The organism is Pseudomonas sp. MPB26, assembly GCF_046605355.1.
In the GTDB taxonomy this organism is placed as follows: Bacteria; Pseudomonadota; Gammaproteobacteria; order Pseudomonadales; family Pseudomonadaceae; genus Aquipseudomonas; species Aquipseudomonas cedrina.
Genome location: NZ_CP176793.1, coordinates 1,126,800 through 1,353,945, shown reverse-complemented (window position 1 = coordinate 1,353,945; position 227,146 = coordinate 1,126,800). Strand labels below are relative to the sequence as shown.

Genomic DNA, 227,146 nt, shown 5'->3' with positions numbered 1-227,146 from the left:
ATCCTCGAGGATGCCAACGGTTACCGCGACGAAGTGGTCTCCCGCGCCAAGGGTGAGGCGGACCGCTTCACCAAGCTGGTCGCCGAGTACCGCAAGGCACCTGAGGTTACCCGCGAGCGTCTGTACCTGGACACCATGCAGGAAGTCTTCAGCAACACCAGCAAGGTTCTCGTGACCGGCAGCAAAGGTGGGCAGAACAACCTGCTGTACCTGCCGCTGGACAAGATGATCGAAGGTGGTCGTAGCAGCACCGGCGCGCCGTCCACCGGTTCCAATGCCGCTGCCAACGAAGCGAGCGCCCGTGCGGCCGCTGACTTGCTGCAACAGCAAACACGTACCAGGGAGAGTCGTTGATGAGCAATAAATCGCTGACCGCCCTGATTGTGGGCGTCGTCGTGGTCATCGCTGCCTGGAACTGCTTCTACATCGTGGCTCAGACCGAGCGTGCGGTGCTGCTGCAATTCGGTCGCGTGGTCCAGGCGGATGTCCAGCCGGGCCTGCATGTGAAAGTCCCCTACGTCAACCAGGTGCGCAAGTTTGATGCGCGCCTGATGACCCTGGATGCACCGACACAGCGCTTCCTGACCCTGGAAAAGAAAGCCGTGATGGTTGACGCCTACGCCAAGTGGCGCGTCAAGGATGCCGAGCGCTTCTACACCGCGACTTCCGGCCTCAAGCAGATTGCCGACGAGCGTTTGTCGCGCCGTCTGGAATCGGGTCTGCGCGACCAGTTTGGTAAGCGCACCCTGCACGAGGTGGTATCCGGTGAGCGTGATGCGCTGATGGCTGACATCACGCGTTCGCTGAACACGATGGCGGAAAAAGAGCTGGGCATCGAAGTGGTCGATGTTCGGGTCAAGGCGATCGACCTGCCCAAGGAAGTGAACCGCAGCGTGTTCGAGCGCATGAGCACCGAACGTGAGCGTGAAGCCCGTGAGCACCGCGCCAAGGGTAACGAGCTGGCCGAAGGGATCCGTGCGGATGCCGACCGTCAGCGCCGTGTACTGTTGGCAGAGGCCTATCGCGAGTCTGAAGAGGCCCGTGGTGATGGTGATGCTCAAGCCGCGGCGATCTACGCCAAGGCCTACGGCCAGGACCAGGAGTTCTACGCGTTCTACCGTAGTCTGCGTGCCTACCGTGAAAGCTTCGCGAACAAGACCGACGTCCTGGTGCTGGACCCAAGCAGCGACTTCTTCCGCTACCTGGAAAAATCCAAGTAACAGGCCTGTGATTCTGTAGGCTTACTCCCGTCGGGCGGCTAAAACGCCTGGCGGGGTGATCCTTTCAGAAAACGGGTGTATGATGCGGCAGCCGGGAAATTCCCGGCTTTTTTGCGTCTGTATGTTTGATTCGGCAGGCGTGACAGGTTTTTCGAGGAAAGTGCCCGACGAGGCCGGTTACAGGCCGTTCGTCACGTCGCTCTTGCGCGTGGTTTATGCAAGGGGCGGGTATTTTCTGCTCTACTCAAGGCTCGGCCTAGGGCTGGCCGCCCGGATCAAAGGGGAATGGCGTAATGGCAACGGTAGACCGCTGGCTGCTGCCAGATGGCATCGAAGAAGTACTGCCACCAGAAGCTGCGCGCATTGAAGTAGCGCGTCGCCAGGTGTTGGATCTGTTCCAGAGCTGGGGCTACGAGTTTGTCGTGACCCCCCATATCGAGTACCTGGAATCCCTGCTGACCGGCGCGGGCCAGGACCTGGATCTGCGCACCTTCAAGGTCATCGACCCGCAATCGGGCCGGCAAATGGGCTTCCGTGCCGACATCACGCCGCAAGTGGCGCGCATCGATGCGCACACCCTGCGCCGCGAAGGCCCGAGCCGCCTGTGCTATGCCGGCAGCGTGCTGCATGCGCAACCGCGTGCACTGTCGTCTTCCCGTAGTCCGATTCAGTTGGGCGCCGAGCTATATGGCGATGCCAGCCCGAGCAGCGACGTTGAAGTGATCAGCCTGATGCTGGCCATGCTGCAACTGGCTGACGTACCGGATGTCCATATGGACCTGGGCCACGTCGGTATCTACCGTGGCCTGGCCCGCGCGGCCGGTTTGTCCGGCGAAGCGGAGCAACAGTTGTTCGACGCCCTGCAACGCAAGGCTATCGATGAAGTGATCGCCCTGACCGAAGGCGTGCCTGCGGACCTCGCCGGCATGCTGCGTGCGCTGGTGAACCTGTGCGGTGGCCGTGAAGTGCTGGTGGCTGCGCGCGAACGCCTGGCCAATGCGCCGGCGCCGGTGCTGGCGGCTCTGAACGATTTGCTGGCGATTGCCGAGCAGTTGTCGGCGCGCTTCCCACAGTTGCCGCTGTATTTTGACCTGGGCGAGTTGCGCGGCTACCACTACCACACCGGTGTGGTGTTCGCGGTGTTTGTACCGGGTGTTGGCCAAGCCATCGCCCAAGGCGGTCGTTATGACGATATCGGCGCCGACTTCGGTCGTGCACGTCCGGCTACCGGCTTTTCCACCGATTTAAAAACCCTGGTGACCCTGGGGCGTGCTGAGGTCGAGCTGCCGTCTGGTGGCATCTGGATGCCCGACAGTACGGACGCAGCACTCTGGCAGCAGGTTTGCCAGTTGCGCAGTGAGGGTCAGCGTGTCGTCCAGGCCTTGCCTGGGCAACCATTGGCCGCCGCCCGTGAAGCGGACTGCGACCGGCAATTGATTCTGCAGAACGGGCTTTGGCAAGTATCGCCACTGACTTCTTGAGTTTTCCTGCCGGCCATCGCCGGCACCAAGTTTGCGCGAATGAGGACAAGTGTTATGGGTAAGAATGTCGTAGTCCTGGGCACCCAATGGGGTGATGAGGGCAAAGGCAAGATCGTTGATCTGCTGACCGAACATGCTGCCGCCGTAGTGCGCTACCAAGGTGGCCACAACGCTGGCCACACCTTGGTCATCGATGGCGAAAAAACCGTATTGCACCTGATCCCGTCGGGTGTACTGCGCGAAGGCGTGCAATGCCTGATCGGCAACGGCGTGGTGGTTGCACCGGACGCCCTGTTGCGTGAGATCACCAAGCTGGAAGAGAAAGGCGTACCGGTGCGTGAGCGCCTGCGTATCAGCCCGTCCTGCCCGCTGATCCTGTCCTTCCACGTTGCGCTGGACCAGGCCCGTGAAAAGGCCCGTGGCGAGCTGAAGATCGGCACCACCGGTCGCGGCATCGGCCCGGCCTACGAAGACAAGGTGGCGCGTCGTGGCCTGCGTGTGGGCGACCTGCTCAACATGCCGCGCTTCGAAGACAAGCTGCGTGAACTAGTGGATTACCACAACTTCATGCTGGTGGGTTACTACAAAGAGCCGGCCATCGAGTTTGAAAAGACCCTGGCCGAGTGCAAGGAATACGCCGAGCTGCTCAAGCCGCTGATGCTGGACGTGACCGCCGAGCTGCATGACCTGCGTCGCGCCGGCAAAGACATCATGTTCGAAGGCGCCCAGGGCTCCCTGCTGGACATCGACCACGGCACCTACCCTTACGTGACCAGCTCCAACACCACCGCTGGCGGCGTTGCGACCGGTTCGGGCGTTGGCCCGATGTTCCTGGACTACATCCTGGGCATCACCAAGGCCTACACCACGCGCGTAGGTTCGGGCCCGTTCCCGACTGAGCTGTTCGACGCAGTCGGCGCACACCTTGCCAAGCAAGGTCACGAGTTCGGCGCGACCACTGGCCGTGCTCGTCGTTGTGGCTGGTTCGACGCCGTTATTTTGCGTCGCGCTATCGACGTGAACAGCATCTCGGGCATCTGCCTGACCAAGCTGGACGTGCTCGACGGTCTGGAAGCGATCAACATCTGCACCGGTTACAAGGATGCAGAAGGCAATGACGTTGCCCCGACTGACGCTGACAGCTACGTAGGCCTGCAGCCTGTGTACGAAGAAGTGCCGGGCTGGACCGAATCGACCGTGGGCGCCAAGACCCTGGAAGAGTTGCCGGCCAACGCCCGTGCCTACATCAAGCGTGTAGAAGAACTGATCGGCGCACCGATTGACATTATTTCGACGGGCCCGGACCGCAACGAAACCATCGTTCTGCGTCACCCGTTCGCTTAATAAGCTGTTGATGTAAAAAGCAAAGGGCTCCTCAGGGAGCCCTTTGTCGTATCAGTTCTCCAAGCGGCACGACCCTTGCTGTGTTTCTCTCTTTCGCGGTGCTATCAAATTAATGGCACCCGTGGTGGAGGGATTCCCGATGTCTGCCGTTCTTTCATTGTTACAAAGCCGTCTGTTGCGGCCGGTGTTCGTTACCCTAGGTATCGCTCTTTTGGTGCAAGTGCTGGTAGCCGTCGCTCTCACAAGAAGCACGGTCACGGCGCTGGAAGCGGATCTGGGCAATCGCCTGGGCATCGACAGCCAGAAACTGTCCGGCGAGCTGGCGCAGGCTGGCAAGGAAGTCACGTCCAGCCTCGATAGCTTGTCCACCAATACCCGGCAGCGCTTGACTGCCGGGCTGTCGACGCGCCTGCAGGAAGAGCAGAAGCAACTGCGTGCGACCCTGGAAAAAGACTTGAAAGACTCCGCCAATGATATGGCGCAACTGCTGGCCTCGGTGGCGCCGCGCGCCATGTGGGATAACGATGTGCCGACGCTTTCGGAATTTGCCCGGCGCGCGCAGCGCAATCCCAACGTGCTGTTCGTGGTATATGACGACGCGGCGGGTGAGCATTTGACCCGCTACCTGAATCGTGAAAATCCGATCAACCAGGCGCTGCTGGCCAAGGGCGCTGGTGATCGCGCGTTGGACAAAGTGTTGGATGCGGCCAGGAGCGACCCTTCCGTGTACTACGTCGAGGCCTCCATCAGCCCCAACGGGGTGGAGATCGGCAAAGTCCGCATGGGCGTGTCGACCGCGTCGGTCGAGGCCGACCTGCAGGCACTGGACAAGCGCTTCGCCGCGCTGATCGCCAGCGGCGATCAACTGGTCGGCGACAGCCTCAAAGGCGCAGCGGCCGACAGCGCTGCCGCCATGGGCGCGCGCCTGCAATCGGCGCAAGCCACGGCCACCCAGATGACCGCCAACACCACCAGCGCAGTTCAGGACGCTGCCGGCACCTTGCGCTGGCGCATCGGCATGGGCCTGGCGCTGGTCGGTCTTGGCGTATTGCTGCTGATCGCCATTGTGCTCGGTCGCCGTGTGGTCAACCGCCTGAAGTTGTTGATCGCCGCCATGGATGACCTGGCGGCGGGCGAGGGCGATCTCACCAAGCGCGTGCAGATCAGCAGCAAGGACGAGATCGGCGACATGGCGTCTGCGGTCAATCGCTTTGTGGATAAATTGCAGCCCATCGTGCGCGAGGCGGGCGATGTGGCCCAGCGTACCGGCGTAGAAATCGGCGCCATGACCTTGCGCAACGCCGGGGCTGATGCCGCGGCAGGCTTGCAGCGCGATGAAGTGGCCGAGAGCCTGCGCGCGCTGTCGCAGATGGCCGATGAGGCGCAGGCCGAAAGTCATGCGATGCAGGCGGCATTGCAGCAGGTGGTGGATATCCGCCAGGCCACGGATGAGAACTCGCGCACGTCAACCGAAGTGGGCGGCTTGATCGAGGCGTTGGCAGGCCAGGTGCAGGCAGGTTCCCAGGTCATCGAGCGGTTGGCGCAGCAGAGCGAGCAGATTGAAGTGGTGCTGACGGTGATTCATGGAATCGCCGAGCAAACCAACCTGCTGGCGCTCAATGCGGCCATCGAAGCGGCCCGTGCCGGTGAAACCGGGCGTGGCTTTGCTGTGGTCGCGGACGAGGTGCGTGCGCTGGCGAGCAAGACCCAAAGCTCCACCGGGGACATCCAGGCACATATCGTCGCGTTGCAGCAGGGGGCTCGGGAGGCGGTGGAAACCATCGGCAAGGCCGGGCGCCAGGCCGACGAAGGCTTGCGGGTGCTGCGCGACAGCGTGCGCTTGCAGCAGACGGTGCAGGCTTCGGTGGAGCAGGTGCATGCGGCGATTGGCTTGGCGACGCGTGCGGCTGAACATCAGGCCCAAGGCGCCCATGCGGTGCGCGGGCGGGTCGAAGTGATCCATGCCCAGGCTGAACGTGCCGCTCAGGCGGTGGTAGAGACGACGGCCAGTGGCAAGGTGCTGGATGGGTTGGCGGCGCAGTTGAAGGCGAGTTTGGGGCAGTTTCGGGCCTAGCGTCGTCTGTTCGGGCCCTTTCGCGAGCAAGCCCACATTGACTGCATTCCAAAGTTGGAACCCGATCAAATGTGGGAGCGGGCTTGCTCGCGAAAGCGGTCTCAGCGGCTCAGATACATCCGCGTCGTCAGCAAATACACCGGCAACCCCGACACCAGAATCAACAACGCCGCATAAGGCGCCGCCGCCGCAAACTCCACATTCGAGGTATGCGCCCACACGGCTGTCGCCAATGTATTGAGCCCGGTCGGGCTCAGCAGCAACGTCGCCGTCAGCTCCTTCATCGCATCCAGAAACACCAGCGCAAACGCCGCGCCCAGTGCCGGAAAGATAATCGGCAAGGTCACCCGGCAAAACGCACTGAACGACGACGCCCCCAGTGTCCGCGCAGCTTCTTCAAGCTGCGGCGCGGCCTTGTTCAGTGCCGTTCGAATCGGTGCCTGGGCCAGCGGCAAAAACAGTAGCGCATACGCAATCAACAGTAACGCCGACGTCTGGTACAGCGCCGGCACGTAATGCAGGGCGAAATACACCAGGGTCAGTGCGATCACCAGGCCGGGCAGGGCGTGGAGCAGGTACGGCAGGCGCTCGGCCCAGATCGCCAGCTGGCCTTTATAGCGCACCACCAGCAATCCCACCGGCACCGCCAGGACCAGGCACAGCGCTGCGCCGCCCAGAGACAGTGCCAATGAAGACAGCAGCGCCTCACTGATCTGCGCCACCGGGAATGCCGCGGAGGAACCCACCGCCAGCCAATAGCCGAGCATCCCCAGCGGAATGCCGCTGCCGATGATCGCCAGCGCCAGGCAGTACACCTGGCCCAGCGCTGCCCACTTGCCCAGCCGGACCTGCTCGGCATGCCGCGCCGCGCCCTGGCCGATACGCACATGGCGGCCCTTGCCGCGCACGCGCAGCTCCAGCCACAGCAGCGCCAGGCACATCACCAGCAGCACCGCCGAGAGCATCGCGGCGTTCGCGTTGCTGAACTCCAGTTCGAACTGTTGGTAGATTGCCGTAGTGAACGTCTGCAACCCGATGATCGAGAGCGCGCCGAATTCCACCAGCATGTGCAGCGCAATCAACAGCGCCCCGGCCAACAGAGATGGCCACAGCAACGGCAAAGTGATGCGAAAGAATACGCCCCAGCGATTCAACCCCAGGGTTCGGGCCGACTCTTCCAGCGCGGGATCAAGATTGCGCAGCGTCGCCGCCACCGGCAGAAATACCAGTGGGTACTTCGACAGGCTCATCACCAGGATGGCGCCGGCCAGCCCTTCGAAATTGGCGCTCAGCGATACCCAGGTAAAGCTGCTGACAAACGCTGGTACCGCAAACGGCAGGCACAGGATCACTCCCCAGATGCGCCGCCCCGGCAGGTTGCTGCGCTCCAGCAGCCAGGCCAGGGAAAGTCCGACAACGGCGCAGGCCACGGTCACCCCGACCATCAGCGCCAGGGTATTGCGCAGCAGCCCGAAGACATACGGGCGCCACAGCAGGTGCACCGCCTGCGCCCAGCCGGCCTGCCATGCCTTGAGTCCGACATACGCCAGTGGCAGCAGGCTCAAGCCAACCAGAAGCAGCACGGGCAGCAGCAGCCAGATCGAAGGGCGTTTGCGCCGAGGGCTGAACCCCGCAGCGGTTAGCGATGGGTTCATCAGTTCAGGCCAACGTCACGTTCCAGGTCCAGGGCTTCTTCGGCGTTGCCCAGGTCGGCGGGGGTGACTTTCGGTGGTTGCAGCTCGCTGAAAGGTTTGAGCCCGCGGTTGGACTCCATGCCTTTGCGCAGTGGATATTCGGCCGAGGTATTGGTGATGACGCGCTGGCCTTCTTCGCTGGCCATGAACGCCAGCAGTTGCTGGGCTTCCTTGGGGTGCTTGCTGGATTTGAGTGCCGCGGCCGAAGACGCGGTGATCAGGCCGCCAGCGTCGCCGTTGGTGAAGTAGTGCAGTTGCGAATCCAGGTTGGTTTTTTCTTTCTTCAGGGCAAACCAGTAGTAGTTGTTCACCAGGACGGTGGCTACTTCGCCGTTTTCCACGGCTTTAAGGGCAACCATATTATTGCTGTACACCTTGCCGAAGGCGCGCAGGCCGGTCAGCCATTCTTCGGCGGCTTCGCGACCGTGCAGCTTGATGATCGCCACGGCCTGTTCCTGGAACGCGCCGCTGGTGGGCACGAAACCGACTTTGCCTTGCCACTCGGGGCCGGCGAAATCCAATACCGATTCCGGCAGGTCTTTTTCAGCGATCAATTTGGGGTTGAAGGCCACGACGCGCGTGCGTGCGGTGACGCCCATCCAGTCGCCGTTGGTGCCGACGTAATCCTTGGGCAGCACGTCGAGGGTGCTGGCGTCGATCCTGGCCAGCAGGCCTTGCTCGCCGAGTTTGTTCAGCGGCGGAGATTCTTCGGTGTAGATCACGTCGGCAGGCGAGCGCTCGCCTTCTTCCACTACTTGGCTGGCCAGCTGGTTGCTGCTGCCTTTGCGCACGTTGACGTGAATGCCGGTCTTGGCTTCGAAGGCCTTGGCGAGCTCATCGCCGACTTCTTTGTGCTGGCCGTTGTAGAGGGTCAGGGAAATCTTGTCGGCGCAATAGGCGGTGGGCGAGAGCAGGGTCAGGCCGAGCAGGGTGAGGGTCAGGCCACGCAGAAGGGATGTTGTGAGTCGGTTATCGCGGATCATCATCCGAAGTGTTCCTCGCTTATATGCAACAAATCATTGCAAGGATAAACGATAAAACTTCTCAAGTGCGGTGCAGGGAGGTATCGGGGGTAGAGTTTTTTAGCCCCGGAAACGAAAAAACCCGCTTTCGCGGGTTTGATCTGAATTTGGTGCCCAGGAGAAGACTCGAACTTCCACGACCTTGCGATCACCAGCACCTGAAGCTGGCGTGTCTACCAATTTCACCACCTGGGCATTTATCAGCAGCGCTTGCGCCGTTGATGGGACGAACTATACGGAGGGCCTTTTGATCTGTAAACCCCTGATTCGAAAATATAAATCAAGTTTTTCCGTTGAAAATCAAAGGCCTGAAACGAAAAAACCCGCTTTCGCGGGTTTGATCTGAATTTGGTGCCCAGGAGAAGACTCGAACTTCCACGACCTTGCGATCACCAGCACCTGAAGCTGGCGTGTCTACCAATTTCACCACCTGGGCAACATCAACAACGTTGCCGTCGTCGATGGCGCGCACTATACGCAGCGTACTTTTGGCTGTAAACCCCTGCCATGAAAAAAGCCTGGAAAATTTCGCCAATGGTCGTGCAAGGTGCTTCCCGGGGGCTGCAAAGGGCTTTAAAAGGCTTGATGACGTCTGAAATTTCCCGTTTCAATACGCGTATGCCAAACTAACCCGCATATAGACAAGGTGAAAACTCTCTAATGGCCGATTGGCAGTCCCTCGATCCCGAGGCCGCTCGTGAAGCGGAAAAATATGAAAACCCTATTCCTAGCCGCGAACTGATCCTGGCGCACCTCGCCGATCGGGGTTCGCCTGCTAGCCGCGAGCAGTTGGTTGAAGAGTTCGGTCTGACCACCGAAGACCAGCTCGAAGCCCTGCGCCGCCGTTTGCGTGCCATGGAGCGCGACGCCCAACTGATCTACACCCGTCGTGGCACTTACGCGCCGGTGGATAAGCTCGACCTGATCCTGGGCCGCATCGCCGGCCATCGTGATGGGTTCGGCTTCCTGATCCCGGACGACGGCAGCGATGACCTGTTCATGAGCCCGGCGCAAATGCGCCTGGTGTTCGATGGCGACCGTGCCCTGGCGCGCGTTTCCGGCCTGGACCGTCGCGGTCGCCGTGAAGGTGTGATCGTGGAAGTGGTGTCCCGTGCCCATGAGTCCATTGTCGGCCGTTACTTCGAAGAAGGCGGTATCGGCTTTGTGGTGCCGGATAACCCGAAGGTCCAGCAGGAAGTGCTGATCACCCCGGGTCGCAATGGCGCCGCCAAGGTCGGCCAGTTCGTCGAGGTGAAAATCACCCACTGGCCAACCGCGAGGTTCCAGCCGCAGGGCGATATCGTTGAAGTGGTCGGCAACTACATGGCGCCGGGCATGGAAATCGACGTTGCGTTGCGCACCTACGATATTCCTCACGTCTGGCCTGAGGCTGTGCTCAAAGAAGCCGCCAAGCTCAAGCCTGAAGTCGAAGACAAAGACAAAGAAAAACGCATCGACCTGCGTCATCTGCCGTTCGTCACCATTGACGGCGAAGATGCGCGCGACTTCGATGATGCGGTCTACTGCGAAGCCAAGCCGGGCAAGCTGCGTCTGTTCTCCGGCGGCTGGAAGCTGTTTGTCGCGATTGCCGACGTCTCCAGCTACGTGAAGATCGGTTCGGCACTGGACAACGAAGCCCAGGTGCGCGGCAACTCCGTGTACTTCCCTGAGCGCGTGATCCCGATGCTGCCCGAGCAGCTGTCCAACGGCCTGTGCTCGCTGAACCCGAAAGTCGACCGCTTGGCCATGGTGTGCGAGATGACCATCTCGAAAACCGGCGAAATGACCGACTACCAGTTCTATGAGGCGGTGATTCACTCCCAGGCGCGCCTGACCTACAACAAGGTCAGCACCATCCTGGAAACGCCGAAGACCAGCGAAGCCAAGGCCCTGCGCAGCGAATATGCCGATGTGGTGCCGCACCTCAAGCAGCTTTACTCGCTGTACAAGGTGCTGCTGGGCGCCCGTCACACCCGTGGCGCGATCGATTTTGAAACCCAGGAAACCCGGATTGTCTTCGGTTCCGAGCGCAAAATCGCCGCGATTACCCCGACGACGCGCAACGATGCTCACAAACTGATCGAAGAATGCATGCTGGCAGCCAACGTGGCCACTGCAGAGTTCCTCAAGAAACACGAGATTCCTGCCCTGTACCGGGTGCACGACGGCCCGCCGCCGGAACGTCTGGAAAAACTGCGCGCCTTCCTCGGTGAGCTCGGTCTGTCCCTGCACAAAGGCAAGGATGGCCCGACGCCGAAGGACTACCAGGCATTGCTCGCGAGCATCAAGGACCGTCCGGATTACCACGTGATCCAGACCGTCATGCTGCGCTCCCTGAGTCAGGCGGTGTACAGCGCGGATAACCAGGGCCACTTCGGCCTGAATTACGAGGCGTATACCCACTTCACCTCGCCGATTCGTCGTTATCCGGACCTGCTCACGCACCGCGCGATCCGCAGCGTGATCCACTCCAAGCAGAACACCCCGCACGTCAAGCGCGCCGGTGCCATGACCATTCCGAAGGCGCGGATCTATCCGTACGACGAAGCGGCCCTGGAACAGTTGGGCGAGCAGTGCTCCATGAGTGAGCGCCGTGCCGACGAGGCCACTCGCGACGTGGTGAACTGGCTCAAATGCGAGTTCATGAAGGACCGCGTGGGCGAGTCGTTCCCGGGCGTCATCACCGCCGTGACCGGCTTTGGCCTGTTTGTCGAGCTGACCGACATCTACGTCGAAGGCCTAGTGCACGTCACCGCCTTGCCGGGCGACTACTACCACTTCGACCCTGTGCATCACCGCTTGGCGGGCGAGCGCACCGGTCGCAGCTTCCGCCTGGGCGACACCGTGGAAGTGCAGGTCATGCGCGTCGACCTCGATGAACGCAAGATCGACTTCGGCATGCCTGATAAGCCTGCCGAAGCGCCGGGCAGTCGTAAAAAACGGGGCAGCGAAGCGACTCCGGCCAGCAAAGGCAAGGGCGCTCCAGCGAAAGCTAAACCTGCGGCCACCGAGCCTGCGCCAGCCAAGCCCGGCCGTCGCTCGTCGACCAAGGAAAAGGCCTCTGAGGCCTATCGCCCAAGCGATGCGGCAGCCAAGAATGCCGAGCTGCGCAAGAGCCGCGAATTGAAGCAGCAGTTGCTCAACGAAGCCAAAAGCGGTGGTAAAGCGGCGTCTGGGGGAAAGTCCCAAGGGGCGGAAAAACCGTCGAGCAAGCCGAGTAAACACCGTAAAGGCCCGCCCAAGGCGGGTTCGGCTCCCGCCAAGAGCGGCGGGTCGCGCAAACCTAAGGCCAAGCCATGAGTCTGGAAAAAATCTACGGCGTCCATGCCGTAGAAGCACTGCTGCGTCACCACCCTAAACGCGTCAAGCAAGTGTGGTTGGCAGAAGGCCGCAGCGAGCCGCGCGTACAAGCGCTGGTCGAGCTGGCCACCCAAAACAAGGTTGCCATTGGCCAGGCCGAGCGTCGTGAAATGGACGTGTGGGTGGAAGGTGTGCACCAGGGCGTGGTCGCGGATGTCAGTCCGAGCCAGGTCTGGGGTGAAGCCATGCTCGACGAGCTGCTGGACCGTACCGAAGGCGCGCCGCTGCTGCTGGTACTGGACGGCGTGACCGACCCGCATAACCTCGGTGCTTGCCTGCGTTCGGCGGATGCTGCCGGCGCGCTGGCGGTGATCGTGCCCAAGGATAAGTCGGCCACCCTCACGCCGGTCGTGCGTAAAGTGGCCTGTGGCGCGGCGGAAGTCATTCCGCTGGTGGCCGTGACCAACCTGGCGCGCACCCTGGAAAAACTCCAGCAGCGCGGCCTGTGGATCGTGGGTACGGCAGGCGAGGCCGAGGTCAGTATTTATGACCAGGACCTCACCGGCCCGACCATCCTGATCATGGGCGCCGAAGGCAAGGGCATGCGTCGCCTGACCCGCGAGCATTGCGATTACCTGGTGCACTTGCCGATGGCCGGCAGCGTCAGCAGCCTGAACGTGTCGGTTGCGACGGGTGTGTGCTTGTTTGAAGCCCGGCGCCAACGTGGTGCCAAGGCTAAAGCCATACCGAAGAAATAACCAAGTCTGGCGCAGGTCAAAATGTGGGAGCGGGCTTGCTCGCGAATACGGGGTGTCAGTCGCTAAATTAGTTGACTGATCCACCGCTTTCGCGAGCAAGCCCGCTCCCACATTTGTTTTGCGGTGCTTTAAGATTGTTCAAATAATCACCAATTGCCTTGCGCGCTTTCTCCCCCTTCTCTACAATTGCGCCCCTTGCCTTCCTGGCAGGCACGCATGTGCCTTTCTGCGGCAGGATCCATAAGTGTCATTCACTCCTTGTCTGACCGTTTTTGAGCGGCAGGCTACAACCCGTAAGGAGCATTCATGCGTCATTACGAAATCATCTTTTTGGTCCACCCGGATCAAAGCGAGCAAGTCGGCGGCATGGTTGAGCGTTACACCAAGCTGATCGAAGAAGACGGCGGCAAAATCCACCGTCTGGAAGATTGGGGCCGTCGTCAACTGGCCTACGCAATCAACAATGTTCACAAGGCTCACTACGTGATGCTGAACGTTGAGTGCACCGGCAAGGCCCTGGCCGAGCTGGAAGACAACTTCCGCTACAACGATGCAGTGATCCGTAACCTGGTCATCCGTCGCGAAGAAGCCGTTACCGGCCAATCCGAGATGCTCAAGGCTGAAGAAAACCGCAGTGAGCGCCGTGAGCGTCGCGACCGTCCTGAGCACGAAGGCGCTGATAGCGCTGATAGTGATGACAGCGACAACAGCGATAACGCTGACGAGTAATCCACGGACCTTTTAAGGAGCCTATCAAATGGCACGTTTCTTCCGTCGTCGTAAATTCTGCCGCTTCACCGCTGAAGACGTGAAGGAGATCGATTACAAAGATCTCAACACTCTGAAAGCCTACGTATCCGAGACCGGCAAAATCGTTCCAAGCCGTATCACCGGTACCAAAGCACGTTATCAGCGTCAGCTGGCCACCGCTATCAAGCGCGCCCGCTTCCTGGCCCTGCTGGCCTACACCGACAGCCACGGCCGCTGAGACCGGGCAGTCGACAAGTAGTAAGGGATTGAATGCATGCGCGCCTTAGCTGAGTTCATCATGCGCGGTCGTGTGCAGGCCACTCTGGTAGTGGCTGGATGTGCAGCATTGCCGTTGTTGTATTGGTTGGGTGCCGCCGCTGGATGCCTCGTGCTCCTGCGGCGCGGTCTGCAGGATGCCTTTGGTGTCCTGGCCCTGGGAGTGTTGGCCGCCTTGATCTGGTGGCTGCAACTGGGCGAACCCAAGGTACTTCTGGTACTGCTGGGGTCGTCGAGCCTTGCGTTGGTTTTGCGCGCAAGTGAGTCCTGGCTCCGCACGCTGCTGGTCAGCGTGGCATTGGGGTTGGTGTTTTCGGTGTTGATTGACGCGGCTTTCCGCCCGCAAATCGAGGCGCTGGCGCAAGAGATCGTCAAGATCCTGCCGCTGGCCTTCGGGGAACTCTACCAGCAGTTTTCGGTAGATGAGCGAGCGCGACTGGCAACACTGATTGCACCGGCCCTGATCGGCCTGATGGCGGTAATGATGCAGATCGTCAGCGTGCTGAGCCTGATGCTTGGGCGATATTGGCAGGCGTTGTTGTACAACCCGGGTGGTTTTGGTCGCGAGTTTCGCAGTATCAGAATCCCCGTGGGCCCGGCGATGTTGCTGCTGGCACTCATGGTTATCGGACCGAACCTAGGTTCACAGATGGCCCTGATGGTGCTGTTTTGCAGCGTACCGCTGGTGTTTTCCGGATTGGCCCTGATTCATGGGCTGGTCGCGCGCAAGCGCCTGGCCAAGTTCTGGCTGGTGGGGATGTACGTGACAATGTTGTTGTTCATGCAGCTGATCTATCCGTTACTCGTGGTTTTGGCCATTGTCGACGGCCTGATTGATTTTCGCGGACGTCTGGCATCGAAAGATGCCGATAGCGCGAACGGTGAAGGTTAAAAGTTAGAGGATTTTCACATGCAACTGATCCTTCTGGAAAAAGTCGCCAACCTGGGCAACCTGGGCGACAAAGTGAACGTTAAGGCCGGCTACGGTCGTAACTACCTGCTGCCTTACGGCAAAGCCACCGCTGCAACCGCTGCCAACCTGGCTGCGTTTGAAGAGCGTCGTGCCGAGCTGGAAAAAGCCGCAGCAGACAAAAAAGCTTCGGCTGAAACGCGCGCTGCCCAACTGGCTGAGCTGGAAGTGACTATCACTGCCACCGCCGGTGACGAAGGCAAGCTGTTCGGTTCGATCGGCACCCACGACATCGCTGATGCACTGACCGCCTCCGGCGTTGAAGTGCAGAAGAGCGAAGTTCGTCTGCCGAACGGCACCATCCGCAACGTAGGCGAATTCGACGTAGCCGTGCACCTGCACGCCGAAGTTGAAGCCACCGTACGCGTTGTCGTGGTAGCAGCTTAAGCAGCACCTGACTGGGTGGCACCTCGCGTGCCAGCCGGTTAACATCGGGCACGATCCTGTTTACAGGTCGTGCCTTTTGTTTTTCTACACACCCCTAATTCCAAGTGGCCATGAACGATATTTCAGCTCCCGAGCAATACGATCTGCAAACCGCTGCCCTGAAGGTGCCGCCGCATTCCATCGAGGCCGAACAGGCCGTGCTCGGTGGTTTGATGCTGGACAACAACGCCTGGGAACGCGTGCTGGATCAAGTCTCGGACGGTGACTTCTATCGCCATGACCACCGCCTGATCTTCCGCGCCATCGCCAAGCTGGCCGACCAGAACTCACCGATCGACGTGGTGACCCTGGCCGAGCAGTTGGACAAGGAAGGCCAGACCTCCCAGGTCGGCGGCCTGGGCTATCTCGGTGAGCTGGCGAAAAACACGCCGTCCGTCGCTAACATCAAAGCCTATGCCCAGATCGTCCGCGAGCGGGCCACGCTGCGTCAGTTGATCGGCATCAGCACCGAAATCGCCGACAGCGCGTTCAACCCTGAAGGCCGCACTGCCGCCGAGATTCTCGATGAGGCCGAGCGGCAGATTTTCCAGATTGCCGAGGCCCGCCCGAAAACCGGCGGCCCGGTCAGCGTCAATGACCTGCTGACCAAGGCGATCGACCGTATCGACACCCTGTTCAATACAGATGCGGCCATTACTGGGATCTCCACCGGTTATACCGACCTGGACGAGAAAACCAGCGGCCTTCAGCCCTCCGACCTGATCATCGTTGCCGGCCGTCCGTCCATGGGTAAAACCACCTTTGCGATGAACCTGGTGGAAAACGCCGTGTTGCGAAGCGACAAGGCGGTGCTGGTGTACTCCCTGGAGATGCCAGGCGAATCGCTGATCATGCGGATGCTCTCGTCCCTGGGGCGCATCGACCAGACCAAGGTGCGTTCGGGTCAGCTGGAAGACGACGATTGGCCGCGCCTGACCTCGGCGGTCAACCTGCTCAATGACCGCAAACTGTTCATCGATGACACCGCCGGCATCAGCCCTTCGGAGATGCGTGCACGTACCCGTCGCCTGGTGCGTGAACACGGTGATATCGCCCTGATCATGATCGACTACCTGCAGCTCATGCAGATCCCGGGTTCCAGCGGTGACAGCCGGACCAACGAGATTTCCGAAATCTCGCGGTCCTTGAAAGCCCTGGCCAAGGAATTCAACTGCCCGGTGGTGGCGCTGTCGCAGCTCAACCGTTCCCTGGAACAACGGCCCAACAAGCGCCCGGTGAACTCCGACTTGCGTGAATCCGGCGCGATCGAGCAGGATGCCGACGTGATCATGTTCGTGTACCGCGACGAGGTGTATCACCCCGAGACGGAACACAAGGGCATTGCCGAGATCATCATCGGCAAGCAGCGGAACGGCCCTATCGGCTTTATCCGCCTGGCGTTCATCGGCAAGTACACGCGCTTCGAGAACCTGGCGCCGGGCAGCTATAACTTCGACGACGACGAATAGTTTCAAGCGCCTGTAAGGGCCTCATCGCCGGCAAGCCAGCTCCTGCAATGATTTGTGGATACAGGCAAATGTTGGGGCTGGGCGAGTTCCTCTGTGGCGAGCGGGCTTGCCCCGCGTTGGGCTGCGTAGCAGCCCCAGTAAGCAGAATTCGGTGTATCAGACATTCCGCAGAGTCTTATTTTAGAGCTGCTGCGCAGCCCAACGCGGCGCAAGCCCGCTCGCCACAGTGGGGGCTCGCCAGCCTGTAAAAAGATGTGTAGGCACCTATGCTCATCGCAATTCCGACCATTACCGTCGGAATTGGTCAAAATTTGTGCTATATTCCGCGCCCGCGATTTTTCATCTCAACACCGGTCACCGTCATGCAAACAGCCAAGCCGTTATTTGACTATCCCAAGTACTGGGCCGAATGTTTCGGTCCTGCGCCATTCCTGCCGATGAGCAGGGAGGAGATGGATCAGCTTGGCTGGGATTCGTGCGACATCATCATCGTTACCGGTGATGCCTACGTGGACCATCCGTCGTTCGGCATGGCGATCATTGGCCGGCTGCTGGAGTCCCAGGGCTTTCGCGTCGGGATCATCGCGCAACCGAACTGGCAGTCCAAAGACGACTTCATGAAGCTCGGCGAGCCGAACCTGTTCTTCGGCGTCGCGGCCGGCAACATGGACTCGATGATCAACCGCTACACCGCTGACAAGAAAATCCGCTCCGACGACGCCTACACCCCCGGCGGCATGGCCGGCAAACGCCCGGACCGCGCGAGCCTGGTGTACAGCCAGCGCTGCAAGGAAGCCTACAAGAACGTGCCGATCGTACTCGGCGGCATCGAAGCCTCCCTGCGCCGCATTGCCCACTACGATTACTGGCAGGACCGTGTGCGCAACTCGATCCTGATCGACGCCACCGCCGATATCCTGCTGTACGGCAACGCCGAGCGGGCCATCGTCGAAGTCGCCCAACGCTTGTCGTGGGGCCACAAGATCGAAGACATCACCGACGTGCGCGGAACGGCGTTCATTCGCCGCGACACCCCGGCGGGCTGGTACGAAGTGGACTCCACGCGCATCGACCGGCCGGGCAAGGTCGACAAGATCATCAACCCGTACGTCAACACCCAGGACACCCAGGCCTGCGCCATCGAGCAAGAGAAGGGCCCGGTTGACGACCCGGAAGAAGCCAAGGTCGTGCAGATACTGGCCAGCCCGCGCATGACCCGCGACAAGACCGTGATCCGCCTGCCATCGGTGGAAAAGGTCCGTGGCGACGCGGTGCTGTATGCCCACGCCAACCGGGTGCTGCACTTGGAAACCAACCCAGGCAACGCCCGCGCCCTAGTGCAGAAGCACGGTGACGTGGACGTGTGGTTCAACCCGCCGCCCATTCCGATGACCACCGAAGAAATGGACTACGTGTTTGGCATGCCTTACGCACGTGTCCCGCACCCGGCGTACGGCAAGGAGAAAATCCCGGCCTACGACATGATCCGCTTCTCGGTGAACATCATGCGTGGCTGCTTCGGCGGCTGCACCTTCTGCTCGATCACCGAACACGAAGGCCGCATCATCCAGAACCGCTCCGAAGAGTCGATCATTCGCGAGATCGAAGAGATCCGCGACAAGGTTCCGGGCTTTACCGGCGTGATTTCCGACCTCGGCGGCCCCACCGCTAACATGTACCGCATCGCCTGCAAGAGCCCGGAAATCGAATCGGCGTGCCGCAAGCCGTCGTGCGTGTTCCCTGGTATCTGCCCGAACCTGAACACCGACCACTCGTCGTTGATCCAGCTGTACCGCAGCGCCCGTGCCTTGCCGGGTGTGAAGAAAATCCTGATCGCCTCCGGCCTGCGTTACGACCTCGCCGTGGAATCGCCGGAATACGTCAAGGAGCTCGTCACCCACCACGTCGGCGGCTACCTGAAGATCGCCCCGGAACACACCGAGGAAGGTCCGCTCAACCAGATGATGAAGCCGGGCATTGGCAGCTATGACAAGTTCAAGCGCATGTTCGAGAAGTACACCAAGGAAGCGGGCAAGGAGCAGTACCTGATCCCGTACTTCATCGCCGCCCACCCCGGCACCACCGATGAAGACATGATGAACCTGGCCCTGTGGCTCAAGGGCAACGGCTTCCGCGCCGACCAGGTGCAAGCGTTCTACCCGTCGCCGATGGCCACCGCCACCGCCATGTACCACTCGGGCAAGAACCCGCTGCGCAAGGTCACCTACAAGAGCGACGCGGTAACCATCGTCAAGAGCGAAGAGCAACGCCGCCTGCACAAGGCGTTCCTGCGCTACCACGACCCGAAAGGCTGGCCGATGCTGCGTGAAGCGCTGACCCGCATGGGCCGCGCCGACCTGATCGGGCCGGGCAAGGAGCAGTTAATCCCGCTGCACCAGCCGAGCACCGACAGCTACCAGAGCGCGCGTCGCAAGAACTCGACGCCGGCCGGCAGCCACAAGGTCGCCAAAGAAACCACTACCAAAATCCTCACCCAGCACACCGGCCTGCCGCCTCGCGGCAGCGACGGCAGCAACCCGTGGGACAAGCGCGAACAAGCCAAGGCCGCGGCGCAGGCGCGCAATAAGCAGGCGGCCAAGGAACGCACCGATGCGGCCAAGGGCAAAGGCGGCAAGCCTGCCCGCAAGCCGGTGGTGCCGCGTTGATCGCAGCCTGAACAAACGGAACGCCAGCCTCAGTGCTGGCGTTTTGCTTTCTGGCAGGCGGGTAGCCTGTTTGTTAAGGTGGCGCCCATTAGATTGCTATCGCAGGCAAGCCAGCTCCCACCCTTGACCGCGTTCCTGCATGAGCATGCAGTCAAAATGTGGGAGCTGGCTTGCCTGCGATAGCGTCAGTCCAATCACCATCCCTTTCAAGGAAGAACCTCTCCATGGGCAACCCCCTGGCCGGCATCGGCATGGACTCCAACCGCTCCCAGTTCATGGCGCGCCAGCGCATTGAAAGCCAGATCAACCTGCCGCGCCTGTTTGCGGCCATCGACGCCGACCCCGGTATTGTCGGCGCGGGTGTGGTGTATATCGATGCCGACTTCAACATCGTCACCCTGCGTGAGTTCAAGCCCATCTGCAGCATCCAGCCCAAGCGCATCATCCTGCGGGAGGCGCAAAACTACGTTGCGCCGACACAGTTCGCTCAACATGTGGCGAGCAACCCGAGAGAGTCCAGGCTGATCGGCGAGGCGGTGAACACCGGGATCTCGTGCCTGGGCGCGGTCATCAGTTGGGCTGCGATTGCCAGCGGTACCCTGCTGGTGCCGTTCAGCGCGGGCGCCAGTTCCGTCGTTGTGGTGATAGGGTATGCGGCGGCGGGCGCGAGTTCACTGCAGTGCATCAATGGCCTTGCCCGCACGACGCTCGAGGTGGCCAAGCCCGAGGTCAACGATTGGCTCGACAGTGAAGGCTGGTACCAGAATGCTTCCATTGTGCTCGACGCAGCGTCGCTGGTCGGCGTGGGCGCTTCGACCCTGACGACGGTCAAGCTGGTCAGGGCCGCCAAAGCCTCGACGGGCAAGAGCCTGCGTGAAGTGCTGCGCGGTTTGAATCGCCAGGAAAGAGCCAAGCTGACCAAAGAACTGTTGACCATCAACGATCCCAAATTGACCTCGAAGCTACTCAAGCTCAAGCAAGCGTCGGGTGAACTCACCAAGCGTTTCACCCCCACGCAGCTCAAGCACGGCACAACGACCCAGATCAAGGACGCCCTGAGTGCAGTCATAGGGTTCGGCGGGAGCGCCTACTCCGGAAACGTCAAAACAATCGCGATCGGGCTGTACGAGGAAGCCAAAGAATGGGCGAATTGATGACGCTGCGAGACTTTTTCAAGCATTACTTTCTGACGTTTCTGAGCGGCGTATTTGCGGCGTATTTTTCATTGGCGTTGGCCATGGCGTTGGCGTTCGTCACCTATTTTGATGATGCACCCCTTGCTCAAGTGGGGCTCAAGATCATGCTGGCTGGGGCAGTGCTCACGCTGCTCACGGTGCACAGCAACTTTATGATTCTACGGGGCAGGCCCGGTTGGGCATGGGTGATGGTCGGTCTCTACGCCGCCTGCCTGCTGTTTGTGTTGCCGATGATCCAATACGGCCCTCATCGGGTTCTTTATGGGTTAGCGCTGGTTTTTCCACTGTTCGGGCTGCTGATACTCAACAGTAAGGGGCAGCGCGAGATGCGCGCTAGGCTCGTGGAAATCCGCCACCTGCGTCAAGCCCTCGGCGCCCGGCACAAGGCCCGGTGACTGGGTAGATTCACCACCTCCTTTCACACGTTCGCCACAAATATGTGCGGCACTTGCACCATGGCGCCACCGCTGGCGCCGTTTTGGTGCTGTACTGCACCGGGTCTTACGATAAAGCGCAACGACGGCCGCTCTGGCATAAGTCTTGCGCACGTTGTGTCCATGCCCTGGCTCGCAGGAGGCCGCCGTGTCGATTCATGTCGCGTTGCACCACGTCACGCATTACCGCTACGACCGCGCTGTCGAACTCGGCCCGCAAATTGTGCGTTTGCGCCCGACGCCCCACAGCCGTACGCGGATTCTGTCCTACGCGCTGAAAGTGCTGCCCGAGCAGCATTTCATCAATTGGCAACAAGACCCTCAGGGCAATTACCTGGCGCGATTGGTGTTCCCGGAAAAAACCGCTGAACTGCGCATCGAAGTCGACCTGGTCGCCGAGATGGTGGTGTTCAACCCGTTCGACTTTTTCCTTGAGCCCTACGCCGAAAAAATCCCCTTCAGCTACGCGGCCGATGAACAGCGCGAGTTGGCGCCGTACCTGGAAACCTTGCCGCTGACGCCGAAGTTTGCTGCCTACCTGGCCGGCATCGACCGCACGCCATTGCCGGCCGTGGACTTTCTGGTGGGCCTCAACCAGCGTCTTGCCGCCGATATCGGCTACCTGATCCGCATGGAACCAGGCGTGCAAACCCCGGAATTCACCCTGCAAAATGCCTCCGGTTCCTGCCGCGATTCCGCCTGGCTGCTGGTGCAATTACTGCGCAACCTCGGCTTGGCGGCGCGGTTTGTGTCTGGCTATCTGATCCAGCTCACCGCCGACGTCAAGGCACTCGACGGGCCCTCCGGCACCGAAGTGGATTTCACCGACCTGCACGCCTGGTGCGAAGTGTATTTGCCCGGCGCCGGCTGGATCGGCCTGGACGCCACCTCCGGGTTGTTCGCCGGTGAAGGGCATATCCCGTTGGCCTGTAGTCCCGATCCATCCTCGGCTGCACCGATCAGTGGGCTGGTGGAACCGTGCGAGTGCGAATTCACCCACGAAATGTCGGTGGAACGGATCTGGGAAGCCCCTCGGGTCACCAAGCCTTACACCGAGGAGCAATGGCTGGCGATCCAGGCCCTGGGCCGGCAGATCGATGGCGACCTGCTCAAGCACGACGTGCGCCTGACCATGGGCGGCGAGCCGACCTTTGTCTCCATCGACGACCCCGACGGTGCCGAGTGGAACACCGCTGCGCTCGGGCCGGACAAGCGTCGTCTGTCCGCCGAGCTGTTCCAGCGCATGCGTGCACATTACGCGCCCCAAGGCCTGGTGCACTTCGGGCAGGGCAAGTGGTACCCCGGCGAGCAATTGCCGCGTTGGTCGCTCAATTGCTACTGGCGCCGTGACGGCGTGCCGATCTGGCACAACAGCGCATTGATCGCCGATGAGCAACAGCACTACGGTTCCGACGGCGCCATGGCCGGGCGTTTCCTGGCCAGCGTCGCCGAACGCCTCAAACTGCCTGCGCGCTTTGTATTCCCGGCCTTTGAAGATAATTTCTACTACCTGTGGCGCGAAGGCGCGTTGCCGCAGAACGTTACCGCCCAGGACCCGCGCCTGAGCGACGATCTGGAGCGCGAGCGCCTGCGCAAAGTGTTCGCCCAGGGGCTGGATAAAATCATCGGCCAAGTGCTACCACTGGCGCGCACGGCGGCCAATGACCGCTGGCAGAGCGGGCGCTGGTACCTGCGCGACAACCATTGCCGCCTGGTGCCGGGCGATTCGCCGCTGGGCTACCGCCTGCCCCTGGCCTCGCAACCTTGGGTCACGGCGGCCGAGTATCCGTTTGTGCATCCGACCGATCCTAACCAGGACCAGCCGGAGCTGCCGGGCACCGCTCAACTGCAAAACCATGGCGAACCCGCACCGAACGATGAGCGTGTGCCAAAAATCGACGAGTCCGCCGATTGGCTGACCCGCACCGCCCTGTGCGCCGAGGCACGGGAGGGGCGCCTGTATCTGTTCATGCCGCCCCTGGAGCGCGTTGAAGACTATCTGGAACTGGTGGCCGCCATCGAGGCGACCGCCCAAGAGCTGCAGTGCCCAGTGTTGTTCGAAGGCTACGAGCCGCCGGCCGATACGCGCCTGAGCAACTTTCGCGTCACGCCGGACCCGGGTGTCATCGAGGTCAACGTACAGCCTTCGGCCACTTGGGATGAGTTGGTGGAGCGCACTGAATTCCTCTACGAAGAGGCGCGGCAAACCCGCCTCACCACCGAGAAATTCATGATCGACGGACGCCACACCGGCACCGGCGGCGGTAACCATTTTGTACTGGGTGGCGCGACGCCCAAGGACTCACCCTTCCTGCGTCGGCCCGATCTGCTGCGCAGCCTGATCAGCTATTGGCATAATCACCCCTCGCTGTCTTATCTGTTCTCCGGCCTGTTCATCGGCCCGACCTCCCAGGCGCCCCGTGTGGATGAAGCGCGCAACGATGCGCTGTACGAGCTGGAGATTGCCTTCGCGCAAATGCCCGAGCCCGGCGAAGAGTGCCCGCCATGGCTGGTGGATCGCCTGCTGCGCAACCTGCTGATCGACGTGACCGGCAATACCCACCGCGCCGAATTCTGCATCGACAAGCTCTACTCGCCGGACGGTGCCACCGGCCGCCTGGGCCTGCTGGAGCTGCGTGCGTTTGAAATGCCGCCGCACGCGCGCATGAGTCTGACCCAGCAACTGTTGCTGCGTGCCTTGGTCGCGCGGTTCTGGCGCGAACCCTATGCACCGCCGAAACTGGCGCGTTGGGGCACCGAACTGCATGACCGCTTCCTGTTGCCGCACTTTATCGAGCAGGATTTCGCCGACGTGATCGCCGAGCTCAACGCCGCGGGTTACCCGCTGCGCGCCGAATGGTTTGCCGCGCACCTGGAGTTCCGTTTCCCCAAGGTCGGCGACTACGCCGTCAATGGCATCGAACTGGAGCTGCGCCAGGCCTTGGAGCCTTGGCATGTGCTGGGCGAGGAGGGCGCGGTGGGTGGCACGGTGCGGTATGTGGACTCTTCCCTCGAGCGCCTCCAGGTCAAATTGACCGGGCTGCCACCGCAGCGCTACCTGCTGACCTGCAACGGCCTCCCGGTACCCTTGCAGCCCACCGGGCGCGTCGGCGAGTTCGTCGCCGGCGTGCGCTACCGCGCCTGGCAACCGGCCAACTGCCTGCAACCGACCATCGCGGTGCATGCGCCGTTGGTGTTCGATTTGCTGGACACTTGGATGCAACGCTCGTTGGGCGGCTGCCAGTATCATGTGGCGCATCCGGGCGGGCGCAATTACGACAGCTTGCCGGTGAACGCCAATGAGGCGGAGAGCCGGAGGATGGCGAGGTTTTTCCGGTTGGGGCATAGTCCAGGGAAGCTTCCGGTGCCAACAATCAGCATCAACGATGAATTACCTATGACGTTGGACCTACGGCGTTTCCCCAATAAAAAATGACTGAACGCAAGCCAAAATGTGGGAGCGGACTTGCTCGCGAAAGCGGTGGATCAGCCGATAAGTGTATTGACTGACCCGCCGCATTCGCGAGCAAGCCCGCTCCCACATTAGACTGTGGTGACTTTGACTTTTCTTTACCCTGCCGAGCGTTCCATGTCCGATTTGCTCGACCGTTACCCGCTGACCGCGGGCACTTATCACGAACTGCTGGACCACGGCGGCGCGGTGCGTGCCCATTGGCGGCGCCTGCTCGACCACCTGCAACGCAGCACGCCCGCGCAACTGGCCCAGCGCCAGGCGCTGCTGACCCGCCAGATCCAGGAAAACGGCGTGACGTACAACGTCTACGCCGATCCCAAGGGCGCCGACCGCCCATGGGAACTTGATTTGTTGCCCCACGTGTTGGCCGCTGATGAGTGGCAGCACCTGTCGGCCGGTATCGCCCAGCGCGCGCGCCTGCTCAATGCCGTGCTGGCGGATTTGTATGGCCCGCAACGTCTGATCAAGGAAGGCTTGCTGCCGGCCGAGCTGGTGTTCGGTCACAACAATTTTTTATGGCCGTGCCAGGGCATCCAGCCGCCGGACGGTGCTTTCCTGCACCTCTATGCGGTCGACCTGGCGCGTACGCCGGACGGTCGCTGGTGGGTCACCGCCGACCGCACCCAGGCGCCTTCGGGGGCGGGGTATGCGTTGGAAAACCGCACCATCGTGTCCCGCGCGTTTCCGGACCTGTACCGCGACCTGCAGGTGCAGCACCTCACCGGGTTCTTCCGCACGCTGCAGGAAACCCTGGCCCGCCAGGCGCCCGGTAATGACCAGCCGCCGCTGATCGTGCTGCTCACGCCCGGGCGCTTCAACGAAAGCTATTTCGAACACCTCTACCTCGCCCGCCAGCTTGGCTACCCCCTGGTGGAAGGCGGCGACCTCACCGTGCGCGACAGCACCGTGTTCCTCAAGACCCTCAGCGGCCTGCGCCGGGTGCACGCGATCATGCGCCGCCTCGACGATGACTTCTGCGACCCTCTGGAGCTGCGCACCGACTCGGCCCTCGGCGTGCCCGGCCTGCTCGATGCCGTGCGCCAAGGCAATGTGCTGGTGGCCAATGCCCTGGGCAGCGGCGTGCTGGAGTCGCCTGGTTTGCTGGGATTCCTGCCGAAGATCAACCAATTCCTGTTTGGTGAAGAATTGATCCTGCCGTCCATCGCGACCTGGTGGTGCGGCGAGGCGCCGGTACTTGCCCAGGCGCTGGAGAAACTTCCCGAGCTGCTGATCAAGCCTGCGTTTCCATCGCAAAGTTTCGCCCCGGTGTTTGGCCGTGACCTGGACGACGCACAACGCGAGGCCCTGGCCGAACGCATGCGCGCACGGCCCTACGCCTACGTGGCCCAGGAGTTGGCGCAATTGTCCCAGGCACCGGTGTGGCACACCGTGGATGACCACCTGCAACACCGCGCCATCGGCATGCGCGTCTACGCCGTGGCGAGCGATGACGGCTATCGCGTGCTGCCGGGCGGGCTCACGCGAGTGGCCGCCGAGGCCGATGCCGAGGTGGTGTCGATGCAACGCGGCGGCGCCAGCAAGGACACCTGGGTGCTCGGTGAACGCGCAGCCGGTGCCGAACACTGGCGTGCACAACGTGCGATTGGTGCCCATGACCTGGTGCGCCGCGATCCGTATCTACCGTCTCGCGTCGTGGAAAACCTGTTCTGGTTCGGCCGTTACTGCGAGCGCTGCGATGACAGCGCGCGCTGGCTGCGCATCGTGCTGGCGCGTTATGTGGATGGCGACGATCCATTGGCCTTGCAGGCGGCCGTGGAGCTTGGCGAAAACCTGCGCCTGCTGCCGGAAGAGGGCGAGCTGCCCGAGCGCCTGCTCGCCGCCTTGCTTGGTGATGACTGGCCATCGAGCCTGCGCGCCAACCTGCAACGCCTGCAGTGGGCGGCGTCCCAGGTGCGCGGCAAGCTGTCCCGGGAAAACTGGCAGGCCCTGGTGGAACTGCAACGCGAAGCCCTGGAGCTGGAAAGCGAGGCGCCGGACTTTGGCGAACTGCTGGATTTTCTCAACCGCCTGGTGATGTCCCTGGCGGCGCTGTCCGGGTTCGCCCTGGACGACATGACCCGCGACGAAGGCTGGCGCTTTTTGATGATGGGCCGTCGCATCGAACGTCTGCAATTTCTCAGCAGCAGCCTGGCGGCATTCCTGCGTGGCGTGGCGGTGTTCGATCAGGCCGGGCTGGAGTGGTTGCTGGAATTGGGCAACAGCAGCATCACCTATCGCTCGCGCTACCTGGCGGTGCCCCAATTGATCCCGGTGCTCGACCTGCTGCTGCTCGACGAGCAGAACCCCCACGCGGTGTTGTTCCAGCTCAAGCTGGTGAGCCGCACCCTGCGGCGTCTCAACGATGACTTTGGCGTGCCTCGGGAAACCGGCCTCGGGCCGTTGGTGGAGCGCCTGTCGCGCTTCGACCTGGGCTGCCTGGAGAACCCGCTGTTTGGCGAGTCCAGCGTGCGTGCCGCGTTGGACGGCCTGGCCGATCTGCTGCAAGCGGTCGCCGATGAGAGTGGGCAAGTGTCGGACCGCCTGGCGTTGCGCCATTTCGCCCACGTGGATGCGGTCAGCCAGCAAACGGTGTCGGTATGACGAGTGCGCGCTACCAGATTTTCCACGATACCCACTACCACTACGACAGCCCGGTGTCCCTGGCCCAGCAGTTGGCGCACCTGTGGCCACGGCCGTGCGCCTGGCAACGTTGCAGTTCGCAGCAGTTGGATATCGTCCCGGAACCGACTTCGCGTCGCGATGAGCTGGATGTGTTCGGCAACCCCATCACGCGGCTGGCGTTCGAACGGCCCCATGATGAATTGCTGGTGAACGCCGGGCTGACCGTGGAGGTGCTGGCGCGGCCGACGCTGGATTTCCAGCAATCGCCAGCCTGGGACCAGACCCGCGACAGCCTGACCTACAGCAGCCAGGCCATGTCCGTTGAGCTGATCGAAGCCTGCCGCTTCCGTTTCGAATCACCCTACGTGCACCTGAAGCAAACCTTCGTCGAGTTCTCCGAAAGCTGCTTCCCTGCCGGCACGCCGCTGCTGCTGGGCGTGCAAGCGCTGATGGAAAAGATATTCAGCGAATTCACCTTTGATGCCGAAGCCACCCAGGTCGCCACACCCCTGGTGGAAGTGCTGGAGCGCCGTCGTGGCGTGTGCCAGGACTTCGCCCACCTGATGCTCGCCTGCCTGCGCTCACGCGGCCTGGCGGCGCGTTACATCAGCGGCTACCTGCTCACCCAGCCGCCACCCGGCCAGGCACGGATGATCGGCGCGGATGCGTCCCACGCGTGGGTCTCGGTGTATTGCCCGATTTCGGGTTGGGTGGATTTTGATCCGACGAATAACGTGCAGCCGGCACTGGAGCACATCACCCTGGCCTGGGGCCGGGACTTTTCCGATGTGTCGCCGTTGCGCGGGGTGATTCTGGGAGGAGGGAACCATGACCCGGAGGTGCGGGTGACGGTGATGCCGTTGTAGGAGCGAGCGTGCTCGCGAAGAACGTTAACGATAACGCGGGAAGCCAGGATCAGCGCGGCGCTCTCAGGTTCTTCGCGAGCAAGCTCGCTCCTACAGAAATTACTGCGATGGCAGCCATTCGGTCTGAATGGATTGCACCGAAGAAGATCGTTCCCACGCTCTGCGTGGGAATGCCCGCTGTGACGCTCAGCGTCGCCATCGCGCAGGCTTCGAACCTTGCGTTGCGCCGGGACGCGGAGCGTCCGAGGCTGCATTCCCACGCAGAGCGCGGGAATGATCAATTATTCAGCCGGATCTTTTGGTGTTTCAGCTTCGTCACTCGCCACTTCGCCTTCCGCTTCCGGGTTCAGTGCAGCGGCCTCTTCTTCTGCGGTGGCTTTCTTGCGTTGCAGTTTTTCCTCTTTCTTCTGTTCCTTGGCCAAGTCTCTCTGACGTTTGGCGAAGGAGTAATTAGGTTTGGCCATGAGCGATCCTCTAGGGTCGAAGGTGAGGGTGGCGGCGCGCAGCTGCCTTTGGGCTGCCATGGTAGCAGCTTAGCAGCGTGCTTTGCTTTCACTTACCGCAGGCGTACGCAGCCAGCAGGCCGTTGAACAGTTGATTGAGGTGCATGGCGCGGACTCCGATGGGTGGTGCGCCGATCATAGGCAGGTGGCGGTACTTTGGCTGGTAGATTGTGTTGATAAGTCTGATAGCCTAAAGTTGTATACAATCTGTTGATTCAGATCATAAGAATTTCTGCCTGCTTCAGGCACCCTTTGTCGCAATACGCGTTTTTAAACCCTGCCTTGGAGATTCACATGTTTGCCAAACTCGTTGCTGTTTCCCTGCTGACTCTGGCGAGCGGCCAGTTGCTTGCCGCAGAGTGCAAGGTCACCGTCGACTCCACTGACCAGATGTCCTTCAACACCAAAGCCATCGAAATCGACAAGAGCTGCAAACAGTTCACTGTTGAGCTGACTCACTCCGGCAACCTGCCGAAAAACGTGATGGGCCATAACTGGGTGCTGACCAGCGCCGCCAACATGCAGCCCGTCGCTACCGACGGCATGGCCGCCGGCATCGACAAGGATTATTTGAAGCCAGGTGATGACCGCATCATTGCCCACACCAAGATCATCGGTGCCGGCGAGAAAGATTCGGTGACTTTTGACGTGTCGAAGCTGGCCGCCGGGACTGACTACGCGTTTTTCTGCTCGTTCCCGGGCCACATCTCGATGATGAAGGGCACTGTGACCGTCAAGTAAGACCGCGTTATCGTTCAGCGCAGGCAAGCCAGCTCCCACAGTTGACCGGGTTCCAGCATGAGAATGCGGTCGAATGTGGGAGCTGGCTTGCCTGCGATAGCGGTCTGGCAATCAACACACACCTATCTGGCTCACCTCACGGCGCAAACGGCATCACTCGCTTATGCTCGGTCTTGCGATACGTCTCGCTAATGATCCGGAACGCTTCCTCCCGCACCGGCTCACCGTGCAGGAACGCATCGATCTCGGCATAGGTCACGCCATGTGACGCCTCGTCCGGCTTGCCCGGTGACAGGTCTTCCAGATCCGCCGTCGGCACTTTCTCCACCAGCGACTCCGGCGCGCCAAAGTGCCGCGCAATCGCCCGCACCTGGTTTTTCACCAACCCGCTCAACGGCGCCAGGTCGCACGCGCCGTCACCAAACTTGGTGAAAAAGCCCATCACCGCTTCCGCCGCATGGTCGGTACCGATCACCAGGCCACCGGCCGCGCCGGCGATGGTGTACTGCGCCACCATGCGCATCCGCGCCTTGGTGTTGCCCAGCACGAAATCGCGGGACACCGCCGCCTTGCCTTCAAACGCCGACACTTCATTGGCCAGGGCTTTCACCGCCGGGCCGATGTTCACGGTGTGGCGCTCATCCGGCTCGATAAAGTCCACTGACGCCTGGGCGTCGAGCTCATCGAACTGGGTTTCATAAGGCAGGCGCACGGCGATAAAGCGGTAGGCCTCATCACCAGTGCTGGCGCGCAGTTCCTGCATCGCACGTTGGGCGAGCAGGCCGGCGGTCAGGGAGTCGACGCCTCCGCTGATGCCCAGCACCAACGCTTTGAGCCCGGAATTTCGCAGGCAATCCTGGATAAAACGCACGCGCCGGGTAACCTCGACCTCAAGGGCGGCCTGGTCTTTGAACGGCGCCTGGACCTTGAGCTGCTGCGCAATCTCACGCTGTACGGCTTGCATGATTCACTCCTTGCTGGATAGGGCAGGTACTTTGAAAACGTGACGCAAATAGGCGACGAAATTCGGGTCGGTGCAGTGGGTCTTGCCCGCTTCATCGGAAATTTTCGCGACGGGCTGGCCATTGCAGGCGGTCATTTTAAGCACGATGCTCATCGGCTCGACACCTGGAATATCGCAGGTCAGGTTGGTGCCGATACCAAAACTCACGTTGATGCGGCCACGCAACGCACGGAAGATTTCCAGGGCCTTGGGCAGCGTCAGGCTGTCCGAGAACACCAGGGTCTTGCTCATCGGCTCGATGCCGAGCTTGTGGTAGTGGGCGATGGCTTTTTCTGCCCACTGCACGGGGTCGCCGGAGTCATGGCGCAAACCGTCGAACAGCTTGGCGAAGTACAAGTCGAAGTCGCCCAGGAACGCGTCGGTGGTGATGCAGTCGGTCAGCGCAATGCCAAGCAGGCCACGGTATTCGCGGACCCAGCAATCCAGCGCGGCGATCTGGCTGTCGATCAGGCGCGGACCGAGTTGCTGGTGCGCCATGATCCATTCATGGGCCATGGTGCCCAGTGGTTTCATGTCGAATTCACGGGCCAGGTGCACGTTGCTGGTGCCGACAAAGCGCCCGGGGAAGTCATGTTTGAGCACACTGACCACTTCTTCCTGCACCCGGTACGAGAAGCGCCGGCGCGTGCCGAAGTCGGCCACTTGCAGCTCCGACAGCTCGTCGCTGCTGGCGTTGGCGGTCAGCCAGTCGAATTTGCGGTACAGCTGCTCGCGCGCCTGTTCGAGGATCACGGTCTGGTAGCGGTAGCGGTTACGCACTTCGCTGACGATGGCCAGCATCGGCACTTCAAACAGGATCACATGCAGCCACGGTCCGCGCAGGCGGATAAACAGCTCGCCGTTTTCGATACCCGTCTGCACGTAGCGCAGGTTGAAGCGGAACAGCCCGAGGAAGCGCAAAAAATCCGGCTTCATGAAGCTGATGCGTTCCAGGAAACCCAACTGGTCCGGGCTCAGGCTCAGCTCGGCGAGGCGTTCGATCTGGTAGCGGATCTCCGCCAGGTACGGGCGCAGGTCTTCGCTGTTACGGCAACGGAACTCCCATTCAACTTCCACGTTGGGGTAGTTGTGCAGCACCGCCTGCATCATGGTCAGCTTGTAGAAGTCGGTGTCGAGCAAGTTCTGCACGATGCGATCGGCAAACACACTCTCGCTCATAACGGGAATCTCCAGACGGGTCGACGACGGGCGCCGGCCTTTACGCACAATTGAAAGAAGGGGGGCTAGTGGCGCATAGACCTGTGTTGTTTTGCCAGTGTTTTTTCAGATTGGCATTGTTGTTGTGGCCACTGGCGCCTTCGCGAGCAAGCCCGCTCCCACATTCGACCGCATTCTCATGCTGGAACTCGGTCAACTGTGGGAGCGGGCTTGCTCGCGAAAGCGGTATTCCAGACGCTAAATAACCTGCTCCATCATCCACTTCACAAACTCGCGCACCTTGGGCACTTCCGCCGAATGCTCCGGGTAGGCCAGGTAATACGCATCCTGGCTCGGCATTGCATGCTGCCAAGGGATCACCAGCTTGCCGTCGGCCAACTCTTCCTCCACCAGAAACCGCGGCAACAGCGCCACGCCACAGCCGACTTGCGCGGCGCGAATGCACATATAAAAGGTGTCGAAACGCGGTCCGTGATAACTGTGTTCGGTCTGCAAGCCTTGATCGGCGAACCAGTCGTGCCAGCCCTGTGGCCGCGAAGCGTTTTGCAACAGCACCAGCTCGCTCAGTTGCGTCGGGTCAGTAAACGGCTGTGCGGGCAAGCTCTCTGGCGCGCACACGGGAATCAGCTCTTCGCTGAACAACTTCAGGCTCTCGGTGCCGGGGCGTGAGCCTTGGCCGAAATAGAAGGCCATATCTGCCTTGCCTTGCAGCAGTTCGTCCGGCTCCTGCTCGTTGCACAGGTCCAGGTGGATCTGCGGGTGGCGCAGCCGCCAGCCCTTGAGGCGCGGCACCAGCCAGCGCGCGCCGAAGGTGTAGGGCGTGGACACGCGCAGCACTTCGGTTTCGCCGCCGTAGGAGCGCAGGTAGTGCGTGGACATTTCCACCTGCGTGAGGATCTTGCGCACTTCTACCAGGTACAGGTCGCCCGCTGGCGTCATTTGCAAGCGGCGGCGCACCCGGCGAAACAGCAGGTGCTGCAGCAAGTCTTCCAACTGCGCCACTTGCTTGCTCACCGCGCTTTGGGTGAGGTTCAGTTCCTCGGCCGCGCGGGTAAAGCTCAGGTGGCGGGTGGCCGCTTCGAAGCACTGCAAGGCAGTGATCGAGGGCAAATGTCTTCTGTTCAGCACGGCACGCCTCTTTTTATTCTTTGCATGAATAAACGGAATGATATCTCGCCTAATCGTCGTTTGTTGGCACGTCTTGGGCCAGCTACAAATAAGGCCTGGATCGCCGTGTCTTCGGCGGCGCAATTTTTTGTCTGCAAAGTTGAAGGAGTCACCCATGGTTGCCGCATTGCTTGATCGTCTCGGTGTAAACCCGGCGCTGTACCAGTCGGGGAAACAACCGGTGCATTCGCCGATCGATGGCAGCCGCATCGGCGCTGTGAACTGGGAGGGCGCCGCCGAGGTGGAGCAGCAGGTCAGTCGCGCCGAGCATGCATTCGACGCCTGGCGCAACGTGCCGGCGCCGCGCCGTGGCGAACTGGTGCGCCAATTTGGCGATGTATTGCGCCAATACAAGGCCGACCTGGGCGAGCTGGTGTCCTGGGAAGCCGGCAAGATCACCCAGGAAGGCTTGGGCGAAGTGCAGGAGATGATCGACATCTGCGACTTCGCCGTCGGCCTGTCACGCCAGTTGTACGGCTTGACCATCGCTTCCGAGCGCCCTGGCCACCATATGCGTGAAGCCTGGCACCCGCTGGGCGTGGTCGGCGTGATCAGCGCTTTCAACTTCCCGGTCGCGGTGTGGGCGTGGAACACCGCCCTGGCCCTGGTCTGCGGCAACGCGGTGATCTGGAAGCCGTCGGAAAAAACCCCGCTGACCGCATTGGCCTGCCAGGCGCTGTTCGAGCGCGTGTTGAAGCAATTCGACGGCGCGCCGGAGTATCTCAGCCAAGTGATCATCGGCGGCCGTGACGCCGGCGCTGCCTTGGTGGATGACCCGCGCGTGGCGCTGATCAGCGCCACCGGCAGCACGCGCATGGGCCGTGAAGTGGCGCCGAAAGTCGCCGCACGTTTTGCCCGCAGCATCCTTGAACTGGGCGGCAACAACGCGATGATCCTCGGCCCCAGCGCCGACCTGGACATGGCCGTGCGCGCCATCCTGTTCAGCGCGGTCGGCACCGCCGGCCAGCGTTGCACCACGCTGCGTCGGCTGATCGCCCACGAATCGGTCAAGGAAGAAATCGTCACCCGCCTCAAGGCCGCCTATTCCAAAGTGCGCATCGGCCACCCGCTGGAAGGCAACCTGATCGGCCCGTTGATCGACAAACACGGCTTCGACAACATGCAGGACGCCTTGGAACAAGCCTTGAGCGAAGGCGGCAAGGTGTTCGGCGGCAAGCGTCAACTGCAAGACACATTCCCCAACGCCTACTACGTGTCGCCGGCCATCGTGGAAATGCCCGAGCAGAGCGATGTGGTGTGCACCGAGACCTTCGCACCGATCCTGTATGTGGTCGGCTACACCGACTTCGCTGAAGCGCTGCGCCTGAACAACGCCGTGCCGCAAGGTTTGTCGTCGTGCATCTTCACCACCGACGTGCGTGAGGCCGAGCAGTTCATGTCGGCCGTGGGCAGTGACTGCGGCATCGCCAACGTCAACATCGGCCCGAGCGGCGCGGAAATCGGCGGTGCGTTTGGCGGCGAGAAAGAGACCGGCGGCGGGCGTGAGTCGGGTTCGGATGCGTGGCGCGGGTATATGCGTCGCCAGACCAATACCGTGAACTACTCGTTGGAATTGCCGTTGGCCCAGGGCATCACGTTCGATTGAGATGAGATGATCGTTCCCACGCTCCGCGTGGGAATGCATCCAGTGACGCTCCGCGTCACGACCCAAAAGCGGACGCGGAGCGTCCAGGGCTACATTCCCACGCAGAGCGTGGGAACGAGCGGTGGTGAATTCATCCCGGAGTCTGGCAATGGCACTACGCGAAACATGTTTGTGGGAACACCTCACCCCAGGCCGGCCGGATCGCGCCGCGCTCAAGGGCGAGGTAAAAGTGGACGTGTGCGTCATCGGCGCCGGCATCACCGGCCTATCGGCGGCCATTCACCTGCTGGAACAAGGCAAGAGCGTCGCCGTGCTGGAGGCCCACCGCACCGGTCATGGCGGTTCGGGACGCAATGTCGGGTTGGTCAATGCCGGCCTGTGGATCCCGCCGGACGAGATTGAAGCCGGTTTCGGCGAGGCGGTGGGCAGCCAGCTCAACCGCATGTTGGGCGCGGCACCGGCATTGGTGTTCAGCCTGATCGACAAATACAACATCGATTGCCAATTGCGCCGCGAGGGCACTTTGCACATGGCGCACAACGCCCGTGGCGAAGCGGATTTGCGCAGTCGTGAAGAACAATGGAAGCGCCGTGGCGCACCGGTGGAACTGCTCACCGGTCAAGCCTGCGAGCAGGCCACTGGTACAAAGAAGATTTCCGCCGCCTTGCTGGATCGGCGCGCCGGCACCTTGAACCCGATGGGCTATACCACTGGCCTTGCCAATGCAGCAGTGGGGTTGGGCGGGCACCTGTTCGACCATTCGCCGGTTACTCAACTGGAGCGCCAGGGCCAGGACTGGTCGGTGCAAACCGCCAACGGCTCGGTGCAGGCTGCACAGGTGGTGATTGCTTCCAACGCCTACACGGAAGGTGAGTGGACCGCACTGCGGCGCAATTTTTTCCCCGGTTATTACTATCAGGTCGCGTCGGCCCCGCTGACCGACGATGCTGCCCGGCAGATCCTCCCCGGCGGCCAAGGCTCATGGGACACGCGCCAGGTACTGAGCAGCATCCGCCGCGATGCCGATGGCCGCCTGTTGCTCGGCAGCCTGGGCAACGGTAACCAGAAACCGGCCTGGTTCCTCAAGGCGTGGGCCGATCGGGTGCAGCAGCATTACTTCCCGTACCTCAAATCGGTGCAGTGGGAATTCACCTGGACCGGCTGCATCGCCTTCACCCCGGATCACCTCATGCGGTTGTTCGAACCGGCACCTGGCCTGGTGGCGGTAACGGGCTATAACGGGCGCGGCGTGACCACCGGCAGCGTGGTCGGCAAGGCGTTCGCCGACTACTTGTGTCATCAGAATCCCCAGGCGTTGCCGATTCCTTTCTCGCCGATGCAACCGCTGGCGGGAGCGGGCTTGCGCAGCTGTCTTTATGAAGCGGGTTTTTCGCTGTACCACGCGGGCCAATGCCTGAGGATCGTGATCTGATCAACGAAATACCGCTCAGAAGCCCGCATTTTCTTAGCCAGCTACTAATCTGTATTGGTGCAAGTCGTAGCAATCACGCACTGTAAATGTGCAGTTCCGTTACGCAGGCTGTTACAGCTGTAGGAACTGTCGTTTATTCGTTTGGTTGCGGGTGCGACCTCTCTGGGTTGTACCGTTTTGGTCCTTGGGTTGCACCTTCAGGTGCTAGAGGGTTGCACGTCCTGGCAAGCGGAGCCGAAACGCCTGTAATAACAATGACACCGTGTCTTTTTGAAGAATAAAAACGTAATGGCACGCGCCTTGCTCTGAGCTTTCGGTGAAAGTTTGAACGCAAGTCGTCGTGCCAAAAATCAAAAATATCGGAGCACCACTCATGTCCCAGACGTTTTACAAGAAAGGTTTTCTGGCCCTCGCCGTTGCTGCGGCGCTGGGTGTTTCTACGTTTGTTCAAGCTGATGTGAAGATCGGCGTAGCGGGGCCGATGACCGGTGCCAACGCGTCGTTCGGTGAGCAGTACATGAAGGGTGCCCAGGCGGCGGCCGATTCGATCAACAAGGCCGGTGGCATCAACGGCGAAAAAATCGTGCTGGTGGCCGGTGACGACGCCTGCGAACCCAAGCAAGCCGTGGCCGTGGCCAACCGCCTCGCGGACCAGGACAAGGTGATCGGCGTGGTCGGGCACTTCTGCTCCTCCAACACCATCCCGGCGTCCGAGGTGTACGACGAAGCGGGCATCATCGCGATCACCCCAGGCTCCACCAACCCGCAAGTGACCGAGCGTGGCCTGGGCGCCATGTTCCGCATGTGCGGGCGTGACGACCAGCAAGGCATCGTGGCCGGCGACTACATCGTCGACGTGCTCAAGGGCAAGAAAGTCGCGGTCATCAACGACAAGGACACCTACGGCAAAGGCCTGGCCGACGCCACCGCTGCCCAGTTGACCAAGCGCGGCGTCAAGCCGGTACTGGAAGAAGGCCTGACCCGTGGCGAGAAAGACTTCAGCGCCCTGGTCACCAAGATCCGCTCCACCGGTGCCGACGTGGTGTACTTCGGCGGCCTGCACCCGGAAGCCGGCCCTCTGGTTCGCCAGATCCGTGAAGCCGGCCTCAAGGACGTGAAGTTCATGTCCGATGACGGCATCGTGACCGACGAACTCGTGGCTACCGCCGGTGGCAAGCAATACGTCGACGGCGTGTACATGACCTTCGGCGCCGACCCGCGCCTGCTGCCGGACAGCAAGGCCGTGGTGGACGAGTTCCGCAAAGCGGGCTACGAGCCGGAAGGCTACACCCTGTACGCCTATGCTTCGGTCCAGACCCTTGCTGCCGCCTTCAACGGTGCCAAGTCCAACAAGGGCGAAGACGCCTCCAAGTGGCTCAAGGCTCACCCGGTCCAGACCGTGATGGGCAAGAAGGAATGGGACAGCAAGGGCGACCTGAAAATCTCCGACTACGTGGTTTACCAGTGGGACAAGGAAGGCAAATACCACCAGTTGGAAAAGCAGAAGTAAGCACAAGCACCACATAACCCAATGTGGGAGCGGGCTTGCTCGCGAAGGCGGTGTGTCAAAAACACATTCCGTGACTGACACACCGCCTTCGCGAGCAAGCCCGCTCCCACAGGGGAGCTGTGTTGTGAACACGATCTGTCTTTTCCTCCAGAAGCGCCGCACACCCACCGGTGTGCAGGTGCTCACCGCGTGAGATTGCGTTATGGATGGTATTTTCCTGCAGCAACTGGTCAACGGCCTGACCCTCGGGTCGGTCTATGGCCTGATCGCCATCGGCTACACAATGGTCTATGGCATCATTGGCATGATCAACTTCGCCCACGGCGAGGTTTATATGATTTCCGCTTACCTCGCGGCGATCAGTCTGGCACTGCTGGCTTACTTCGGCATCGAATCCTTCCCGCTGCTCATCCTCGGCACCCTGGTCTTCACCGTGGTCGTCACCGGCGTTTACGGTTGGGTCATCGAGCGTGTCGCCTACAAACCGCTGCGCAACTCCACCCGCCTGGCACCGCTGATCAGCGCCATCGGTATCTCGCTGATCCTGCAGAACTACGCGCAGATCGCCCAGGGCGCCAAGCAACAAGGGATTCCAACCCTGCTGGCCGGGGCCTGGCGTGTCGACATCGGCACCGGGTTCGTGCAGCTCACGTACACCAAGGTGTTCATCCTCGTGGCGGCGTTCGCCGGCATGGCGTTGCTGACCTACATCATCAAGTACACCAAGCTCGGCCGCATGTGCCGCGCCACGCAGCAAGACCGCAAGATGGCCTCGATCCTCGGCATCAATACCGACCGGGTGATCTCCTATGTATTCGTCATCGGCGCCGCCATGGCTGCATTGGCCGGCGTGCTGATCACCCTCAACTACGGCACCTTCGACTTCTATGCCGGTTTCATCATCGGCATCAAGGCGTTTACCGCAGCGGTACTCGGCGGCATCGGCTCCCTGCCTGGGGCGATGCTGGGCGGGATTATCCTCGGTATCTCCGAGTCGTTGTTCTCGGGGTTGATCAACTCCGACTACAAAGACGTGTTCAGTTTCTCCCTGCTGGTGGTGATTCTGATCTTCCGTCCCCAGGGCCTGCTGGGTCGCCCACTCGTGGCTAAGGTGTAAACATGTCTGCTGCCAAACCCATCGATATCAAGAAAAGTGTGGTCGATACGGTCCTTGCCGGGCTGATTTCGCTGATCGTGTTCGGTCCGATCGTCGGCGTTGTACTCGACGGCTACAGCTTCAATTTGGAACCGGCCCGCGTGGGCCTGCTGGTGGCCATTGTGATGGCCGGCCGCTTTGCCATGAGCCTGTTCCTGCAAACGCCCAAGGGCGTGAAGATCCTGCAGGGCTTCGAAAGCAGTGGCTCCGGCGTGCACGTGCTGGCACCGGACTACAAGTCGAGGCTGCGCTGGATCATCCCGGCGCTGATCGTGATCGCCATCGTGTTCCCGATCTTCGCCAACAAATACCTGCTGACCGTGGTGATCCTCGGGCTGATCTACGTGTTGCTCGGCCTGGGCCTGAACATCGTGGTGGGCCTGGCCGGCTTGCTCGACCTGGGTTACGTGGCGTTCTACGCCATCGGCGCCTACGGCCTGGCGCTGGGTTATCAATACCTCGGCCTGGGCTTCTGGACGGTGCTGCCGCTGGCGGCCATCGCGGCGGCGCTGGCGGGGTGCATACTCGGGTTCCCGGTGTTGCGAATGCACGGTGACTACCTGGCTATCGTGACCCTGGGCTTCGGTGAAATCATCCGTCTGGTGCTCAACAACTGGCTGTCGTTTACCGGCGGACCGAACGGAATGCCGGTGCCATCACCGACCTTCCTCGGCCTTGAATTCGGCAGGCGTGCGAAGGATGGTGGGGTTCCGTTCCACGAGTTCTTCGGCATCGACTACAACCCCAACATCAAATTCCTGTTCATCTACATCGTGCTGTTCCTGGTGGTGCTGGCGGTGCTGTACATCAAGCACCGCCTGACTCGCATGCCGGTCGGCCGCGCCTGGGAAGCCTTGCGCGAAGACGAAATCGCCTGCCGCTCCATGGGCCTGAACCACGTACTGGTCAAGCTTTCGGCGTTCACCATCGGTGCCTCCACCGCCGGTTTGGCCGGGGTGTTCTTTGCCAGCTACCAGGGCTTCGTCAACCCGTCGTCGTTTACCTTCTTCGAGTCGGCGCTGATCCTGGCCATCGTGGTATTGGGCGGCATGGGCTCGACCGTCGGGGTGGTCATTGCGGCATTCGTATTGACCGTCGCACCGGAACTGCTGCGCAGCTTCTCCGAATACCGCGTGCTGCTGTTTGGCGTATTGATGGTGGTGATGATGATCTGGCGACCGCGTGGCCTGATTCGGATCAGCCGTACCGGTGTGACGCCGCGTAAAGGAGTGGCGCCATGAGCAAGGAAATCGTGCTGTCCGTGGAACACCTGATGATGCACTTCGGTGGCATCAAGGCCTTGAGCGATGTGAGCCTCAAGGTCGAGCGCAACTCGATCTTCGCCCTGATCGGCCCCAACGGCGCCGGCAAAACCACGGTGTTCAACTGCCTTACGGGTTTCTATAAAGCCAGTGGCGGCAAGATCCAACTCAACGTGCGTGGCAAGCAGACTGACGTGATCCAATTGCTCGGCGAGCGTTTCAAGGCCGTCGACTTTGTGTCGCCAAAAAGTTTCTTCAGTCGCGTTTATTACAAAATGTTCGGCGGCACCCACCTGGTCAACCGCGCCGGCCTGGCGCGCACGTTCCAGAACATTCGCCTGTTCAAGGAAATGTCGGTGCTGGAAAACCTGCTGGTGGCCCAGCACATGTGGGTCAACCGCAACATGCTCGCCGGCATCCTCAACACCAAGGGCTACCGCAAGGCCGAGAGCGACGCGCTGGACTGCGCGTTCTACTGGCTGGAAGTGGTCGACCTGGTGGACTGCGCCAACCGCCTGGCCGGCGAACTCTCCTACGGCCAGCAGCGCCGCCTGGAAATCGCCCGCGCCATGTGCACCCGGCCGCAGATCATCTGCCTGGATGAACCGGCGGCGGGCCTCAACCCCCAGGAAACCGAAGCCCTCAGCGCGATGATTCGCCTGCTGCGCGACGAACACGACCTGACGGTGGTGCTGATCGAACACGACATGGGCATGGTGATGAGTATTTCCGACCACATCGTGGTGCTCGACCACGGCAACGTGATCGCCGAAGGCGGGCCGGACGCGATCCGCAACGACCCGAAAGTGATTGCCGCTTACCTGGGCGCCGACGAAGAGGAGCTGGTATGAGCGGACCTATCCTCGAAATGAAGGACCTGGACGTGTTCTACGGCCCGATCCAGGCCCTGAAAAAAGTCTCGCTGTACATCAACGAAGGCGAAACCGTCAGCCTGATCGGCTCCAACGGCGCGGGCAAGTCCACGTTGCTGATGTCGATTTTCGGCCAACCACGGGCCGAGTCTGGGCAGATCCTCTACAACGGCGTCGACATTACCCACAAGTCTTCGCACTACATCGCCTCCAACGGCATTGCGCAGTCGCCGGAAGGGCGGCGGGTGTTCCCCGACATGACCGTCGAGGAAAACCTGCTGATGGGCACTATCCCCATTGGCGACAAATTCGCCTTTGATGATATGCAGCGTATGTTCGAGCTGTTCCCACGGCTCAAGGAGCGCCGTAACCAGCGTGCCATGACCATGTCCGGCGGCGAGCAGCAGATGCTCGCCATCGCCCGCGCACTGATGAGCCGGCCCAAGCTGTTGCTGCTGGACGAACCGAGCCTGGGCCTGGCACCGATCGTGGTGAAGCAGATCTTCTCGACCCTGCGCGAGCTGGCATCCACCGGGATGACCATCTTCCTGGTGGAGCAGAACGCCAACCATGCGCTGCGCTTGTCGGACCGGGCGTATGTGATGGTCAACGGTGAGATCCGCCTGACGGGCACCGGCAAGGAACTGCTGGTGAATGAGGAAGTGCGCAACGCCTATCTCGGCGGCCACTGACCTCACGGCTTGATGCATACCTTATGTGGGAACCCGGCTTTATGTGGGAGCTGGCTTGCCTGCGATGGCATCCCCTCGGTCTACCTGACAGACCGAGGTGCTTGCATCGCAGGCAAGCCAGCTCTCACATAGAGCTCGGTTCCCACAGTTGCTTTTGTGGCGCTTTCGAAGCCGATCCCAAATTGTGGAAAACAAATCCAGCCCTCCTCCAAAGCGCGACATATAGCCGCCGCAAATCCCTGTTTTGTCACAGTTTTGACTTGTCCCCATCCACTGTGGAACCGGCTGTGGGTAACGTGGGAGTAGCTGGCTGGAAGCCTTTAAAACCGTGGCTTACAGCGTGACGGTTGTTTTTTGATCAGGCGCTTTTTTGTGACCTGCCGAGGGCTTTGTCAACCTGTTTATAGACACAGGTATATGACCGGAATATGTCCCGCCGGCCTGTGGATAAGTCTGTGACTAAACTCTGGAAAGACCTCCGCAGAGGCCGGAATGACTGGCCTGGAGCCATCGTTCTGAAATCTTATACTGCGAAGGGCCTACATACGCTCCGGCCAAGGTCAAGCAAAAAACTTTGCAGAAGCGCCTGTAGCCCTTGTTTATAAAGGCTTTTGGCTTTTAGCACTTGCCCCCAAAGACTGTGGGCGCAGTTGTGGATAACCTGCGCGTATATGCCTGCAAGCCACGGATTATAAGGCTTTGCGCGTAATGGTTAAAAATTGATCAGGTTTGTATGAAGTCATGCGCTTAGCGGTTGCCGCAAACGCGGCGTAAGGGCATTCTGCTGGCAACTTTTTTCCGATGCCCTCAAGGAGAACACCATGTCCGACACGCTGTTTATTACTGGCGCAACCTCAGGTTTCGGCGAAGCCTGCGCGCGTCGTTTTGCCGAAGCCGGCTGGAAGCTGGTGCTCACCGGCCGTCGTGCCGAGCGCCTGAATGCCTTGGTCGAAGAGCTTTCCAAGCAGGCCGAAGTGCATGGCCTGGTCGTGGACGTGCGTGATCGCAAGGGCATGGAAGACGCCATCGCCAACCTGCCGCCATCGTTCGCCACACTGCGCGGGCTGATCAACAACGCCGGCCTGGCCGTGGGCACTGACCCGGCGCCCAAATGCAGCCTCGACGATTGGGAAACCATGGTCGACACCAACATCAAGGGCCTGCTGACCACCACCAGCCTGTTGCTGCCGCGCTTGATCGCCCACGGCCGCGGCGCCGGGATCATCAACCTGGGTTCCATCGCCGGCAGCTACCCGTACCCGGGCAGCCATGTGTATGGCGGCTCCAAGGCATTCGTGAAGCAGTTCTCGCTGAACCTGCGTTGCGACCTGCAAGGCACCGGCGTACGCGTGACCAACATCGAGCCGGGGCTGTGCGAAAGCGAATTCTCGCTGGTGCGTTTTGGCGGGGATCAAGCGCGGTATGACGCGACCTATGCCGGTGCCGAGCCGATCCAGCCGCAGGATATTGCCGACACGATCTTCTGGGTGCTCAACACGCCGGCGCATGTGAATATCAATCGCCTGGAGTTGATGCCGGTGAGCCAGACTTGGGCTGGGTTCGCGATTGAGCGTGGGGCCAAGGGCTAAATGAGGCTATCGTGTCAGGCATGTGTTTGTAGTGAGCGGGCTTGCCCCGCGCTGGGTGGCGAAGCCGCCCCAGTAAAGTCACTGCGGCACACCTGATTGACTCGAGTCGCCTGGTTTTGGGGCGGCTTCGCCGCCCAGCGCGGGGCAAGCCCGCTCACTACAGACCGCTCCTGCACCTTCATTCAGCCGAGATAGTCGAGCAATCCCTGATAGCAAGTCGCCAAATGATACGGCGTGGTCGACGGCATGTCCGCTCGACTCACGACGCCCTTGGCATCCAGGCATTCATGCCAGCCCTTGTCGTGCAGGAAATGCGCTTGCAGTGCCAGCAATTGACGCTGCAGCGACGCTTCACTGTGGGGCCGCAAGGTCAGTGCCCGCAGGTACTCGGCCTGGGCCCAGATACGCTGGGTGGCGTCGCGCACGGTGCCGTCCAGGGCAAGCATGCCGCTGACCGCACCGCTCAACTTATCCACACCGTTTTGTTCGGCGTAGGCAAATGCCCGCGTCAGCGAAGCGTGCAGCGCAGTGCCACGCAGCACATCGGACGACTCCAGCAAGAAGAACCACTCGAACTGATGCCCCGGCTCGAACCAGTTATCCACAGCGCCCAGCGGTTTTTCCATCATCACGCCATGCTGGCGGTCGATGAAGCGCCGCTGCATGGCCGTCGCCAATGCCAGCAGAGCCGCTTGTACGGCGGTGTCTTCACGTACCGCGAGGGTGGCAAGGAAACCTTCGGCCAAGTGCATCAAGGGGTTTTGCAACGGGCCAGCGTTGAGGGACGACCAGTTGCGCTCCAGCACCGCTTCATACAGGCCATCGCCGCTGGCAAAGCGTTGAGCGACCACTTCAAGGGCGGCATTGAGCACCGATTCCACCAGCGGCTCACGCACCTTGGCCCAGTAGTGGGCGCAGGCAAAAATGATGAATGCGTGGGTGTACAAGTCTTTGCGCGTGTCCAGCGGTTGGCCGGCGGGGTCGATGCTGTAAAACCAGCCGCCGTGTTCGGCGTCGTGGAAGTGCCGTTGCAACGAGCGGAACAGGGCGGCCGCGCGCTCCTCGGCGAAGGCGGCGCCGGGCTCGCCGATCAGGCTGGCGAACAGATACAACTGCCGGGCGCAGGCCATGGCGCGGTAACGCTGTGGCGGCAAGGGGCGGTGATCGGCGTCCAGCGCTTCATAGGGCAGCGCCAGCTCGGCATTCCAGCCCGGGCCTTGCCAGAGCGGCACGATCAGGCTGTGGAAGTGGGTGAGCACGGAGTTCAAGGCGGGTAGGGAAGCGCTGGGCATTGGCTGGCGTCGTCACGGCAGGGGTGTAGGCGCGCATGGTAGCAGGCTTGAGAACGGCGGTGGCCTTGAGTCCGCTGTCGCGGGCAAGCCCGCACAGTTTGATCTGTGAACCCGATCAACTGTGGGAGCTGGCTTGCCTGCGAAGAGGCCCTCAATAACGCTGCAAATCAGCCCGCCAGCAACCAGACCCCCGTCGCCGCCGAAGCCGCCCCGGCAATCCGCACCAACGGCGCCGCCGCAGCCGGCAGGAAACGCACCAGCGCATAGCCCGCCGCGTGCAGCACAGCCGTTGCCCCCACAAACCCGGCGGCATACGCCCATGGGCTGGACATGTCCGGCAGCTCCAAGCCATGCGCCACACCGTGGAACAGCGCGAACAACGCCGTCGCAGCCACCGCCACGAACACCGGCGGACGCACCGCCAGCGCCACCGCCAAGCCCAGGGCCAGCACCGACGCGGCAATCCCGCTTTCCAGCAGCGGCAATTGCAGGCCTTCAAAGCCGAGCACGCCGCCGATCAACAGGGTGCCCACGAAGGTGCAAGGCAATGCCCAGCGGGCAGCGCCTTTTTGCTGGGCGGCCCACAAACCAACCGCCACCATGGCCAACAAGTGATCGATGCCGCCCAGGGGATGGCTGATACCGGCCATCAGGCCATTATCGCCGTGGCCCGGATGAGCGAACGCCAGTGCGGGGGCCAGCAGCAGGGCGGCAGCGGTCAGGAGTTTTTTGAGGGTCATGGACAGGTTCCTTAAGGGTTGATCAGGCGGCGGTCAGCAGGCCTTGGCGTTCGATGAAAGCGACGATCTCTTCCAGGCCGACACCGGTTTTCTGGTTGCTGAACACAAAGGGTTTACCGTTGCGCATGCGTTGGGTGTCGCTGTTCATCAGTTCCAGCGAAGCCCCGACCAGCGGTGCCAGGTCGATCTTGTTGATCACCAGCAGGTCGGATTTGCAGATGCCCGGGCCACCCTTGCGCGGCAGCTTGTCGCCGGCCGACACATCGATCACGTAGATGGTCAGGTCGGACAACTCCGGGCTGAACGTGGCCGAGAGATTGTCACCACCGGACTCCACCAGGATCAGGTCCAGGCCGGGGAAGCGGCGGTTGAGCTGGTCCACCGCTTCCAGATTGATCGAGGCGTCTTCGCGGATCGCCGTGTGCGGGCAGCCACCGGTTTCCACTCCGATGATGCGCTCCGGCGCCAGGGCCTGGTTGCGCACCAGGAAGTCGGCGTCTTCGCGGGTGTAGATGTCGTTGGTGACCACCGCCAGGTTGTAGCGGTCGCGTAACGCGAGGCACAGGGCCAGGGTCAGGGCCGTCTTGCCGGAGCCTACCGGGCCACCGATGCCGACACGCAAGGGTTGTGTGTTCATGGGTTGTTCTCCTAGGAACGGAACAGGCGGCTGTACTGGCGCTCGTGGGCCATGCACGCCAGGGACAGGCCAAAGGCGGCGCTGCCGAATTGATCGGGATGAAGGCGCGCGGCGTCCCGCTGGGCTTGTTGCAACAGCGGCAGCAATTCGCTGGTCAGGCGTTGAGCGGCCTGCTGGCCCAGGGGCAGGGTTTTCATCAGCACGGCCAGTTGGTTTTCCAGCCAGCTCCACAGCCAGGCGGCGAGGGCGTCGGCGGGACTGATATTCCAGGCGCGCGCGGCGAGAGCCCAGCCCAGGGCGAGGTGCGGCTCGGCGCACTGTTGCAAAAAGGCGCGGGCAGCAACGTCCAGTTCCGGCAGACCATTGAGCAGTTGTTGCAGCGAATAGCCCATCTGCCGGCTCTCCTGAAACAGCTCGCGGGTTTCGCGGCTGGCGCGATGTTGCGTGCACAGCTGTTCCAGACGTGGCCAGTCTTCATCAAGCGCGGCCTGGCAATGGGCGAGCAGCAACGGCGCCTCGAAGCGTGCGAGGTTGAGCCGCAACTGGTCGCTGATCCAGCGCCGCGCAGTGGCCGCATCGTCGACACGGCCGTTCTCCACCGCCATTTCCAGGCCCTGGGAATAGCTGTAGCCGCCGATCGGCAGTTGCGGACTGGCCAGACGCAGCAGCGCCCAGGCTGGGTTCATGGGCGCACGCCGAACTGGTGCAGCTTGGGCGGGTAGTTGAAGTCTTCATCGCCATGGCGCGAATGATGATGGCCGCCGCCGTAGGCCCCATGCTCCGGCTGGAAGGGCGCTTCGAGGCTGTGGGTCTGCGCGCCCAGCTGCTCGAGCATGGCCTTGAGCACGTAGTCATCGAGCAAGCGCAACCAACCGTCCCCGACCTGCAAGGCCACGTGGCGGTTACCCAAGTGATACGCCGCGCGTGTCAGTTCGAATGCGTTGCTGCAGGTGACGTGCAGCAGTTGTTCAGGCCGGGCGCATACACGTACGACGCGTCCGTCTTCGGCCTGTAGGCATTCGCCATCCTGCAGCGGCGGCTGGCCGCGCTCCAGAAAAAGGCCGACGTCTTCACCCTCGGCACTGAAACAGCGCAGGCGGCTTTTGCTGCGGGCTTCGAAATTCAGCAGCAATTCGGCGGCCCAGTGGGCCTGGGGGGCGATTCGGCGGTGGATCACCAGCATCGGGAAGCTTCCAGCTATGAGCGATGACACAGCTAGAGCAAGGGGCTTGCCAACCTCGATGGGAAGTAGGAATTGCTTGTAGGCAAAGGCGGTGTCGCCACTAAACAGGGCGAGGAACGAATTTGTGTATGCGCCAAAGTGGTGCGCAATATTGCCGGTTGCACGCTTGGTGAGCGTTTCGGATTCTCCCTACAGGGTATGCGGAATCGGCGTTCATCAACTTACCTGCGAGATCATTACGCTGTGCGCCGTGTTTAATTCACTGCGACGTACATCATGTTCAAGTCATTTTGTTATCTGTTTATTGTCAGTCTGTCCTTCGTGCTTTCATCGGCCTCGGCCAATCTGAGCGTCCCACCTTCTTTCACGGCTTCACTGAAAGATGCGTCTATTGCGGATGTGGTCGACCGCGCCCATGAGTTGCTGGGTACGCCCTACAAGTGGGGTGGCACCTCGGCGGAGCAAGGCTTCGATTGCAGCAGTTTCCTGGTATATCTGTTCAAGACCCAAGCCAATATCCAGATACCGCGCACCACGGCCGCCATGCACCGCTCGACGGCCGCCACCATCAAGCGCAACGCGCTCAAGCCCGGTGACGCGGTATTTTTCAAAGGAAACGGGCGTGGACAGGTCAGCCATGTGGGCCTGTACATCGGCGAAGGCAAATTCATCCATTCGCCGCGCACCGGCAAGAGCATCCGCATCGACTCTTTGAGCAACAGTTACTGGAACAAGCATTACACCACCGCCAAGCGCTTCCACTCGGCGGGATGATTGCGTTTATTCGGTGCTGCCCAGGCCCTGCCAGTGTTTCAAGCCGATAAAGATAAAGCGCAGTTGCTGGGTGATTTTCGCCTGGGGCGTGAGGTGGGCGGGCAGGGCATGGGCCGGAGGGTCGATGATGTCGGGAAGGGTGGCAAACACACTTTTGACGATCAGGTCGGCCATCACATGCAGGCCTTCGGCATCCAGGTGCTGCAGTTTGGGCATGAAGGTCAGGTCGGCCGCCAGGTCGCGGGTGATGTCTTCGCGCAACGCCGCAATGGCCTGGCGCACAGCCAGGCAGCCGCCATATTGCTCGCGGGCCAGGAACAGGAACTGCGAACGGTTGGCCGAGACCACATCCAGAAAGATGCGCACGGAAGCATCGATAATGCCGCCCATCACGAATTCGTTGTGGCGCACCAGGCGGATCGTGGCGCGAAAGGTCTGGCCGACTTCACTCACCAACACCAGCCCAAGCTGGTCCATGTCGGCAAAATGCCGATAGAACCCGGTGGGTACGATGCCGGCCGTTTTCGCCACTTCGCGCAGGCTCAGGCTGCCAAACCCACGGCCACACTCCATAAGATGGCGTGCTGCGTCCATGAGGGCGAGGCGGGTCTGTTGCTTCTGTTCGGCGCGGGGCAGCATTGGCGGCGGGCTTTGTCGGCAAGTACAGCGACGCACTCTAGCAAAACAGTTCTGTCGGCGTCGAACTTGACCGGGGCGTGCGGTGGGGAGTGCAGTGAAAAGGCGCGGTGGATGGCAGTAACAGGTTCTACAGAAAGTCAAAAGCCCGATCATTGGATCGGGCTTTTTTCTGGGCCACCACAGGCTCAGCTCTGTGCTTCATGCATTTCTTGCAGACGGTCTGCACCGCCTTCAGCAACGCCTTCGGTGTAGGCACGCTTGTTGGCTCGTTCAGCACCGCCTTCAACCAAGCCTTTTTGCTCCAGGCGATCACGGCCACCTTCGGCGACAGCATTGCGCTCCATCAGGCGATCAGCACCGCCTTCAACCAGGCCTTTCTGTTCCAGGCGGTTGCGACCGTTTTCGGTCAGGCCTTCGGTGTAGGCGCGTTTGTTGGCTTGCTCCGAACCGTTTTCTGCAACGGCGCCTTTGGCGTAGTCACGGTTTTCATCTTCCTGCGAACCGCTGCGAGCGACGGTCTGGCTGAAGTGAACGGCATCGGTCTTGACTTGTGGGGTGACCTGTTCGGCGGCCGGCAGGGCAAAAGCGCTGGAAGCCAGGATGGATAACAGGACGGTAGCGAGTACTTGGCGTTTCATGATGGGTTGCTCCTTGGGAGGGCGATAAAGTGGGTACGGGGCTAATGCTACTCTCGATAAGTCGATATAAAAGTTCATAAACACAATGGTAATAATCAACAGAATTGATTTTTCCCGCCGGAGGCTCTAGAACGCGCCTCTCAAGCACGCGGTTTTGCACTGGAGTGGGTATTTTCGACACGCAGGCGGGTAACAATGGTGCGCTGTCGTAGGGGGAATCTGTCGAAGAGGTCAGAAAATGAGGTTTTTCCAAGCAAATCAAGGGAGCAGTCAAACGCCGTGGCGGATTGCAAGTCGTAGTTCTGTAAGCTGTCCCCAAAGGCTGTCACTCAGCCAGTCGTATTCAGGAGTCCTGTGCAATGACGCGCACGCGTAAAATCGTCGCTTGGAGCTGCGCCAGCTTCGTTGTGTTAATCGCCGTGGTGGTGGTGATCCTGGTGTTCTTTGACTGGAATCGCATCAAGCCGCCCCTCAATGCCAAGGTTTCCGAAGAACTGCATCGCCCGTTTGCCATCAACGGCAACCTGGCGGTGGTGTGGGCGCGTGAGCCCGAGGAAGGCGGTTGGCGCGCCTGGGTGCCGTGGCCCCATGTGATTGCCGAAGACCTGACGCTGGGCAACCCCGACTGGTCGAAAACCCCGCAAATGGTCACGCTCAAAAAAGTCGAATTGCGCATTTCGCTCCTCGGTTTGCTGGTGCAGCGCGTGGTGATCCCGCGTATCGACCTCACCGAGCCGAGCGCGCAGTTGCAGCGCCTGGCTGATGGCCGCGCGAACTGGATATTCAAGTTCGACCCCAAGGACCCGAACGCCGAACCCTCCAACTGGGTGGTGGACATCGGCGCCATCGGCTTCGACAAGGGCCACGTGACCCTCGACGATCAAACCCTCAGGACCCAACTGGATGTGATCATCGATCCTTTGGGCAAACCCATTCCCTTCAGTGAGATCGTCGGCGACGCCGATGCCAAAAAAGCCCTGGAAAAAGGCTCCGCACCGCAGGACTACGCGTTCGCCCTCAAGGTCAAAGGCCAGTACCACGGCCAGAAACTCGACGGCACAGGCAAGATCGGCGGGTTGTTGGCCCTGCAGGATTCGGCCCGGCCGTTCCCGCTGCAGGCCCAGGTCAAGATTGCCGATACCAGCATCGCCTTGGCCGGCACCCTGACCGATCCGTTGAACCTCGGCGCCCTGGACCTTCGCCTCAAACTCGCCGGTTCCAGCCTGGGCAATCTCTACCCGTTGACCGGCGTGACCCTGCCGGATTCACCGGCGTACTCCACTGACGGTCACCTGATCGCCAAGCTGCATGAAGCCGACGGCGCGTCATTTCGCTATGAGAACTTCAACGGCAAGATCGGCAACAGCGATATCCACGGCGACCTCGCCTATGTCGCCAGCCAGCCACGGCCCAAGCTCAGCGGTGCGCTGGTGTCCAACCAGTTGCTGATGGCCGACCTTGCGCCGCTGATCGGCGCCGACTCCAATGCCAAGCAGAAAGCCCGTGGCGGCGACAGCAAGCAGCCGGCCACCAAAGTGCTGCCGGTGGAGGAGTTCCGCACCGAGCGTTGGCGTGTCATGGATGCCGATGTGGAATTCACCGGCAAGCGCATCGTGCACAGCGCCGATCTGCCGTTTACCGACCTCTACACCCACCTGGTGCTCAATGACGGCGAATTGAGCCTCGAGCCCCTGCGTTTCGGCGTGGCCGGCGGCAAGCTGGATGCGCAGATTCGCCTGAACGGCCGCACTACCCCTATGGAAGGCCGCGCCAGGCTGACCGCGCGCAACTTCAAGCTCAAGCAGCTGTTCCCCACCTTCGAACCGATGAAAACCAGCTTTGGCGAACTCAACGGTGACGCGGATATCTCCGGTCGCGGCAACTCCGTGGCGGCGCTGCTGGGCACCTCCAACGGTGACCTGAAGATGCTCATCAACGACGGTGCGATCAGCCGCGGCTTGATGGAAATCGCCGGGCTCAACGTGGGCAACTACGTAGTGGGCCGCCTGTTTGGCGACAAGGAAGTGAAGATCAACTGCGCGGCGGCGGACTTCGGGATCAAGACCGGCTTGGCGACCACGCGGCTGTTTGTGTTCGATACGGAGAACGCCATCATCTACATCGATGGCACCGCCAATATGGCGACCGAGCAATTGGACCTGACCATTAACCCTGAATCGAAAGGCTTCCGCCTGTTCTCCCTGCGCTCGCCGCTTTACGTCAACGGGCCGTTTATCAAGCCCAATGCCGGTGTGAAAGCCATTCCACTGGCGCTGCGTGGCGCGGGCATGGTGGCGCTGGGGGTGATCGCGGGGCCGGCGGCCGGGTTGCTTGCATTGGTCGCCCCAAGTGGCGGAGAGCCCAATGAATGCGCACCGTTGCTGCAACAGATGAAGGAAGGCAAGGCACCCAAAACCGTGAAGGGCTAAATGACAGACTAAGATCCAAATGTGGGAGCGGGCTTGCTCGCGAAAGCGGAGTGTCAATCAATGAATCTATGACTGACACTCCGCTTTCGCGAGCAAGCCCGCTCCCACAATGGTTGTGCTATTTCAGACTGGGTGCTGGATTACAGGCTTTCGAGAATGTCCGCCATGTCATCGGCGTGCTCTTCTTCCTGGGCCAGGATTTCTTCGAAGATGCGCCGTGTGGTCGGGTCTTTGTCGCCGATGTACTGGATGATTTCGCGATAGCTGTCCACGGCAATTCGTTCGGCGACCAGGTCTTCGTAGACCATTTCCTTCAAGCTGTTACCCGCCACGTATTGAGCATGGGAGTTCTTCGACAGCAGGTCCGGGTTGAACTCCGGCTCGCCGCCCAACTGCACGATGCGCTCGGCCAGTTTGTCCGCGTGCTCGGCTTCCTGGTTGGCATGCTCGAGAAATTCCGCTGCGGCCACGGCGGCCTTGACCCCGCTGGCCATGAAATAGTGGCGCTTGTAGCGCAACACGCAGACCAGTTCAGTGGCCAGCGATTCATTGAGCAGGCGAATGATCTCTTCGCGGTCGGCGTCATAACCTTCGGTCACGGCGCCGTTCTCGACGTTCTGGCGCGCGCGAATGCGCAGGGTCGCGACGTCGGTCAAGTTTGCTTCAGTCATCTCAATCTCCTGGGGCTAATCCGGTTTTACGCCACGCTCTGCCGGCATGATCGTTACAGGTTGTGAGTGCTGCCCGATGCAAAAAGTTTTATCGGATGTGCCGACGGCGTCATCTGCTCGACTTCAGCCTGGGCTAGGCTGCACTGCAGGTTTTCACTTTCAAGGACATTCGCGACATGCCGCAGTCGTTAGCCACGCGTTATCCCCTGGTGCTGGTGCCCGGCATGCTAGGGTTCGTGCGCCTGGGGTGGTTCCCGTACTGGTACGGCATCGTCCCCGCGCTGCAAGCGGGCGGGGCGCGGGTCTTTGCGGTGCAGGTGGCGCCGCTCGATTCCAGCGAGGTGCGTGGCGAGCAATTGCTGGTGCAGATCGAGCGCATTCGCCGCGAAACCTGCGCCGACAAGGTCAACCTGATCGGCCACAGCCAGGGAGCGCTGACCGCGCGCTATGCGGCTGCCAAGCGCCCGGAGTGGGTGGCCTCGGTGACCTCGGTGGCCGGGCCCAACCATGGCTCGGAACTGGCCGACCATATCCATCGCCATTACCCCATCGACGGCGTGAAGGGGCGGATCATGAGCGCGCTGTTTCATCTCGTCGCCTGGGTAATGGGCGTGCTGGAAACCGGCTATCGCGGGCCGCGGTTCAAGGCGGATCTGCAGGCGTCCCACCATTCGCTCACCAGCGAGGGCGTGGCGCTGTTCAACCGTCAATACCCACAAGGACTGCCCGCCATGTGGGGCGGGCAGGGCCTGGAGGAGGTCAATGGCGTGCGCTATTACTCGTGGTCCGGCACCTTGCAGCCGGGCATCACCGACCGTGGCCGCAACCTGTTCGACGGCACGCACCGCAGCTGCCGCCTGTTCGCCCGCAGCTTTGTGCGTGAAAAGGGCCAGTGCGACGGGATGGTGGGGCGCTACAGTTCACACTTGGGAAGGGTCATCGGTGACGATTACGCGTTGGACCATTTTGATATCGTCAACCAGTCCCTGGGGCTGGTGGGCAAGGGCGCGGAGCCGATCCGCTTGTTCGTGGAACATGCACAGAGGCTGAAGGCCGCCGGGGTGTAATGGTGGTTCGCGTTCCCACAGGTTGACCGCGTTCAAGCAGTGCTTGCCATGCGCTTGATCGGCACAGTCCAACGCTCCGACAAGACCACCCCACCCAACGTCAGCAAGCCGCCCACAAGGTGATACAACGCCAGCGCTTCCTTCAACACCACCGCCGCAATCAGCGCGGTGAGCAACGGCAGCAGATTGAAAAACAGCGTAGTGCGGCTCGGACCCAGGGTCTTCACCGAATGCATCCACGAAAGTGGCGCGAGCATCGAGGCCAGCAGGCACGCATACAGCACCAGCGGGATATTCGCCCAGCCCAACCCGGTTTTTGCCGAGAACAGGAACAGCGGAAACAACACCACCACCGCCACCAGCACCTGCAGGTACAGCAACACCAGGGGCGGCAGGCGCAGCTGCCATTTTTTCAGCAGGGTGCTGTAGACCGCGTAAGCCAGGGTCGCGATCAGCATCATGCCGTCGCCCAGGTTGACGCCATGCTGCAACAGCGCGCCGAGGCTGCCGGCCGACACCACCACGACCACGCCGGCGAATGACAGCACCGCACCGGCCAGCGCGCCATAGGTCAGGCGCTGGCCGAGGCTGATGATGGCTGCCGTCAGGGCCATCAAGGGCATCAGCGACAGGATGATGCCCATGTTGGTGGCGCTGGTCAGCGTGGCGGCGTAATACGCCAGGCTCTGGTACACCGCCATGCCCAGCACGCCGAGGATGAAGACCTTGCCCAGGTTTGGGCGGATCAGCGGCCAGTTGGCGATCACGGGTTTGATAATGAACGGCGTAAACAGCAGCGCCGCCAGCAGCCAGCGGTAAAAACCGATCTCGGCGGGAAATATCGAACCCACGGCCAGCTTGTTGACGACGGTGTTGCCGGCCCAGATAAAAATGGCCAGCAGGGGATAAGCGTATTGCATGAATTTCGCCGAGCAGCGTAACGGACGGGGATTATCCCTTGTCTGCGCAGGAAGGTGTAACAGGGTTTGACTACACTCTCGAAAGACCGTGCCTCTCGGCCCGGTAACAGGGAGAAAACGCCATGAAGATGCTGCGAACCGCGCTGTTGATGACGGGCCTGCTGCTGTGTTCCCAGGGATTTGCCGCCACCGCCCAGCAAAACAAAATGACCACCTGCAACGCCGAAGCCACTACCAAGACGCTCAAGGGCGACGAGCGCAAGGCCTTCATGAAAACCTGCCTGTCGGCCCCGGCGGCCAACGACGCCAAAACCCTCACCCCGCAGCAGCAAAAGATGAAGGATTGCAATGCCGACGCCAAGAACAAAGCGCTGGCCGGTGATGCGCGCAAAGCCTTTATGAGCGGCTGCCTGAAGAAATAATAGCCCAAGGCCATAGAAGGCTGCGACACTCGCACACAGCCCCCTGTAGGAGCGAGCTTGCTCGCGAAAAACCTGAACGATAACGCGTGCATTCAGACTAAAACGCGGCGTCCTTGCGTTTTTTCGCGAGCAAGCTCGCTCCTACACATCCTTTAACGCCGCTCGTTTTGAGGCTGTATGCCAACGTTTTCTCAGCGTCATGTGTTGTTGCTGGCCAGCTACATCATCATTTTCGGCGGATTGCTGCTTGTACTGCCGCTCAAATTGCTGCCCAGCCTGTTGGCCGGGCTGTTGGTGTATGAACTGGTCAACATGCTCACCCCACAACTGCAACGTCTGATCGAGGGCCGCCGCGCGCGCTGGCTGGCGGTGGCCTTGCTCGGCACCCTGATCGTCAGCGTGCTGGCCTTGATCTTTGCCGGCGCCATCAGCTTCCTGCTCCACGAAGCGGAAAACCCCGGGGCTTCCCTCGACAAATTCATGGGCGTGGTCGACCGTGCGCGCGGCCAGTTGCCGCCGTTCCTCGATGCCTACCTGCCCGCCAGCGCCGCCGAATTCCGCGTGGCCATCGGCGACTGGCTGAGCAAACACCTGAGCGAACTGCAACTGGTGGGCAAGGATGCCGCCCACATGTTCGTCACCCTGCTGATCGGCATGGTGCTCGGCGCCATCATCGCCCTGCAGCGCGTGCCCGACCTGACCAAGCGCAAACCCCTGGCCGCCGCCCTGTTCGACCGCCTGCACCTGCTGGTCCAAGCCTTTCGCAACATCGTCTTCGCCCAAATCAAGATCGCCGCGCTCAACACCGCCTTCACCGCCGTATTCCTGGCCGTGGTGCTGCCGCTGTGCGGGATCCACCTGCCGCTGACCAAAACCCTGATCGTCCTCACCTTCCTGCTCGGCCTGCTTCCGGTGATCGGCAACCTGATGTCCAACACCCTGATCACCATCGTCGCGCTGTCGCTGTCGATCTGGGTGGCGGTGGCGGCGTTGGGGTATCTGATTGTTATCCACAAGGTTGAATACTTTCTCAACGCGCGGATCGTGGGTGGGCAAATCAGCGCCAAGTCGTGGGAATTGTTGTTGGCGATGCTGGTGTTTGAAGCTGCGTTTGGTTTGCCGGGGGTGGTGGCGGGGCCGATTTACTATGCGTATCTCAAAAGTGAGCTGAAGTTGGGTGGGATGGTTTGATGCGCTGACTGAGGCGCTTTTGCCTGGTGGACTTTAAATGGAATTAGAGGGAAGTAAGCGGTGACCGACAATATCTACGCTCCCCCGACGGCGGAGTTGACCGACGTGCTAAGGACATCGTCCGAGTTCTATGTGATTTCCAAAAGGAAGCTGCTGATCCTCGGCCTGCTCAGTTTTGGGCTGTATACCTATGTTTGGGCGTATAAAAACTGGAGCTTGTACAAGAAAATTAATCAGGTAGATATCTGGCCTTTGGCGCGCGCCTTTTTCTTCATTTTCTTTATGCATCAGCTGTACCGCCGTGCAGATGATCGCGTTGCTCGCAGCGGTCGAAAGTTCGATTTTGACTTCGAGCAGTGGGCGACGGTTTTCGTCGTGGTGACCGTAGGCGCGAATCTTTTCGACGCCGCCGCTGGGCGGATCGATAGTTGGCACGCCTACCAAAATCTGTCGCTGCTGGGGACGCCGGTGTGCGCTTACATCATTTCGCAATGCCAAGGCCTGATCAACTTTGCGGCGGGCGATCCCGAGGGGCAAAGCAATGATCGCTTTAACCCGTGGAACTACTTGGTAATCGTGCCGGGTGTGGTCTTGTGGTGCCTGACATTCCTGGGACTCTGGGCGATTTATCACGGCTAATGAGCCTTGCGGCAGGGCGGCTGGAAGCCGCCCTGTTTCCGCTTAGGCCGCTTGCGGACTTAACCTGCGCCCAATCACATCCATCAAATCGCACCCATCCCGCAATGGGATGGCCAGCAGTTGCGCGAAGTCGTGGAGTACCACGGCATCACTGCTGAGTTCTTCTCGAAAGGCGATGTTTTCCAATAACTGTGTCACCGCGCGAATGCGGTAGGCAGCGGCGTCGAGAAGGACGTCGAGTGGGGCTTGGGTGTCGATGGTTAGCGCGGGGATGGTGCAGTCGTGGCCGGTTAGGGGCATGTAGCGAGTCATAAAATTAAAGCTCCAGGTTCAGGTGGATTATCTAATTTGAAAACGACTGCTCGTATGTGCAGACGCTTTCTGAACCGTGGTTTCAGGTCGCCAAACCCGGTCGCTTTTTGGACGACCGGCGGACTATAAGCTTCATCATGGAAATCGTGCAAGGCGCACGGCGGGTTGGTTACAACATTCAGACGCGTGCTTTGTGTGGGCAGGTTTTGGCGGATGTACGCAGATCAAAATGTGGGAGCTGGCTTGCCTGCGAATGCGCAGTGTCAGTCAATACTGCTCTGACTGATCCACCGCATTCGCAGGCAAGCCAGCTCCCACATGGATTCATGGTGTCTGGAAGTCAGCTGCCGTACCGCTTGCTCGCCTCAATCGCCAACCCACTGCCGATACTGCCGAAAATATTCCCTTCCACATGCCGCGCATTCGGCAGCATCGCCGAGATGCTGTGGCGTAGCGCCGGGATGCCGCTGGAGCCGCCGGTAAAGAACACGGTGTCCACCTGGGCTACGTCCACCGAGGCGTCATTGAGCAATTGCGTGACGCTATTGCGCACACGCTCCAGCAGGTTGTCGATGGACGACTCGAACAGTGCCCGCGTAAGGTCGACGCTAAGACCCGGTTCCACGCGGTCGAGCGGCACATGGCGGCTGTCGGCGTGGGTCAGTTGGATCTTGGTTTCTTCCACTTCCATCGCCAGCCAGTGCCCGGCGCGCTGTTCGATCAGCTTGAACAGGCGGTCGATGCCGCCGGTATCTTCGATGTCGTAGCGCATGCTGCCCAGGGCCAGTTGGGATTTCTGCGAGTACACCGAGTTGATGGTGTGCCAGGTGGCGAGGTTCATGTGGTGGCTGGTGGGCATGTAGGCGCCGCTTTTCATGCGGCTGCCGTAGCCGAACAGCGGCATCATGCCGGCCAGGGAGAGTTGCTTGTCGAAGTCGGTACCGCCGATGTGCACGCCGCCGGTGGCGAGGATGTCGTCCTGGCGGTTGTCGTTGTGGCGACGGTCCGGCGACAGGCGCACCAGCGAGAAGTCTGAGGTACCCCCGCCGATGTCGACGATCAGTACCAGCTCTTCCTTGGCGATGGTGGACTCGTAGTCGAAGGCCGCGGCAATCGGCTCGTACTGGAACGAGATGTCCTTGAAGCCGATCTTGCGCGCCACGTCGACCAGGGTGTTTTCGGCTTCCTGGTCGGCCATCGGGTCGTCATCGACGAAAAACACCGGCCGGCCCAGCACCACTTCTTCGAACTCACGGCCGGCGGTGGCTTCGGCGCGGCTCTTGAGCTGGCCGATAAACAGCGCCAGCAGGTCGGTGAACGGCATCGCGGTGCCGAGCACGCTGGTGTCGTGCTTGATCAGCTTGGAACCCAGCAGGCTCTTGAGCGAGCGCATCAAGCGGCCTTCGTAGTTTTCCAGGTACTCGTGCAGGGCCAGGCGACCGTACACCGGGCGGCGCTCCTCGAAGTTGAAGAACACCACCGACGGCAGGGTGATTTTGTCGTCCTCCAGCGCGATAAGCGTTTCCATGCCGGGACGAATCCAGCCGACGGTGGAGTTGGACGTGCCGAAGTCGATACCGCAGGCACGGGCTGGGGAGGAGTTTTCCATGACAATCAGGTTCCGGTTGAAAAACGGCCGCGCAGTGTATGCCAGTCGACGGCGGATGCGTAGGCCGACCATCCGTTAAATCGTGCTTGAAACCTGGGGATTTGCCCCCACATCCGTTGCATACGGCAAGCGCCGATAACACTTTGACGCTCCCCGGCCCCAAGACTCGACACGTGCAGACCAACGCACCTTGGGCCCGCGTGCGGTGCGATCTCGATTAAAGGATGGTGAAACCCCGATGGATTTCAAAGACTACTACAAGATACTTGGCGTCGAGCCCACGGCTGACGACAAGGAAATCAAGGCGGCCTACCGCAAGCTGGCGCGCAAGTACCACCCGGACGTCAGCAAGGAAAAAGACGCCGAAGCCAAGTTCAAGGACGCGTCCGAAGCCTATGAGGCGCTCAAGAGCGCCGACAAGCGCGCCGAATACGACGAGCTGCGCAAATATGGCCAGCATGGCCAGCCGTTCCAGGGCCCGCCGGGCTGGCAGAGCCGTGGCGGCTTTGGCGGCGGCGCGGGCACCGAGGACTTCTCGGACTTTTTCAGCTCGATCTTCGGCAACCGCAGCGATGCCTTCGGCGGCGGCCAGCGCCGCCCCACCGGGCGCAAGGGCCAGGACGTGGAGATGCAGTTGACCGTGTCCCTGGAAGAGACGCTGTCCACCGAGTCCAAGCAGATCAGCTTCCAGGTGCCGCAGTACGACGCCTCGGGCCGGCATGTGAGCAACACCACCAAGAGCCTGAACGTGAAGATCCCCGCCGGCGTGGCCGACGGCGAGCGCATCCGCCTCAAGGCGCAGGGCGCGCCGGGTATCGGTGGCGGGGCAAATGGCGACCTGTACCTGATCATCAAGTTTGCGCCGCACCCTAAATTTGAAGTGGACGATGAAAACCTGATCATCAACCTGCCCCTGGCGCCGTGGGAATTGGCGCTGGGCACGGAAGTGGCGGTGCCGACCCTCACCGGCAAGATCAACCTCAAGGTGCCGGCCGGCAGCCAGAACGGCCAGCGCATGCGCGCCAAGGGCCACGGGTTGCTGAACAAGGCCGGGCAGCGCGGTTTCCTGTACATCCAGCTCAAGGCTGTGATGCCCAAGGTCAGCGACGAGGAGGTCAAGGCGCTGTGGCAGGAACTGGCGCGCAAAGCCGCGTTTGACCCGCGAGAGAACTTCTAACGTCGCAGGCGCAAAGCCCGCAGGCGCTTAACTACCTACCGCAGCTTCGGTTACCGGGCATGGTCATCTGTCACTCCGTTTGAACAGGAGTGACTCCATGCCCGATACACCTGCAGTTTCCGCGCTCGGCGAACCGCTGACCGCCGACTACGAAATCATCAAAGACAAGATTCCTGCGTGGCTGCCCGCCACGCACGAACGCAATCGCCAGACTTTCAGGCGCGCCGACACCGGCCATGTCGATTGGCTCGCCACCCTGAGCGATGCGCAGCGCACGCAACTCAAGCGCTACAACGAGACCGCCGCGCTGTCACAGCAAGCGGTGGATGAGGCCATGGCGCCATTGCAGGACGTCGACACCTTCGCTCGGCCGCTGCTGCAACAGGCGCTCAAGACCCAGTACAAGGTTGAGCTGGATGTGGACCGCACGTTCGTGCACCTGCACAAACCGCTTGAAATCGGCGTCCTGGACATCCGTGCCGGACATTTTTCCGTGCTGACCCTGTCGCTGTTGCAGGCGGCGCTGCACAACTTTGAAGCCTCTGAATGCGAGCCTGGAGCGTTCGACAGGTCATCACGGTTTCGCAGTGGTCGGCAAACCGACGCCGCGCCGGTCGACACTGTTCTGAGCGTGGCGGATTTTCTCACGCTGTGCCGAGGTCTGGATATCGGCGCGAAGTACCAGACCTTCCTCAAGGACTTTTTGCTGCCCACCGATACCGCCGCTGCCGACGCCTTGCAGCGCAAGGTGGTGCAGGCCCAGAAGGATGCGTTGCAAGCGGCCGCCTACCTGGCGCTGCTCAAAAACGACATCGGCCCTGACGACTACCGGATGATCGGCGAGGTGGTTGCCGGCCGGCGTGATGTCCGCGCCGACGGCAAACCGGTGTGGTTCAGCGACTTGAGCATCATGGGCCTGCGCCTGCACGGCTGCACGGTGTTCGTGCCGGTGCAAAAGTACGGCGAGGCCAGGCAAGTGCTGCTGTATATCCCGCACGACCCGCAACAACCGCTGAAAAAATACGAAAGCCGCCAGGCCATGGAAGAGGCGCTGACCCGGCAACTGATGGCGGGCGCGGTGGGCGCGCAACTCACGCCTTACCAGCAGTTCATTTTGCCGTTCCTGGCCTATGCCGACCAACCCACCTATTTTCGCCGCCTGACCCAGGACGCCCCGGATGCGCCGGGTGATCCTTTCGTAATGTGGCGCTCCCCCATCATGCGCTTTGTGCTGCCGTTTGTTTTGTCGATCGTGACCGTCACGCTCGAACCCAAAGAGCTGCCGCCCAAGCCCCAGGCACCGCGTGTGCCGATTGAAAACCCAAATTTCTACATCCGCGTACTGTCCAAGGGCGAGCTATGGGATGACAACGTCGACCTGTTCCCGGACAACTTCCTCAAGCTGCGCGACAAGTTGATCGCTGACGCTCGCAGTCACGCGGTGCCCACTGCCGATGTGGATGCGCGGGTGCGAGCCGAGAAAATCGCTGCCCTTGAATCTGCCGGGCTGCTGGCGCTTAACCTGGTGTCGATGCTGGTGCCGGGCCTGGGCGAAGTGATGATGGCGGTGATGGCCGCGCAATTGCTCTACGAAACCTTCGAAGGGGTGATCGAATGGCACGAAGGTGACCGCGAAGCCGCCTTGGCGCACTTGACCGATGTGGCCGAAAACCTCGCCTTGATCGGGGTGATGGCGGCGGGTGGCGCGGCGCTGGGCAAGGCGCTCAAGGCGCCTGCTGTGCTCGATGGGGTCAAACCGGTGACCCTCGCGTCGGGTGAACGCAAATTGTGGAAAACCGATCTGACGCCGTACAAGGCGCCTGTACGCCTCGATCCCGAGTCCACGCCTGATGCGCTGGGCCTTCACGAACATTTCGGTGCTACCGTGCTGCCTCACGAAGGCGATCACTACCTGGTCAAGAAAGACCCGCAGACCGAGCAATACCGTATTGAGCACCCTACCCGGCGCGACGCCTACGCACCCTTGCTCGAACACAATCACGAAGGCGGCTGGCAACACGAAGGCGAAGACCCGCTGACCTGGGACGACAACACCGTGCTGCGCCGCCTCGGGCAACCGGCCGACGGCCTGAGTAGCGAGCGCTTGCAGCAGGCGCGCCTGGCGAGCGGTGTCGACAGCGAGACACTGCGGGCCGGGCATGTCGACGTGGAGCCGGTGCCGTTGGCACTCTGCGAGAGTCTCAAGCGCTTGCGCATCAAAGACGAACTCAAGCGTTTTGTGACGCAGATGAAAAGCACCGACCCGGCGGTTTACGGCCAGGCCGATGTGGGCCTGCAAATGGATCTGTTGCTGCGTCGCGGTATGTTGCCAGACATGCCCCCCTGGGTATTCGAGTATGCGGGTCGCAAACTCTGGGGCCCTGGCGCCACCAACCGGGGCGGCCGGCGTGCCGTAGTCCTCGGGGACGGCGGCCTGCAGCGCGGCGAATTGCTGCAACAAGTGCTGTATACCCTGCAGGATGACGACCCCACGTTGTCGGAGTTTCCAGGACGTGCCGAGGACAGCCTGGAGCAGCGCGCCGGCCTGTTGCGCGACTACCTGGCGGATCAGGTCGAAATTTTTCAGGACATGCTCGCCCAAGAGCGTTATCAGACGCGTGCCGGCACCGATGATCCGGACGCGATTCGCCTGATCGAACGCTACCCCGGCCTGCCGGCGTCAATGGCCGAGCATTTGCTTAAAGGCACCCGCCCTGAAGAACTGCATGCATTGCGCACCCGTGGCGAATTGCCCGAAACCCTCGATGCCCACGCGCGCTGGCACGCCCAGGAAGACCGCGTGGCCCGCGCGTACGAGGGCCTGTTCGACGAGACACCCGGCACCCTCGACAGTCAGCGTCTGGCGCTGCGCACCCTGGAAACCTTGCCCGGCTGGCGTCGCGGCCGTCGCATCGAGCTGCGTCACCATTCCCAAGGCGGCGAGTTGCTGGACGCCATCGGCTCGCCGGATGCCAACAACCGCAGGACCCTGGTGCTGCGCGACAACGGCCTGTTTGAAGGCCCCATGCCAAGGGATTTCTACACCGCCACCTGGCACCTGCTCAGCGCCGAAGAGCGCCAGGCCATGGGTGTGAGCGAAGTGGCGCAGCTCAAGTCACGGATCCGGCAATCGCCGTTGCCGCGCGCACCGCTGCGCACGGTGCTGGCCGAACACCCGGTGCGCAAACCGGCCTATGACCCCTCGATGCGCCTGTTGGGCGGTGGTCCCGGTTTGGATCAGTGGGTGACCCAGGCCGGCAATCTGTTCCGCACGCCGCAGGCGCGGGCGCGGCGGCTGTTTCCTGGCCTGGATGACGCCGGCGTGGAGGCGTTTATCGAGTCGTTGGGCACGGACGTGCGCGGTGGTCTGTCTCGCCTGGAGGCCGAGTATCAGAAGCTCAAGCAAGACCTGCACCAGTGGACGCGCACTGGCGATGGGACTGCCGGCGCGTTGGCGCGGGAGATAAAACGCTGCTGGCGCAGGCAAACCAAAGAGTTGACGATCACACCGAACAGGCCGATCAGTCTGCCGGCATTGAGTGCCGATTTCAGCCATGTTGAAACGTTAGAGCTTAAAACAATTAACTGGAACGCCGACGCGCAGACGTTTCTGAATAACTTCAAGCGGCTCAAGGAACTGCGCATCAACAGCGCGGGGCTGACCGAGCTGCCGCCGTCGATCGGTCAACTGTCCGACCTGACGCGCCTGTCGCTCAGAAGCAACTCCATTCGCCTGACGCCGCAGAGCGTCCAACAACTCGGCGCGCTGCCAGCGCTACGCCGGCTGGACCTGGGCTACAACCGGTTGAGTCTTGCCCCCGATTTCAGCGCTCAGCCAAAGCTTGAGTATGTCGATCTCAGTAACAGTCAGCTGGAGCAATGGCCGCGCGGCCTGGGCGCGCAAACCGAGTTGACCACGCTCAATCTGAGAAATAACCGCCTGACCTCTATCCCTGCGCATCACCTGGAACCTGCGCCGGAGCAGCTTGAGGTGATGGTGCGAATCAATCGGGCCACGGCCATCACCCACAACCCCGGATTGCTGAGTTACGGTGATGCGCTGGACCGCTACTGGCGAAATTTGCAGACCCAGCATCCCGAGCTGGTGCTGGACACCAACGGCGATAACTTTGCCGTTGAAACGCCGCTGATTGCCAAGACTCAACGCCTGTTTCCACAATTCAACATCAAACAGGCACGGGAATATATCTGGAGCCTGGGCGAGGGTGGCGACGCGCGTTTGATTGCTCGCGAGCAAGCCTTTGCTACATTGACCGATCAGCTCAATGCCTGGGCGTTTTCCGGCGATGCTCCGATGCAGCGTTATGTGCGCACAGACCGGCTGCAGGCAAACGCTGCGACCCGTGACGACCGTTACCTGGCCAGGGCGCGCATCCTCAGTTGCTGGAAACGCGAGACGCCGCAGCAGTTGGCCTACGACGGCACTCCCATCGGCTACGAGCTGGACCTGAGCGGCCTGCGTCTGCCGAGCCTGCCGGACCTGGAGGCGGATTTCAGTCATGTGGGTTCGCTCAAGTTGAGCGGCATGGGCCTGAGTGCGTCGCCCGAGGGCTTTCTCGCCCGCTATCGCGACGCGCGCTGGGTCGACCTGTCCAACAACCGGCTGCGCGAACTGCCGCCGGCACTGGGTGAGATGCGCGGCCTCACACGCCTGTTCCTGCACAACAACCGTATACGCCTGACACCGCAGACCGCGCAGATCCTGGCAGAACGCGTGACGCTGCGCGCACTGTCGCTGGACGGCAACCCGTTGGGTATCACCCCGGACCTGGGGCAAATCAGCGATCTGCGCGTGTTGAGCATGAGCCGCACCGGCATCGATCGCGTTCCTGAGGGCCTCGGCGAGCAACCGCTTTTGAACGACATCAACCTCAATGGCAACGCGATTACCCACTTGCCGGACGCACTTATCGCGCCCCCGGATGCGCAGTTGGCCAGGTCGGCGCGCTTGAGCTCTGCTATCCAACTGGCCGATAACCCGCTGACGGAGCAGACCTTGCAGCAGGTGCGCGATTATCACCAGCGGCTGCAACGGGCCGGGTTGCCACAGCCGGACAGCACCACGCTGCTGGTGGCAACCGCACTGGGTCAATCGACCCGCGCCGCGGGCGAATTGGTTGCAGGTGCGGAATTTGAACGCTGGACCAGCGGCTTGACTGACGCACAACGCGCCACGCGCCGGGCGCAGTGGTTGGCCCTGCGCGCGCAGCCGGGTTCGGATGGCTTCATGCGCATGCTTAGGGACCTGGATACGGGCGGCGCATGGCACGAGGACTTGCAAGGCCGGGTCTGGGAAGTTATCGACACCATTTCCCAACAGACCGACGCTGCCGATGCGCTGCGCGGGCGGATGTTCGATTGGGCCGGTGCGGCGACCTGTTGCGACCGGGCGGCGTTATCGTTCAGCAATGTGGAGATCATGGCCATGGTGCACAAGGCGCGCTTGCAGGCCAGCGACCAGACCCAGGGGCTGGCGCTGATGAAGTTGTCGCGCGGGCTGTTTCGCCTGGACGAGGTGGACAAAACCATCCAGGCGGACATCCAGAAGCGTATCGAGACGATCGAGAACCAGCCGGGCCTGACGCCGCTGCAACGCCAGCAAAGAATTGAAGGGCTGGAAGAGGTGGAGATCAGTCTGGCGTATCGGCTGGGCCTGAAAGCGCCTGACCGTCTGGATCTGCCTGCACAGGCACAAGGGGGGCGGTATACCGGGCTGGCCGGGGTCAGCGAGCAAACACTGGATGAAACCTGCGAGCGCATTCTGGCGCTCGATGGCTCGCCCGAGGAGTTTCAGTCCCTGGTGTCGAGGGATTTCTGGCAGGAATACCTGACCCAGAAATACCCCGAACGTTTCCAGGCGATGAGTCAGCCCTTTCACGATCAGTTGGCCGAGCTGCACGACAGGTTGGACACAGGGAGCCTTCCCGCCAACGAGTTTGAAAGCAGATCCAAGGGCTTGCAGGGGGAGCTTGAATTTGCCGAAGCGGAGCTGATCAAGACCCTGACCCGCGCCGAACAGGCGGCACTGCAGCCTTGAACAAGGGCTGTTAAAACAAAAAATAACGCTGCGCCATCGGCAGCACCTCGGCCGGCTCGCACCACAGCAATACGCCGTCGGCCTTGACCTGATAGGTCTGCGGGTCCACCTCGATATCCGGCAGGTAATCGTTGTGGATCAGGTCGGTTTTCTGCACATCGCGGCACCCCTTGACCACGGCGATCTGCTTTTTCAACCCCAGGGCCTCGGGCAATCCGGCGTCCTGGGCGGCCTGGCTGATAAAGGTCAGGCTGGTGGCGTGCAGCGAGCTGCCGAAGCTGGCGAACATTGGGCGGTAGTGCACCGGTTGCGGCGTGGGAATCGACGCGTTGGCGTCGCCCATCAGGCTGGAAGCAATGGCGCCGCCCTTGAGGATCAACGTCGGCTTGACGCCGAAAAACGCCGGTCGCCACAACACCAGGTCGGCCCATTTGCCGACTTCGATGGAACCGACGATATGGCTGACACCGTGAGTGATCGCCGGGTTGATGGTGTACTTGGCGATGTAGCGCTTGATGCGGAAATTGTCGTTGCCCGGGCCGTCGCCGGGCAGGGCGCCGCGCTGGCGTTTCATCTTGTCGGCGGTTTGCCAGGTGCGCGTGATCACCTCGCCGACGCGGCCCATGGCCTGGCTGTCGGAGCTGATCATCGAGAACGCGCCGAGGTCGTGCAGGATGTCTTCGGCGGCGATGGTCTCGCGGCGGATACGGCTTTCGGCGAAGGCCACGTCTTCGGCAATGCTCGGGTCAAGATGGTGACAGACCATCAGCATGTCCAAGTGTTCGTCGATGGTGTTGCGCGTGAAAGGCCGCGTCGGGTTGGTCGAGCTGGGCAGCACGTTGGGCAAGCCACAGGCCTTGATGATGTCCGGCGCATGGCCGCCACCGGCACCTTCGGTGTGGTAGGTGTGAATGGTGCGGCCCTTGAGCGCGGCGAGGGTGGTTTCGACGAAGCCGGATTCGTTGAGGGTGTCGCTGTGGATCGCCACCTGCACGTCGTATTGGTCGGCAACGTTCAGGCAATTATCGATGCTGGCGGGCGTGGTGCCCCAGTCTTCATGCAGCTTCAAACCGATGGCACCGGCCTTGACCTGTTCGATCAACGGTTCGGGCAAACTGGCGTTGCCCTTGCCGGTGAAGCCGATGTTCATCGGGAACGAATCGCTGGCCTGGAGCATGCGCGCCAGGTGCCACGGGCCCGAGGTGCAGGTGGTGGCGTTGGTGCCGGTGGCGGGCCCGGTGCCACCGCCGATCATGGTGGTGACGCCGCTGGTCAGCGCTTCTTCGATCTGCTGCGGGCAGATGAAATGCACGTGGCTGTCGATGCCGCCGGCGGTAAGGATCATGCCTTCGCCGGCGATCACTTCGGTGCTGGCGCCGATGGCCATGGTCACGCCGGGCTGGATGTCCGGGTTGCCGGCCTTGCCGATGGCGTGGATGCGGCCGCTCTTCAGGCCGACGTCGGCCTTGACGATGCCCCAGTGGTCGATGATCAGCGCGTTGGTGATCAGGGTGTCGACCACTTCATGGGCGAGCAACTGGCTCTGGCCCTGGCCATCGCGGATGACCTTGCCGCCGCCGAACTTGACCTCTTCGCCATAGACGGTGAAGTCCTGCTCGACTTCCAGGAACAGCTCGGTGTCGGCCAGACGGACCTTGTCACCGACGGTGGGGCCGTACATGTCGGCGTAGGCTTGGCGGCTGATTTTCATGTGTGTGAGCTCTGAGAAATTGTGTTGAATGTGAGATCGCTATCGCAGGCAAGCCAGCTCCCACATTTTGATCTGCGAATACATTCAAAATGTGGGAGCTGGCTTGCCTGCGATGAGGCCCTAAAGGTCGCCCATGATCCGCCCCGCAAACCCGAACACCCGCCGTCCCCCACTCAAATCCACCAACTCCACCTCCCGGCTCTGCCCCGGCTCAAACCGCACCGCCGTGCCCGCCGGAATATTCAGGCGCATGCCCCGACTCGCCGCGCGGTCAAACGTCAGCGCGTCATTGGTCTCGAAGAAGTGATAGTGCGAACCCACCTGGATCGGCCGGTCGCCGCTGTTGGCCACGCCGAGGGTGACGGTGCGCCGGCCGACGTTGAGTTCGATGTCGCCAGGCTGGATCTGATATTCACCAGGAATCATGCAGGTTGCCCCAGGGTCTTGTAGTAGATGGCGGTCGGGCTGTAGCGCCCGTCCGGGCTTTGGCAGTAGTCGGGCAGTTCACCGATCTTGGTGTAGTGCAGCGACTGGTAGAAGGCTTCGGCAGGCGAGCCGGCTTCGGTGTCCAGGTACAGCAGGCCGCGTTGGTGCTGGCGCGCGGCGAGTTCCAGGGCGTTCATCAATTGCTGGCCGAGACCATGGCGGCGGGCGCTGCTGTGCACCAGCAGCTTTTGCACCTCGGCGCGGTTCAGGCCGTTGGCTTTCTGGCACAGCGCCAACTGCACGCTCGCGATGACCTGCTCGTCACGCACCACCACCCACAGCAACAGGCTGGCGTCTTCGATGCTGGCCTGCACGCTGTGCAAATAGTCGCGTGCCTGGGCCTCGTCGAAGTCGGCCATGAACCCGACCGAAGCGCCGTGCCTGACCGCATCCAGCAGCAGCTCGATCAAGCCCAGGCGGTAGTGGGCAAAACTTTCAGCATTGACTCGACGCAGTTGCGCGGCGTTCATCGATGTCACTCCTTGGGCGGTTCGGCGCCCGGGTTCAGGGCCAATTGCATAAAGGTCAGGTCCAGCCAGCGGCCGAACTTGATGCCCACGCGGGGCATCTGCCCGGTGGTGATGAAGCCCAGGCGTTCATGCAGGCGGATCGAGGGGTGGTTGCCACTTTCGATTGCCGCGACCATGACATGCTTGCCGCAGGCGCGCGCGCGTTCGATCAGGGCTTGCATCAGGCGCGGGCCCAGGCCCTTGCCGCGTTGGTCGTTGCGCACGTACACCGAGTGCTCGACGCTGTAGCGGAAACCCTCGAAGGGTCGCCAGTCGCCGAACGAGGCGTAGCCGGTAACCTCAGCGTTTTCGACTGCAACCAGGATCGGATAACCCAGGGCCTGGCGCGCATTGAACCAGGCCAGGCGGTTGTCCAGGTCCACCGGTTGTTCATTCCAGATCGCCGTGGTGTTGAGCACCGCATCGTTGTAGATGTCGCGGATCGCCGGCAGGTCGTTCTCGGTTGCCTCACGAATCATGGCCGGGCCTCACGCGATGGGCTGGTGCACGGTCACCAGCTTGGTGCCGTCGGGAAACGTGGCTTCCACCTGGATATCCGGGATCATTTCCGGGATGCCTTGCATGACCTGTTCACGGCTGAGCAAGGTCGTGCCGTAGTGCATCAGGTCGGCCACGGTGCGGCCATCGCGGGCGCCTTCCATCAGGGCCGCCGAAATGTAGGCGATGGTTTCCGGGTAGTTGAGCTTTACCCCGCGTGCGAGGCGTCGTTCGGCGACTAAACCGGCGGTGAAGATCAGCAGTTTGTCTTTTTCCCGTGGGGTCAGGTCCATGGTTCAAGGTCCTTTAAATGCATTCTTAAATACAATGGAGATCAAGTGTGGGAGCTGGCTTGCCTGCGATAACGGTGTATCAGGCAGTGCAGTTGTGTTTGACCCACTGCAATCGCAGGCAAGCCAGCTCCCACATTTTTGATCTTCATGTGCTCCAGATTCTCGGTGATACCGCTTCCCTGCCGAGTACGGCAGGGCGCAACAGCCGCCATAAATCAATCAACCAACCCCGCGCCAGCAACGCTTCGCCGGCCAGGCAGCGCGCCACCAGCAAGCCGGGCAGTTGGGTCAAATCCCCGCGCACGGCATTGGGCAGGGCGCGGCATTGTTCAAGTAAGTCACTGTCGATTTCGCCGGTGAGCAACAGCGTGGCAAACACCGGTTGCCCGTCCAGGCCGATGGGCGAGTCGAGCAAACCATCGCTGCCGACAATGCGCTGACGCTCATGCCAGAGCAACTGGCCGTCACGGCGGATATCCAGATGGGATTGAAAGTGGCCCAGCTCAAAACGTTCGCCGCTGGCCGGGCGGCCGAGGGCGACCACGTCCCAGTAGAACAGGCGTGCATCGCCTTGCAGCTCGATGCGGGTGGTGAGTTCGGCCTGGGCGGCACTGAACACAATGGTTTCCTGGGGCAGCCATTCCAGGGTCGCGCCGGCCTCCACGGTGAGTTCGAGCTGCTGATAGGCCGGGCCGTTGGCGCGATACCATTTGGCCGCGCCGGGGCTGGTCAGTTGGGCCCAGGCGCCTTCGCCGACATGGGCGCTGACGTCCAGGCGATCGCCACCGGCAATCCCGCCGGGCGGGTGCACGATGATGTGCTGGCACACCTCGGGGCCTTCGGCGTACAGGTGTTTTTGCACGCGCAGCGGGCCGAGGTGGCGGCGCATCACCGGGCGCGTGGTGTCGCCGAAACGCGCGTAGCCGAGTTCCAGCGCGGCGTGCCAGCTGGGGGTGAACAGGGCAGGGGAAACGGGCAGGTTCATGGTGTGTACTTATTGTCGGGACGCCAAAGATTAGATGGTAACTAGTCCACGCACACCCTCGCTTTGCATATTTTCTCCACGTCCCTGCTGCACGATTTCGCCACGGGACATCACCAGGTACTGGTCGGCCAGTTCGGCGGCAAAGTCGTAGAACTGCTCGACCAACAGGATCGCCATATCGCCGCGCTCGGCGAGTTTCTTGATCACCGCGCCGATCTCCTTGATCACCGAGGGCTGAATGCCTTCGGTGGGTTCATCGAGGATCAGCAAGCGCGGACGGCTGGCCAGGGCGCGGCCAATCGCCAACTGCTGCTGCTGGCCACCGGACAGGTCGCCGCCGCGCCGATGCTTCATCTGCAGCAAGACCGGGAACAGCTCGTAGATAAACGCCGGCACTTCCTTGGCTTGCGAACCGGGAAAGCGTGACAGCCCCATCAGCAGGTTTTCTTCCACGGTCAGCCGCCCGAAAATCTCGCGACCCTGGGGCACGTAGGCGATGCCTGCGTGCACGCGCTGGTGTGGCTTGAAGCTGGTGATGGCGCGGCCTTCCCAATTCACCTTGCCTTCCTTGGCCGGCAGCAAACCCATCAGGCACTTGAGCAAAGTGGTCTTGCCCACGCCGTTGCGGCCGAGCAGGCAGGTGACTTCGCCGATCTTCACGTCAAACGACAGCCCGCGCAGGATGTGGCTACCGCCGTAGTACTGGTGCAGCTTGTCGACTTGCAACATTCTCAAAACCTCCTCAATGATCGTTCCCCCGCTCCGCTGATCGTTCCCACGCTCTGCGTGGGAATGCCGCCTTGGACGCTCCGCGTCCCGCTCCTGCGCAATGGTGACGCAGAGCGTCACGGGATGCATTCCCACGCGGAGCGTGGGAACGATCACCGTCCTAAATACACCTCGATCACGCGCTCATCGGCCTGCACCTGCTCCAGCGATCCTTCAGCCAGCACGCTGCCCTGGTGCAACACCGTCACATGGTCGGCAATCGAGCCGACAAACCCCATGTCGTGCTCCACCACCATCAACGAATGCTTGCCCGCCAGGCGCTTGAACAGTTCGGCGGTGAACTCGGTTTCGGCGTCGGTCATGCCCGCCACCGGTTCGTCCAGCAGCAGCAATTGGGGGTCCTGCATCAGCAGCATGCCGATTTCCAGGAACTGCTTCTGGCCGTGGGACAGCAAGCCGGCCTGGCGATGCAGCGAGGCCGTGAGGCGAATGGTGTCGAGCACTTCATCGATGCGGTCCTTTTGCTCACCGCTCAGGTGCGCGCGCAGGCTGGCCCATACCGACTTGTCGGTCTTCTGCGCCAGCTCCAGGTTTTCAAACACGCTGAGGGCTTCGAACACCGTGGGTTTCTGGAACTTGCGGCCGATGCCGGCCTGGGCGATCTGCACTTCACTCAGGCTGGTCAAGTCGAGGTTTTCGCCAAACCAGGCGGTGCCGTGGCTGGGTCGGGTCTTGCCGGTGATCACGTCCATCAGCGTGGTCTTGCCCGCGCCATTGGGGCCGATGATGCAGCGCAATTCACCGACGCCGATGTACAGGTTAAGGTCGTTGAGCGCCTTGAAACCGTCGAAGCTGACGCTGATGTCTTCCAGGCTCAGGATGGTGCCATGGCGCGTGTTAAGGCCCTTGCCCGCGGCCTGGCCAATGCCGATGGCATCGCGGCCGCTGCCTGCATCGAAAATAGGTTCAAGCATGACGTTCCTCATTTCTTCAGCAGGCCGATGACGCCCTTGGGCAGGTACAGGGTGACGATGATGAACAGTGCCCCCAGGAAGAACAGCCAGTACTCCGGGAAGGCCACGGTGAACCAGCTCTTCATGCCATTGACCACACCGGCGCCGAGCAACGGCCCGATCAGCGTGCCGCGTCCACCGAGGGCCACCCATACGGCGGCCTCGATGGAGTTGGTCGGCGACATTTCGCTGGGGTTAATGATGCCCACCTGCGGCACATACAGCGCCCCGGCCAAGCCGCACAGCACCGCGCTCAACACCCACACGAACAGCTTGAAGCCACGCGGGTCGTAGCCGCAGAACATCAGGCGGTTCTCGGCATCGCGCAAGGCGGTCAATACGCGGCCGAACTTGCTGCGCGCCAGGCGCCAACCGATGAACAGGCTGGTGACCAGCAGCAGCACCGTGGCGATAAACAACACCGCGCGCGTGCCCGGTTCGGTGATACCGAAGCCGAGAATGCTGCGGAAGTTGGTGAAGCCGTTGTTGCCGCCAAACCCGGTCTCGTTGCGGAAGAACAGCAGCATGCCGGCAAAGGTCAGGGCCTGGGTCATGATCGAGAAGTACACGCCCTTGATCCGCGAACGGAAGGCAAAGAACCCGAATACCAGCGCCAGCACGCCTGGCGCCAGCACCACCAGGCACAGGGCCCAGAGGAAGTGCTGGGTGCCGACCCAGTACCAGGGCAATTCGGTCCACGACAGGAACGTCATGAACGCCGGCAATTCATCGCCGGCGGCCTGGCGCATCAGGTACATGCCCATCGCGTAGCCGCCCAGGGCAAAGAACAAACCGTGGCCGAGGGAGAGCATCCCGGCGTAGCCCCACACCAGGTCCAACGCCAGGGCGACGATGGCGTAGCACAAGATCTTGCCCACCAGTGTCAACGTATAGGCCGACACGTGCAGCGGGTTTTCCGGCGAGAGCAGGGAGCACAACGGCAAGGCCAGCAGCAGGATCAGGATGATCGCACCGGCGGCAATCGTCGCCTTGGGACCGGCCTTTTGCGTGGCCGTAAGCATCAGTGGCTGGTTCATCAGTCGATCACCCGTCCTTTCAGTGCGAAGAGTCCTTGCGGGCGTTTCTGGATAAACAGAATGATCAGCGCGAGGATCAGGATCTTGCCGAGCACGGCGCCGATCTGCGGCTCCAGGATTTTATTGGCGATGCCCAGGCCGAAGGCCGCCATCACGCTGCCGGCCAGCTGGCCCACGCCACCGAGTACCACGACGAGGAACGAGTCGATGATGTAACTCTGGCCGAGGTCGGGGCCGACGTTGCCGATCTGGCTCAGCGCCACGCCGCCCAGGCCGGCAATGCCCGAGCCCAGGCCGAACGCGAGCATGTCCACGCGCCCGGTGGGCACGCCGCAGCAGGCGGCCATGTTGCGGTTCTGGGTAACGGCGCGCACGTTGAGGCCCAGGCGCGTCTTGTTCAGCAGCAGCCAGGTCAGCACCACCACGCACAGCGCGAACGCAATGATCACGATGCGGTTGTAGGGCAGCACCAGGTTGGGCAGCACTTGAATGCCCCCGGACAACCACGCGGGGTTGGACACTTCGACGTTCTGCGCGCCGAACACCAGGCGCACCAACTGGATCAGCATCAGGCTGATGCCCCAGGTGGCGAGCAGGGTTTCCAGGGGGCGGCCGTAGAGATGACGAATTACCGTGCGTTCCAGGGCCATGCCGATGGCGGCCGTGACAAAAAATGCCACCGGCAGCGCGATCAACGGGTAGAACTCGATGGCTTGCGGCACATAGCGCTGCATCATCAGTTGCACCACGTAGGTGGAATACGCGCCGAGCATCAGCATCTCGCCGTGGGCCATATTGATCACGCCGAGCAGGCCGAAGGTGATCGCCAGACCCAAGGCGGCCAGCAACAGGATCGAACCCAGGGACATGCCGCTGAAGGCCTGCCCGAGCATCTCACCCATCATCAATTTGCGCTTGACCTGGGCCAGGCTGGTTTCGGCGGCGGTGTGCACGGCGGCGTCGGTTTCAACGCCCGGGGCAAGCAATGCCTCAAGACGGGTGCGCGCCAGCGGGTCGCCGGTGCTGCCGAGCAAACGCACGGCGGCCAGGCGCACCGCGGGGTCGCTGTCGACCAGTTGCAGATTGGCCAGCGCCAGACTGAGGGCGGTGTGCACGTCCTCGTCGGTTTCGGCGGCGACGCGTTGGTCGAGGAATTTGAGTTGCGCCGGTTGCGCACTTTTTTGCAGGGTTTGCGCGGCCGCCAGGCGTACCTTGGGGTCGGCGGCGAGCAGTTGCTGGCTGGCCCTTACGTTGTCGATCAGGCCACGCAGGCGGTTGTTCAAGCGTACGGTTTTCACTTCACCGTTGAGCGTGAGTTGGCCTTGCTGCAGCGCGTCCACCAGCTCGATGCGCGCCGGGTCGGGCTGGGCGGCCCAGTCCTGGAGGAGCTTGGCTTGCTGGGCCGGGTTGGCGGCCAGGAAGTCTTCGGCGTCGCCGGCGTGTGCGGCCAGGGGCAGCAACAGCACCAGTGTAAGGAAAAAGCGCTTGAGGGCAGTGGGCATCACAAAATGTCCTGATCATGCACGGTCAAAACTGTGGGAGCGGGCTTGCTCGCGAATGCGGTGTGTCAGTCAATGCATCTGTTACTAATCCACCGCTTTCGCGAGCAAGCCCGCTCCCACATTTAGACCGAGTCGGGCTTTAGTTACTCTTCACTGCGTAATCCGGCTTCTTGTCATTGCCAGGAATGTACGGGCTCCACGGCTGTGCGCGGATCGGCTCCTGGGTCTGCCACACCACCGAGAACTGCCCATCGGCCTGGATTTCGCCGATCATCACCGGCTTGTGCAGGTGGTGGTTGGTCTTGTCCATGGTCAGGGTGAAACCCGACGGTGCATCGAAGGTTTGCCCGGCCAAGGCTTCACGCACTTTGTCGACGTCGGTGGACTTGGCTTTCTCGGCCGCCTGCGCCCACATATGGATGCCAACATAGGTGGCTTCCATCGGGTCGTTGGTCACGGCTTTGTCCGCGCCCGGCAGGTTGTGTTTCTTGGCGTAGGCTTTCCAGTCGGCGACGAATTTCTGGTTCACCGGGTTCTCCACTGACTGGAAGTAGTTCCAGGCGGCGAGGTTGCCTACCAGCGGCTTGGTGTCGATGCCGCGCAGTTCTTCTTCACCCACCGAGAACGCCACCACCGGTACGTCTGTAGCTTTCAGGCCCTGGTTGGCCAGCTCTTTGTAGAACGGCACGTTGGAGTCGCCGTTCACGGTGGAGATCACCGCAGTCTTGCCGCCGGCCGAGAATTTCTTGATGTTGGCAACGATGGTCTGGTAGTCGGCATGGCCGAACGGGGTGTAGACCTCTTCGATGTCTTTGTCCGCCACGCCTTTGGAATGCAGGAACGAACGCAGGATCTTATTGGTGGTGCGCGGGTACACGTAGTCGGTGCCCAACAGGAAGTAACGCTTGGCGCCGCCGCCTTCTTCGCTCATCAGGTATTCCACCGCAGGGATCGCCTGCTGGTTCGGCGCCGCACCGGTATAGAACACGTTCGGCGACATCTCTTCGCCTTCGTACTGCACCGGGTAGAACAGCAGGCCGTTGAGTTCCTCGAACACCGGCAACACGGATTTGCGCGACACCGAGGTCCAGCAGCCGAACACCACGGCCACCTTGTCCTGGGTCAGCAATTGCCGGCCTTTTTCAGCGAACAGCGGCCAGTTCGACGCCGGGTCAACCACTACCGGCTCGAGCATCTTGCCGTTCACCCCGCCCTTGGCGTTGATCTCGTCAATGGTCATCAGCGCCATGTCCTTGAGCGAGGTTTCGGAGATGGCCATGGTCCCGGACAACGAGTGCAGGATGCCGACCTTGATGGTCTCTGCGGCCTGGACGGTCCAGGTCAAGCCCATGGCGACGATGGATGCTGAAAGAGTGAAAGCCTTGATCAAGCTGCGACGCTGCATGGTGCAATCTCCGTGATCGGTTTTTCTTGGATGGCTGATAAAGAGGAGATAGCAAGGGCTGTGCCGAAGTTGGCAAAGCCTGGCAGGTGAGAGGCACAGTGGGCAGGGCTGGTCAGAGTGCGCACCATTGTGGCGCTTGTTGGGCGTGCGCGTGCACGCCGATGTGCTGTTGTGGTGCCTGCTGAACATTATGTAGTGCACGCCCGCACAGGGGCTGACCGAGGATGGTGGAAACTTAACCACTGTTAATGGAGCACATGATGAATGAGGACGACCAGTACTTATCCGACACCCCCGCGCTTGGGCTGGAAGCAAAGCTGGCCCTCGAAGGGCCTTTCCTCAGCGCCGATGACGCCGCGTTCTGGGCGCATCAGCGCATCGACAAACGCGATGCCGGATACGGCGGCGCGATCCTTCGCAAAGCTGGCCGCTTTTATGCTTCGACGCCTCTGCGCGGCGGCACGCTCGACTTCACCCCGTCTGACGTGATTGAAGTGGACGATCGGGGCAAGATGCTGCTGCCGTCCGGCTATGCCCTCTACGCGTTTTATCACTCACATCCTGAGGACAACGAAAATTTTAAAAACATCGCGCTGACGGAGGCACAGCGCAGCATCCTCAAAGGTTTTTTTTCTTATCACGACGCGCGCTTCATCATCGATTCAGGCTCAGTCGTGCGTGCCCACTACTTGTCTGGACCTGATGGCGGGCTGCTCAAATATGTGACCAGCGATTCGCCCGAGGAACGTGCACTTCGCACTCGTATAGGGTTGGATAATTACAAGGCACTGCACCCCTTCGACGATTTCATTGCGCTGCTGGCGGAGGCGGGCGAACTGACGGTCATTGTGGCCGACAGCGCCTGGGGCGGCGAGCGTGGGCGCGTCAGCCGAAGCTGGAAACTGGGCTCCCCATTGAACAGTGAGGGGATGCAACCACTGTTTTCCAAAGTCATGCCCACCCCGGGCCTGGGGCATCTTTTGCCAGAAGACACGGAGCCGGTGTTTGGCTACCAGCTCAAGGCCCTCGGCAAAGATGAATACGTCGTGCCCACCCAGGCCTGGGAGCGCAGAGAGCTGACTGCCCCATCGCAGCTGTTCCCGAAGCGTGCGGATGGCGGCGTGAGGCTACCGTCCGGTTTCCTTATCAGTGCCGTCTACTGCCGGCTGGGTACCCACGGAATGTGGCTGCGTCCAGCATTCTTTACCCCGACGCTGTTGGCCTCCGTGGCCGAGCAAATGAGGGCCGCCCCCACCCTGTACAGCAGTGACCCTAAAATGCGCCTGGTCTTGCGTAGTTGGGACGGTCGGCTCTGGTCCTACGAGTATTCCGGTACGGACGCGGAAGCCCGGTATCTCGGTATTGATGGCGTGGCTATCGAAAATCAATTGAGGGACGGCACCCTGCCCGCGCTGGAGTTTGCCCAGCGCATTCTGGCGATTGGCGAGATCGTGACCTATCAGAGGCCGACAGACCCGCCGAAGCAAGGCGTGCTGGCCCAGGCCTCCTTTGAACAACTGAAAAAAACCATGAGCCCGGCCTTCATCACGGCAGATGATGCTGCGCGTTACCTGCATGAGCGCCCTCATGCGCGCAAAGAACTGCAGCTGGGCTACGTTCTGCAGCGTGACGATGACCTCTTCGTATCGACCGCCGCCATCGGCGAGTCCGCGCTCAGCCGCCAATTGGGTCTCACCTTTGACGGTAAGATTGCCACCCAGCTGTTCATGCCGACCGGATATCGCTACGCCGGGTTTGTGGTGCTGATGCCCAATATCTTCGAGACCGCCAGACAGGGCTTGCGGGGCCGGACGGACGAAGAGGTGCGACAGGGTAAAAAGCTGTCATTGGATGATGAAGCCAAGCTTTACTTGAGTACGCCCAATTATGAGTTCACCGCCAGCTTCATGGCTGCGGACGTTAAAATCCCCGCCTTGTACTACTCAAGCCCGTTTGATTCGCTGGTCAAGTACGTGCGTAGCGACACTCAGCTGGAGCGGGATTTCAGCGGGTTCCTGATAGAGGCTCTGCGTATCAATAGTATTAAGCCGCAGTTGGATGGCTTTGACGGCAGCGTGGTTGAAATGGTCCGCAAAATGGTGCGCTTGGGTGAGTTGCATGTGCTGCAAACCAGCCCCGCCTGGGGCGGTTCGCTGGGCAAGATCCCGAGCGTATGGACTGCCTACCAGCCGTTTATTTCTGCAACAACTGTTCCGCCCGCTTATAGCTGGGTATTCGAGCATGCCGATACGGCCGCCACCTATGGTCAAGACCAACAAGCGGCGAGCGGTGGGCAGTTGTCGTTCATTCTCAAGTCACTCAAGGCCGACGCTTACGTGGTAACCCGCCCCGTGGACCTGCGTCCTGGCCTGCCGGTATTTGATCAACTGCATGTATTCGACGGCCTGCCGACGGGATATGTGCCCTTCGGCGTCTGCTATGCGCCACGCCCGCCGCTGGGCTTGAGGATCGAGCAGCACTGGTTGTATGAAAGCTTTATTTCGACTCGTGAGTTGGCGGCGGCAATTGCTGAGTCGCGCCAGTCGACGAACCCGTTGCGCGCGCTCTACTTGAGTACCCGCGACGGTGCGCGGCTCAAGTACACCTTTTCCGGCAGTGCCTTGGAAAGCGAGCTCTACGGCGTGACCCCAACGGGCATCGTCACCGATAACGGCCACTTGGCATCGCTGATTGCCCAACACTCGACGCCTCTGCAATTCGTGCGGCAAGTGGCGGCGGCGGGGCGGCTGGCGGTGCAGCAAGTGGGTTCGATGTGGGATGTAGAAGGTGTGGTCGACAGCACTTGGGTGCCGTTTTCCCGCTACCCCAAGCTGGTCCTCAGCCGATATTTCCTGAGCGCCGACGATGCGGCGGCGTTTGCCCATGAGCAGGTTGGCCACCAGCGGGATACGCAGTATTGCGGAGTAATCCTGCAAGCCACCGGGCAACGTTTTGTCGCCACGCTGCCCAGGCTTTGTCCTTATGGGCAGCGGTTCAACCTGGGCGCGATGTTTGCGACGGATCACACGGGTACTTTGATCGTGCCGCAGGGCTTCACGCTGCACGGGCAGTACGCGTCGTGCACGGCGCTCGCGCTGCTGGATCGCACGCGCATGGAGCGTTTTGGCTGGTCGCGTAACGAGGCTTATATAGACTGGCAGCTGTTTGGCGATGATGACCTGCGCTACCTCATCGGCAACCGCCATCAGGTTTCGGTGGCGTACTTGTCCAGCGACGAAGACGCGTTGCTTGGGTATGACCTCAGCGGCTCCGCCGCCGAGCTGGCACTGCTCAAGCAACTTGAGCCGGGTGCGCAAGGCAATGCGCTTGATCGGCAACGCAGCGAGGGCGGGTTGTCCCCGGAAAAAATGGTGGCAATGCTGGCGGGCCTGGGGTTGCGCATTGTGCGGGGCAGCCGCTTGTGGGGCCTGTCGGGGGCGGTGCCCCAGCACTGGCGAGCTTATGCGTCCGAGCAAGCCTTCGAGCGTCCTGAGCAGGTGGCCTTCGGCGCGGTGTTCGCCACGGCGGATGAGGCGGCACAGGACGCGCACGCCCGTGTACGGCGTGATTTCGGCTCGACGCAAACCTGCTTTGCCTTTGTACTCAAGCATAAAGACAAGGAGGAATACGTGGTGTCCGAGACGGCGCCGGTCACCAGGGCCACGCCGTTGTTCAGCCTGGCGACCCTGTTCGCGGCCGCTGATGTCGGCAACTATGTCTACCCATCCGGTTTCACTCTGCATGGCTTGTTCTATGCGCGCCGATGGAAGCCCCAGGGTTTGCCGAGTGGCGAACTCTGGCTGGCTGCACATTTTATCGACTCGACCAATTTGTACTTAGCGTTTCAGGCCGCCAAGCGCTGGCGCACGCCTGGCAGCAACACGACTTTGGCGGTGTATGTGTCGACCCTGGACAACGCGTTGCTGCGCTACCAGCCAGCGGTTACGACGACGTTGTTCGATGCACAAAAACATGCGTCCGGCCAGTTCGAAGATATCCATACCCTGCTGGCCAGCGGCCAACTGACCGCCCAGGACTTTGTCCATCGGGTCATTCGTGAAGCGGGGTTGAGCGTCGTCGCCACCAATGACTGCTGGGATGAAAGCGGCGTGTTGACCGCCGACTGGCTGCCCTACGCAGACTTCAGCCGCCGGGCCATGAGCCCGGCGTTTCACCAGCAGGCGGACGCGGTACGTTATGCCCAGGCGTTGCTGGGGCCAGGGCGTGAACTTATCTATGGCGGGTTGGTGCTCAGGCGCACCGACGGTTTATTTGTGGCAACCGAGCCGGTCACGGTGCCCTCGGAAGACTTTGATCCCAAGTTCATCCTGCCCGACGAGGACGTACTTCCGGACTTTTTGGCGCCGGGGACAACGCTGGTGGCACGCTATCGCTCTCGGTGCGACAGGCTGCCAGCGTTCCTGCTCGATGAAGAGGAATTGGCGGTGTACCGTGGCATGTTTTCCACCGACGTGCTGGCCACCGCGTTCACCTGCAGCCACCTGTGGTCGAATGAATACTTGTTGGGACTCGACGGCTCGTTGATCGGCTTCAATTGCAATGGCGCCTGGATCGACTTTCAGAATGCCCAGCAGAAAGCCCAACGGGCGCTGGACCGCCAGAGCCTGCAACAGGCGTTGGCGCCTGCCGCTCGGACGCCCCATGACCCCCACAGCAACACCATCGAGCAACAACTGCGCGACGGCCGTAAAACGCCCATCGAGTTCGTCAACCAGGTGCTCAAGGTCGCGGCCATGCAGGTCGTGCAGGGCAGCGACCTGTGGGGCATTGTGCAGCAATTGCCGAGAGGGTGGCGGGTGGCGGGTGGCTTCATCAGCCCTGAAAAAAGTACCTATGCGACAGCGGATCGTGCCTGCGGGCCGGTGTTCAGCCATATCGACGATGTGGCCCGTGATATCCATCGACACGCCGGGGACCGCAGTGAATTGAGGTTCGGGTTTATCGTCAAGGCCAATAACGGACATTGGATGGCCAGCCGGCCGGTGTTTGGCGACGGTGCGCAGTTCCCCCTGAGCCGCGTGTGGCCCGGCGGGCGACTACCGCCGAGCTGCACGGTGCAAGGGCTGTATGTGCTTGCGCCGCAGCAGCAGCCCAGTGAGCTGAATGCTTCACCGGTTTATCGCAGTTTCGTCAACCCGAGCCTGTTGCGCAGCGCCTTGGGAGCAGTGCGTCAGTACAAGGCAGGTGCGGATACTTTCCTGCCGCTGTATCTATCATGCGCTGACGGGGCGCTGCTCAAATACCAGGCCGCGGTGCTCGACAGCGACTGGGATTCGCAAACCCGGCTGCAAGCCTATGTGAAAAAACTCAACGGCCCGTTCAACGCTGCTGAGTACATTCGCAAGGTGGCCCGTGCGGGCACCCTGCAAGTGCTGGTTCGTGGTGAAATCTGGGCAAGCCTGGGGCCGGTATCCCAAACCTGGACGGCACGCGAAGCCATTGATTATGTTCCGGGTGAGACTGAGCGAATCGCCCTGGGCCCGTTTTTCTCGCATGCCGACGATGCGGCCCGCTACCTGTGGCGTCGCCTGCGGCATGATGCTAGCAACGCCTGGCTGGGTGCGATTCTCGGCAACGGTAATACCCCCGCCAGCACCGTCCTGATCACTGAGCCGGAGCTGGACAATGGGCCGCTTGTAGAGGTGGGGCTGCGCGCCTCTACGCCGGCATACCAACGCTTGTTCGGCCATGTGATGAACCTGCGCGAACCCAAGCCATCGCCCAAATACCCGGCGGGTTATCAAGTGATCGGTGTGCAGCAGCTCTACAGCATTGAGCGTGACCGCGAGGCCCTGACAGACCGGCATGAGGAGGCACTGGCGAGCAATTTCCTGCCGCGCAAGGAATTAAGGGCGTTTATCGAGATGCTGCGTGTCGATAACGTGGTCGGTGCCCGTTACTACCTCACGCCCCGCCACGGCGCGCTGCTGGTGTACCTGCCCAGTTATCTCGACGCTGAAAGCAAACTGCTGCGCGAAGATTGGCCGTACCACCTCAGCGACAAACCCAGCCAAGCGATCACCGCGCTGATCAATACCGGCAAGTTGTACATCCTGGAACCGGACAGTTTCTGGCAGCCGCGCGGGCACGTATGGACCCGATTTTTGATGGCCCTGCGTCGTCAAGAGGCCTGACTACTTATTAACCGCTTTAAAGCGGCACCCGACGCCCAGAATGAAACGCCAGGGCATTGTGTCCTGGTGTTATTTCTAGGGGTTGCCATGGCTATCAGATTGTCACGTGAAGAACGCGCTGCCGGTTTCAATCGGGGGGCCTCGCAGTTGCCCCCGTTGAGCCCGGCGTTTGTGTACGAGGCCGATGCGGCGAACTGGGCCCATCTGCAAATTGGCCAGCGACGAGATGTCGAGTACGGCGGGGTGATTGTGCGCAATGCCGCAGGGGAGTTTTTTGCCACCCAGCCATTGGCGGGCAAGGACATGCAGTTCGATTTGCGCGATGTGTTGGGCCTCGGCAGCGATGGCGAGTATCTCCAGCCATCGGGCTATACCTGTGTCGCCAACTACCATTCGCACCCGGCGCAGCATGCCTTGATTCTGAGTAAAAACCCCAGTTTTGATGAGCGCATGGCCAAGGCGTTCCTGGGTTTTCTATCCGGAACTGATTTTTACCGGGATGTACACGACCGCCATTTTTTTCCGTCCTCTTATCTGTCTGGCCCGGATGGCTCGCTGATCCGGCACACGCCCACCGGCTCCCGGGAAGAGCGCAGCTTCGCCCTGTGGGTGCAAGCTGGAAAGCCGCCCGACAACCCGGTGGGCGTGTACGGCGGGTTTGACCAGTTCGTCAAAAAGATCTCCACGTTCGGCTCGCTCAGCCTGGTTGTGCCAACTGCGTTATGGGGCGGCTCGGTAGGGCGGGTACCGGCGGATTGGGTCGTCTTCGAACCGTTTTCGTCGTCGGCGTTGACCGAGCAGCCGCTGTTCACGGCCATTTGTGCAGAGGCGTCGTTGGCGGTGACGACGGCGCTTTCCACGCCGCTGGCACAGGCGTTACAGCCTTACGTTGGCGTGGTGCTCAAGCACATCAGCGAGGACCGCTATATCGCGACCCTGGCCGTGTCCAAGCGCGAGCCGTTGTTTGCGCTGGACCCACTGTTCCCCAAAGGCGCCGACGACGCGTGGTTATTGCCTGCCCAGTTCCGCCTGGAGGCCATTTACTTCAGTGACTGGCATGAAAAAGATGCAAGGCCGGCAAAGGAAGACTGGCTGGCCAGCGCGTTTTTTTCCCCGGCCCAGGTGGTGGCCGCGATTCACCAAGGCCAGGGCACGCAGGCGCTGCACAACCCCAGCCGTGGCCTTGACCTCTACATGCGGGCATTGGATGAATCACTGCTCAAACTCAAAGTACCTTCCGCAACGCTCGCCACTGAACTCTTCAAGCGTGGCTCCGACGGCGCGATCAACGACAACGGTGCCCAGGCGGCGTTGCTCGCCGGCACGCTGACCCCACGTAACTACCTGCGCAGGGTGATCGACGCCACTGACTTGTGGGTGGTGCAGGCTGGGCACTTATGGCGTGAGGTCGGGCGAGTGAGCAAGCAAACCGCTCTGTTGATGCCCAAGGATCCGCTGGTCTTGAGTCGAGCATTCCTCTCGGCGCGTGATGCGGCAATGTATGCCCATGAACAAATCGGCAATCAACGTAGCCTCTATTACGGCGGATATGTGCTGAAGGGGGCCGACGGCCAGTTCGTGATCACGCCGCCCCTGCGCAGCGCAGAGAATCCGTTTGCGTCCACGCTGTTTTTCCCAATGGGGAGCGAGGGTGCGCTGATCCCTGCGGAACACTATGAGCTGCACGCACGCTATGGTTCACATGTAGCGCTGTCGATGGTCGAACCCAATTGGGTCAAGCGCCGAAACTGGACGTGGGAAGAAGCACTGATCAACCTGCAGGTGTTCTCCGATGACGAGATGCATGACGTCATCTCGGCGGGGCGAGTGGCTTATCTTTCCGGGGCTCAGGACTGTTTGTTGGAATACACCCCCAGCCATTCGCCCGAGGAGGACCTGTTGCTGGCCAACATAGGGCCTGCGGCCGGGGAAAACCGGCTTGGCCGTCGACTGGATCGCGCAGAGATCAAGCCGGTCGACTGGGTGCAACGCCTGGCGGTCGCGGGAGAATTCAAAATTATCCAGGGCAGCCCGTTATGGGGCCCGCGCGGCGTTGTCTACAGCGACTGGACGCCCAACTTCACCTACGCACCCAGTTTCGACCCGCCTGAGTACGTGATTTATGGCGGTGTGTTTTCCAGCGCTGACGACGCGGCCCGTGATTTGCATCGCCGGGTGCACTCACGCAATCTTCCTGCCCAGGCGTACTTTGCCTATTTGCTCAAACGCAAGGACAAGGCCGAATACGTCGCCACGGAGGCGGTAGGCGCTGTTTTCACCGGCGACCTGTTCAAACTTGCAAGCTTGTTTTCTCTAACCCCCTCGGGCAAACCTATGTTGCCCGAGGGGTTTGAGTTGCACGCCTTGTTTCGGTCGCAGCAATGGTCACCTGCGTATCTGAGTACGGCGAGTAGCTGGCTGACGCTGTATTTCGTCACGCCCGACGTGTTGTATTCAGCGCTCTATGAAGCCAAGCGTGATCAAACCCACAGCTTGCCTATTTATTTATCGACGCTGGATGGCGCGTTATTGCGCTACCTGCCTCCTGAGCTCGACCTCAAGGTCGACGGTGAGGCGAACAAACTGATCGCACTGGCGCGGACGCAGTTGAGCTCGGGCGTCAAGAAGCCTGTGGACTTTGTTCGGGACTGGGCCACCAGGGGCGAGCTGCAGGTGGTGCGCCCCAGCCAGTGCTGGGACAAGCCCGGTCGGGTCAGTGCAACCTGGTCGGGCTATCAAACGATGACTGCGCGCCGCATGAGCCCTGCTTATGGCTCGCCCGATGACGCCGCGCGTCACGCCTTGGCCTCTATCGGCGGGGCGTTTCACCGCGCGTATGGCGGCGTCATTCTCCGGCTCAACAATGGCTTATATGTGGCGACCGAACCCTTGGTGGCGCCGCCTCGGGGGTTCACCCTGGACTGGATCTACCCTGACCCCGCTGTTGCCGTAGGGCTCTACCCAGGGGGCAGTACTATCGTAGCGCGCTACCGATCCCTGCCGGTTCAAGAGGTGCAGCTGTTGCTCTCGGCCACGCAGAAAGCGGTGTACCAGAGCATGATACCCAGCGCCGTGCTGGCGAATCTGATGCGCAAAGAGATCCACATCACGCGCGAGTACGTATTTGGCGCCAGCGGTTCGATTCTCAAGTACCAACTTTCGCATTCCGAGCAGGAGGATCGGTTGAAACGCCAGCTGGTTGCATTGGACCTCGTCAAAGGTGATCTGGCCGATAACGCCATCGAGCAACAGATCCGCGATGGCGCACTGTCGCCGCAGGCATTTATGAACACCGTGGCCGAAGCCGGCATCTTGCACGTGGTGGAAGGCGACAGCCTGTGGGGTACCCCCAGGCGCTTGAAAACCGGGTTTGCGCTGAACCAGTACCGCCCAAAACCGCTGGAAATCCGACAGGTCAATGCCGATTCACCGTGCGGCCCGTTGTTTACCCGTGCCTTTGATGCCGTGCGCCACGTTCAACGAGACTACGAGCCACAGGTGCAAGTTGCCATGGGTTACGTCCTCAAAGCCGTGGGGCGTGAGTTGTATATGGCCACGCTACCGTTGGTAAGAGACGACTACGACAATCTAAAAACCGTGTTTATCGGCGGTCAATTACCCCAGGGCTATCTATTGGATGGCTTGTACCTGTGTGCGTCGACCGACAACATCGCGGCAGCCGGGGACGAAATGGCCGGGCATTTCTTTTCACCGCAACCCATCGCCAAAGCGATGGTGTTCATGACCGCGGTACGTAATGGAGGGGTCTTGCCGTTGTATCTGCTGTGTGCAGACGGTGCATTACTGCGTTATATCTTGCCCAAGACGGCGCCTGCGGATGCATGGTTGAGAAAAGTGGGTCAGGACTATGTGCAACTGCGCGATGGCTCGTTGAGTGTGCGTGACTATGTCCGTCAACTGGCTGCGATAGGTGAGTTGGAGATAAGGGTGACCAGTGAGATCTGGCGCCGAAAGGAGCGCGTGGACGCGCAATGGTCGCCCAGGCGAGTACCGCATAAATTTGCCGATGATCCCCATTTCGTCTCATTTTGCGGGCCGCTGTATTTCTACCCCGATGACGCAGCGCGCTACGCCCAACGATTGATCGGGGCCTATGCCGGCAAAGCGTACCTGGGCGCGGTGCTGATGCCGCCAAAAATTGCCGGGTTCGTCGCTATTGACCCGGTGGAGGACCGTCCCGGCTTTGGTGACAGTACGCTGGAGGCGCTGTTCTGGAAGGGCCATGCCGGGTTTGACCTCCCGCCTGGCAATGTGCTGCGAAATTACAAAATCGCGGCGGTGCATGCTTTCTTCAAGTCCATTCCCTCCACGACCAGCCGGAACTCGGTCGACATCAGGCTGTTGCCTAATTTTGTCTCCAGTGACGACCTGAACAGCTATGTGTTGGTGGTGCTGGATAATTGGCCCGACGCCACGAGCATCTACCTGTCCTGCCAGGGAGGCGGTTTGCTTAAGTACGTACCTGCGTTAACGGCGGCAGAAACGGCAATGCTCACTCGCCGGCCAGTGCCGCCTCCCAGCCTTCTGCTCAGCGAGTTGAATAGCTTGGGCAGTCTGTCAGTCCTGGTCACCGATCACTTCTGGAACGCGCGGGGGCCTTTGGCGGACACGCGCGCAGAGGTGGTCGAGGCCGGAAGCGAGCCTTGGTATGGACACCAGAAGGATGAGCTTTGACGTTCAGCGCTCAGGCCCTGGTCATGGCGCAGCCGAGCGCACCGATCAGGCGCGTGATACCAAACGTGGTGCGGGGCGGCACTGCGCTGGTTCGCGCCGGCTCTGCAATATGTAACGCCTACGGCGCATGCGAGCGATCAGGATGATCGAACACTTTTCGCTTTGTTCAAGGAGCCTTCATGGACGACTTCCTCCCCCGTACGCCACGCGCCGCACGCCTGCCCGGCCATAGGCGGCTGGGCACAATCACGCCGGCATTTATCAGCCCGGATGACGCGGCCCGCTACCTGCACGCAAGAATCGGCAGCCGCAGCGATCTCGAATATGGCAGCGTCATTTTTCAGCGCTTGTCGGACCAGTTGTACGTAGCCAGCGAGCCGATTGCCGGCCAGCGGACATCATTCAGTTTCGACCAGGTGCTGGAGCGTGCGGCGAACAATCAGTTCCTGCATCCGCAGGGCTACAAGATTGTCGCGAGCTTGCACTCACACCCCGACGTGTCGGCCGAGATCCAGCAGCGTAACCCCAAATGGTCGGCGACGGAGGTCAAGGCATTTACCAGTTTTTTCTCTGCCATAGACATCGCGGCCAACCATGGGATGAGTGCCACTACGCCCATGGCTTACCTGTCCGGCCCGGACGGCGCGTTGCTGCGCTATCGGTTCAGCTACTCCAAGGACGAACTCAATTACGCGCTGTGGTTGCACAACAATGGGCCTTTCAGTTCGCCCCATGCCTATGACGGCACCGTAAAAGGGTTCTTCAAGAAACTGGCCGAGGTGGGGCAATTGCGCTTCGTGATGTCCAGCCCTTCGTGGGGCGATTCGGTGGGTGATGTTCCCGTCGACTGGCAACCGACCAAAGCTTTCGTCGCCGCGCCCCTTCCGTTGGCCTGCGGCCCGGTCTTCGGCGACCGGCATCAGGCCCTGTCTTATGCCTGGACGCAAATCCAGCGCGCGCCGACCCTTGCACAACAGGTGCTCATCCTGCAGCGCGACGGGCACTCGCAGTACCTGGCCGCCGAGCCCGAGCCACAGAGCGCAAGCTTTGAACCCCTGCCGACGCTGCCCGAGGGCACTCGCCTGCATGGCATTTACTTCCACTCAAGGCCGCTGCCTGGTCACTATCCGGACCTTGAGGCCTGGCTCTACCAACTGTTTGTCAGCCCTCTGGAACTGGCGCGGCACATTGCACGGTTCCGGCATTATGCCTTGGCCCCGGAGGCGGACGTTTCGCTGTACATCCGTCTGCGCGACGAAGCCGTCCTGCGCTACCGGTTTTCCGGCTCGGCGCTGGAGTCGCAGCTGCTTATCGAGTACGAGGACGGCACGGTTGGCGACAACGGCATCCAGGCCACACTGCACAACGGCTCGTTGTTGACGCGCGGCTTTGTCGGGCTGGTGGCCAAGGCCGGCGAGTTGAGCGTAGAAAAAACCAGCGCACTGTGGGACCGGCCCGGGGTCGTCGATGAGACGTGGTTGCCGTATTCGAAGGTAACCTTGCCATCCTTGAGCGCGGCGTTTTTAACGGCCGACGACGCCGCCCGTTACGCCCATCAGCAAATCGGCCCGCTGCGCGAGCAGGAAATGGGTGGGCTGATCCTGAAGCGCCGCGACGGGTATTTCGTGATCACCGCCCCCGTGGCCACCGGGCCGAGGCCATTTGCGTTTGCGTTTGCCGAGCTGTACCCGCTGGATCGCCAGAAAAAACCCATCATCCTCACCCCTGGGCATCGCCTGCATGGGCTTTATGGCTCGCGACGGGCATTGTCCCTGAGCGATACGGCCCCTACTGCCCGCTACAAATGGACGCGTGCCGATGTAGAACTCTACGGGCAGACGTTCCACGACCTTGATGTCGCCGACCTGCTGGCTGCCGAGTGTGCGGGCTATCTTTCCGGCGCCGACGACAGCTTGATTGCCCTGGCGCCTTCCACCACCTCAGCCGAGTGGCGGCAGTTGTGGCAGGCCGATGCGAAGGGCACCGACAGCGCGATTGCCAGAAGCCTTGCAGAGGGCATTCGAACCGTCGCCGATATAGTCAGGACCCTGGCCGAATGCGGCACGTTGCGCATTGTTGACGGCAACGCGCTGTGGGGGCCGCCCGGTTTCGTTGAACTCGATTGGGGGCCTGGCGAGCGCGTGCTGGAGTTTCAGCGGCCGGAGTCGGTCGGCCACGGTCCGGTTCTGCACAGCGCCGATGCTGCCGCCGACGATGTGTCGCGCTGTGAACTGCACAACCACGGCGAGCATTATGTCGATGTCTACTTTGGCTTCATTCTCAAACATGAAACACGCGAGGAGTATGTCGCCAGTCAACTGATCCCGGTCAATCGCAAGGCGGCCCTGCTGTCGCTTGCCAGCCTGTATGGCACGCAGCTGCCGGATGGCTTTGGCTGTCATGCCTTGTATTACGCTCGGCCGTTGGCGGGCAATGGCGCGACGCACTGGCTGCGACGGTTTTTTATTGCGCTCAAGGACCTGAGCGAAGCGATCGCTCAGGCACGGGCCAACGCCTACAGGTCGTCGGTTGGCGCGCCGATTTATATCGCGCCACCTGACGGCGCGCTGTTGTGGTACCAGTCGCCGTCGACGAGCGCGTTGTTCGAAACGCTCAACGACGGCGACGATGCGACGACACTGCAGGCCAAGCTCGATATAGGCACCACAGACCCGGTGAAGGTGGTGCGACACATCGCGACGTCGGGCAGTTTGCGGGTGATCCGCACGAGCCACTGCTGGGCGCGTTCGGGCCCTGTGGAGGCGCTATGGAACCCCTATGCGAACCTGCTGCGGCGGCGACTGAGCCCGACGTTTTTAACCATGGACGATGCCGCCCGTTATGTGCGCCGACGTGTTGCCCTTAACCTGGACCAGGCCTTCGGCGGTCTTATTCTGCGGCGTGATGACGGCTGGTTTGTCGCCACGGAGCCGGCGCGGCTGCTTGACGAAGTGTTCGACGTCAAATGGATCTTTCCCGATGAACTGGCCACTCGCGGGCTGTACCCGCCGCGCACGGTGGTGGTCGCCAGCTATCACTCACGGCCTGCAAGGCACTGGCCGTTCGTGCTGTCGCCTAATGAGTCGGCGGTATACAGCAATATGTTTTCCACGCGCGTGCTGTCCCAGGCCCTGCTGGGCGATCCGGTACGGCGCTACCACTATCTGCTGGCGCCGGAGGGCGCGGTGATTCGCTTGCGCTCGCGACCCGAACTGAAATACCCGGAAATCACCGAGGCTGACCTGATCGCCCGTCCGCACAACCCTCATAGTTGGTTGCGCGGGGCGCTGGAACAACGGATTCGCAGCGGGCAGCTGACGCCCAGCGAGTATGTCAATCGTGTGGCCCGGACCTTCGAATTGCAGGTGGTGCAGAGCAGTGCACTGTGGGGCGAAGCCGGCCCGGTCGGTGTCTGGAGCGCTTTTGCCGCACCGGCCCGTGGCGCCGGCAACTACGTGCACGCCCGCCAGGACCCGGTGTGTAGCCCGGTGCACGCCAGTGTGGATGACGCGGCGCGTTATGCGCATGAAATGGCTGGCGCGCGCAATGGGTTGCAGTTTGGCTATGTGTTGCAAGCCATGGGCAAGGAGCAGTTCGTCGCCACGCTGCCGGTCACCGATGATGGTTCGGGCCTGGCCCATCGTCGTGTGTTCTCGGATGCCGGATACCCGCACCGCTATGAATTGAGTGGGATGTACATCTGTGGGGCGTACACCGAAGATTTTCACCCAGGCGGGCTTTTTATCAGTGGCGACGAGATCTACCGTGGGCTGATCTCGCCCGTGACGCTTCAGGCCGCCACTTACCAGGTCAGTGCCACGGCCAAGCGGGCGGCGTTACCCCTGTACTTGTCATGTGCCGACGGCGCGTTGCTGAAGTTCACGGTGCGCAACGGGATTCTGTTCCGGCAGAACGACCAGATCATGTTGAGGCTTCGCTCGCTGACGCCACGCGCTTATATTCGGCGCATTGCCGCCGCTGGCGACCTGCGTATTCTGGTGCCCAGCGACAATTGGCCGGGCGTCGGCGTGGTGACCGCGCAGTGGCAGCCGGGGCGCTCGCGGGGCGTGCCGCCCGCCGGCGAAAATACCCGTGCGCTGGGGCCGATCCATGCGCACCTGGACGATGCGGCAGAGTATGTGCACCATCGCGTCGGGCGCTTCGAAGGCCAGCAGGCGATCAGTGCGCTGTTGGAGAGCATCGGCGGCAGCGACCACTACCTCCCGATGCTGGCAGAGGCGGACGAGGGGTTTCCTTCCGCCACCGCGGCGCGCCTGTTTCCGGCAGCGCTGGTAGGCATGCAACCGCAATGGACGCTGGCTTATCGGGTCAGCGCCGCACATTTGATTTTTCATGCCGGGTTGGATCAGCCGCAGTTGGGCGCAGAGCGTTCGTACCAAGTCAACTTTGTGTCGTGGCGCGAACTGGGCTTTTACCTGCACACCTTGAAGCAACAGGGGCTGCACATCAGCGGCTTTTACCTGACCGCCCGCGACGGCGCCTTGCTTGCGTATACCCCAAGCTTCAGCCGCGACGAATACAACCTGCTCGCCACCACTGGCAAATGGTCGGAGAGCGGCGGCTATACCTCGTTCGCCCCGGCGCCGTCCAGAGTGATCTCGGAGCTGACGCGCATCGGCGAATTGCGCGTGATCCGTCGTGGCGAGTTCTGGACCGCGCGTACCCGCCTTACCCCCGATCTGAAAATGCCGGATACATCCACTCAAAGGCCCGTAAGGGATGAGCTTTAACGCCTCTATGCAGAACCCGAGGCGGTCTCATCCCGATTGAAAAGACGCGCCAAGACCAGGCGATCCAGCACCCACATCAAAATCAGCGAGGCGCCAACCAACGGGAAGAGGACCGCCAGCCCCAGCATGATCACCATCGCGGATTTCCACTTGGGCAAGTCATGGCGCAGCGGCGGCACCCCCAGGCCGCCCTGTGGCCGGCGCTTCCACCAGATCACCACGCCACTGACCGCGCTGAGCAGGATCATCAGGCAGATCACCAGCACGATCAGCTGGTTGACCCAGCCGAACATCTTGCCCTCGTGCAGCATCACGCCGCTTTCGGTGGCGCGTGCGACGAGGTTGTAGTGTTCCCAGCGTACGTCGGCCAGGACCTTGCCGGTGTACTGGTCCACATGCAGGGTAGCGTCATTGCGCGGATCGTCGGCGAACACCGCAACCGTGAACACGCCTTGGGCGCTGGTGGGGAAGGTGATGCTGTAGCCAGGCTCGACATTGCGCGCGGTGGCAAGGTCGACGACTTGCTGCAGGCGCACCGTGGGCGCGGCCGGAGCTGAGTGCATAGCGCCATGGTTCATATGCTCGGCATGGTCGCCGGACATCGGCATCGGTGTATTTTCCATGGCCCAGGGCACGGTTTGTTGCGTCGCGGTGTTGAGCACTCGCGCTTGCTGGTCTGACTGCGGCACGTTGTTCCACATCGCTGCCGGGAAAGTGTTCCACAGATCGGCGTATTGCTTGCCCCAGAAGCCGGTCCAGGTCATGCCGCTGAGCAGCATCACCAGCAGCAGTGACGCGCCCCAGAAACCGGTGACTGCGTGCATGTCGCGCCAGAACACTCGGCCACGGCTGTTCAGGCGTGGCCACAGCACACCCGCCGAAGACTTGCCGCGCGGCCACCACAGGTACAGGCCCGAGATCACCAGCATCACGCCCCAGCCGGCGGCCAGCTCCACCAGGCGGTCGCCGACGGTGCCGATCATCAGTTCGCCGTGCAGCGCGCGGGCGATGGCTTGCAGGTTGTATTTGGCGTCCTGTTCACCGAGTACGGTGCCGCGATACGGGTCGACGAACACCGTCACTTCGCGGCCGCCGTTTTGCATCACGAATTGCGCGCTGTGGGTAGCGTCGGCGGGGGGCAGGTATTTGCTGATCGCGCCGTGGGGGTAAGCGGCCTGGGCGCGTTGCAGTTGCTCGTCGGCGCTCAAGGCGTGCTCGGCGGCGGGCACGGTGAGCAGGTCAGCGTACATGAGCGTGTCGAGCTGGGGTTTGAACAGGTAGATGATTCCGGTAAGCGCCAGCAGCACCATGAAAGGCGCGACGAAGAGGCCGGCGTAGAAGTGCCAGCGCCAGGCCAGGTTGTAGAAAGAGATTTTTTGGGTGCTCATTTGGGGCTCCGCAAGGCTTTGATTTTTTGTGTTCGTTACACCGCTATCGCAGCATAGGTATCTACACAACTTTCAGAGACTGACAATTCCTGTAGTGAGCGGGCTTGTCCCGCGCTGGGTGGCGAAGCCGCCCCAATAAAGACACCGCGCAGTTTCAGACAAACCCTATCCGCCTGGTTTGGGGCCGCTTCGCAGCCCAGCGCGGGACAAGCCCGCTCACTACAAAAATGTGTAGATACCTATGGCTATCGCAGGCAAGCCAGCTCCCACAGTTGGAATGCATTTCCCTGGGGGAGCGGGCTTGCTCGCGAAGCTTTAGAAGCTCATGTCCACTTTGGTCCAGAGGGTTCGCCCAGGCTCCTTGATCGCCTGCGGGTCGCTGGCCGGGTAGCCGAAGCCGGCGTTGCCGGCCAGGTTCAAGTGCTCGGCGTATGCCTTGCCGAACAGATTGTCGACACCGGTACTGACCTTGAAGTTTTTATTGATTCGATAGGCCGCGTTCAGCGAGAACACCCCAAAGCCGCCGCTCTTGTCGTAGTCCTTGCCGACCACATTGCCCTTGTTCGGGTCGATGCGGTGTTGTGCGGCGACCACCCGCCACAGGGCGCCGGCGCTCCAGTCATCTTCGCTGTAGGTGAGGCCGAGGCGCGCGTCCAGCGGTGGCATTTGCGGCAGGGCCTTGCCGTCACTGCTGTTCTTGCCCCAGGCATAGGCAAGGCTGGCGTCGGCTTTCCAGTGGCGTGTCAGCTTGTACGCCGCGCCCAGTTCGCCACCCATGATGCGGGCGTCGACGTTGCGGGCCTGGGAGGTGGTGCCCATCATGCCGGGCCGGTAGTCGAACAGGATGAAGTCCTGCACCCGGCCGATATAACCCGAGGCCCAGGCTTCAAGGTCTTCGGCTTTGTATTGCGCCCCAACGTCGAGTTGGGTGGTTTTCTCTGGCTTGACGCCGTCGAAGGCATTCACTGAACCGGTCGCGCCGGTGTTGGGGGAGAACAATTCCCAGTAATCCGGGAAACGTTCCGAATGGCCCAGGCCGGCGTAGAGCGTAGTGGGGCTGCCTGCCAGGTCGTGTTCATAGCGTACGAAGCCCGACGGCAAGGTGTCGGCGCGGGTGTCGTCGGCGGTGGGGTTGGCGCGGGTGCTCATGCCGGAGCCAGTGGTCTGCCGATAATCCTTGGCCGAGGCGCGGTCCAGGCGCGCGCCGCTGATCAGGCGTTCGCGCTCGGCGGCATACCAGGTGAGCTCGCCGAATACGCCGTAGTTGTGAAAGTCGGCGTCCTTGGTGCGCGGCAGATCCTTGTAGGTGTCGATGCCCATGCTGCTGCGGGCGCGGTGCTCGTTGGTCTGCGCATCCAGGCCGCCGATCAGTTGCACATCGGCCCAGCGCCAGGTGGCCTTGATCCGCGCGCCCAGGGTGCGGCGGTCGACGTTGGAGGCCATGGGCCCCGCCATCATGCCGGTGCCCGAGGGGGTGCGCAGGCTGTAGTTGTCCATCACATGGTCGGCGTAGTTGTAGTAGACCTGGGCCTCGACCTTGTCCAGCACCTCGCCGAGGTTGGATTTTTCAAAGCGCAGCCCCAGGCTTTCGCGCAGGAACTGCGAGCCGTCCATGCCGCGCCCGGCGTAGCGCGCTTCGCCGTCGCCTCGGCCGGCGGTGAGTTCCAGCAAGGTGTCGGGGTCAGGGGTGAAACCCACGGCCACATCGCCATTCCACTTGTCATAGCGCGAGGCGACGGTGTCGTTATTGCCGTCCTTGTAATCGTCTGCATGCGCCTGGTTACCGATCACCCGCACGTAGCCCAGCGGCCCACCGGCAGCGGCATCGATGACCTTGTCGAAGCGTCCGTTGGAGCCGGCCAGCACACTGGCATTGAGCCGTGTACCCAGTTCGCCGAACTGCTCCGGCTTGCGCTCGAACAGGACGGTGCCGGCCGAGGCGCCAGGGCCCCAGAGCACGGTTTGCGGGCCTTTGATCACGGTGAGCTGGTCGTAGGTTTCCGGGGAGATATACGAGGTGGGCGCATCCATCCGACCGGGGCAGGCACCGAGCATCATGCTGCCATTGGTGAGGATATTCAGGCGCGAGCCGAACATGCCGCGCAGCACCGGGTCGCCATTGGTGCCGCCATTGCGCACCAGGGCAAAGCCGGGGATGGTCTTGAGGTAGTCGCCGCCATCGCTGGCGGGCACCGGCTGGCGCGGGTCCTTGGGGTTGGTGACCACGGTCAGCGGTGAGCTGGGGGCGATCGCGGTGATCACGGTGGGGCTCAGTTCATGCGCGTCGGCCCTGGCCTGTGGCGCCAGGAGTACGCCGCATAAAACGGCGAGCACAGGGGTACATCCCAAACGGGTGTCAGCAGAAAACCTGGACATGACAACTTCCATTTATCAATCGTAAACAACACGGCCAGCAGCCTGCGGCTGTCTGTCTAAAGTCGGCCGGGGTGAAGTAACGGTGTCAGTGCTTACGAGACGCTGGGCGGCGCGCGACTGCGGGCGCCGGGGAAGATGCTCTGTTGCGCATGGCCCAGGCGCGTGGCGGGGGTGAGGGTGTTGGCCGGCGGCGGACTGCCCAGGGTGAGCGTTGGAATACCGCCAGGCAGGGCTGGGCAGCTGTAAAGCAGATCGCAATAGCCGCACTTGGACCAGAGGGCGTGGTGTTCGTCAGGCGCTTTTTGGTGATGAGCATCGCCATGGTCCATCGGCATGCTCATCGACATACCGGCGTGATGGTCCATCGGCATCGCCTGGGAGATCAGCGGACCGATAAAGATCATCAGCATGGCGAACAGGCTGATCCAACTGCCGCGTCTTACGCGCGAATGTGGAGAGAACCTGGCGCGTGGGGCGCCCATCGAGTAACCGCCTACTGGGCGTGCTTATGCGCGTGGGCGGCCATCGGCGGCATCTTTTGTACCGACACTTGCACCTCGACCTTGCCGGCTTTTTCAAAGGTCAGGGTCAGCGGGAATTGCTTGCCGTCGGCCAACAGGCCGCGGTCTTTGATACCCAGTAGCATCACGTGGTAAGCCATCGGCGCGAAGGTCAATTCGCCCTTGGCCGGTACCGCGACACTGGGCACTTGCTGCATCTTCATCAGGTCGCCTTGCATCACGTGCTCATGCAGCTGCGCTTTTTCCGCCAGCGGCGTGTCGGCGCTGAGCAGGCGGTCCGGGGTGGCACCGGTGTTATGAATCACGAAATACGCCGCGACGGTGGGTGCGTTGGGCGGCAATTCCTGGGACCAGGGATCGCTGACCAGCAAGTCGCCGGCCTTGTAGTCTTCGGCATTGGCGGCACTGAACACCGGCAGCAGCAACGCCGCCAGAAGCAGGGAAGATTTGAGCATGGCAGTTCTCCAGAACGGGTCTAAACGCAGTTTACTTGCGAAGTAATCAGGCCGTCGGAGAGGCGCGGGGGTTGAGGCTCGGCCATTGCTGGCGCGGGGTAGGGTTTTGCAGCTGGGTTGGCGGCAGGCTCTGCGCCGCCGCGAACCGCGTGACATGCAACTGCGGTACATGCCCCGGCAACGCCACCAGCGACGGTGAGCCGGAGCAACACCAGCAATGCTGCATGGCGGAGTGATCGTCCTGCGGCGGCGCCGGAATCTCCAGCTTGCCCAGGGCGATCGCCTTGAGGCTGGCGCCGTTGGAGGAACAGAAACTGCCCCACATCAAGCGCTTGACCGGGTCATCGGCCTGCTGCATCGCACCGGCCAGCGGCATGGCAAAGGCGTTGAACAGCACTGCAAGGCAGGCGATCCAGGCAATTGCAAAGCGTTGACGGGCCATGGCGGACAATCCGTAGGGTTAAACGATCAGGCGGGTATTTAGCCTGATCGGGGGGGATAAGTAAAAAAGGGCGGTGTGGTTTGGTGTCGCAGTGGGTCAGACCGCCGTGGCGTGAAGCTTGAGGCCCAGAGCTTTCATGACTTTCATGATAGTCGCGAACTCGGGATTGCCAGTGCTGGAGAGGGCTTTGTACAGACTTTCTCGTCCGAGGCCGGCGTCGCGGGCTATTTGGGTCATGCCTTGGGCGCGGGCGATATTGTTGAGCGCTGAGCGAATCAGCAATCCGTCACCGGAGTCTTCTTCGAAAGAAGCTTCGAGATACTCCGCCATGTCCTCAGGGGTCGTCAGATGCTCGGCTATGTCGAAATCTTTAAATTGAGTCATGGGTCACTCCTTTTTTTCAAATTCATCGGCAATTTCTTTGGCGCGCTCGATGTCGCGTTTTTGCGTTGATTTATCGCCACCTATCAACAGTAGGTAAACCACTTCACCTATACGCTTGAAGTACACCCGGTATCCAGGGCCATGGTGGATGCGCATTTCGGATACGCCATTTCCGACGTTTTCGCAGTCTCCAAAATTGCCCATTCCTGCGTTATCCAATCTTGTCAGCACGCGTCCATGGGCGGGTTTACTGCGTAGCGAATAAAGCCACTCCTGAAACTCATCAGATCTCTTGAAGTGAATCATCTCGGATCGTATTCCTTGGGATACATGTTGGCAAGTTGTGACGCGCTGCAAAAGCAGTGCATCCGCATCGCGGGCGCCGGAGCAAAACCGCGAGAGGGAGGTTAGGGCGGGGGCTTTTGGCTGAGCCAGCCAGCTTGTTCGGAAGTGTTTGTAGGGGGATTCGGCTTTTGGTGGTGAAGCCTGATAGGACTGGTTATCCGTATAAATAGAAATTTCCGACAAGTCTTTGAGGTTGTCCCTAGGACGCTCAATCTCTAGTCTCCGTACACCGCTGCAAACTCAGCGGTCGGGCGTCGCGGCTCGTATTGATTAAGTACTGCCTCCTTTCAGTTGACGCTTTTTTATCGTCTACTGTGGGCGCTATGGTGGCTGTGCGCGGGATACCTTCGGGTATGCCGGCTTCCTTAATCTCCGGTCCGCGAACCTGCGCACAGCTGCCACCCCTCATCGCATCGCGGCGATTAGTTGGCAGCTCCACTTAGATTAAGGAATCCACAATGATAAAACCCACCCCCAATCCCCCCATTCGGCTTTTCCACGTGGTCGATGGCATCAGCACCGAAGACCTGCTGGTCAATCTCAGCGAAACACTCGCCTCGGCCAATGCGCTGAGTTGTGACCTGGCGTTATTTGGAAGGCCCGAAACGAGAGGAATTGCTCGGCGTTGCGCAGTTGATTGAGCTGGCACAGTTGCTGGCTGATCGTGTGCACAAGGGTTTCGGACCCGCGATAACGGCGGCCTGATAACACAGTCCAAATGTGGGAGCGGGCTTGCTCGCGAAGGCGGTGTGTCAGTCGGCGCATGTGTTAACTGATACACCGCCTTCGCGAGCAAGCCCGCTCCCACATGGAGTCAGTGGTGTCTAGAGGGAGCGGTGATTGCCTGTAGCACCGCAGCTACGCTGGTGAATTCTCGATCCACCGCAACCAACATCGGCCGCTTCAACACTAACACCGGCACCCCACGTTCCCGCGCCACTTCCAGCTTCGGCTCGGTGGCGGTGCTGCCGCTGTTCTTGCTGATCAGCACATCAATCTGCCGCCGTTCAAACAGCGCACGTTCGTCCTCGATCAGAAACGGCCCACGCGCGCCGATCACTTCACAGCGCGCGTTCCCCGGATAAACATCCAGTGCCCGTAGCGTCCAGAATTGATCGGCGGGGATTTCGTCGAGATGCTGCAACGGCTCGCGGCCCAGGGTGAAGAGGGGGCGCTTGAAGGGTTTCAACGCTTCAATCAACGAGGCCCAATCATCCACTTCACGCCAATCATCCCCCGCCTGCGGTTGCCAAGCCGGGCGGCGCAGTGCCCAGCACGGCACACCGCATAGCTGCGCAGCCTGGGCCGCGTTCTGGCTGATCTGCGCCGCATACGGGTGGGTCGCGTCGAGGATCAAACTGATCCGCTCATCGCGAACAAACTGCGCCAATCCTTCGGCGCCACCATAACCGCCGACACGCACTTGGCAGGCGAGATCGGTAGGTACGCGGCCCACTCCGGCCAAGCTATAGATATGCTCCGGCCCCAAGGTTCGGGCGATGGCCAACGCTTCGGTCACGCCGCCCAGCAGGAGAATTCTTTTCATAGCGGCTTGACCACCTCCAGCAAGGTGATCGGCAGCGCCTGGCGCCAGGTATCAAACTCCCCCAATGGCTGCGCCTGGGCCACATGAATGCGGGTCAGTTCGCCGCCATGCTGCGCGCGCCAGTTCATCAGGGTCATTTCGCTTTGCAGGGTCACGGCGTTGGCGACCAGTCGGCCGCCGGGGCGCAGGTGCTGCCAGCAGGTGTCGAGCACGCCGTCGCGGGTGACGCCGCCGCCGATGAAGATGGCGTCCGGTGCTTCCAGGCCTTGCAACGCATCGGGGGCCTTACCGCGAATCAATTGCAGGCCGGGCACGCCAAGAACGTCGCGGTTGTGTTCGATCAGGCCCTGGCGGCCAGAGTCGGCTTCAATCGCCAGCGCGCGGCAACTCGGATGCGCCCGCATCCACTCGATACCGATGGAACCGCTGCCCGCGCCTACGTCCCACAGTAGCTCGCCGGGCATCGGCGCAAGGCGGGCGAGGGTCATGGCGCGCACGTCGCGTTTGGTCAGCTGGCCGTCGTGCTTGAATGCCGAGTCCGGCAGGCCGGCCAGGCGCGAGAGGCGTGGCGTGTCGATAGACGCCAGACAATCGATGGCCACCAGATTCAGGTCGGCGACCCGAGCGTGCTGCCAATCCGCAGCCAGACCGTCGAGACGCCGCTCGTCCGCGCCGCCCAGGTGTTCAAACACGCTCAACCGGCTGGGTCCAAACCCGGAGTCAGCCAACAACGCGGCAATCAACCCAGGACTGCGACCGTCGTTACTCAACACCAACATCCTTACGCCACTGGCCAGATGTGCGTTCAACGCCGCCAACGGCCGTGCCACCACGGAGAGCGTCACCACGTCCTGCAACGGCCAGCCCAACCGCGCCGCGGCCAGGGATACCGACGACGGTGCCGGCAGAATCAGCAACTCATCGGCCGCGATCTGACGCGCCAGGCTGGCGCCCACGCCATAGAACATCGGATCGCCGCTGGCCAGTACACACACCGGCGTACCGCGCCTTGCCAGCGCCGGCGCCAGTGAAAACGGGCTCGGCCACCGCTCACGCTCGCCCCGAATACACACCGGCAGCAAGTCCAACTGGCGCTGAGCACCTATAATCCGCGTAGCGCGCAACAGGGCGTGCCGGGCATTCCTGCCCAGCCCCTTGAAGCCGTCTTCACCGATGCCTACAACCGTCAGCCAGGGCGACATAACCATTCCTTGAACGACATCCGACAGGCAGGCTTTTCATGCCGCCGGACAAAGCAGGCATAATACCGCGCCTTTACCCGTCAACCGGTAGCCCCGTGAACCAGACGCCCGCTGTGAATACCTTGCGCCCCTCGGCTTGTCCGGGGTTGCTGCGTATTGTCCAGGCGTTGGACGGCGGGATTTGCCGGATCAAATTGGCCGGTGGCTCGATCAGCGCCGCCCAGGCCCGCGCGGTGGCGGATGCGGCCCAGGCCTATGCCGGCGGGGTGATCGAGGCGACCAACCGCGCCAATCTGCAGATCCGCGGGATCGGCACCGAAGAAAACGCATTGATCGCCCTGCTGCTGGCCGCCGGCCTCGGCCCGAGCAACGCCGCTGGCGACGACGTGCGCAACCTGATGCTCAGCCCCAGCGCCGGTATCGACGAGCAGATGCTGTTCGACACGCGCCCGTTGGCGGACCAGATCCTGGCCTCGCTGCAGAACGTCCCGCGTTTCCATGAGCTGTCAGCCAAGTTCGCCGTGCAATTGGATGGCGGTGAGGCCCTGGCGATGCTCGAGCATCACCATGACCTGTGGCTCTCAGCGTTCGTGCGCAATGGCGAAACGCTGCTCGCGTTCGGGCTGGCCGGTTGCCCGGGCCTGGATGCGCCGTTGGGCGCCGTTCGATTGGAGCAGGGCCACGCGCTGGTCACTGCGGTGCTGGAAGCCTTTCTCAACGTGGCCACGCCGGAACAAACACGCATGCGCCACCTAGTGGTGGATAAAGTGCTGAGCCGCCTGAGCCTGCCGCTGCTGTCCGCGAATGGCTTCAACCGCCCTGCCAGTGGCGTTTCGCTGCACATGGGCACTTATCCACAGCCGCAAAAGAATCAGTTCTATGTCGCGGCCGTTGCGCCCCTGGGCCGCCTGGATTCGACGATGCTCAAGGGCGCCGCGCGGCTCGCCGACGACTATGGCGATGGCACCCTGCGTTTCACGCCTTGGCAAGGCGTGCTGCTGCCCTATGTCGAAAAACCCTGCGTCGTGACCGACCGCCTGACGCAACTGGGCTTCCTCTGCTCCGCCGACCAGCCGCTGGCGCGCATGACCGCCTGCACCGGTTCCAGCGGCTGCGCCAAGGCCTTGGCCGACACCAAGGCCGATGCGGTGCAACTGGCCGCGCTGCACACCGACCACGACGTGCACCTGTCCGGCTGCCCACGCTCCTGCGCCGCCGCGCACATCGCACCGGTCACGTTGCTGGCCGTAAGCCCAGGCCACTACGACCTCTATTTTCGCGAGGCAGCCCAGCCAGGTTTCGGCCGGCTGCGCGCGCGCAACCTTTCTATTGAAGCGACGGGCGCCCTGCTGCGCGCTCGCCCACGGAGCAACACCGATGATTGATTACATCCGCGACGGTCAGGAGATCTATCGCAACTCCTTCGCCATTATTCGCGCGGAAGCCAAGTTGGAGCGTATCCCGGCTGATTTGGAGAAACTCGCGGTGCGGGTGATTCATGCCTGCGGCATGGTCGACGCCATCGACGGCCTGCAATTTTCCGCAGGTGCGGGCAAGGCCGGGCGCGATGCACTCGCGGCGGGCGCGCCGATTCTGTGCGATGCGCGGATGGTCTCCGAAGGCGTGACCCGTGCGCGCCTGCCGGCCAATAACCCGGTGATCTGCACCTTGCGCGACGACAGCGTGCCCGAGCTGGCGCGGCAACTGGGTAACACCCGTTCCGCCGCCGCGCTGGAGCTGTGGCGCCCGCACCTGGAAGGCAGCGTAGTAGTGATCGGCAACGCGCCGACCGCCTTGTTTTACCTGCTCGAAATGCTGGATGCCGGCGCGCCGAAACCGGCGTTGATCCTTGGCTTCCCGGTGGGTTTCGTTGGGGCCGCCGAATCCAAGGCGATGCTCGCCGCCGACAGCCGTGGCGTGCCGTTCGTGATCATGCAGGGCCGCCTGGGCGGCAGCGCGATGGCCGCCGCCGCGGTGAATGCCCTGGCCACGGAGGTTGAATGATGCACCCACGCGGACGTTTGATCGGCCTGGGCGTGGGCCCCGGCGATCCGGAACTGATCACCCTCAAGGCCCTGCGCCTGCTGCGCGAATCGCCGGTGGTGGCGTACTTCGTAGCCAAGGGTAAGAAGGGCAACGCCTTCGGCATCATTGAGGATCATCTGGTGCCGCAACAAACCCTGATGCCGCTGGTGTACCCGGTGACCACCGAGGCGTTGCCGGCGCCGCTGTCCTACGAGCAGGTGATCAGCGATTTCTACGACACCGCCAGCGTTGGCGTGGCCGCGCATCTGGACGCCGGCCGCGATGTGGCGGTGATCTGTGAAGGCGACCCGTTCTTCTACGGCTCCTATATGTACCTGCATGACCGTTTGGCCGAGCGCTACGACGCGCAGGTTATCCCCGGCGTGTGCTCGATGCTCGGCGGCGCCTCGGTGCTGGGTGCGCCGCTGGTGTATCGCAACCAGAGCCTGTCGGTGCTCTCTGGCGTATTGCCCCATGAAGACCTCAAGCGCCGTTTGGCGGACGCCGACGCGGCGGTAATCATGAAGCTGGGGCGCAATTTCCCGAAAGTGCGCCAGGTGCTCGAAGAGCTCGGCCTGGCCGAGCGTGCGCTGTACGTGGAACGCGCGACCATGGCCAACCAGAAGATCGTGCCGCTGGACCAGGTGGAGCCGATGTCGTCGCCGTACTTCTCGCTGATCATCGTGCCTGGCGAACGGTGGCAAGGTTGATGCGCCCGGCGATTGTCATCCTCGGCCAGGGCAGCCTGGCCACTGCGCGCAAGATCCAGCAGCTGTACCCCGGTGCTGCGATCCACGGTTTGGCCGCACGGGTCGAGGGCGCTGACCACGCTTACATCGAGTTCGGCGCCACGCTGCGTCAGCTCTACCAGCAAGGCACACCGCTGATTGCGCTGTGTGCCGCCGGCATTGTGATCCGCACGCTGGCGCCGCTGCTGCTGGAAAAGGGCGAAGAGCCCGCTGTGCTCGCCGTGGCCGAAGACGGCAGCGCCGTGGTGCCGCTGCTCGGCGGCCTGGGCGGCGTGAATGTGATGGCGCGTGAGATCGCCGCTGCGCTGGGCGTGGCGGCTGCCATTACCACCAGTGGCGAGTTGCGTTTCGGCACCTGCCTGCTCAACCCGCCCGCCGGTTACGCGTTGGCTGATCTGGAACTGGGCAAGCGTTTTGTCTCGGACTTGCTGGCCGGCGAGAGCGTGCGCATCGAAGGCGCGGCGCCGTGGCTGGAGCAGGCCAATCTGCCGCAGGATCAGCAGGCGCGCCTGGCCATTCATGTGGGCAGTGTCAAGCGGGTACCTGCGGCCGACGAATTGTTGATCTATCCGAAGACGGTGTGCGTGGCGTGCAAGCCGGGCGCGCAATTGGCGGAACGTGTGCGGGGCGCTTTGCATGACGCGGGTATCGCCGTGCAATCCCTGGCCTGCCTGCTGGCGAGTGACACGCAGATGGCCGAAGCGTCGTTGCATCAAGCCGCGTTGGAACTGGGCGTGCCGCTGCGTTTCAGTGATCTCGCTCAGGACGCCGATATCGTCGTCAGCGTCGCCGAGCAGCCTTTGGACCTGTCGCAAGTCGGTCGCGCCCGTGGCCGCCTCGCTGTGATCGGCCTGGGCCCGGGCGCTGCCGAGTTGATGGTGCCGGCGGTGAAAGCCGAACTGACGCGTTGCACCGACGTGCTCGGTTACGAAACCTACGTACGCATGGCCGGCCCGTTTCGCGACGATCAGGTGCAGCACTGCACCGACAACCGTGAAGAGATGCAGCGTGCGCGCCATGCCTTCGAACTGGCGGCCCAGGGCCGTTCGGTGGTGGTGGTGTCTTCCGGCGACCCTGGCGTGTTCGCCATGGCCGCGGCGGTGCTCGAGGCCTTGCATGAGTCCAGCGACCCGGCCTGGCATCAGGTCGACCTGCAGATCCTGCCCGGCGTCTCGGCCTCCCTGGCTACAGCGGCCCAGGCCGGTGCTCCGCTGGGGCATGACTTCTGCGTGATGTCGCTGTCGGACAACCTCAAGCCCTGGTCGATTATCGAAAAGCGCCTGGACCTGGCGTCCCAGGCCGACCTGGCGCTGGCGTTCTACAACCCGATCTCGCGTTCGCGGCCGTGGCAGTTGGGGCGTGCGCTGGAAATCGTCGCGCTGCATCGCACGCCTGAGACGCCTGTGGTGCTGGGCCGTGATATCGGTCGGCCGGGGCAGACCCTGCGCGTCACCACGCTGGGGCAACTGACGCCGGAGCAGGTGGACATGCGCACCATGGTGCTGATCGGCTCGTCCACCACCTGCACCTTCCCCCGTGCCGGTGGTGGTGAGTGGGTGTACACGCCGCGCTGGTACGGCGAGAAACCCGCCGGCTGAAAGCGGCCCTTCAGGCGCCGGAAAGCTCCGAATGACCCAGGGAATTTCCTGGCGTTGTCCGGGGCTTTTTCTTTTTTTCGCGAAGACTTCTGCACACGTGCCGGCGACCCCGCGTGATCCCTGGGCGCTGCGGTTTGCCGTGTTGCCTCAAGGGATGTTTGTCGTCTGGCAAGTCCGTCGGCGGGTGGACTAGGGTGAACATAAGCCCCGAGTTGGGGTGCTTGTGGAGAGTCAAAATGGAGCGACATCACAGAAGGATCAACAGTACAAAAAGGCGCAAATTGATTGCCGCCTACAAGTTGCCCGGAGCGCCGGGAACGGGTGAGCCTTGCGCGCCGGACAGCGAAGACGACTTCAACGCGGCGGTGGTCAACAACGGCGTGATCTCGATTGCCGATGGCTTGTCGGGCCTGAACCGGGAATACATCCGCAAGAGCTATCTGCTGGCCAGCAGCTATGTCAGCGATGTATTGCACATCCAGCGCGGTACCGAGGGTTGGTACGAGGAGTTCATCAAGGTGATGACCGGCTTGGGCTGGCTGCCGGTGCGCAGCCGCTTCGAGCGGGTGACACGTTCAGGCAAAGGGCTGACCGTGCAGTCCCAGGTGCTGGGAATCATCGCCGCCCTGCTGGGGTCGACGTCCTTGTCTGCGCCACTGCTGGCGGCTCTGCCCAGGTTGGCGGCCGATGCATTGGAGGCGTTGAAGCAGACGCCGGCGACATTCGAGCTGTTCAAGCGCAACAGCACGGTGCACCAGGGCGCGGATTTCGGCCTGGCGTCCTGTGCCGAGATGGAGGGCGAATTGAAAATGGTGCTGGTGACTTACAGCACCCACAGCGTGAGCAAGCAGGTCGGGCTGCCATTTCTGGAATGGGACAGCTCCTCGTTCGAAGCTTTCAGTGGGCAGACATGCCTGGTGCTGAACACTTCGCTGATCAACGAAAAGACCCTGCAGCTGATGCGCGAGAGCGCAGGTGACAAGGTGCGACTGGCCATCGCCAAGTACCGGATCTAGGGCACCAGATAGCCGCGTACGCCGGTAAAGATGATTTGCGCGGCCAAGGCGCACACGAACAACCCCATCAACCGACTGACAATTTGCAAGCCCTGGTCGCCGAGGATGCGCTCGATACGGTTGGACAGGTACAGCACCACGCCGACCGTGAGGCTGGCCAGGGCGATACTGAGGATGGCGGTGAGTTTGTCGTCCCAGTGTGGCTGGCTTACGCCCATCACCAACAGCGCCCCGATGGTGCCGGGGCCGACGGTGAGGGGGATGGTCAGCGGCACGATGGTCACGTCCTGCTGCACGTTGTCGGTCTGCACGGCCGACTTGCCTTGCGCCATGCCCAGCGCGGAGATAAACAACACGCTGCCGGCGCCGATGCGGAACGCGTCTACGGTGATGCCGAACACACTGAAAATCACCCGGCCGAACAGGTAGAGCAACACGCTCGACACCAGCGTCGCCAGCGCCACTTTCCAGGCCAGGCGCCGCCGCTCTTTGCTGGAATAGCCACGGGTGAGGCTGATAAAACAGGACAGCACGAAGAACGGGCTGTAGAGCACGAGCATTTTCAGGTAGACGCTGAATAACACGTGGAGCATGGAAGTGGCTCGCGCAAGAAAGTACTGCGCGAGTCTATCAGGCGACAGCGATCAAATGTGGGAGCGGGCTTGCTCGCGAATGCGGTGTGTAGTGAGCGGGCTTGCCCCGCGCTGGGTGGCGAAGCCGCCCCAAACCAGGCGACTCGGTTCTACCTGGAGGTCGGCGGTGTTTTTATTGGGGCCGCTTCGCAGCCCAGCGCGGGGCAAGCCCGCTCACTACAGGCCGCATTCGCGAGCAAGCCCGCTCCCACATTGGGGCTGCATTCCAAGTCAGGTGGGGGCGTGTTCCGGCCTTTGCTGACGCTGCGCCACCCAGAACTCCACCAGTTCACGCAACTGCGACAACTCCACCGGCTTGGCCATGTGCCCGTCCATCCCGGCTTGGCGTGCCCGCTCCTTGTGTTCCGACAAAATGTGCGCAGTCAGCGCCACCACCGGCGTGCGAATGCGCTGGTGGCTGACTTCCCAGGCGCGCAATTGCTGCGTCGCCGAAAAGCCATCAAGGATCGGCATTTCGCAGTCCATCAACACCAGGTCGTAGCGCTGGGCCTTCATCGCCTCCAGCGCTTCTTCGCCATTGCTGGCGGTGTCCGGGTCGAGGTTGAGCTTGCCGAGCATGCCGCGGATCACTTTGGTGGAAATGCTGTTGTCCTCGGCCACCAGAATGCGGAAATCGCTGGGAACGGTGATGGCGGCCGGTGCACCGGGCACCGCGCGAGGCGCTGTGTTGCCCTTGCTGCGCTGGGTCAGTTCATCGGCCAGGGTGGTTTTGAGGGTATAACCGGCCACGGGCTTGGCGAGGATGCGTTTGATCCCGCAGTTACGCGCGATGATCTTGCTCGGCGCATTGCTGATGCCGGTGAGCATGATCAGCAGGATGTCGTGGTTCAGGCTCGGGTCTTCCTTGATCTTCGCCGCCAATTGCATGCCGGTCATGCCGGGCATGTTCTGGTCCAGCAGCACCACGTCGAAGTAATCACGCAAGTGCGCCTTGGTGCGCAGCAGCGCCAGGGCTTCCTTGCCGGAGGGCGCGGCGCTGACGTTGAGGCCCCAGGCCGAGCACTGCTGCACCAGGACTTTGCGGCAGGTGTCGTTGTCGTCCACCACCAGCACCCGGGCGCCCTTGAGCGGGCCGTCGAGGTCGGAGGTCGGATGCTCCAGGCGTTCCGGGTCCAGCGGCAGGGTCAGCCACAGGGTGCTGCCCTGATGGCTGCCGCTCTTGATCCCGAACTCGCCGTTCATCAACAGGATCAACTGGCGGGCGATGACCAGGCCCACGTGGCCGTTCAAACGGGTGGCCGAGAAGAAATTCTTGCTGTGCAATTCGCTGTGCAGCAGGGCCTCGCGCTCGGCCGCTTCCATCGGCACGCCACTGTCTTGAACGGCAATGCGCAGGCGCGGCTGGGTGCTGCGATCGTCCAGGGCGACCACGATCAGCACTTCGCCTTCGTCGGTTTTTTGCAGGGCGTTCTCCAGCAGGCTCAACATGGCCTGGCGCAGGCGCGTCGGGTCGCCGCTGATCACGCGTGGTACCTGGGGCTGGATAAAGCTGATCAGTTCGACGTTCTGCTGTTCGGCCTTGGCGCGGAAGATGCTCAGGCAGTCCTCGATCAGCGCATTGAGATCGAATTGCACGTCATCCAACTCGATCTGGCCGGATTCCAGCTTGGAAATATCGAGGATCTCGTTGATCAGGGTAAGCAGCTCATTGCCCGCGCTGTGGATGGTTTGCACGTAGTCGCGCTGTTTCACCGACAGCGGGGTGCCCAGCAGCAGCTCGGTCATGCCCAGCACGCCATTCATGGGAGTACGGATTTCGTGGCTGATCTTGGCCAGGAACTCCGCCTTGGCGGCGATTTCGGCGTTGCTCGCCGCCAGGTCGCGGCTGAGGCTGAAACGCGCCTCGACCAGCGCACGTTGGCGCTCGCCCAACGCCAGGCTCATCAACAGGCCGCTGAGGCAGATAAACGCCAGCAGTGTCACGATCAGGCCTTGGGGCGACACCATCGTCAGACCCAGCAGCGCGGGCAGGATGATCAGCGTACCGATGTTGAACACTACCATCGCCGCCACGAACAGGCGGGCCGGGCGGTAGCCCCGCTGCCAGTGATAGGCCGAGACAAACAGCATGCTCAAGCCGGCCAGGGCCACCAGGACGTAAGTGATGATGTTCAGGGGCAGGGTGTTGACGAACAACAGCAGCAAGCCACACAACACGATGAACAAAATGTCGGCCATCAACAGTTTGTTCAAGGGGTGCGGGCCCAGGGGCATGAAGAAGCGGTAGGCAAACATCAGCCCGCACGGCGCGGTCAGCAGCAGCGCCAGGTAGGCGCCGGGGGTCTGGACCGCGTGCCAGTTCGGCAACCATGGGCCCACCAGGTTCAGCAGCAATGCCAGGCTGAGCATCAACAACACTTCGCAGGCCGCCAACCACAGGCTGCTGCGCGAGCGGTGATAGGCGAAGCGTGTGAGGTTGTGCAGGATCAGCATTAGCAGGCAACCGAACAGCAGCCCGTAAATCAGCGTCTGGGTCTGGTCGGCCGCGGCGAGCACGGCCGGCTCCAGAGTGATGTAGGGGCGCAGTTCGTGTTCCGACACCAGGCGCAGGTAGACGTCGAGCGGCTTCTGGCTCTGGGGCATCGGCAGCATGAAGTCACTGCTGGGCAGTGGTCGCTCAGCCTGCGGTTGGCGCGTGCCGGTGCTCTGTTGTTCCACCAGAGCATCGCCGTCCAGTACATAGAGGCTCAGGTGCGACAGATCCGGGGCGAATACCCGCAGCACTTGTTCGTGCTTGCCGGGTTGCAGCTTGAAACGCACCCACAACGCACCGTCCGGCGGCGCGGCGGTAATGCGGTCCAGTTCGATGGGGCTGAATTGATTGGTGTAGCGCGAGGAACGGATGTCGCTCAGTTGCAGGTCGGCCTGTTCATCAAGCAATACTGCCCAACCACTGCCTTGCGCCGCGGCCTGGGCCGGGAACAAACAGAGCAGTGTCAGCAGGCTGACAGTAAAACCTATGGCGATCCTGAGCCAGCGCACGGCGAAATCCCTTCGTAGGTTGATGCACGCGTTAACTATGCGCGGGGAGGCCTGCATACGGCAAGGGCCACGGGCCCCTGCCTAGCCGAACGGATAGTACTGACGCCGACGGATCAGCTGTTTTCGCCACGTTCACGGGCAATGGCGCGGTAGCCGATGTCCTTGCGGTAGAAACAGCCTTGCCAATCGATCTTCGCGGCCAGTTTGTACGCCTGTTGCTGCGCGGCGTCGACACTGGCGCCCATGGCGGTGGCGCACAATACACGGCCACCGGCGGTCACGACCTGGCCATCCTTGAGCGCGGTGCCCGCATGGAACACCTTGCCTTCCAGCTTGGCGGCGGCGTCGAGGCCGTGAATGACGTCACCCTTGGCGTAGTCCGCCGGATAGCCACCGGCAGCCAGCACAATGCCGACGCTTGGGCGTGGATCCCACTGCGCTTCAACCTTGTCCAGGGCCTGGGCCAGCGCCGCTTCCACCAGCAGCACCAGGCTCGACTGCAGACGCAGCATCACCGGTTGGGTTTCCGGATCGCCGAAGCGGCAGTTGAACTCGATGACTTTCGGGTTGCCGGCCTTGTCGATCATCAGGCCGGCATACAGGAAACCGGTGTACACATTGCCTTCGTCGGCCATGCCACGCACGGTCGGCCAGATCACCAGGTCCATCACGCGCTGGTGTACTTCGGTCGTGACGACCGGGGCAGGGGAGTAGGCACCCATGCCGCCGGTATTGGGGCCGGTGTCGCCGTCGCCGACGCGTTTATGGTCCTGGCTGGTCGCCATCGGCAAGACGTTCTTGCCGTCGACCATCACGATAAAGCTGGCTTCTTCGCCGTCGAGGAATTCCTCGATCACCACGCGTGAACCGGCGTCGCCAAAGGCGTTGCCGGCGAGCATGTCGCGCACGGCGTCTTCGGCTTCCTGCAGGGTCATTGCCACGATCACGCCTTTACCGGCGGCCAGGCCATCGGCCTTGATCACGATGGGAGCACCCTTTTCACGCAGGTAAGCCAGGGCCGGCTCGATCTCGGTGAAGTTCTGGTAGTCGGCGGTCGGGATCTTGTGACGGGCCAGGAAATCCTTGGTGAATGCCTTGGAACCTTCGAGCTGGGCAGCGCCGGCGGTGGGGCCGAAGCAGTCCAGGCCACGGCTGCGGAACAGGTCCACCACGCCGGCAACCAATGGGACTTCCGGACCGACGATGGTCAGAGAGACATTCTTCTCGGCGAAATCGGCCAACTGCTCAAGAGCCAGTACGTCGATGGCGACGTTCTCGCATTTGGCTTCAATGGCGGTACCGGCGTTGCCGGGAGCGACGAAGACTTTCTGGACGCGCGGGTCCTGGGCAACTTTCCAGGCCAGGGCGTGTTCACGGCCACCGCTGCCAATGATCAAAACATTCATTTTAAAAACCTCGGATGACGCAAATTCTTGGGAACACTGCGGGCTGCTTTTTGTGGGAGCTGGCTTGCCTGCGATGCTGGCGCCTCGGTGTATCTGGTGCACCGAGGTGATGCTATCGCAGGCAAGCCAGCTCCCACATAAAGCCAGCGCCCATCAGGCCATGTTGGATCAGTGACGGAAGTGGCGCATGCCTGTGAAGACCATGGCGATACCGGCTTCATCAGCTGCGGCAATCACTTCGGCGTCACGCATCGAACCACCCGGCTGGATCACGGCGGTCACGCCTGCTTTCGCCGCGTTGTCCAGGCCATCGCGGAACGGGAAGAACGCATCGGACGCCATCACCGAGCCCGCCACCTGCAAGCCGGCGTGCTCAGCCTTGATCGCAGCGATACGCGCCGAGTTCACGCGGCTCATCTGGCCGGCGCCGACACCGATGGTCTGGCGGTTCTTGGCGTAGACGATGGCGTTGGATTTGACATACTTGGCCACTTTCCAGGCGAAGATCAGGTCGTTGATCTCTTGCTCGGTCGGCGCGCGCTTGGTCACAACTGTAAGGTCGTCGCTGCCGATCATGCCGATGTCGCGACTCTGTACCAGCAGGCCGCCGTTGACGCGCTTGTAGTCCCAGGCAGCCGCGCGGTCGGCCGACCACTCGCCGCAGGCCAGCAGGCGCACATTGGCCTTGGCGGCGACGATGGCGCGGGCCTCTTCGCTGACGCTTGGCGCGATGATCACTTCGACGAACTGACGCTCGACGATCGCCTTGGCGGTCTCGGCATCCAGTTCACGGTTGAAGGCGATGATGCCGCCAAAGGCCGATTCAGTGTCGGTGGCGTAGGCCAATTCGTATGCCTGGCGGATACCGCCTTCTGCGTCCGGGCTCACGGCCACGCCGCACGGGTTGGCATGCTTGACGATGACGCAGGCTGGCTTGACGAAGCTCTTCACACATTCCAGCGCGGCGTCGGTGTCGGCCACGTTGTTGTAGGACAGTTCTTTGCCTTGCAATTGGGTCGCGGTGGCGATGCCGACTTCGGCCGGTTTTGCCTCAACGTAGAACGCCGCGCTCTGGTGCGGGTTCTCGCCGTAGCGCATTTCCTGGGCCTTGATGAACTGGCTGTTGAAGGTGCGCGGGAACTGGCTGCGGCCTTCGGTGGAGAGTGTTTCGGCGGCCTGGTTCACGGTGCCCATGTAGTTGGCGATCATGCCGTCGTAGGCGGCGGTGTGTTCGAACGCCTTGAGCATCAGGTCGAAACGCTGCGCGTAGGTCAAGCCACCGGCTTTCAGGCTTTCGAGCACCTGCGCGTAGTCGCTGGCGTTGACCACGATGGCCACGTCCTTGTGGTTCTTGGCCGCCGAGCGAACCATGGTCGGGCCGCCGATATCGATGTTTTCGATCGCGGTCGGCAGGTCGCAACCTGGCTTGTTGATGGTGGCTTCGAACGGGTAGAGGTTAACGGCCACCAGGTCGATCGGCTTGATGCCGTGTTCGCTCATGATCGCGTCGTCGATACCGCGACGGCCGAGGATGCCGCCGTGGATTTTCGGATGCAGGGTCTTGACCCGACCGTCCATCATTTCTGCGAAACCGGTGTAGTCCGCCACTTCCACTGCGGCCACGCCGTTGTCCTGCAGCAGTTTGAAGGTCCCGCCCGTGGAAAGGATTTCCACGCCCAAGGCCTCCAGCTCCCGGGCGAATTCGAGGATCCCGGTCTTGTCGGAAACACTGATCAAGGCGCGGCGGATCGGCAGGCGGGTAGTCTGGTCGGTCATTTCAATTTCCATCAAAAGCTAAGGAGTCAGCAAAAAAGGCGACCGTTTTTACGCGGGCGCCTTTCTGGTTTGATTGAATGCTTACAGCAAATCGTATTGCTTGAGCTTTTTGCGCAAGGTGCCACGGTTAAGGCCCAGCAGCTCACTGGCTTTGGTCTGGTTGCCCTTGACGTAGTTCATCACGCTTTCGAGCAAGGGCGCCTCGACTTCGGAGAGCACCAGGTTGTACACGTCCGTGACGGAAGCGCCCTCGAGGTGGGCGAAATAATTGTGCAGCGCCTTCTCGACACTCCCGCGAAGGGTCTGGCCTTCTTCGCTCGGCGTGTTGAGGTGCTGTTTCAAATTGACGTTGTCGCTCACGGGCGTTGTTCCACTCACTAAAGTCTCGGTCATCATCGTCATGCGGCCACCCCTTTTCCGTCCCCTGGTCCCAGGCTCTTGTCTCGTTCGGCAAAGAACTCACGAACGGCGGTGACCTGTGCTTGCGTTTCATCCAAACGATTGAACCCGGCGCGAAACTCCCTGGCGCCCGGCAGCGTTGCCAGATACCAACCCACATGCTTGCGCGCGATGCGCACGCCCATCACCTCTCCGTAGAAGGTGTGAAGGGCAGCCAGATGCTCTAGCAGAATACGTTCCACCTCGACCAGCTCCGGCGACGGCAACACTTCGCCAGTACGCAGAAAGTGCTCGATCTCACGAAAAATCCACGGACGCCCTTGAGCGGCCCGGCCAATCAACAAGCCATCGGCACCGGTTGCGTCCAGCACGCGCCGGGCTTTCTGGGCTGAATCGATGTCGCCATTGGCAAAGACCGGCATCGACACCGCCTGCTTGATGGCGGCAATGGTGTCGTACTCGGCCTCGCCTGTGTAAAGGTCGGCGCGGGTGCGGCCGTGCACCGCGAGCGCTGTAATGCCTGCCTGTTCGGCGATCTTCGCCACCGTCAGGCCGTTCTTGTTGTCCCGGTCCCATCCGGTTCGAATCTTCAGGGTGACCGGCACATCCACTGCGGCGACAACGGCCTGCAGGATCTCGGCAACCAACTGCTCATCTTTCAACAGCGCGGAACCGGCGGCCTTGTTGCAGACCTTCTTGGCCGGGCAGCCCATGTTGATGTCGATGATCTGCGCCCCCAACTCCACGTTGGCCCGGGCCGCATCCGCCAGCATTTGTGCATCTCCACCGGCGATCTGTACCGAGCGTGGCTCGGGGTCACCTTCGTGGATCATGCGCATCCGCGATTTGCGGGTGTTCCACAGGCTCATGTCGCTGGTGACCATTTCCGAGACTACTAGACCCGCGCCCAAACGTTTGCACAGCTGACGAAAGGGCTGGTCGGTAACCCCCGCCATCGGGGCGAGAATCAAGCCATTGTGCAATGTGTATGGGCCGATGCGTACCGCCGACATAGGACTTCCCTGTTGTGGGGGCCGGATCATTAGAGTTCGAAAAAGGGTTGGCATGATACCCGCTCTCGATGACTGGATAAAGGCTGAATTGGATAAAATCTGAACAGTTATTTCTTTATCGCCAGTGGTTTGGTCGCGCAGAAGAAGTCAATAACCTGCCGTCAAACCCCAGCGCATCAAGCGCTTCACTCAGGCGAGTGGAAGCTCAGGCTGTAATTCACGGCTTTGTTGCCTGGGTCGAGGATATCCAGGGAAATATGGATCGGTACCTGCGATGGCATTTCGCTGACGCCGGCCAACTCGCCGCTGAGGTATTCGGCGGGTTTGAAGCGGCGACTGGCGATCAGGCCGCCGTTCAGGTCGGCAAAGCGCAGCTCCAGCAACGGGAAGGGCTGGGAAAAAGTCGCGCGGTTATAGAGGATCGCGTCCACCACCAGCGCCCCGGCGAAATCCGGGTGGCTGCGCACCACCAGGTTGCTGCTCTTGATATGGGCGATATCGACCCGCGACGGCACGGTACAGCCCAGTGTGGGGCACAGTTGCTGGAACCACGGGCGATAGGCGTCCTGGCGGGCCAGGTCGTCGAATTGGTAGGCGATGTATTGGCCTGCCAGGCCGACAGCGGCGATCAGTACCAGCAACAGCCACACCAGGCGACGGCCCAGGCTGGCCGGACGCTTTTGCGCGTAGAGATGCAGTGGGCTGTCTTCGAGGTCCAGCAACTGGTCGTCGTGCACGCTCGCTTCGGCGCGCGGACGCTTGCGACTGGGTTTCGGGCGTTCTTCGGGTTCAACGTCATCGGCCGATTGGGTCAATGGCGTGAACGGCGGATCGATGTGGTCGTCATCTGGCATCGAATGCAAGGGCGGCTCGTCGTCGATATCGTCGGCGTGCAGCGACATGGATGGCTCGGTGCGCTGCCGGGTCGCGGCGACGTGCGGCGGTTCGGGTTCGCTTTCAGGGGGCTGGACGCGCTCCTCGGGCGGTTCGCTGAACAGGCTGGCGGCCCATTTTTCTTCTTCGGCCTTAACCGTGTCGCGGCTGGCGCTGAAGGATTCGTCCCTGTGGCGCCGGTCGGCGCCGGGCTGGCGACGTTCTGCGCCGGCGGGCAGCGTGTGCTGGATCTCGCGGCGTTCCAGCTTGGCGAGTTCTTCGTCCAGGTCCAGGGCGTCCAGGTCCAGCTCCTGGGCGGTCCACTGCTTTTGGCTGATTGCCCGCACCGGTTCAGGCGCCACCTCGACGGGCACGCCCGGTTCCGGTGCAGGCGCTTGGCCGCGTTGCTGCAGCAACTGGCGCGCCGCATTGAACACTTGCAGGCACGAGCCGCAGCGAACCACGCCGCGAGCCACGCTCAATTGAGCGTGGCTGACGCGAAAGCGTGCTTGGCAATGCGGGCACTGGGTGACGAAACTGTCGGTCATGCGGCCATCCGATTCAGGCAAGCGCTCATTCTAGCGCCGACGACCGCTGATGCGTACCCAGCCATCACGGTTGGCGATCGGATCCAGCGCAAAATCCTTGGCATAGGCCGCGGCGACGTCTTCGCCCTGCTCGGCGAGGATGCCCGACAGCGCCAGGCGCCCACCCGGCTTGACCAGGTTCGACAGCTGCGGCGCCAGGGACACGAGCGGGCCGGCGAGGATATTGGCCACCAGGACGTCGGCCTGTACCTGAGGCAAATCCTGCGGCAGGTAGAGTGGGAATTTGCCTTCAGGAATGTGGTTGCGCCCGGCGTTATCGCGGGAAGCTTCCAACGCCTGCACGTCGATATCGGTGCCGACGGCCTCCTTGGCGCCCAGCAGCAGGGCGGCAATCGCCAGGATCCCCGAGCCACAGCCGAAGTCCAGCACGTGGCTGTCGGTCAGGTCCTGGCCGTCCAGCCATTCCAGGCATAGTGCGGTGGTGGGGTGCGTGCCGGTGCCAAACGCCAGGCCCGGGTCCAGCAGCAGGTTGACGGCGTCAGGTTCCGGCGCCGCGTGCCAGCTGGGTACGATCCATAGGCGCTGACCAAAACGCATGGGCTGGAAGTTATCCATCCAGCTGCGTTCCCAGTCCTGGTCTTCGATCACTTCGCTGTGATGCTCCGGCAGCGGGCCGCCGGTCAGCAATTCCATATGGGCCAGCACCGCGGCATCATCGGTGCCGTCTTCGAACAGGGCCAGCAAATGGGTGTGGGACCACAGCGGCGTGGTGTTGAGTTCCGGTTCGAAGATCGGTTGGTCTTCAGCGTCCATGAAGGTGACCGAGACAGCGCCCACCTCGAGGAAAGCGTCTTCATAGGTTTCGGCTTGTTCTGGGCTGATGGCGAGACGGACTTGCAGCCAAGGCATGGCGGGCACCTTTGAAAAAATGAATGTGCAGCGGGGGAGGGGCTGCGAAAGGGCGCAAGTTTACGCGAGCGGCGGGAAGGGTGTACACAGAACAAAATGTGGGAGCGGCGGTGCGACGATTCGACTTGCTCGCGAATGCGGTGGGTCAGTGGAGGATGTTTTAGCTGATACACCACATTCGCGAGCAAGCCCGCTCCCACAGGGGGAATGTAGCCATCCAGCAAAATCGGGGTTGCGCAAACAACAAAACCGCCCGAAGGCGGCTTTGTTAGTGGAGCACTTACTGGTTGGCCAGCTTGTGTTCCAGGTAGTGAATGTTCACACCGCCTTCGCAGAAGCCTTCATCACGGACCAGGTCCCGGTGCAGCGGAATGTTGGTCTTGATGCCGTCGACCACGATTTCGTCCAGGGCGTTGCGCATGCGGGCCATGGCCTCGTCGCGGGTGGCGCCCCAGGTGATCAGCTTGCCGATCAGCGAGTCGTAGTTGGACGGAACCTTGTAGCCGCTGTACAGGTGCGAATCCACACGTACGCCGTTGCCGCCGGGCGCGTGGAAATGCTTGACCAGGCCTGGGCTCGGCATAAAGGTTTGCGGGTCTTCGGCGTTGATCCGGCATTCCAGCGAGTGGCCGTGGATCTTCACGTCGTCCTGGGTGAAGGACAGCTTGTTGCCGGCGGCAATGCTGAGCATCTCCTTGACGATGTCGATACCGGTGACCATCTCCGACACCGGGTGCTCTACCTGCACGCGAGTGTTCATCTCGATGAAGTAGAAACGACCGTTCTCGTAGAGGAACTCGAAGGTCCCGGCGCCACGGTAGTTGATGTCGATGCACGCCTTGACGCAGCGCGCGAGGACTTCCTCGCGGGCCTTCTCGTCCAGGCCCGGTGCCGGGGCTTCTTCCAACACCTTCTGGTGACGGCGTTGCAGCGAGCAATCGCGGTCGCCCAGGTGGATGGCGTGGCCCTGGCCGTCGGACAGTACCTGCACTTCCACGTGACGCGGGTTGGTCAGGTACTTCTCCAGGTAGACCATCGGGTTGCCGAACCAGGCGCCCGCTTCGGAACGGGTCTGCTTGGCGGCTTCGATCAGGTCTTCTTCCTTGTGCACCACGCGCATGCCGCGACCACCACCGCCACCGGCGGCCTTGATGATCACCGGGTAGCCGACTTCGCGACCAATGCGCAGCGCGGTTTCCTCGTCTTCCGGCAGCGGGCCGTCGGAGCCTGGAACGGTCGGCACGCCGGCGGCGATCATGGCGTCCTTGGCCGAGACCTTGTCGCCCATCAGGCGAATGGTTTCGGCTTTCGGGCCGATGAAGGCGAACCCGGATTTTTCCACCTGTTCGGCGAAGTCGGCGTTTTCCGCGAGGAAGCCGTAGCCCGGGTGGATGCCATCGGCGCCAGTCACTTCTGCCGCGGCGATGATGTTCGAGACTTTCAGGTACGAGTTCGCGGCCAGTGGCGGGCCGATGCAGATGCTCTCGTCCGCCAGTTTCACGTGCATCAATTCGGTATCGGCCGTCGAGTAAACAGCGACGGTCTTGATGCCCTCTTCCTTACAGGCGCGCAGGATACGCAGCGCGATCTCGCCGCGGTTGGCGATCAGGACTTTTTGCAGTTTCTTCGCAGGTTTCAACATCGAAGGCGCTCCGCGGTTCAAACGATGGTGAACAGCGGCTGGTCGTACTCAACCGGCTGACCGTTTTCTACCAGGATGGATTCGATGACGCCGGCTTTTTCGGCAGTGATGTGGTTCATCATCTTCATCGCTTCAACGATGCAGATGGTGTCGCCCACTTTCACCGTCTTGCCGACTTCAACGAAGGCTGGCGAGGTCGGTGCCGGGGTGCGGTAGAACGTACCGACCATTGGCGACTTGACCACGAAGCCGTTCAGCGCAGGTGCGGCCGGGGCTGCAGCAGGCGCGGCAGCGGCAGGTGCTGCGGCAGGTGCAGCAGCCGGGGCCGGTGCTTGCATCTGTGGCGCATAGAACTGCTGGGCCGGTGTCTTGCTGTGGCGGCTGATCCGTACGGACTCTTCGCCTTCCTTGATTTCCAGCTCGTCGATACCGGATTCTTCCAGCAGTTCGATCAGTTTCTTAACTTTACGGATATCCATGAATCATCAACTCCCAAGGGTCGGTCAGGGGCGCTTGGCCGGTTGTTCAAGCTGTTCCAGGGCGGCCTCCAGGGCCAGTCGGTAACCGCTGGCGCCAAGGCCGCAGATCACTCCTACCGCTACGTCGGAGAAGTAAGAGTGATGGCGGAAAGGTTCACGTTTGTGCACGTTCGACAAATGCACTTCGATGAATGGGATGCTCACCGCCAGCAACGCGTCACGTAATGCAACGCTTGTGTGCGTAAAAGCGGCGGGATTGATCAGGATAAAGTCCACGCCTTCACCGCGCGCGGCATGGATGCGATCAATCAATTCGTACTCGGCATTGCTTTGCAGGTAGAGCAGATGGTGCCCGGCTTCACGCGCCCTGCGCTCAAGATCGAGGTTGATCTGATCCAGGGTGACTGCCCCGTAGACGCCCGGTTCACGGGTGCCGAGCAGGTTCAGGTTGGGTCCGTGAAGAACCAGTAAGGTCGCCATCGGCTGTTCCTTGTTATTGATGTGGGTACGGCAGAACCCGGCGACTATGCCGCAAAGCCTTTGTGACTGTCCAGTTCTATGCAGTAGGCGGCACGATTAGCGAGGATTGCGCAAAATTTGTGACTGTGGTCCTGGATCCGGTCATTGGTAATGCGGTTGCGAGATCAACACAGATCAAGGTGGGAGCTGGCTTGCCTGCGATAGCAGTGTATCAATGAGCACATCCTATACTGACCCACCGCTATCGCAGGCAAGCCAGCTCCCACAAGTTGATCTCGGTTTGATGGGGAGATCGGATCAGACGCGAAACGCCTGCACCGCCGTATTGAGCTGCCCGCCCAGCACCAGCAGGTGTTCGCCCTGGCGCCGGCCCTGGCCGATGCGCAGCAGATTATCTTCACCCAACTGATGAATTCGCTCGCTGTTGTCGCGTATTTCACTGACGGCACCACTTTGCTGCGCCGTCACATCGGCGATGCGCACCGCCGTGTCGGAAATGGTCCGGATCGCCCCGACGATTTCATCCAGCGCACCGTCCGCCGCCTGGGCCTGCTGGGCGGTGGCTTCGGCGTGTTCGACCTGGGCACGCATGCCCTGAACGGATTGGTGCGCGGCGGTTTGCAGGCCGGCGATCAGGCCTTGGATCTCGGCCGTGGCGCCGGCGGTGCGTTGGGCCAGGGAGCGGACTTCATCGGCGACCACCGCAAAGCCGCGCCCGGCTTCACCGGCGCGGGCGGCTTCGATGGCGGCGTTGAGGGCCAGCAGGTTGGTCTGGTCGGCAATGGATCGAATCACTGTGAGCACGCCGCCGATGGTGGCGGATTCTTCGGCGAGTTTTTCGATCATCTGCGCGTTCTGCTGCACTTCCCCGACCAAGGCATGCAGCCCGGTCAGGCTCAGGCCGATCACCCGCTGGCCTTGCTCCACCGCCTGGCCGGCGCTGCGGCTGGCGCCGGCGGCGTGGCTGGCGTCGCCCGCCACTTGCTGGATGGTCGCTTCCAGTTCGCCCAGCGAGTCACGGATCTGGGCGGTATCCCCGGCCTGGCGTTCGGCGCCGTCATGCAGGCCGCTGCTCAGTTCGGCAAGGGCGCGGCTGCTGCCGGCGACTTCCTGCGCGTTGCCGCGAATGGTGCCCACCAAGTCCACCAGATAGGCACGCAGGCGGTTCAGGGAGGCTTCGATATCGCGCAGCTCACGGTTGGTCTTGCCCAAGGCAATCGGCCGGCTGAAGTCGCCTTCGGCCCAGGTCGACAGCGCCGGTGCCAGGTTGGTCAGCACCCGTGCCAGGCGCCGTTGCAGCGTGTCGATCAACAGCGCAATCAGCAGAATCAAGCCGATCATCACGCCCTGCATCAGGCGCACTTCGCCCTGGATAATGCCGTGCTGGGCACGCACCACCGGCTCAAGGCCGGCGATGGCCTGTTGTACGGCATTGATTTTCAGGTGGGTAGCGGCGGCCAGGTCGGCGCGTTTCTGGATCTGCTCGCGGGTGCGCTTGAGTTCGGCGGGGTAGCGGGTCAGCAGGCTGTTGAGCTCGCGCTTGAGGTCGACACCGCTGTCCTGGGCTTCGGTTTTTTCAGTATTTTCCAGGCCCATCAGCGCCGAAAAATCATCCGTATTGGAGTCTGCGCTGGCCTTTACCCCGAGCAACGGCAGTTGTTCCAGCAGGTCCGCCTGGCTGCGGATATTGCCGACTTCACGTTCCACATCAGCGGCGAGTTCCGCGCGCCCGCTGCTCACCAGTTTGTCGCGTGCCAGTGACAGTTTTCCCAAGTGCTGGGAGGCGGCGAGCAGCGGCGGCAGGTAGCGTGCGGCTTCGGCGGAATTGACACCCATGGCGTACTGGCTCAGTTGTTCCAGGTTCGCGCCCAATTCGCGCTCGGCCTGCAGCAGCAAGGCTTGCGGGTCGCCTGCGAGCTTGCCGGCGGCCAGCAAGTCGGTCTTGCTGAACCCGTCCAGGTCGACCAGGCTGGGGCGCAGGGTTTGCGCAAGGTTTGCCGGCAGTTCATCCAGCGCGTGCATCAGGCCTTCCAAGCTCTGGCTGGCGCTGCTCAGGCGCAGCGCATCGCCGCTGGCCAGGTAGTCGTCGATATTGCGCGCGGCCTGGCTCTGGAACGTCTGCGACAGCCTCAGGTAACGCTCCATCAGCAGATAAGGCCGCTCCAGCGCCCGTTGCGACCACCACAGCGTCGCCCCCAGCGCCAGGCACACGGCCACCAGAAGAAGGGTATTGAGATTGGTCAGCAGCTTCAGGCGCATGCGTGGTTTCAACCGACAGCAAAAGATAAGTGCCTGAAGTTATTGCGTTTCCATTACAGCGTTATGACCGAATCAGTGGATTCTGATGAAAAGATGGCACTTTGCTGTGATGCGCGCGACGCCTGCACGCGATTGCGCCCGGCGTGCTTGGCGCGGTACAGCGCTTCGTCGGCCTGGGCCGCCATCATCAGGCTGTCGGAACCGTCGCACAGCTCCACCAGCCCGGCGCTGAAGGTGCACCACAAATCCTGGGGCTGCGCCGGGTAGTGGATTTCGGCAAAGCGGCCGCGGATTTCATCCAGCACCTGGCACGCCGATTCCAGGTCGGTGTCGGGCATCACGATGGCGAACTCTTCGCCGCCGTAGCGCCCGATATAGTCGGTCTTGCGCAGGCGTTGCTTGAGAAACAGCGCCAGGCTCTTGATCACGCGGTCGCCCATGGGGTGGCCGTGGCTGTCATTGACCCGCTTGAAGTGGTCGATGTCGAGCATGGCAAAGCTCAACGGCTTGTTTTCGCGGCGCGCGCGAAAGCTGCAGTCTTCGAGCAATTGCAGGATGTGGGTGTGGTTGTACAGGCCGGTCAGGCTGTCGCGCACCATGCGGGCCTTGAGGTTGCGCGCACGCGCGGCGCGGTTGCGCACGGTGGTGATCAGGTGGCGCGGCTTGATCGGCTTGGTGAGGAAGTCGTCGCCGCCTTCGCTCATGGCGTCCAGCTGCTTGTCCAGATCGTCCTCGGCCGACAGGTAGATGATCGGCACGCTGACGTAACGGTCGTTATGCCGGATCACCTTGGCCAGTTCGGTCCCGGTACAGGCGGGCATGTACATGTCGAGGATGATCAGGTCGGGCTGGAAGTCCGCGAGTTCCGCCATGGCCTGGATCGGCTCGATCAGGGTGCGGGTGACGATGCCGGCGCTGTTGAGCAGCCGCTCGGTGTGCAGCGCCTGGGCCCGCGAATCGTCGATGATCAGCACTTTATAGGGCTCGTACTGGGCGACGCAGGTCAGTACTTCGATTTTTTCCAGCAGGCTGGAAGCTTCCAGGGTGCCGGTGAGGAATTCCTGGCCCCCGGCACGCACGGCCGCCAAGCGGGTGGGCGTGTCGGTTTCATGCAGGCTGAAGAACAGCAGCGGCAGCTTTTGCTCCAGGCCTTCCTGGGCCTGGGTGGCGAGTTTGAGGCCCAGGCCCGGGCCGCAGAAATCCACATCCATCACAATGGCCGAAGGCAAACGCTCGGCCATCGAGGCATGAAACGCCGCCACGCTGTCCAGGGACTGGGCGCTCATGCCAAAGAACTCCAATTGTTTGGCCAGGCGCTCGGCACGGTCGTGATCGGCCAGCATCACGTAGATCGGCTTGCGCATCGGCGGCAGCGAGGTGTGCTCCAACTGGTCGCCTTGGCGCAGGCCGGTGCGTGACAGGCGCTGCATCAAGCGGTTGAGTTCAGTGATCAACTGGCTGCTCAGGCGCCCACGGTTCTCGTCCACCGCCTTGAGGGTATCGCCGATGTGCTGCGCCAACTGGCCGTGCTCCGGCTGTTCGAAACGCTCGGCAAAACGCAGCAGGCGCACATTGGCCTCGCTGAGTTCGCAGAAGTCTGCGGCGGACCATTCGCTACGTTGCAGGCGCTGCCAGATCTCAAGAATTTGACGTGCCTGATGAATTACCCGCTGGGCAAAATGCTGCTTGAGACGCTCACGGCTCGGGTCTTCTGGCTCGGTCATATCCTGACTACTAGTTAGGGTGCATGCTGAGGTCGACTGATGGCTCTATGCTACCACCTCTTTTCCCCTGGATGAGTGTCACGCGTCAATAAACTGTGTGTTCCGTAGCATTCAGTTGCTGACTGGATGGTCGCGCGGCGTAAAAAGCGTGCATCCTTTATAGTCCAAGGCCCCGCGTGTGCCAGTTTGCCGAAAAGCCCCGCATGGGCGGGCACGATGGGGTAGGGTTGTGGTCGGAGTGTTTGAACGCACGCCGTCAATTCAAGTGCATGAACTCAAGTGATTGAAAGGATATCGCCATGCTGGACTGGAAAAACCGTGCAGGCAGTGCCAAAGGCCCCGCGCCTGAGCCCAAGTCGGCCAACCGCAGCTATTTGCGCAACCTGCTGATGAGCCGGGCGTTGCTGAGCGTCATCGGTCTGTACCTGTTGGTGACCGGCGCCCTGGGCTGGTACTGGAGCGAAGAGCCCGCGTTGTTTGCGGTCCAGCAAAACGCGCAGATCGCCGCCGAAAAAGACGGCAAGCAGATGGTGGTAGGCTTCACTACTGTCGAAACCCTCAAGACCGTGATGGGCACCTTGCTGCACAAGCCAGGTGGCTACATTGCCAACGACCGCTTCCCGCCGGGCTTGTGGATGGACAACATGCCGAGCTGGGAATATGGCGTGCTGGTGCAGGTGCGCGACCTGACCCGTGCCCTGCGTAAAGACTTCGCCCGTTCCCAGTCGCAATCGGCCGAAGACGCCGACTTGGCCAAGGCCGAGCCGCGCTTCAACTTCGACAACAAGAGCTGGGTGCTGCCGTCCAGCGAGTCGGAATACCAGGAAGGCATCAACTCCCTGAGCCGCTACGAAGCGCGCCTGTCCGACCCGAACCAGCGTGGCGCACTGTTTTATGCCCGTGCCGATAACCTCAACAACTGGCTGGGCGACGTCGCCACCCGCTTGGGCTCTCTGTCGCAACGCCTGTCGGCCAGCGTTGGCCGGGTAAAACTGAACACCGCACTGAAAACCGAAGCGCTGGCGCCGGGTGAAGTGCCCCAGGTCGACGAAGAAGTGGTGGAAACCCCATGGATGCAGATCGATAACGTGTTCTACGAAGCCCGTGGCCAGGCGTGGGCGTTGTCCCACCTGCTGCGTGCCATCGAAGTCGACTTTGCCGACGTCCTGGCCAAGAAAAACGCCACCGTCAGCGTGCGCCAGATCATTCGTGAGCTGGAAGCCTCGCAGGAACCGGTTTGGAGTCCTATGATTCTTAATGGCAGTGGCTTCGGCGTACTGGCGAACCACTCGCTGGTGATGGCCAATTACATTTCACGGGCAAACGCTGCAGTGATCGACTTGCGTCAGCTCCTCAATCAGGGTTGATGATGGACGCTACTCAAAAGGAGGCCGCGCACCGCGCGGCCTCCGACGCTGAACTGATCCAATGGGTCGACGAGCACGATAACCTGCTTGGCATCCTCGTCCGGTCCGACCTGCGCAAGCGCGGGCTGATCGGCCGCTGCACATTTATCTTCCTGTTCAACTCCAACGGTGAGCTGTGTGTGCATCGGCGCACCCTGAGCAAAGCGCTGTATCCCGGTTACTGGGACACGGCGGCGGGCGGGATGGTCGCGGCGGGGGAAAGCTATGCCGAGTCGGCGGGCCGTGAACTTGCGGAAGAGCTTGGCGTAAGGGGAGTGGAACTGATCGAGCATGATCATTTCTACTTCGAAGACGGCGCCAGCAGGCTTTGGTGCCGGTCTTACTCCGCTGTGTGGGACGGGCCATTATGCCTGCAGCCCGAAGAAGTCATGGAAGCGCGCTTTTTACCGATTGAAACAGTCTTGAGCGAGGCGCAGCAAAAGCCTTACTGCCCGGACGCTCAAGAGGGCCTGCGGCGTTATCTGGCGTTGCGTCGCTAAAGTTGCATGAAATGGCGCCATTTGGCCCTTAGCAACTTGGCTTTTTGCCGTTACACTGCGCCACTTTTCATCCCCGAGAGGATTGCCGGTGGCCAAGAAAGCCGCATCCTTCGCCGCCCTGGGTGGCCTGGTATTTTCCACCGACGCAGGTCGACACTGCCCGGACTGTCGCCAGCCCGTGGACGCCTGCATCTGTAAACAAACCCTGATCCCCGAAGGCGACGGTATTGCCCGCGTGCGACGCGAGAGCAAAGGCCGTGGCGGCAAGACGGTGACCACCATCACCGGCGTGCCGCTTGCGGAAGACGCGCTGAAGGAACTCGCCACCACGCTGAAAAAGCGTTGCGGCACCGGTGGTGCGTTGAAGGACGGGGTCATCGAGATCCAAGGCGATCACGTCGAGTTGCTGTTGGCCGAGCTGATCAAGCTCGGTTACAAGGCCAAGAAGTCCGGCGGCTGAAAGCCTCTTCCCAGCCAGTGTCTAAACTCTGTCCTGCGAGTGGGGTCCTACCTTGCACGCAGGCAAATCGTCATTTTCATTCTTTAGACTGCGCCAGCCTCAGAGAGGGGCGGTGTTTTCGACTTCATTTATAGGGGACTTCGATGTCCGTACGACGCACACGCAAAGACGATGGCAGCCAATGGACAGTTGCGGACAGCCGCAGTGTTTACGGGATTCGCCATTGGGGGGCCGGGTATTTCGCGATCAATGATGCCGGTCGCGTTGAAGTCCGTCCGAACGGCCCGAACAGCACGCCCGTCGACCTGTACGAGCAAGTTGACCAGTTGCGCAAAAGCGGCCTGTCGCTGCCGCTGCTGGTGCGCTTCCCCGACATCCTGCAAGACCGCGTACGCCAACTGACCGGCGCCTTCGATGCCAACATCGCGCGCCTGGAATACCAGAGCAAATACACCGCGCTGTACCCGATCAAGGTGAACCAGCAGGAAGCGGTGATCGAGAACATCATCGCCACCCAGAACGTCTCCATCGGCCTTGAAGCCGGCTCCAAGCCTGAGCTGCTGGCCGTATTGGCCCTGGCGCCGAAGGGCGGCACCATTGTCTGCAACGGTTACAAGGACCGTGAGTTCATCCGCCTCGCGCTGATGGGCCAGAAGCTTGGCCACAACGTGTTCATCGTGATCGAGAAAGAATCCGAAGTCGGGTTGGTGATCGAAGAGGCCGCCAGCCTCAAGGTCAAGCCGCAGGTCGGCCTGCGCGTGCGTTTGTCGTCGCTGGCGTCGAGCAAGTGGGCGGACACCGGTGGCGAGAAGTCCAAGTTCGGGCTGTCGGCGGCGCAGTTGCTGTCGGTGGTCGAGCGCTTCCGCGCGGCGGGCCTGGACCAGGGCATCCGTTTGCTGCACTTTCACATGGGTTCGCAGATCGCCAACCTGGCCGACTACCAGCACGGGTTCAAGGAAGCCATTCGTTATTACGGCGAACTGCGCAACCTCGGCCTGCCGGTGGACCACATTGACGTGGGTGGCGGCCTGGGCGTGGACTACGACGGTACGCACTCGCGTAATGCCAGCTCGATCAACTACGACATGGACGACTACGCCGGCGTGGTCGTGGGCATGCTCAAGGAATTCTGCGACGCGCAGAGCCTGCCGCACCCGAACATCTTCTCCGAAAGCGGCCGCTCGCTGACCGCCCACCACGCCATGCTGGTGGTGCAGGTGACCGACGTCGAGAAACACAACGACGAAATCCCGACCATCGAGAATAAAGAAAGCCTGCCGGAAACCGTGCAATGGCTGGTGGATCTGCTCGGCCCGACCGACATCGAGATGGTCACCGAGACCTACTGGCGCGCCACGCACTACATGAGCGACGTGGCCACCCAGTACGCCGACGGCAAGCTGACCCTGGCCGAGAAAGCCCTGGCCGAGCAATGCTACTTCGCCGTGTGCCGCCGCCTGCATAACTCGCTAAAAGCCCGCCAACGCTCGCACCGCCAGGTGCTGGACGAGCTCAACGACAAGCTGGCCGACAAATACATCTGTAACTTCTCGGTCTTCCAGAGCCTGCCGGACACCTGGGCCATCGGCCAGGTCTTGCCGATCCTGCCGCTGCACCGCCTTGACGAAGAGCCGCTGCGTCGTGCGGTGTTGCAGGATTTGACCTGCGACTCCGACGGCAAGATCAAGCAGTACGTCGACGAGCAGAGCATTGAGACCAGCTTGCCGGTGCATGCCTTGAATGAAGGCGAGGATTACTTGCTGGGCATCTTCCTGGTCGGCGCGTACCAGGAAATTCTCGGCGATATGCACAACCTGTTCGGTGATACCGACTCGGTGAACATCTACCAGCGCGAAGATGGTTCGGTGTACAGCGCAGGGATCGAGACCCACGACACGATCGAAGACATGCTGCGCTACGTGCATTTGTCGCCGGAAGAGTTGATGACCCATTACCGGGACAAGTGTGCGAGCGCGAAGATCAGTGCCAGCGAGCGTACTCAGTTCCTGGATGCCTTGCGTCTGGGCCTGACACGGTCTTCCTACCTGTCCTCGTAATCCAAGTTCACAGCAAATCCAATGTGGGAGCGGGCTTGCTCGCGAAAGCGGTACATCAGCAGCAAATTAGTTGCCTGATACACCGCTTTCGCGAGCAAGCCGGCTCCCACATTTTGACCGTTTTTCTTCAATTGTTGCCTAGCCACAGCCCCCGCCGATTCAAGCGCCAGGCAATCGCCCACAGCGTCAAACTGCGCACCGCCATAAACACCAGGAAGGTTATCCACAGCCCTTGGTTGCCCAACCCCTGCAACGCCCAAGCGATGGGCATTACCAACACCACCGTCAGCAACATGCCATTGCGCATCTCCCGCGCGCGCGTCGCGCCGATAAACAACCCGTCCAGCAAGTAACTCCACACCGCAATCAACGGCAACACCGCCAAATACGGCAGGTAGATGTCAGCCGTTTCGCGCACGCTGGGGATGTCGGTCTGCATGGCGATAAACAGGTGGCCGGCGAGGGTGAACAACAGCGCGAATCCGACGCTGGCGATCAACGACCAACCGCCGGCCACCACCAGCGAGCGGCGCAAGGCGTGGCGGTCGCGGGCGCCGATGGCGTGGCCGCACAGGGCTTCGACCGCATGGGCCAGCCCATCCAGCGCATGGGCGGTCAGCAACAGGCCGTTGAGCAGCAAGGCATTGGCCGCCACGGTGGCGTCGCCCAGGCGCGCGCCTTGCACGGTGATCATGAAAAACACCGATTGCAGCGCAAGGCTGCGGATGAAGATGTCGCGGTTGACCGCCAGCAGCGGGCGCCAGCTTTGCCAGCGTTTCAAGGCTGCCCAGGTGATATGGCCGGGATAGGCGCGCAAGGCTTTCTGCGTCAGCGCCAGGCCGAGCAGGGCGCCGGTCCATTCGGCGATGACCGAGGCGCGCGCGGAACCGACCACGCCCCATTCCAGGCCAAGCACAAACCACAGGTTCAAGACGATATTGACCAGGTTGGTGGTCAAAAGGATCGCCAGCGGCGCGCGGGCGTTCTGCGTGCCGAGAAACCAACCGACCAGCGCATAGCTGGCCAACGCAGCGGGCAGGCCGAACAGGCGAGTATGGAAAAACTCCTGGGTCAGTTGATTCAGTTCGGCAGAGGGCTGCATCCACTCCAGGGCCAGATGGCTGAGTGGAATGCCGACGGTGCCGAGCAGCATCGCCAGCCCCAGCGCCAGCAACAGACCCTGCAAGAGGATTTGCCGCAGTGCAGCGCCATCCTTGCGCCCGGCGGCCTGGGCGGCGAACCCCGTGGAACCCATGCGCAGAAAACCCATGGCCCAGGCCAGGAAGGTATACAGGCTGGCCCCGACCGCCACGGCCCCCAGTTGGTGAGCGTGGGGCAAGTGGCCGATGACCATGCTGTCCACCAGGGCCACCAGCGGCACGGAGATATTCGACAGGATCATCGGCGCGGCCAGCGCCCACACCCGGCGGTGGGTGGGGCGGTGGCGCCAGTCGTTGAGTAAGGTGGGCATGCAGGCTCCTTGGGGGAGCGGCATTGTACCGGGCTTGAGCGACGCGGCCGAACCTATGTGGGAGGGGCCTGCTAGTGGACGACCCAACTAAGGAGCCACAGGCCGAGCAACAGCCAGATGATGCCCATGATGACCGAGGCGCGCATGAAGGCGCGAACGGCCGAATACAGGAAAAGCAGGCCGATGATCAGAGTGATGATGCTGATGATCGAAGTATCCATGCCCAAGGTCCGCGACAGCCCTTCGACAAAGTTACTGCCGGCGTGGGTCAACGCGCCGAAGAGTCCGCTGAGCCCGTCGACGATAAAGCGGATGACGGAACCGAGCGCCTGGCCCAACCATTCGAAAAAACTTTCTACCTGCATGTGTGTGTCCTGATGAGAAGGTGGGCGTATCTGTGTCTTGGTTGTTATTGCGACGGGCTAGTTCCCTGCAAGCATAGAGGTTGCTCGTGTGAATTTGCGATTAATCATTCAAGGATGTGCGCAGTTTATTGTGGGCGCCACCACCGCTATTCACTTGCCTTCAACGCCCATCCCCCCGAAGCTATACGCCTTCAGGAGTGCCCCATGAACCTCGAACACCTCACCGAACGCCTGCACCGCATCCGCGATACCAACAATTGGAAACGATTCCACAGCCCGAAAAACCTGGCCATGGCCGCCAGCGTCGAAATGGCCGAGCTGGTGGAAATCTTCCAATGGCTGAGCGAAGACCAATCGCGCCAGCTACCGGCTGACACCCTTGCTCATGCCGGGCAGGAAGTCGGCGATATCGTGCTGTACCTGCTGTTGCTGTGCAGTGAGCTGGGCCTGGACATGAACGAGGTGGTCAGCGCCAAACTGGCCGACAGCGAGCGACGGTTTGCCCATGAGTGATCGTCATTTCGACCAGTTGGCCACGCGCTTCGCCGAGAAAATCTACGGCGGTGCCAAAGGCGCCATCCGCCTGGCCGTGCTTCAGGCCGACCTCACCGAAGCCCTGCCCAAGCGCCCCTTGCGCGTATTGGATATCGGCGCGGGCCTGGGCCACATGTCGCTGTGGCTGGCCGAGCAAGGCCATCAGGTCACCCTGGCCGAACCTGCCGAACCGATGCTTGACGGCGCGCGGCAACGCTTCGCCGATGCCGGGCAAACCGCTACCTTTATCCACGCGCCCTGGCAAGACCTGCTCGGCCAGCTCACCGAACCCTATGACCTGGTGCTGTGCCACGCCGTGCTGGAGTGGCTGGCCGAACCCCATGCGATCCTGCCGGTACTGCACCAACTCACGGTGCCCCGCGGCTGGTTGTCCCTGGCGTTCTACAACCGCGATGCGCTGATTTATCGCAACCTGCTCAAGGGCCACTTCCGCAAGATGCGCAACAACGACATGGCCGGCGAAAAGCAGAGCCTTACGCCGCAAAAACCGCTCGACCCCCGTGAATTGGCGGCGCAACTCGCCGGCCTTTGGCAGGTCGAAAGCCAAAGTGGTGTGCGGGTGTTTCACGATTACATGCCGGTGGAATTCCAGGCCCGCGCCGATTTACAGGACCTTGTCGAGATGGAGCTCGCTCACCGTCGTCACCCAAGCTTTGCCGGACTTGGGCGCTATTTGCACTGGATCTGCCGTCCGGTTTAAGCGGCCCAGTCTGCGGAGGTCGAAATGCGTCGTCTCTGTTTGATCCTGTTGTCCCTGGGGCTGGCTGCCTGTTCAAGCCCCAACCCTTATGTCGCGGCCTCCAAGCCGATCCCGCCGGCGCCGCCCCAGGCCGCCACCACCTTTGATGCCAGCGCTTACCCTGCGCCGGTGCGCGACTACGGCGCCTACCGCAGTTGGGCCTGGCGCAACGGCCAACTGCCGGCGGGCACGGCCTGGGCGGACTCCGCGCAGATTGCCGAAGCGGTCAGCGGTGCCCTCGACCAGCGCGGCCTGCGCCCGCTGCACGACAACCGCCCCGCCGACCTGCTGGTCAGCGCCGATGTGCGCCAGGAAAAGCGCCTCAGGCAAGTGCGCGATGACTACGGCTATGGTTACGGCGGCTACAACCGCTATAACAATGGCTACGGCATGTACAACTCGGTGCCGATCGTGCGCACCTATGAGGTTCAGGTGGTGGTGGTTCGCGTCGATCTGTTCGATGCCCGTACCGGTCAGCCAGTGTGGAGTGCCAGTGCGGAAACGAGCAGCCAGGGAAGCCTCAGCGAGCGGGGAGACGCTTTGCGCCAGGCGGTGCAAAAGGCAATGACGGCGTATCCCCCCAGTTAAAAGCTATTCTTATTTCAAGCGCGGGTCGCGTTTTGGAGGAAAACCATGTTTCGTCGTATCGCTACGCTTGCCGTTGTAGTGCTGCTGGGCGGCTGCCAGACCAGCCAGGTCAACCACGATTATGATGCCAGCCGGGATTTCGGCGCCTACCGCAGCTGGGCCTGGAAAGACCCGGCCCTGCAATATCGCCCGGATGATCCGCGCATCAAGAGCGACCTCACCGAACAGCGCATCCGCCAGGCCGTGAGCGAACAACTCGACCAACGCGGCTTGCGCCCGGCGGCGCCGGGTACCCGGGCCGACGTGAACGTTCAGGCCTACCTGATCGTCGAGGACCGCCAGCAACAGGTCACCACCAACTATGGCGGCGCCTGGGGCGGACCCTGGAATGGCTATTGGGGCGCGCCGATGTACAACGAAACGCGCAACATCACCTACAAGGTCGCCACCCTGCAGATCGACCTGCTCGACGGCAAGGACGGCAAACTGGTCTGGCGCGGCAGCGACGAACAAATGATGGCCAGCTCGCCCAATCCACAGGACCGCGACAAAGCCATCCGCGCCACCGTCACCCGGGTACTCTCCAGCTATCCACCCCGCTAAGACCCCTCACCCATTATTTGGGAGCTGAGAAGCAACTTGTAGTGAGCGGGCTTGCCCCGCGCTGGGGGGCGAAGCCGCCCCAAACCAGGCGACCCCGGCCTAGCTGAAACACAGCGGTGTCTTTATTGGGGCTGCTTCGCAGCCCGGCGCGGGGCAAGCCCGCTCACTACAATAAAGCCAGCTTCCACAGGGCCTCCGTCAGTCGTCAAATGTGGCAACTGGCTAGCGCTTGTCTACACTCCAAACCAACTACGGAGAGTAAGCGCTAAGGAGTGCCTGATGTCTCCCCGACTTGGTTGCAGGCAGCGTGGTGCGATTGGCTTGATGGCGGCAGGCACCCTGGCGGTGGCCCTGGTGTTCATGGTGCTGGCGGTGGACAGCGGCCGTCTCTACCTGGAAAAACGCAAGTTGCAGTCCATCGCCGACACCTCGGCGCTGGAGACCGCCAGCCGTGGCGGCTTGTGCAGCCCCGCGAATACAGCCAACGATTACGCCCGGGAGAACGCCGCCCGCAACGGTTTCACCGTGGTCGCCGGCGACAACAGCCGTGGCCTGACGGTGACTTGCGGCACATTGCCGACCAACGCCAGCAATATCCGTGTCTTTACCCCGGATGCCACTAAAAGCGAGGCCGTGCGCGTGATCGCGACACGCAGCGTAGCGACCGGTATCGCCAGCGGCATCTGGAATATGTTCAGTGCCACCCCTGCGTCGGCGCAAACCGTCTTGAGCGCGACGGCTGTGGCCGCGTATGCCCCGCCAGTGGCGCAGCTGACAATTCGCAGCAATCTGGGCGCCATAGATTCAGGTAAGTCGGATGTTTTGAACTTGGTCATTGGACGCCTCCTGGGAGGCAGTCTGTCGCTTACCGCCGCAGGCTGGAACGGGCTGCTCGGCACAAACGTAAATTTGCTCAGCTACTTGGACCAATTGGCGATCAAGTTGAACGTAAAAGCGGGTGATTACGATACGTTGCTTAAAACGGCAGTATCCGCCAATGAGCTGATCGAAGCTGCGGTGACGGTTTTGCAAAAGAACGGCTCTGTGGCAACCGCCATCATCAATGACGCGGTCAAGATCCAGACAATTACGCCCAGTACCAAGCTGCTGACCGTAGGTGATTTGCTAAAAGTTGCGACAGGCACACCGGCTGCTGCGTTGAATACCAATGTTCAGTTGTTTCAATTGCTGGAGACAGTTGCTCAACTGTCCAGTAGCAAAAACGCGTTAAACGCCGCGGCGCAGCTGAATGTACCGTTGATAGGCAATGTTTCCGTCCAGACCAAGGTCATTGAGCCACCGCAGTTGTCGGCGATTGGTAACCCTTTATTAGCCAAAGCGGGGCTGTCAAAGACCCCGCCGACGGATCAGATTTTTGTGCGCACGGCACAAGTGCGTACCTTAGTGTCTATTCAACTGCCGGTACTCAAGGGGGTGAGCGCGCTCACGTCTGCCGTTTCGGCGCTGACGACCCCGGTTACAGGTGTAGTGAATAATTTGTTGCAACTCAAGCTGGTAGGGCTACTCGATCCGCTTTTGTGTCTGGTTCTGAAACCTTGTGACCGTACCGATCTTGAGCTGTTGACTGGCCTGGACATCAGCATTGATGTCGCAAGCGCAAAATCTTATGTAACGGACTTCAGTTGTGCGAGCAATGCGACGAAGTCACTGACTGTCCAGGTAGGTACGGCACTGGCGGACGTATCCGTCGGCAAGGTTGATTCGCCGCAGGCATTCTTCTCGGCGGCGCAGGCCGTCGTTCAGCCCGTTGCGTTGGTGGATATCGGGGTGCAGACATGTGCAGGGATCTTTGGATGTGGAACTCGTAAGGCAGGTGCCGGAGGCAGTCTATTGTTATCCGTTGTGCATGCGAATGTCGGTGGGAACAGCCAAGCCCTGATTTTTTCGCCCGTTAACGAAATGAATCAGGCTCCAACCTATAAATCAGCTCCCCCAGCGTCAAACGTCGTAGGGGGTCTGGTCGACACTTTAGGTGGTACTCAGGTGTCCTACATCCCACCGCCCGGCAAGACACCGAGTGGGGCGTTGTCCAGCGTCTCAGGTTTGCTTGCAACCATCACTAATACATTGGTCACTGCGATAAAAGATATTTTGTCGCCGTTGCTGGATCCGATTGTTAATGGACTGCTCAGCGCGCTTGGCATCAATTTAGGCAACGCCGAAGTCGGCGCCAACCTCAGTTGCCACCTGGGCCGCGCCTACCTGGTGATCTAGATCACCGGCAACTCCACACAGAACCTCGCCCCGTGTTCCCCGTTGGCCACGCTCAAGCGTCCGCCCATGTTTTCCACGATCCCGTAGCTCACCGACAACCCCAGCCCCGTGCCCACGCCAATCGGCTTGGTGGTAAAGAACGGTTCGAAGATCCGCTCCAGCAACCTGGGGTCAATGCCCGGGCCGTTATCCTCCACCCAGATGCGGACATGGCGGCTGTCGTGTTCGCAATGCATCGTGATGCAGGGGCGGAACGCCGGATCGGTGTGCCGTTTGCTCAACAGCGCATCACGGGCATTGACCACCAGGTTGATCAGCACCTGCTCAAGCTGATCCACGTAACCCTTGACCTGCAGCGTAAAGTCCGCCGGCGCGATGCGTAGCTCCACACCCTTGCCGCGCAAGCCTTCGCCGAGCAGCGACAGCATGCCTTCCACCGCCTGCGACGGGTCGAAAGGGTGTTGTTCGATCTCTGAGCGGCGGCCGAATACGCGCATATGGTCTACCACTCGCGTGGCGCGCTGGACCTGGGCGTCGATGCGCTGCAGTTTTTCGGTGAGGTAGTCGGCCTGCGCATCGCCGCTGCTCAAGCGCTTGAGCATATTGACGATGGCCATGCGCATCACATTCAGCGGCTGGTTGATCTCGTGGGCCAGGCCCGTGGCCATTTCGCCAAGGGTCGCCATCTTGGCGCTTTGCGTCAGTTGCTGCTGGGAGCGCCGCACTTCGGTGTTGTCGCGTCCCACCGCCTGTATTTCTACCAGCCTGCCTTGCTCATCGAACACGCCACGGTCCGACCAGACCCACCAGGCATGTTCGCGGCCGGGCAGTTCCAGGCTGATTTCGGCAGTGCTGACCGGGAATTCAACGGTCAATTGGCCGATGCGTTGCACAAAGGCCTGGCGTTGTTCGTCCGACAGCCAATGGCCCAGGTTCAGCCCCGGCAGTTGCGCGGGCAGGCACTCCAGGTGGTTGGCCAGCGGCGTGTTGCCGAAGGTCACGGTCAAGTCCGGGCGATAGCGGCAGATCATCGCCGGGGAGTCTTCGACCAGGATGCGGTAGCGCTCTTCGCTTTGTTTGACCTGTTCGGCGGCCAGCGTCGCTTCGGTGACGTCCAGCCACAACCCCACCGCCTCGAGCGGCAAGCCAAGGTCATCGTGCAGTAACTTGGCTTCATCCAGCAGCCAATGGTACTGGCCCTGTTTGTCGCGCAGGCGATAGCGGCTGCGCACGGCGCCTTCTCGCAACAGCTGGCGGGTGCGTTCGAAGTAAAGGTCGCGGTCGTCTGGATGGATCAGGGAGGCCAGGCTGTCGTGGTTGCAGTCGACCAATGTCCAGCCCAGCAGCGGCAACAGGCTGTCGCTGAAGAAGGCCGGGTGCAGGGCGCCATTGACGTAGCGCTGCACATAGATCACCGCCGGTGAGCTGGCGATGAGGTTGTCCAGGCGTGCATGGGCGGCGGCGGCTTGCGTTTGCTGATTCTTGATGTCGCTGATGTCGAGCATGAAGCCGATCCAGCGCCGGTTGTCGCCTACACCCAGCACTTGGCCCTGTACGCGATACCAGAGCGGGTTGTGGTCGGCGTCGCTGCGTTGCAGGCGCACGCTGGCCAACAGGGGTTTGCCCAGGGTTTGCAGGTCGTGCAGACGACTGCCCAGTTCCTGGCGATCGGCGGGGTGGATCAGTTCCAGCCACTGGCTCAGCGCCTGGCGGCTTGGCATATCGTCCGCGCCGAGGTTGTGCAGCAACTGCGGTGCGAGCTGGATTTCATGGGTGTTCGGCAGCAGCTCCCACCAGCCGGTGCCGAGCAGGCCTTGCAGGGCTTCCATGCGTTCGAGCTGGCGGTGATAGCGCTGTTCGCGCAAGCGACTCAACAGCGGGGCGGCGAGGGCGGCGGTGAGGTTCAGCCAATCCCGTTCGCTGGTCTGCGATTGACCACTGAAGAAGCCGCAAAGCAGCCAGGCGGCGACGCCCCGGCTGTCACGATAGGGCACCAGAAGCCCATCGGCATTGCCGAAAATACCCTGCAGGCGCGGGTTGTCGCTACGCGCTTGGGCCAGGCTCAGCGGCGCATTGCCGTTGGCGCTGTCCAGGCAGGTGCCCAGGACCTGGCCGGTCTGCCACAAGTCGGGGGCATCGTGGGCCGCGTAGTGGCTGTAGATCCGCCAGCCCTGGTCTTCTTCATCGAGCAACGCCAAGGCGATGCAGGGGATTCGCCAGCGCTGCGCCAGGCTGCGCAAGTGCTCGTTGAACACATCGGGCACGCGGGGCAGGCTGCACACCCGTAACTGCTCGCTCATCTGGCACGCCAGTTGATGGTTCTGCTCACGGTGCTGCGCCCGTTGCCGCTCGGCGAGCAGGTCGCCAATGCCTTGCAGGCGCAGGCACCAGCCGGCACCCTCGGGTTCGATCCAGCCTCGGGTGTGCAATACCTGCCCGGCAACAGCCTGGAAATCCAGGTCCAGGCTCTGGCGTTGCCAGTCGGCGGGGCTGCCTTCGATGCTCAGGGCGCTGCTGGCGCACAACAGTTCACGCAGCAGCGGCCTGCTCTCACCCAGCGCCCGCGTCGCGAGTTGTGGGCGTAGGGTGCCGCCGATAGCGAGCACGTGGCCTTGGGAATCCAACTGCAGGTGCAGCCCAGGCATCGGCACACTGGGTGGGGCCAGAGGCGTGGCGCTGGTGCGGCCGAGCAGGCGCCCGAAGAGTTTATCCCCGGAGGTCAAAACTGCAGACTCGAACGGGCAGTCAGGTTGGCCGGCAGATTCGGTACTGGACCAATGCCGGGCACCACCAGCGTCGGGAAGACGGAATGCAGGCGGCTGGTGGGGTAGCTGATGGTGACGGTCAGCGTGGTGCCGTTATAGGCCGCGGTGATCAAGTCTTCGGTGAATTGGAAGCTCGGTGGGATCCAGTCCAGTTGCAGGATCGCCGTTGTCTTGGCGCGGTTGGCCACCTGCGTGCCGTAAGTGGTGCCGGCGGCCACTGGGTCCACTGACATGGCCTGGCGCACGGCCTCCGCTGCCGCCTGGTTGAACGATTGCATCAACAGCATCGGCAGGCTGTAGCTGATCAACCCATAGAACACGGCAAAAAAGATCCCGAAGACCAGGGCGAACTCGATCGCCGCGGCACCTTTTTGTTTTCTAGGGAGGCTTGTTTTCATGACGGCGTCTACCCTGACGGCTACTACTGGATATCAGCATAGAATCAATCAGCGAAAAGGGATGTTTTTTACGTGATTCATGGCTTGGTGATACTGCTCTGGCTGGGACTGTGTGCGTTGCAGGACATGCATCAACGGCAAATTGCCAACGGCTTGACCCTGGGTGTAGCGCTGCTGGCGTTGATCTATCTGTCATGGGGGGACGCTACCTGGTTGGGCGCGTCCGCCGACGAAGGCGGCTGGGCGTTTGCCTTGGCGCTGCTGCTGACCTTGCCGGGTTATGCGCTGGGCCGCTTTGGCGCGGGTGACGTGAAGTTGCTGGCCGCCCTGGCACTGGCCAGCAGCCTGGATGCTTTGTTGTGGTCATTGATCGGTGCCGCAGTGGTCCAGAGTGGCTGGGTACTTACCCGTCAAAGGCTTAGCGCGCGTGAGGCCACGCCTGTATCGGAAACGTCAAAAAAACAGCCTTTTGCACCCTTTGTATTGACAGGGTTTGCGCTGTATTGGGTTTGGATCCACTAGTCGACCAGCGGCTCTGGCGCTATGTACAGAGTCAGAAAGTCCGTCTACGTTTACCAGTCAGATGTGTAGGATTTTTCGTTAAAAGGGATAGGACAACCTTTTGACTTTGCAGACATGGAGTTGCGTGTGAACAAGCTTACCTCGGCGGTAAAAGTGCTCGTGGTCGACGATCAGCCGGTGATCGTGGATGAGCTCTGTGAGTTTATTGAAAGCAGTGGTTACCGCTGCGTGCCGTGTGAATCCAGCCGGCAAGCCTTGCAGCGTTTTGGCGAAGACACCGACATTGGCCTGGTCTTGTTGGACCTGCACATGCCGGACATGGATGGCATCGAGCTGGTGCAGGCCATGCAGAAGGTGGCCGGCAGGACGCGGGCGTTCGAGGCGATCATGCTGACCGGACGTGCCGATAAACAGGATGTGATAAAGGCTTTGCGCGCGGGAATCTCGGATTACTACCAGAAACCGATCAACCTCGATGAGCTGCTCGAAGGCCTGCAGCGCCAGGAAGCGGCATTGGAACAGCGGCAAAAAGACCTGCAACTGGGGCATTTGAACCAGAAATTGCAACACCTCTCCGAATCCATCAACGACCTGTACCAGGACCTCGACAGAGTGCGCCGCAGCCCAAGCGCCGGCCAGGCGCAGGATGATGAGCCGGTCGCAAAGGAGGCCGGGCCGGCGCACATTCCGACGATTTTCACGCAGCTGTCACCGCGCCAGGTGGACGTTGCACGCCTGGTGGGGAAGGGCCAGACCAACTATCAGATCGCCTGTGAACTGGGGATCACCGAAAACACCGTCAAGCTGTACGTATCCCAGGTGCTGCGCCTGACCCACATGCACAACCGCACCCAACTGGCACTGGCCCTGGCACCGAACCATCCGGCAATGGCCCAGCGGGTGACGGCGAACTAGTTGCTGCCCCCACCGCCCGCCGAGGCCCCGCCCACTTCCTGATCGAAAAACTCCGGAATCGGGTGCTTGTTACTGTCCAGCCAACGCTGCAAGGCCTGCTCCCGTTCCGCGGGCGTGGTTCGTTGCGGCGTCGGCGACGCCGCACGTCCGTTGACCTGCAGCGCCAGCCAGTTCTCCGTTTCGGCCTGCTGCGGGGATGACGGGCCCGGCTCGATGGCCAGCGCGCTCAGCGGCAGCAGCGCCAGGCCGACAAGGTAATGTGCTTTCATCACTCACTCCTTACTTGATGGATGATCGACCGCGCAGCGCTGACCGCCGCCACTTTGCGCGCCGCCACGCCGGTGCCCTGGAGCTTCTGCGCGCGGGCTTGGGCCTCGGTGACTTGCTCGGGGCTCAGGCCCAACTGGCTGACCACTTTTGCCGCTTGGCCCCAGTCGTCTTGATAGATCAACAGGGTCACCAGGTTGACGGCGGCCAATGTGTCGCCCTGCTTGAGCTCGATTGCGGTCATGAATTCAAAGCGGGCGTCTTCCACACGCAATTGATTGAGGTACACCACGCCCAAGTCATTGCGGATTTTTTCATCGGTCGGCGCCAGCCGCGCCGCCCGTTGCAAATGAGTCATGGCCAGGCCGTTGTCGCCCCTGGCCGCCGCCAATTGCCCCAGCCCGTGTTCGCCTTCGGCGGTCATGCAGGTGCCGAGCAGGCTGCGGTACAACGGCTCGGCCTCGTTGCGCCCGAGCAGGCGGTAGTTGCGCGCCTTGCGCTGGCGCACTTGGGGCAGGGCTTCGGGCAGGCTTTGCAGGTTGGCCAGGCTGGCGTGCAGCTTGCCTTCATTGGCTTGGTCATCGGACAGGTTGAGCGCCAGTTCCTGCTCCGAACTCGGTTTGGCGCAACTGCCGGGCGAGGTCAGCGACGCCCAGGGGGATTGGCCATTAGTGGAGCAGCCGCCGAGCATCAGCAGGGCCAGGCCGGCAATCAATACTTTCATCAATCTCTCCTCAAGGGTGGCCTCAAAAATTGCTCAACGCGCGCGCGATGCCGATAAAGGCCGGGCCGCCAAGCACGATCAGCAAGGCGGGGAACAGAAACACCATCATCACCACTGACATTTTTGCCGACATCTTCGAGATGTATTCCTGCAGGCGAGTCAGGCGCCGGTCGTCGAGCAACTGTTTGAGCGCCAGCAAGGACTTCATCGCGCCGCCGCCTTGCTGGATCAACTGCTGCAGGATGATGCAGGTGTCGGTGAATTCATCCACTTCGAGCAAGCGCGCGGTCTTGCCCAGCTCTTCGCTCAGCTCCAGCCCGGAATCGACCCGCGCCAGGATCAGGCGCAGTTCATGGGTCAGCTCGGGGAGCAAGCCCTGGGCTTCACTGCCCAGCACGCGCAGCGATTGTTCAATGGCCATGCCCGACTCGAACAGGATGCGCAGCAGTGGAATGAAGGTGGAAATCTCTCTGGAGATGGCCTGCTGGCGGTGTTTGGCGGCGGCGGCAAGCACGCGTTTGGGCAGCAGGTAGCCGATGCCCAGGGCAAACATCGGGGCAATCCATGCGGGGTCCGCGTGGCGAAACAGCAGTCGTTGGCCGATCAGCGTCAGCCCCAGCAGCACGATCGGCAAACCGATCTGGAAGGCAGCGAACAGCGAGCGCTGGTTGGCCTTGCGCCAACCGACGCGGTTCAGCAGGGTCTGGGTTTCGTTGTCCAGGCTGACCGAGCGCTGCGCCAGTGTGCTGCCGCCCAGTTGGCGCATGAACGTACCGAACTTGTCACCCGCGGCCATCTGCCCTTGCAAGCGTTCAGCCACGCGGCGCTCGCGACGTCGCTTGGCAAGCAACTGGCCGCCCAGCAACACCACGGCAGCCAGCAGCATCAGCGCACTGGCGAGCAGGGCCATCTCAGACGCTCCTCAGCATGCGCCACATGACCAAGGTGCCGCCGAGGTCCATGGCCAGCGCGCCGAACAGCATGAGGCGCCCCGTGTCGTCGTTCCACATGGTCATCAAGTAACCGGGGTTGACCACCATGAAGTAACCCACGATCAGCACCGGCAGCCCGCCGAGCACGTAGGCGGTCATGCGTGTTTCGCCGGTCATGGCCTTGAGCTGACGGGCGCCCTGTTCCCGCTCGCGAATCATCTTGATCAGGTTTTCCAGCAGCTCGCTGGCGTTGCCGCCGTAGCGATGATTGACCTTGAGCCCAAGCGCGAAAAGGCGAAATTCGTCGCGCTCGAAGAACTCGGCAAAATCACTGACTGAATCCGGCAGGCTGACCCCCATGCGCACGTTGCGCTGCACGCGGCCCATGGCGTCCTTGAGCGGGTTTTCCACGCCCTCGATACCGCCCAATACGGCGTCGGCCAAGGTGCGACCGGATTTGAGGCTGCGCACGCTGTGGTCGAGCAACTGGGGCAGTTGCTCGACCATGCGCTGCACGCGACGCCGGTAGCGCCAGGCGATATACAGGCGCAAAACCAGCGGCGGCCCCACGGTCATCGCGACCAGGCCCAGTCCGTCGGCAACCAGCCAGCCCAACAGCACGCCAACCACCCAGGCACTCAACCACAGGCCCAGGCGTTCGGTGGGTTTGCCAAGCCCGGCGCGTTGGAACATGCGCTCAAGACCTGTCCATGCTACGCCGGGTTCATGTGCCGTCGGCTGACCGACGCCGAGACGCTCCAGCACGCGGTCCGTGCGGGCTTTGCGCAGACCATGCTGAAGCTGCCAGAACGACAAGCCGATCAGCAGCAGGCAGATGAGCAGCAACACCGGTCCCATCATCATGGCCCCCTACGACTGCAAGGCCGATTCGCGGCGCAGCTTGTCGCCCGCCGGGTTGAGCGCCTCGCGCAGGAAACCGAAGCCGGTGCGCCGGTCCAGGCGGAACAGGGTATTGGTGACATACACGTCATCGCGCACGCCGACCACTTCCACCACCTCGCTGACACAGCGGCGGCCATCGGGCATGCGCGTCAATTGGATGATCACGTCCAGCGCGGCACAGATCATTTGGCGCAGGGTCTTTTCGGCGATCACACGACCGGTCAGGCCTACCAGGGTTTCCAGGCGCAGCAACGCGTCCTGGGCATTGTTGGCGTGCACGGTGCTCATGGAGCCGTCGTGGCCGGTGTTCATCGCCGTCATCACGTCGAGCACTTCCACGCCCCGGATTTCACCGAGGATGATGCGGTCCGGGCGCATCCGCAGCGCGTTGCGGATCAGGTCGCTGGAGCGTACTTCACCGTGGCCCTCGGCATTCGGCGGGCGGGTTTCCAGGCGCACCACGTGCGGGTGGCCCAGTTGCAGTTCGGCGACGTCTTCGATCGTCACCAGGCGCTCGTGGGGGTTGATCAACTGGCTGAGAATATTCAGCAAGGTGGTCTTGCCGGTGCCGGTGCCGCCGCTGATCAGGATGTTGCAGCGCTTGCCCACGGCATGCTGGAAGAACTCGAAAATATTCTGGTCGATGGTCTGCATGGCGACCAGGTCGCTGCTCTTGAGCATGTCCTTGCGAAATTTGCGGATCGACAGGCACGGCCCGTCCAGGGCAATCGGCGGGATGATCGCGTTGACCCGGCTGCCGTCGGGCAAGCGCGCGTCCACCATCGGCGAGGACTCGTCCAGGCGCCGACCCAGCGGCGCGAGGATGCGTTGCATCACGCGCTCCACGTGGTGGTCGTCGATGAAACGCAGGTCACTCTGGTGCAGCAAACCATCGCGTTCGACAAACACCCGGTGCGGCCCGTTGACCAGGATTTCGGTCACCGACGCGTCGCGCAGCAGCACTTCCAGCGGGCCGAAACCGGTGAGTTCGTCGACGATCTCTTCGGCCAGGCGCTCCATTTCATAGCGCGAGATCGCCAGGCGCATGCGCGTGATGTATTCGGACACCTTGTCGGTGACAAATTGCGCCAGGGTCTGGCGCGTGCCTTCGAGCAAGTTCTTACCCGACTCCTCGATGGCGTCGATGATGTAGCGGTGCAGCACCAGTTTCAGCCCATCGTGATCGGTGTTGCCACCGGTGCCGCGGGCCGGGCCGCCAAACAGTTTCTCGTTCATCGTCCTGCTCCCAGGATGCGTTCAAACCAGCGCATCGAGGGTTTTGCAAGGCCCTCGGAGCGTTTTGCCAGGCGCTCGCCCAAGGCGCGTACGGCTTGGGACAAGGGTTCACGGGGCGCCAGGGCGAACAAGGTCAGGCCCTGGTTCTTCACGTTCAGGCGCAGTTCCGCGCTCAGGGGCAGCACGGCGACGCATTCGAGGCCGAAGCTTTTTTCGAGGGCGGCGGTGTCGGGCGCGCAGTTCTTGATGTAGCGGTCCACCACCAGCCTGGCGTGCTCCAGGTTCATGCCCTTTTCGCGCCAGCGGTTGATCACGGCCAGGTTGCGGCGACAGTCCAGGACGTTCTGGTCGGTGCACCACAGCAGCTTGTCGCAGTGGCTGACAAAGGTGCGCAGCGCTTCGCTGTCGGGTTGCCCGGTGATGTTGACCACGATGTGTTGGAAGTGTTGGCGCAGGGCGCTGAGCAGCATGAACAACTCGGCGGCGCTGGTGAGTTTGAGCGGCTCGTCCCCGGTGGCGTACGCCAGGATGCGCAGCCCATCCAGCGCGGTGGTGAACGCGCTATTGATCAAGGTGGTATCGAGACGGCGCAAGTGTCGCAATGCGTCACCGAAATTGAAGGTGCTTTCCAGGCCCAGCAAGGCCAGGCTGTCACTGCGTGGCAGGCCCAGGTCGAGCAACAGCGTTTGCTGCCCGCGTTTCTGCACCACCAGCGCCAAGTGGGTGGCCAGCATTGCCCCATCGGCGTTGCTTTGGGTGCCAAACAGCACGGTCAGGCCACCCAAATGAGTCGTGTGGGCAACGGCGGGCAGGCGCTTGCTCAGGCGTCGCACCAGGCCGGCCACTTCGCTGGAGCGCGAGCCGTAGGCAACGAAGTCGCGGGCGCCGGCGCGCATGGCGTTGAGTACCAACTGGTTATCCATGCCATCGCCGAGGGCGACCACCGCGAGCATCGGCTTGGCTTCCAGGGCTCCTTCGATCAGAGCGCTCTGTGCCACCACGTTTTCCCGGTCCAGGCCCACGAACACCAGGCTGGCGAAGGTCACGTCCACCAGCGCGAGCAGTTCGTCCAGGCTGCCGGTGCCGGCGCTGACGACTTGGCCCAGGGGCGCGAGGGCGCCCTGCAGCCACTCCAGGTCAGTGCTGTTGCGGGTGATGGCGAGGAAGGTCTGGCTCAGGCTGTCGCTCATTGGGAAAGCCCACTGCGCCGGTCGAAGTTGCCGTTTTCGAGGAAGAACATCCGGTACCAGTTCGGGTCGTAGCTGCGCAGTTTCTCGCCGGGCAAGGAAGGCAGTTGGGCGTTGGCGGCCAGGGGTTGTACCAGGTGCGGCGTCACGATCATCAGCAGTTCTTTTTCTTCGCGGCTGATATTGGATTCGCGGAAAAACGCCCCGAGGATCGGGATATCGCCCAGCCCGGGAAACTTGCTGACCGTGGAGCGGTTGTTGGTGCTGATCAGGCCGCTGATCACAAAGCTTTCGCCATCGGCCAGGGACACGCTGGTGTCGGTGCGGCGCACCGTCAGCGCTGGCACCTGGATGCCCTGGATCTGCACCGCATTGCTGTAGTCCAGCTCGCTGACTTCCGGCGCCACCTTGAGGGTGATGCGGTTGCGGTCGATCACCGTGGGGGTCAGCGTCAGGCGGATGCCGAATTCCTTGTACTCGATGGAAATGGTGTCGCTGCCGGCGCTGGGCACCGGGATCGGCACCTCGCCACCGGCCAGGAAGGTCGCGCTCTGGCCGCTCATGGCCACCAGGCTCGGACGTGCCAGGGTGTAGGCAAAACCGCTGCGTTCCAAGGCGTTGATCATGGCCGAGACGCGGCCTCCGCCAAAACCGATGTTGAAACTGTCAGGGCTCACCGGCAGTTTGAAGACCCCTTCCGAGGGCGACAGCAGGTTGGGGCTGCCGAGGAAAAAATTCGCGCCCCTGCCCAGGAACCGAGTGCTGGCCTCCTTGAGCTTGGTGCGGCTGACTTCCACAAAACGGATGTCGGTCTGCACCTGGCTGGGCAACAACGGATCTTCCGATGGCGACAGCGCCAGGCTGGTCAGCGCCGAGGTAGCCTTGCCCTTGACGAACACCATGCTCTGGCGCGGCGCGCTGGCGCAGGCGGTCCATACCATCAGGCTGGTGGCGCCGGACGAGACACCGGTGAGCAGGAAGTGACGCTCGCCGTTGACCCGCACGTCGGCGATTTTCGGATCGCCAATGGCCAGGCGCGTAATTGCCACCGGCGACTGCAGCTCTTGTTGCAGGCCTTCTCCCACCTCGACCACGGCGGGCAACTGGCCCAGGGCGCTGCAGTTGCCCGGCGCCGCCACAGCCATGCCGACTGTCAGGCTCGACAGAATCAAGGCCCAGGCCATGTGCGTGAACAGGGGGGCATGGCGATGGCTCATTCAACGCATCCTTGCTTGATCACGGAGTTTGTGGCGCCGCCTGGGCGCCGCGAATCACTTCAACGCCACGGCGCACGCCGGGTGAACCACTGGCCGGTGCGATTCGTGTTGGCGCGCCGGTCAGGGCCAACTGAGTGAATTGGTAGAGGTCGCGGTTGGCGCTTTCGAGTTTTTGTGGCGCATCGTTTTCCCCGGCCCAGTAGCGGCTGAGCCGTTGCTCCTCGGCGCTGCGCACGGCCAGGCGCAAGGTGCCGGCCTGGGCGGCAAGCATCAGCCGGCTTAACAAGGGCTCCGGCACCGCCAGCACCACGGTGCGTGCGGCGGCTAGACGTTGCGCGGCCTGGGCGCGCGCTTCAACCGTGACCGGGGGCGGCACCGCGGGTTGGCCGTCGTTGGCCAGGCCCAACTGGTCACCGACGCTGAGCACGCGCATCGCGGGAAGGGCGATCTGCGCCGACTGCTCGGCGTTGCTGGCGTCCTGGCGCAGGAACAGCAACACATCCACGTAATCGCCAGGTGCCAACTGACCGGCTGCGCCGATTACCTCATCCACCGCAACGGCCAGCGCGCGTTCGTCGGGGCGAATCATCCGCGCGAGCGGGCCGCCGCCACTGAAGCTGTCTTCGCTGAGCCAGGTGCCGGCGCCGAGCGTGCGCAACGGCACGCGACCGATGGCTTGGTCGAGCCGTGCCAGGCTGCCGGCGGGCACGGTGCGCAGTTTTTCTACGGCCAGGTCGGCGGCGTTCAGTGGAATCAAGGCCGGCACGTCACGCACCAGAACCACCACCGGTTGGCGGGTCTGGTCTTTGACGGCAGCGAGGCTGTTATCAACAGAAATGACAGGTGCTGCGACAGGCTCCGGTGGGCGACTCAACACCAGCCCCCAGTACCCGGCGATCAATGCTCCGATCAGCAACAAGCCGGCCAGGACCATGCTGATGCGACTGTTCATGACGGCTCTCCCTATCCCGTTGCACTACACGCCCAGTTAATCCAATGGGCTACTTCGCAACATGGCTGTGATGAACATCTAACGCTTTGGCTATTTGACGGTAGCTCAGCTAGGACGAAATGCCATTAAGGAGGCGAAAATTTATCAGAGTGACCAACTTCAATCTTTTCTACCCCGAATGTTTAGGGGTATTAATGTGCGACTAATACTTTGTGATTAATGCGTTCTTACAGTTGTGAGGGTGAGGTTTGTTGACAATGCTCTAGTGGCACGCCGCAATTCTCTGGTGGTAGAGCCCTTCCGGCTTTCAGTGGCGTTTTAGGGAGAAGTCTTATGTTGCTTGACTTGATGTTGAAGTTTTATGTACAGGCTCAAATTTTCTTTCGGCGCACGGATGGCGCGTCCGGTATTGAATACGCAATTATTGTCGCGATGGTTGCACTTGTTATTGTTGCCGCAGGTGCGGGGTTGGGAGATAAGATTACGTCCATCTTCGATAGGGTTTCTAAAGGAATGACCGGTTCATAATTTGGGCTCGCCCCATTAAAGTCCATCCAGCCCAGGTACCGCCATGAGCGCCTCTTCGCCCCTTCGCCAGCAAATTCTCTTGGTGGACGACGAAGAGGATGCCCTTATTGAACTCGCCGAATCCCTCGAAAATGAGGGATTTGTCTGCTACACCGCCACTTCCGTTACCTTCGCCCTGCAAGAATTGACACTTCACCCCGATATCGCGCTGGTCATCACGGACTTGCGCATGCCCGAGGAAAGCGGGATATCCCTGATCAAACGCCTGCGCGAACACACCTCACGCTCGCACCTGCCGGTGATCGTGATGTCCGGCCATGCCGACATGGACGATGTGAGTGACTTGCTCCGTCTGCAAGTGCTGGATCTGTTCCGCAAGCCGATCTACCTGGTGAGGTTGCTCGATACGTTGAACAACCTGTTTCCCCTGTATAAATCCTACCGATAGCCGTGGAAAAGCTCCACATCAGGCCGGCTTTACGCGAGCGGCCGCCATTTGCCCACCATATATTCAATATCGCCCGGGCCTTTCAACCAGAACTCACCGGCGGAACCGGGGGCGCTGCTTAATAACGTCACTGCACCAGGCAGGCGCACGGGCTTTTTGAACGCCACGTCTATCTCGATATTGGCAGCGGGCAAATGTTCGCCGAGGGCCGCGAGGGTGCGCGCCTTGTTCCACAGCCCGTGGGCGATGGCCTGCGGGAAGCCGAACAGCTTGGCGGTGAGGGCGCTGAGGTGGATCGGGTTGTAGTCGCCGGAAACCCGCGCGTAACGGCGGCCGATATCGGCGGGGGCGTTCCAGCGAGTCAGTTCGCTGACCTGGGTGGGGGAGGGCTGGACAACGTCACTCCCAGGTTCGCCCTCCAGTTTTACGCCCCGGCACAGCATGCGGCTGTCGGCTTCCCACAGCAGGCCGAGGGCGTCTTCGACGGTCGTGACCAGGTCAAAGGTCGCGCCCTTGGGGTGGGGCTTGAGGTTCTGCGCATGCACGCCAACGGACAATTCACTCACACCACCGAGAGGCCGATGGATGCGGATGCGGTTGCTCAGGTGAATCAACCCCAGCAGTGGAAATGGGAAGCGTTGGTCCGTCAGCAACTGCATCTGCAGGCCGAAAGCCAGAATGTGCGGGTAAGTCGCCGGCAGCATGGGGCTGTCGGCGAAACCACAGACCTTGCGATACGCCGCCACCTGCGTGGGGTTGATGCTCACGGGGCAGCGCAAGCCCTGCTCGGGCAAGGTGCTGCCGGTGATCTTGCGCTTGAGCGCCGCGCGCCAGTACAGCGGCGGCAGGAACGGCGCAGTGTCTAAGGTCTTCCAATGCATGTTCAAGCTCCCAGCAGACTTTGCCCACACACCCGCAGCGCCTGGCCGCTTACCGCACCGGAACCCGGTTGACCGAGCCAGGCCACCGCTTCGGCGACGTCCTGGGGCAGGCCACCCTGGCCCAACGAGCTCATACGTCGCCCGGCCTCACGCAAGGCAAACGGAATATGCGCCGTCATCTGGGTTTCGATAAAGCCCGGGGCCACGGCGTTGATACTGATGCCGCGCGGTTTGAGCAGCGGCGCCCAAGCCTGAGCCAGGCCGATCAACCCGGCCTTGCTGGCGGCGTAGTTGGTTTGCCCACGGTTACCGGCGATGCCGCTGATCGACGCCAGCAACACCACGCGGGCGTTGTCGCGCAGGGTCCCACTGTCGAGCAATGCCTTGGTCAGTACTTGCGGCGCATTGAGGTTGACCGCCAGCACGGCGTCCCAGTATTCCGGGGTCATGTTGGCCAGGGTTTTGTCGCGGGTGATGCCGGCGTTGTGCACCAGGATGTCGAGGCCTTCGGGCAGGTGTTCGATCAATTGGCCGGCGGCGTCTTCGGCGCAGATATCCAGCGCGACGGTGCGAGCGCCCAGACGCGCGCCCAGGGCTTCGAGGTCGGCCTTGGCCTGGGGCACATCGAGCAGGATCACCTCGGCGCCATCGCGGGCCAGGGTTTGCGCGATGGACGCGCCAATGCCACGCGCGGCGCCGGTCACCAGCGCCTTGCGCCCGGCCAGGGGGCGTGTCCAATCTTCGACCGGCGTGGCGCAGGCTTGCAGGCGAATCACCTGGCCGGAGATATAGGCGCTTTTCGGTGAGAGGAAGAAGCGCAGCGCGCCTTCGAGTTGGTCTTCGGCACCGTCGCCGACGTAGAGCAATTGCAGCACGCCGCCGTTGCGCAACTCTTTGGCCAGGGAGCGGCTGAAGCCCTCCAGGGCGCGTTGCGCGCTGGCGGCAAACGGGTCGGCGAGGGTTTCTGGGGCGCGACCGAGAATCACCAGGTGCGCACTGTTATCCAGGTTTTTCAGCAGCGGCTGGAAGAATTCGCGCAATTGCTTGAGCTGGTCGGTGTGTTGCAAGTCGCTGGCATCGAATACCACGGCCTTGAGCTTGGGGCCATGGCCGGGAATCCAGGTCGATGCTCCGTTGCCGTAGGTGTAAATAGCATCGGTCAGTTTATTGGCGAACGCCTGCACCTGGGTTGCCAGCGCACCACCCCCCAGCAGCAACGCACCTTCGACCGGACGCAGGCGCCCGGCTTGCCAGCGTTCCAGGCGTACCGGTGACGGCAGGCCAATCGCGGCGACCAGGCGATGGCCGAGGCTTGAGTTGGCGAAGTCGATATAACGGTCAGACATGGAACGCTCTCCAAAGGCTGGGGTTCAAAAGGGTTGACCATCCGAGGGTCGCAGTCGTTCGATCAAGCCTAGGCTAGTCTGAGAGACTTAACCCACATCCATCAGGGAGCTTTCCATGACTCAAGTGCGCCGTGTCGCGATCATTGGCGGTAACCGCATTCCGTTCGCCCGCTCCAATGGCCCCTACGCCACGGCGAGCAACCAGGCGATGCTTACCGCGGCCCTGGAAGGCCTTATCGAGCGCTACAACCTGCACGGCCTGCGCATGGGTGAAGTGGCCGCCGGCGCGGTGCTCAAGCATTCACGCGACTTCAACCTCACCCGCGAATGCGTGCTCGGCTCGCGCCTGTCGCCGCAAACCCCAGCCTATGACATCCAACAAGCCTGCGGTACCGGGCTGGAAGCTGCGTTGCTGGTGGCTAACAAAATCGCCCTGGGCCAGATCGAATGCGGCATTGCCGGTGGGGTGGACACCACGTCCGATGCGCCCATCGGCGTCAACGAAGGCCTGCGCAAGATCCTGCTGCAAGCCAACCGCAGCAAGTCCATGGCGGATAAATTAAAAGTCCTGTTACAACTTCGTCCTAATCACCTCAAGCCGGAACTGCCGCGCAACGGCGAGCCGCGTACCGGCTTGTCCATGGGGCAACACTGCGAATTGATGGCGCAGACCTGGCAGATCCCTCGTGCCGAGCAGGACCAACTGGCCCTGCAAAGCCACCAGAACATGGCCGCCGCCTACGCCGAAGGCTGGCACGACGATTTGCTCACCCCTTTCCTCGGCCTGACCCGCGACAACAATTTGCGCCCCGACCTGACCCTGGAAAAACTCGCGGCCCTTAAACCGGCCTTCGAACGCAGCGAAAAGGGCACGCTCACCGCCGGCAATTCCACACCGCTCACCGATGGTGCATCGCTGGTGTTGCTGGGCAGCGAGGCCTGGGCCGAGGAGCGCGGTTTGCCTATCCTGGCCTACCTGCGCGATGGCGAAGCGGCGGCGGTGGATTTCGTCAATGGCGCCGAAGGCCTGCTGATGGCGCCGGTGTACGCGGTGCCACGGTTGCTGGCGCGCAATGGCCTGACGCTGCAGGATTTCGATTACTACGAGATCCACGAAGCGTTCGCCGCCCAGGTGTTGTGCACCCTCAAGGCCTGGGAAGATGCCGACTTTTGCGCGACCCGGCTTGGCCTTGACGCGCCGCTGGGCGCCATCGACCGCAGCCGGCTCAATGTGAAAGGCAGTTCCCTGGCCGCCGGGCACCCGTTTGCCGCCACCGGTGGGCGGATCGTCGCCAGCCTGGCCAAGCTGCTGGACGCGGCGGGCAAGGGCCGTGGGCTGATTTCGATCTGCGCTGCTGGCGGCCAGGGCGTTACCGCGATTATTGAACGTTGATTGCTACGTAAATTGGCATATTGGATGCATTCTTGAGTGGTCAGAGGTCGGTAGCCTCTCCCACCGGCGCGCCGATTGCCGTATAACGAGTGCCACACGCGTGTTTGGTAATACAGGACCCACAATAAAAGCTGATGAAGACTCCTAAACGCATTGAACCCCTGATCGAAGACGGTCTGGTCGACGAAGTGCTGCGCCCACTCATGAGTGGTAAAGAAGCAGCTGTTTATGTGGTGCGCTGCGGCAACGAATTGCGTTGCGCCAAGGTTTACAAGGAGGCGAACAAACGAAGTTTTCGTCAAGCGTCCGAATACCAGGAAGGCCGTAAGGTCCGTAACAGCCGGCAGGCCCGGGCCATGGCCAAGGGGTCCAAGTTCGGCAAGAAAGAAACCGAAGACGCCTGGCAGAACGCCGAAGTGGCGGCATTGTTCCGCCTGGCCGGTGCGGGCGTTCGCGTGCCCAAGCCTTACGACTTCCTGGAAGGCGTGCTGCTGATGGAGCTGGTGGCCGATGAGTACGGCGATGCGGCGCCGCGTCTGAACGACGTGACGCTGGAGCCGGACCAGGCGCGCGAATACCACGCCTTCCTGATTTCGCAGATCGTGCTGATGCTGTGTACCGGTCTGGTGCACGGTGACCTGTCCGAGTTCAACGTACTGCTCACGCCGACGGGCCCTGTGATTATCGACCTGCCCCAGGCGGTGGATGCGGCGGGCAACAACCACGCGTTCAGCATGCTGGAGCGGGATGTGGGCAACATGGCTTCCTATTTCGGGCGTTTTGCCCCGGAATTGAAGAAGACCAAGTACGCCAAGGAAATGTGGGCGCTCTACGAAGCCGGCACCTTGCACCCGGCCAGCATTTTGACCGGTGAGTTCGACGAGCCGGAAGAATTGGCGGACGTCGGCGGTGTTATCCGCGAGATCGAAGCGGCGCGGCTGGATGAAGAACGTCGCCAGGCGGTTCGCGCGGCGGATGATGCGCCGCAGAGCAAGACGGCGGAAGAGCCGCCACCGCCGTGGATGCAGTGACCTCCAGATAAATGATCGATGATCGTATGATCGTTCCCACGCTCTGCGTGGGGAATGCAGCCAGGGACGCTCTGCGTCCCAAGAGCAGACGCGGAGCGTCCGGGGAGGCATTCCCACGCAGAGCGTGGGAACGATCTCCGAGATTCAGTTAAGGCATCAGGTGCAGCAAGGGCCCGACGCCAACTCCTTGAGGATCGGGCAATCCGGCCGGTCATCACCTTGGCAGTGCTCCACCAGGTCCTGCAACGTATCGCGCAATTGCCCCAGTTCCAGGATCTTCTGATTCAGCTCATCGATATGTAGGCGCGCCAACGCCTTCACATCCGCGCTGGCCCGTTGCCGGTCCTGCCACAGGGTCAGCAGCTTGCCGACTTCCTCCAGGGAAAACCCCAGATCCCGCGAACGCTTGATAAACGCCAGGGTGTGCAAATCCTCCTGGCCGTAGATGCGATAGCCACTGTCGGTGCGATGGGCGGCTTTGAGCAGGCCGATGGATTCGTAGTAGCGAATCATCTTGGCGCTCAGCCCGCTTTGGCGTGCGGCTTGGCCAATGTTCATGGGCGTTGATCCTCCAGGTCCTTGGGTTTCCAAGTCTTCAACAGTAAGGCATTGCTCACTACGCTGACGCTGGACAAGGCCATCGCCGCCCCCGCCAATACCGGGTTGAGCAGGCCGAACGCCGCCAGGGGAATACCGATCAGGTTATACACAAAGGCCCAGAACAGGTTCTGGCGGATCTTGGCGTAGGTCTTGCGGCTGATTTCCAGGGCGGCCGGCACCAGGCGCGGATCGCCGTGCATCAGGGTGATACCCGCCGCGTGCATCGCCACGTCGGTGCCACCGCCCATGGCAATGCCAATATCGGCGGCGGCCAGGGCCGGGGCGTCGTTGATGCCGTCTCCGACCATCGCCACCACGCCGGTTTTTTTCAGTTCGGCGACGGTGGCTGCCTTGTCGGCGGGCAGCACTTCGGCGTGCACGTCTTCAATACCGAGGGCCTCGGCGACCGCGCGGGCACTGCCGCGATTATCGCCGGTGAGCAAATGGCTGCTGATGTGCCGGGCCTTGAGTTGTTGCACGGCCGCCAGCGCACCGGGCTTGAGGGTGTCACCAAAGGCGAACAAGCCCAGCACGCGTGGGGTTGCGCCTTGCTCGACCAGCCAGGACAAGGTGCGCCCTTCGGCTTCCCAGGCTGCGGCCCGGGTACCCAGCTCGCCCATGCTCAAGCCGCTTTCTTCCAGCAGGCGACGATTGCCGAGGGCCAACGGCCGGCCATCGAGCGTGCCGGCGATACCACGGCCGGTCAGGGATTGGCTGGCGCTCACATCGGGCACCGTCAACCCCTGTTCTTTGCACGCATCCCGCACGGCCTTGGCCAGCGGGTGTTCACTGCCGCGTTGCAGCGCGCCGGCCTGTTGCAACAGCAACGCCTCGTTGCCATCGACCGCCGCAAGGTGGGCGATTTTCGGCGTACCGGAGGTGAGTGTGCCGGTCTTGTCGAAGACCACGGCGCTCACTTCATGGGCGCGCTCCAGCGCTTCGGCATCCTTGATCAGGATGCCGTGGCGCGCGGCGACGCCCGTGCCGGCCATGATTGCGGTCGGCGTGGCCAAGCCCAAGGCGCATGGGCAGGCAATCACCAGCACGGCGACGGCATTGATGATCGCGGTCTCCAGGGACGCGCCATACAGCCACCACCCCAGCACAGTGACCAACGCCAGCACCATCACAGCCGGAACGAACACCTGGCTGACTTTATCCACCAGTTTCTGGATCGGTGCCTTGGCGGCCTGGGCGTCTTCCACCAGGCGGATGATCCGCGCCAGTACGCTTTCTGCGCCAAGGGCGAGGGTACGTAACAGCAGTCGACCTTCGCCGTTGATGGCGCCGCCGGTGACCTTGTCGCCGGGCTGTTTCGGTACCGGCAGGCTTTCACCGCTGATCAAGGCTTCATCGGCATGGCTTTGGCCTTCGACGACTTCACCGTCCACCGGGAAGCGCTCGCCGGGTTTGACCAGCACGAGGTCGTTGAGCTTCAGGGCGTTGATGGCGACGTTTTCTTCACGGCCTTCGAGTACCCGAATCGCCCGTTCGGGGCGCAGGGCTTCCAGGGCGCGGATGGCGCTGGCCGTTTGGCGTTTGGCGCGGCTTTCCAGGTATTTACCCAGCAGCACCAAGGCGATCACCACCGCCGAGGCTTCGAAATACAAGTGCGGCGCCGGGGCGGTGAGCCATTGGTAGACACTCAGGCCATAACCGGCGCTGGTGCCGATGGCCACCAGCAGGTCCATATTGCCGGCGCCGGCGCGCACGGCTTTCCAGGCGGCACTGTAGAAGCGCGCGCCTAAGATGAATTGCACCGGTGTGGCCAGGGCGAACTGTGCCCAGGCAGGCAACATCCAATGCAGACCGAAGGGTTCCACCAGCATCGGCAGCACCAACGGCAGCGCCAGCAGGATTGCCAGCAGCAGCGCCCAGCGCTCGCGGTGCAGGCGCTGGGCCTGGCCGGCCTCGGTGGCCGTTTCGCTTTGGGGCAGGGTGGCGGTGTAGCCGGCCTTGTCGACGGCGGCGATCAGCACGCAGGGATCCATCGGGCCGAGTACTTCAACATGGGCACGTTCATTGGCCAGGTTGACGCTGACGCTCTGCACCCCGGGTACCTTGCCCAGTGCGCGTTCCACACGGCCGGCGCAGCTGGCGCAGGTCATGCCGCTGATGGGCAGGTCAAAGGTGGTGGATCCATTCATGGGGCAGTCCTCCAGAAGACATTGCCCCTAGGATCAACCTTGACCTATGGGGAAGGTCAAGGGCTCAATAGCCCAGTTCGGCGGCCTTGAGGTACATCCCGTCCGGGCCTTGGGCGATGCGCAATTTGCGCACGTCACCGGCCTTGAGCGTGATGTTCTGCGCGGGCGGAGCGAGCAGGCCAGGCAGACAGCCCGGCGACTGCCCTGGCAGCAGTTTCAGGCGCAGTGACACATCGCCAGCAGGCAGGTTGAACGAGGTGGCCTCTTCCTGGAACAAGCGGCCGGCCAGTTGATCCTGAATATAGAGCCCGATTTCACAGGTGGTCGGCACTTCCAGGCGCTCCCGGGAAATGATCAGCACCGCATAGTCTTCTGCGGCAATGGCCTGGGGCGCCGCGGCAGACAAGCTCATCAGGCCGAGAAGGGCAAAAAACGAACAGCGCATGGCGAATGCTCCGTGGTTTGAATCGAAGAGGAGTGAAGCTTGGCCTTTGACGCCACTGAATACCAGCCCGGCAGAAGTTTTCAGAACTTGACCTTGCCATCGTAGCAAGGTTGAGACTGTGTTCAAGCTTCATCACAGCATCGGTATTTACACAACTTCCGAAGGCTGACAAATCGCCCTGTAGTGAGCGGGCTTGCCCCGCGTTGGGTGGCGAAGCCGCCCCAATAAGGACAACGCCGAACTGCAGATAAAACTCGGTCGCCTGGTTTGGGGCGGCTTCGCCACCCAGCGCGGGCGGTGCGACGATTCGACAAGCCCGCTCACTACAATGATTTATTGACTATCAAGAGAGTCACGTTATGCAAGTATTCAATGTTGAAGGGATGACCTGCGGCCATTGCGTTCGAGCGGTGACCCAGGCGGTGCAGGGCCAGGACCCGGCGGCCAGTGTGAAGGTCGACTTGGCGGCAAAGGAGGTTGGGGTCGAGAGCCGGCTGTCTGCCGAGCAAGTGATCGAGCTGATCACGCAAGAGGGCTACAGCGCCAAACTCGCCTGACACGGTGAAAAATAGTTAGCGAGCTATCGTGTTCAATGCACCCAAGCGCGGCTAGACTATCGGGCTGCCGTCTCACTTGGGTGCCCGATGAACCTTCGCATAATCCTGATTCTGGGAGCCTTGAGCGCTTTTGCGCCGTTGGCGATCGATTTTTACCTGCCAGGCTTCCCGGCCATGGCCAAAGCCTTTGCGACCGATGAAAAGCACATCCAGCTGACCCTGGCGGTGTATTTCGCCGGCCTGGCCATCGGCCAATTGATCTATGGCCCGCTGGCCGACCGCTTTGGTCGACGCGGCCCGCTGCTCAGTGGCGTCATCCTGTTTACCCTGGCGTCCTTCGCTTGCGCCTTTGCGCCATCCCTGGAATGGCTGATCGGCGCGCGCTTCGTGCAGGCCCTCGGTGGCTGCGCGGGCATGGTGATTTCCCGCGCGGTGGTCAGCGACAAATGCGATGCGGTGGGCTCGGCCAAAGTGTTTTCTCAACTCATGCTGGTGACAGGCCTGGCGCCGATCCTCGCGCCGCTGGCCGGCGGGTTGATGGTGGGACTGTGGGGCTGGCAGTCGATTTTCCTGGCCCTGTCGATTTTCAGCGTGATGGCCGCCGTCGCCGTGGCGGTCGGGCTGCCGGAAACCTTCCCGGCGCATCAGCCGCGCCAGCCATTGTCCGGCTCGCTGCGGCGCTACGCTGCGTTGCTGTCCGACCGGGTTTACCTGGGGTATGCCCTCACCGGCGGTATCTCGATCGCCGGGATGTTCGCCTACATCGCCGGTTCGCCTTTTGTCTTTATCCAACTCTACGGCGTGCCCGCCGAGCATTACGGTTGGCTGTTCGGCTCCAACGCCGCCGGCTTTATCCTGGTGGCGCAAGTGAATGCGCGGTTGCTGGCCAAGCGTGGCCCGGCGTTTCTGCTGTCGCGCAGTGTGTGGGTCTACCTGTTGGCGGCGTTGGCGTTACTCGCTATCGCGGCCTTGCGCACCGATGCGTTGTGGCCATTGCTGGTGCCGCTGTTTATCTGCATCGCCAGCCTGGGCTGCATTTTGCCCAATACCTCGGCGTGTGCCATGAGCGGGCAGGGTGCCAGGGCCGGCAGCGCGTCGGCGTTGCTTGGCTGCATTCAGTTTGGTGTGGCGGCGGGGGCCGCGTCGTTGGTGGGGGCGCTGCACGATGGCACCGCCATGCCGATGGCGATGGTCATCACCTTGTGCGGTGTGCTGGCTGTGACGATTGCGATGGCGACCCAGCGCCTGCAACGGGCGAGAGCCTTGCAGGCGCAGGTCTGAGGAACGGCTCAGCCAGCCGCGGAGCGTTGCTGGCTGTTCGGGAAACGATGGGGCGCCTGGATGCGGGCTTGCAGGGTGTCGGCAAAGGCACGGGCCTCAGCTTCGGTGCGGAAGGTGAACGCGTCCTTGTCCAGACGCACCTGCCATTTATTGCCTGCGGATTTTGCTAACGCTTTTATCAGGATCTTCATTGCTGACTTCCTCACGTAAAAGAATCGTGGCAAAGGCGGCCAATATAAACCCGAACACGCTCACAAGTATGACAAGGATCAACTCTCTGACTAGCGGTGTCGTCCGTTACCCACAGGGGTAACGGACGCGGCTGACAGCCGTTTTTTCAGAACCCTTCCAGCACGATCTTGCCCTTGGCCTTGCCGCTTTCCAGCAGGGCATGGGCTCGCCGCAGATTGGCCGCGCTGATCACTCCGAAGTGCTCGCCGAGGGTGGTTTTAAGCGTGCCGGCGTCGATCAGTTCGGCCACGCGATTGAGCAGGTTGTGCTGTTCGATCATGTCCGGCGTCTCGAACATCGAGCGTGTGTACATGAACTCCCAGTGCAGCGACAGGCTCTTGCGCTTGAGCTTGCTGACGTCCAGCGCCTTGGGATCGTCGATCAGCGCCAGCTTGCCCTGGGGTTGCAGGGCTTCCACCAGTTGGTCCAGGTGAAGGTCGGTCTGGGTCAGGCTGGCGACGTGGGTAACCTGCGGGTGGCCGGCGGCTTTCAGCGCCTCGCTCAGCGGTTGGCTATGGTCGATTACCAGGTCGGCGCCGAGGGCCTTGGTCCAGGCTTGGGTCTCGGGGCGCGACGCGCTGCCGATCACCTTCAGGGCGGTGAGCTGACGCGCGAGCTGGGTCAGGATCGACCCGACACCGCCGGCGGCGCCGACGATCAGCAGGCTCTGCCCTTCATCTTCTTTGCCTTCGCGCACTTGCAGGCGTTCGAACAGCAACTCCCAGGCGGTGATGGCGGTCAGCGGCAGGGCGGCGGCTTCGGCAAAACCCAGGCTTTTTGGCATATGCCCGACGATGCGCTCGTCCACGGTGTGCAGTTCGCTGTTGCCGCCCGGACGCACCAGAGAGCCGGCGTAGAACACCTTGTCACCGGCCTTGAACAGGGTCACTTCGCTGCCGACCGCCTTGACCACGCCGGCCACGTCCCAGCCCAGCACCTTGGCCGCGCCGTTTTCCGGGGCGACGTTCTGGCGCACCTTGGTGTCCACCGGGTTGACCGAGATGGCTTTGACTTCTACCAGCAGGTCGCGCGGGCCGGCGACGGGCTCCGGCAGTTCGATGTCTTGCAGGGCATTTGGATCGGTGATCGGCATTGAGGCGTAGTAGGCAATGGCTTTCATGAGGGCTCCGGGAAAAGGGCGTATCACCTGTAGCAGCGAGCTTGCTCGCGAAAAAACTCATGGACGCCGCGTTAAACCGGATGCGCTGCGTCATCGTTGACGATTTTCGCGAGCAAGCTCGCTCCTACAGAAAAGGGCTGTGATCAGGCAAGAAACTGCAGGCGCTTGAGTTCGAAATGTTCGATCACATCGGCGGCCTGGGCGCGAAAGCTCTGGATATGCGCGCTCTGGTCGTGGTCGGCCAGCGCCGCGTCGTCGCTCCAGCGTTCGAGCATGTAGAAGGTTTCGGGGTGCTGCAGGTCCTGGTGCAAGTCGTACTGCTCGCAACCGGCCTCGAGGCGGGTGGGTTCCAGCAGGCCGCGCAGCAGTGTTTCCAGGGTGGCCTGCTGTCCCGGCTTGGCGATCAGCGTGGCGATGACGTTAAAGGCTGTGGACATATTCAGCTCCAGATACGTGATGAACGGGATTCATGGATGATTGGCTATTTATTGATGGGATAAAAGCGGCTAAAACAGATGGCTGTTTCAATAAAATTTTGATAATGAGTGGAAATGCATGCTGCGCTTTGATGATTTGCAGCTGTTTGTGCGTGCGGCTGACCTGGGTAGCCTGTCGGCGGCGGCACGGGTGATGGACCTGTCGCCGGCGGTGGCCAGTGCGGCGCTCAAGCGTATCGAACTGCACCTGGGCGCGCGCTTGCTGGCGCGTTCCACCCGCAGCCTGCGCCTGACCGCCGAAGGCGAGGGTTTCCTGGCCTATGCGCGCGCTGCGTTGAGCTCGCTGGACGAAGGGCGACGTTTGCTGGCCAGCGGTCAGGATCATGTCAGTGGCGTGCTGCAACTGTCGGCCCCGTCGGATTTCGGGCGCAACCAACTGCTGCCGTGGCTGGACGAATTCCAGCGTGAGTACCCGCAACTGAGTGTGCGTCTGCTGCTGGGTGATCGGATTGCCGATCTGTTCCGCCAGCCGGTGGACATCGCGCTGCGCTACGGAGAGCCCGAGGACTCCAGCCTTGTCGCTCTGCCCGTGGCGCCGGGCAATGTCCGCGTGCTGTGCGCGTCGCCCGGTTATCTGGCGCGCCACGGCGAGCCGCGGCACCTGGAGCAACTGGCCCAGCACAATTGCCTGCTGTATATGCTCGGCAGCCGGGTCCACGACCATTGGCGCTTTCACGACGGCAAACGCGACGTCAGCCTGACGGTCACCGGCGATCGCTTCAGTGACGACGCCGACGTGGTCCGCCGTTGGGCGGTGGCGGGTGTAGGCATTGCCTACAAATCCTGGCTGGATGTGAGCACCGACGTGCTGGCCGGGCGCTTGCGCCTGATCCTGCCAGAGCTGCGTGGCGAGCGCACGCCGCTCAACCTGCTGTGTGCCCACCGTGCGCAACTGAGCAAACCTATCAACCTGTTGCGTGAAATGCTCGTGTCCCGTTGTGCGACGTTGACCGCACAATTGCCGGAGCGATCCAGCGCGACGTAACACCTTCCATCAAAGCCGGAAATTTCACTCAAGCCCTGTCCCTATCCGAGCTGTCAGACGCCATGGAACCGGCGGTGTACACCCCTATACTTTGGCGCCAATCAGCAAAAAAATAAATCGACAGGGAGTGAAGGATGGACGCCGTACCTTGCATCAGTCAGATCGCCAGCTTGCTCGCCGAACCCAAACGCACCGCCATGTTGTGGGCCTTGATGGACGGCTCGACCAGGTCACCGTCAGAGTTGGCGGCACTTGCCGGCTTGTCATCGACATCCGCCAACGCACATCTGGCGCGACTGACTGCAGGTGGTCTGCTGCGGGTGGAGACCCGGCGTGGCAAGCGCGTGTTTCGCGTCGCCGCGCCGGATGTCAGCGCCGCCATCGACGCCTTGGCCAGGACCACCATGGCCTGTGCCGCACGCAACGTGCCGGACGCTTCGCCGCCGGCCCTGGCCGCCCCGCCGTTGTTGCGTCATGCAAGGTTGTGCAATGGCCATCTCGGCGGGGAGCTGGGCGGGCAGTTATATCAACATCTGCTGGAGGCCGGATGGATCGAGCGCTACGAGCAGCGCACCGATGTGACGGTCAAGGGCGCGCAGCACTTGGCAGGGCTGGGGATTTTTACCCAGGCATTAACGTCGCCGCTGGTGTGTAACTGTTTCGACTGGAGCCAGGCGCAACCGCATCTGGGCGGTGCGTTGGGGGCAGGGTTGTTGCAACTGTTTTTACAGTCGAACTGGATCAGTGTGATCAACGAGTCGCAGGCGTTGCAGGTTCATGATGCCGGGCGGCTGGAAATTGCCCGTCTGGCCTTGCCAGGTTGAGCATGGCGCGGTGCTAATGTGGGAGCAGGCAAGCCAGCCCCCACAGGTTGGACGCATTTATCCAGTTACGGCTTGACCAACCTGGCATCCAGGCTGTTCTGCGCCAGGCGTTTGGCCTGGTCCTGGGTCATGCCCAGCGAGGTATACAGCGCGTGGAAGTTCTCGGTGACATAACCGCCGAAGTAGGCAGGGTCATCCGAGTTCACCGTGACCTTCACGCCACGCTCGAGCATGTCGAGGATGTTGTGCTGGGCCATGTCGTCGAACACGCACAGCTTGGTATTGGACAGTGGGCAGACCGTCAGCGGGATCTGTTCTTCGATGATCCGTTGCATCAGGCGTTCGTCTTCGATGGCACGCACACCATGGTCGATACGCTGGATTTTCAGCAGATCGATGGCTTCCCAAATGTACTCGGGCGGGCCTTCTTCGCCGGCGTGGGCGACGGTAAGGAAGCCTTCGTGGCGGGCGCGGTCAAACACACGCTGGAACTTGCTCGGCGGGTGGCCCATCTCGGAGCTGTCCAGGCCGACGGCCACGAATGCGTCACGGAACGGCAGGGCCTGGTCCAGGGTTTTCTCGGCTTCGGCTTCGCTCAGGTGACGCAGGAAGCTGAGGATCAAACCGCTGGTGATGCCCAGTTGCTGCTCGCCATCTTTAAGTGCAGCGGCGATGCCGTTGAGCACCACTTCGAACGGCACGCCACGGTCGGTGTGGGTCTGCGGGTCGAAGAAGGGTTCGGTGTGGATCACGTTCTGTGCTTTGCAGCGCAGCAGGTAGGCCCAGGTCAGGTCGTAGAAGTCCTGGGAGGTGCGCAGCACATCCGCGCCCTTGTAATACAGGTCGAGAAATTCCTGCAGGTTGTTGAAGGCGTAGGCCTTGCGCAGGGTTTCGACGTCGTTCCACGGCAGCGCAATCTTGTTGCGCTCGGCCAGGGCGAACAGCAGCTCCGGCTCCAGAGAGCCTTCCAGGTGCAGGTGCAATTCAGCCTTGGGCAGGGCATTGAGCCAATCGTACATTTCTAAATTCTCATCAGGTGCAATGGCGGCATTCTACAGGCCATGGCTGAAATAATCGGTAAAACCTGACCAGCAGGAGAGTTTTGGTTTTTTCTACGCAATAGCGGCCCGACCTAAGATGTAACGAAACGTTAGCGGCTTGGCGCAGTCTGTACCCCATCAATGACTGATTTGCCGTTTGGTAAGGCCCCCCATGCTCACATCCCTCAAGCAAGAAAAATTCATGCTGCTGGCGCTGATCGCCGCCATTGCCGCTTACCCGCTGGAGCATTGGATGCTGCACAGCGGGCAAGTGGTGGCGCTGGTTGCCGGGCTCGCGTTGATTGGTTTCATCGTGATGGCATCGATGCGCGTGGCCCATCACGCCGAGCAGCTTGCCGAAAAAGTCGGCGATCCCTACGGCACCATGATCCTCACCCTGGCAGCGGTGCTGGTGGAAGTGGTGATCCTGGCGATCATGATGAGTAATGAACCGTCGCCGACGCTGGTGCGTGACACTATTTATTCGGCGGTGATGCTCGACATCAACGGCATTTTGGGTCTGGCCGCGCTGATGGGCGGTATCAAGCATGGCGAACAGTCCTACAACGATGATTCGGCACGCACCTACAGTGTGATGATCCTCACTGCCATGGGCGTGTCGATGGTGGTGCCGGAGTTTATCCCCGAAGCCGACTGGAAAATTTACTCAGCCTTCACCATTGGCGCGATGGTGGTGCTGTACACCCTGTTCCTACGCATGCAGGTGGGGCCGCACAGTTACTTCTTCAGCTACAGCTACCCGGAAAAACGTCGTAAGAAAGTGCCGGAAGAAGAGCACGCGCCGGCGGTCAGCCTGACGTTTTCAATCGGCACCCTGGTGTTTGGCGTAATCGTGATCGGCGCATTGGCCGAAGTGATGTCCAAGACCTTGGACCTAGGCCTGGAGGGCACCGGGGCTCCACCGGTGGTCACAGCGATTGTGGTGGCGGCCATTTCGGCGGCGCCGGAGATCTTGACGGCATTGCGCGCGGCCTTGGCGAACCGCATGCAGTCGGTGGTGAATATCGCGCTGGGTGCGTCGTTGTCGACGGTGATCCTGACGGTGCCGGTAATGGAGGCCATGGCGCTTTATACCGACCAACCGTTCCAGATGGCGATGACGCCGGTGCAGACCGTGATGGTGTTTATCACGCTGATTGTCAGCGCGATCAACCTCAACGATGGTGAAACCAACGCCATCGAAGGGATGACTCATTTTGTGTTGTTTGCGACCTTTATCATGTTGTCGTTGCTGGGGGTGTAGGCACCGCAGAACTCAATGTGGGAGCGGGCTTGTGTGGAGCTGGCTTGCCTGCGATGCAAGCAACTCGGTTTTTCCGCTGCACCGAGGTGATGCTATCGCAGGCAAGCCAGCTCCTACAGAAGACGGTTCCACATTTTGATCGGCGTTCGGATCAGGTCCCGGCGATCAGTTCCCGCGCCGCCTGGCTGTGATCGGCGATCAAGCCTTTGAGGTCCAGGCCTTCCACTTGACCGTCGATCACGCGCCACTTGCCGGCTATCATCACCCTATCCGCCCGGTCAGCGCCGCACAGCAGCAGCGCCGAGATCGGATCGTGGCTGCCGGAGAAACGCAGCTCGTCGAGTTTGAACAGCGCCAGGTCGGCCTGTTTGCCGACAGCCAATTCCCCAATATCCGTACGCCCCAGCAACTGCGCCGAGCCTTTGGTCGCCCAGCCCAGCACGCCTTCGGGGGTGATTTTTTGCGCACCGTAACGCAGGCGCTGGATGTAAAGGGCCTGGCGTGCTTCAAGGATCATGTTCGACGCATCGTTGGAGGCGGAACCGTCCACGCCCAGGCCGATAGGCGCGCCCGCCGCGAGCAGGTCCAGGGTGGGACAGATGCCGGACGCCAGGCGCATGTTCGAGCTTGGGCAATGGCAGATGCCGGTGCCGGCCGCGCCCAGGCGCGCGATTTCGTCCGGGTTGAAGTGAATGCCATGGGCCAGCCAGGTGCGTGGGCCGAGCCAGCCGACGCTGTCCAGGTAATCCACGGTGCGCAGGCCGAAGCGTTGCAGGCAGAAGTCTTCCTCGTCGAGGGTTTCCGCCAGGTGAGTGTGCAGGCGCACGTCCAGGCGGTTGGCCAGTTCGGCGCTGGCTTGCATGATTTGCGGCGTGACCGAGAACGGTGAGCAGGGCGCCAGGGCGATCTGGATTTGCGCGCCGTCGCCGCGCTGGTGGTATTCGCGGATCAGGCGCTGGCTGTCCTCGAGGATGACTTGGCCCTGTTGCACAGTCTGCTGCGGAGGCAAGCCGCCGTCGGCTTCGCCCAGGCTCATGGAGCCGCGGGTGAGCATGGCGCGCATGCCCAACTCGCGCACGCTCTGGACCTGAATATCGATGGCGTTTTCCAGGCCGTCGGGGAACAGATAGTGATGGTCCGCCGCCGTGGTGCAGCCGGACAGCAGCAATTCAGCGAGTGCCACCTTCGATGCCAGGGCGAGTTTTTCCGGCGTCAGCCGCGCCCAGACCGGGTACAGGGTTTTCAACCAGGGGAATAACGGCTGGTTGACCACCGGTGCCCAGGCGCGGGTCAGGGTTTGATAGAAATGATGGTGAGTGTTGATCAAGCCCGGAAGGACCACATGGTCGCGAGCATCGAACACCTGGCCGCAAGGCACGGCAGGTTCGCGTCCCCAGCCCAGCACTTCGGTGATCACTCCGTCTTGCAGCACCAGGCCGCCACGGGCGTCCAGGCCGTTGGCAGTGAAAATCGCGAGGGGGTTTTTTAACCAGATACGGGTCGCAGGCATTGGCCGGCTCCTCTGAATGATGGGTTCAGGTTTGCCAGCTCAGTGTTGCCCTGTCTGCTGATCCAGGGTCGCCGGTAAGGGCGCAGGCGGGAGTCTACCTTTGTAGGAGCGAGCTTGCTCGCGAAGATCGTCAACTATAACGCGAGCTGTCTGGTTTAACGCGGTGCCTTGCGGTTCTTCGCGAGCAAGCTCGCTCCTACAGTAGGGCGCGGGTTACCAGGCGATGGTGTCGCCTTTGTAATCAATGAAGTGATGGCCGCCTTTGCCAGTGTAGGCATTCACCTGATCCACCAGTCCGCGCACGCTGGTGTCGACATTGATGTGCGCATTTTCGCCGCCCATGTCGGTCTTCACCCAGCCCGGATGCAGCGACAGCACGGTGAGCTTATGGTCGCCCAGTTGGGTGACGAAGCTGTTGGTCATGGAGTTGAGCGCCGCCTTGCTGGCCTTGTACAGCGCCATATCGGAACCGTCCGGGATGGCCACGCTGCCCAGGACCGAACTCATGAAGGCCAGGACGCCACTGTCCTTGCGGATCTGCCCGACAAAGCGCTGGGCCAGGTTGATCGGCGCCACGGCGTTGGTGAAAAACAATTGGCCAACTTCCGCGAGGGTGGCGTGGCCGGGTTCCTGATTGGCGGGGCCCTTGACGCCGGCATTGACGAACAGCAGGTCGAAGGTGCGGTCCTTGAGGCGCTGGTTCAGGGCGATCACGGCTTGTTGATCGTCCATGTCGAGTTTCTCGATCTGGACCGGGCCGACGGCTTTGAGGGCATCGGCCTTGCTTGGGTCGCGCACGGTAGCGGTCACATCCCAGCCATCCTGGAGCAGTTGCTTGACCAGGCCAAGGCCCAGCCCGCGTGATGCGCCGATGATCAATGCGGTTTTTGGCGTAGACATGAAAGCTTCCTTTATGCGTCGCGGTTCAGGGAGATCACATTAGCAGTTTCAGCGTTGGAGCAGGATGCGCCCACGGCTCAGGTCGGCCAGTTGGGTTTGCAGGGTGTCGATATGCGCTTCACCCAAGGCGAGTTGCAACTCGACGCCGTTGGCCGTGAAGGTTTCTTGCAGCACCAGCCCGCCGAGTTCGACAACGCGCAGTTTCACCAGGTTCAGCTCGGCGAACCCGCAGGCGCAACTCAAGGCGACGCGGCTGATCAGTTCAACGCGCTCGGCATTTTGCAGGCACTTATTCGCGCCGCCGCCGTAGGCACGGGCGAGTCCGCCGGTGCCCAATTGGATACCGCCGTACCAGCGAATTACCAGCACCGCGACTTGGTCGAAACCCTGCGCTTCGATGGCTGCCAGGATGGGTCGCCCGGCGGTGCCGCCGGGCTCGCCGTCGTCATTGCTGCGGTACTGGTCGGCCAGCTTCCAGGCCCAGCAATTGTGCGTGGCGTTCAGGTCGCTGTGCTGCTCGAAAAACGCCTGTGCTTCCTGCGGGCTGGTGATCGGTGCGGCGAGGGTGATAAAGCGGCTTTTGCGTATTTCTTCGCGAAACTCGCAAAGGCCGGTCAGGGTGAAAGGCATAAGTCGCTTCGTTTATTGGGCCGGCCTGATGCCGCAGCCCTTGAGGATGATGTGGATCAGGTTGGTACCGGCGTCTTCCATGTCCTGCTTGGTCAGTTTGGTGCGACCGGTGACGCGGCAGATCTGGGTGGCGAAGTCGGCGTAATGCTGGGTGCTGCCCCACAGCAGGAAGATCAGGTGCACCGGGTCGACGGGGTCCATCTTGCCGGCGTCGATCCAGGCCTGGAACACCGCAGCCCGGCCACTGAACCAGGCGCGGTAGTCCTGGCCGAAATATTCGGTGAGGCATTCGCCGCCGCTGATGATCTCCATGGCGAAGATCCGCGAGGCCTGGGGCTGGCGCCGCGAGAACTCCATCTTGGTGCGGATATACCGAGTAAGGGCTAAGGCCGGGTCATCCTCGGCAGTCAGCGCGTTGAAGGTGCTGTCCCACAGTTCGAGGATATTGCTGAGCACCGCGACATACAGGCCCAGCTTGTTGGTGAAGTAATAATGCAAGTTGGCCTTCGGCAGCCCGGCGCTGGCGGCAATGGTGTTCATGCTGGTGCCTTTGTAGCCATGGCGCGCGAATTCGTCTTCAGCAGCCTGCAGAATTGCTTGTTCGTTCTTTTGCCGAATGCGGCTGGCCGGCTTACTGGCGTGGTTGCTATGGGCAGGAACTTCGAGGCTCATGGAGGTTTCCGTGCTGATCGATAGAGACGACGTGTGCACAGATAACCCACCCTCAAGCCTCAGACAAGTCCTGATGCAATAAAACCGTCAAAGCGGTTCCAGGCTGTCGCTTTCCGGCGCTTTGTTTGCGGCAGCGGTGGGGGCCTTGCTCTCGGGCAGCAGCAGGCACAACACGATGGCAGTCAGCCCGCCGCTGGTAATGGCCGAGTCAAACAGGTTCTGCACCAGTGTCGGCATCAGGTGCAGCAGGTTCGGCTGGGCGGCGATGCCCAGGCCGACGCCAAACGAGGTGGCGATGATCAGCATGCTGCGCCGGTCCAGCGGTGCCTGGGCAAGAATGCGCACGCCGGCGGCGGCCACGCTGCCGAACATCACCAGGGTCGCGCCGCCCAGCACCGGCTTTGGAATTTGTTGCAATACGGCACCAATCAACGGAAACAAGCCGAGGCAAAACAGCACCACGCCGATGTACAGGCCGACGTAGCGGCTGGCCACGCCGGTGAGTTGGATCACGCCGTTGTTCTGGGCAAAGGTGGTGTTGGGGAAGGCGCTGAACGTGGCGGCGATCATGCAGCTGACGCCATCGCCGAGTACGCCGCCCTTGAGCCGGCTTATATAAGAAGGGCCGCTGATGGGTTGGCGGGCAATCATGCAATTGGCGGTGAGGTCGCCGACGGTTTCGATGCTGCTGATCAGATAAATCAGCGCGATCGGCAGGAAGGCGCTCCAGTCGAAGTTGAAACCAAAGCGAAACGGAATCGGCAGACTGATCAGAGGCAGGTCCGGCAGGGCTTGAGGCACGAGTTTGCCGCTGAACCAGGCGGCCAGGCTGCCGAGCGCCAGGCCGATGATGATTGCCGAGAGGCGCACCCAAGGTGTGTTGGAACGGTTGAGCAGAATGATCGTCAACACCACGAACAGACCCAGTGCCAGGTTGGTCGGGGCGCCGAAGTCGGGGGCATTGAAACCGCCGCCAAGGTCGGTGATGCCCACTTTGATCAGGCTGATACCGATAAGGGTAATGACGATCCCGGTCACCAACGGCGTAATGACGCGGCGCAGTTGGCCGATAAAACGGCTCAACAAGATCTGCACCACGGCGCCGAAAAAGCACACCCCAAAGATCATCGCCATGATGTTTTCCGGGCTGCCGCCGCGTTGTTTCACCAGAAAGCCCGCCGACAACACCGCGCCAAGAAACGCGAAACTGGTGCCCTGCAGGCAGATCATCCCGGCGCCGATTCCAAATGGCCTACGCGCCTGGATGAAGGTGCCCGCACCGGAAACCATCAGCGCCATGCTGATCAGGTAGGGCAAATACGCCGTGAGGCCCAGTGTGGAACCGATGATCAAGGGCGGGGTGATAATCCCGACAAAGGCTGCCAGTACATGTTGCAGTGCAGCAAGGAAAGCCGGGACAGGTTTTGGGCGGTCATTGAGGCCGTAGATCAGGTCGCTGGGGCTGGAGGATTCTGGTGGCATGGCGGGCAAACTCGGGTCGGACGGTTCTAGGTCCCTGTGCGCTTGCAAAAAGCTGTCCAGTTGCTCAGCTTTTTGCGCCAGGGCCGAGTTAGCGCGTGCTTGCCAGGCTTTCGAGGAAGCTTTCCAGCACCAAATGGGGGCGCCTGCCCTTGCGCGTGACCGATGCGAGGCTTAAATCGTAAAAACGTGTAGCCGGTTTCAGCGCGCGCAGTCGGCCTTGTTGTACCCAGAGGCTGGCGTAGTGGTCGGGCAGGTAGCCGATGTAGCGGCCGGTGAGGATCAGGAATGCCATGCCTTCGCGGTCGGAAGCGCTGGCCGTGCAATTGAGTGTCTGGTAATGGGCCTGGATCTCGGCGGGCAACCGGAACGTGGGGGCGATTGCGTCCTGGTCATTGATGCGCGCGTCATCCAGCTGCTTGTCGTCGGCGTAGAACAGCGGGTGGCCGACGGCGCAGTAGAGCAGCGAACGCTCGCTGTACAGCGGCTGGTATTCCAACCCCGACAGGGCACTGGCCTGGGGCACCACGCCAACATGCAGACGGCCGTCGAGTACGCCTTGCTCGACTTCGTTGGGGGCGATCATGCGGATCTGGATCTGCACATCCGGGCCGCGCTCCTTCAACTGCGCGAGCGCATGGGTGATGCGCATGTGGGGCAGGGTGACGAGGTTGTCGGTGAGGCCGATGATCAATTCGCCGCGCAAATGCTGGTGCAGGCCGTTGACCTCGGTGCGGAAACTTTCCAGGGCACTCAAGAGTTGCAGGGCCGACTGGTAGACCTCGCGGCCCTCTTCGGTCAGGGAAAAACCGGCGCGGCCGCGTTGGCACAGCCTTAGTCCGAGGCGTTGTTCGAGATCACTCATTTGCTGGCTGATGGCCGAACGGCCTATGCCCAGGACGGTTTCTGCCGCTGAAAAGCCGCCGCATTCCACCACACTGCGAAAGATGCGCAGCAAGCGGATATCGAAGTCGCTGACTTGGGCCAGGGGATCGGGTCGACGGCTGCTCATAGTTTAGTGAAGGCCTGACTGAAGGTTAGAAGAGTTGAATTTCACCGACTTTATCGCCGTGGCAATTTAGCTGCAACAACGCTTTCAATCCCGACGCTGCCTGTTGCCCTGCGAGGTTTTGCTGATGAACATGCCCGAAAACGCCCCATCGTCCCTGGCCCTCCAATTGAAGCTGGACGCGCACTGGATGCCGTACACCGCCAACCGTAACTTCCAGCGTGACCCGCGTCTTATCGTGGCCGCAGAAGGTAGCTGGTTGACGGACGATAAGGGGCGCAAGGTCTATGACTCGTTATCAGGCCTGTGGACATGCGGCGCCGGGCATACGCGCAAGGAAATCCAGGAGGCGGTCGCCAAGCAACTGGGGACGTTGGACTACTCGCCTGGCTTCCAATACGGTCATCCGCTGTCCTTCCAGCTGGCGGAAAAGATCACCGACCTGACCCCTGGCAGCCTGAACCATGTGTTCTTCACCGACTCCGGCTCCGAGTGCGCCGATACCGCGGTGAAAATGGTGCGTGCGTACTGGCGCCTGAAAGGCCAGGCCACCAAGACCAAGATGATCGGTCGTGCCCGTGGCTACCATGGCGTGAATATCGCCGGTACCAGCCTGGGCGGCGTCAATGGCAACCGTAAGATGTTTGGTCAGGCGATGATGGACGTCGACCATCTGCCGCACACGCTGCTGGCGAGCAATGCCTTCTCCCGCGGGATGCCGGAGCAGGGCGGTATCGCGCTGGCCGATGAACTGCTCAAGCTGATCGAGTTGCACGATGCATCGAACATTGCTGCGGTGTTTGTCGAGCCGATGGCCGGGTCTGCAGGCGTGCTGGTGCCGCCGCAGGGTTACCTCAAGCGTCTGCGTGAAATCTGCGATCAGCACAACATCCTGCTGGTGTTCGACGAAGTGATCACCGGCTTCGGCCGCACCGGCTCGATGTTCGGTGCCGACAGCTTCGGCGTGACCCCTGACCTGATGTGCATCGCCAAGCAAGTCACCAACGGCGCGATCCCGATGGGCGCGGTGATCGCCAGCAGCGAGATCTATCAAACCTTCATGAACCAGGCGACGCCTGAGTACGCGGTGGAATTCCCCCACGGTTACACCTACTCGGCGCACCCGGTAGCTTGTGCCGCTGGGCTGGCGGCACTGGACCTGTTGCAGAAGGAAAACCTGGTGCAGAGCGTGGCCGAAGTCGCGCCGCACTTTGAGAATGCGCTGCACGGTTTGAAAGGCAGCAAAAACGTGATCGACATTCGCAACTACGGGCTGGCCGGCGCGATCCAGATTACACCGCGTGACGGTGATGCGATCGTGCGTCCATTCGAGGCCGGCATGGCCTTGTGGAAAGCCGGTTTCTACGTGCGCTTTGGCGGTGACACCCTGCAGTTCGGGCCAACCTTCAACAGCAAGCCGCAGGACCTGGATCGCCTGTTCGATGCGGTCGGCGAAGTGCTGAACAAGATCGACTGATTTCTCCTTCTATATAGAACAACTTTTCAGGAGCCCTGCATGAGCCTTATCCAGCATTTGATCAACGGTGAGTTGGTCAACGACAGCGGTCGCAGCGCCGACGTGTACAACCCGTCCACCGGCCAGGTGATTCACCAGGTGCCATTGGCCAGTCGTGAAACCATTCAACAAGCGATCGATTCGGCCAAGGCTGCTTTCCCTGCCTGGCGCAATACGCCGGCGGCCAAGCGCGCCCAAGTGATGTTCCGTTTCAAGCAATTGCTGGAGCAGAACGAGGCACGTATCTCGCAGTTGATCAGCGAAGAGCACGGCAAGACTCTGGAAGATGCCGCCGGTGAGTTGAAGCGCGGCATCGAAAACGTGGAGTACGCGTGCTCGGCGCCGGAGATTCTGAAGGGTGAGTACAGCCGTAACGTAGGACCGAACATTGATGCCTGGTCGGATTTCCAGCCGTTGGGTGTGGTGGCAGGTATTACGCCGTTCAACTTCCCTGCGATGGTACCCCTGTGGATGTACCCGTTGGCGATTGTCTGCGGTAACTGTTTCATCCTGAAACCTTCGGAGCGCGATCCAAGCTCGACGTTGCTGATCGCACAACTGTTGCAGGAAGCGGGCCTGCCCAAGGGCGTCTTAAGTGTGGTGCACGGTGACAAGGGTGCCGTGGATGCGCTGATCGAGGCGCCGGAAGTGAAAGCGCTGAGTTTCGTGGGCTCGACGCCGATTGCCGAGTACATCTACAGCGAAGCGACCAAGCGCGGCAAACGCGTGCAGGCACTGGGTGGGGCGAAGAACCACGCGGTGCTGATGCCGGATGCGGACCTGGATAACGCCGTGAGCGCATTGATGGGCGCGGCGTACGGTTCCTGTGGCGAGCGTTGCATGGCGATTTCGGTTGCTGTGTGCGTGGGCGACCAGGTGGCGGATGCGCTGATTGCCAAGCTGGTGCCGCAGGTCAAGGCGCTGAAGATCGGTGCTGGCACGTCTTGCGGCCTGGATATGGGGCCATTGGTGACTGGCCAGGCGCGTGACAAGGTCAGTGGCTATATAGAAGACGGTGTGGCGGCGGGCGCGGAGTTGGTCGTCGATGGGCGCGGCTTGAGTGTCGCCGGGCATGAACAGGGTTTCTTCCTCGGAGGCAGCCTGTTTGATCGTGTGACGCCGCAGATGCGTATCTATAAGGAAGAGATCTTCGGGCCGGTATTGTGCGTGGTCAGGGTCGATAGCCTGGAAGCGGCGATGCAGCTGATCAATGATCATGAATACGGTAACGGTACCTGCATCTTCACCCGTGACGGTGAAGCGGCGCGTCTGTTCTGTGATGAGATCGAAGTGGGCATGGTGGGCGTGAACGTTCCACTGCCGGTGCCGGTGGCGTATCACAGCTTTGGTGGCTGGAAACGTTCGCTGTTTGGCGACCTGCATGCCTATGGGCCGGATGGGGTGCGTTTCTATACCCGTCGCAAGGCGATTACCCAGCGCTGGCCGCAACGGGCCAGTCATGAAGCGTCGCAATTTGCTTTTCCCAGTCTTTAACGTTTGCCAGGAAGCCGGCCCCTTGGGGCCGGCTTTCGCGTTTTCAGGGCTTTTTTGACCGATATGACAGAATTGTGAAAAAAGCTGTTGACGGCAGATTCTGGGAGTCTATAATTCGCCCCACTTCCGGCGCAGTCGAAACAGAAAACTCCTTGGTAAACAAAGAGTTATGCGAAATTCGACAGCGACCCGCTTCAGTTCATCGAAGCCCAGAAGGAGTTGGTAGGGCGGTGTTGTTTGGCTCTATTAACGTTTCGATCTTCTCGGTCGAAAGCGGAGAAAAAGAGGTGTTGACAGCAGCGTGTAACGCTGTAGAATTCGCCTCCCGCTAACGAGAGATCGGAAGCGCAAGTGGTTGAAGTTGTTGAAGAATTCTTCGAAAACTTCTGAAAATAATCACTTGACAGCAAATGAGGCTGCTGTAGAATGCGCGCCTCGGTTGAGACGAAAGATCTTAACCAACCGCTCTTTAACAACTGAATCAAGCAATTCGTGTGGGTGCTTGTGGAGTCAGACTGATAGTCAACAAGATTATCAGCATCACAAGTTACTCCGCGAGAAATCAAAGATGTAACCAACGATTGCTGAGCCAAGTTTAGGGTTTCTTAAAAACCCAAAGATGTTTGAACTGAAGAGTTTGATCATGGCTCAGATTGAACGCTGGCGGCAGGCCTAACACATGCAAGTCGAGCGGTAGAGAGAAGCTTGCTTCTCTTGAGAGCGGCGGACGGGTGAGTAATGCCTAGGAATCTGCCTGGTAGTGGGGGATAACGTTCGGAAACGGACGCTAATACCGCATACGTCCTACGGGAGAAAGCAGGGGACCTTCGGGCCTTGCGCTATCAGATGAGCCTAGGTCGGATTAGCTAGTTGGTGAGGTAATGGCTCACCAAGGCGACGATCCGTAACTGGTCTGAGAGGATGATCAGTCACACTGGAACTGAGACACGGTCCAGACTCCTACGGGAGGCAGCAGTGGGGAATATTGGACAATGGGCGAAAGCCTGATCCAGCCATGCCGCGTGTGTGAAGAAGGTCTTCGGATTGTAAAGCACTTTAAGTTGGGAGGAAGGGTTGTAGATTAATACTCTGCAATTTTGACGTTACCGACAGAATAAGCACCGGCTAACTCTGTGCCAGCAGCCGCGGTAATACAGAGGGTGCAAGCGTTAATCGGAATTACTGGGCGTAAAGCGCGCGTAGGTGGTTTGTTAAGTTGGATGTGAAATCCCCGGGCTCAACCTGGGAACTGCATTCAAAACTGACTGACTAGAGTGTGGTAGAGGGTGGTGGAATTTCCTGTGTAGCGGTGAAATGCGTAGATATAGGAAGGAACACCAGTGGCGAAGGCGACCACCTGGACCAACACTGACACTGAGGTGCGAAAGCGTGGGGAGCAAACAGGATTAGATACCCTGGTAGTCCACGCCGTAAACGATGTCAACTAGCCGTTGGGAGCCTTGAGCTCTTAGTGGCGCAGCTAACGCATTAAGTTGACCGCCTGGGGAGTACGGCCGCAAGGTTAAAACTCAAATGAATTGACGGGGGCCCGCACAAGCGGTGGAGCATGTGGTTTAATTCGAAGCAACGCGAAGAACCTTACCAGGCCTTGACATCCAATGAACTTTCCAGAGATGGATTGGTGCCTTCGGGAACATTGAGACAGGTGCTGCATGGCTGTCGTCAGCTCGTGTCGTGAGATGTTGGGTTAAGTCCCGTAACGAGCGCAACCCTTGTCCTTAGTTACCAGCACGTTATGGTGGGCACTCTAAGGAGACTGCCGGTGACAAACCGGAGGAAGGTGGGGATGACGTCAAGTCATCATGGCCCTTACGGCCTGGGCTACACACGTGCTACAATGGTCGGTACAGAGGGTTGCCAAGCCGCGAGGTGGAGCTAATCCCACAAAACCGATCGTAGTCCGGATCGCAGTCTGCAACTCGACTGCGTGAAGTCGGAATCGCTAGTAATCGCGAATCAGAATGTCGCGGTGAATACGTTCCCGGGCCTTGTACACACCGCCCGTCACACCATGGGAGTGGGTTGCACCAGAAGTAGCTAGTCTAACCTTCGGGAGGACGGTTACCACGGTGTGATTCATGACTGGGGTGAAGTCGTAACAAGGTAGCCGTAGGGGAACCTGCGGCTGGATCACCTCCTTAATCGACGACATCAGCTGCTCCATAAGTTCCCACACGAATTGCTTGATTCATTGAAGAAGACGATAAAGAAGCAGCCCGAAATTGGGTCTGTAGCTCAGTTGGTTAGAGCGCACCCCTGATAAGGGTGAGGTCGGCAGTTCGAATCTGCCCAGACCCACCAATTTTGTGTGGGAAACGCCTGTAGAAATACGGGGCCATAGCTCAGCTGGGAGAGCGCCTGCCTTGCACGCAGGAGGTCAACGGTTCGATCCCGTTTGGCTCCACCACTACTGCTTCTGACGTTATGAAAGCTTAGAAATGAGCATTCCATCGTGATGATGGTGAATGTTGATTTCTAGTCTTTGATTAGATCGTTCTTTAAAAATTTGGGTATGTGATAGAAAGATAGACTGGACGTTACTTTCACTGGTAACGGCTCAGGCTAAGGTAAAATTTGTGAGTTCTCTTAAACGAGAAATTCGAATTTTCGGCGAATGTTGTCTTCACAGTATAACCAGATTGCTTGGGGTTATATGGTCAAGTGAAGAAGCGCATACGGTGGATGCCTTGGCAGTCAGAGGCGATGAAAGACGTGGTAGCCTGCGAAAAGCTTCGGGGAGTCGGCAAACAGACTTTGATCCGGAGATGTCTGAATGGGGGAACCCAGCCATCATAAGATGGTTACCTTACACTGAATACATAGGTGTATGGAGCGAACCAGGGGAACTGAAACATCTAAGTACCCTGAGGAAAAGAAATCAACCGAGATTCCCTTAGTAGTGGCGAGCGAACGGGGACTAGCCCTTAAGTGGCTTTGAGATTAGCGGAACGCTCTGGAAAGTGCGGCCATAGTGGGTGATAGCCCTGTACGCGAAAATCTCTTAGTCATGAAATCGAGTAGGACGGAGCACGAGAAACTTTGTCTGAATATGGGGGGACCATCCTCCAAGGCTAAATACTACTGACTGACCGATAGTGAACTAGTACCGTGAGGGAAAGGCGAAAAGAACCCCGGAGAGGGGAGTGAAATAGATCCTGAAACCGTATGCGTACAAGCAGTGGGAGCCCACTTTGTTGGGTGACTGCGTACCTTTTGTATAATGGGTCAGCGACTTATTTTCAGTGGCGAGCTTAACCGAATAGGGGAGGCGTAGCGAAAGCGAGTCTTAATAGGGCGTCTAGTCGCTGGGAATAGACCCGAAACCGGGCGATCTATCCATGGGCAGGTTGAAGGTTGGGTAACACTAACTGGAGGACCGAACCGACTACCGTTGAAAAGTTAGCGGATGACCTGTGGATCGGAGTGAAAGGCTAATCAAGCTCGGAGATAGCTGGTTCTCCTCGAAAGCTATTTAGGTAGCGCCTCATGTATCACTGTAGGGGGTAGAGCACTGTTTCGGCTAGGGGGTCATCCCGACTTACCAAACCGATGCAAACTCCGAATACCTACAAGTGCCGAGCATGGGAGACACACGGCGGGTGCTAACGTCCGTCGTGAAAAGGGAAACAACCCAGACCGTCAGCTAAGGTCCCAAAGTTATGGTTAAGTGGGAAACGATGTGGGAAGGCTTAGACAGCTAGGAGGTTGGCTTAGAAGCAGCCACCCTTTAAAGAAAGCGTAATAGCTCACTAGTCGAGTCGGCCTGCGCGGAAGATGTAACGGGGCTCAAACCATACACCGAAGCTACGGGTATCACGTAAGTGATGCGGTAGAGGAGCGTTCTGTAAGCCTGTGAAGGTGAGTTGAGAAGCTTGCTGGAGGTATCAGAAGTGCGAATGCTGACATGAGTAACGACAATGGGTGTGAAAAACACCCACGCCGAAAGACCAAGGTTTCCTGCGCAACGTTAATCGACGCAGGGTTAGTCGGTCCCTAAGGCGAGGCTGAAAAGCGTAGTCGATGGAAAACAGGTTAATATTCCTGTACTTCTGGTTATTGCGATGGAGGGACGGAGAAGGCTAGGCCAGCTTGGCGTTGGTTGTCCAAGTTTAAGGTGGTAGGCTGAGATCTTAGGTAAATCCGGGATCTTAAGGCCGAGAGCTGATGACGAGTCGTCTTTTAGACGACGAAGTGGTTGATGCCATGCTTCCAAGAAAAGCTTCTAAGCTTCAGGTAACCAGGAACCGTACCCCAAACCGACACAGGTGGTTGGGTAGAGAATACCAAGGCGCTTGAGAGAACTCGGGTGAAGGAACTAGGCAAAATGGCACCGTAACTTCGGGAGAAGGTGCGCCGGTGAGGGTGAAGGACTTGCTCCGTAAGCTCATGCCGGTCGAAGATACCAGGCCGCTGCGACTGTTTATTAAAAACACAGCACTCTGCAAACACGAAAGTGGACGTATAGGGTGTGACGCCTGCCCGGTGCCGGAAGGTTAATTGATGGGGTTAGCTAACGCGAAGCTCTTGATCGAAGCCCCGGTAAACGGCGGCCGTAACTATAACGGTCCTAAGGTAGCGAAATTCCTTGTCGGGTAAGTTCCGACCTGCACGAATGGCGTAACGATGGCGGCGCTGTCTCCACCCGAGACTCAGTGAAATTGAAATCGCTGTGAAGATGCAGTGTATCCGCGGCTAGACGGAAAGACCCCGTGAACCTTTACTATAGCTTTGCACTGGACTTTGAATTTGCTTGTGTAGGATAGGTGGGAGGCTTTGAAGCGTGGACGCCAGTCTGCGTGGAGCCAACCTTGAAATACCACCCTGGCAACTTTGAGGTTCTAACTCAGGTCCGTTATCCGGATCGAGGACAGTGTATGGTGGGTAGTTTGACTGGGGCGGTCTCCTCCTAAAGAGTAACGGAGGAGTACGAAGGTGCGCTCAGACCGGTCGGAAATCGGTCGTAGAGTATAAAGGCAAAAGCGCGCTTGACTGCGAGACAGACACGTCGAGCAGGTACGAAAGTAGGTCTTAGTGATCCGGTGGTTCTGTATGGAAGGGCCATCGCTCAACGGATAAAAGGTACTCCGGGGATAACAGGCTGATACCGCCCAAGAGTTCATATCGACGGCGGTGTTTGGCACCTCGATGTCGGCTCATCACATCCTGGGGCTGAAGCCGGTCCCAAGGGTATGGCTGTTCGCCATTTAAAGTGGTACGCGAGCTGGGTTTAGAACGTCGTGAGACAGTTCGGTCCCTATCTGCCGTGGACGTTTGAGATTTGAGAGGGGCTGCTCCTAGTACGAGAGGACCGGAGTGGACGAACCTCTGGTGTTCCGGTTGTCACGCCAGTGGCATTGCCGGGTAGCTATGTTCGGAATAGATAACCGCTGAAAGCATCTAAGCGGGAAACTAGCCTCAAGATGAGATCTCACTGGAACCTTGAGTTCCCTGAAGGGCCGTCGAAGACTACGACGTTGATAGGTTGGGTGTGTAAGCGCTGTGAGGCGTTGAGCTAACCAATACTAATTGCCCGTGAGGCTTGACCATATAACACCCAAGCAATTTGACTACTCTAACGAGCATCAGATTGCGGTGTGTGAAGACGAGATGAACCGAAAGTTCGACGCTCACAAAACACCGACAGCTGTCACATACCCAATTTGCTGAAGCGAGGCCATCCGGCAACGACTCAGTACCCGAATTTCTTGACGACCATAGAGCATTGGAACCACCTGATCCCATCCCGAACTCAGTAGTGAAACGATGCATCGCCGATGGTAGTGTGGGGTTTCCCCATGTGAGAGTAGGTCATCGTCAAGATTAAATTCCGAAACCCCATTTGCGAAAGCAAATGGGGTTTTGTTTTGGGCGGTCGAAAACTCAATCAGCCCAAAGCACCCACAAATCTGCACAGTTATTTCTGAACAAGACCTTTAGAATACGCACCTAATCTTTTTTAGAGCCCGAGCCCTACTTATGCCCGATCCGGTTGATGCCCTTGAGGTGTCGGATTCAGCACTGGACGACCTGGTGGCATGCCATGAGTGCGACTTGCTGATGCGCAAACCAGTGCTCGCCCTTGGCGAAAAAGCTCAATGCCCGCGTTGCGGCTACGAACTTTACGCACACCGTCATAATGTCGTTGAGCGAAGCCTTGCCTTGGTGTTGGCCGCATTGCTGTTGTACATCCCTGCGAACTTTCTGCCCATCATGCGGCTCAACTTGCTCGGGCAGTCCTCCGAGGACACCGTATGGACCGGCGTAGTCGGTCTGTTCGATACCGGCATGCAAGGTGTTGCCGCCGTGGTGTTCCTGTGCAGTATGGGCATTCCATTGCTCAAGCTGCTTTGCCAACTGGCTGTGTTGCTCAGCATCCGTTGGAACATCGGGCGCAGTTATGGGCTGCTGCTGTACCGCATCTACCACCACATGAAAGATTGGGGGATGTTGGAGGTGTACCTGATGGGCGTATTGGTGGCGATCGTAAAACTCGCCGACATGGCCTCCATCACAATCGGCCTGGGCCTGGTCTGCTTTGTCAGTCTGCTGATGGTTCAGGTTCTACTTGAGGTGGTGATGTCGCCGCACCAGATCTGGCAAGCGCTGTCAGGAGAGGATGATCATGCGGGCGATTGATGCAGGCATTCTGGTTTGTACCGAATGTCACGAATTGAACAAACAAGACACCGATAGCGATGAGCAGACCTGCACCCGATGTGGTGCGCTGATCCATGCCCGCCGCCCCAACAGCCTCACCCGCACCTGGGCGCTGCTGATCACCGCAGCCATCTTGTACATCCCCGCCAACCTGCTGCCGATCATGACCGTCAACTCATTGGGGCAAGGGGAGCCCAGTACCATCATGGCGGGTGTGATCCAACTGGTTCAACACGGCATGTTCCCCATCGCTGCCGTGGTGTTCATCGCCAGTATCCTGGTGCCGACGTTCAAGCTGGTGGGCATCGGTCTGCTACTGTTTTCGGTGCAGCGTCACCAACCGCTGTCGGCGCAACAACGCATTGTGATGTACCGCTTTATCGAATTCATTGGCCGCTGGTCCATGCTGGATATCTTCGTGATAGCCATCCTGGTGGCGGTTGTTAACTTTGGGCGACTTGCCAGTGTCGAGGCCAATCTCGGCGCTGCGGCGTTCGCCAGTGTGGTGATCTTGACGATGCTCGCCGCAGTAACTTTTGATCCCCGACTGATTTGGGATAATACGGAGTCGGACGACGACCATGAGTGATTTGCCTAGAGCTAAAACCCGCCCAGCCTCCAATTGGTCGGCCATTTGGGTGTTGCCCCTGATTGCCCTGATCATTGGCGGGTGGCTGGGGTGGCGCGCCTATTCCCAGCAGGGCATCGATATTCAAGTGCGCTTTGAGAGCGGTGAAGGCATCCAGGTCAACAAGACCGAAGTGGTCTACAAAGGCATGCCGGTGGGCAAGGTCAAGGCCCTGGCCCTGGATGACGAAGGTAACAACCGCGGAGTCATCGCCACCATCGAAATGGACAAGGACGTCGAGCAATACCTCAGGACCAACACGCGCTTCTGGCTGGTCAAGCCGAGCGTCACCCTCGCCGGTATAACCGGCCTGGAAACCCTGGTATCAGGTAACTACATCGCCGCCAGCCCCGGCGACGGTCAACCCACGCGCAAGTTCAAGGCGCTCTCCGAAGAGCCGCCGTTGTCCGACGCCAAGCCGGGATTGCACCTGACCGTCAAGGCTGACCGCCTTGGTTCGCTCAACCGTGGCAGCCCGGTGTTCTACAAGCAGATCCAGGTGGGCCAAGTTAAAAGCTACCTGCTCTCCGAAGACCAGAGCACCGTCGAGATCAAGCTCTATATCGAACCGACCTACGCCAGCCTGGTGCGCAAACACACGCGTTTCTGGAACGCCAGCGGCATCAGCATTGACGCCAACCTCTCCGGAGTGAAAGTGCGTAGCGAATCACTCTCCAGCATCGTCGCCGGCGGTATCGCCTTCGCCACGCCGGAGAACCGCAAGGACAGTCCGCCGACCGATCCGAGCCTGCCTTTCCGTCTGTACGAAGATTTTGACGCAGCCGCGGCGGGTATCCGGGTCAAGGTCAAACTTACCGACTTCGAAGGCCTGCAGGCCGGTCGCACGCCTGTGATGTACAAAGGGATTCAGGTCGGTAGCTTGAAAACCCTGAAGATCAACCCCGACCTTTCCAGCGCCAACGCAGAGCTTACCCTTGATCCGCTGGCCGAAGATTACCTGGTCCAGGACACTCAATTCTGGGTGGTCAAACCGTCTATTTCCCTGGCCGGGATCACCGGGCTTGAAGCCTTGGTGAAGGGTAACTACATCGCCATTCGTCCCGGCGACAAAGGCACCGCTCCACAACGTGAGTACGTCGCCCGCGCCAAGGCGCCGCCCCTGGACCTGCGCTCCCCAGGCCTGCATATGGTGCTGCTCACCGACAACCTCGGTTCCCTGGACGTTGGCAGCCCCATCCTCTACAAGCAGGTCAAGGTTGGCTCGGTACAGAGTTACCAGTTCTCGCGCAAGAACAAGCAATTGGTAATCGGCGTCCACATCGAGAAGGAGTACGAAAATCTGGTCAACGGCTCAACGCGCTTCTGGAATGCCAGCGGCGTGACCCTGACCGGCGGCCTCACCGGCGGTATCCAGGTCAAGAGTGAATCCCTGGCGAGTCTGATGGCCGGCGGTATCGCCTTTGAGACGCCGGAACCAAACGTCCCGCTGAAAAAACGCATCCCGCGTTTCCGCCTGTTCGCCGACCGCGAAGCCGCCAACCAGCACGGCACCTTGGTGACCATCAAAGTTGACCGCGCCGACGGCATGCGCCCTGGCACGCCAGTGCGTTTCAAAGGCCTGGACGTGGGCAAGATTGAACGCGTCGACCTCAGTGCCGACATGCAGTCGGTGCTGCTCAGCGCACGTATCACCCAGGTAGCCGATCGTATTGCACGCGTTGGCAGTCAATTCTGGGTGGTCAAGCCTGAGCTGGGCCTGATGAAAACCTCCAATCTGGAAACCCTGGTCACCGGGCAATACATCGAAGTGCAACCGGCCGCCAAAAGCGCCGGCCCGCAGAAGAGCTTCGTTGCGCTGGGTCAGCCACCTGAGGCCGTCCGCCAGGAAGCAGGCCTGCGCCTGACCCTCAGCGCCGCACGCCGTGGCTCGCTGAAGGAAGGCGTACCCGTCACCTATCGCGAAGTCACCGTGGGCAAAGTGACCGGCTACGAGCTGGGTCAGACCGCCGACCGCGTATTGATCCACATCCTGATCGAGCCCAAGTACGCGCCGTTGGTGCGCAGCGGCAGCCGCTTCTGGAACAGCAGCGGCTTTGGCCTCGACTTCGGCCTGTTCAAAGGCGCTACGGTGCGTACTGAATCCCTGGAAACATTGGTTGCCGGTGGTATCGCCTTCGCCACGCCCGACGGCGAGCGCATGGGCAATGCCGCTCGGGCCCAGCAAACCTTCCCGCTGTTCGACAAGTTTGAAGAGGAATGGCTGACGTGGGCGCCCAAGATTTCACTGGGTAAATAAACCGAGGCGCAGCCATCGCGGGCTTGCTCGCGAATACGCCGGCACAGACAACAAAAAAGGCCCCTGGATTCTCACCCAGGGGCCTTTCGCATTTCAGTGCAACCGATCAGGCCTCATCCAACTCCGGCTCGTCCGCCTGCACGTTCACCGTGGCCTTCACCCCATCGTGACGACGAATATATTTCCAATCCGCCTCATCGATATAGATCCCGTTCGGCCCGCTGCCGCCTTCCAGGTCGATCGCCACTTGGGCAGACACCTGTGGCTTCACACTGGCAAGAATCGGCACAAAACCCAGCTGCAAACTGGTTTCCAGCAACGCCGCCTGGTTCTTCTCATCGATGTCCGCCGCTTCATCGAGGTAGTACGGTAAACGCACGCGTCCGGCCTGGTCTCGGTCCATCAAGTGCAGCAACAAGTACATGTTGGTCAGCGCCTTGATGGTCATGGTGGTGCCATTGGACGCGGCACCATCGATGTCGGTATGAATCACCGGCTGGCCATGTACCTTGGTGATCTCGAAGGCCAGCTCGAACAAGTCCTTGAGGCCCAACTGGTTATGGTTGGCCGCTACCAGGCGCGCCAGGTATTCCTTGGCCTCTTCGTTCTTGTTGTCCTGCTCGGCGCTCTGGCTGAGGTCGAACACCGACAGAGTCTCGCCTTCTTCATACTGACCGGCACTGTGGATGATCTGGTCGATATGCTTGAGGGCTTCCTTGTTCGGCGCCAGTACGATGCGGAAGCTTTGCAGGTTCGATACCTGACGCTTGTTGATCTCGCGGTTGAACAACGCCAACTGGTGCTCGAGGCTGTCGTAGTCGCTGCGGATATTGCGCAGGGTGCGCGCAATATCGGTGACCGCCGCGCGACGCGCCTTGCCCAGCGTCAACGCTTCATCGGTCCGGTGTGCATAGGCATTGATCAGCAACTGCAAGCGCCGTTCGACGTCGTCCTCGCTGTCGAACTTGGCCACGCCCTTGAGGCGCACCTGCGCATACAGCGCTTCGATCTGGCCATCGGCGCGCAGCAAACCTTGCCAGCTGTCCTGATAGTCATTGAGCAGCGGCAGCAGGTTGTCCATGGAGTCGTCGACCGGGTCCATGAACGGTGTGCCGAACGGCAAGTCCGCTGGCAGCAACTGACGACGGCGCAGCGCGTCGTCCAGCGTGCGTTGCTTGGCTTCCATATCGCCGATCTGACGGCCGACCAATTGCAGCTTGGCCGACAGTTGTTGAACACGCTCGGTGAAGGCATCGCTGGAACGCTTCAACTCATCCTGCGCCGCTTCCATCTGCGACAGGTTTTCCAGTTTCTCGCCTTCTTCGGCACTCAGGGTTTGTGCGCGGCGGAAGTCTTCCAAAGCCTTCTGCGCGTCGAGTACCTGCTGGTACAGCGCTTCGGTCTGGGTCTTGCTCGCGGCGCGGTCGGAGGCTACGGCCTGCTGAGTCTTGAGTTGCTTGAGCTCTTTTTCCAGGCGCTCTTTCTGGTCACGCAACGCCGCGCGATCGGCCAGCGCCTGCAATGCCGGCGGCTCGATATGCGAGAGATCGATGGCCAGCCCCGGCACTTCAAAACGCTCGCCTTTGAAACCATCGAGAATCAGCTCCAGGGATTTGACCCACCGGCCTTCCTCGTCCAGCGTGATGCCCTGTGCGCCCAACGGCAGGCTGAACAACGAACTGTTGAACAGACGCATCAGACGTTCGACATCCGGCTGTGAGAATTCTTCCCGCAGCTTGGCGTAGCTGTTGTTGTCGGCATGATCAAGCTGCTGCTTGACCGATTTCAGGCGTTTTTCCAGGTCGCGCAAACGCTCGTCGAGATCCTCGGCGCTGAACTGCCGGGATTGCGCCAGGGCGCCGGCCAGTTCATCGTGGGCATCCTTGGCCGCCAGCAGTTGCTGCTCCAGCACCTTCACGTCATCCACCAAGGCGAAGCGGTGCTTGAGCACCGACAGCTCGCCCAGCCAGCGCTGGATGCCGCTGATCTCGCGCTCCAGGCGCATCAGCTCCTGGGTGCCGCCACGCTGGTCGTTCTGCAGCGCATCCTGCTCGTTGCGATAGTGCTCGGCCTGGATGGTGAGCTCTTCCTTGCGCGCACTGGCGTAGTCCGACCAGGTGCCCAGCAGCGAATCCAGCAGCGGTGACAGGCGATGCAGCTTGCCGCGCAAGATATCGCGTTGTTTCACGCCGTTTGCGAGCGCCTCGACCAAAGGCCCGGCGGCGACCAGCGAATTGTAGTCCTGCTCCATGCGTCGTACATCGCGGAAGGCTTCTTCGCACGCGGCGATGTAATCAACACTGCCGGAACGCAGGCTGTGTTCAAACGCATCCAGGAACAGCTGCTTGAGCTTGGCCGCGGTGATCTCGCGCATGTGCAGCAAGTTGATAAACAGCGCGCGGAAGGTCTTCAGGCTTTGTTCGCTGGTAGAGCGCAGCGGAATCAGCGTCAGGTCCAGGGGGATCGACGTGTGGCCGCCCACCAGCAAGCGCCTCAGTTCATCGGGTTTGAGTTCGTAGGCTTTGAGGCCTTCGCGTTCAAGGTTGGTGAACAGCTCTTTCTGGCGCAGGCACGTGTCGTTTTTCTGGTAATGGGCCAGGTCCAGCTTGCCGGCATAGGCAAAGAACTGGTGTCCGAAACCACCGCCCGGGCCTCGCCCGACCACGCCGATGACATGCGGGCCGTGAGGCAGCGAAACTTCCACCAGGATGTAGCTGGTGTCGGTCGCAAAGTAGAAGCGCCGGGATTGCTCCAGGGTGTACTTGCCGAAACTCATGTCCGACATGCGCGCCAGGATCGGGAACTGCAAGGCGTTGATCGACGCGGATTTCCCCAGGTTGTTGGCGCCATACACCGACAGCGGCTCTTCCAGCGGGAACAAACCCAGGCTGTAGCCGGCGGTGTTCAATAGGGCGAAGCGGCGGATGCCGTAGCGTTCCTTGCTCATGCGTCGGTCTCCTGTTCTTCGGCAATGGCGCGGGCCATGGCGTCTTCTTCGCTTTCTTCTGCAAAGTCACTCAGATCGAGCGGATCATCGGTCTTCAGCAGTTTCTCATCGCTGTCTTCATCGATGATCACCGGCGCTGGCAATGGCAATACGCTGTGTACGCTGGCGGCCAGGTCGCGGTCCTGCTGCACCGACAGGCATACATCGAGGAAACGGTGCATCGGCGGCAGGAAGCGGTAGATGCCGTTGTCTTCGCTGGCAAAACCCAGCTGGGTCATGCGGCGCATGATTTTTTCTTCGAGTTCTTCCTGGGTCTGCACCTCGGCCTGGATAAACAGGTCGCGGTATTTCTCCAGCAGGGACGGCAGCTCATCGCGGCCGAGGCTGCCGCCGTCGAGCACGGCGATCGGGTCGCGGCCCTGGTCGGCCAGGTGCTCAACGAGAATGAAGGTGAACAACGCCAGGCGCTGGGCGGTCTTGTTCACCTGCGCGCTGGCAATCGCGGAGTCCGGCACGAAGTAATAGAAGCCACGGGTATCGCACACCAGTTCAAAGCCCAGGGCCTTGAACAGCGTGCGGTACTGGTCCTGGAAGTTTGAGAGCTGCGCGTACAGCTCCGGATCACGTCGGCTGACGTGGTAACCCTTGAACAGCTCGCGAAAGATCGGCGCCAGCTGGGACAGTTCGGATAGATCAAGATGCATAGGGGATGCTCGCAGTATTCTCGGCGGCGTCGGTGCTGGCCGGGAGCAGGGCGAATGAGCGCAGGCTGACCTGATGCTCGTGGGTGTGGTAATCGCGGCGTTCCAGGCGTTCGCGCTTGAAGCGTTTTTCACGCGAGAGGCGCGAGAACCAGTACAGCAATTCGTCGGTGGCGCCGTCCGGTTCCTGCTCCAGCAGCCAGGTCATCAGGTCCGGCATCGGCAACGCGTCTTCGCAGCGTTCGAGCATTTCCTTGACCGTGCGCGGCGCACGCTGGGCTTCGCCCTTGTGGGATTTGTGCGCCTTGGGGAAACGCGCCGGTTTCGGCTCGAAATTCGCCAGGGCATACACATAGGCTTCCACCTGGCTCGCGCTGCCGAGGAAGGTGCTTTGCGGGCGGGTGAACATCGGCATCGCCGCTTGCGGCACCGCGTCCAGGCCTTTGCGGCGGATAGCCGACAGGGCCAGCGCCGCGCCACGGGTCACGGCGTTGTGCCGGCGCGCTTCTTCGCGCAACGGCAACAGCAACTCGCGCGCATGACGCAAGGTCAACTGGGCGCTGGTCTGCATTTCGAGGATGCGCGCGTGGGTGCGCAGCAGCATGTCGTCATCCACCAGGTGGCCGAGGCGTTGTTGCTCGGTGAGCATGCGCAGCAGCACATTCTCGACCTTGCGCACGCCTTGCTCGAAGGCGCCGTCGGCATTAACCAGTTGGATCATCGGTTCGACGTATTCGTCCCAGGTCGCCAATACTTCGGCGTAGCGCTGGCGCAACGGGATCTGGCGGTCGCTGGTCTTGGCGCGGTCGGCCACGGCGGCGAGGGCCTGTTCGTCGTTGGCGAGTTTTTTCAGCACGTCGCGCACACGCATATCCAGCAGGCGCAGTTGGCGGGCCAGGTCGTGGCCATCGCGGATATCGAAGGCATCCTGGATGTAACCGGCCAGGCGCTCGAGGTGGCGCAGGTAGGCTTCGATCTCCAGGCACAGGCCAAGCCGGTGCTCCTTGCGAAGGTAAGCCAGGAAGTCGTGGATCTGCGCGTTGAGCTCGAAACGGTTCGGGCTCTTGGCGACGGGCACCAGGATGTCCAGGCGAATCCACACGTCCAGCAGGCTGGTGATGTCCTGCGGCGTGCTATCCAGTTGTTGGGCGGCCAGTTGCGCGCGCAGTTCGCCAAGGCTCAGGGTGCCTTGGTCGAAGTGTTCGCACAGTGGCTCGAGCAAGGCCCAGTGTTCGGCGAGGGCGCGCAGGACGCGCTTGGGTTCGATCATGGGGATGGCCGGCTGGTTGGCGATTAAAAGTCGCGATTGTACTGCATCGGGCGCGGGATTTATCCACAGCCGGTCAGTGTGCAGTGGGCGATTGTTGCCGAACAGCGGTAGAATCCCCGCTCTTTAGTTATCCGCAAGTGGCCGAGCTGTGCTTACCGAGTCCCGACGTCGCGCTTACTTGACCGCCATGCAGGTGGTCAACTGGCTGCCCCGCACCGAACTGCCGTTTGCCGCGCCGTCGCGGCCCGAGCTGTTGCAGGCGCTTGAGCCCGAAGAGGCGTTCCAGGTGTCGGGCGAGGAAGCGGCCGCGCCGGTCGCGGTGGTCAAGCCTGTGCCCGAGTCGCGCCCTGTGGTCGAGCGGGCCAGGATCGAAGTCCCGCGCCCATCGCCAGTGACCAAAGCCGCGGCGGTCGAAGAGGTCGCCCCCGTGGTCAAGGCCCCGGTGGTGCCGCCACCGCGTTTCGCCCTGCAATTGCTGCGCGCCGGGCGCTGCCTGCTGCTGGTGGAATTACCCACCGGCGAACGCTTCCAGACCCGCGACCCCGCCTACATGCTGCTCAAGGACATGCTGCGCGCCGCCGGCCTGCCCGACAGCCCGCAAATCGTCGGCGACCCGGTGCGCTGGCCATTGCTGGTGCGCGGCACCATGGACCAGGGCCCGGAAGCTGCGCGTGATTTTGTGCAAGGCTTTGTGTCGGCGCGCCTGGAAGACGAACCTTGCGTGTGCCTGTGGCTGATCGGCCTGCCCGCCGTGCGGTTTGCCGGCCAAGCGAATGCCGAAGCCTGGTACCGCGAGCTGCAGGTCGAAGGCCTGGGCTCGGTATGGGCCCTGCCGGGCCTGGAATTATTAATGGAAGAGCCACAGCGTAAGGCTGATGTCTGGCAAGCCATGCGCCGGCTGATGGCGCGCTGGAAAACAACCGATGAGTGAGGCTTTATCCTTCCGCCCGATGACCGAGGCCGACCTCGACGCCGTGCTGAAAATCGAATACGCGGCGTTCAGCCACCCGTGGACCCGTGGGATCTTTCTCGACGGGTTGGGCAAATATCAGATCTGGCTGATGTTCGAAGGCGAGCAGCAGGTGGGGCACGGCGTGGTGCAGATCATTCTCGATGAAGCGCATTTGCTGAACATCACCGTGAAGCCGGAAAACCAGGGCAGGGGGCTTGGCCTGGCGCTGCTGGAGCATTTGATGTCCCGCGCTTATGCTGCGAATGCGCGGGAATGCTTCCTGGAGGTGCGTGACAGCAATACCGGGGCGTTCCGTTTGTACGAACGTTATGGTTTCAACGAAATTGGCCGTCGCCGCGACTATTATCCGGCAGTGGGTGGCCGCGAAGATGCGGTTGTAATGGCTTGCACCCTTGTCGATTAAGCATGTAAAACCCTTGCACACCCCAGTATCTGTGGGAGCCGGGCTTGCCCGCGATGCAAGCACCTCGGTGTTTCAGTGAAACCGAGGTGATGCAATCGCAGGCAAGCCAGCTCCCACAGGGGCCTTTTTTACAATGAGTTCTGCGGTGTGTCAGCGGCTACCGTTTACAGGATCCAGGTCAGCCAGCTCGGCCTCATCCAACCCATTCCCGCCGCCAATGTCATCTTCGTCTACAACGCTCAGATCGTAATCCGCCGGGCTGTCTTCCCCTTCTTCCCGTGCATCGCGCGCGCCATCATCATGGATCAGCGTCTCGGGGCTCATGTCATCGTCAGTCGATTCATGGTCGGCGACCGACGCACCGGTCATCCCGGCTTCGCGCACCCGCTCTTCGGGCATCAGCTGCTCGCGCTCACCCGGTGGGAGCTCATCGCCGATTTCCGCCGTCTGATCTTCCTGGTCAAAATCCAGCTCGCGCATCGAACCCATGCGATCTTCGTTGTCATCAATCGGTTCGGGCTGTGTAGCGCCGTAGGGACGTCGTGATTCAGTCATGGCCAATCCTCATACTATGGGGCTTATAGTGTGTGGACAGGCTGTGCGCCCCAAAGATTCAAGCTAATTGACACCTGGTTATTCACACCGAGGGCGTGACCCGGACGAGGGGTTGTCAGTCACAAAACTGCGCATCATTCCTGAGGCTTTCCCTGATGAACGAATTACAAGACCTGCTTGATAACAATGAACGCTGGGCGGACGCGATCAAACAGGAAGATCCCGAATTCTTCGCCAAGCTCGCCCGCCAGCAAACCCCGGAATACCTGTGGATCGGCTGTTCCGACGCCCGCGTACCGGCCAACGAGATTGTCGGCATGTTGCCGGGTGATCTGTTCGTACACCGCAACGTGGCCAACGTGGTGCTGCACACCGACCTCAATTGCCTCTCGGTGATCCAGTACGCGGTGGACGTGCTCAAGGTCAAGCACATCCTTGTCACCGGCCACTATGGCTGCGGCGGCGTGCGGGCTTCGATGCAGGACCGTCAGTTCGGGCTGATCGACGGCTGGCTGCGCACCATCCGCGACCTCTATTACGAAAACCGTGACGTACTGGCCCAACTGCCGACTGAAGAAGAGCGCGTCGACCGCATGTGCGAGTTGAACGTGATCCAGCAGGTCGCCAATGTCGGCCACACCAGCATTGTGCAAAACGCCTGGCACCGTGGGCAGAGCCTGTCGATCCATGGCTGCATCTACGGCATCAAGGATGGGCGCTGGAAGAGCTTGAATACCACCATCAGTGGTTTCGAGCAGTTGCCGCCGCAGTATCGCCTGCGCCCGTTGGGTGAAGTCTAAGAGCCGACGCGGCTGCGCTTCTGTCCAGCAAGCGCAGTCCTGCAGCTACAGCGCCGGGATCGCCGTAGCTGGAGTGGGAACAGGGTTCTTCAGCTGTTTCAACTGGGTCTTGATCGCAGGCGTGGCGCATTTGGCACTTGCCTCTGCCGGGGGCAGGTTGCGCACCGAGGTATAGAACAACTCGCATGTCTGTTCCTTGCGCGTGACCTGCCAAGTGTTCATGCAAGCCTTGAGCGTCACATTCGGATCGCTCTCGGGTTTTTGCGCCATGCCGGCCTGCCAGCAGGCGGCGCTCAAATCCTGGCCCATCACTTTCAAGCCGGCCTCGTCGGCTTTCTGCTCGTTGCCCTCGTAGGTATCGGGACTTGCGGCATACCAGATGTAGCTCGGGTGGTTCGCCCCCAGCACGGACACGGTTTTGCCCGCTATCGGGCTGATCTGCGCCAGGCTCAATACACCCACCGTCTGCCCGTACTGTTGCTTGATCCAGCCGCGTACCGGCGCGCCAAAAGCCACCATCGGCAAAGCCCCTTTGTCGGACAGGCTCAGCTCCTGGACCATGCGCGTCTGGTAATCGGTGAAATAGCTGTAGACGGTTTCCAGGTCCTTGCCCGCGTTGGACGGCGCGGCGATGGGCGCGATATCGATGATGGTCTGGTAAGCCGGGGTTTCAGTGGCAGGTACGCCGTTGTCCGTGAGCAGGGCTGCCCAGCGGTCGGTGGTGGCCGATTCCAGGTAATCCTGCGCTTGGGTCAGTGAATAATCGGGCGGGAAATGCAGCAACTCGATGCTTTTGCGATTTTCCAGAGCCATGCCCAGCGGCAGGAACAGGTACCAGTTATAGGCCCATTTGCCGTCGCTGTTGAGCCGGCTGGCGCCTTGATAGGCCAGGTCGGCGGTATCGAGCAATCGGGTCAGGGGCTGGCCGTAACTGTCGGGTACACCGCTGAAGGTCGCAGATACCTTGCCTTCCTGGGTCTTGACGCTGACTTTCGCTCGGCTGTACCCGTCCCGTTGCAGGCTCTGGTTCAGATAATGCTCGACAGTCTGTTCCAGCGTCCATGGCCGAAAGCAGATCACATTGCAGTTATTAGGGTAGGCAAACAGTTGGGTTACACGCTGCGTGCTCCCCAGCGGTACCTCAATGTCGGCCTGTACGACCGCACTCGCCATCAGTGCGGCCAGGGTGTAACACAGCCTGGTCGGTTTGAACATTGGTTGTTTCCTTGTCAGCGAAAGCCCACCTCCACACAGTAGCGGCTGACCAGCAAAGGCGCGTTATAAATCATCAGGCATGTCGTTATTGGATAAGAAAACCTACAGGCTGAACTGCAAGGCGTTGCTCAAGTCGCCCATGGGTTTCTGGCCGCGGGCGATCATCGCGTCATCCCGCTGCTTGAGGCCGTCCAGTGTTTCCAGCTGGAATACGCGGGTGATCAGACGCAGGATTGAAGCCGTGTCATACACCGTATGGTCCACCGTGCCTTTGCGCGCGAACGGTGACACCACCAACGCCGGAACCCGCGTGCCCGGGCCCCACCGGTCACCTTTGGGCGGTGCGACGTGGTCCCACCAGCCGCCGTTTTCATCGACGGTCACCACCACCACCATGTTTGGCCACTGCGGGCTTTCTTGCAGCACCTTCAAGGCCCGCACGATATGACGGTCGCCCGAGGCAACGTCGGCATAGCCCGCGTGCATGTTCAGGTTGCCCTGGGGCTTGTAGAAGGTGACGGCGGGCAGCTTGCCGGCCTGGGCATCGGCGAAGAATTTGTTGGTACTGGCCTCATCACCCAAGCCGCCATCGCGCAGGCGCTTGTCGCGCTCGGCGCGGTTCTGCGGGCCCTGTTGCTTGAAGTAGTTGAACGGCTGGTGGTGATACTGGAAGTTCGGAATTTTCGGAATGCCGCCCGAATCCTTGAATTGGTCCAGGGTCGCTTGCCATGCGCCGGCGTACCACGCCCAGTCGACGTTGTTTTTCGACAATTTGTCGCCGATGTGTTCGTGGGTCTGCGGCACCAGCACGTTGGGCAGGTCCGGTTTGGAATAATCCGGGTTTTGCGGGTCGCGAATCCAGGTCGGCCAGTAGGGCGGAGCCAGGGTGTTCACCGCGTAGCCATCCGGGGTCAGGGCGCTGGGGCCGAACTGCGGCGGCCCCGTCATTGCGCTGGCCGGGGACGTGTCCAGCGGTTTGAGGCGCGGGTCGCTGGGGTCATCGCTTTGCAGCGTGGCGATCTGCGCTTTTGCCACCGATTGAGCGGCATTCGGATAAACCGGCGCGGTGGCGCTGACCAGGTACTGGTGATTGAGGAACGAGCCACCAAAGGCTCCCTGGAAGAAGTTGTCGCAGAGCACAAACTCCTTGGCCACGTCCCACAGGCGCAGGGAATAACGACTCTGGGCGTAATGGCCCATCACCAGGCCGCCGGAGTCCGCCCATGCAACAAAGCCGTCGTTCTTGCCGCCATTGATCTGCATCTGGTTCTGATAGAACACGTGCCACAAGTCGCGGGTGACCAGGCTCAGGGGCAGGTCTTCGGCGTTCGGACCCTTGAGGGCGAAAGGTGCGTTGGGCAGGTTTTCCTGGAATTGCGCTCCACTGGCATAGGTCACCCCGTCCACCGTCTGCGGGCCGACTTGCAACACACCACCCCAGACAGGCGGCAGGGTGTTCAGTACGCTGGCGTCACGGTCGCGTTGCTGTGCATCGGCGGGGGACAGTGCAGACAGCGGTTTCTCCACGCCGGGGAAATCGGCGAACAGATTGTTGAAGCTGCGATTCTCGGCGTAGATCACCACCACGGTTTTCACCTGGTCGCGCAAGGCCTTGTCCAATTCTTGCGGGGTAAGCGGCCGCGCGTCCGGTTTGACGGGCGTTTCGCTGGTATTGCCGCAGGCGCTCAAGGTTGCGCCGACCCCCAGTACCGCGGCGCCCCCCAGGAAACGCCGGCGGCTGGTGTCTACCGGCGGTTGGGCCGCGGCATCGGCGGAAGGGCGGTCTTCGTGATCGTCACTCATTGCGGGGAGTCCCTGGCGAGTTGTTGCAAGATGTTTCGCAGGACGGTAGCAATGGAATGTGACGGATAGAAGACAGAGATTTGAATCAGCCGATCACAGCAGGCGTAGCGCCAACTGGCTGCCGGCACGCAAGTACTCCACCTGCGCCGTCACCGCATCCTTGACGATGGCCTCGCCGGTGTCGGTAAGCTTGGCCTTTTTGGAATCAATGACACTGGTCTGCAATAGCTGCATGGCCACGTCGATCGATTTCTGAAAGGCGGTCACGTTGTTATGCAGGCCGAACTCCTTGATGACGGTTGCCATGCGGCGATCGGCATCGTCCCGCAAGGCCCTGTACTCAGTGACCGAGACGTGATCGTCCTTGTAGATATCAGTGATTAACTCTTCCAGCGATTTGGATAGCGGCGTCATCGGATTGTCCTTTGTGTGCTGTGGGTGGGAATCCGAATCAGGTTAATCAAAGGTCTTGGCGGGGGGAGTCAGGGGTTGCCGTCGATTCGAGTGCGATAAGACCACGTGTCAGTTCAGAAAGTGACTTTTAAGCTTGTCGATTGAACCTGGCTCACATGTTTGAGCGGGTTTTGCCAAAGCTCCCGTATACCTCGTCAGAGTGTTATGCATATGTCTACAGGCGGCTGGCGCTGCTAGACTGGATCGATACAGGACATCATCGAGGCGAACCGTGAAACCTTCAACCGCCCTTGACCTACAGCGAGCTGCCGTCAGAGAAGTCGTCGGTCGTTTCCGCATCTCAAACCCTAGAGTATTTGGGTCGGTGTTACTGGGAACCGACCAAGAGGGCAGTGATCTGGATTTATTAGTTGATGCTCCGCCTGGAACCACCCTTTTTGATCTCGGTGGACTTCAGGTAGAGCTTGAGGATCTGCTTGGCGTCAATGTGGACTTACTGACACCTGCCGATTTACCTTTGAAGTTTCGTGCAAAAGTCTTGGCCGAGGCGCGTCCGGTATGACAGCAAACCGCCTTGAGGATTATTTGAATCATGTCCGGCAAGCGGCTACTGACGCGATCACTTTTGTTGAAGGCTTGAGCAAAGAGGAATTTCTGGAAGACAGGCGAACTCAACAAGCGGTGATCATGAGCGTGATTATTATTGGTGAGGCGTCAACCAAAATTATGAACCAGTATCCGGATTTCGCGGCCGGTCATTCACACATCCCGTGGCGAAGCATGCGCGGAATGCGCAATCGGATTGCCCATGGTTATTTCGATATCAACCTTGATGTGGTCTGGGACACGATCCAGAGCGCCTTGCCTGATTTACTGGAGCATCTGCCCATCGCTCCAGCATGAAGAGCACCTGTTGCAACAACAGGTGCTTCACCCGTTGGTTAAGGCATCACCGGCGGCAAATACTTCAACGTCGTCCCCAGCGCCCACAACAGGAACAACACCAGTGGCGTATGCACCAGCAACTGCACGAACGAAAACCCGATCAAGTCCCGCGCCTTCAAGCCCAGCACCCCCAGCAGCGGCAGCATATAGAACGGGTTGATCAGGTTCGGCAGCGCCTCGGCCGCGTTGTAGATCTGCACCGCCCAGCCCAGGTGGTATTGCAGGTCATTGGCGACTTGCATCACATAAGGCGCTTCGATGATCCATTTGCCACCGCCCGAGGGGATAAAGAAACCCAGCACCGCCGAGTACACGCCCATCAGCAGTGCGTAGGTGTCGTGGGAGGCGATGGAGGTGAAGAAGGTCGAAATGTGGTGGGCCAGGGTCTGGCCGTCGCCGCCCTTGACCACGGTCATCAGCGCAGCGATCGACCCGTAAAGCGGGAACTGGATCAGCACGCCGGTGGTGGTTGGCACCGCTCGGGCGACGGCGTCGAGGAAGCTGCGAGGGCGCCAGTGCAGCAGGGCACCCACCATGATGAACAGGAAGTTATAGGTGTTCAGCCCCGAGATCGCGCTGATCGCCGGCTTGGTCGAGAACTCATGGAACAGCCAGCCGGCCGCCAGGCAAGCCAGCAGGATGGTCAGCAGCGGGCTGTGTTCCAGCCATTCGCCCGGGCGGGTCGGCGCTTGTATCTTGGGCAGGTTGAACGCGGGGTCTACCCCACAGGCCTTGGCGTCGCGCGCGCTGTTCGGGCCGGGCGCGGTGGCGTAGGCGATGATCAGTGACACCACGATCAGCGCCAGCAACAGCACGCCGGATTGCCACAGGAAAATGGTGTCAGTGAACGGGATCACGCCCGTAATCGACAGGATCGACGGCGGCAGACTGGCGGGGTTGGCCTGCAACTGCGCGGCCGACGACGACAGGCCCAGTGCCCACACCGCACCCAGCCCCAGATACGCCGCGGCACCGGCAGCGCGGTAATCCATGCGCAAATCAGTCCGACGCGCCAGCGCCCGCACCAGCAAACCACCGAACACCAGGGACAGACCCCAGTTCAGCAACGACGCGACCATGGAGATCAGCGCCACCCACGCCACGGCCGAGCGGCCGTTCTTCGGGATACGCGCCAGGCGATCAATCAGCTTTACCGCTGGCGGCGAGCTGGCGACCACATAACCACCGATCACCACAAACGCCATCTGCATGGTGAAGGGGATCAGGCTCCAGAACCCGTCGCCAAAGGCCTTGGCCGCCTCGGCGGGTGCGGCGCCCATGCCCAGGGTCGCCACGGCGACAATGATCACGGCGAGGGCGGCAAACACCCAGGAGTCTGGAAACCAGCGCTCGGCGAAGTTGGAACAGCGCAGGGCAAATCGGGCATAGCGGCTTTCTTCGATAGCATCGGCCACGAGTCTTTCCTCTTGTCTTTATTATGGTGTTGGCAGTTTCACGGCATGTTCCGCTACCGCCCTTGATATGGGAATGCAGTTATCTTCATCGATCCATGAGGAAAACAAATATATCTGTCGTGATTGCCATCACTTGGCTCAGCTCATAACCTGCACGCCATTTTGTTTGTCTGCCGAGCCTTCACATGACTGCCACCCTTTCCTCACAGGCGCAGCGTTTTTCCCGCTCCGACTACAAAACCCTGGGCCTGGCCGCCCTGGGCGGCGCCCTGGAAATCTACGATTTCATTGTCTTCGTGTTTTTCGCGCTGACCCTGAGCCAACTGTTCTTCCCGCCCGAAATGCCCGAGTGGCTGCGCCTGCTGCAAAGCTTCGGCATCTTTGTCACCGGCTACCTGGCGCGTCCGCTGGGCGGCATCCTGTTGGCGCATTTCGCCGATCACCTGGGACGCAAGCGTGTATTCAGCCTGAGCATCCTGATGATGGCGTTGCCCTGCCTGTTGATCGGGATCATGCCCACCTACGCGCACATCGGCTATTTCGCGCCGCTGATCCTGCTGGCGCTGCGCGTGCTGCAAGGCGCGGCAGTGGGTGGAGAAGTGCCCAGCGCCTGGACCTTCGTTGCCGAACACGCCCCGGCCCATCATCGCGGTTACGCCCTGGGCTTCCTGCAAGCCGGCCTGACGTTCGGCTACCTGCTCGGCGCACTTACTGCCACCTTGCTGGCGCAAGTCTTCACCCCCGCCGAAATCCTCGACTATGCCTGGCGCTTTCCGTTCCTGCTGGGCGGCGTGTTTGGCGTGATCGGCGTATGGCTGCGACGCTGGCTCAGCGAAACCCCGGTGTTCCTCGACATGCAGGCGCGCCGTCAAGCCGCCGCCGAACTGCCGTTGCGCACCGTATTGCGTGACCACCGCGCCGTGTTGCTGCCGGCGATGATCCTCACGTGCGTGCTGACGTCGGCCGTGGTGGTGCTGGTCGTCATCACCCCGACCATGATGCAGAAAACCTTCGGAATGAGCCCCAGCCACACTTTCGCCCTGAGTGCGTTGGGCATCGTGTTCCTGAATATCGGCTGCGTACTCGCCGGGTTGCTGGTTGACCGCATCGGCGCCTGGCGCGCGGTACTCGTATACAGCCTGTTGCTGCCGATGGGGATTGCGGTTCTGTACGCCAGCCTCATCAGCGGCGGCGTATGGCTGGGCGCGGCGTATGCCTTGGCCGGGCTCGGTTGCGGCGTGGTGGGCGCGGTGCCGTCGGTGATGGTCGGGTTGTTTCCGGCGCAGGTGCGCGTGTCGGGAATCTCCTTCACCTACAACATCGCCTACGCACTATGGGCCAGCACCACACCGCTGCTGTTGATTGCCCTGATGCCGACCAGCCCGTGGATCTGCGTGATTTATTGCGTAGTGATGGGGGCGGCGGGGGTGCTGAGCGTGGCGTTGTTTGGCAAGCGCCACACATTAAAGGCCTGAGCTTTGAGTCAAGAAGTGCCAAAGCAGCAACGTACCGGACCCCGCCATGCTCCGATACTCGCGCGCCGCGCGCATCGGGTATCGTAGGGTTTATTTTTTTCTGAAGAGTCTTTTCAACCATGAGCCCAGCCCATCACCGTCGCCCCGTTCCGCTGTCAAAGGCCTACCGCTTGCTCAACCACGGCCCGACCGTGCTGGTGAGCGCCGCCCACAACGGCCGGCGCAACATCATGGCGGCCGCCTGGGCGATGCCGCTGGACTTCGAACCGCCGAAAGTCGCCGTGGTGTTGGACAAGGCCACCTGGACGCGCCAATTGCTGGAAGGCGCCGGCACCTTCGTGCTTCAGGTGCCCTGTGCGGCACAGGCCGATCTGGTGCAGACGCTGGGTAATACCACCGGTGCCGAAACCGACAAATTCGCTGCATACGGTTTACAGACGTTCATCGGTGAACATACCGAGGCGCCCTTGCTGGAAGGTTGCGTGGCCTGGCTGGAGTGTCGTCTGTTGCCCGAGCCTCATACCCAGCAGACCTACGATCTGTTCCTGGGCGAAGTGGTCGCGGCGTATGCCGACGAACGCGTATTCAGCGAAGGCCGTTGGCACTTCGAAGGCCATGATCAACGGCGCACCTTGCACCATGTGGCGGGCGGGCATTTCCTCACAATTGGCCAGCCGATTGACGGGCATCAGCTTCCACACTGAGCCCCCTCCAAGCGGTTTTGTCAGCGCCCGAGCATCTTCACCCAACGCGAAGGCGGCATGCCATAAGTGCTGCGAAATTGCCGGGTCATATGGCTCTGGTCGGTGAAGCCGGCGGTCAACGCTGCATCAACCAGCGATCGGCCCTGGGCCAGCAGGCTGCGCACCAGGTCGAGCCGGCGCATGGTCAGGTAGCGATAGGGGCTGGTGCCGAACAGCACGCGAAAATCCCGCGACAGGGCCCAGCGGTCGCGGCCGGCGTGGTCAGCCATTTCATCCAGGGTGATGCTGCGACCCAGGGCACCGTGGATGAATTCCCGGGCGCGCTCGGCGGCGACGTAATCGAAGCTCTTGCGGCTGACGATGCCCCCCGAAACGTTGCTCAGCGCGTGAGCCAGGTCGAACAGTGCGTCCTGCTCCTGCAACGGATCGAGGGGATTATCCAGGTTTTGCAGCAGCACTTCGCTGGCACGGAACAGCCTGGGGTCAGTGGATAGGCCATTGGGGATAAACGGCAACGGCTTGCCGCCAAGGATCTGCTGGATCAGCGACGGCTCGACGTAAATCATCCGGTATTTGAAGCCTTCGTCGCTGCCGGCGTGACCGTCATGGGTTTCATCGGGGTGCAGCACCATGGTGGTGCCGGGCAGACTGTGGATCATGGCGCCGCGATAATGAAAACTCTGCACGCCGGTCAATGTGCGCCCGATGGCGTAAGTGTCATGTCGGTGCGGATCGAATGCGAAGCCGGCAAAGTACGCCTCGATACGGTCCAGGCCACTGGCATGTGGGGCGCGGTGCAGCCAGTCAAGGGTGGCGGTGGGTTTGCCCATGGCGACTTGTCACAAAAAGGGAGATGGAAACACGTTAACCCAGTCTGCAGCCCTTGTCTTCGGGGGTCTTGTACGATTGTGCAGGGCGGGTACCAGGCCTATGATCGCCTTTCGTGTCTTATGCTGATGGAGCTGCCTGCCATGGAATTTTTCGACCCCGCCTACGTGGCGCCCCTGGTTTCGCTGGCTTTGCTGTGGACGGTGGCGGTAGTGACGCCCGGCCCCAACTTTTTCAATACGGCGCAATTGGCCGCGAGCTGTTCGCGCCGTCATGGCGTGGTGGCGTCGGCGGGTGTGGCCACCGGTACGGTCATGTGGGGGCTGGCGGGCGGCCTGGGCATCAAGTCGCTGTTCACCGCAGCACCGATGTTGTACCTGGCGTTCAAGATCATCGGCGGCTGCTACCTGATTTACCTTGGGCTGAAACTGTTCAAGCGCTCGGCGCCGGCCATGGGCCAGAGTGTGCTGCCGGACCACCCCCGGCGCTCGCTGTTTTCCGCCTGGCGCCTGGGCCTGCTGGGTAACCTGTCCAACCCCAAGGCAGCCCTGTTTGTTGCCACCATCTTCGCCTCCACCATGCCGCCGTCACCGTCGCCGATGTTGCTGACCCTGGCGGTGATCACCATGGCTACCTTGTCGTTCAGTTGGTATTCCTGCGTGGCCCTGGTGTTTTCCAGCGAGCGCATGGCCAATTTCTATAGCCGCTCGCGCAAGTGGCTCGACCGCTTTGCCGGGAGTTGCTACATGCTTTTCGGTGCGCATCTGGTAGCGAATCGCTGACCGTCCGTGGTAGTGAGCGCACGGGCGCTTTCTGCGTTGGTTGAATGTTCAATCGCCGACCGCTTCGCCTTCACGCCTTGGGTCGGCGCCGCCGCTCAACGTCATCCTGCCCTGGGCGTCCCGCGTGCGAACGATGGCCTGGATGCCGCTGGTCATTTCGATTTCGCTCAGCGCATGGCCCTTGTCCTTGAGTGCCTGTTTCAGCGCTGGGCTGAACAGACCGGTTTCCAATTCGGTGGCGCCGTTGCGGCTGCCGAAGTTGGGCAAGCTGATGGCGGCTTGCGGGTCAAGTTTCCAGTCGAGCATCGCCACCAGGGACTTGCTCACGTACTCGATGATCTGCGAGCCGCCGGGCGAGCCGAGCGTGGCCAGCAACTCGCCGCTCTTGCGGTCGAACACCAGCGTCGGCGCCATGGCCGAACGCGGGCGTTTGCCCGGCTCGACACGGTTGGCCACGGGCTGGCCATCTTCCGCGGGAATAAACGAAAAGTCGGTCATCTGGTTGTTGAGCAAGAAGCCCTGAACCATGACATGGGCGCCAAACGCCGCTTCCACTGTCGTGGTCATCGACACGGCGCCGCCCCTGTCATCCACCGCCACCACTTGCGAGGTGGAGATGCGCAGCGGCGAGCGATCCGGCGCGTACGCCACCTGGATGCCCGCAGGCAAGCCCGGCTTGGCGATACCCATGCTGCGCTCGCTGATTAACGCAGCGCGCTTGGCCAGATAGTCCGGTGCGATGAGGCCGGCGACCGGCACCGGGACAAAATCGGCGTCGGCAAGGTAGAGCGCGCGATCAGCAAAGGCCAGGCGACCGGCTTCGGCCAGCAGGTGCACGGCGTTGGCTGTCGGATCAAGGCCGGCCGGCGATGGGCTTTTCACCGGTTGCATCGCGGCGATGGCCAGCCCCGGGTCGCGGGCTTGCAGCGCTTGCAAGGTGCCCAGGATCTGCGCGATGGCGACCCCGCCCGATGAGGGCGGCGGCATGCCGCAGACTTTCCATTGCTGGTAGTCGGTGCACACCGGCGTGCGTTCCTTGGCGGTGTAGCCCTTCAGGTCCGCCAATGACAGGCTGCCCGCGTTGCGATGGCCTTGCACTTTACGTGCGATCTCATCGGCTATCGGCCCGCGGTACAGCGCGTCCGGCCCTTCCTTGGCAATGCGTTTGAACACGTCTGCCAGCGCCGGATTTTTCAACAGCGTACCGGTGGCTTTCGGCGTGCCATCGGCATTCAGGAAGTATGCCGCCATTTCGGGTGATTGCCAGATGTAGCGATCAGCCGCGATCAGGCTGTGCAGGCGCGCAGAAATGGCGAAACCCTGTTCCGAGAGCCGGATCGCCGGTTCGAACAGCTTGGTCCATTGCAGCCGGCCGGTCTTTTGGTGCGCCATCTCAAGCGCCCGCAATACGCCAGGCGTACCGACTGAACGGCCGCCTATCTGCGCCTCGGCAAACGTCATCGGTGTGCCGTCGGCCTTCAGGAACAACTGCTCGGTCGCCCCGGCCGGTGCGGTTTCACGGCCGTCATAGGCGTGCACGTTGGCGCCGTCCCACAGCATGATGAACGCGCCGCCGCCGATGCCGGAGGACTGCGGCTCCACCAGCGTCAGCACCGCTTGCATGGCAATCGCCGCATCTATCGCCGAACCGCCCATGCGCAACATCTCGCGCCCGGCCTCGGCCGCCAGCGGGTTGGCGGCCGCAGCCATGTGGCGCTCGGCGTGTTGGGGCGTGAGGTGGGTGCGGTACCCCGAACCCAGCTCTGGTGCCGGTGGCGGTTCGTTTACAGGTGTATGGCAGGCAGCCAGGGCGAGGGCGGCGGCAATCACTGACAGTTGACGGCGAGAAACTGAAAACACGCGCTGAACTCCGTTCATTTTGAGAATGATCTGCTGTCCTTGGGCGACTGTTTTTTAAGTTCAACGTCGAACTTGACCATGCCTTTGGAGGCTGCATTTGCGAACAGGGCAAAGGCGGACAGCGCTAACGCCGGGAGCAGGGGGTTGAAGGCCATCGAACACTGATTCCATTTAGTGTTGGGGACGCGCGGAATACTGGCAAACGGGGCTTTTGCCAGGCATAAAAAAACGGCCTACCTTTCGGTAAGCCGTTTTTAGTACTTGGTGGCTACACAGGGACTTGAACCCCGGACCCCAGCATTATGAATGCTATGCTCTAACCAACTGAGCTATGTAGCCAAGTGGCGCGCATTATTCGCGTAGAACGGGAATGCGTCAAGTATTTATTTTGAATTTTTATCTACGCTTTCAACTGTTTAAGGTAAACCACCGGCCTCGAGCGACGAGTGGCTGGCGATTCACCCTGCCGAGTACCAAAAAAGCCTGATCGCGTTGGGCAGATATCCCTGCCACCCGACGCGGTGCCTGACTTTATGGATACTGCGAGTTATGAGTGGCGCGTTTAAGCTGTTCGCGCGCCCTGGATAGGCGCGAGCGGACAGTGCCGATAGGAATATCCAGAGCGTCCGCCGTGTCCTGGTAGCTGCCGTCGGTTTCCAGCGAGGCGTACAGTGTCTTGCGCATTTCCACTGGCAGATGGTCGATAGCGCTCAGGGTTTTTTCCAGGCGACGATTGACTTCGAATTCCCAATCCAGGTTGTGGTTGTCTTCCTGGCCGTGCCAGAGCGATTCATCGAATTCACAATGCACGGGCTTGGCGTACAGGCGCCTGAAGTGATTGCGGATAAGGTTCTGCGCGATACCGCACATCCAGGTGCTCAGCGTGGCGTTGCCGCTGAAGCGCTCCCGGTTGCGCCAGGCTTCGAGGTACGTCAATTGCAGAAGATCGTCTGCATCTTCCGGGTTGAGCACGCGCTTGTGAATGAAGCGTCGCAGTTTTTTTTGTTGATCGTCCGTCAGGTGAAGCATGAATTGAGGCGAGCTGCCAACGAGGTGCGCTAAAGCTTCAATAGGGATATTCATGATTATTTCCTTGGAATAGACGCAGTCGAAAAGGTATCGACGGCAACCCCTTTTGCACCGGCTATGCCAAGGAAGTGCATTGGATAACATGTTGATTTGTATTGATAAACATCTTGAAATAGTGTGAATTTGTGCAGTGATTGGCATAGAGCGCCTGAAGCGCCGCGCAAGTTTTATCAAATTCGCCGTGGTACCCGGCGGGATGGAACCGTTCGAGCTGGCCTCGCCACACAGGGAAACACTCTTCCTGTTCAGGTCTGTCCATGAAAGTCGAATCCTCACCCGATGTGCAAAAGGTCACGCCCTCGGATCAACCTGCTTTCATCCAGACCTCCAAGCCCGCGCCGGTTCATGGCGCGGATGAACTCGCTCACCTGTTCAACCTGGAAGTGGCGAACAACAGTCAGCCGTTGAGCCAGCGCAAGGTGAGCGTGCGCGTGCCCCCGATCGAACAGATGGCGGAGCTTTATCGTCAGTTGGGCCATCCGGCCAAGAGGACGCTGGCCATGATGTCCTTGCTGACCAGGGAAACGTTGCGCCAGCGCGCCGACGTTAACGAATTGCTGGCGCTTTCCGAGGGCGACCCGGCGCGCGCGTTCGTGGTGCTCAAGTATGTGGCGGCCCAGGCCGATGCGGAGGCGCGCCCCTCCGAAGCGGCGTTGGCGCGCGATGCCATTGCCAGGCTGGAGGTTCGTCATAAAGGGGAAATTCAGGCCGGCCTGAACATCGCCGTGGTGCTGCAGGCGGCCAGTGTCGACCCGCAGGAGCGCCAGGCGCTGCGTACGCTCTACTACGCCAGCGTGGTAACACGACAATCCCTGGCGACGATGATGCAAGCGCTGTTGGGCGTCTACGGTGGCGAGCGATTTGCCGACGGGCTCAAGGTGATGCGCAAAGCCTTGGCGGACGATATTGCATCCAAGGTGTCGTCAATGCCGACACCGCTGTTGCGCAGCTTGTTACTGGGCCTGCAAAGCTGTGGACAGTTGAGCGGCGTGTTGACGGGTTGTCATGCGCTGATCCAGCGCCTGGGTATCCAGCACGACGCAGTGAGCCTGCTGCAGCGCATGCTGAGTTTCGCCGGCGCAGGCATCACAGCGGCTGAGATTCTACGGATCGGCGATGAATTGGCAGGTGGCCCGGACGCCCGGAAGCTGGTGTCGCTCAATGCGCTTTACCCCTTGGTCCAGCAATTGCCATTGGCGATATGGCTCGACGGTCGAGTACGCGAAGAAACCCTTCGTAGTTTCCTGGGGGTGATGGGTGAGCTGGATCGGCTTACACGCAGCCCCGCCCGTTTTCCAGGTGAACCGGGGACCATGGCGTGACTGCGCTTTCGGTCATCAACCGCTTTTTGCTCAAAGTGGCGCAGCGCGCCGAAGTACTGGGCGCCGTGGTGGTGATGGCCATTGTGTTTATCTTTATCGTGCCGCTGCCCACTTGGCTGGTGGACATTCTTATCGCACTCAATATCTGCATCTCGTGCCTGCTGATCGTGTTGGCGCTTTACCTGCCGGGCCCCCTGGCATTTTCGTCGTTCCCGTCAATTCTGCTGTTGACCACCATGTTTCGCCTGGCGCTGTCGATTGCGACGACGCGCTTGATCCTGCTGGAGCAGGACGCCGGTGACATCGTCGAGGCGTTCGGCAATTTTGTGGTCGGTGGCAACCTGGCCGTGGGCATGGTGATTTTCCTGATCCTGACCCTGGTCAACTTTCTGGTGATCACCAAAGGCTCGGAGCGGGTGGCTGAAGTGGCAGCGCGGTTCAGCCTGGATGCAATGCCCGGCAAGCAGATGTCCATCGACAGCGACCTGCGCGCCGGCTTGATCGACGGCATTCAAGCACGGGACAAGCGCGAGCAGTTGTCCCGTGAGAGTCAATTGTTCGGCGCCATGGATGGCGCCATGAAGTTCGTCAAGGGCGATGCCATCGCGGGTTTGATCATTGTTGTGGTCAACCTGTTGGGCGGCTTCTCCACGGGCATGTTCCAGCACGGCTTGAGCGCTGCCGATTCAATGGCGCTGTATTCGGTACTGACCATCGGCGATGGCCTGATCGCACAGATTCCGGCGCTGCTGATCTCCCTTACCGCCGGCATGATCATCACCCGTGTGGCGCCGGATGGGCGCAAGGGTGTCACCAACATGGGCGCCGAAATTGCGCGGCAAATGACCAGCGAGCCCAAGAGCTGGATGATCGCCTCGGTGGGGATGCTTGCATTTGCGGCGGTGCCTGGCATGCCAACTGTTGTGTTTATTTTCATCGCGCTGATCACCGGCAGCCTGGGGTATTACCTGATGCGCCAGCGCCAACGACAGGAGCAGCCCAACGCTGAAGCCTGCGAAGCGGTGCGCCCCGAAGAGAACGGCCATGAGGACTTGCGTGGGTTCGATCCGTCGAGGCCCTACCTCTTGCAGTTCTCTCCGGTGCTGAGAGGGACGCCTGAGGTGGCTGATCTCATTCATGCGATTCGCCAGGCTCGCAATGCGCTGGTCGCCAATATCGGCCTGACATTGCCACCCTTCGAGGTGGAGCTCGATGACTCATTGGCCGACGATGAAATGCGCTTTTGCGTGCATGAGGTGCCGATGGTCAAGGCGTCGGTGGTCAATCATGTGGCGGTTGAGCGCAAGGCCCTGACGGTCGAGCCGGCGCACGGTATACCCGGGCTTGCGGAGCGTGATGAGCAGGATTGGCTCTGGTTGGCACCGGATGATCCGCTGCTCGACGACCCGCAGTTGGAGCGCTTCACCGCGGCGAGCCTGATCGTTGACCGCATGAAACAGGCCATGATGCTCAGTGGGCCGCAGTTCCTGGGGGTTCAGGAGAGCAAATCGATCCTCAGCTGGCTGGAGCACAATCAGTCGGAATTGGTCCAGGAGCTGCAGCGGATCATGCCGCTGTCGCGCTTTTCGGCGGTGCTGCAACGCCTGGCCAGCGAAGGCGTGCCGTTGCGGGCGGTGCGGCTGATTGTCGAGTCGCTGATCGAGTACGGCCAGCATGAACGTGAACCGGACGCGCTGGCCGACTACGCGCGCATCGCGCTCAAGGCACAGATTTACCATCAGTACAGCGAAGCCGACGGTCTGCATGCCTGGCTGCTGTCGCCGCATACCGAAAGCATCCTGCGTGAAGCGCTGCGCCAGACGCAGACCGGGGTGTTCTTTGCCCTCGATGACGAGTACAGCGCGGCGTTGGTCGGCCTGCTTAATCAGGCCTTTAGCGTGCGCCCGAAACTCAAGAGCGTGATGTTGGTGGCGCAGGACTTGCGCAGCCCTCTGCGTACTTTGTTAGTAGAAGAATTCAACCACGTACCGGTGCTGTCTTTTGCCGAGCTGGGCATCGCCTCCAAGGTCAAGGTGCTGGGGCGCTTCGATCTTGCCCAGGACGAGTTGATGCGTGGTGCGGTGACATGAGGGGTTGGTCATGTCCGGCACGGAGGGCGCGATGATGTTCGAGCTGCGAGTGCTTGATGGGCGGCATCAGGGCGCCGCACTGCCATTGTTTGGCGAGCAATGGAGTATCGGTGCCGGCGCCGATGCAGACTTGGTGCTGACCGACCCCGGCATCGCCGAGCAGCATGCGCGACTTCGTCTTGCCGAATCGAACTGGTCCGTGCAGGCAGAGGCGGGGTTGTTGAAGGATGCCGAAGGTCAGACGGTGGCACAGATCTCGAACCTGGCGTGCAACGTCACCTTTTCAGTGGGCAATGTGCGGCTGTGTGTGACCTTGGCCGATGAGCCCTGGCCCCAGGCGCCTGCTCCTGCGGTGTCGCCACCGGTCAATGAACCGGCGCGACCGCTTAAATTATCGACCCTCTCGCAGTCGCAACAGAAGCGTTTGATCAGCTTGGTGCTGGTGGTCACGACCCTCTTCATTCTGGGGGGCATGGCGTCCACTGGCGAGCCTGAGGCCCAGGCTTCGTTAATGCCGCCTGTGGTGCGCAAACGTGAACTGGCCTCTCCGTTCGAGGTACGCCAGCAGTTGTTGAAAATGCTCAACGAACGGGAATTGAGCCAGCGAGTCAGTTTGCAAGTGATCAATGGGCAGGTCGCCCTCAGTGGTGACGTCTCCCAGGATGAGGTCGATCTGGTCGCGCGCATGCTCAGCCGTTATGGCGAGCAGTTCGAGAGCGCGGTGCCGGTGATCAGTCGTGTGCGCGTACGCGACAGCGCGTTGCCGTTCAAGATAGTGCAGATCGTGGGCGGGCCGAATGGTCACGTGGTGCTGGAAGAGGGCAGCCGACTGTTTGTCGGGGATGAAGTGGATGGCCTGCGCCTGGTGCTGATCGACAACAGCAAAGTGGTCTTCGATGGCGTGCAGCGTTATGAGGTGCGCTGGTGAACGCCGAACTGCAGGCGCGTCTCGACGCCTGGCAGCAACGCCAGGCCCAGGCGTTGTCCAGTTTTTCGCCGGTGACGATGCGAGGTCGAATCCAGCGCGTCAACGGGATGTTGCTGCAGTGCCGGCTGCCTCAGGCACGCATCGGAGACTTGTGCCAGGTGGAGAAAAAACCTGGCGATTACATGCTGGCCGAGATCATCGGTTTCGATCAGCAGGACGCCGTGCTCAGCGCTTTGGGCAACCTGGAAGGCGTGCAGGTGGGCGCCGGCGTTGAGCGTCTTGGCGTTTCGCATCGGGTGCAGGTCAGCGAGGCATTGCTGGGCCAGGTGCTGGATGGTTTCGGACGGCCGATCACGGGGGAAGGCCCCAGTGCGTTTGTCGAGGCGGATGTGCCGGTGGCGAGCGCGGTGTTGTGCGAGGCGCCGTTACCCACCGAGCGACCACGCATCAACCGCGCGCTCGCCACCGGGGTGCGCTCAATCGACGGCTTGCTGACGCTGGGCGAAGGCCAGCGCGTGGGCCTGTTTGCCGGGGCCGGCTGCGGCAAGACCACGCTGTTGGCCGAGATCGCCCGTAACGTTGATTGCGACGTCATCGTGTTCGGCCTGATCGGCGAGCGGGGCCGGGAGCTGCGCGAATTTCTCGATCATGAGCTCGACGAGCAACTGCGCTCCAAAGCGGTACTGGTGTGTGCAACGTCCGATCGTTCCAGCATGGAGCGGGCGCGCGCAGCCTTTACGGCCACCGCATTGGCTGAGGGTTTCCGGCGCAAGGGCAAGCGGGTACTGCTGCTGATTGACTCCCTGACCCGTTTCGCCCGGGCCCAACGTGAAATCGGCCTGGCCGCCGGCGAACCCCTGGGCCGCGGCGGCCTGCCGCCTTCGGTGTACAGCCTGTTGCCGCGTCTGGTAGAGCGCGCCGGGTTGACCCGTAAAGGTGTGATCACCGCGATCTACACCGTACTGATCGAGCAAGACTCCATGAACGACCCGGTGGCCGATGAAGTGCGCTCGCTGCTCGACGGCCATATCGTGCTGTCCCGCAAGTTGGCCGAGCGTGGGCACTACCCGGCGGTGGATGTGCTGGCGAGTCTGTCGCGGATCCTGAGCAACGTCGCTTCGCCCGCGGATATCCAGGCGGGTACGGCGCTGCGGCGTTTACTTTCGGCCTATCAGCAGATCGAACTGATGCTCAAGCTGGGTGAATACCAGCCGGGCAGCGATGCGTTGACCGACCTGGCCGTGGAAAGTCGCCAGGCTGTCGATGGTTTTTTGCGCCAGGACTTGCGTGAGCCCGCATCGATGGAAACCACGCTGGAACACCTCAAGGAGCTGACGGCCAATGTCCCATTCTGACGTGTTGCTCGGTGAAGTCGAGACGCTGCGGCGCCTGCGCCGGCACCGGGCTGACCGGGCCGAACGTGCCCTGTGTGAAGCGAAGCGGGCCCAGCAGGCGCTGCTGGCGCATATCCAGCAGGCTCAGGATGCGCTTGAGCAAACCCGGCAGGAGGAGACCCAGCAGAGTGCGCGGTTGCTCAGCGAGTATCAGGGCCAAGTCCTGAGCCTGCAGGCGCTGAAGTCCTGGGGAACACAGGAGCGTTCGTTGTCTGCCAATACTTGCCGCGAAATGGGCCGGTTGGAGGCATTGAAGGGACAGCGGGAAGAAAAGCAGACCCGCGTCGGCAGTGCCCAGAAACACGTCAGCGAATGCCTGCGTCAGGTGGAAAAACTTAAAGAGTTGTCCCTTTTACTGGCGCAGGAGCCGACATGAAACAGGTTTTCGATAAGCCCGCTGAGCGTCCACGCCTACGTGAAACACGAGAAGACCGTGAGTCGGGAACAGCTGGCGTGGTGCCAGCGGAATTGACGCGGTTATTCGCCATGCTGTGGACCGATGACCGTGACGGTTCTGGTGCGCACGCTTCGCTGTCGGGAAAGAAGGGGATGGGCAGTGTTGCCATGATCGAGGCGCTCGCCGAACAACTGGCGCCTCGTATTCAAGCTGTCTCGCAGTGGCCGCTTCAGGCCGTGTTGTACCTGCCTCGCCTGGGGCGGATCAACGCCCGCGTGTGCCGCGAGCAGGATGCCTGGAGTATCGACCTTGAGGCGCAAGAGGATGCGACGGCGCGCTGGCTCAGCGGCGTGCGGCAACCCTGCGAGGACCGGCTCGCGGTGGCGCTGGGCCAGCCGGTCAGCCTGCATCTGCCCACTGTCGGTCGCGCATGATAATGCCGCTGCTGAGCTTGCCTGTGGTCAAGGGCGACACGGTAGCCGCGCGTCGTCGCCTCGGGCGTGGCCTATGCCTGGCGTTTCAGGTGGCCGAGCAGCGAGGCGAATTGCGGCTCGAGCCGGGCCGTGCTCCCGCAGCGGGCGAGGTTGTGTGCTTTGAAACCGTGTGCGGTGTGCTAGCGCTTGCAGAGGCAGGGCCGTTGCTTAGCCTGTTGGGGGAGTGCCCCGTGACGCTGGCCCCGTCCGGCAACGATGCGGATTCCTGGTTCTGGGCGCTGTTTCAGCATCACCTGAGTCCTCAGGTCAAAGCGCTGCTGGGCTATGTGCGATTGCTGGAGGCTGCGCGGCCCAAGGCGTTTGGCTGTCGACTTACCGTGGCCCTGGGGGCTGCCCGGGTCGAGGGCTATGTGTGGCTGACCCCCGAGAGCTTCCTGGCGTTGTGCGACGCCGGACCCTGGCGCGCCACAGCCGGGTCTCTGCCAGCGTCGTTTCCAATGGCCATTGCGGTGATCCTTGGCCGTGTGCAGCTGCCGATTGCGCAAGCCCGCAGCCTGCGGCCCGGTGATGTGCTGGTGCTGGAGCAGGCTTTTTTTCGCGCCCAGGGCGATGGCCATCTACAGGTTGGCACCCGGCGACTGCATGGGTGCATTGACGATGACAGCGGGCCGTTGTGCCTGACCCTTACTTCAATCGAGGACGCGTCTGTGGACGAAGCATTCATAACCCCCCACTACCCTGGGGATGAAGAGGACGAGCCCGTGGTGGATGTATTCGGCCACGAGCCGTTCGATGAGCTGAGCATGGCGCTGAACGTGCGCTGCGGCACGCTGAACCTGACCCTGGGCGAGTTGCGCAACCTGGCGCCCGGTGCGGTGCTGGGCATTGCCGGTTACGCGCCGGGCATGGCCGGGCTTTATTACGGCGACCGGCCGATCGGCCAGGGGCAGTTGGTGGAAATCGACGGGCGCCTGGGCTTGCAGTTGTCCCGTGTGATGTTCGGACGATGATGCTCCAGGGGTTGGACCCCTTAGTCCTGGCGGTATTCCTGGCGGCATTATCGTTGATGCCCATGCTGTTGATCGTCTGCACCGCGTTCCTGAAGATCGTCATCGTGCTGATGATTACCCGTAACGCCATTGGCGTGCAGCAAGTGCCGCCGAGCATGGCCATCAATGGCATCGCGTTGGCAGCCACGCTGTTTATCATGGCCCCGGTGGGGTATGAGATCGCCGAGAACGTCAAAGTCTCACCTGTGGACTTGAGCAACGTGCAAATGTTCCTGCAGACAGGCAATGAGGCCATCAAACCGCTACGCGCCTTCATGCTGCGCAATATCGACCCGGACGTGCTGACGCACCTGCTGGAAAACACCGCGCGCCTGTGGCCCGCGCAAATGGCGCAGGAGGTGCAGCGCGAAGACCTGATCCTGCTGATTCCGGCGTTCGTATTGTCGCAACTGCAAGCGGGTTTCGAGATCGGCTTTCTGATCTACATTCCCTTCATCGTCATCGATCTTATCGTCTCCAACCTGCTGCTGGCGCTGGGCATGCAAATGGTCTCGCCGATGACGATCTCCCTGCCGCTCAAGCTGCTGTTGTTCGTGATGGTGTCCGGTTGGTCGCGCCTGCTCGACAGCCTGTTCCTTTCCTATCTCTGAGGGGCTTATGGAACCCATCGTGCTATTCAAGCAGGGCATGTTGCTGGTGGTCGTGCTGTCGGCGCCGCCGTTGATCGTGGCGGTGGTGGTCGGGGTGCTGACGTCTCTGGTGCAGGCATTGATGCAGGTGCAGGACCAGACCCTGCCCTTTGGCATCAAGCTGGTGGCGGTGGGGGTCACGCTGATCATGACCGGCCGTTGGATTGGCGTGGAGTTGATCCAGCTGATCAACCTGACTTTCGACATGATCGGCCGTTCGGCCCTGAACTGAGGCGCTGCCCGTGCTGCTGTATATCGAATATCTGCCCAGCCTGGTGATCGGCATGGCGCGTATCTACCCCTGTGGAATCCTGGTGGCGGCGTTCTGTTTTCAGCATATACGGGGCATGCCGCGACATACCATCGTGATGGTCATGGCGCTGATGCCGGCACCGGGTATCCATGCCGCGTTGGCGGGCCAGGACTACTCCGCAATGATGCTGGCTGCGCTGGTGCTCAAGGAGGTGGTCCTGGGGGTTCTACTGGGGGTGCTGCTGGCAATGCCGTTCTGGATGTTCGAGGCGGTGGGCGCGCTGCTGGACAACCAACGCGGCGCCTTGGCGGGGGGGCAGCTCAACCCGTCGCTGGGGCCGGACGCGACGCCGATTGGGCACTTGTTCAAGCAACTGGCGATTTTCCTGCTGATGGTCAGTCTTGGGTTGGGGACGCTGACCCAGGTTATCTGGGACAGTTACCAGATCTGGCCACCCACGGTGTGGTTTCCACTGCCTGGCGCCAATGGCATGGATGTGTTTGTCGGCCTGCTTGGCGATACCTTCACACATATGCTGCTCTATGCGGCGCCCTTTATCGCCGTGTTGCTGCTACTGGAATTCGGTATCGCGCTGCTCGGGGTTTATAGCCAGCAATTACAAGTCAGTACCCTGGCGCCACCGATCAAATGCCTGGCGGGGATCGGCATTCTGCTGCTGTACTTTGCGCTGCTGCAGGACCTTATCGTCGGACGCATGGGGCTGCTGGGCGACCTCAAACACTCACTGGGATTGTTGATCAAGGTGGCTAACCCATGAGTGATTCCGGCGAAAAAAAGCACCCGGCTTCCGCCAAGAAACTGCGAGACCAACGCAAGAAAGGCCAGGTCGCCCAAAGCCAGGATGTTGCAAAGCTGGTGGCGTTGACGGCCATCAGCGAGATTGCCTTGTTCACTGCCGAGACCAGCCTGCAACGCTTCCAGCAATTGATGCTGCTGCCGATGTCACGCCTGACTCAGCCTTTTGCGCGAGCGCTGGAGGAGGTGCTGTTTGAAGGGGCGGTGGTGTTTTTTTCATTCGCTTTGTTGATGGCCGGTGTGGCGATTGCCGCCAAGCTGATCAGCAGTTGGATGCAGTTCGGGATGCTGTTTGCACCAGAAACCTTGAAACTGGATTTCAATCGGCTCAACCCGATCAGTCAGATCAAGCAAATGCTCTCCGCCCAGCAATTGATGAATCTGCTGATGAGCGTGGTGAAAGCCTGTCTTATCGCCTTGATTCTGTATGCAGTAATCTGGCCCTCATTGGGCACGCTGATCAACCTGGCCACTAGTGATTTGCAAAGTTACATCCTGGCGCTGATTGCGCTGTTCCGTCACCTGCTGCATGTGTGCCTCGGCATGCTGCTGGTACTGGCCCTCATTGACCTGGTCATGGTGAAACACTTTTTCGCCAAGCGCATGCGCATGACCCAGGTGGAGGTCGTCAAAGAGTACAAGGACATGGAGGGCGATCCTCACGTCAAAGGCCAAAGGCGTTCGCTGGCTTATCAACTGGCCCAGGAAGAACCGAAGGTCAAGCTGCCCAAGCTGGAGGAGTCCGACATGCTGGTGGTCAACCCGACGCACTTTGCGGTCGCCCTGTATTACCGCCCTGGCAAGACGCCGCTGCCGATGCTGGTGAGCAAAGGCACGGACGACGAGGCGCGCGACTTGATCCGTCGCGCCAAGGCAGCCGATGTGCCGGTGATCCAGTGCGTATGGTTGGCCCGCACCCTCTACACGAAAAAGCTGGGGGCCAGTATCCCCCGTGAAACCTTGCAGGCCGTGGCTCTGATCTACCGCACCCTGCGTGAGCTGGATGATGAAGCCAAGCGCGAAACCCTGGAGCTGCCCGAGCTTGAGCAGCGTTGATCAGCGGTTTGGAGGCGAGTCCAGGGCGTGCAGATTGGCCAGCGACAGCATCCGGCTGAGGATCCTGTCGAGTTCAGCGTTGTTTGCCGGCATGGCATGCCAGATCACCAGGGCGTTCTGGGCGTTGAGGTAGACAAAACAACCATCGAATGCCAGTGCCTGCTCGAAGCGTCGTTCCAATACGCGCTGCAACTGCCCGGGCTGCACGGCTTCGCGAGCCACTTGCAGGGTCAGTCCCGATCGGTTTCCTGCTTGCAATGCGCAGACCTTGATGCCGGGCGCGAGGGACAGGTGAGCGGCAGCGCCGCTCACCAGATTTTCCAACAATACCTGGCGTTGATCGTCGGACATAGCCATATGCCTCACCGTTCCAGCGATACCGTCTGGTAATCCGCGCGCTCGCCGGCCGGGCCAGGTTCGACGCGCATTTGCGGCGGCCACCAGATCACCATCTTGTCCTTGCTCGATTGCGGGCGTGAGCACGAGTCACCTTTGCAGGTGGGGGTACAGCCGGTGATGAGCACCGCTGCGCCGATCAGGGTCATGCACAAGAGTGCGAGTTTCATGGCGTTGCCTTTTTATCAGAAGTGATCAACGAAGGACGCGGCACGCTGAGGTGTTCGTCCTTCACCACAGGGCGCATGGCGATAAAAACCTCGGCCTCTTCACCCGGCTTGAGCCAGGCGCGCGGCCATACGGTGACCGCCAGGGTCTGTGAGTTGCTGCATTCCTTTTCATCGATTCGCACATTGCGCTTGAACTGGTTGCGCAGCACCACGACCGCCACGTTGTACTTGGGGCCGGCGAACCACTGGCTGCGTTCGGTATTGAGCGCCAGCAAGTCACGGGTGCTGCACAAGGTGCCGAGCCCCAGCGGCATCGGCGCCGACTTGAACGCCTTGGGCACTTCCCCGCTGACCAGGCGTGCCAGGGTGCCGATGATGTCACTGCGTTTGATCACCGGCGCGTGGGGGGAATAGCGCCTGGCGAGCGGCGTGAGGGCGGCTTGCAATTCGGCCTGGTCGGCCTGCGGCAAGTAGCGCGACGGGTCGTCCTGGTCGCCGATGACCCGTGGTGTAAGAATGAACAAGCGTTCACGCCGATTGTTCTGGCGTTCGGTCGAGGAAAACAGGGCCTTGCCCAACAGCGGAATATCCCCCAACAGCGGAATTTTGTTTTGTTTGTCCGAACTTTGCGTGACATGGAAACCGCCGACTACCAGCGAACGCTTTTCCTGCATCACGGCCTGGGTACTGATCTTGCCCCGGCGTACATCAAGGTGGTTCGGGTCGGGGTTGCTCTCGTCGAAATTGCCGTCCTCTATATCCACCGTCAGGTGGATCTGGTGGGTGCCGCGACTGGTGGTGACCCTGGGCACGACCTGAAAGCTGGTGCCCACGGTCACCGGCAAAATGGTTGCGTATTCACTGCCGGGCGTCAGGTATTGGGTGCGGTTGAAGTCAATCACCGCCGGTTGGTTTTCCAGGGTGAGCACCGAGGGGTTAGAGACCATGGTTGCCAGCCCCTTGGCTTCCAGCGCGCGGATATCTGCGTTGAAGCGGTCGCGGCTTCCAATCGACACCTGCGACGAGGTGCCAGGTGCCATGTTCACCTCACCCCGGAAGCGGCTGTTCTGGAAGCCCCACTTCACCCCGAATTCGTGCAATTGCGTACGTTCGATGTCGAGAATGATCGCATCGATTTCGATCAATTTACGCGCAACGTCAAGCTGGGTGATCAGCTCGCGGTACATGGCCTGGCGTTCCGGCAAGTCATAGATCAGCACCGCGTTATTGCGCACATCGGCTTCGACGCGGATGCGGCTGTTGGATACCGGAGCGCGTGGGGTCAGTGTTGGACCTGTGTCCAACAGCCCCGCATTGCTATTTGCACCGAGCATTTGGCCCAGCAGCGGGTTGCCCAATCGCGGCACGTTTGGCGTAAGAGGCGCAGGCTGGGACGTAGGACGCTGGCTCAGCCCGGACAGTGTGGAGGCCGAGCGTGGTTCCAGCAGCCCGCGCAAAATACTGGTGACGCCGGGAATCGTGAGTTTTTCGCCGCGATAATCCACCAGGCGGTCCGCCGCATTGGCAAACTTCAACGGATAACTCAGCACGCTCTGTTTTTCATCCGGCGAGCGGCGTTGGCTGCTGAACTGCTTGATCTGTTCGATATAGCGCTTGGGGCCGGAGACCAGTACCACACCGTCTTCCGGCAACTCGCCCCAACCGAAACGGCTGTCGAGCAGGCCGATATCGGTCAGCGCCTGCTTGAGGTCGGCAATCGTCTCCGACGAGACTTCCAGCCGCGCGGACTCTTGTTGATCCAGCGTACTGATGAACAGGGTGTTGTTGTAGAGGTACCACTGAAAGCGGTGTTCAACGCCTAGCCTGTCCAGCATGGATTGCGGGGTATTCGCGCGGATCTTGCCGTTGACGTCGCCTTCCAGCAGGCCCTCGATTTGCAGTTGCGTGCCAAAGGTCTGGGCGAAGTCTTCGAGTACTTCGCGTAGCGGTTTGTGTTCGGCCTCGTAGGCGTAGGCGGTGTTTTTCCATTCGGCGGGGATGGCGGCAAGGCTACTCTGCTGCGGTAACAGCAGCAAAGGCAGCGCAATCAGGCTGTACCAAGGCGCGCGCGCTGTAAAAGTTACGGTCGAGCTTGTGCGCAAGCCTGTGTGCTTGTGTTTTTTGTTGGACATGACAGGTTCTCTATTTCAGTGCAGTGCAGTGCTTGCGTAACACAGTGGGTTGGAACTTGCTGCCAGAACTCGCCTGACGAGCAATGACACTGCGCCAAGTGTCTCGCTGGTTGAGAAGTGCTTCGACAGCGCTCAGCAGTTGATCCTGACTGCAACTGCGTGGCAGGCCCAGCACCAGCCAGAGGTCGCCTGTCCCGGGACAAAGGGCCAGTGCGCCCTTGAAATGCGCCAGGCTGGCTTCTCCTAGACGTTGCCAGGCCTGCAACGGGTAAGTTGTGAGACCTGGGCGAGTCAGTTGAATACGCAGCAGCAGATGATCTTCATGGCAATGCAGGCTCAGCTCGTCGTCGTTTTCATAAAGCCTTGCCTGCGATTGATGGCCATTCAAACAATCAAGCAAGGCTGGGCGCCAATCGCTAGGAGCTGTTTGCGAGGACATAGTTGAAAGTCTCGTTTTCGAGGCCGTGCAAGGCTGACGCCATCGACATTTTTCTGCTTATGTCGAGTGACTGCTGGGTCATCTCGGTGAATAGCATTCCCAGCTGTTCTATGTCCTGCATGTCTTGAATGTCAGTTCCCATTTTCCTGAAGTCTTTTTCACCCTGGGCCAGCCCCCTATAGAGCTTTGGAAGCAGGCGGTCATCACCAATCATGGGTTATCTCCGGTAGGTTGCTACCTCATGTGTGGCCGCTGATGTGTAACAGGTTCCATCAGCTTGGGAATTCTTTTAAAAACAGCGCTCATCGGCACCGTGAGTCACTTGGGGGCTATCAGATGGTCCAGAGCATCGACCCAATTGATATGAAAGCCGCCGTCTTGTGTTTCGAGCAGCAATGACTGGGCGCTGACTTCGTTCGCGACTCGAAGTGTCCAAGGCACATCAATCAAGCGAGCGAGCCATTGTTCGACGGCTTCTCGGTCCTGTGGATGGCACAGCAGGTTCGCGTTGACGGGCGGCAGTTGAGCTGCCAGCAGTTGGCTGAGTAGAGCCTTGATACGTTGAGGGGGCGGGGCCTCATCCAGGAGACTCCGAATGGCGCTGTTAATCACTGAGGTGGCGACCTGTTCCAGGCCCTCATGCATCGCCTGGCGTTCCGACTCCCAGCGCTGCAGAAGGGGGGTGGCGCGTTGCCAGAAATGTTGGCCGGCCTCTTCCAATACACGCTCACACTGGGCTTGAGCTTGTTGTATGAGCGAGTGTGCCTGGGCTTGGGCGTGCTCGATCAACTCGCGGGCCTGGGTGAAGTCGACAAGCATTTCCCGAGGAATCAGAGCTGACGGCAATTGCGCGTTAACGGTGTGCAACTCGATTTTTTTGGGGCAAAACATACTGGGTTTTCTCAGAAGGGCAGGCGCTGGGTTTCGTTGAGGTTGGTTGACGTTGCGCGCCAGAGCGCGGCTTGCCACATGGTGTCCAAGCGGCCGTGGGGGTTGGGCAATCTGGGGTGCGATTCCAGTTCAAGTACCCGCTGGCGGGCAAAGCTCAAGCGCAACCGCTGCCAGATGGCTGGTGATACCCAGGCGCGCAGGTAATGCAAAGGGTCGTCAACATTCACCGGTAACAGCACTTCTGGTGTCATCGCCTTGGTCAGGCGCTGGCACCAGAGGTGCTGTTCCCGGTTCAAGCGGCTGTCGCGGCTGGGGTTGTCTATTTCTTTGACCAACAAAAGGGCAAGGTCTTGTTGTGGCGCACTACAGGCCAGCAGCAGCTGAAAGATAGGGGCAGAAGGGCGGGGAGGAAGTTCAGGTTCGATCTCGAACAGAAGGCTAACCCGCTGATGATGAGTGCGCGAAAGCACCTCTGTTTCCACAAAGCTGTTCTGCATGCTCCAATCGCGGTGCGCGTTTTTCCATGGGAAAGCCCACCATCGAACCCACATGAGGTCCTTATTCATGGGAAGGTATGATTGGCTCTAACGGCCGATTGTCCGTGGCCCGTCGGCGCCAGAATAACCATGCAGCGCCTCCCAGCGCGAAGGCGATAAAGGGCGCGATGAGACTGCTGCGCCAGAACACGAGATCCTGCTCCGGTACCAGGAAGGGCCCGAGGTAGGTGAGTTGCTGCTTCTCCTGATAGGCGGTAGCGGGCACGAAAACGACGGTCAGTTTTTGCGTGTTTTCTATCGCTGAGGCCATACCGGGGATGCTGCTGGCAACCATCCTTCGCACGCGAGGTTGAATGTTGTCGGGGTCCAGTCGCGGATCATGCTTGATGAACACCGAGGCGGATGCCGGTTGTACGGGTTCTCCGGGCGCTACGCGCTCAGGTAGCACAACATGGACACGCGCAACGATCACGCCATCGATCTTCGACAGGGTGGCCTCCAATTCTTGTGACAGTGCATAGATATAGCGCGCCCGTTCTTCCAGCGGGGTGGAAATTACCCCCTCCTTGCGAAAGATATCGCCTAAGGTGGAGCGGCCTACTTTGGGCAGACCGACGGCCTCCAGCGTACGAACAGCTCGGCTGATGTCGTTTGCCCGGACGCGAACAACCACACCGTCCTTTGCCGCAACCTTCTCGGCGCGGATCTTCTTGTCCGCCAATTCAGCAATGACTTCGTTGGCGTCTTGTTCGGACAACTGGCGATGGAGTTCTACACTCTCACCGCAGCCGGCGAGCATCAATGTCGATAGGCAAAAGAGCGTGATGGAGAGATAGCGATGCATGCGGCTATGCCATGTTGGAGATTTTATCAATGCCTTTCACCAGCGTGCCGAGCACCTTGACTCGACTCACCACTGCAAAGTTTGCGAGAGCAAGTGAGTGTGGCAGCGCCATGGAATCCTCGGTCTGCTTGTTCCGCAGCCTGTCATCCACCCCTCTTTTCACGCGCCTGAACGGCGACTCGGAAACGCTAAGATTGAATAGGTTATCGGGCATAGAGGGGGCGATTCTTTTGTAGTGCCCTGCGGTAGGATCAAGTTGCGCGTTGAAGAAATCCACATCGGAGATCTCGTTAAATGCAGCGGGCGATTCAGCCTGAGCATCCCCGGATCTTTTTTGCACGCGCTCTGCGTCGTCGATGTACATATGAAACTCCCATGAGCCTGTCTAATGCAGCGATGTTGGTGACAGTGTTCTCCCCAGCGTCGGCTGGGGAGGTGGGGGTTGCTTAACGTGAATACGTCACTTTGCCAACTACGTTGGCGAGCGCGGTGGAGAAGTCGACCGCTTTGGTCGTTAACGAGAGTGCGACGTTCTCTTTCAATTTCTCTATGGCAATGTCAGTTTGTTGTTTCCTGGACCAATCTCCAGCCTCGGTCAACCTTTTGGTGTCTGCATCATTGCTTGGAATAGTCATTTAAGCCACCTTCGTATTAGATAGGATGACGTGCAGATGTTGTTTGTCCAGCGCCTGCACTGTTTGTGAGCGGTTGTGTCTGCTCGTATCCTAGGTGGCTGGCGCTGTGAGGTTCGTTCCTGATTTTTTACAAAGTACCTGTTTGTAAATGTTTCAGTGTTTGAAAGGGCGGGCAGGGGATTTGGGCCTAACTTGAATATTTCCGCTTGCTTTCAAGGGGGAAGTATTTTCAATTGTTTCATTCGATAGTAAAGCGTGCGAAGTGCGACCCCCAACTCTGTCGCGGCACTGTCGACGCTATGTTCATGACGCTGCAGCGACTCCTCGATCAATACTTTTTCGATCTGTTGGAGGCGTGCCTTCAAATGGGTCTCTGCCTGTGGTGTATGGCTTGTAGGGAGCGGGGTCAAGCCCAAAACGAAGCGCTTGGCGGCTGAGCGAAGTTCGCGAACGTTACCCAGCCATCGGTGGCAGAGCAGTTGCTGCAACAGCGTGCCTGCTGGCGTCAGCACAGGGCAGTTGAAGGCCTCGGCCTCTTGTTTGATCATGCTCAGGAACAAGGGAATAATAAGTTCCCGCCGCTCCCGCAGAGGAGGAAGACAAATATTGACGACGTTCAGGCGAAAATACAGATCCCGTCGGAAGGCACCTCGTTCCACCATCTCATGCAGAGACTGCTGTGCAGAAGCGATGACACGCATATCCACCGCGATGAATCGGGTCGAGCCCAGCCGTTCGACCCCTCGAGACTCCAGTACTCGCAGCAGCTTGGCTTGGAGCGACAGCGGCATGCTATCGATTTCATCAAGGTACAAGGTGCCTAGATGGGCGGCCTCTACATAGCCGGCCCGCGATTGCATCGCGCCGGTATAAGCGCCGCTGTTGACACCGAACAATTGGCTTTCGGCGAGGCTTTCCGGGATAGCTGCACAGTTTACGGCGATGAAGTTACCCCGTCGGCCGGAGAGGTGATGAATGCGCTGCGCCAAGGTATCCTTGCCAGTGCCGGTTTCCCCCAACAATAAGATGTCAATATTGAGCGTAGCAGTGCTGCTCAACAGGCTCTTAATATCTGGATCGTCAATCAGGGAGATATCCGTCTCATTTTCCATGTGGTCGAACGCCGACATCGAATGATTACTCCATAATCAATATTGGGATACGGATCGCAGGCTTACTCCAGTAGATCGAATTTTATAAGTGTTGTCACTTGCTCTCGTTGTCGTAATTTGTCCAGAGTGTGTAGGATAAATTAGATTGTTAGTTGGGTAGTTGCAGAGGGCGAATAAGTGGGCAGGATAAATCTGAAGTTGATCCAGCCTTAGCTGAGGGGGTAACGTTAAAATTCATAAACAGTCACCCACAAAAAAGCCGATGCACTGCATCGGCTTTTATTTACGGCGTAAACCGCAGGTAATACTTATACGTTGAAACGGAAGTGCATCACATCGCCATCTTTGACGATGTATTCCTTACCTTCCAAACGCCACTTGCCCGCCTCCTTGGCACCCGCTTCACCCTTGTACTGAATGAAGTCGTTGTACGCGATCACTTCGGCGCGGATGAAGCCCTTCTCGAAGTCCGTGTGAATCACACCAGCGGCCTGTGGCGCGGTGGCGCCGACCTTGACGGTCCAGGCGCGGACTTCTTCGACACCGGCGGTGAAGTAAGTCTGCAGATGCAGCATTTCGTAGCCGGCGCGGATCACGCGGTTCAGGCCAGGCTCTTCCAGGCCCAGGGCTTCGAGGAACATGTCTTTTTCTTCGCCGTCATCGAGTTCGGCGATTTCCGCTTCGATCTTGTTGCACACCGGGACTACGATCGCACCTTCTTCGTCGGCGATGGCCTTGACCACGTCCAGCAGCGGGTTGTTTTCGAAGCCGTCTTCAGCGACGTTGGCGATGTACATCACCGGCTTGGTGGTCAGCAGGTGGAAGCCCTTGATCACCGCTTTTTCGTCGGCACTCATGTTCTTCATCAAGCTGCGTGCTGGCTTGCCTTCAGTGAAGTGAGCGATCAACTGCTCCAGCAGGCCTTTCTGGACCACTGCATCCTTGTCACCGCCCTTGGCGTTGCGCGCGACTTTCTGCAGTTGCTTCTCGCAGCTGTCGAGGTCGGCGAAGATCAGCTCCAGGTCGATGATCTCGATGTCGCGCTTGGGGTCGACGCTGTTGGAGACGTGGATCACGTTCTCGTCTTCAAAGCAGCGGACTACGTGGGCGATGGCATCGGTCTCACGGATGTTGGCGAGGAACTTGTTGCCCAGGCCTTCACCCTTCGAGGCACCGGCTACCAGGCCGGCGATGTCGACGAATTCCATGGTGGTCGGCAGGATGCGCTTGGGGTTGACGATGGCCGCCAACGCCGCCAGGCGCGGGTCAGGCATGGCCACGATGCCGCTGTTGGGCTCGATGGTGCAGAAGGGGAAGTTCTCCGCTGCAATACCGGACTTGGTCAAGGCGTTGAACAGGGTGGATTTGCCGACGTTGGGCAGGCCGACGATGCCGCAATTGAATCCCATGGTGTTTCCCCTCGGTAAGAGTCAGGCCTTCTGGCTGTGCAGGTTTTTCATCGCGCGGTTCCATTCACCGGCGAAGATATCCGGCAGCACGCCGAGGGCAAAGTCGATGCTGGCATCGAGTTTTTCCTGTTCGGCGCGTGGCGCACGACCCAGGACGAAATTTGAAACCATACTGGCAACGCCTGGGTGGCCAATGCCAAGCCGCAGACGGTAGAAATTATTCTGATTACCCAGCTGCGCGATGATGTCGCGCAGGCCGTTGTGCCCGCCATGCCCGCCGCCCAGCTTGAGCTTGGCAACGCCGGGCGGCAGGTCCAGTTCGTCATGGGCCACCAGGATCTCTTCGGGTTTGATCCGGAAGAACCCCGCAAGCGCTGCGACCGCCTGGCCGCTGCGGTTCATGTAGGTGGTGGGTATCAGCAGACGAACATCCTGACCCTGGTGCGAGAAACGCCCGGTCAGGCCAAAATATTTGCGATCGACCGCAAGGTTCACACCTTGTGCGTGGGCGATGCGCTCAACAAAAAGGGCCCCCGCGTTATGCCGGGTCTGTTCGTATTCGGCGCCTGGATTTCCCAGGCCAACGATCAGTTTAATGGCAGTCACGACAGGAGCCCTTCCTTTGGAGTTGTGGATAACATCGCCAGACCTGAGTGCGGCGAAAGTGGACGACATTACATCATTTACTCAAGAGTAAACGCCGCGTTATCGCCCGCTTTCTCGCTACGTTTCGGTCCGCGATGTTTCCTCATGCTCCTTCGTTGCAGAGATTATTACTCTGCAGCGGGTTCGCCAGCTTCATCTTCAGCTACAACACGTGGCGCGTGGACGTTGGCAACAGCCTTGTCGTCGTTGTGAGCCAGTGCAACGAACTCAACGCCTTTAGGGGCCTTGAGGTCGGACAGGTGAATGATGGTGCCGATTTCAGCAGCCGACAAGTCGACTTCGATGAACTCAGGCAGGTCTTTCGGCAGGCAGGTCACTTCCAGCTCGGTGGTGGTGTGGGAAACAACGCCACCTTTCTTGACCGGAGCTTCTTCGCCTACAAAGTGTACAGGCACGATGGCGGTCAGTTTCTGGCCGGCAACAACGCGAACGAAGTCAGCGTGCATGATGAACTGCTTGGACGGGTGACGCTGCATTGCTTTAACGATAACGTTCTGCTTGGCGCCGTCGACATTCAGCTCGATCACGTGGCTGTAGGCAGCTTCGTTTTCGAACAGCTTGGCGATTTCCTTGGACAGGATGGTCACGGATTCAGCAGGCTTGTTGCCACCGTATACAACGGCCGGGATGTTGGCGGCGTGACGCAGGCGGCGGCTCGCACCTTTCCCCAGGTCAGTACGCGCTTGGGCGTTCAGAGTAAAGTCATTCATGTTGTATCTCCAAAATAGCCATCATCGAGCGGCGTTTGCGACCAGCGCCGGACTCGACATGGGCAAAAAAGCCCCGCCCCAACAGAATGTCGGGGCGGGGCGCTTTTCGTCAGAGGATGTACCGAAGGTTTGACCCTTAACGGAACATCGCGCTGATCGATTCTTCATTGCTGATGCGGCGAACCGCCTCGGCAACAACCGGTGCGATATCCAATTGACGGATACGCGAACAGGCTTGTGCAGCAGCGGACAACGGGATGGTGTTAGTCACCACCAGTTCGTCCAGCATGGAATTTTCGATGTTCTCGATCGCTCGGCCAGACAGCACAGGGTGTGTGCAGTAGGCGAAGACTTTAGCCGCGCCGTGCTCTTTCAAGGCTTTGGCCGCGTGGCACAGGGTACCGGCGGTGTCGACCATGTCATCAACCAGAATACAGGTACGCCCTTCGACATCACCGATGATATGCATCACTTCGGAGTGATTGGCTTTCTCGCGGCGTTTGTCGATGATCCCGAGGTCCACGCCCAGGGATTTGGCAACAGCCCGTGCACGCACGACGCCACCAATGTCCGGGGACACGATCATCAGGTTTTCAAAGCGCTGGTCTTCGATGTCATCCACCAGGACAGGGGAGCCGTAGATGTTATCTACTGGAATATCGAAGAACCCCTGGATTTGGTCAGCGTGCAGGTCAACCGTGAGAACACGATCGATGCCTACCACGGTGAGCATGTCAGCCACGACTTTCGCGCTGATAGCCACACGTGCGGAACGCGGACGGCGATCCTGACGGGCATAACCAAAGTAAGGGATTACAGCTGTGATTCGAGTCGCTGAGGAGCGGCGGAAGGCATCAGCCATCACGACGAGTTCCATCAGGTTATCGTTGGTCGGAGCGCAGGTCGGCTGAATAATGAAGACGTCTTTACCGCGAACGTTTTCATTGATCTCGGCGGTAATTTCGCCGTCGGAGAACTTACCGACAGAGATGTCACCGAGAGGGATATGCAGCTGACGTACGACACGTCGAGCCAGATCGGGGTTGGCGTTCCCCGTAAAGACCATCATCTTGGACACGCGCAGTACCTAGAGGCTGAGGGTAACCTGGATGAGTATGGAAAATGGCAGGGGCGGCTGGATTCGAACCAACGCATGGCAGGATCAAAACCTGCTGCCTTACCGCTTGGCGACGCCCCTGTATCTGTTGCAACGAGTGCCTGGCACTCGATTCCTTTAGAGCAGATTTTGCAGCTTGCGATGCAACATCGAAACGTTGCTTCCCTTTGCTACAAACCCTGTAAGGGTCTCTGTAAGAAGGGCCGAGACTTTATCAGCTTCAGCTTTGCTTGGGAAGCCCCCAAACACACAACTTCCAGTTCCGGTTAATTTTGCTTCGGTAAATTTACCTAACAAATTCAAAGCGTTACGTACCTCTGGATAACGCCTTGCTACAACCGGTAAGCAGTCATTTCGACTGTTTCCCTTGGGAACGGGGCGCACTTTAATGGGAGGAGTGTTACGTGTCAACAGCGGATCTGAAAAAATTTCTGCTGTACTTACAGATACTTGCGGAACAAGCACGACGTACCACGGCTCTTCGGGGAATTCAGGGGTCAGTTTTTCGCCCACGCCCTCGGCGAAAGCCGCGTGCCCACGCACGAAAACCGGGACGTCGGCACCCAGTGTCAGGCCCAGCGCGGCAAGGCGATCATGGTCCCAGCCCAGCTGCCACAAGTGGTTCAGGCCGAGCAATGTGGTCGCGGCGTTCGAGCTGCCGCCACCGATGCCGCCGCCCATGGGCAGGATCTTATCGATCCAGATATCAATGCCCAGCGTGCAGCCGGACTGTTCCTGAAGTTTTTTCGCAGCCTTCACAATCAGGTTGCTGTCGTGAGGGACGCCTTCGAATTCGGTATGCAGCCGGATCACGCCGTCGTCGCGTACGGCGAAGGTCAGTTCGTCGCCGTAGTCGAGAAACTGAAACAGCGTCTGCAATTCGTGGTAGCCGTCTTCGCGGCGACCGAGAATGTGCAGCATCAGATTCAGCTTGGCCGGGGAGGGCAGGGTCAATGTTTGTCCGGACACGTCATTGCCCCAGCTTGCGCGGCTGCCAGTCCTTGATCACCAGCGTGACGTCCAGGTCGGTGCCATGCAGCTTGATACGCTCGGGTAGCCAGTAACCGCCTTGTTCCACGTAGCTTGAGTATTCGACCTGCCAGCCATCCTGTTCCAGGCTGGCCAGGCGGCTGTCGCCGTTGAGGGTCAGGCGGCTCTTGCTATCGGGCGCGGGCAGGCCACGTACCCACCAGACCAGGTGCGACACCGGCAGCTTCCAGCCTATCTGTTCTTCCAGCAACGCCTCGGGCGAGGTCGCTTCGTAGCGGCCCTGGTTGGCCACCTCAAGGCTGACTTGCCCCGGACGGCCGGTCAGGCGCGCGGCGCCACGGCCCAGCGGACCCGACAGGCGAATGTCGTAGTAGTCCTGGCGTTGCAGCCAGAACAAGGTGCCGCTGCCGGAGTCTTTCGGGGCGCGCACCCCCACTTTGCCTTCGATCTGCCAGCCATCGATACTGCTGAGCTGGTCCTTGTGCTGCTTCCATTGCGCCGGGTTGCCCTGGCCCTCAACGGATTCGCGGGCGCCAAAACCCGCGCAACCGACGAGCAGGGCGATGAAGCTCAACATGACAACGTGGCGCAAGAACATAAGCTTAAAGGGTCTCGGATCCGGTCAGGCGCTTGATGGTGCTGCGCAGGATGGGGCTTTCGGGCTGTTCCTTGAGGAATTTTGCCCAGATTTGACGCGCTTCGCGTTGCTTGCCATTGGCCCACAGCACTTCGCCCAGGTGTGCGGCGACTTCGTGGTCGGGGAAGCGCTCCAGCGCCTGGCGCAGCAAGCGTTCGGCTTCATCCAGGTTGCCCAGGCGGTAATTCACCCAACCCAGGCTGTCGAGCACGGCGGGGTCTTCCGGGTTGAGCTTGTGGGCTTGCTCGATCAGTGCCTTGGCTTCGGCGTAGCGCGTGGTGCGGTCGGACAAGGTGTAACCCAAGGCGTTGAGAGCCATGGCGTTGTCCGGGTCGCGCTTGATGATCAGGCGCAGGTCCTTTTCCATCTGCCCCAGGTCATTGCGTTTCTCCGCCTGCATGGCGCGGGTGTAGAGCAGGTTCAAATCGTCGGGGAATTGCAGCAAGGCTTGTTGCAGCACTTTCCAGGCGCGCTCGCCCTGATTGTTGGCCGACAAGGTCTCGGCCTGGATCAGGTACAGCTGGATCGCGTAGTCCGGTTCGGCATCGCGGGCCGCGGCCAGGCGCTTTTCCGCCTCGTCGGTGCGCCCGTTGCCCATCAGGATATCGGCCTGGCGCAATTGAGCCGGCAGGTAATCGTTGCCGGGGCCGACCTGGGCGTACTCAAGCAGCGCGCCCTGCGGATCGTTGCGTTCCTCGGCGATACGGCCAAGGTTCAAGTGCGCCGAGTCCACATGGCTTTCACGCTGGATCAACTCTTCAAGATAACCCTTGGCCTCATCCCAGGCCTTCGCTTCCAGGCACACCAGTGCCAGGGAGTAGCGCAGTTCGTCGTCGTCCGGGTATTGCTGGACAAGACTGGAGAACTGCACCTTGGCGTCCTCCATGCGGTCCTGCTCCACCAGCATCCGCGCGTAGGTCAGGCGCAGGCGTTTGTCATCCGGGTACTTCTTGATGCTTTTTTCCAGCAGCGGAATCGCTTCCTTGCCGCGACTGAGGTTCTGCAACAAACGTGCGCGCAGCAGAATCGGGGCGATTTCGCCTTCTTCCGGCGGGTTCTGTTCCAGCAGCTTGAGCGCCGCGTCGGCTTCGTCGTCCTGCTGCAGCAGCAAGGCCTTGCCGAAAATCAGCTGGCTGTTCTTCGGGTGTTTTTGCAGCAGGCGGTCGAAACTCTTCATCAGGCCGTTGCGCGTGTCCTGGTCGGTGTCTGCGGCCGACAGCGCGAGAAAATCGAAATGGGTGTCGCCCTTGCCCTGCAGGACTTTCTCCATATACGCCATGGAGTCGTCATAGCGCCCGGCGCGCGCCAGTTGAATGGCCGCCGCCCGCTGTGCTTCCAGATCATCCGGCGCGTTTTTCGCCCAGATCAGCGACGTGTCCAGCGCAGCCTGGTCGGCGCCCAGGTACTCGGCGATGCGAAACGCGCGCTCGGAAATCCCCGGATCCTGGGTATTGATGGCCTGGGTCACGTAGTTATCCAGCCCAATATCAAAGCGATTGCGCTGGCCGGCCAGCTCCGCGCTCAGCAGGCTGAACACCGTTTCTTCACTGAACGAGGAATAAACCTTGGGCTTTTCAGGGGCGGGGGTGCTGTCTTCCACCGGCGGCGTACCGTCCGGCGACACGGGTGCCATGGCCTGGCAGCCGCTGAGGAAGACAAAAGCAAGGAGCAACGCGGAAGATCTATTCATATAGGAAGAGGACGACTAACCTGCGGTCGGATCATCATGACACAAGCCTTCGGCCAAACATAACCGAGTCTCAATGGATGCCTTTATAGGCACAACGTATAGGGACAATAGACGACGGTGGTTGTTCTGAATCTTTCGAAGTAGGACAATTGTCGGCTTCCCGACATCATCAGCGATATTGAATGGCCTTCCTCGCACTCGGTATTAACCACAAGACTGCCTCCGTAGACGTGCGCGAGCGCGTGGCGTTTACGCCGGAGCAGTTGGTTGAGGCCCTGCAGCAGCTCTGCCGGCTCACCGACAGTCGCGAAGCTGCGATCCTTTCGACCTGCAATCGCAGCGAGCTTTATATAGAACAGGAGCATCTCTCGGCGGATGTCGTGCTGCGCTGGCTGGCCGATTATCACCATCTGGACCTCGACGACCTGCGCGCAAGCGCCTATGTGCATGAAGAGGATGCGGCCGTTCGTCACATGATGCGTGTGGCCGCCGGTCTTGATTCGCTGGTGTTGGGAGAGCCGCAGATCCTGGGCCAGATGAAATCCGCCTACGCCGTGGCGCGTGAGGCCGGCACCGTCGGTCCGCTGCTGGGGCGCCTGTTCCAGGCCACGTTCAACTCGGCCAAGCAGGTGCGCACCGACACCGCCATTGGCGAAAACCCGGTGTCCGTGGCCTTTGCCGCGGTCAGCCTGGCCAAGCAGATTTTCAGCGACTTGCAACGCAGCCAGGCCCTTTTGATCGGCGCCGGTGAGACCATCACCCTGGTCGCCCGTCATCTGCATGAGCTGGGCGTAAAGCGTATCGTGGTCGCTAACCGCACCCTGGAGCGCGCCAGCATTCTCGCCGAGCAGTTCGGTGCGCATGCAGTGCTGTTGGCGGATATCCCGGCCGAGCTGGTGCGCAGCGACATCGTCATCAGCTCCACCGCCAGCCAGTTGCCGATTTTGGGCAAAGGCGCGGTCGAAAGCGCGCTGAAGCTGCGCAAGCACAAACCTATCTTTATGGTGGATATCGCCGTTCCCCGGGACATCGAACCCGAAGTCGGCGAGTTGGACGACGTTTACCTGTACAGCGTCGACGACCTGCATGAAGTGGTCGCCGAAAACCTCAAGAGCCGCCAGGGCGCTGCCCAGGCGGCCGAGGAAATGGTCAGCACCGGCGCCGAAGACTTCATGGTGCGCCTTCGCGAATTGGCGGCGGTGGACGTGCTCAAGGCGTATCGTCAGCAAGGCGAACGCCTGCGCGACGAGGAGCTGGTCAAGGCCCAGCGCTTGCTGGCCAACGGCAGCAGCGCTGAAGACGTGCTGATGCAATTGGCCCGCGGCCTCACCAACAAGTTGCTCCACGCGCCCAGCGTACAATTAAAAAAGCTGACCGCCGAAGGCCGCCTCGATGCGCTGGCCATGGCCCAGGAACTCTTTGCCCTCGGTGAGGGCGCGCCAGATAGCTCTTCGGATAAAAAACTGCAATGAAAGCGTCACTGCTCAATAAACTGGACGTGCTCCAGGACCGTTTCGAAGAACTGACCGCCTTGCTCGGCGATGGTGAGGTCATCTCCGATCAAGCCAAGTTCCGCGCCTATTCCAAGGAATACGCCGAAGTCGAGCCTGTTGTGGCGACGTATAAAAACCTGCTGAAAGTGCAGGCCGACCTTGAAGGCGCCCAAGCGCTGCTCAAAGACAACGACCCGGACATGCGAGAAATGGCCGTGGAAGAAGTCCGCGAAGCCAAGGAAAAACTGGC

General features: G+C 61.1%; 194 protein-coding genes, 6 tRNA genes, 3 rRNA genes and 4 pseudogenes (2 of these 207 only partly in view). 96 read left to right on the top strand and 111 right to left on the bottom strand.

Annotated features, from left to right (window positions below; genetic code table 11):
* The 6 genes and pseudogenes from hflK to ACLH0H_RS06310 form a co-directional block, all read left to right on the top strand.
* On the top strand, positions 1 to 354 hold the end of the coding sequence (hflK, locus tag ACLH0H_RS06335) for an FtsH protease activity modulator HflK (RefSeq protein WP_076951863.1). The gene continues 822 nt to the left of window position 1, outside the view; 354 of the gene's 1,176 nt are visible here — the last part of the coding sequence; its start codon lies off the left edge, out of view; the stop codon is at positions 352 to 354.
* On the top strand, positions 354 to 1,220 hold the full coding sequence (hflC, locus tag ACLH0H_RS06330) for a protease modulator HflC (RefSeq protein ID WP_003188064.1): 867 nt from the start codon (positions 354 to 356) through the stop codon (positions 1,218 to 1,220). The genes hflK and hflC overlap by 1 nt, the downstream gene beginning before the upstream one ends.
* Positions 1,221 to 1,513: 293 nt before the next feature.
* Positions 1,514 to 2,701: an ATP phosphoribosyltransferase regulatory subunit gene (locus ACLH0H_RS06325; RefSeq protein WP_411381380.1), complete on the top strand. Its 1,188-nt coding sequence runs from the start codon at positions 1,514 to 1,516 to the stop codon at positions 2,699 to 2,701.
* Between the two features lie 54 nt (positions 2,702 to 2,755).
* On the top strand, positions 2,756 to 4,045 hold the full coding sequence (locus tag ACLH0H_RS06320) for an adenylosuccinate synthase (RefSeq protein ID WP_124361026.1): 1,290 nt from the start codon (positions 2,756 to 2,758) through the stop codon (positions 4,043 to 4,045).
* Positions 4,046 to 4,157: 112 nt separating this feature from the next.
* Positions 4,158 to 5,213, top strand: a pseudogene (locus ACLH0H_RS06315) (methyl-accepting chemotaxis protein); the annotation flags it as partial.
* Positions 5,214 to 5,624: 411 nt separating this feature from the next.
* A pseudogene (locus ACLH0H_RS06310) lies at positions 5,625 to 6,119 on the top strand (methyl-accepting chemotaxis protein); the annotation flags it as partial.
* Positions 6,120 to 6,220: 101 nt separating this feature from the next.
* Here the strand turns inward: ACLH0H_RS06310 and ACLH0H_RS06305 are convergent.
* From ACLH0H_RS06305 to ACLH0H_RS06290, 4 genes are all read right to left on the bottom strand, one after another.
* Positions 6,221 to 7,774 carry an ABC transporter permease gene (locus tag ACLH0H_RS06305; protein ID WP_411381379.1) on the bottom strand — a complete coding sequence of 518 codons (1,554 nt, stop codon included), beginning with the start codon at positions 7,772 to 7,774 and terminating at the stop codon, positions 6,221 to 6,223.
* The gene (locus ACLH0H_RS06300) at positions 7,774 to 8,799 is read right to left on the bottom strand and encodes an extracellular solute-binding protein (protein ID WP_411381378.1); all 1,026 of its coding nucleotides are present in this window, start codon (positions 8,797 to 8,799) and stop codon (positions 7,774 to 7,776) included. The genes ACLH0H_RS06305 and ACLH0H_RS06300 overlap by 1 nt, the downstream gene beginning before the upstream one ends.
* Positions 8,800 to 8,943: 144 nt before the next feature.
* Positions 8,944 to 9,030: transfer RNA gene (locus ACLH0H_RS06295), tRNA-Leu, on the bottom strand.
* 154 nt (positions 9,031 to 9,184) lie between these two features.
* Positions 9,185 to 9,271 (bottom strand) — tRNA-Leu (locus ACLH0H_RS06290).
* Positions 9,272 to 9,495: 224 nt separating this feature from the next.
* Between ACLH0H_RS06290 and rnr the strand changes: the two genes are divergently transcribed.
* The 13 genes from rnr (at position 9,496) to ACLH0H_RS06225 (ending at position 28,043) form a co-directional block, all read left to right on the top strand.
* A complete protein-coding gene (gene rnr / locus ACLH0H_RS06285; protein ID WP_411381377.1) occupies positions 9,496 to 12,135 on the top strand; it encodes a ribonuclease R in 2,640 nt (879 codons plus the stop codon).
* Complete coding sequence (gene rlmB / locus ACLH0H_RS06280) at positions 12,132 to 12,893, top strand: 23S rRNA (guanosine(2251)-2'-O)-methyltransferase RlmB (RefSeq protein ID WP_186692911.1); 762 nt, start codon at positions 12,132 to 12,134, stop codon at positions 12,891 to 12,893. Before rnr ends, rlmB begins: the two co-directional genes overlap by 4 nt.
* 306 nt (positions 12,894 to 13,199) lie before the next feature.
* Positions 13,200 to 13,622: a 30S ribosomal protein S6 gene (rpsF, locus tag ACLH0H_RS06275; protein WP_003236224.1), complete on the top strand. Its 423-nt coding sequence runs from the start codon at positions 13,200 to 13,202 to the stop codon at positions 13,620 to 13,622.
* 28 nt (positions 13,623 to 13,650) lie between these two features.
* Positions 13,651 to 13,881, top strand: coding sequence for a 30S ribosomal protein S18 (rpsR, locus tag ACLH0H_RS06270; protein ID WP_002551829.1), 231 nt, complete (start codon positions 13,651 to 13,653; stop codon positions 13,879 to 13,881).
* A gap of 36 nt (positions 13,882 to 13,917) precedes the next feature.
* The gene (locus tag ACLH0H_RS06265) at positions 13,918 to 14,811 is read left to right on the top strand and encodes a hypothetical protein (protein WP_411381376.1); all 894 of its coding nucleotides are present in this window, start codon (positions 13,918 to 13,920) and stop codon (positions 14,809 to 14,811) included.
* A gap of 18 nt (positions 14,812 to 14,829) precedes the next feature.
* Entirely contained in the window at positions 14,830 to 15,276 is a 447-nt protein-coding gene (gene rplI / locus ACLH0H_RS06260) for a 50S ribosomal protein L9 (protein ID WP_003171376.1), read from the top strand.
* A gap of 110 nt (positions 15,277 to 15,386) precedes the next feature.
* On the top strand, positions 15,387 to 16,784 hold the full coding sequence (gene dnaB / locus ACLH0H_RS06255; protein WP_076951872.1) for a replicative DNA helicase: 1,398 nt from the start codon (positions 15,387 to 15,389) through the stop codon (positions 16,782 to 16,784).
* 362 nt (positions 16,785 to 17,146) lie between these two features.
* A complete protein-coding gene (locus ACLH0H_RS06250) occupies positions 17,147 to 19,450 on the top strand; it encodes a YgiQ family radical SAM protein (RefSeq protein WP_411381375.1) in 2,304 nt (767 codons plus the stop codon).
* A 224-nt stretch (positions 19,451 to 19,674) separates the two neighbouring features.
* On the top strand, positions 19,675 to 20,604 hold the full coding sequence (locus ACLH0H_RS06245; RefSeq protein WP_411381374.1) for an NAD synthetase: 930 nt from the start codon (positions 19,675 to 19,677) through the stop codon (positions 20,602 to 20,604).
* Entirely contained in the window at positions 20,592 to 21,041 is a 450-nt protein-coding gene (locus ACLH0H_RS06240; RefSeq protein WP_186692917.1) for a hypothetical protein, read from the top strand. Before ACLH0H_RS06245 ends, ACLH0H_RS06240 begins: the two co-directional genes overlap by 13 nt.
* 187 nt (positions 21,042 to 21,228) lie before the next feature.
* Positions 21,229 to 24,516, top strand: a complete 3,288-nt coding sequence (locus ACLH0H_RS06235) for a DUF2126 domain-containing protein (RefSeq protein WP_411381373.1) — start codon at positions 21,229 to 21,231, stop codon at positions 24,514 to 24,516.
* A gap of 153 nt (positions 24,517 to 24,669) precedes the next feature.
* Positions 24,670 to 27,156, top strand: a complete 2,487-nt coding sequence (locus ACLH0H_RS06230) for a circularly permuted type 2 ATP-grasp protein (protein WP_411381372.1) — start codon at positions 24,670 to 24,672, stop codon at positions 27,154 to 27,156.
* Entirely contained in the window at positions 27,153 to 28,043 is an 891-nt protein-coding gene (locus ACLH0H_RS06225; RefSeq protein WP_411381371.1) for a transglutaminase family protein, read from the top strand. Before ACLH0H_RS06230 ends, ACLH0H_RS06225 begins: the two co-directional genes overlap by 4 nt.
* Before the next feature lie 281 nt (positions 28,044 to 28,324).
* Here ACLH0H_RS06225 and ACLH0H_RS06220 read toward each other — a convergent pair whose 3' ends face one another.
* On the bottom strand, positions 28,325 to 28,507 hold the full coding sequence (locus tag ACLH0H_RS06220; protein ID WP_411381370.1) for a hypothetical protein: 183 nt from the start codon (positions 28,505 to 28,507) through the stop codon (positions 28,325 to 28,327).
* A gap of 333 nt (positions 28,508 to 28,840) precedes the next feature.
* Here ACLH0H_RS06220 and azu point away from each other — a divergent pair, with 333 nt between their 5' ends.
* Positions 28,841 to 29,287: an azurin gene (azu, locus tag ACLH0H_RS06215; RefSeq protein WP_076951880.1), complete on the top strand. Its 447-nt coding sequence runs from the start codon at positions 28,841 to 28,843 to the stop codon at positions 29,285 to 29,287.
* Positions 29,288 to 29,423: 136 nt separating this feature from the next.
* Here the strand turns inward: azu and nadE are convergent, their stop codons facing one another.
* From nadE to gcvA, 3 genes are all read right to left on the bottom strand, one after another.
* A complete protein-coding gene (gene nadE, locus ACLH0H_RS06210) occupies positions 29,424 to 30,251 on the bottom strand; it encodes an ammonia-dependent NAD(+) synthetase (RefSeq protein ID WP_411381369.1) in 828 nt (275 codons plus the stop codon).
* Between the two features lie 3 nt (positions 30,252 to 30,254).
* Positions 30,255 to 31,469, bottom strand: coding sequence for a nicotinate phosphoribosyltransferase (gene pncB, locus ACLH0H_RS06205; RefSeq protein WP_124361042.1), 1,215 nt, complete (start codon positions 31,467 to 31,469; stop codon positions 30,255 to 30,257).
* Between the two features lie 237 nt (positions 31,470 to 31,706).
* A complete protein-coding gene (gene gcvA, locus ACLH0H_RS06200; protein ID WP_411381368.1) occupies positions 31,707 to 32,597 on the bottom strand; it encodes a transcriptional regulator GcvA in 891 nt (296 codons plus the stop codon).
* A gap of 154 nt (positions 32,598 to 32,751) precedes the next feature.
* Here gcvA and ACLH0H_RS06195 point away from each other — a divergent pair, with 154 nt between their 5' ends.
* The 8 genes from ACLH0H_RS06195 to ACLH0H_RS06160 all read left to right on the top strand — a co-directional run bounded on the left by ACLH0H_RS06195 (position 32,752) and on the right by ACLH0H_RS06160 (position 42,755).
* Positions 32,752 to 34,242 carry an aldehyde dehydrogenase family protein gene (locus ACLH0H_RS06195; protein WP_411381367.1) on the top strand — a complete coding sequence of 497 codons (1,491 nt, stop codon included), beginning with the start codon at positions 32,752 to 32,754 and terminating at the stop codon, positions 34,240 to 34,242.
* Between the two features lie 148 nt (positions 34,243 to 34,390).
* Positions 34,391 to 35,674, top strand: a complete 1,284-nt coding sequence (locus ACLH0H_RS06190) for an NAD(P)/FAD-dependent oxidoreductase (RefSeq protein ID WP_411381366.1) — start codon at positions 34,391 to 34,393, stop codon at positions 35,672 to 35,674.
* Between the two features lie 373 nt (positions 35,675 to 36,047).
* The gene (locus tag ACLH0H_RS06185; RefSeq protein ID WP_411381365.1) at positions 36,048 to 37,184 is read left to right on the top strand and encodes a branched-chain amino acid ABC transporter substrate-binding protein; all 1,137 of its coding nucleotides are present in this window, start codon (positions 36,048 to 36,050) and stop codon (positions 37,182 to 37,184) included.
* A gap of 202 nt (positions 37,185 to 37,386) precedes the next feature.
* Complete coding sequence (locus ACLH0H_RS06180) at positions 37,387 to 38,301, top strand: ABC transporter permease subunit (protein WP_048727385.1); 915 nt, start codon at positions 37,387 to 37,389, stop codon at positions 38,299 to 38,301.
* 2 nt (positions 38,302 to 38,303) lie between these two features.
* Positions 38,304 to 39,581 carry a high-affinity branched-chain amino acid ABC transporter permease LivM gene (gene livM, locus ACLH0H_RS06175; protein ID WP_186692933.1) on the top strand — a complete coding sequence of 426 codons (1,278 nt, stop codon included), beginning with the start codon at positions 38,304 to 38,306 and terminating at the stop codon, positions 39,579 to 39,581.
* Positions 39,578 to 40,453, top strand: coding sequence for an ABC transporter ATP-binding protein (locus ACLH0H_RS06170; RefSeq protein ID WP_076954557.1), 876 nt, complete (start codon positions 39,578 to 39,580; stop codon positions 40,451 to 40,453). The genes livM and ACLH0H_RS06170 overlap by 4 nt, the downstream gene beginning before the upstream one ends.
* Positions 40,450 to 41,166, top strand: a complete 717-nt coding sequence (locus tag ACLH0H_RS06165) for an ABC transporter ATP-binding protein (RefSeq protein ID WP_411381364.1) — start codon at positions 40,450 to 40,452, stop codon at positions 41,164 to 41,166. Before ACLH0H_RS06170 ends, ACLH0H_RS06165 begins: the two co-directional genes overlap by 4 nt.
* A gap of 821 nt (positions 41,167 to 41,987) precedes the next feature.
* Positions 41,988 to 42,755 carry an SDR family oxidoreductase gene (locus tag ACLH0H_RS06160; RefSeq protein ID WP_411381363.1) on the top strand — a complete coding sequence of 256 codons (768 nt, stop codon included), beginning with the start codon at positions 41,988 to 41,990 and terminating at the stop codon, positions 42,753 to 42,755.
* A 182-nt stretch (positions 42,756 to 42,937) separates the two neighbouring features.
* Here the strand turns inward: ACLH0H_RS06160 and ACLH0H_RS06155 are convergent, their stop codons facing one another.
* The 5 genes from ACLH0H_RS06155 to ureE form a co-directional block, all read right to left on the bottom strand.
* Complete coding sequence (locus tag ACLH0H_RS06155) at positions 42,938 to 44,047, bottom strand: AGE family epimerase/isomerase (RefSeq protein WP_411381362.1); 1,110 nt, start codon at positions 44,045 to 44,047, stop codon at positions 42,938 to 42,940.
* Between the two features lie 167 nt (positions 44,048 to 44,214).
* Positions 44,215 to 44,787 carry a HupE/UreJ family protein gene (locus tag ACLH0H_RS06150; RefSeq protein WP_411381361.1) on the bottom strand — a complete coding sequence of 191 codons (573 nt, stop codon included), beginning with the start codon at positions 44,785 to 44,787 and terminating at the stop codon, positions 44,215 to 44,217.
* Between the two features lie 22 nt (positions 44,788 to 44,809).
* A complete protein-coding gene (ureG, locus tag ACLH0H_RS06145; protein ID WP_012721947.1) occupies positions 44,810 to 45,424 on the bottom strand; it encodes an urease accessory protein UreG in 615 nt (204 codons plus the stop codon).
* Between the two features lie 11 nt (positions 45,425 to 45,435).
* Positions 45,436 to 46,110: an urease accessory protein UreF gene (locus ACLH0H_RS06140; RefSeq protein ID WP_411381360.1), complete on the bottom strand. Its 675-nt coding sequence runs from the start codon at positions 46,108 to 46,110 to the stop codon at positions 45,436 to 45,438.
* Entirely contained in the window at positions 46,107 to 46,607 is a 501-nt protein-coding gene (ureE, locus tag ACLH0H_RS06135) for an urease accessory protein UreE (RefSeq protein ID WP_411381359.1), read from the bottom strand. Before ureE ends, ACLH0H_RS06140 begins: the two co-directional genes overlap by 4 nt.
* 276 nt (positions 46,608 to 46,883) lie before the next feature.
* Here ureE and ACLH0H_RS06130 point away from each other — a divergent pair, with 276 nt between their 5' ends.
* Positions 46,884 to 47,381 carry a C40 family peptidase gene (locus ACLH0H_RS06130; RefSeq protein WP_411381358.1) on the top strand — a complete coding sequence of 166 codons (498 nt, stop codon included), beginning with the start codon at positions 46,884 to 46,886 and terminating at the stop codon, positions 47,379 to 47,381.
* A 6-nt stretch (positions 47,382 to 47,387) separates the two neighbouring features.
* Here ACLH0H_RS06130 and ACLH0H_RS06125 read toward each other — a convergent pair whose 3' ends face one another.
* Both ACLH0H_RS06125 and ACLH0H_RS06120 read right to left on the bottom strand, forming a co-directional pair.
* Complete coding sequence (locus tag ACLH0H_RS06125) at positions 47,388 to 48,020, bottom strand: TetR family transcriptional regulator (protein WP_049710266.1); 633 nt, start codon at positions 48,018 to 48,020, stop codon at positions 47,388 to 47,390.
* A 185-nt stretch (positions 48,021 to 48,205) separates the two neighbouring features.
* Entirely contained in the window at positions 48,206 to 48,658 is a 453-nt protein-coding gene (locus ACLH0H_RS06120; RefSeq protein WP_411381357.1) for a hypothetical protein, read from the bottom strand.
* A gap of 359 nt (positions 48,659 to 49,017) precedes the next feature.
* On the opposite strand from ACLH0H_RS06120, the gene ACLH0H_RS06115 reads away from it, so the two are divergent.
* Complete coding sequence (locus ACLH0H_RS06115) at positions 49,018 to 51,087, top strand: AsmA family protein (RefSeq protein WP_411381356.1); 2,070 nt, start codon at positions 49,018 to 49,020, stop codon at positions 51,085 to 51,087.
* A gap of 140 nt (positions 51,088 to 51,227) precedes the next feature.
* Here the strand turns inward: ACLH0H_RS06115 and ACLH0H_RS06110 are convergent, their stop codons facing one another.
* A complete protein-coding gene (locus ACLH0H_RS06110; protein WP_076954546.1) occupies positions 51,228 to 51,758 on the bottom strand; it encodes a bacterioferritin in 531 nt (176 codons plus the stop codon).
* Positions 51,759 to 51,934: 176 nt separating this feature from the next.
* On the opposite strand from ACLH0H_RS06110, the gene ACLH0H_RS06105 reads away from it, so the two are divergent.
* Positions 51,935 to 52,825 carry an esterase/lipase family protein gene (locus ACLH0H_RS06105; protein WP_411381355.1) on the top strand — a complete coding sequence of 297 codons (891 nt, stop codon included), beginning with the start codon at positions 51,935 to 51,937 and terminating at the stop codon, positions 52,823 to 52,825.
* 32 nt (positions 52,826 to 52,857) lie between these two features.
* Here the strand turns inward: ACLH0H_RS06105 and ACLH0H_RS06100 are convergent, their stop codons facing one another.
* Positions 52,858 to 53,745, bottom strand: a complete 888-nt coding sequence (locus ACLH0H_RS06100) for a DMT family transporter (protein ID WP_411381354.1) — start codon at positions 53,743 to 53,745, stop codon at positions 52,858 to 52,860.
* A gap of 122 nt (positions 53,746 to 53,867) precedes the next feature.
* Here ACLH0H_RS06100 and ACLH0H_RS06095 point away from each other — a divergent pair, with 122 nt between their 5' ends.
* The 3 genes from ACLH0H_RS06095 to ACLH0H_RS06085 all read left to right on the top strand — a co-directional run bounded on the left by ACLH0H_RS06095 (position 53,868) and on the right by ACLH0H_RS06085 (position 55,997).
* Positions 53,868 to 54,167, top strand: coding sequence for a PsiF family protein (locus tag ACLH0H_RS06095; RefSeq protein WP_411381353.1), 300 nt, complete (start codon positions 53,868 to 53,870; stop codon positions 54,165 to 54,167).
* A 177-nt stretch (positions 54,168 to 54,344) separates the two neighbouring features.
* Positions 54,345 to 55,358, top strand: a complete 1,014-nt coding sequence (locus ACLH0H_RS06090) for an AI-2E family transporter (protein WP_027607720.1) — start codon at positions 54,345 to 54,347, stop codon at positions 55,356 to 55,358.
* A gap of 60 nt (positions 55,359 to 55,418) precedes the next feature.
* On the top strand, positions 55,419 to 55,997 hold the full coding sequence (locus ACLH0H_RS06085) for a hypothetical protein (RefSeq protein ID WP_411381352.1): 579 nt from the start codon (positions 55,419 to 55,421) through the stop codon (positions 55,995 to 55,997).
* A 42-nt stretch (positions 55,998 to 56,039) separates the two neighbouring features.
* On the opposite strand, the gene ACLH0H_RS06080 is transcribed toward ACLH0H_RS06085, so the two are convergent.
* Together ACLH0H_RS06080 and ACLH0H_RS06075 are read right to left on the bottom strand one after the other, a co-directional pair.
* Positions 56,040 to 56,309 (bottom strand): hypothetical protein, encoded by a 270-nt coding sequence (locus ACLH0H_RS06080; protein WP_197678444.1) that lies wholly within the window; start codon positions 56,307 to 56,309, stop codon positions 56,040 to 56,042.
* A 340-nt stretch (positions 56,310 to 56,649) separates the two neighbouring features.
* Complete coding sequence (locus ACLH0H_RS06075) at positions 56,650 to 57,918, bottom strand: Hsp70 family protein (RefSeq protein ID WP_411381351.1); 1,269 nt, start codon at positions 57,916 to 57,918, stop codon at positions 56,650 to 56,652.
* A 238-nt stretch (positions 57,919 to 58,156) separates the two neighbouring features.
* Between ACLH0H_RS06075 and ACLH0H_RS06070 the strand changes: the two genes are divergently transcribed.
* Both ACLH0H_RS06070 and ACLH0H_RS06065 read left to right on the top strand, forming a co-directional pair.
* Positions 58,157 to 59,095 (top strand): DnaJ C-terminal domain-containing protein, encoded by a 939-nt coding sequence (locus tag ACLH0H_RS06070; RefSeq protein ID WP_411381350.1) that lies wholly within the window; start codon positions 58,157 to 58,159, stop codon positions 59,093 to 59,095.
* A gap of 97 nt (positions 59,096 to 59,192) precedes the next feature.
* The gene (locus tag ACLH0H_RS06065; RefSeq protein WP_411381349.1) at positions 59,193 to 65,153 is read left to right on the top strand and encodes an NEL-type E3 ubiquitin ligase domain-containing protein; all 5,961 of its coding nucleotides are present in this window, start codon (positions 59,193 to 59,195) and stop codon (positions 65,151 to 65,153) included.
* Positions 65,154 to 65,163: 10 nt separating this feature from the next.
* Here the strand turns inward: ACLH0H_RS06065 and ureC are convergent, their stop codons facing one another.
* From ureC to urtA, 11 genes are all read right to left on the bottom strand, one after another.
* Positions 65,164 to 66,864 (bottom strand): urease subunit alpha, encoded by a 1,701-nt coding sequence (ureC, locus tag ACLH0H_RS06060; RefSeq protein WP_411381348.1) that lies wholly within the window; start codon positions 66,862 to 66,864, stop codon positions 65,164 to 65,166.
* A 120-nt stretch (positions 66,865 to 66,984) separates the two neighbouring features.
* Complete coding sequence (locus ACLH0H_RS06055) at positions 66,985 to 67,290, bottom strand: urease subunit beta (RefSeq protein ID WP_307387326.1); 306 nt, start codon at positions 67,288 to 67,290, stop codon at positions 66,985 to 66,987.
* Entirely contained in the window at positions 67,287 to 67,820 is a 534-nt protein-coding gene (locus ACLH0H_RS06050) for a GNAT family N-acetyltransferase (protein ID WP_411381347.1), read from the bottom strand. The genes ACLH0H_RS06055 and ACLH0H_RS06050 overlap by 4 nt, the downstream gene beginning before the upstream one ends.
* A 5-nt stretch (positions 67,821 to 67,825) precedes the next feature.
* Positions 67,826 to 68,338, bottom strand: a complete 513-nt coding sequence (locus ACLH0H_RS06045; protein ID WP_411381346.1) for an N-acetyltransferase family protein — start codon at positions 68,336 to 68,338, stop codon at positions 67,826 to 67,828.
* A 9-nt stretch (positions 68,339 to 68,347) separates the two neighbouring features.
* Entirely contained in the window at positions 68,348 to 68,650 is a 303-nt protein-coding gene (gene ureA / locus ACLH0H_RS06040; RefSeq protein ID WP_076954533.1) for an urease subunit gamma, read from the bottom strand.
* A 145-nt stretch (positions 68,651 to 68,795) separates the two neighbouring features.
* Complete coding sequence (locus ACLH0H_RS06035) at positions 68,796 to 69,635, bottom strand: urease accessory protein UreD (protein WP_411381345.1); 840 nt, start codon at positions 69,633 to 69,635, stop codon at positions 68,796 to 68,798.
* 30 nt (positions 69,636 to 69,665) lie between these two features.
* Positions 69,666 to 70,364, bottom strand: a complete 699-nt coding sequence (gene urtE, locus ACLH0H_RS06030; protein ID WP_411381344.1) for an urea ABC transporter ATP-binding subunit UrtE — start codon at positions 70,362 to 70,364, stop codon at positions 69,666 to 69,668.
* 152 nt (positions 70,365 to 70,516) lie between these two features.
* Entirely contained in the window at positions 70,517 to 71,350 is an 834-nt protein-coding gene (gene urtD / locus ACLH0H_RS06025; RefSeq protein WP_411381343.1) for an urea ABC transporter ATP-binding protein UrtD, read from the bottom strand.
* The gene (gene urtC / locus ACLH0H_RS06020; protein WP_411381342.1) at positions 71,347 to 72,414 is read right to left on the bottom strand and encodes an urea ABC transporter permease subunit UrtC; all 1,068 of its coding nucleotides are present in this window, start codon (positions 72,412 to 72,414) and stop codon (positions 71,347 to 71,349) included. Before urtC ends, urtD begins: the two co-directional genes overlap by 4 nt.
* Positions 72,414 to 73,916: an urea ABC transporter permease subunit UrtB gene (urtB, locus tag ACLH0H_RS06015; RefSeq protein WP_411381341.1), complete on the bottom strand. Its 1,503-nt coding sequence runs from the start codon at positions 73,914 to 73,916 to the stop codon at positions 72,414 to 72,416. Before urtB ends, urtC begins: the two co-directional genes overlap by 1 nt.
* Before the next feature lie 139 nt (positions 73,917 to 74,055).
* Positions 74,056 to 75,321, bottom strand: coding sequence for an urea ABC transporter substrate-binding protein (gene urtA, locus ACLH0H_RS06010; protein ID WP_411381340.1), 1,266 nt, complete (start codon positions 75,319 to 75,321; stop codon positions 74,056 to 74,058).
* 260 nt (positions 75,322 to 75,581) lie between these two features.
* Between urtA and ACLH0H_RS06005 the strand changes: the two genes are divergently transcribed.
* The 3 genes from ACLH0H_RS06005 (at position 75,582) to ACLH0H_RS05995 (ending at position 90,922) form a co-directional block, all read left to right on the top strand.
* Positions 75,582 to 81,476, top strand: coding sequence for a hypothetical protein (locus ACLH0H_RS06005; RefSeq protein ID WP_411381339.1), 5,895 nt, complete (start codon positions 75,582 to 75,584; stop codon positions 81,474 to 81,476).
* A gap of 87 nt (positions 81,477 to 81,563) precedes the next feature.
* Positions 81,564 to 86,171: a DUF4329 domain-containing protein gene (locus tag ACLH0H_RS06000; RefSeq protein ID WP_411381338.1), complete on the top strand. Its 4,608-nt coding sequence runs from the start codon at positions 81,564 to 81,566 to the stop codon at positions 86,169 to 86,171.
* 179 nt (positions 86,172 to 86,350) lie between these two features.
* Positions 86,351 to 90,922 carry a DUF4329 domain-containing protein gene (locus ACLH0H_RS05995; protein ID WP_411381337.1) on the top strand — a complete coding sequence of 1,524 codons (4,572 nt, stop codon included), beginning with the start codon at positions 86,351 to 86,353 and terminating at the stop codon, positions 90,920 to 90,922.
* 5 nt (positions 90,923 to 90,927) lie between these two features.
* Here the strand turns inward: ACLH0H_RS05995 and ACLH0H_RS05990 are convergent, their stop codons facing one another.
* The 7 genes from ACLH0H_RS05990 to ACLH0H_RS05960 all read right to left on the bottom strand — a co-directional run bounded on the left by ACLH0H_RS05990 (position 90,928) and on the right by ACLH0H_RS05960 (position 96,794).
* Complete coding sequence (locus ACLH0H_RS05990; RefSeq protein ID WP_411381336.1) at positions 90,928 to 92,310, bottom strand: PepSY-associated TM helix domain-containing protein; 1,383 nt, start codon at positions 92,308 to 92,310, stop codon at positions 90,928 to 90,930.
* A gap of 315 nt (positions 92,311 to 92,625) precedes the next feature.
* On the bottom strand, positions 92,626 to 94,686 hold the full coding sequence (locus tag ACLH0H_RS05985; RefSeq protein WP_411381335.1) for a TonB-dependent copper receptor: 2,061 nt from the start codon (positions 94,684 to 94,686) through the stop codon (positions 92,626 to 92,628).
* Positions 94,687 to 94,778: 92 nt separating this feature from the next.
* Positions 94,779 to 95,168, bottom strand: a complete 390-nt coding sequence (locus ACLH0H_RS05980) for a DUF2946 domain-containing protein (protein WP_411381334.1) — start codon at positions 95,166 to 95,168, stop codon at positions 94,779 to 94,781.
* An 11-nt stretch (positions 95,169 to 95,179) separates the two neighbouring features.
* A complete protein-coding gene (locus ACLH0H_RS05975; RefSeq protein WP_411381333.1) occupies positions 95,180 to 95,662 on the bottom strand; it encodes a copper chaperone PCu(A)C in 483 nt (160 codons plus the stop codon).
* Positions 95,663 to 95,708: 46 nt separating this feature from the next.
* Positions 95,709 to 96,104 carry a DUF2946 domain-containing protein gene (locus ACLH0H_RS05970; protein ID WP_411381332.1) on the bottom strand — a complete coding sequence of 132 codons (396 nt, stop codon included), beginning with the start codon at positions 96,102 to 96,104 and terminating at the stop codon, positions 95,709 to 95,711.
* 96 nt (positions 96,105 to 96,200) lie between these two features.
* On the bottom strand, positions 96,201 to 96,488 hold the full coding sequence (locus tag ACLH0H_RS05965; protein WP_076954520.1) for an addiction module antidote protein: 288 nt from the start codon (positions 96,486 to 96,488) through the stop codon (positions 96,201 to 96,203).
* Positions 96,489 to 96,491: 3 nt separating this feature from the next.
* Positions 96,492 to 96,794, bottom strand: a complete 303-nt coding sequence (locus tag ACLH0H_RS05960) for a type II toxin-antitoxin system RelE/ParE family toxin (protein WP_411381331.1) — start codon at positions 96,792 to 96,794, stop codon at positions 96,492 to 96,494.
* 497 nt (positions 96,795 to 97,291) lie between these two features.
* On the opposite strand from ACLH0H_RS05960, the pseudogene ACLH0H_RS05955 reads away from it, so the two are divergent.
* Positions 97,292 to 97,538 (top strand): annotated as a pseudogene (locus ACLH0H_RS05955) (DUF6124 family protein).
* 109 nt (positions 97,539 to 97,647) lie between these two features.
* Here the strand turns inward: ACLH0H_RS05955 and ACLH0H_RS05950 are convergent.
* A complete protein-coding gene (locus tag ACLH0H_RS05950) occupies positions 97,648 to 98,379 on the bottom strand; it encodes a cobalt-precorrin-6A reductase (RefSeq protein WP_411381330.1) in 732 nt (243 codons plus the stop codon).
* A complete protein-coding gene (gene cbiE, locus ACLH0H_RS05945) occupies positions 98,376 to 99,581 on the bottom strand; it encodes a precorrin-6y C5,15-methyltransferase (decarboxylating) subunit CbiE (RefSeq protein ID WP_411381329.1) in 1,206 nt (401 codons plus the stop codon). Before cbiE ends, ACLH0H_RS05950 begins: the two co-directional genes overlap by 4 nt.
* 38 nt (positions 99,582 to 99,619) lie before the next feature.
* Here cbiE and cobG point away from each other — a divergent pair, with 38 nt between their 5' ends.
* From cobG to ACLH0H_RS05920, 5 genes are all read left to right on the top strand, one after another.
* Positions 99,620 to 100,966: a precorrin-3B synthase gene (cobG, locus tag ACLH0H_RS05940; protein ID WP_411381328.1), complete on the top strand. Its 1,347-nt coding sequence runs from the start codon at positions 99,620 to 99,622 to the stop codon at positions 100,964 to 100,966.
* Positions 100,959 to 101,585: a precorrin-8X methylmutase gene (locus ACLH0H_RS05935; protein ID WP_076954512.1), complete on the top strand. Its 627-nt coding sequence runs from the start codon at positions 100,959 to 100,961 to the stop codon at positions 101,583 to 101,585. Before cobG ends, ACLH0H_RS05935 begins: the two co-directional genes overlap by 8 nt.
* Complete coding sequence (locus ACLH0H_RS05930; protein WP_076954511.1) at positions 101,585 to 102,316, top strand: precorrin-2 C(20)-methyltransferase; 732 nt, start codon at positions 101,585 to 101,587, stop codon at positions 102,314 to 102,316. The genes ACLH0H_RS05935 and ACLH0H_RS05930 overlap by 1 nt, the downstream gene beginning before the upstream one ends.
* A complete protein-coding gene (cobJ, locus tag ACLH0H_RS05925; RefSeq protein WP_411381327.1) occupies positions 102,316 to 103,953 on the top strand; it encodes a precorrin-3B C(17)-methyltransferase in 1,638 nt (545 codons plus the stop codon). Before ACLH0H_RS05930 ends, cobJ begins: the two co-directional genes overlap by 1 nt.
* Positions 103,954 to 104,189: 236 nt before the next feature.
* A complete protein-coding gene (locus ACLH0H_RS05920; RefSeq protein ID WP_411381326.1) occupies positions 104,190 to 104,969 on the top strand; it encodes a hypothetical protein in 780 nt (259 codons plus the stop codon).
* Here ACLH0H_RS05920 and ACLH0H_RS05915 read toward each other — a convergent pair.
* The 13 genes and pseudogenes from ACLH0H_RS05915 to ACLH0H_RS05855 form a co-directional block, all read right to left on the bottom strand.
* Positions 104,966 to 105,562, bottom strand: coding sequence for a MarC family protein (locus ACLH0H_RS05915; protein ID WP_003171467.1), 597 nt, complete (start codon positions 105,560 to 105,562; stop codon positions 104,966 to 104,968). The genes ACLH0H_RS05920 and ACLH0H_RS05915 overlap by 4 nt on opposite strands.
* 270 nt (positions 105,563 to 105,832) lie before the next feature.
* Positions 105,833 to 108,604 carry a response regulator gene (locus tag ACLH0H_RS05910; protein WP_411381325.1) on the bottom strand — a complete coding sequence of 924 codons (2,772 nt, stop codon included), beginning with the start codon at positions 108,602 to 108,604 and terminating at the stop codon, positions 105,833 to 105,835.
* 113 nt (positions 108,605 to 108,717) lie between these two features.
* Positions 108,718 to 110,010 (bottom strand): phosphoribosylamine--glycine ligase, encoded by a 1,293-nt coding sequence (gene purD / locus ACLH0H_RS05905; protein ID WP_411381324.1) that lies wholly within the window; start codon positions 110,008 to 110,010, stop codon positions 108,718 to 108,720.
* A 168-nt stretch (positions 110,011 to 110,178) separates the two neighbouring features.
* Entirely contained in the window at positions 110,179 to 111,786 is a 1,608-nt protein-coding gene (gene purH, locus ACLH0H_RS05900; protein WP_186693023.1) for a bifunctional phosphoribosylaminoimidazolecarboxamide formyltransferase/IMP cyclohydrolase, read from the bottom strand.
* A gap of 81 nt (positions 111,787 to 111,867) precedes the next feature.
* A complete protein-coding gene (gene fis / locus ACLH0H_RS05895; RefSeq protein WP_002555375.1) occupies positions 111,868 to 112,188 on the bottom strand; it encodes a DNA-binding transcriptional regulator Fis in 321 nt (106 codons plus the stop codon).
* Positions 112,185 to 113,198 carry a tRNA dihydrouridine synthase DusB gene (gene dusB, locus ACLH0H_RS05890; RefSeq protein WP_411381323.1) on the bottom strand — a complete coding sequence of 338 codons (1,014 nt, stop codon included), beginning with the start codon at positions 113,196 to 113,198 and terminating at the stop codon, positions 112,185 to 112,187. The genes fis and dusB overlap by 4 nt, the downstream gene beginning before the upstream one ends.
* A 185-nt stretch (positions 113,199 to 113,383) precedes the next feature.
* A complete protein-coding gene (locus tag ACLH0H_RS05885) occupies positions 113,384 to 114,619 on the bottom strand; it encodes a DUF3426 domain-containing protein (protein WP_411381322.1) in 1,236 nt (411 codons plus the stop codon).
* A gap of 30 nt (positions 114,620 to 114,649) precedes the next feature.
* Positions 114,650 to 115,528 (bottom strand): 50S ribosomal protein L11 methyltransferase, encoded by an 879-nt coding sequence (prmA, locus tag ACLH0H_RS05880; protein WP_411381321.1) that lies wholly within the window; start codon positions 115,526 to 115,528, stop codon positions 114,650 to 114,652.
* 280 nt (positions 115,529 to 115,808) lie between these two features.
* Positions 115,809 to 117,170, bottom strand: coding sequence for an acetyl-CoA carboxylase biotin carboxylase subunit (gene accC, locus ACLH0H_RS05875; protein ID WP_076954502.1), 1,362 nt, complete (start codon positions 117,168 to 117,170; stop codon positions 115,809 to 115,811).
* A gap of 17 nt (positions 117,171 to 117,187) precedes the next feature.
* The gene (gene accB, locus ACLH0H_RS05870; RefSeq protein WP_076954501.1) at positions 117,188 to 117,649 is read right to left on the bottom strand and encodes an acetyl-CoA carboxylase biotin carboxyl carrier protein; all 462 of its coding nucleotides are present in this window, start codon (positions 117,647 to 117,649) and stop codon (positions 117,188 to 117,190) included.
* 24 nt (positions 117,650 to 117,673) lie between these two features.
* Positions 117,674 to 118,129: a type II 3-dehydroquinate dehydratase gene (gene aroQ, locus ACLH0H_RS05865; protein ID WP_012721999.1), complete on the bottom strand. Its 456-nt coding sequence runs from the start codon at positions 118,127 to 118,129 to the stop codon at positions 117,674 to 117,676.
* 297 nt (positions 118,130 to 118,426) lie between these two features.
* Positions 118,427 to 118,942, bottom strand: a pseudogene (locus ACLH0H_RS05860) (methyl-accepting chemotaxis protein); the annotation flags it as partial.
* 1,499 nt (positions 118,943 to 120,441) lie between these two features.
* Positions 120,442 to 122,112: a diguanylate cyclase gene (locus tag ACLH0H_RS05855; RefSeq protein ID WP_411381320.1), complete on the bottom strand. Its 1,671-nt coding sequence runs from the start codon at positions 122,110 to 122,112 to the stop codon at positions 120,442 to 120,444.
* A 299-nt stretch (positions 122,113 to 122,411) separates the two neighbouring features.
* Between ACLH0H_RS05855 and ACLH0H_RS05850 the strand changes: the two genes are divergently transcribed.
* The 4 genes from ACLH0H_RS05850 (at position 122,412) to speA (ending at position 126,535) form a co-directional block, all read left to right on the top strand.
* Positions 122,412 to 123,479 (top strand): DUF2333 family protein, encoded by a 1,068-nt coding sequence (locus ACLH0H_RS05850; RefSeq protein WP_411381319.1) that lies wholly within the window; start codon positions 122,412 to 122,414, stop codon positions 123,477 to 123,479.
* Positions 123,480 to 123,481: 2 nt separating this feature from the next.
* Positions 123,482 to 124,018, top strand: a complete 537-nt coding sequence (locus ACLH0H_RS05845) for an NUDIX hydrolase (RefSeq protein ID WP_411381318.1) — start codon at positions 123,482 to 123,484, stop codon at positions 124,016 to 124,018.
* A gap of 88 nt (positions 124,019 to 124,106) precedes the next feature.
* A complete protein-coding gene (locus tag ACLH0H_RS05840) occupies positions 124,107 to 124,478 on the top strand; it encodes a translation initiation factor Sui1 (protein WP_043049484.1) in 372 nt (123 codons plus the stop codon).
* A gap of 143 nt (positions 124,479 to 124,621) precedes the next feature.
* Positions 124,622 to 126,535, top strand: a complete 1,914-nt coding sequence (gene speA, locus ACLH0H_RS05835; protein WP_411381317.1) for an arginine decarboxylase — start codon at positions 124,622 to 124,624, stop codon at positions 126,533 to 126,535.
* 127 nt (positions 126,536 to 126,662) lie between these two features.
* On the opposite strand, the gene ACLH0H_RS05830 is transcribed toward speA, so the two are convergent.
* Both ACLH0H_RS05830 and ACLH0H_RS05825 read right to left on the bottom strand, forming a co-directional pair.
* Positions 126,663 to 128,006, bottom strand: a complete 1,344-nt coding sequence (locus ACLH0H_RS05830; RefSeq protein WP_411381316.1) for an MATE family efflux transporter — start codon at positions 128,004 to 128,006, stop codon at positions 126,663 to 126,665.
* Positions 128,007 to 128,077: 71 nt separating this feature from the next.
* Positions 128,078 to 128,371 carry a hypothetical protein gene (locus ACLH0H_RS05825; RefSeq protein WP_169378370.1) on the bottom strand — a complete coding sequence of 98 codons (294 nt, stop codon included), beginning with the start codon at positions 128,369 to 128,371 and terminating at the stop codon, positions 128,078 to 128,080.
* Positions 128,372 to 128,575: 204 nt separating this feature from the next.
* Between ACLH0H_RS05825 and ACLH0H_RS05820 the strand changes: the two genes are divergently transcribed.
* The 5 genes from ACLH0H_RS05820 (at position 128,576) to ACLH0H_RS05800 (ending at position 133,091) form a co-directional block, all read left to right on the top strand.
* Entirely contained in the window at positions 128,576 to 128,884 is a 309-nt protein-coding gene (locus ACLH0H_RS05820) for a MazG-like family protein (RefSeq protein ID WP_307387293.1), read from the top strand.
* Complete coding sequence (locus ACLH0H_RS05815) at positions 128,877 to 129,626, top strand: methyltransferase (RefSeq protein WP_411381315.1); 750 nt, start codon at positions 128,877 to 128,879, stop codon at positions 129,624 to 129,626. Before ACLH0H_RS05820 ends, ACLH0H_RS05815 begins: the two co-directional genes overlap by 8 nt.
* Positions 129,627 to 129,650: 24 nt before the next feature.
* The gene (locus ACLH0H_RS05810) at positions 129,651 to 130,253 is read left to right on the top strand and encodes a DUF4136 domain-containing protein (RefSeq protein ID WP_307387291.1); all 603 of its coding nucleotides are present in this window, start codon (positions 129,651 to 129,653) and stop codon (positions 130,251 to 130,253) included.
* 45 nt (positions 130,254 to 130,298) lie between these two features.
* Positions 130,299 to 130,856: a DUF4136 domain-containing protein gene (locus ACLH0H_RS05805; RefSeq protein ID WP_076954489.1), complete on the top strand. Its 558-nt coding sequence runs from the start codon at positions 130,299 to 130,301 to the stop codon at positions 130,854 to 130,856.
* Between the two features lie 279 nt (positions 130,857 to 131,135).
* The gene (locus ACLH0H_RS05800) at positions 131,136 to 133,091 is read left to right on the top strand and encodes a pilus assembly protein TadG-related protein (RefSeq protein WP_411381314.1); all 1,956 of its coding nucleotides are present in this window, start codon (positions 131,136 to 131,138) and stop codon (positions 133,089 to 133,091) included.
* Here ACLH0H_RS05800 and ACLH0H_RS05795 read toward each other — a convergent pair.
* Both ACLH0H_RS05795 and ACLH0H_RS05790 read right to left on the bottom strand, forming a co-directional pair.
* A complete protein-coding gene (locus tag ACLH0H_RS05795) occupies positions 133,088 to 135,814 on the bottom strand; it encodes an ATP-binding protein (RefSeq protein ID WP_411381313.1) in 2,727 nt (908 codons plus the stop codon). The genes ACLH0H_RS05800 and ACLH0H_RS05795 overlap by 4 nt on opposite strands.
* The gene (locus ACLH0H_RS05790; protein ID WP_411381312.1) at positions 135,811 to 136,254 is read right to left on the bottom strand and encodes a TadE family protein; all 444 of its coding nucleotides are present in this window, start codon (positions 136,252 to 136,254) and stop codon (positions 135,811 to 135,813) included. The genes ACLH0H_RS05795 and ACLH0H_RS05790 overlap by 4 nt, the downstream gene beginning before the upstream one ends.
* A 72-nt stretch (positions 136,255 to 136,326) precedes the next feature.
* Between ACLH0H_RS05790 and ACLH0H_RS05785 the strand changes: the two genes are divergently transcribed.
* Together ACLH0H_RS05785 and ACLH0H_RS05780 are read left to right on the top strand one after the other, a co-directional pair.
* Positions 136,327 to 136,776: a prepilin peptidase gene (locus ACLH0H_RS05785; protein WP_411381311.1), complete on the top strand. Its 450-nt coding sequence runs from the start codon at positions 136,327 to 136,329 to the stop codon at positions 136,774 to 136,776.
* Between the two features lie 126 nt (positions 136,777 to 136,902).
* Positions 136,903 to 137,691, top strand: coding sequence for a response regulator transcription factor (locus tag ACLH0H_RS05780; RefSeq protein WP_411381310.1), 789 nt, complete (start codon positions 136,903 to 136,905; stop codon positions 137,689 to 137,691).
* Here ACLH0H_RS05780 and ACLH0H_RS05775 read toward each other — a convergent pair.
* Genes ACLH0H_RS05775 through cpaB form a run of 8 tightly spaced genes read right to left on the bottom strand, consistent with a single transcriptional unit; the run spans position 137,688 to position 145,109 of the window.
* Positions 137,688 to 137,960 (bottom strand): DUF3613 domain-containing protein, encoded by a 273-nt coding sequence (locus ACLH0H_RS05775; protein WP_186693058.1) that lies wholly within the window; start codon positions 137,958 to 137,960, stop codon positions 137,688 to 137,690. The genes ACLH0H_RS05780 and ACLH0H_RS05775 overlap by 4 nt on opposite strands.
* Positions 137,960 to 138,682 (bottom strand): hypothetical protein, encoded by a 723-nt coding sequence (locus ACLH0H_RS05770; RefSeq protein ID WP_411381309.1) that lies wholly within the window; start codon positions 138,680 to 138,682, stop codon positions 137,960 to 137,962. The genes ACLH0H_RS05775 and ACLH0H_RS05770 overlap by 1 nt, the downstream gene beginning before the upstream one ends.
* A 22-nt stretch (positions 138,683 to 138,704) precedes the next feature.
* Positions 138,705 to 139,592 carry a type II secretion system F family protein gene (locus ACLH0H_RS05765; RefSeq protein ID WP_411381308.1) on the bottom strand — a complete coding sequence of 296 codons (888 nt, stop codon included), beginning with the start codon at positions 139,590 to 139,592 and terminating at the stop codon, positions 138,705 to 138,707.
* 1 nt (position 139,593) lies between these two features.
* Positions 139,594 to 140,475, bottom strand: a complete 882-nt coding sequence (locus ACLH0H_RS05760) for a type II secretion system F family protein (RefSeq protein WP_411382374.1) — start codon at positions 140,473 to 140,475, stop codon at positions 139,594 to 139,596.
* Between the two features lie 9 nt (positions 140,476 to 140,484).
* Positions 140,485 to 141,753, bottom strand: coding sequence for a CpaF family protein (locus ACLH0H_RS05755; RefSeq protein ID WP_411381307.1), 1,269 nt, complete (start codon positions 141,751 to 141,753; stop codon positions 140,485 to 140,487).
* Complete coding sequence (locus tag ACLH0H_RS05750) at positions 141,750 to 142,943, bottom strand: pilus assembly protein (protein ID WP_411381306.1); 1,194 nt, start codon at positions 142,941 to 142,943, stop codon at positions 141,750 to 141,752. Before ACLH0H_RS05750 ends, ACLH0H_RS05755 begins: the two co-directional genes overlap by 4 nt.
* A complete protein-coding gene (locus ACLH0H_RS05745) occupies positions 142,940 to 144,157 on the bottom strand; it encodes a type II and III secretion system protein family protein (protein ID WP_076954477.1) in 1,218 nt (405 codons plus the stop codon). The genes ACLH0H_RS05750 and ACLH0H_RS05745 overlap by 4 nt, the downstream gene beginning before the upstream one ends.
* A 19-nt stretch (positions 144,158 to 144,176) precedes the next feature.
* A complete protein-coding gene (gene cpaB / locus ACLH0H_RS05740; RefSeq protein WP_411381305.1) occupies positions 144,177 to 145,109 on the bottom strand; it encodes a Flp pilus assembly protein CpaB in 933 nt (310 codons plus the stop codon).
* Between the two features lie 333 nt (positions 145,110 to 145,442).
* On the opposite strand from cpaB, the gene ACLH0H_RS05735 reads away from it, so the two are divergent.
* The gene (locus ACLH0H_RS05735) at positions 145,443 to 145,637 is read left to right on the top strand and encodes a Flp family type IVb pilin (RefSeq protein ID WP_411381304.1); all 195 of its coding nucleotides are present in this window, start codon (positions 145,443 to 145,445) and stop codon (positions 145,635 to 145,637) included.
* Positions 145,638 to 145,680: 43 nt separating this feature from the next.
* On the top strand, positions 145,681 to 146,085 hold the full coding sequence (locus ACLH0H_RS05730) for a response regulator (protein ID WP_411381303.1): 405 nt from the start codon (positions 145,681 to 145,683) through the stop codon (positions 146,083 to 146,085).
* 29 nt (positions 146,086 to 146,114) lie between these two features.
* Here ACLH0H_RS05730 and ACLH0H_RS05725 read toward each other — a convergent pair whose 3' ends face one another.
* A complete protein-coding gene (locus tag ACLH0H_RS05725) occupies positions 146,115 to 146,966 on the bottom strand; it encodes a MaoC family dehydratase (RefSeq protein ID WP_411381302.1) in 852 nt (283 codons plus the stop codon).
* A 2-nt stretch (positions 146,967 to 146,968) separates the two neighbouring features.
* Positions 146,969 to 148,312 (bottom strand): 3-oxoacyl-ACP reductase, encoded by a 1,344-nt coding sequence (locus ACLH0H_RS05720; RefSeq protein WP_411381301.1) that lies wholly within the window; start codon positions 148,310 to 148,312, stop codon positions 146,969 to 146,971.
* A gap of 115 nt (positions 148,313 to 148,427) precedes the next feature.
* Between ACLH0H_RS05720 and ACLH0H_RS05715 the strand changes: the two genes are divergently transcribed.
* Together ACLH0H_RS05715 and ACLH0H_RS05710 are read left to right on the top strand one after the other, a co-directional pair.
* A complete protein-coding gene (locus ACLH0H_RS05715; protein ID WP_411381300.1) occupies positions 148,428 to 149,705 on the top strand; it encodes an acetyl-CoA C-acetyltransferase in 1,278 nt (425 codons plus the stop codon).
* Between the two features lie 134 nt (positions 149,706 to 149,839).
* Entirely contained in the window at positions 149,840 to 150,736 is an 897-nt protein-coding gene (locus ACLH0H_RS05710) for a PA4780 family RIO1-like protein kinase (protein WP_411381299.1), read from the top strand.
* Positions 150,737 to 150,892: 156 nt separating this feature from the next.
* Here ACLH0H_RS05710 and cueR read toward each other — a convergent pair whose 3' ends face one another.
* From cueR to ACLH0H_RS05695, 3 genes are all read right to left on the bottom strand, one after another.
* On the bottom strand, positions 150,893 to 151,294 hold the full coding sequence (gene cueR / locus ACLH0H_RS05705; RefSeq protein WP_411381298.1) for a Cu(I)-responsive transcriptional regulator: 402 nt from the start codon (positions 151,292 to 151,294) through the stop codon (positions 150,893 to 150,895).
* A complete protein-coding gene (locus tag ACLH0H_RS05700; protein WP_411381297.1) occupies positions 151,291 to 153,483 on the bottom strand; it encodes a heavy metal translocating P-type ATPase in 2,193 nt (730 codons plus the stop codon). The genes cueR and ACLH0H_RS05700 overlap by 4 nt, the downstream gene beginning before the upstream one ends.
* Positions 153,484 to 153,547: 64 nt before the next feature.
* Positions 153,548 to 153,928, bottom strand: a complete 381-nt coding sequence (locus tag ACLH0H_RS05695; protein WP_411381296.1) for a hypothetical protein — start codon at positions 153,926 to 153,928, stop codon at positions 153,548 to 153,550.
* Between the two features lie 359 nt (positions 153,929 to 154,287).
* On the opposite strand from ACLH0H_RS05695, the gene ACLH0H_RS05690 reads away from it, so the two are divergent.
* Positions 154,288 to 154,485: a heavy-metal-associated domain-containing protein gene (locus tag ACLH0H_RS05690; protein ID WP_411381295.1), complete on the top strand. Its 198-nt coding sequence runs from the start codon at positions 154,288 to 154,290 to the stop codon at positions 154,483 to 154,485.
* Between the two features lie 87 nt (positions 154,486 to 154,572).
* Complete coding sequence (locus tag ACLH0H_RS05685) at positions 154,573 to 155,766, top strand: Bcr/CflA family multidrug efflux MFS transporter (protein ID WP_411381294.1); 1,194 nt, start codon at positions 154,573 to 154,575, stop codon at positions 155,764 to 155,766.
* 8 nt (positions 155,767 to 155,774) lie between these two features.
* On the opposite strand, the gene ACLH0H_RS05680 is transcribed toward ACLH0H_RS05685, so the two are convergent.
* The 3 genes from ACLH0H_RS05680 to ACLH0H_RS05670 all read right to left on the bottom strand — a co-directional run bounded on the left by ACLH0H_RS05680 (position 155,775) and on the right by ACLH0H_RS05670 (position 157,554).
* A complete protein-coding gene (locus ACLH0H_RS05680; protein ID WP_076954464.1) occupies positions 155,775 to 155,957 on the bottom strand; it encodes a hypothetical protein in 183 nt (60 codons plus the stop codon).
* Positions 155,958 to 156,103: 146 nt separating this feature from the next.
* Entirely contained in the window at positions 156,104 to 157,117 is a 1,014-nt protein-coding gene (locus ACLH0H_RS05675) for a zinc-binding alcohol dehydrogenase family protein (RefSeq protein ID WP_411381293.1), read from the bottom strand.
* Between the two features lie 143 nt (positions 157,118 to 157,260).
* Positions 157,261 to 157,554 carry a putative quinol monooxygenase gene (locus tag ACLH0H_RS05670; RefSeq protein WP_076954462.1) on the bottom strand — a complete coding sequence of 98 codons (294 nt, stop codon included), beginning with the start codon at positions 157,552 to 157,554 and terminating at the stop codon, positions 157,261 to 157,263.
* A 118-nt stretch (positions 157,555 to 157,672) separates the two neighbouring features.
* On the opposite strand from ACLH0H_RS05670, the gene ACLH0H_RS05665 reads away from it, so the two are divergent.
* Positions 157,673 to 158,599 carry a LysR family transcriptional regulator gene (locus ACLH0H_RS05665; RefSeq protein WP_411381292.1) on the top strand — a complete coding sequence of 309 codons (927 nt, stop codon included), beginning with the start codon at positions 157,673 to 157,675 and terminating at the stop codon, positions 158,597 to 158,599.
* A gap of 134 nt (positions 158,600 to 158,733) precedes the next feature.
* On the top strand, positions 158,734 to 159,423 hold the full coding sequence (locus ACLH0H_RS05660) for an ArsR/SmtB family transcription factor (RefSeq protein WP_411381291.1): 690 nt from the start codon (positions 158,734 to 158,736) through the stop codon (positions 159,421 to 159,423).
* Between the two features lie 65 nt (positions 159,424 to 159,488).
* Here the strand turns inward: ACLH0H_RS05660 and ACLH0H_RS05655 are convergent, their stop codons facing one another.
* The gene (locus ACLH0H_RS05655) at positions 159,489 to 160,442 is read right to left on the bottom strand and encodes an adenosine deaminase (protein WP_411381290.1); all 954 of its coding nucleotides are present in this window, start codon (positions 160,440 to 160,442) and stop codon (positions 159,489 to 159,491) included.
* Between the two features lie 193 nt (positions 160,443 to 160,635).
* On the opposite strand from ACLH0H_RS05655, the gene ACLH0H_RS05650 reads away from it, so the two are divergent.
* Positions 160,636 to 161,727, top strand: a complete 1,092-nt coding sequence (locus tag ACLH0H_RS05650) for a calcium:proton antiporter (RefSeq protein WP_411381289.1) — start codon at positions 160,636 to 160,638, stop codon at positions 161,725 to 161,727.
* Positions 161,728 to 161,878: 151 nt separating this feature from the next.
* Here ACLH0H_RS05650 and ACLH0H_RS05645 read toward each other — a convergent pair whose 3' ends face one another.
* The 6 genes from ACLH0H_RS05645 to ACLH0H_RS05620 all read right to left on the bottom strand — a co-directional run bounded on the left by ACLH0H_RS05645 (position 161,879) and on the right by ACLH0H_RS05620 (position 167,930).
* Positions 161,879 to 163,237, bottom strand: a complete 1,359-nt coding sequence (locus ACLH0H_RS05645) for an 8-oxoguanine deaminase (protein ID WP_411381288.1) — start codon at positions 163,235 to 163,237, stop codon at positions 161,879 to 161,881.
* A 213-nt stretch (positions 163,238 to 163,450) separates the two neighbouring features.
* Positions 163,451 to 164,137 carry an SDR family oxidoreductase gene (locus ACLH0H_RS05640; protein WP_411381287.1) on the bottom strand — a complete coding sequence of 229 codons (687 nt, stop codon included), beginning with the start codon at positions 164,135 to 164,137 and terminating at the stop codon, positions 163,451 to 163,453.
* Positions 164,138 to 164,185: 48 nt separating this feature from the next.
* Positions 164,186 to 164,767 carry an IMPACT family protein gene (locus tag ACLH0H_RS05635; RefSeq protein WP_411381286.1) on the bottom strand — a complete coding sequence of 194 codons (582 nt, stop codon included), beginning with the start codon at positions 164,765 to 164,767 and terminating at the stop codon, positions 164,186 to 164,188.
* 12 nt (positions 164,768 to 164,779) lie between these two features.
* Positions 164,780 to 165,439 carry a TetR/AcrR family transcriptional regulator gene (locus ACLH0H_RS05630; protein ID WP_411381285.1) on the bottom strand — a complete coding sequence of 220 codons (660 nt, stop codon included), beginning with the start codon at positions 165,437 to 165,439 and terminating at the stop codon, positions 164,780 to 164,782.
* 87 nt (positions 165,440 to 165,526) lie between these two features.
* Positions 165,527 to 166,921 (bottom strand): uracil-xanthine permease family protein, encoded by a 1,395-nt coding sequence (locus ACLH0H_RS05625; RefSeq protein WP_411381284.1) that lies wholly within the window; start codon positions 166,919 to 166,921, stop codon positions 165,527 to 165,529.
* Positions 166,922 to 167,009: 88 nt separating this feature from the next.
* Entirely contained in the window at positions 167,010 to 167,930 is a 921-nt protein-coding gene (locus tag ACLH0H_RS05620) for a LysR family transcriptional regulator (RefSeq protein ID WP_411381283.1), read from the bottom strand.
* Between the two features lie 124 nt (positions 167,931 to 168,054).
* Between ACLH0H_RS05620 and ACLH0H_RS05615 the strand changes: the two genes are divergently transcribed.
* The 10 genes from ACLH0H_RS05615 to ACLH0H_RS05570 all read left to right on the top strand — a co-directional run bounded on the left by ACLH0H_RS05615 (position 168,055) and on the right by ACLH0H_RS05570 (position 180,500).
* On the top strand, positions 168,055 to 169,404 hold the full coding sequence (locus ACLH0H_RS05615; RefSeq protein ID WP_411381282.1) for an aspartate aminotransferase family protein: 1,350 nt from the start codon (positions 168,055 to 168,057) through the stop codon (positions 169,402 to 169,404).
* Positions 169,405 to 169,443: 39 nt separating this feature from the next.
* A complete protein-coding gene (locus ACLH0H_RS05610; RefSeq protein WP_076954450.1) occupies positions 169,444 to 170,937 on the top strand; it encodes a CoA-acylating methylmalonate-semialdehyde dehydrogenase in 1,494 nt (497 codons plus the stop codon).
* 625 nt (positions 170,938 to 171,562) lie between these two features.
* Positions 171,563 to 173,099, top strand: a 16S ribosomal RNA gene (locus ACLH0H_RS05605).
* 83 nt (positions 173,100 to 173,182) lie between these two features.
* A tRNA-Ile gene (locus ACLH0H_RS05600) sits at positions 173,183 to 173,259 on the top strand.
* 30 nt (positions 173,260 to 173,289) lie between these two features.
* A tRNA-Ala gene (locus tag ACLH0H_RS05595) sits at positions 173,290 to 173,365 on the top strand.
* A gap of 248 nt (positions 173,366 to 173,613) precedes the next feature.
* Positions 173,614 to 176,505 (top strand): 23S ribosomal RNA (locus tag ACLH0H_RS05590).
* Between the two features lie 157 nt (positions 176,506 to 176,662).
* Positions 176,663 to 176,778, top strand: a 5S ribosomal RNA gene (rrf, locus tag ACLH0H_RS05585).
* Together the 16S, 23S and 5S rRNA genes with 2 tRNA genes alongside form the textbook arrangement of a ribosomal RNA operon.
* 156 nt (positions 176,779 to 176,934) lie before the next feature.
* Positions 176,935 to 177,594: a paraquat-inducible protein A gene (locus ACLH0H_RS05580; protein WP_411381281.1), complete on the top strand. Its 660-nt coding sequence runs from the start codon at positions 176,935 to 176,937 to the stop codon at positions 177,592 to 177,594.
* On the top strand, positions 177,581 to 178,204 hold the full coding sequence (locus tag ACLH0H_RS05575) for a paraquat-inducible protein A (RefSeq protein ID WP_076951019.1): 624 nt from the start codon (positions 177,581 to 177,583) through the stop codon (positions 178,202 to 178,204). The genes ACLH0H_RS05580 and ACLH0H_RS05575 overlap by 14 nt, the downstream gene beginning before the upstream one ends.
* Entirely contained in the window at positions 178,197 to 180,500 is a 2,304-nt protein-coding gene (locus ACLH0H_RS05570; RefSeq protein ID WP_411381280.1) for an MlaD family protein, read from the top strand. The genes ACLH0H_RS05575 and ACLH0H_RS05570 overlap by 8 nt, the downstream gene beginning before the upstream one ends.
* Positions 180,501 to 180,606: 106 nt before the next feature.
* On the opposite strand, the gene mksF is transcribed toward ACLH0H_RS05570, so the two are convergent.
* The 3 genes from mksF to mksB are packed head-to-tail and all read right to left on the bottom strand — an operon-like array spanning position 180,607 to position 185,418.
* Positions 180,607 to 183,447, bottom strand: a complete 2,841-nt coding sequence (gene mksF, locus ACLH0H_RS05565; protein ID WP_411381279.1) for an Mks condensin complex protein MksF — start codon at positions 183,445 to 183,447, stop codon at positions 180,607 to 180,609.
* Positions 183,444 to 184,151: an Mks condensin complex protein MksE gene (gene mksE / locus ACLH0H_RS05560; RefSeq protein ID WP_411381278.1), complete on the bottom strand. Its 708-nt coding sequence runs from the start codon at positions 184,149 to 184,151 to the stop codon at positions 183,444 to 183,446. The genes mksF and mksE overlap by 4 nt, the downstream gene beginning before the upstream one ends.
* Positions 184,141 to 185,418, bottom strand: a complete 1,278-nt coding sequence (mksB, locus tag ACLH0H_RS05555) for an Mks condensin complex protein MksB (protein ID WP_076951023.1) — start codon at positions 185,416 to 185,418, stop codon at positions 184,141 to 184,143. The genes mksE and mksB overlap by 11 nt, the downstream gene beginning before the upstream one ends.
* A gap of 187 nt (positions 185,419 to 185,605) precedes the next feature.
* On the opposite strand from mksB, the gene ACLH0H_RS05550 reads away from it, so the two are divergent.
* Both ACLH0H_RS05550 and rimI read left to right on the top strand, forming a co-directional pair.
* Positions 185,606 to 186,349: an energy transducer TonB gene (locus tag ACLH0H_RS05550; protein WP_411382373.1), complete on the top strand. Its 744-nt coding sequence runs from the start codon at positions 185,606 to 185,608 to the stop codon at positions 186,347 to 186,349.
* Positions 186,342 to 186,794, top strand: a complete 453-nt coding sequence (gene rimI / locus ACLH0H_RS05545; RefSeq protein ID WP_003188286.1) for a ribosomal protein S18-alanine N-acetyltransferase — start codon at positions 186,342 to 186,344, stop codon at positions 186,792 to 186,794. The genes ACLH0H_RS05550 and rimI overlap by 8 nt, the downstream gene beginning before the upstream one ends.
* 150 nt (positions 186,795 to 186,944) lie before the next feature.
* Here the strand turns inward: rimI and ACLH0H_RS05540 are convergent, their stop codons facing one another.
* Positions 186,945 to 187,349 carry a serine kinase/phosphatase gene (locus ACLH0H_RS05540; RefSeq protein WP_411381277.1) on the bottom strand — a complete coding sequence of 135 codons (405 nt, stop codon included), beginning with the start codon at positions 187,347 to 187,349 and terminating at the stop codon, positions 186,945 to 186,947.
* Positions 187,350 to 187,504: 155 nt separating this feature from the next.
* Here ACLH0H_RS05540 and can point away from each other — a divergent pair, with 155 nt between their 5' ends.
* Positions 187,505 to 188,149, top strand: coding sequence for a carbonate dehydratase (can, locus tag ACLH0H_RS05535; protein WP_053134092.1), 645 nt, complete (start codon positions 187,505 to 187,507; stop codon positions 188,147 to 188,149).
* 45 nt (positions 188,150 to 188,194) lie between these two features.
* On the opposite strand, the gene ACLH0H_RS05530 is transcribed toward can, so the two are convergent.
* From ACLH0H_RS05530 to ACLH0H_RS05520, 3 genes are all read right to left on the bottom strand, one after another.
* Positions 188,195 to 189,364, bottom strand: coding sequence for a hypothetical protein (locus ACLH0H_RS05530; protein WP_411381276.1), 1,170 nt, complete (start codon positions 189,362 to 189,364; stop codon positions 188,195 to 188,197).
* 102 nt (positions 189,365 to 189,466) lie between these two features.
* The gene (gene acpA / locus ACLH0H_RS05525) at positions 189,467 to 191,167 is read right to left on the bottom strand and encodes an acid phosphatase (protein ID WP_411381275.1); all 1,701 of its coding nucleotides are present in this window, start codon (positions 191,165 to 191,167) and stop codon (positions 189,467 to 189,469) included.
* Positions 191,168 to 191,260: 93 nt separating this feature from the next.
* On the bottom strand, positions 191,261 to 191,581 hold the full coding sequence (locus tag ACLH0H_RS05520; RefSeq protein ID WP_411381274.1) for a hypothetical protein: 321 nt from the start codon (positions 191,579 to 191,581) through the stop codon (positions 191,261 to 191,263).
* Between the two features lie 271 nt (positions 191,582 to 191,852).
* Between ACLH0H_RS05520 and ACLH0H_RS05515 the strand changes: the two genes are divergently transcribed.
* Both ACLH0H_RS05515 and ACLH0H_RS05510 read left to right on the top strand, forming a co-directional pair.
* Entirely contained in the window at positions 191,853 to 192,143 is a 291-nt protein-coding gene (locus tag ACLH0H_RS05515; RefSeq protein WP_017844503.1) for a nucleotidyltransferase family protein, read from the top strand.
* Positions 192,140 to 192,484, top strand: coding sequence for a DUF86 domain-containing protein (locus tag ACLH0H_RS05510; RefSeq protein WP_411381273.1), 345 nt, complete (start codon positions 192,140 to 192,142; stop codon positions 192,482 to 192,484). Before ACLH0H_RS05515 ends, ACLH0H_RS05510 begins: the two co-directional genes overlap by 4 nt.
* A 38-nt stretch (positions 192,485 to 192,522) precedes the next feature.
* Here the strand turns inward: ACLH0H_RS05510 and ACLH0H_RS05505 are convergent, their stop codons facing one another.
* On the bottom strand, positions 192,523 to 193,941 hold the full coding sequence (locus ACLH0H_RS05505; RefSeq protein ID WP_076951028.1) for a short-chain fatty acid transporter: 1,419 nt from the start codon (positions 193,939 to 193,941) through the stop codon (positions 192,523 to 192,525).
* Between the two features lie 185 nt (positions 193,942 to 194,126).
* On the opposite strand from ACLH0H_RS05505, the gene ACLH0H_RS05500 reads away from it, so the two are divergent.
* On the top strand, positions 194,127 to 195,416 hold the full coding sequence (locus ACLH0H_RS05500; RefSeq protein WP_411381272.1) for an MFS transporter: 1,290 nt from the start codon (positions 194,127 to 194,129) through the stop codon (positions 195,414 to 195,416).
* A gap of 119 nt (positions 195,417 to 195,535) precedes the next feature.
* Positions 195,536 to 196,120 (top strand): flavin reductase family protein, encoded by a 585-nt coding sequence (locus ACLH0H_RS05495; protein WP_169377513.1) that lies wholly within the window; start codon positions 195,536 to 195,538, stop codon positions 196,118 to 196,120.
* 20 nt (positions 196,121 to 196,140) lie between these two features.
* On the opposite strand, the gene ACLH0H_RS05490 is transcribed toward ACLH0H_RS05495, so the two are convergent.
* Positions 196,141 to 196,950, bottom strand: a complete 810-nt coding sequence (locus ACLH0H_RS05490) for an AraC family transcriptional regulator (protein WP_411381271.1) — start codon at positions 196,948 to 196,950, stop codon at positions 196,141 to 196,143.
* A 141-nt stretch (positions 196,951 to 197,091) separates the two neighbouring features.
* Between ACLH0H_RS05490 and ACLH0H_RS05485 the strand changes: the two genes are divergently transcribed.
* Entirely contained in the window at positions 197,092 to 197,730 is a 639-nt protein-coding gene (locus tag ACLH0H_RS05485; RefSeq protein ID WP_411381270.1) for a LysE family transporter, read from the top strand.
* A gap of 48 nt (positions 197,731 to 197,778) precedes the next feature.
* Here the strand turns inward: ACLH0H_RS05485 and ggt are convergent, their stop codons facing one another.
* The 4 genes from ggt to ACLH0H_RS05465 form a co-directional block, all read right to left on the bottom strand.
* Positions 197,779 to 199,608: a gamma-glutamyltransferase gene (ggt, locus tag ACLH0H_RS05480; protein WP_411381269.1), complete on the bottom strand. Its 1,830-nt coding sequence runs from the start codon at positions 199,606 to 199,608 to the stop codon at positions 197,779 to 197,781.
* On the bottom strand, positions 199,605 to 199,745 hold the full coding sequence (locus ACLH0H_RS05475; RefSeq protein ID WP_411381268.1) for a hypothetical protein: 141 nt from the start codon (positions 199,743 to 199,745) through the stop codon (positions 199,605 to 199,607). The genes ggt and ACLH0H_RS05475 overlap by 4 nt, the downstream gene beginning before the upstream one ends.
* Before the next feature lie 107 nt (positions 199,746 to 199,852).
* Positions 199,853 to 199,929: transfer RNA gene (locus ACLH0H_RS05470), tRNA-Met, on the bottom strand.
* Between the two features lie 192 nt (positions 199,930 to 200,121).
* Complete coding sequence (locus ACLH0H_RS05465) at positions 200,122 to 200,673, bottom strand: RNA polymerase sigma factor (RefSeq protein WP_411381267.1); 552 nt, start codon at positions 200,671 to 200,673, stop codon at positions 200,122 to 200,124.
* A gap of 263 nt (positions 200,674 to 200,936) precedes the next feature.
* Here ACLH0H_RS05465 and sctW point away from each other — a divergent pair, with 263 nt between their 5' ends.
* From sctW to sctU, 11 genes are read left to right on the top strand one after another with little or no spacing between them, the layout of a single operon-like run.
* The gene (sctW, locus tag ACLH0H_RS05460) at positions 200,937 to 202,001 is read left to right on the top strand and encodes a type III secretion system gatekeeper subunit SctW (protein WP_411381266.1); all 1,065 of its coding nucleotides are present in this window, start codon (positions 200,937 to 200,939) and stop codon (positions 201,999 to 202,001) included.
* On the top strand, positions 201,998 to 204,091 hold the full coding sequence (sctV, locus tag ACLH0H_RS05455) for a type III secretion system export apparatus subunit SctV (RefSeq protein WP_411381265.1): 2,094 nt from the start codon (positions 201,998 to 202,000) through the stop codon (positions 204,089 to 204,091). The genes sctW and sctV overlap by 4 nt, the downstream gene beginning before the upstream one ends.
* 34 nt (positions 204,092 to 204,125) lie before the next feature.
* Entirely contained in the window at positions 204,126 to 205,019 is an 894-nt protein-coding gene (locus tag ACLH0H_RS05450; RefSeq protein WP_411382372.1) for an FHA domain-containing protein, read from the top strand.
* On the top strand, positions 205,016 to 206,374 hold the full coding sequence (locus ACLH0H_RS05445; RefSeq protein ID WP_411381264.1) for a FliI/YscN family ATPase: 1,359 nt from the start codon (positions 205,016 to 205,018) through the stop codon (positions 206,372 to 206,374). Before ACLH0H_RS05450 ends, ACLH0H_RS05445 begins: the two co-directional genes overlap by 4 nt.
* Positions 206,361 to 206,789: a type III secretion system stalk subunit SctO gene (gene sctO, locus ACLH0H_RS05440; protein ID WP_411381263.1), complete on the top strand. Its 429-nt coding sequence runs from the start codon at positions 206,361 to 206,363 to the stop codon at positions 206,787 to 206,789. Before ACLH0H_RS05445 ends, sctO begins: the two co-directional genes overlap by 14 nt.
* Positions 206,786 to 207,244: a type III secretion system HrpP C-terminal domain-containing protein gene (locus ACLH0H_RS05435; RefSeq protein ID WP_411381262.1), complete on the top strand. Its 459-nt coding sequence runs from the start codon at positions 206,786 to 206,788 to the stop codon at positions 207,242 to 207,244. Before sctO ends, ACLH0H_RS05435 begins: the two co-directional genes overlap by 4 nt.
* The gene (locus tag ACLH0H_RS05430) at positions 207,241 to 208,254 is read left to right on the top strand and encodes a FliM/FliN family flagellar motor switch protein (RefSeq protein WP_411381261.1); all 1,014 of its coding nucleotides are present in this window, start codon (positions 207,241 to 207,243) and stop codon (positions 208,252 to 208,254) included. The genes ACLH0H_RS05435 and ACLH0H_RS05430 overlap by 4 nt, the downstream gene beginning before the upstream one ends.
* Positions 208,251 to 208,904 (top strand): type III secretion system export apparatus subunit SctR, encoded by a 654-nt coding sequence (sctR, locus tag ACLH0H_RS05425; protein WP_411381260.1) that lies wholly within the window; start codon positions 208,251 to 208,253, stop codon positions 208,902 to 208,904. The genes ACLH0H_RS05430 and sctR overlap by 4 nt, the downstream gene beginning before the upstream one ends.
* Positions 208,905 to 208,911: 7 nt before the next feature.
* On the top strand, positions 208,912 to 209,175 hold the full coding sequence (gene sctS / locus ACLH0H_RS05420; protein WP_043049218.1) for a type III secretion system export apparatus subunit SctS: 264 nt from the start codon (positions 208,912 to 208,914) through the stop codon (positions 209,173 to 209,175).
* 10 nt (positions 209,176 to 209,185) lie between these two features.
* Entirely contained in the window at positions 209,186 to 209,974 is a 789-nt protein-coding gene (sctT, locus tag ACLH0H_RS05415; protein WP_411381259.1) for a type III secretion system export apparatus subunit SctT, read from the top strand.
* Positions 209,971 to 211,068 (top strand): type III secretion system export apparatus subunit SctU, encoded by a 1,098-nt coding sequence (gene sctU, locus ACLH0H_RS05410; RefSeq protein ID WP_411381258.1) that lies wholly within the window; start codon positions 209,971 to 209,973, stop codon positions 211,066 to 211,068. The genes sctT and sctU overlap by 4 nt, the downstream gene beginning before the upstream one ends.
* Here the strand turns inward: sctU and ACLH0H_RS05405 are convergent, their stop codons facing one another.
* From ACLH0H_RS05405 to ACLH0H_RS05315, 19 genes are all read right to left on the bottom strand, one after another.
* Positions 211,069 to 211,419, bottom strand: a complete 351-nt coding sequence (locus ACLH0H_RS05405) for a transcriptional regulator (RefSeq protein ID WP_411381257.1) — start codon at positions 211,417 to 211,419, stop codon at positions 211,069 to 211,071. It lies immediately after the preceding gene.
* Positions 211,420 to 211,430: 11 nt separating this feature from the next.
* Positions 211,431 to 211,634: an HrpT family type III secretion system protein gene (gene hrpT / locus ACLH0H_RS05400; protein WP_411381256.1), complete on the bottom strand. Its 204-nt coding sequence runs from the start codon at positions 211,632 to 211,634 to the stop codon at positions 211,431 to 211,433.
* Entirely contained in the window at positions 211,631 to 213,766 is a 2,136-nt protein-coding gene (gene sctC, locus ACLH0H_RS05395) for a type III secretion system outer membrane ring subunit SctC (RefSeq protein ID WP_411381255.1), read from the bottom strand. Before sctC ends, hrpT begins: the two co-directional genes overlap by 4 nt.
* Before the next feature lie 10 nt (positions 213,767 to 213,776).
* Positions 213,777 to 214,205 (bottom strand): type III secretion protein, encoded by a 429-nt coding sequence (locus ACLH0H_RS05390; protein WP_411381254.1) that lies wholly within the window; start codon positions 214,203 to 214,205, stop codon positions 213,777 to 213,779.
* Positions 214,183 to 214,419 (bottom strand): hypothetical protein, encoded by a 237-nt coding sequence (locus tag ACLH0H_RS05385; RefSeq protein WP_411381253.1) that lies wholly within the window; start codon positions 214,417 to 214,419, stop codon positions 214,183 to 214,185. The genes ACLH0H_RS05390 and ACLH0H_RS05385 overlap by 23 nt, the downstream gene beginning before the upstream one ends.
* Before the next feature lie 104 nt (positions 214,420 to 214,523).
* Complete coding sequence (gene sctL, locus ACLH0H_RS05380) at positions 214,524 to 215,096, bottom strand: type III secretion system stator protein SctL (RefSeq protein ID WP_411381252.1); 573 nt, start codon at positions 215,094 to 215,096, stop codon at positions 214,524 to 214,526.
* Positions 215,097 to 215,107: 11 nt separating this feature from the next.
* The gene (locus ACLH0H_RS05375; RefSeq protein ID WP_411381251.1) at positions 215,108 to 215,593 is read right to left on the bottom strand and encodes a type III secretion protein; all 486 of its coding nucleotides are present in this window, start codon (positions 215,591 to 215,593) and stop codon (positions 215,108 to 215,110) included.
* Between the two features lie 61 nt (positions 215,594 to 215,654).
* Positions 215,655 to 216,437, bottom strand: coding sequence for a type III secretion system inner membrane ring lipoprotein SctJ (sctJ, locus tag ACLH0H_RS05370; protein ID WP_411381250.1), 783 nt, complete (start codon positions 216,435 to 216,437; stop codon positions 215,655 to 215,657).
* A 4-nt stretch (positions 216,438 to 216,441) separates the two neighbouring features.
* Positions 216,442 to 216,801: a hypothetical protein gene (locus tag ACLH0H_RS05365; RefSeq protein WP_411381249.1), complete on the bottom strand. Its 360-nt coding sequence runs from the start codon at positions 216,799 to 216,801 to the stop codon at positions 216,442 to 216,444.
* Positions 216,802 to 216,883: 82 nt separating this feature from the next.
* Positions 216,884 to 217,072 (bottom strand): hypothetical protein, encoded by a 189-nt coding sequence (locus tag ACLH0H_RS05360; protein ID WP_411381248.1) that lies wholly within the window; start codon positions 217,070 to 217,072, stop codon positions 216,884 to 216,886.
* Positions 217,073 to 217,284: 212 nt separating this feature from the next.
* Entirely contained in the window at positions 217,285 to 218,202 is a 918-nt protein-coding gene (locus tag ACLH0H_RS05355; protein WP_411381247.1) for a sigma 54-interacting transcriptional regulator, read from the bottom strand.
* 290 nt (positions 218,203 to 218,492) lie between these two features.
* The gene (gene ychF, locus ACLH0H_RS05350; protein WP_411381246.1) at positions 218,493 to 219,593 is read right to left on the bottom strand and encodes a redox-regulated ATPase YchF; all 1,101 of its coding nucleotides are present in this window, start codon (positions 219,591 to 219,593) and stop codon (positions 218,493 to 218,495) included.
* A gap of 21 nt (positions 219,594 to 219,614) precedes the next feature.
* Positions 219,615 to 220,199, bottom strand: a complete 585-nt coding sequence (gene pth, locus ACLH0H_RS05345; RefSeq protein ID WP_411381245.1) for an aminoacyl-tRNA hydrolase — start codon at positions 220,197 to 220,199, stop codon at positions 219,615 to 219,617.
* 167 nt (positions 220,200 to 220,366) lie between these two features.
* The gene (locus ACLH0H_RS05340; protein ID WP_411381244.1) at positions 220,367 to 220,969 is read right to left on the bottom strand and encodes a 50S ribosomal protein L25/general stress protein Ctc; all 603 of its coding nucleotides are present in this window, start codon (positions 220,967 to 220,969) and stop codon (positions 220,367 to 220,369) included.
* A 136-nt stretch (positions 220,970 to 221,105) separates the two neighbouring features.
* Complete coding sequence (locus ACLH0H_RS05335) at positions 221,106 to 222,047, bottom strand: ribose-phosphate pyrophosphokinase (RefSeq protein ID WP_003208392.1); 942 nt, start codon at positions 222,045 to 222,047, stop codon at positions 221,106 to 221,108.
* Positions 222,048 to 222,092: 45 nt separating this feature from the next.
* Positions 222,093 to 222,167, bottom strand: a tRNA-Gln gene (locus tag ACLH0H_RS05330).
* Positions 222,168 to 222,203: 36 nt separating this feature from the next.
* On the bottom strand, positions 222,204 to 223,007 hold the full coding sequence (ispE, locus tag ACLH0H_RS05325) for a 4-(cytidine 5'-diphospho)-2-C-methyl-D-erythritol kinase (protein ID WP_411382371.1): 804 nt from the start codon (positions 223,005 to 223,007) through the stop codon (positions 222,204 to 222,206).
* A 49-nt stretch (positions 223,008 to 223,056) separates the two neighbouring features.
* On the bottom strand, positions 223,057 to 223,674 hold the full coding sequence (gene lolB, locus ACLH0H_RS05320) for a lipoprotein insertase outer membrane protein LolB (RefSeq protein ID WP_411381243.1): 618 nt from the start codon (positions 223,672 to 223,674) through the stop codon (positions 223,057 to 223,059).
* A 4-nt stretch (positions 223,675 to 223,678) separates the two neighbouring features.
* The gene (locus tag ACLH0H_RS05315) at positions 223,679 to 225,403 is read right to left on the bottom strand and encodes a tetratricopeptide repeat protein (protein ID WP_411381242.1); all 1,725 of its coding nucleotides are present in this window, start codon (positions 225,401 to 225,403) and stop codon (positions 223,679 to 223,681) included.
* 182 nt (positions 225,404 to 225,585) lie between these two features.
* Here ACLH0H_RS05315 and hemA point away from each other — a divergent pair, with 182 nt between their 5' ends.
* Both hemA and prfA read left to right on the top strand, forming a co-directional pair.
* Positions 225,586 to 226,875 carry a glutamyl-tRNA reductase gene (gene hemA / locus ACLH0H_RS05310; RefSeq protein WP_411381241.1) on the top strand — a complete coding sequence of 430 codons (1,290 nt, stop codon included), beginning with the start codon at positions 225,586 to 225,588 and terminating at the stop codon, positions 226,873 to 226,875.
* Positions 226,872 to 227,146, top strand: partial view of a peptide chain release factor 1 gene (gene prfA / locus ACLH0H_RS05305; protein WP_076951063.1) — the 5' portion only. 808 nt of this gene lie beyond the right edge of the window; the window shows 275 of its 1,083 coding nt (coding positions 1-275); the start codon lies at positions 226,872 to 226,874; its stop codon lies beyond the right edge, outside the window. Before hemA ends, prfA begins: the two co-directional genes overlap by 4 nt.

What these genes read in the sequence shown, in the direction of transcription:
- urtD (WP_411381343.1), bottom strand. Translation starts at nt 71,350, where the DNA reads ATGAGGAACGTCATGCTTGAACCTATTTTCGATGCAGGCAGCGGCCGC.
- ACLH0H_RS06125 (WP_049710266.1), bottom strand. Translation starts at nt 48,020, where the DNA reads ATGCTGCCCCGCGCCGAACAGAAGCAACAGACCCGCCTCGCCCTCATG.
- ACLH0H_RS05720 (WP_411381301.1), bottom strand. Translation starts at nt 148,312, where the DNA reads ATGTCTGACCGTTATATCGACTTCGCCAACTCAAGCCTCGGCCATCGC.
- ACLH0H_RS05315 (WP_411381242.1), bottom strand. Translation starts at nt 225,403, where the DNA reads ATGAATAGATCTTCCGCGTTGCTCCTTGCTTTTGTCTTCCTCAGCGGC.
- ACLH0H_RS06190 (WP_411381366.1), top strand. Translation starts at nt 34,391, where the DNA reads ATGGCACTACGCGAAACATGTTTGTGGGAACACCTCACCCCAGGCCGG.
- livM (WP_186692933.1), top strand. Translation starts at nt 38,304, where the DNA reads ATGTCTGCTGCCAAACCCATCGATATCAAGAAAAGTGTGGTCGATACG.
- ACLH0H_RS06105 (WP_411381355.1), top strand. Translation starts at nt 51,935, where the DNA reads ATGCCGCAGTCGTTAGCCACGCGTTATCCCCTGGTGCTGGTGCCCGGC.
- ACLH0H_RS05845 (WP_411381318.1), top strand. Translation starts at nt 123,482, where the DNA reads ATGGACGCTACTCAAAAGGAGGCCGCGCACCGCGCGGCCTCCGACGCT.
- ACLH0H_RS05385 (WP_411381253.1), bottom strand. Translation starts at nt 214,419, where the DNA reads ATGATTGGTGATGACCGCCTGCTTCCAAAGCTCTATAGGGGGCTGGCC.
- ACLH0H_RS05730 (WP_411381303.1), top strand. Translation starts at nt 145,681, where the DNA reads ATGAGCGCCTCTTCGCCCCTTCGCCAGCAAATTCTCTTGGTGGACGAC.
- cbiE (WP_411381329.1), bottom strand. Translation starts at nt 99,581, where the DNA reads ATGTCGCCCTGGCTGACGGTTGTAGGCATCGGTGAAGACGGCTTCAAG.
- ACLH0H_RS05920 (WP_411381326.1), top strand. Translation starts at nt 104,190, where the DNA reads ATGGAGCGACATCACAGAAGGATCAACAGTACAAAAAGGCGCAAATTG.
- nadE (WP_411381369.1), bottom strand. Translation starts at nt 30,251, where the DNA reads ATGCAAGCCGTACAGCGTGAGATTGCGCAGCAGCTCAAGGTCCAGGCG.
- ACLH0H_RS05830 (WP_411381316.1), bottom strand. Translation starts at nt 128,006, where the DNA reads ATGCCCACCTTACTCAACGACTGGCGCCACCGCCCCACCCACCGCCGG.
- mksB (WP_076951023.1), bottom strand. Translation starts at nt 185,418, where the DNA reads ATGATCGAACCCAAGCGCGTCCTGCGCGCCCTCGCCGAACACTGGGCC.
- ACLH0H_RS06155 (WP_411381362.1), bottom strand. Translation starts at nt 44,047, where the DNA reads ATGCCCAGCGCTTCCCTACCCGCCTTGAACTCCGTGCTCACCCACTTC.
- ACLH0H_RS06160 (WP_411381363.1), top strand. Translation starts at nt 41,988, where the DNA reads ATGTCCGACACGCTGTTTATTACTGGCGCAACCTCAGGTTTCGGCGAA.
- ACLH0H_RS06035 (WP_411381345.1), bottom strand. Translation starts at nt 69,635, where the DNA reads ATGAACCTGCCCGTTTCCCCTGCCCTGTTCACCCCCAGCTGGCACGCC.
- ACLH0H_RS05745 (WP_076954477.1), bottom strand. Translation starts at nt 144,157, where the DNA reads ATGAGCCATCGCCATGCCCCCCTGTTCACGCACATGGCCTGGGCCTTG.
- ACLH0H_RS06165 (WP_411381364.1), top strand. Translation starts at nt 40,450, where the DNA reads ATGAGCGGACCTATCCTCGAAATGAAGGACCTGGACGTGTTCTACGGC.
- ACLH0H_RS06170 (WP_076954557.1), top strand. Translation starts at nt 39,578, where the DNA reads ATGAGCAAGGAAATCGTGCTGTCCGTGGAACACCTGATGATGCACTTC.
- ACLH0H_RS05570 (WP_411381280.1), top strand. Translation starts at nt 178,197, where the DNA reads ATGAGTGATTTGCCTAGAGCTAAAACCCGCCCAGCCTCCAATTGGTCG.
- ACLH0H_RS05700 (WP_411381297.1), bottom strand. Translation starts at nt 153,483, where the DNA reads ATGAATGGATCCACCACCTTTGACCTGCCCATCAGCGGCATGACCTGC.
- dnaB (WP_076951872.1), top strand. Translation starts at nt 15,387, where the DNA reads ATGAACGATATTTCAGCTCCCGAGCAATACGATCTGCAAACCGCTGCC.
- ACLH0H_RS05975 (WP_411381333.1), bottom strand. Translation starts at nt 95,662, where the DNA reads ATGCTCAAATCTTCCCTGCTTCTGGCGGCGTTGCTGCTGCCGGTGTTC.
- ACLH0H_RS05365 (WP_411381249.1), bottom strand. Translation starts at nt 216,801, where the DNA reads ATGTACATCGACGACGCAGAGCGCGTGCAAAAAAGATCCGGGGATGCT.
- ACLH0H_RS06005 (WP_411381339.1), top strand. Translation starts at nt 75,582, where the DNA reads ATGAATGAGGACGACCAGTACTTATCCGACACCCCCGCGCTTGGGCTG.
- ACLH0H_RS06130 (WP_411381358.1), top strand. Translation starts at nt 46,884, where the DNA reads ATGTTCAAGTCATTTTGTTATCTGTTTATTGTCAGTCTGTCCTTCGTG.
- ACLH0H_RS05375 (WP_411381251.1), bottom strand. Translation starts at nt 215,593, where the DNA reads ATGCAGAACAGCTTTGTGGAAACAGAGGTGCTTTCGCGCACTCATCAT.
- cpaB (WP_411381305.1), bottom strand. Translation starts at nt 145,109, where the DNA reads ATGAACAGTCGCATCAGCATGGTCCTGGCCGGCTTGTTGCTGATCGGA.
- hflC (WP_003188064.1), top strand. Translation starts at nt 354, where the DNA reads ATGAGCAATAAATCGCTGACCGCCCTGATTGTGGGCGTCGTCGTGGTC.
- urtE (WP_411381344.1), bottom strand. Translation starts at nt 70,364, where the DNA reads ATGTTGCAAGTCGACAAGCTGCACCAGTACTACGGCGGTAGCCACATC.
- ACLH0H_RS05655 (WP_411381290.1), bottom strand. Translation starts at nt 160,442, where the DNA reads ATGTACGATTGGCTCAATGCCCTGCCCAAGGCTGAATTGCACCTGCAC.
- sctU (WP_411381258.1), top strand. Translation starts at nt 209,971, where the DNA reads ATGAGTGATTCCGGCGAAAAAAAGCACCCGGCTTCCGCCAAGAAACTG.
- ACLH0H_RS05575 (WP_076951019.1), top strand. Translation starts at nt 177,581, where the DNA reads ATGCGGGCGATTGATGCAGGCATTCTGGTTTGTACCGAATGTCACGAA.
- ACLH0H_RS06080 (WP_197678444.1), bottom strand. Translation starts at nt 56,309, where the DNA reads ATGACTCGCTACATGCCCCTAACCGGCCACGACTGCACCATCCCCGCG.
- ACLH0H_RS06000 (WP_411381338.1), top strand. Translation starts at nt 81,564, where the DNA reads ATGGCTATCAGATTGTCACGTGAAGAACGCGCTGCCGGTTTCAATCGG.
- ACLH0H_RS05465 (WP_411381267.1), bottom strand. Translation starts at nt 200,673, where the DNA reads ATGAATATCCCTATTGAAGCTTTAGCGCACCTCGTTGGCAGCTCGCCT.
- ureA (WP_076954533.1), bottom strand. Translation starts at nt 68,650, where the DNA reads ATGGACCTGACCCCACGGGAAAAAGACAAACTGCTGATCTTCACCGCC.
- ACLH0H_RS05490 (WP_411381271.1), bottom strand. Translation starts at nt 196,950, where the DNA reads ATGGGCAAACCCACCGCCACCCTTGACTGGCTGCACCGCGCCCCACAT.
- ACLH0H_RS05990 (WP_411381336.1), bottom strand. Translation starts at nt 92,310, where the DNA reads ATGAGCACCCAAAAAATCTCTTTCTACAACCTGGCCTGGCGCTGGCAC.
- ACLH0H_RS05475 (WP_411381268.1), bottom strand. Translation starts at nt 199,745, where the DNA reads ATGGCCTTCAACCCCCTGCTCCCGGCGTTAGCGCTGTCCGCCTTTGCC.
- hrpT (WP_411381256.1), bottom strand. Translation starts at nt 211,634, where the DNA reads ATGAAACTCGCACTCTTGTGCATGACCCTGATCGGCGCAGCGGTGCTC.
- cueR (WP_411381298.1), bottom strand. Translation starts at nt 151,294, where the DNA reads ATGAACATTGGCCAAGCCGCACGCCAAAGCGGGCTGAGCGCCAAGATG.
- ychF (WP_411381246.1), bottom strand. Translation starts at nt 219,593, where the DNA reads ATGGGATTCAATTGCGGCATCGTCGGCCTGCCCAACGTCGGCAAATCC.
- ACLH0H_RS05800 (WP_411381314.1), top strand. Translation starts at nt 131,136, where the DNA reads ATGTCTCCCCGACTTGGTTGCAGGCAGCGTGGTGCGATTGGCTTGATG.
- ACLH0H_RS05750 (WP_411381306.1), bottom strand. Translation starts at nt 142,943, where the DNA reads ATGAGCGACAGCCTGAGCCAGACCTTCCTCGCCATCACCCGCAACAGC.
- prmA (WP_411381321.1), bottom strand. Translation starts at nt 115,528, where the DNA reads ATGCCTTGGCTGCAAGTCCGTCTCGCCATCAGCCCAGAACAAGCCGAA.
- ACLH0H_RS05725 (WP_411381302.1), bottom strand. Translation starts at nt 146,966, where the DNA reads ATGCATTGGAAGACCTTAGACACTGCGCCGTTCCTGCCGCCGCTGTAC.
- speA (WP_411381317.1), top strand. Translation starts at nt 124,622, where the DNA reads ATGTCCGTACGACGCACACGCAAAGACGATGGCAGCCAATGGACAGTT.
- urtC (WP_411381342.1), bottom strand. Translation starts at nt 72,414, where the DNA reads ATGAACCAGCCACTGATGCTTACGGCCACGCAAAAGGCCGGTCCCAAG.
- pncB (WP_124361042.1), bottom strand. Translation starts at nt 31,469, where the DNA reads ATGAGCGAGAGTGTGTTTGCCGATCGCATCGTGCAGAACTTGCTCGAC.
- ACLH0H_RS05485 (WP_411381270.1), top strand. Translation starts at nt 197,092, where the DNA reads ATGGAATTTTTCGACCCCGCCTACGTGGCGCCCCTGGTTTCGCTGGCT.
- ACLH0H_RS05630 (WP_411381285.1), bottom strand. Translation starts at nt 165,439, where the DNA reads ATGAGCCTCGAAGTTCCTGCCCATAGCAACCACGCCAGTAAGCCGGCC.
- ACLH0H_RS05625 (WP_411381284.1), bottom strand. Translation starts at nt 166,921, where the DNA reads ATGCCACCAGAATCCTCCAGCCCCAGCGACCTGATCTACGGCCTCAAT.
- ACLH0H_RS05650 (WP_411381289.1), top strand. Translation starts at nt 160,636, where the DNA reads ATGCTCACATCCCTCAAGCAAGAAAAATTCATGCTGCTGGCGCTGATC.
- ACLH0H_RS05715 (WP_411381300.1), top strand. Translation starts at nt 148,428, where the DNA reads ATGACTCAAGTGCGCCGTGTCGCGATCATTGGCGGTAACCGCATTCCG.
- sctS (WP_043049218.1), top strand. Translation starts at nt 208,912, where the DNA reads ATGGAACCCATCGTGCTATTCAAGCAGGGCATGTTGCTGGTGGTCGTG.
- ACLH0H_RS05735 (WP_411381304.1), top strand. Translation starts at nt 145,443, where the DNA reads ATGTTGCTTGACTTGATGTTGAAGTTTTATGTACAGGCTCAAATTTTC.
- ureG (WP_012721947.1), bottom strand. Translation starts at nt 45,424, where the DNA reads ATGAACACACAACCCTTGCGTGTCGGCATCGGTGGCCCGGTAGGCTCC.
- ACLH0H_RS05540 (WP_411381277.1), bottom strand. Translation starts at nt 187,349, where the DNA reads ATGACTGAATCACGACGTCCCTACGGCGCTACACAGCCCGAACCGATT.
- sctC (WP_411381255.1), bottom strand. Translation starts at nt 213,766, where the DNA reads ATGTCCAACAAAAAACACAAGCACACAGGCTTGCGCACAAGCTCGACC.
- ACLH0H_RS05695 (WP_411381296.1), bottom strand. Translation starts at nt 153,928, where the DNA reads ATGCGCTGTTCGTTTTTTGCCCTTCTCGGCCTGATGAGCTTGTCTGCC.
- ACLH0H_RS05635 (WP_411381286.1), bottom strand. Translation starts at nt 164,767, where the DNA reads ATGCCTTTCACCCTGACCGGCCTTTGCGAGTTTCGCGAAGAAATACGC.
- rplI (WP_003171376.1), top strand. Translation starts at nt 14,830, where the DNA reads ATGCAACTGATCCTTCTGGAAAAAGTCGCCAACCTGGGCAACCTGGGC.
- ACLH0H_RS05985 (WP_411381335.1), bottom strand. Translation starts at nt 94,686, where the DNA reads ATGTCCAGGTTTTCTGCTGACACCCGTTTGGGATGTACCCCTGTGCTC.
- ACLH0H_RS05580 (WP_411381281.1), top strand. Translation starts at nt 176,935, where the DNA reads ATGCCCGATCCGGTTGATGCCCTTGAGGTGTCGGATTCAGCACTGGAC.
- ACLH0H_RS06055 (WP_307387326.1), bottom strand. Translation starts at nt 67,290, where the DNA reads ATGATTCCTGGTGAATATCAGATCCAGCCTGGCGACATCGAACTCAAC.
- ACLH0H_RS05435 (WP_411381262.1), top strand. Translation starts at nt 206,786, where the DNA reads ATGAAACAGGTTTTCGATAAGCCCGCTGAGCGTCCACGCCTACGTGAA.
- ACLH0H_RS06100 (WP_411381354.1), bottom strand. Translation starts at nt 53,745, where the DNA reads ATGCAATACGCTTATCCCCTGCTGGCCATTTTTATCTGGGCCGGCAAC.
- ACLH0H_RS05790 (WP_411381312.1), bottom strand. Translation starts at nt 136,254, where the DNA reads ATGAAAACAAGCCTCCCTAGAAAACAAAAAGGTGCCGCGGCGATCGAG.
- fis (WP_002555375.1), bottom strand. Translation starts at nt 112,188, where the DNA reads ATGACGATGATGACCGAGACTTTAGTGAGTGGAACAACGCCCGTGAGC.
- hemA (WP_411381241.1), top strand. Translation starts at nt 225,586, where the DNA reads ATGGCCTTCCTCGCACTCGGTATTAACCACAAGACTGCCTCCGTAGAC.
- lolB (WP_411381243.1), bottom strand. Translation starts at nt 223,674, where the DNA reads ATGTTCTTGCGCCACGTTGTCATGTTGAGCTTCATCGCCCTGCTCGTC.
- ACLH0H_RS06070 (WP_411381350.1), top strand. Translation starts at nt 58,157, where the DNA reads ATGGATTTCAAAGACTACTACAAGATACTTGGCGTCGAGCCCACGGCT.
- sctL (WP_411381252.1), bottom strand. Translation starts at nt 215,096, where the DNA reads ATGTTTTGCCCCAAAAAAATCGAGTTGCACACCGTTAACGCGCAATTG.
- ACLH0H_RS05665 (WP_411381292.1), top strand. Translation starts at nt 157,673, where the DNA reads ATGCTGCGCTTTGATGATTTGCAGCTGTTTGTGCGTGCGGCTGACCTG.
- ACLH0H_RS05815 (WP_411381315.1), top strand. Translation starts at nt 128,877, where the DNA reads ATGAGTGATCGTCATTTCGACCAGTTGGCCACGCGCTTCGCCGAGAAA.
- ACLH0H_RS05610 (WP_076954450.1), top strand. Translation starts at nt 169,444, where the DNA reads ATGAGCCTTATCCAGCATTTGATCAACGGTGAGTTGGTCAACGACAGC.
- rnr (WP_411381377.1), top strand. Translation starts at nt 9,496, where the DNA reads ATGGCCGATTGGCAGTCCCTCGATCCCGAGGCCGCTCGTGAAGCGGAA.
- ACLH0H_RS05805 (WP_076954489.1), top strand. Translation starts at nt 130,299, where the DNA reads ATGTTTCGTCGTATCGCTACGCTTGCCGTTGTAGTGCTGCTGGGCGGC.
- ACLH0H_RS05770 (WP_411381309.1), bottom strand. Translation starts at nt 138,682, where the DNA reads ATGAAAGTATTGATTGCCGGCCTGGCCCTGCTGATGCTCGGCGGCTGC.
- ACLH0H_RS05550 (WP_411382373.1), top strand. Translation starts at nt 185,606, where the DNA reads ATGCAGGTGGTCAACTGGCTGCCCCGCACCGAACTGCCGTTTGCCGCG.
- ACLH0H_RS06050 (WP_411381347.1), bottom strand. Translation starts at nt 67,820, where the DNA reads ATGAACGCCGCGCAACTGCGTCGAGTCAATGCTGAAAGTTTTGCCCAC.
- ACLH0H_RS05450 (WP_411382372.1), top strand. Translation starts at nt 204,126, where the DNA reads ATGTTCGAGCTGCGAGTGCTTGATGGGCGGCATCAGGGCGCCGCACTG.
- ACLH0H_RS05670 (WP_076954462.1), bottom strand. Translation starts at nt 157,554, where the DNA reads ATGTCCACAGCCTTTAACGTCATCGCCACGCTGATCGCCAAGCCGGGA.
- mksF (WP_411381279.1), bottom strand. Translation starts at nt 183,447, where the DNA reads ATGAGCAAGGAACGCTACGGCATCCGCCGCTTCGCCCTATTGAACACC.
- ACLH0H_RS05960 (WP_411381331.1), bottom strand. Translation starts at nt 96,794, where the DNA reads ATGATTCACTTCAAGAGATCTGATGAGTTTCAGGAGTGGCTTTATTCG.
- ACLH0H_RS06180 (WP_048727385.1), top strand. Translation starts at nt 37,387, where the DNA reads ATGGATGGTATTTTCCTGCAGCAACTGGTCAACGGCCTGACCCTCGGG.
- ACLH0H_RS05930 (WP_076954511.1), top strand. Translation starts at nt 101,585, where the DNA reads ATGCACCCACGCGGACGTTTGATCGGCCTGGGCGTGGGCCCCGGCGAT.
- ureC (WP_411381348.1), bottom strand. Translation starts at nt 66,864, where the DNA reads ATGAAAATCAGCCGCCAAGCCTACGCCGACATGTACGGCCCCACCGTC.
- ACLH0H_RS05965 (WP_076954520.1), bottom strand. Translation starts at nt 96,488, where the DNA reads ATGACTCAATTTAAAGATTTCGACATAGCCGAGCATCTGACGACCCCT.
- ACLH0H_RS06265 (WP_411381376.1), top strand. Translation starts at nt 13,918, where the DNA reads ATGCGCGCCTTAGCTGAGTTCATCATGCGCGGTCGTGTGCAGGCCACT.
- ACLH0H_RS05390 (WP_411381254.1), bottom strand. Translation starts at nt 214,205, where the DNA reads ATGTCCTCGCAAACAGCTCCTAGCGATTGGCGCCCAGCCTTGCTTGAT.
- ACLH0H_RS05810 (WP_307387291.1), top strand. Translation starts at nt 129,651, where the DNA reads ATGCGTCGTCTCTGTTTGATCCTGTTGTCCCTGGGGCTGGCTGCCTGT.
- ACLH0H_RS06250 (WP_411381375.1), top strand. Translation starts at nt 17,147, where the DNA reads ATGCAAACAGCCAAGCCGTTATTTGACTATCCCAAGTACTGGGCCGAA.
- mksE (WP_411381278.1), bottom strand. Translation starts at nt 184,151, where the DNA reads ATGCATCTTGATCTATCCGAACTGTCCCAGCTGGCGCCGATCTTTCGC.
- ACLH0H_RS05755 (WP_411381307.1), bottom strand. Translation starts at nt 141,753, where the DNA reads ATGAACGAGAAACTGTTTGGCGGCCCGGCCCGCGGCACCGGTGGCAAC.
- ACLH0H_RS06300 (WP_411381378.1), bottom strand. Translation starts at nt 8,799, where the DNA reads ATGATGATCCGCGATAACCGACTCACAACATCCCTTCTGCGTGGCCTG.
- ACLH0H_RS05915 (WP_003171467.1), bottom strand. Translation starts at nt 105,562, where the DNA reads ATGCTCCACGTGTTATTCAGCGTCTACCTGAAAATGCTCGTGCTCTAC.
- ACLH0H_RS05675 (WP_411381293.1), bottom strand. Translation starts at nt 157,117, where the DNA reads ATGAAAGCCATTGCCTACTACGCCTCAATGCCGATCACCGATCCAAAT.
- ACLH0H_RS06150 (WP_411381361.1), bottom strand. Translation starts at nt 44,787, where the DNA reads ATGACCCTCAAAAAACTCCTGACCGCTGCCGCCCTGCTGCTGGCCCCC.
- azu (WP_076951880.1), top strand. Translation starts at nt 28,841, where the DNA reads ATGTTTGCCAAACTCGTTGCTGTTTCCCTGCTGACTCTGGCGAGCGGC.
- ispE (WP_411382371.1), bottom strand. Translation starts at nt 223,007, where the DNA reads ATGCTGCACATTCTCGGTCGCCGCGAAGACGGCTACCACGAATTGCAG.
- ACLH0H_RS05495 (WP_169377513.1), top strand. Translation starts at nt 195,536, where the DNA reads ATGAGCCCAGCCCATCACCGTCGCCCCGTTCCGCTGTCAAAGGCCTAC.
- dusB (WP_411381323.1), bottom strand. Translation starts at nt 113,198, where the DNA reads ATGTCGGCGGTACGCATCGGCCCATACACATTGCACAATGGCTTGATT.
- ACLH0H_RS06325 (WP_411381380.1), top strand. Translation starts at nt 1,514, where the DNA reads ATGGCAACGGTAGACCGCTGGCTGCTGCCAGATGGCATCGAAGAAGTA.
- ACLH0H_RS05530 (WP_411381276.1), bottom strand. Translation starts at nt 189,364, where the DNA reads ATGTTCAAACCGACCAGGCTGTGTTACACCCTGGCCGCACTGATGGCG.
- ACLH0H_RS06090 (WP_027607720.1), top strand. Translation starts at nt 54,345, where the DNA reads ATGCCAACGTTTTCTCAGCGTCATGTGTTGTTGCTGGCCAGCTACATC.
- ACLH0H_RS06045 (WP_411381346.1), bottom strand. Translation starts at nt 68,338, where the DNA reads ATGATTCGTGAGGCAACCGAGAACGACCTGCCGGCGATCCGCGACATC.
- ACLH0H_RS05645 (WP_411381288.1), bottom strand. Translation starts at nt 163,237, where the DNA reads ATGCCTGCGACCCGTATCTGGTTAAAAAACCCCCTCGCGATTTTCACT.
- ACLH0H_RS05950 (WP_411381330.1), bottom strand. Translation starts at nt 98,379, where the DNA reads ATGAAAAGAATTCTCCTGCTGGGCGGCGTGACCGAAGCGTTGGCCATC.
- ACLH0H_RS05775 (WP_186693058.1), bottom strand. Translation starts at nt 137,960, where the DNA reads ATGAAAGCACATTACCTTGTCGGCCTGGCGCTGCTGCCGCTGAGCGCG.
- ACLH0H_RS05980 (WP_411381334.1), bottom strand. Translation starts at nt 95,168, where the DNA reads ATGGGCGCCCCACGCGCCAGGTTCTCTCCACATTCGCGCGTAAGACGC.
- ACLH0H_RS06115 (WP_411381356.1), top strand. Translation starts at nt 49,018, where the DNA reads ATGACGCGCACGCGTAAAATCGTCGCTTGGAGCTGCGCCAGCTTCGTT.
- ACLH0H_RS06185 (WP_411381365.1), top strand. Translation starts at nt 36,048, where the DNA reads ATGTCCCAGACGTTTTACAAGAAAGGTTTTCTGGCCCTCGCCGTTGCT.
- ACLH0H_RS05710 (WP_411381299.1), top strand. Translation starts at nt 149,840, where the DNA reads ATGAAGACTCCTAAACGCATTGAACCCCTGATCGAAGACGGTCTGGTC.
- ACLH0H_RS05340 (WP_411381244.1), bottom strand. Translation starts at nt 220,969, where the DNA reads ATGAATGACTTTACTCTGAACGCCCAAGCGCGTACTGACCTGGGGAAA.
- ACLH0H_RS05820 (WP_307387293.1), top strand. Translation starts at nt 128,576, where the DNA reads ATGAACCTCGAACACCTCACCGAACGCCTGCACCGCATCCGCGATACC.
- cobJ (WP_411381327.1), top strand. Translation starts at nt 102,316, where the DNA reads ATGCGCCCGGCGATTGTCATCCTCGGCCAGGGCAGCCTGGCCACTGCG.
- ACLH0H_RS05855 (WP_411381320.1), bottom strand. Translation starts at nt 122,112, where the DNA reads ATGACCGAGCCAGAAGACCCGAGCCGTGAGCGTCTCAAGCAGCATTTT.
- ACLH0H_RS05615 (WP_411381282.1), top strand. Translation starts at nt 168,055, where the DNA reads ATGAACATGCCCGAAAACGCCCCATCGTCCCTGGCCCTCCAATTGAAG.
- rlmB (WP_186692911.1), top strand. Translation starts at nt 12,132, where the DNA reads ATGAGTCTGGAAAAAATCTACGGCGTCCATGCCGTAGAAGCACTGCTG.
- ACLH0H_RS06225 (WP_411381371.1), top strand. Translation starts at nt 27,153, where the DNA reads ATGACGAGTGCGCGCTACCAGATTTTCCACGATACCCACTACCACTAC.
- sctR (WP_411381260.1), top strand. Translation starts at nt 208,251, where the DNA reads ATGATGCTCCAGGGGTTGGACCCCTTAGTCCTGGCGGTATTCCTGGCG.
- ACLH0H_RS06230 (WP_411381372.1), top strand. Translation starts at nt 24,670, where the DNA reads ATGTCCGATTTGCTCGACCGTTACCCGCTGACCGCGGGCACTTATCAC.
- ACLH0H_RS06245 (WP_411381374.1), top strand. Translation starts at nt 19,675, where the DNA reads ATGGGCAACCCCCTGGCCGGCATCGGCATGGACTCCAACCGCTCCCAG.
- ACLH0H_RS05685 (WP_411381294.1), top strand. Translation starts at nt 154,573, where the DNA reads ATGAACCTTCGCATAATCCTGATTCTGGGAGCCTTGAGCGCTTTTGCG.
- can (WP_053134092.1), top strand. Translation starts at nt 187,505, where the DNA reads ATGAACGAATTACAAGACCTGCTTGATAACAATGAACGCTGGGCGGAC.
- sctO (WP_411381263.1), top strand. Translation starts at nt 206,361, where the DNA reads ATGTCCCATTCTGACGTGTTGCTCGGTGAAGTCGAGACGCTGCGGCGC.
- ACLH0H_RS06220 (WP_411381370.1), bottom strand. Translation starts at nt 28,507, where the DNA reads ATGGCCAAACCTAATTACTCCTTCGCCAAACGTCAGAGAGACTTGGCC.
- ggt (WP_411381269.1), bottom strand. Translation starts at nt 199,608, where the DNA reads ATGAACGGAGTTCAGCGCGTGTTTTCAGTTTCTCGCCGTCAACTGTCA.
- cobG (WP_411381328.1), top strand. Translation starts at nt 99,620, where the DNA reads ATGCCGCCGGACAAAGCAGGCATAATACCGCGCCTTTACCCGTCAACC.
- ACLH0H_RS05995 (WP_411381337.1), top strand. Translation starts at nt 86,351, where the DNA reads ATGGACGACTTCCTCCCCCGTACGCCACGCGCCGCACGCCTGCCCGGC.
- ACLH0H_RS05355 (WP_411381247.1), bottom strand. Translation starts at nt 218,202, where the DNA reads ATGTCGGCGTTCGACCACATGGAAAATGAGACGGATATCTCCCTGATT.
- ACLH0H_RS06240 (WP_186692917.1), top strand. Translation starts at nt 20,592, where the DNA reads ATGGGCGAATTGATGACGCTGCGAGACTTTTTCAAGCATTACTTTCTG.
- ACLH0H_RS05680 (WP_076954464.1), bottom strand. Translation starts at nt 155,957, where the DNA reads ATGAAGATCCTGATAAAAGCGTTAGCAAAATCCGCAGGCAATAAATGG.
- ACLH0H_RS05405 (WP_411381257.1), bottom strand. Translation starts at nt 211,419, where the DNA reads ATGTCCGACGATCAACGCCAGGTATTGTTGGAAAATCTGGTGAGCGGC.
- ACLH0H_RS05510 (WP_411381273.1), top strand. Translation starts at nt 192,140, where the DNA reads ATGACAGCAAACCGCCTTGAGGATTATTTGAATCATGTCCGGCAAGCG.
- ACLH0H_RS05500 (WP_411381272.1), top strand. Translation starts at nt 194,127, where the DNA reads ATGACTGCCACCCTTTCCTCACAGGCGCAGCGTTTTTCCCGCTCCGAC.
- ACLH0H_RS05660 (WP_411381291.1), top strand. Translation starts at nt 158,734, where the DNA reads ATGGACGCCGTACCTTGCATCAGTCAGATCGCCAGCTTGCTCGCCGAA.
- sctJ (WP_411381250.1), bottom strand. Translation starts at nt 216,437, where the DNA reads ATGCATCGCTATCTCTCCATCACGCTCTTTTGCCTATCGACATTGATG.
- rpsR (WP_002551829.1), top strand. Translation starts at nt 13,651, where the DNA reads ATGGCACGTTTCTTCCGTCGTCGTAAATTCTGCCGCTTCACCGCTGAA.
- aroQ (WP_012721999.1), bottom strand. Translation starts at nt 118,129, where the DNA reads ATGGCGACCTTACTGGTTCTTCACGGACCCAACCTGAACCTGCTCGGC.
- ACLH0H_RS05850 (WP_411381319.1), top strand. Translation starts at nt 122,412, where the DNA reads ATGCTGGACTGGAAAAACCGTGCAGGCAGTGCCAAAGGCCCCGCGCCT.
- purH (WP_186693023.1), bottom strand. Translation starts at nt 111,786, where the DNA reads ATGACCGACCAGACTACCCGCCTGCCGATCCGCCGCGCCTTGATCAGT.
- ACLH0H_RS06120 (WP_411381357.1), bottom strand. Translation starts at nt 48,658, where the DNA reads ATGAAACGCCAAGTACTCGCTACCGTCCTGTTATCCATCCTGGCTTCC.
- rimI (WP_003188286.1), top strand. Translation starts at nt 186,342, where the DNA reads ATGAGTGAGGCTTTATCCTTCCGCCCGATGACCGAGGCCGACCTCGAC.
- ACLH0H_RS05970 (WP_411381332.1), bottom strand. Translation starts at nt 96,104, where the DNA reads ATGGCCCGTCAACGCTTTGCAATTGCCTGGATCGCCTGCCTTGCAGTG.
- urtB (WP_411381341.1), bottom strand. Translation starts at nt 73,916, where the DNA reads ATGCCCACTGCCCTCAAGCGCTTTTTCCTTACACTGGTGCTGTTGCTG.
- ACLH0H_RS06110 (WP_076954546.1), bottom strand. Translation starts at nt 51,758, where the DNA reads ATGACTGAAGCAAACTTGACCGACGTCGCGACCCTGCGCATTCGCGCG.
- ureE (WP_411381359.1), bottom strand. Translation starts at nt 46,607, where the DNA reads ATGCTGGTGATCCACCGCCGAATCGCCCCCCAGGCCCACTGGGCCGCC.
- ACLH0H_RS05690 (WP_411381295.1), top strand. Translation starts at nt 154,288, where the DNA reads ATGCAAGTATTCAATGTTGAAGGGATGACCTGCGGCCATTGCGTTCGA.
- ACLH0H_RS06320 (WP_124361026.1), top strand. Translation starts at nt 2,756, where the DNA reads ATGGGTAAGAATGTCGTAGTCCTGGGCACCCAATGGGGTGATGAGGGC.
- ACLH0H_RS06095 (WP_411381353.1), top strand. Translation starts at nt 53,868, where the DNA reads ATGAAGATGCTGCGAACCGCGCTGTTGATGACGGGCCTGCTGCTGTGT.
- rpsF (WP_003236224.1), top strand. Translation starts at nt 13,200, where the DNA reads ATGCGTCATTACGAAATCATCTTTTTGGTCCACCCGGATCAAAGCGAG.
- ACLH0H_RS06065 (WP_411381349.1), top strand. Translation starts at nt 59,193, where the DNA reads ATGCCCGATACACCTGCAGTTTCCGCGCTCGGCGAACCGCTGACCGCC.
- ACLH0H_RS05825 (WP_169378370.1), bottom strand. Translation starts at nt 128,371, where the DNA reads ATGCAGGTAGAAAGTTTTTTCGAATGGTTGGGCCAGGCGCTCGGTTCC.
- ACLH0H_RS05360 (WP_411381248.1), bottom strand. Translation starts at nt 217,072, where the DNA reads ATGACTATTCCAAGCAATGATGCAGACACCAAAAGGTTGACCGAGGCT.
- acpA (WP_411381275.1), bottom strand. Translation starts at nt 191,167, where the DNA reads ATGAGTGACGATCACGAAGACCGCCCTTCCGCCGATGCCGCGGCCCAA.
- ACLH0H_RS05885 (WP_411381322.1), bottom strand. Translation starts at nt 114,619, where the DNA reads ATGACCGACAGTTTCGTCACCCAGTGCCCGCATTGCCAAGCACGCTTT.
- ACLH0H_RS05640 (WP_411381287.1), bottom strand. Translation starts at nt 164,137, where the DNA reads ATGTCTACGCCAAAAACCGCATTGATCATCGGCGCATCACGCGGGCTG.
- ACLH0H_RS06075 (WP_411381351.1), bottom strand. Translation starts at nt 57,918, where the DNA reads ATGGAAAACTCCTCCCCAGCCCGTGCCTGCGGTATCGACTTCGGCACG.
- ACLH0H_RS05430 (WP_411381261.1), top strand. Translation starts at nt 207,241, where the DNA reads ATGATAATGCCGCTGCTGAGCTTGCCTGTGGTCAAGGGCGACACGGTA.
- ACLH0H_RS05765 (WP_411381308.1), bottom strand. Translation starts at nt 139,592, where the DNA reads ATGGCCCTGCTCGCCAGTGCGCTGATGCTGCTGGCTGCCGTGGTGTTG.
- ACLH0H_RS05935 (WP_076954512.1), top strand. Translation starts at nt 100,959, where the DNA reads ATGATTGATTACATCCGCGACGGTCAGGAGATCTATCGCAACTCCTTC.
- ACLH0H_RS06195 (WP_411381367.1), top strand. Translation starts at nt 32,752, where the DNA reads ATGGTTGCCGCATTGCTTGATCGTCTCGGTGTAAACCCGGCGCTGTAC.
- ACLH0H_RS06305 (WP_411381379.1), bottom strand. Translation starts at nt 7,774, where the DNA reads ATGAACCCATCGCTAACCGCTGCGGGGTTCAGCCCTCGGCGCAAACGC.
- purD (WP_411381324.1), bottom strand. Translation starts at nt 110,010, where the DNA reads ATGAATGTTTTGATCATTGGCAGCGGTGGCCGTGAACACGCCCTGGCC.
- sctW (WP_411381266.1), top strand. Translation starts at nt 200,937, where the DNA reads ATGAAAGTCGAATCCTCACCCGATGTGCAAAAGGTCACGCCCTCGGAT.
- accB (WP_076954501.1), bottom strand. Translation starts at nt 117,649, where the DNA reads ATGGATATCCGTAAAGTTAAGAAACTGATCGAACTGCTGGAAGAATCC.
- ACLH0H_RS05620 (WP_411381283.1), bottom strand. Translation starts at nt 167,930, where the DNA reads ATGAGCAGCCGTCGACCCGATCCCCTGGCCCAAGTCAGCGACTTCGAT.
- urtA (WP_411381340.1), bottom strand. Translation starts at nt 75,321, where the DNA reads ATGCAGCGTCGCAGCTTGATCAAGGCTTTCACTCTTTCAGCATCCATC.
- accC (WP_076954502.1), bottom strand. Translation starts at nt 117,170, where the DNA reads ATGTTGAAACCTGCGAAGAAACTGCAAAAAGTCCTGATCGCCAACCGC.
- ACLH0H_RS06140 (WP_411381360.1), bottom strand. Translation starts at nt 46,110, where the DNA reads ATGAACCCAGCCTGGGCGCTGCTGCGTCTGGCCAGTCCGCAACTGCCG.
- ACLH0H_RS05760 (WP_411382374.1), bottom strand. Translation starts at nt 140,475, where the DNA reads ATGATGGGACCGGTGTTGCTGCTCATCTGCCTGCTGCTGATCGGCTTG.
- ACLH0H_RS05520 (WP_411381274.1), bottom strand. Translation starts at nt 191,581, where the DNA reads ATGACGCCGCTATCCAAATCGCTGGAAGAGTTAATCACTGATATCTAC.